Source organism: Sphaerisporangium corydalis (genome assembly GCF_025506355.1).
GTDB classification, from domain to species: domain Bacteria; phylum Actinomycetota; class Actinomycetes; order Streptosporangiales; family Streptosporangiaceae; genus Sphaerisporangium; species Sphaerisporangium corydalis.
The window spans coordinates 143,321-310,978 of record NZ_JANZYP010000001.1; the positions used below are offsets into that span (position 1 = coordinate 143,321).

The window sequence follows — 167,658 nt, forward strand, 5'->3', positions numbered from 1 at the left end:
CTACCGCGTCGCCCAAGAAGGCCTCACCAACGCCCGCAAACACGCCCCGGACGCCCCCGCCGCCGTCTCGGTCGACCGCGACGACACCACCGTCACCGTCACCGTCCACAACACCCCGCCCGCCGGCCCGCCCGCCGACCTGCCGGGATCGGGGTCGGGCCTGGTCGGCCTGGCCGAACGCGTCCGCCTGGTCGGCGGCACCCTGCACGCCGGCCCGCCCGCCGGCGAACCCGGCGGCTGGCGGCTGCGCGCCGTCCTGCCCTGGCCCGACCCGGAGGGCACACGATGATCTCGGTACTGCTGGCCGACGACGAGGCGCTCGTACGCGCCGGGCTGCGCATGATCCTGGAGACCGCCCCCGACATGACCGTGATCGGCGACGCGGGGGACGGCCGCGCCGCCGTCGAGGCCGCCCACCGCGACCGGCCCGACGTGGTCCTGATGGACATCCGCATGCCCGGCCTGGACGGGCTGGCCGCCACCGCGGCGATCCGCGCCCGCCCCGACCCGCCGTCGGTGATCGTCTTGACCACGTTCGACGCCGACGACGCCGTGTTCCGTGCCCTGGAGGCCGGCGCGACCGGGTTCCTGCTCAAGGACACCCCGCCCCAGGACCTGCTGCGCGCCGTGCGCCTGGCGGCGGCGGGGGACTCGATGCTCTCACCCGGGGTGACCCGGCAGATCATCGAACGGGTCACCGCCGAGGACCGCACCCGCCGCCGCCGCGCGGCCCTGGACCGGCTCCAGGGGCTGACCGCGCGTGAACGGGAGGTGCTGGGCGAGATCGGCCTGGGTCACTCCAACGCCGAGATCGCGGCCCGGCTGCACATGAGCGAGGCGACGGTGAAAAGCCACATCACCCGCCTGTTCGACAAGCTCTCGGCGACCAACCGCGTCCAGCTCGCCATCGCCGCGTTCCGGGCGGGTATCGCCGAGTGACGGATCCCGGCGGATCCCGGCGGGTCTTGGCCGGGGGGAGGGCGAATCATGTTTCATGCATAAGTGCGATTATGCATGAAACGCTGATGTAAGCGCTGGTGGGAAGGGGCTCCGGCCAATTCGCGCCCGCCTGCCGCATCATGCGTCCGCGGGTGTTTCCGTGTGCCGCGTCCGTCCTGGGCCGGTGGCGCCGCCGGGCGCCGTACGGCCCGGCGTGGCGGCCGATCGTGATGGGCGGGACGTTCGCCGGGTGAACCGGACATCCGTAAAACGATCATGAAACGGATGTGGATCATGACGGATCCCGATCATGGACCGGGCGCTCCAGGGCCCACGTGCGGCGCGCGCGTACACCGGCCGTGGCGAGGGCCGTCCGGAACGCGTCTGCGGGCGCGTGTCTTCGTGTGACATGTCCCCACCGGGCCCCGCTCGCCCGAATGGTCTCTAACCAGACAGAAGCTCAATTCTGTTTGGTTACGGATTTTCAGGTGGAAAGCGGGCCTACCGGGTTCAGGACCCGGGTGAGCCAGTCGGCGCGGGTGCGGCGGACGGTGGCCGAGACCTCCGCCCGCGGGTACAGGGCGTCGAAGCCGTGGAAGCCGCCCGCCCAGACGTGGAGTTCCGCCTGGCCGCCGGCCGCCCAGATCCGGGTGGCGTAGTCGACGTCCTCGTCACGGAAGACCTCGGCCGACCCCGCGTCGACGTAGGTGGCCGGCAGGCCCGACAGGTCGGTGGCCACCGCGGGTGAGACGTAGGCGGGGACGTCGTGGCCGGTGAGGCCGGAGTACCGGTCCCCCATGACCATTCCGCCGCCGTGGATCCAGTAGACGCACGGTGCGGCGGCGGGGCGGCCGGTTCCGGCGGGGCTGAAGATCGACAGCGGGATCCGGGCGCCGTCCGGTGTGGGGATGGTGGGTCGGTGGTCGTCACGGCCGGTCGGGCCGGTGGCGGACGGGGGTGACGGGCTCAGAAGGCGGCCTTGCCGCCGACGGGGATCTCGTCGGTGTACTGGGACTCGCCGGCGAGCAGCGGCTGGAGGCCGGCGACCAGTGCCTGCGCCTTCTCGGTGGCGAAGAACCTGGCGTGGGCCTCCTGGGTGGTCCAGCCTTCGGTGACGTGGACGACGTCGGGGTCGGAGGCCGAGCGGCCGACCAGGAACACGACGCAGTCGTCGTTGGACAGGGACGGGGCGTCGAGCAGGAGTCCGATCAGTTCGCCGGCCTTGCCGGGCTGTGCGGTCATGGTGGCGTGGAAGCCGTGCTTGACGCTCATGGGGGTTCCGTTCGTTTGCGGAGCCGTGGTGTGCTCCTGCGATTCCGACGACTTCATGTAATCATCGTGACCTGCTGAAACGTTAGAATGATGCTCCTGGCCTCTTGCCTGATCCTCTCGTTGTGGGGAGTATCGGGTTCGTGTTTCAATCGGGGGCATGGACCTTGAGGAGTTGCGTGCCCTGCTGGCCCGCCATGCCCGGCCCGACATGGGCACCGCGATCGACGGTGTCCTGGTGTCGAAGGTGGACCGGTCCTCTCCCCCGTCGCCGGCGATGTCGGGCACGGTGCTGGCCCTGATCGCGCAGGGCGCGAAACGGATCGCGCTGGGCGACCGGGTGTACGAGTACCGCGCCGGGCAGTATCTGATCGCCTCGGTCGACATGCCGATCACCGGTCACTTCACCGAGGCCAGCCCGGAGTCGCCTGCCCTGGGGTTCGGGCTGGTGCTGCGCCCGGCCGTGGTCGCGGAGGTGTTGCTGCGGGCCGCTCCGGGGGATCTTCCGCCGGCCGGTGGCGGTGCGGCGCCGGGCATGGCGGTGTGCGACGCGCCGGAGGGGCTGGTGGACGCGGTGGTCAGGATGGTGCGCCTGCTGGACCGGCCGCGTGACATGGCGGTGCTGGCGCCGTTGGTCGAGCGGGAGATCCTGTGGCGGCTCATCACCGGTGAGCAGGGCGGGGTGGTGCGTCAGCTCGGGCTGGCCGACAGCGGTCTGAGTCATGTGGCGCGGGCGGTGCGGTGGATCCGTGAGCACTACACGCAGTCGTTCCGCGTGGAGGAGGTGGCGCGGTTGTCGGGGATGAGCGTGTCGGCGTTCTACCGCAACTTCCAGGAGGTCACGGCGATGAGCCCGATCCAGTTCCAGAAGCAGATCCGGTTGCAGGAGGCGCGGCTGCTGCTGGCGACCCACCCCAATGACGTGACCGGGGTGGGGTACCGGGTCGGGTACGACAGCCCGTCGCAGTTCAGCCGTGAGTACCGGCGGCAGTTCGGCGCGCCGCCCAGCCAGGACGCCGCGCGGCTGCGCGGTTCGGTGCCCGGCGCCTCGCCCGCCTTGGTGTGACGGGCAGGTGCCCCTCCCCTGTCCCCCGGGTCTCCCCCGTTCCCCCGGGGTCTCTGCCTGGCTGGCGGTGGCCGGTCGCGGGCGGTGTAATGGTGGCTTCCGGGCGGGGTGCGCCGTGGTGGTGTGACAGGAGGGTTCGTGGGCGGGGACGAGGGTGTGGAGCGGGGGCGGGTGTCGGAGTGGCAGGCGGCCTGGGAGGTGCTGGGGCCGGTGATCGATCTGGTCACGCCGATGGCGGTGCGGGTGGCGGCGACGCTGGGGCTGAGTGATCTGATGGCCGGTGAGGTGGTGCCCGTGGCGGAGCTGGCGCGCCGTTCGGGGACCGATGAGGACGCGCTGGGCCGGTTGTTGCGTCACCTGGTGGGCCGGGGTGTGTACGCCGAGCCGGAGCCGGGGGGTTTCGCGGTGAACGGGCCGGCCGCGTTGCTGGCGGCCGGTCATCCTGCGGGGATGCGGGAGCGGCTGGATCTGGAGGGGTTCGGCGGGCAGATGGATCTGGCGTTCACCGGTCTGCTGCACACGGTCCGTACGGGGAGGCCGGCGTGGGAGTCGGTGTTCGGTGCCCCGTTCTGGCGGCATCTGGCGGCGAACCCTCGGTTGGGTGCGTCGTTCGACGCGATGATGGCGTCGGGGGCGGACGCGCTGGCCGACGCGGTGTCGGGGGTCGACTGGTCGGGTGTGCGTCATGTGGTGGACGTCGGGGGTGGTGTCGGCGCTTTCCTGGCCGAGGTGCTGGGCGCCGGTCCGGGTGTGCGGGGCACGCTGGTGGATCTGCCGGAGACGGTGGAGGGGGGCCGGCGGTATCTGGCCGGGCGGGGGCTGGAGGGGCGGTGCGCGTTTTCCGGGCAGAGTTTCTTCGATCCGTTGCCGGTGGGGGGTGATGTGTACGTGCTCAGGCGTGTGGTGCACGACTGGGGGGACGAGGAGGCGTCGCTGGTGTTGCGCCGGTGCGCGGAGGCGGCGGGGCGGCGGGGGCGGGTGGTGGTGATCGAGACGCATGGGGGTTTCGGTGACGATCGGGCCATGTTCGCCGAGATGGATCTGCGCATGCTGGTGCTGAGCGGTGGTCGTGAGCGTTCGGTGGAGGATTACGTCGCTTTGGCCGAGGGGGCGGGGCTCGGTCTGGCGGGGGTGCGTGACACTCCGCTGGGTCATGTTGTTTTGGACTGTGTCCCGGTGGGGTCCTGACACCGGTCCCCGGGTCGGGGTCCCCGTGGTGATCGCGCACCGATGAGGTTTCCGCGCCGCGCCCGTCTGTATGTGTGGGATCGACTCACGAGAGGCCGGCACGATGCGGAAACCGATCTTCGGGATGAACTTGAGCCTGGACGGCTACGTCGCCGCGCCCGGCGACGACCTGGGCTGGAGCGTGCCGAGCGACGAGATGTTCCAGTGGTGGTCCGACCGGGTGGCGGCGACCGGGCTGGCGTTGTACGGGCGCAAACTGTGGGAGGCGATGAGCTCCCACTGGCCGACCGCCGATCAGCGGCCCGGCGCCACACCGGCGGAGGTCGAGTACGCGCGCCGCTGGCGGGACATGCCGAAGGTGGTGTTCTCCTCGACGATCGGCACGGTCGACTGGAACACCCGCCTGGTCACCGGCGACGCGGTCGCCGAGATCACCCGGCTCAGGGCCGAGGACGGCGGCCCCATGGACATCGTCGGCGCCACACTTGCCGCGGCGGCCATGCGGGCCGGGCTGATCGACGAGTACGTGCTGGTCACCGCACCGGTCTTGCTGGGCGGCGGCACGCCGTTCTTCACGGCCCTGGACAGCTGGGTGAACCTGGACCTGGTGGAGACGCGGACGTTTCCCGGCGGTGTGGTGCTGACCCGATACGAGACGAGGCGATGAGCACGGGCCGGCGGTGGTGTTCGGCTGGTCGGGTGCTCATTCGGCGGTGACTTCGGTGACGGTGACCTGTGCGCTGGAGTCGTCGACGATGGGGCCTGATGGCAGGGTCGGGGGCAGGCCCAGCCATGGTTTGCCGGTGGCGTCGAATCCGGTGAGCTCGGCGATCTTCCCGTCGACGATGTGCAGGACCGCGAGGGTGTACAGCCGGTATTCCGGGTCGTCGGGGGTGCGGAGGTAGAGCCCGGCGGCGGGCATGCGGTTGACCGTCGTGGTGGTACAGCGCCAGTCGTCGTGGCCGCGCTGGAAGAGCCCGCCGGAGACCCAGCCGTCCACCGCGTCCTTGGCCGTGGTGACCGAGGTTCCCGCCTGGGGCAGCATCGCGAAGCGCAGGTCGTCGCGCAGCAGGGACGTCAGCCCGTCGAGGTCGTTGCGCTCGTGGGCGTCGATGTACGACTTCACCACGCCGCGCTCGTCGTTCGACAGTTCGTGGGTGGCGGGGCTCCGCCAGTCGAGGCGGCGGTCGGGCAGTTGCTCGCGCATCGTGACACGGGCCCGCTGCAGTGCGCTGGTCACCGATGCGACGGTCAGTTCGAGGGCGTCGGCGGTTGTGGACGCCGGCCAGCCGAGGACGTCGCGCAGGATGAACGCGGCCCGCTGGCGTGGTGGCAGGTGCTGGACGGCGACGATGAACGCCAGTTCGATCGTCTCCCGCGCGACCACCGATTCCTGCGGGTCCTCGGGGAGCATTCGGTCGGGGTAGGGCTGCAGGTACAGCACCTCGGAGCCGGGGCCTGGCAGTTCGTACGGGATGGGTGTGCGGTCGTTGCGTTTTTCCAGGAAGTCGAGGCAGGCGTTGGTCGCGATTCGGTACAGCCAGGTGCGCAGGGTCGCGTGGCCCTTGAAGGTCTCTCGTTTGTTCCACGCTCGCAGGAACGTCTCCTGCGTCATGTCCTGGGCGTCCTCGTAGTTCGCGAGCATCCGGTAGCAGTGCACCTGCAGCTCGCGCCGGTGGCGCTCGGTGAGGAGTGCGAACCGTGCGGTGTCGCCTGAGCGGGCCGCCGCGAGGAACGTGGCCTCGTCGGCGCCCGGCGGTCTGGTGCCGGTCATGGTCGTTGATCCTTCCACCGGTGCGGGGGCTGACAGAACTGACGGCGTGGCGGAGGATTTCTGATCGGTGCGACACCCGCTCGTCTGGGTCGCCTGGCCGTGGCGGGGGTTCGTAGGCTCGGGGGGTGGTGGGTGTGCGGGGTGGTGATCGGGTCGTGGCCGGGTGTCCGGGTGGGGCCGGTGGCTTCGACGTATCGGGTGACAGGCACCGGCGGGGTGCCGTGCGGACGGGAGTGACCGTGAAGTACATGATCTTGATGTACGGCTCGCAGCGGGAGTACGACGCGATGGCCGGCAAGGGCGGGGAGGGTCCGGCGTGGTCGGCGGAGGATTTCGGGGCGATGCATGAGTTCATGCGGGCGTGGAATCAGGAGCTGGTGGAGTCCGGGGAGTTCGTGGACGCCCAGGGGCTGACGGCTCCGGTGCACGCGCGGCGGATCCGGTTGCGGGACGGGGTGCCGGTGGTGACCGATGGTCCCTATCCCGAGACCGAGGAGGTGCTGGCCGGGTACACGATCGTGGAGTGCGACGGGTTCGACCGGGCGACGGAGATCGCGGCGCGGGTGGCGGCGTGCCCGAATCCGGGGGGCAGGTGGGCGGAGGCCTTCGTGGATGTGCGGCCGATCGTCGATTCCGGGGCCGAGCTGGGTTTCTGATCGGTTCCGGTGGACGGGTGTGAGGGGGTCGAGGGCCTGCTGCGCCGGTTGGCGCCGCAGGTCCTGGGCGCGGTGGTGCGGCGTTACGGGCATTTCGCCACCGCTGAGGACGCGACGCAGGAGGCGTTGCTGGCGGCGGCGGTGCAGTGGCCGCGGCAGGGGGTGCCGGCGGCGCCGCTGGGGTGGTTGATCACGGTGGCGTCGCGGCGGCTGACCGATCTGCTGCGGGCCGAGCGGGCGCGGCGGCGGCGTGAGGACGAGGTGGCGCGGTTGGTGCTGCCCGGGCCGGCGCCGGCGGCGGATGTGCCGGTGGCGGGGTCCGACGACACGTTGATCTTGTTGTTCATGTGCTGTCATCCGTCGCTGACGGTGGCCTCGCAGATCGCGTTGACGTTGCGGGCGGTGGGGGGGCTGAGCACCGCGGAGATCGCGCGGGCGTTCTTGGTGCCGGAGTCGGCGATGACGCGGCGGATCACGCGGGCCAAGCAGCGGGTCAAGGACAGTGGTGTGCCGTTCGGGCTTCCCGCGGGCGGGGAGTGGGAGGGGCGGCTGGGTGCGGTGCTGCACGTGCTGTATCTGATCTTCAATGAGGGGTACGCGGGGACGTCGGGGCCGGGTGTGGGGCGGGCGGAGTTGTCGGCGGAGGCGATCCGGCTGACCCGGGTGGTGCGGGGGTTGCTGCCCGGGGACGGGGAGGTGGCGGGGTTGCTGGCGTTGATGGTGCTGACCGAGGCGCGGCGGGCGGCGCGCACCGGGCCCGGTGGGGTGCTGGTGCCGATGGGTGAGCAGGACCGGGGGGTGTGGGACGCGGCGGCGATCGCGGAGGGGGTGGCGTTGCTCACCGAGGTGCTCCCCCGGGGTGCGCCGGGGCCGTATCAGGTGCAGGCGGCGATCGCGGCGGTGCATGCCGAGGCGCCGGGTGAGGGGGAGACCGACTGGGCGCAGATCGTGGCGTTGTACGAGTTGTTGTTGCGCATGTCGGACAATCCGGTGGCGCGGCTGGGGCATGTGGTGGCGGTGGGGATGGCGTCGGGGCCGCGTGCGGGGCTGGCGTTGCTGGGGGGTGTGGAGGGGGACGGGCGGATCGCCGGGGATCACCGGGTGCTGGCGGTGCGGGCGCATCTGCTGGAGATGGCGGGTGAGCGGGAGGCGGCCCGGGAGTGTTATCTGGCGGCGGCGGGGCGGGCGACGGGGCTGCCGCAGCAGCGTTACCTGAACGCCAGGGCGGGCCGGTTGTCCGGGTTTGGCCGGTTTGACGTTCGGGGGTCGCCGCCGGGGCCGGGCAGGGGCGCGCGTGTGCGCGGGGGGTCAGCGGGTCCAGAGGTTCTCCTGGATGGCGTGGACCAGGGTCATCAGCTCGGGGGTGACGCGGTCGGGTGACCAGGCCAGGCCGAAGGTGAGGCGCAGGTCGCCGGCGTCGAAGGGGACGAAGGTGACGTCGTGCCTGCGGATGGTGGTGGCCAGCAGGTGGGGTACGGGCAGCAGCCCGGTGCCGGCGGCGACCAGGTCCAGGGCGGCGGCGAAGTCGTCGATGTCGTCGGCGACCACGTGGTGCTGGTGGGGGCGCAGGGTGGCGGCCAGGCGGGCCCACATGCCACCGGGGGGCCGGTCGCCGGGCATGAGGATCTTGTGGCGGGTGAGCTGGGCGGGGTGGATCCTGGGCAGGGCGGCCAGGGGGTCGCCGGTGGGGACGGCCAGGTGGGCGACGCTGACGCCGAAGCGGGCGCCGGTGGTGAACCCGGTGGGGAACGGGGTGGCCATCAGGGCCAGGGCGACCTGGCCGCGGGCCAGGGCGGCGGTGGCGGCGCGGCGGCCGGCGGGGCGCAGGTCGACGTCGATCGCGGGGGTGCGGCGGGCGAGACGGCGGGCGGCCCGTGCCGCCAGGGGCCCGGCCAGGGGTGCATAAGCCAGGCTGATGATCGGGCGGGGTGGGGCGGCGAGGCGTGCGGCTTCGGCGGTGAACTCCTGGGCGGTGGCCAGCAGGGTGCGTGCCAGGGGCAGCAGGGCGGTGCCGGCCGGGGTCGGGGTGACCTCGCGGCTGGTGCGGTCGAACAGGCGCACGCCGAGGGTCTGCTCCAGGCGGCCGATGGCCTGGCTGACGGCGGGCTGGGACAGGCCGAGGTCGGCGGCGGCGCGGGAGAAGCTCCGGTGGTCGGCGACGGCGGCGAAGCAGCGGATGTCGCGCAGCGGCGGGCCGGTGTCCACGTTCCAGTATGGGCGCCCGCCGGGGGTGCCCGGGTCAGGGCGGGTGTGATTGATAAGTGCGGTCAATGGATCGGGCGGTGCGGGGGCGGGTTCGGGCAGGATTCCCGGCGTCCGAACCCGTTTGCCGAGGTCTCCAGGAGGACCGCATGGCCGTCGTATCCCGTTCGCCTTTCCCCGCTTCCACGATCCTGGGGTACCCGAGGATCGGGCCCCGCCGGGAGCTGAAACGGGCCCTGGAGTCGTACTGGCAGGGCCGCTCCCCCGTCGGTGAGCTGCGCGCGGCCGGTGCGGGGTTGCGGGAGGCGGCGTGGCGGCGGCTCGCGGCGCTCGGGCTGGCGGGGCTGCCGTCCAACACGTTCTCGTTGTACGACCAGGTGCTGGACGCCGCGGTGATGGTGGGCGCGGTGCCGGACCGGTACCGGGGTCCGGTGGCCGAGGACGTGTGCTTCGCCATGGCGCGGGGCACCGGGGGGCTGGCGCCGTTGCCGATGACCAAGTGGTTCGACACCAATTACCACTACATCGTCCCGGAGATCGGGCCGGGCACGGCGTTCGCGTTCGACGGGGACAAGCCGTTGGGCGAGGTGCGGCAGGCCCGGGGGCTCGGGCTGGAGACCCGGCCGGTGCTGGTGGGGCCGGTGACGTTGCTTTTGGCCGCGCAGGCGGCGCCGGGCTCCCCCGCGTCGTTCTCGCCGCTGGACCGGCTGGACGACGTGCTGGCGGTGTACGAGCGGGCGCTGGTGGCGCTGGCGGCCGAGGGGGTGGGGTGGGTGCAGCTGGACGAGCCGGCGCTGGTGGCCGACCGCACGCCCGCCGAGCTGGCCGCCGCCGGGCGTGCCTATGAGCGCCTGGGGTCGTTGCCCGGCCGGCCGGGGTTGTTCGTGGCGTCGTACTTCGGGGATCTGGGGGCGGCGTTGCCGGTGCTGGCGGGGACCCCGGTGGAGGCGATCGGCCTGGACCTGGTGCGCGGCGCCGCCGGGTACGCCGGCCCGGGGGCGCTGGAGGGGCTGGGCGGGAAGATCGTGGTGGCCGGGGTGGTGTCGGGGCGTGATGTGTGGCGTACCGACCGCGGGCGGGCCCTTTCCGCTCTGGCGGCGCTGCGGGGGCGCGCCGGGCAGGTGGTGGTGAGCACTTCGTGTTCGCTGCTGCACGTGCCCTACGACGCCGAGCGGGAGGCGGGTCTTGACCCGTGGCTGCGGCGGCGGCTGGCGTTCGCCGACCAGAAGGTGGCCGAGGTGGTGGAGCTGGCCGCGCTGAACGCGCGGGGCGCCACTCCCCCGCCGACGGCCCCCGTGATGGTGCCGGCGCGGGAGGAGGTGGCGGAGTATCCGGGGCGCAGCCCTTATGAGGTGCGGGCGGCGGCGCAGGCCGGGCACCTGGGGTTGCCGGAGCTGCCGACCACCACGATCGGGTCGTTCCCGCAGACCGGTGAGCTGCGGGCGGCGCGCGCGGCGCTGGCCGCCGGGGAGCTGGACCGGGGCGCCTACGAGGAGCGGGTGCGCGCGGAGATCGGGCGGGCGATCGCGGTGCAGGAGCGGCTGGGGCTGGACGTGCTGGTGCACGGTGAGCCCGAGCGCGACGACATGGTGCGGTACTTCGCCGAGCACCTGGAGGGGTTCGCGGTGACCCGGCACGGGTGGGTGCAGTCGTATGGGTCGCGGTGCGCCCGGCCGCCGATCCTGCACGGGCCGGTGTCGCGTCCCGGGCCGATCACGGTGCGGTGGGCGGAGTACGCGCGGTCGCTGACCGACCGGCCGGTCAAGGGGATGCTGACCGGGCCGGTGACGATCGTGGCGTGGTCGTTCGTCCGGGACGACCTGCCGTTGCGGGAGGTGGTGTTCCAGGTGGCGGACGCGGTGCGGGCGGAGGTGGCCGATCTGGAGGCGGCGGGGATCTCGATCATCCAGGTGGACGAGCCGGCGTTGCGGGAGCTGATGCCGTTGCGGCGCGAGGCGCAGGGGTCGTATCTGCGGTGGGCGGTGGCGGCGTACCGCCGGGCCACCTCGGTGGCCGGGGACCGCACCCAGATTCACACGCATTTGTGCTATTCCGACGCCGAGCGGATTCTGGCGGCGGTCGACGCGCTGGACGCCGATGTGACCACGGTGGAGTCGGCGCGCTCGGGTGAACGGATGTTGCGGGAGCCGGCGGTGGCGGGGTTCCGCCGGGGGCTCGGGCCGGGGGTGTACGACATCCATTCGCCGCGGGTGCCGGGGGTGGCGGAGGTGGAGGCGGCGCTGCGGCGGGCGGTGGCGGCGTTGCCGGCGGCGCGGGTGTGGGTCAATCCCGACTGCGGGCTGAAGACGCGGACCTATGAGCAGGTCGAGGAGGCGCTGGCCAACGTGGTGGCCGCGGCGTCCCGCGTGCGGGCCGGGGCGCGGGGGTAGCGCCGGTGGTCGCGGTCAGGTGAGGTCGCCGAGGCCGGTGCGCAGCAGGGTGTAGGCGTGTTCGGCGTCGGAGACCGCGCCGGGGTGGCGGTCGTCGGCGCTCTGCCCGCCGGCCAGGCGCTGGATGTTGTCCAGGGCCAGGGTCCACTGGACGGCGACGAGCTGGGCGGCGGCCAGGCGGGCGGTGAGCTCGGGGGTGGCCGAGGTCTGGCGGAGCGCCTCGGCCAGGGTGTGCTCGGCGGCGGACTTGAAGCGTTCCATGCGGGCGACCAGGGCGGGGGTGGACAGGATCATCGCGAACAGGGCGTGGATGTGGGGGTGGTCGCTGAGCCCGGTGATGGGGTCGCGGCGGTCGAGCCCGGTCAGGAAGTTGGCGCGGAGCGCGGCCAGGGGCGAGGTGCCGGGGGGGCGGGCCAGGACGACGCGGGCGCCTTCGCTTTGGTGGTCGGCCATGCGGTGGACCACCAGGTCCTCTTTGGCGGGGAAGTAGGCGAACAGGGTGCGGCGGGACACCTCGGCGGCCTCGGCGACCTGGGCGACGGAGACCTGGTCGAAACCGTGCTGGAGGAACAGGCTGATGGCGGCGTCGGAGATGGCGGCGTGAGTGCGCCGTTTCTTACGCTCGCGCAGTCCGGGTTCCTCACTCACGGCAACGATCGTAACAGAAACCTGCACTTGGACATTTCTTGCACCAGGTATACATTTGCACCCAGTCGAGGAAGTTGGCCGTCGAGGAGGAACGTTGTCGGAGTTCGAGACCGAGGTCGTCATCGCCGGTGCGGGCCCCACCGGGCTCACACTGGCCTACGAGCTCGCGCTGGCCGGGGTGGCGACCCTGGTGCTGGAACGGCTGCCCCAGCGCGTGGAGCAGGTCAAGGGCGGCACCCTCCAGCCCCGCACCGCCGAGCTGCTGGAGCTGCGCGGGCTGCTCGCGCCGCTGCGCGCCCGGGCGACGGTGCGCGAACCGATCGGCGGGCATTTCGCGGCCCTGCCGGTGGCGCTGGACTGCACCCCCTTCGCCACCCGCCACCCCTACCCGATCGCGGTCCCGCAGTGGGAGATCGAGGACGTGCTGGAGGGGCTGGCGACCGCCAGGGGCGCGCGGGTGCTGCGCGGCGCCCCGGTGACCGGGGTCGACCTGGCCGACGGCGGCCAGGGGGTGAGCGTGACCACCGGCGGGCCGGTGGTCCGCGCGCGGTACCTGGTGGCGTGCGACGGGGGCCGCAGCACGGTGCGCAAGCTGCTGGAGCTGCCGTTCCCCGGGCGGCCGGGCACCTACCTGGCGGTGCTGGCCGACATCCGGCTGTCGTCGGTCTCGGCGCTGGTGCCCGAGCGGGCCGGGCACATCAGCACCCTGACCCGTGAGGCAGGCGGGTACTGGACGATGCTGGTCCCGATCGGGGGCGACCGGTACCGGTTCACCTACGGTCACGAGAGCCAGACCGACCGGGCCGAGAACACCGACAGGTCCGACATCTCCCGCGACACCCCGGTCACCCCGGGCGAGATCACCGACGCGCTGACCGCCGTGTACGGCGAGCGGACGGTGCTCGGCTCGGTGGACAACTCCTCGCGGTTCACCGACGCGACCCGGCAGCTGGAGCACTACCGGCACGGCCCGGTGCTGTTCGCCGGCGACGCCGCCCACATCCACCCGCCGCTCGGCGGGCAGGGCCTGAACATCGGGATGCAGGACGCGATCAACCTGGGGTGGAAGCTGGCCGCGACGCTCCAGGGCCGGGCGCCGCACGGCCTGCTGGACACCTACCACGCCGAACGGCACCCGGTGGGCGCCTCGGTGCTGCACCACACCTCCGCCCAGCGGGTGCTGGCCGATCCCCGGCCGACCCCGGACGTGGCGGCGCTGCGTGACATCTTCGTCGATCTGGTGCGGCTGCCGGACGCCAACCGTCATCTGGCCGGCCTGATGTCGGGCCTGTCGCTGCGCTACGACCTGGGCGGGGGGCACCCGCTGGTGGGGCGGCGGGTGCCCGACGCCGAGCTGGTGACCGAGTCGGGGACCATCCGGCTGTCGGCGCTGTTCGGTGCCGGGCACGCCGTCCTTGTGGACCTGGCCGGGATCGTGCCGGCCGGTCTGCGGCTTCCCGCCGGGATCGACCTGGTCCGGGCCAAGTGCACCGAGGACCTGGGCGCCGCCGCGCTGCTGCTGCGCCCCGACGGCTACCCGTGCTGGGCCGGCGACGACCCCGCCGAGGCGCGCACCACCCTGCCGGCGGCGATCGCCGCCCACCTGGCCCCGCTGCCCTGATTCTCCTTCTCCGTCGGCTGGAGTAGCGGTCACTTTCTGGCCGCTTTCGCTGCGAGGGTGTGGTGTGCAAGCGACGACGACCGACGAAGGGCCGACCACCGTGACCGCCACCACCCTGCCATCGCCCACGCTCGACGCCGAGCGGGCCGATCTGCTCGCCACGCTCGCGGCCGTGCGATCCGCGCTGACCGGCACCGTCCGCGGGCTGGGCGCCGAGGAGCTCGGCGAGCGCCCGACGGTCAGCGCCCTGTGCCTGGGCGGGCTGATCAAGCACGTCACTTCCATGGAGGAGGGGTGCATGCGTTTCGTGACCGGGGGGCCCGAGGCGATGGGCCACGATCTGCCCGAGGGTGTCACCTGGGCCGACATCGCCGCCGGGACGGCGCGGGAGATCCCGCGGTGGATGATCGATTATCAGGACGCGTTCGCGATGGCGCCGGGTGAGACGCCGGCGTCGATCCTTGCGCGCTACGAGCGGGTCGCCGCGCGCAGCGAGGAGATCGTCGCCGCGGTCCCGGACCTGTCGGCGGCGTTTCCGCTGCCGGAGGCGCCCTGGAACGAGCCGGGGGCGGTGCGCAGCGTGCGCCGGACGCTGATGCACCTGATCGCCGAGACCGCCCAGCACGCGGGGCACGCCGAGATCCTGCGCGAGACCCTGGACGGTCACCGGTCGACCTGAGCCCCGTGTCCTGGCCGATGGCCGTCCGGGGCGCCCGGCCGGTCCCCCGGTGATATGATCAACTTAATCCCTTTAAGCCTTCTCGGGCGGAGTTCGCCCCCGAGAAGGCTTTTTGGTGCCCGGGGTCGCCGCGCCGGCCATGCGGGTGACCCCGCCGTACTCCCCCTCGGCCCCTGCTCGTCTTCACGGAAGGACCACCGATGACCTCGCACACCGGCACCGCGGCGGACGCGGGCACCTGGAGGCTCGGTGACCTGACGGTCAACCGGCTCGGGTTCGGCGCGATGCGCCTGACGGGCAGCGCCGCCTTCGACCTCGGCGCCCCGAGCGACCGCGAACGGTCGATCACCGTGCTGCGGCGCGCGGTCGAGCTGGGCGTCGACCACATCGACACCGCCGCGTTCTACTTCTCCGCGCTGCGCTCGGCCAACGAGCTGATCAACCGGGCGCTGGCCCCCTACCCCGACGACCTGGTCATCGCCACCAAGGTCTGGCCGGGCCGTGACCCCTCGGGCCGGTGGTGGTGGGCCACGCCGGAGCAGCTGCGCGGCCAGGTCGAGGAGAACCTGCGCCAGCTGGGCCGTGACCACCTGGACGTGGTGAACCTGCGGATCCCCAAAAGGCGCGCCACCGGCTCGATCGCCGGGCACTTCGGCGCGCTGGCCGCCCTGCGCCAGGCCGGGCTCATCCGGCATCTGGGGATCTCCAACGCCACGCCGGAGCACCTGGCCGAGGCCCAGGCGATCGCGCCGGTGGTCTGCGTGCAGAACCCCTACGGCGTCGGCGCGCCGGCCGGGGACCAGGAGTTCCTGCGGGACTGCGGCGAGCGGGGCGTCGCCTTCGTGCCGTTCTTCGCGATCGCCGGCGCCGGGCGCGAGGCGGGCGCGGGCGCCACCCACGACGACAGGGTGCTCGCCGTCGCCCGCGCGCACGGCGCCACGCCCGCGCAGGTCCTGCTGGCGTGGACGCTGCACCAGGGGCCGCACGTGCTGGCCATCCCCGGGACCGGCGACCCCGCCCACCTGGCCGACAACGTGGCGGCGGGCGCCCTGCGGCTGTCGGCCGAGGAGGTGGCGCGCCTTTCGGCCACCGGCTGAGCGCCCCGGTTCGGCGAGGGTGCGGGCCGGGCCGCCTGGGCGGGTGGCGGGCTCAGGGGCGGCGGCTCAGGGGGCGGGCGGGATGTTGAGGTTGCGGCGGAACACGTTGTCGGGGTCGTAGGCGGCCTTGACCTCGCGCAGGCGCCGGTAGTCCCCGACGGTGTAGGCCGAGGGGGTCCTTGTGGGGTCGGACAGGAAGTTCAGGAACGCCACCCCGGTGGCGTGGGCGCGCAGCACCGCCTCCAGCTCGGGCGCCCGCGCGCCGGGGGTGACCGACAGCGGCACCGTGCGGTGCCCCACCGGCCCGGCGCCCGGCCGGGGACGGGCCATCGCCCCGGCCCAGTGCCGCACCTCGACCGGCACCAGGGTGCCGGAGGTGATCGCCTCGATCACCGCGTCGGGAAGATGGTCGAAGAACTCCGCCTGCCGGCACCGGATGCCGCCCATGGCGGTGGCGGCGGAGGACGCGGGGCCCATCGCCTCCCACAGGGCCGGCCCGGCGGCCTGGCGCAGCGGGCGCAGCAGCCGTTCGGCCTCGGCGGCCTCCCCGGTGTACAGGGCCCGGATCGCCAGCACCCGGCGGCCGCGCAGCGGGCCGGGCACCTGGGCGGCGGCGGGCAGCGGGGTCAGCAGCACCGCGGTGCTCAGCTCGTCGGGGGCGCCGGCGATCCAGTCGCGGTACAGCGCCAGGGTGCCGGCGGCCCGCTCGGCCGGGAAGTACGCCGTGCCGGCGTACACCTGGGAGACCGGGTGCAGCCGGAACTCCAGGGAGGTCACCACGCCGAAGTTGCCGCCGCCCCCGCGCAGCGCCCAGAACAGGCTGGGGTGGCGGTCGGGGCTGGCGGTGACGTGGCGGCCGTCGGCGGTGACCACCTCGGCGCGCAGCACGTTGTCGGCGGCGAAGCCGTATTCGCGCGACAGCCAGCCGACCCCGCCGCCCAGGGTGGAGCCGGTGACGCCGACCGTGGGGTCGGAGGCCGACAGCGGCGCCAGGCCGAAGGGCGCGGCGGCGGCGATCACCTGGCCCCACCGGGCGCCGGGGCCGACGCGGGCGACGCGCCGGGCGGGGTCCACCAGGACCGTGGCCATGGCGGAGGTCCGCAGCAGGATGCCGTCGCCGGCCGGGACGTGGGTGCCGTGCCCGGTGGCCCGCACCGCCAGCGGGAGCGTGTGCTTGCGGGCGGCCACCACCGCGGCCCGCACGTCGGCGGGCCCCGAGGCCTCGGCGACGATCGCCGGGCGCGGGCCGGCCGTGCAGTGCCCCTGGCACCGTCCGGCGTCGTGGCCGGGGTCGCCGGGCAGGCGCAGCTCGCCGGCGAAGTCGCGGCGCAGCCGGCGGACGGCGGCGCGGGCGCCCTCGCCGGGGCCGGTGTCCCGCGCGGGCTGGTGCCGGTGGGCGTGCTGGGTCATCTCAAAGGCCTTCCCCTTGTGGTCGGTCGTGTCCGGCCGGGGGTGCGGCCTCGGCGATGACGGACACCCTTCCACCGACAGTTTTTATTGTCAAGGCTGCTGGAACTGTCGGACCCGCCGCCCGCCGCGCGCACGGACGGGCGCAGGGGCGCCGCGTGGCGGGTGACACCCCGGTTGACCTGGTGTGATTCCGGTACAGCGGGCCCGGGCCGGGGTACGGGCCCGGTATGGACCGTTCCGAAGAGCCCGGCCCCGCGCCCGAGGACCGGGCGGGCCCGGCGCCCGCACCGGCAGACCGGCCCCCGGATCGGACCGGCACGCTGCGCCCGCCCGCCCGTGCGGTGAGCGCGCGGCTGATCGGCGCCTGCGCCGGCGTGGTCGTCCTGGTGGCCCTGGCCGTCTACGGGGCGCTGCGCGAGATCTGGCCGCTGTTCTTCGTGTGCTGCGTGCTGACCGCCGTCACCGCGGCGTACGCGATCGTGGAGGGCGAACGCCTGCGCCGCGACGACGACCCCGCCGGCGCGGACTGACCGCCCGGCCGCCGGTCCGCCGGTCCGCCTGCCGTTACCGGCGGCCGCCGCCTGCTTCTAGCCGTGCCCGGCGGGCGGGCGGGTGCCGATGACGACGGTGGCGTTCAGCTCTTCTGACACGGTCAGGCGCGGGATCAGGCCGCAGGCGGCGGCGGCCCGCATGGCCGGCGGCGCCTGGGCGTCGCTGGTCTCCACCAGCACGTGGCCGCCCGGCGACAGCCACCGCGACGCCCCGGCGATCACCCGGCGCACCACGTCGAGCCCGTCGGCGCCGCCGTCCAGCGCCACCAGCGGCTCGTGCACGCGGGCCTCGGAGGGCAGCAGCCCGATCGCCTCGGTCGGCACGTACGGCGCGCAGGCCACCAGCACGTCGACGCGGCCCCGCAGCGCGCCCGGCAGCGGCTCGTACAGGTCCCCCTGGTACACCCGGCCACCGGCGGCGGCCAGGTTGCGGGCGGCGCACGCCGCCGCGCCGGGGTCGATGTCGGTGGCGTGCACCTCGGCCCGGCCCAGGGCCGCGGCCAGCGCGGCGCCGATCGCGCCCGAGCCGCAGCACACGTCGAGCACCACGGCCGCCCGCCCGCCACCGCCGGCGGCGGTGGCAGTGGTGGTGGCGGCGCGGGCCAGGGCGGCGGCCTGGGCGACCAGGAACTCGGTGCGGCGGCGGGGCACGAAGATCCCGGGGCCGACCGAGATCCGCAGGCCGCAGAACTCCGCCCAGCCAAGGACGTGCTCCAGGGGAAGGCCGGCGGCGCGCCGCCCGGCCATGGCGGCCACCTCCCCCGGGCCGGCCGCCGTGGAGATGATCAGCTCGGCCTCGTCCTCGGCGAACACGCACCCGGCGGCGCGCAGCAGGGCGACGACCGCGGGACGGGTCAGGGGCAGGGGGGAAGCGGGGGAAGGTGACATGTGGTGCGCCTTTCGGGATGCCGATGGGCGCCCCCGGTCACCTACGTCGGTCCGGCCGCACGTCCTGCGGAGGGAGCACCCAGCCTGGTGGAGCGGTAATGGGGCTCACCTCCTCGGTAGGTCCATCGCCGGCGCCGCCCACACTACCGGGTCGCCCGGAGGTCAGGGCGCGGGCGGCAGGGTGGCGCCGATCCCGGCGATGATCAGGTCGAGGCCGGCCTGGAAGTCGCGGTCGCGCTCGGGGCGCGGCGTCGCGGCGCGGCGGGCCTGCTCTTCCATGGTGAACCCGTTGACGTAGGCCAGGACGGTGTCGGTGGCCACGACGGCGGCCCGCTCGGCGGCGCCGGCCGCGCGCAGCACCTCGACGATGCGCATGAAGGAGGCGACCGCGTCGGGCCCGGGGTCGTAGAAGGTGGCCAGCAGGCGCGCGCCGTCGCGGTGGGCGAGCATGCCCTCGCGTCCCGAGGCGGCCATGGCGCGCAGGTGGCCGGCCCAGTCGCCCGCGGGGACGGCGGGCGCGGGGGCGCCGGCGACGATGTGGCCGACCATGGCGTCCAGCAGGGCGCGCTTGCTCGGGTAGTGGCGGTAGAGGGCGCCGGGCTGCACGCCGAGGCGCTGGGCGAGCCTGCGGACGGTCAGGTCGTCGATGCCCACCTCCTCCAGCAGGTCCAGGGCGGCGGTGAGCACCTCCTGTCGTCGCGACGCCATCATCGCGGCCTCCCTCCCACTTGTCGTGCGGCCGGTTCCCATCCTAGAGTGAACTTTGTTCACGTGAACTAAGTTCACTTCGATCATGAAGGAGAAGGGCCACGACCATGAAGGTCATCGTCATCGGGGCAGGACTCGGCGGGCTGGGCCTGGCCCACGCGCTGCTGGCACAGGGCGTTCACGCCGAGGTGTTCGAACGCGACACCGCCCTGACCGCCCGCTTCCAGGGCTACCGCGTCGGGCTGGGCGAGCAGGGGCTGGCCGCCCTGGAGCGATGCGTCCCGGTGCGGCTGCACCCGCTGCTGCGCGCCGTCAGCGGCGAGCTGACCGGGGACGGGCGCGTCGTCGGCCCCCAGCTGCAGGAGTACGGGTCCACCCCGCGCCAGGACGAGGGGCTGCTGTTCGACCGCCACGTCCTGCGGCACCTGCTGTACGCGGGCCTGGAGGAGCACGTGCGGTTCGGCGCCCGGCTGGAGTCCTATGAGTACCTGCCCGGCGGGGGCGTGCGCGCGTGTTTCGCCGGCGGCGCCACCGCCACCGCCGACCTGCTGGTCGGCGCGGACGGGATGGGCTCCACCGTGCGGCGGCGGCTGCTGCCGTCGGTGAGGATCCTGGACACCGGGATCGGCGGGGTGATCGGCCGCACGCCGATGACGGCGCGGCTGGCCGGGCTGGTGCCCGGCTGGAGCACCGTGGTGGCCGACGGCGATTTGCGGCTGTTCATTGGCAAGATGCCGTTCGCCCGCCCGCCCCGCGAGGCCGCCGCCGAGCTGGCGCCCGGCGTCGTCCTGCCCGACACCCGAAGCTACCTGCGCTGGGTGCTGCTGCTGCCCGATGACCGCCCCGGCCCCTGGCAGGACGCCGAGGAGCCCGAGGACGGCATCGACGTGGTGGCCGGGCTCGTCGCCGGCTGGCACCCGCTGCTGCGCGAGATGATCGCCCAGGGCGACCGCGACAACAGCGGCATGGGCCCGATCCGGTACGCCGACCCGATCGGGCCGTGGCCGGCCGGGCCGGTCACGCTGCTCGGCGACGCCGCCCACCCCATGCCGCCCGGGGGGCTCGGCGCCAACCTCGCCTTCGGCGACGCGGTGTCGCTGGCCGGGAGCCTGGGCGCCGTGCGCGAGGGGCGCGCGGAACTGCTGGAGGCGGTCGCCGGGTACGAGGAGCGGATGCGCCAGGCCGCCGCGGGGGTGCACGCCGACGCCATGGGCACCCTGGACATGATCACCGGCGCGCGCGGGCGCTGAGCCCCTCGCGCGCCCGCCCGGCCGGCTACCCGGCGCGGGAGGTGATCTCCCGCATGGCGCGTTCGGCGGCCTCGGCGTCGCCGGTCTGCACGGCCTGGGCCACCTCGGCGTGCAAGCGGATCGCCTCCGGCGCCGGGTCGCGGGCGCGGCCGGTGAGCACCTGGGCGACCACGGTGGCCAGCGCGCCCAGCATGTCGTTGCCCGAGGCCTCGAGCAGGGTGGTGTGGAACAGGATGTCGGCCCGCAGGTAGGCGTCGCGGTCGCCGGACCTGCCGTGCACGGCCATCGCCATGACGGCGCCGGTGAGCTCGCCGCACTGCCCGGGGGTGGCGTGGCGGGCCGCCAGCGCGGCGGCCACCGGCTCGACGCCGCCGCGCAGCTGGTCCAGCGAGCCCAGCAGCCGCGTGCGGCCGGCGCCGTCCAGGCGCCAGCCGATGAGGCGGGGGTCGAACAGGTTCCATCCGGCGCGCGGGGCGACGGTGACCCCGACGCGGCGGCGGCTGGTCACCAGGCCCATCGACTCAAGGACGCGGACGGCCTCGCGGATCACCGAGCGCGACACCCCGAAGCGCTGTTCGAGCTGTTCGATGCGCAGCACCTGGCCCGGGGGGAACGCCGCGGAGGTGATCAGGACGCCCAGTTCGTCCAGGACGCTGCCGTGCAGTCCCGCATTGATCTGTTCTTTGGCCGCCACAAGGGCCCATACTGCCACGCCGGGTCGTGTCCAGCGGCCCAGGAGATCAAAAAGTATGATTAATCAGGGGTCGCCTCTTGATAACAGATGATTATTCGTGGCACCCTTTCGGGCAGTTACCTGGAGAGGCGCCTCATGAACCCCACCGATCCTCCGCCCCCGACTCCCCCGGCCCCCCCGCCCCAAACCGCCCCGGCCCCGCTGCTGGTCGTCATGGGCGTGACCGGTTCGGGCAAGACGACCGTCGGGGAGGCACTGAGCCGGCGGCTCGGGGTGCCGTTCGCCGACGCCGACGACTTCCACAGCCCCGCCAGCATCGCCAAGATGTCGGCCGGCGTCCCGCTGCAGGACGCCGACCGGCTGCCGTGGCTGCGCTCGATCGGCGCCTGGCTGGCCGGGCACGCCGCCACCGGCGCGGTGGCCAGTTGCTCGGCGCTCAAGCGGGCCTACCGTGACGTCCTGCGCGCCTCGGCGCCCTCGGTGGCCTTCGTCCACCTGCACGGCGACCAGGAGACGGTGCGCGCGCGGGTCGCCGCCCGGCCCGGCCACTTCATGCCCGCCTCGCTGGTGGCCTCCCAGTTCCAGACCCTGGAGCCGCTGGAGCCCGGCGAGCACGGCGTCGTGCTCGACCTGCGCCGCGGCGTGGAGGAGCTGGTGGAGGACTACCTGGCCGCGGCGGGCGCCCGCCCGGCCACCGACCCCCGGGCGTGAGTTGACCCCCCACCTGATCGCCCAGGCCGCCCCCGCGGCCGTCCCCGCCGGGCGGCTGCTGCCCGCGGCGCTGATCGGCATCGCCCTGATCGTCGTGCTGATCACCCGGTTCCGCCTGCACCCCTTCTTGAGCCTGACCCTCGGCTCGCTGACCGTCGGCGCCATCGCGGGCGTGTCGATGACCGACGTGGTCAAGAGCTTCACCGACGGGTTCGGCGCCACCGCGGCCGGCGTCGGCACCCTGATCGCGCTCGGCGCGATGTTCGGCAAGCTGCTGGCCGACTCCGGCGGCGCCGACGAGGTCGTGGACACCATCGTCGGCCGCTCCAGCCCCCGCACGCTGCCGTGGGCGATGGCGGGGGTGGGCGCGCTGATCGGCCTGCCGATGTTCTTCGAGATCGGGCTCGTGCTGCTGATGCCGGTGATCTTCCTGGTGGCGCGGCGGTCGGGGCTGTCGCTGATCCGCGTGGGCATCCCGGCGCTGGCCGGGCTGTCGGCGATGCACGGCCTGGTGCCGCCGCACCCGGGGCCGCTGGTCGCCATCGACGCGCTCAAGGCCGACCTCGGCATCACCCTGGGCCTGGGTGTGCTGATCGCGGTGCCGACGGTCGCGATCGCCGGCCCGCTGTTCGCCCGGTTCGCCGCCCGCTGGGTGGACGTCCCGGCGCCCGAGCTGTTCGCGGCCCGCCAGGAGCCGGGGCCGCAGGAGCGCCGGCCCTCGTTCGCGGTGACGCTGGCCACCGTGCTGCTGCCGGTCGTGCTGATGATGGGCAAGGCCGTGGCCGACCTGGTGATCGCCGAGGGCTCGGTGGCGCGCACCGCGCTGGACTTCCTCGGCACCCCGCTGGTGGCGCTGCTCATCGCGGTCATCGTGGCGATCTTCACCCTGGGCCTGGGCGCGGGCATGGACCGCAAGGCGATCGCGGCCACCCTGGAGGGGGCGCTGCCGCCGATCGCGGGCGTCCTTTTGATCGTGGCGGCGGGCGGCGGCTTCAAGCAGACCCTGGTCGACACCGGCATCGGCAAGCTGGTGGCCGACTGGGTGCAGAACAGCGGCCTGTCGGTGCTGCTGCTGGCCTGGCTGGTCGCGGTGCTCATCCGCCTGGCCACCGGGTCGGCGACGGTGGCCACCGTCACCGCCTCGGGCATCCTGGCCCCGCTGGTCACCACCATGGACACCGGGCACACCTCGCTGCTGGTGCTGGCCATCGGGTCGGGGTCGCTGTTCTTCTCCCACGTCAACGACGCGGGGTTCTGGCTGGTCAAGGAGTACTTCGGGCTGAGCGTGGGGCAGAACCTGAAGACCTGGTCGGTGATGGAGACGGTGATCTCGGTGGTCGGCCTGGTGTTCGTGCTCCTGATCAGCCTGGTCATCTAAGATCATCGCAACCGGCCGGTCGGGGCGCCGCGTGCTACCCTCGACAGTCGTTCGCCCGATATGGGGGCTTTGTCGGCCTCGGTGCCGGGCGGGCGGCGGTCAGGTCCGTACGGCGAGGTGAGGGCGAGGATCGGTGGAGATCGAACAGACCGCGCTGCCGGGCATCGGGCTCAAGCACGAGTTCACCACCCACACCGGCCGCAAGATCGCCGTGGTGTCCCACCGCGGCGGCCGCCGCGACCTGGTCCTGTACGACAGGCACGACCCCGACCGGGCGTGCGAGGCCATCCAGCTCAACGACGAGGAGGCCGACGCCCTGGTCGAGCTGCTGGGCGCCCCCCGCATCGTCGCCCGGCTCAACGCCCTGCACCGCGAGGTCGAGGGCCTGGTCAGCGTCCAGCTCCCCATCCCGCCCGGCTCACCCTACGCCGGCCGGCCCATGGGCGAGGCACGGGTGCGCACCCGCACCGGCGCCTCCCTGGTCGCCGTCGTCCGCGCCGGGCAGGTGCACACCAGCCCCACCCCCGACTTCCCGCTGGCCGCCGGCGACGTGGTCGTGGTGGTGGGCGGCACCGAGGCCACCTCCGCCGTCGCCGACATCCTCACCGGCGGATAGGCCCGCGTGCACACCGCTGAACTGTTCGTCGAACTCGGCGCCATCGTGCTGGCGCTCGGCGTGCTCGGCGCGCTCGCCCTGCGCGCCGGCATCTCCCCCATCCCGCTGTACCTGCTGGCCGGCCTCGCCTTCGGCCAGGGCGGCATCCTGCCCCTGGCCACCAGCGAGAGCTTCATCGCGGTGGGCGCCGAACTCGGCGTGGTGCTGCTGCTGCTGACCCTGGGCCTTGAGTACAACGCCGACGAACTGGTCACCAGCCTGCGCGGCAACGCCCGCGGCGGCCTGGCCGACCTGGTGTTCAACGCCGCCCCCGGCGCCGTCGCCGCCCTGGTCCTCGGCTGGGGCCCGGTCGCCGCCTTCGCCATGGCCGGGGTCACCTACGCCACCTCCTCCGGCATCACCGCCAAGGTGCTGTCCGACCTCGGGTGGATCGGCAACCGCGAGACCCCCGTGGTGCTGTCGCTATTGGTCTTCGAGGACCTGACCATGGCGCTGTACCTGCCGATCCTCACCGCCATCCTGGCCGGGGTCAGCCTGGCCGGCGGCGCCATCACCGTGGCCATCGCCCTGGCCACCGTCAGCGTGGTCCTGCTGGTCGCCCTGCGCTACGGGCGGATCATCGAGGCCTTCGTGTCCAGCCCCAACTCCGAGGTGCTGCTGCTGAAGGTCGTCGGCCTGGCCCTGCTGGTCGCCGGCGTGGCCCAGCAGCTCCAGGTGTCGGCCGCCGTCGGCGCGTTCCTGGTCGGCATCGCGCTGTCGGGCGAGCTGGCCCACGAGGCCCGCGCCCTGCTGACCCCGCTGCGCGACCTGTTCGCCGCGGTGTTCTTCGTCTTCTTCGGCCTGCAGACCGACCCCGCGGCCATCCTGCCCATGGCCGGGGTGGCGGCGCTGCTGGCCCTGGTCAGCATGGTCACCAAGCTCGCCACCGGCGCCTACGCCGCCCACCGCGCCGGCATCGGCCGCGCCGGGCAGGCCCGCGCCGGCATCGCGCTCATCCCGCGCGGGGAGTTCAACATCGTCATCGCCGGGCTGGCGGTCGCCGCCGGCACCCACCCCGACCTCGGGCCGCTGGCCGCCGGGTACGTGCTGATCCTGGCCGCGTTCGGGCCGCTGGCCGCCCGGCTGGTCCAACCCCTCATCACCGCCATCGCCCGCCGCGCCTGATCCTCCACCCCCGGACAAACGGACACCAGGTCGCTTTCCCGGCGCCCCGGCGGGGGTACACCGACCACATGGCCGAGTTTCTGATGGACATCCAGACCCTGCGGGACCGGGCGCGCGCCGAGATCGGCAAGGGCCCGGTGACCGCGGCGTACGGGGCCGACCTGCCGAGGGTCATCGAGGTGTGCAACGAGGCGCTGGCGACCGAGATCGTCTGCGTCCTGCGCTACAAGCGGCACTACTACACCGCCACCGGGATCCTGGCCGAGCCGGTGGCCAGGGAGTTCCTGGAGCACGCCGCCGACGAGCAGCGCCACGCCGACCTGCTGGCCAACCGCATCTCCCAGCTCGGCGGCGACCCCGACTTCGACCCCGCCCGGCTGAGCACCCGCGCGCACACCCAGTACGACGCGAGCCTCGACCTCATCGAGATGATCAAGGAGGATCTGATCGCCGAGCGGGTGGCCATCGCCTCCTACACCGAGATCGCCCAGTGGCTGGGCGACGGCGACCCGACCACCCGGCGGTTGTTCGAGGAGCTGCTGGCCGACGAGGAGGACCACGCCGACGACCTGGCCAACCTGCTGGAACGCCTCCCCCGGGAGATCGCCGCGATCCGCCCCGCCTGACGGCCGCCGCCGGTCGCCCGGCACGGCCCGGCGGCATCCTCGGCCGCGTGCCTGCGGGCCCGGGGGGCACGCGGCTCAGCCGTGGGGGTCCAGGTGGATCGCCGCGGTCGGGCACACGCTCGCGGCCTCGGCCACCGCCGCGTGCAGCGCCCCGCCCGGGGAGGGGTCGAGCAGCACCACCACCCCGTCGTCCTCCCCCTGGTCGAACACCTGCGGGACCAGCAGGACGCACTGGCCCGCCCCGCAGCACCTGTCGCGGTCGACGGCCACCTTCATGATCGTTTCTTCTTTCCTCGCGGTCGGTGCCCGGTCCATGCGTCGTCCCGCGCCGGTCACGGCGGGGAGGTGACCGGGGCCAGCCACAGCCCGACGATCGCGTCGATCAGCCCGACCGCCGTCGCCTCCCAGGTGGCCCGCGCCGGTTCGGTGCCCTCGTGCAGGGCGCGTTCCCGCTCGGCCAGCATGTGCACGATCAGCAGCCGGCTCATGTCGCCTCGTTCGCGCCTGACCCCCTCGGGCAGGGCCGGGACCAGCGCGAACAGACCCTCCAGGTTCCGCCGCATCGAGGGGGTGGCGACCACCTCGGCGATGACGATCTGGCGGAGCGCGGGCTCGGTGTCCGCCTGCGCGATGAACCGGGCGTACCAGGTCGGGGCGCCCAGGGACGCCAGGTGGCCGGTGGTCGGGCGCACCAGGCAGGCGACCCATTCGCGCAGGTCGGGTGAGCCGTCGATCGCGGCGAGCAGCTCCAGGCGGCGCCGTTCGGTGGCCGCGGCGTGGTGGCGGGCGATCGCGCGCACCAGGTCGGCCTTGGTGCCGAAGTGGTAGCCCACCGCGTAGTTGTTGGACTGCCCCGCCGCCTCGCCGATCTGGCGGTTGGAGACCATCGCGATGCCGTGCTCGGCGAACAGCCGCTCGGCGGCGGCCAGGATCGAGGCGCGGGTCTCGCGTCCCCGCCCGGGCCTCACCGGGGGTGCCGTCATGGTCACCAGCTCACGGGCACCTGGCGCAGGCCGCCGACCAGCAGGCCCTCGCGGCGGGCGAGCGCGCCGGGCGGCACGGCCAGCTCCAGGGTGGGCAGGTCGCGCAGCAGCACCTCCAGCACCGCCTGCAGCTCGGTGCGGGCCAGCGCCTGGCCCAGGCAGGAGTGCGGGCCGACGCCGAACGCCAGGTGGGCGTTGGGGGTGCGGCCCAGGTCCATGGCGTCGGCGTGCTCGAACGCGCCCTCGTCGCGGTTGGCGGCGCCCATGCTGCAGACCACCGTGCTGCCGCGCGGCAGCGTCCGGCCGCCGACCTGGAGGTCCTCGGTGAGGTAGCGGGGCATCCCGAACCCGGGGTTGGCGTCGAAGCGCAGCACCTCCTCCACCGCCGGGCGGACCAGCGAGGGGTCGGCGCACAGCCGCTCCCAGCGCGACCGGTCGGCCAGCAGCATCGCCGCCATCTTCCCGATCATGTTCGCCGTGGTCTCGTGCCCGGCGACCAGCAGCCCCTGCCCGGTGCCGAGCACCACCGTCTCGGTCAGCCGCCCGTCGGCGGCGTCGACGATCGCGATCAGCTCGCTGAGCAGGTCCTCGCCGGGGTCGGCCCGCCGGGCCGCGATGTGGGCGCGGAAGTAGCCGGCGAACTCCTCCTGGGCGGCGTCGATCTGCTCCTGGCCGTACCGCGTCATGCTGAGCATGGTGTCCGACCAGTAGGCGAACCTGTCGCGGTCGGCGTCCGGCACCCCGAGCAGGTCGCAGATCACCCACACCGGCAGCGGGAAGCCCAGGCCTGCCACCAGGTCGGCGGGCGACCCGCGCTCCACCATGTCCGCCACCAGCCGCCCGGCCATCGCCTCCACGCGCGGCCGCATGGCCAGGACCCGCTTGGCGGTGAACGCCCTGCCGACCAGGCGCCGCCACTGCTGGTGCGCCTCCCCGCCGCCGCCGGCCAGGCCGCCGGAGGCGACGCCGAACACCCCGCCCGAGGCGTTGGCGGTGACCCGGGCGGCGTCCTCGGCGTCGAGCCTGCGGGTGAACCGCGGATCGGACAGCACCTGGCGCACGTCCTCGTACCGGGTCAGCAGCAGCGCCTGGTCGCCGCTGGCCAGCCGGATCGGGGCCACCGGGCACTCCTGTCGCAACCGCTCCCACTGCTCGGGCGGTTCCAGCGGGGCCTGGCTGCGGAACGGGTACTCCTGGGGGCCGGACTCACTCACCGAAGCCTCCTGCGCGTCGAGGACTCCCCTCATCTAAGCCACGTGACTTACTTAAGTCAACCGACTCATTCCAACGGGCCCGGCCCCGCAGGAGCGGGGGCCGGGCCCGGCGCGCGGGTGCTCAGTGGGGCCAGTTCCAGTCGCGGATCTCCGGGAGGTCCTCCCCGTGCTCGCGGGTGTGGGCGCGGGCGCGCGCCCGCTCGTCGGCCATGTCCTGGCGCAGGCGGGCGCAGCGGTCCCCCAGGCCGGGGACCCGGTCGATGACATCGATGACCAGGTGGAACCGGTCGATGTCGTTCATCATCACCATGTCGAACGGCGTGGTGGTGGTGCCCTCCTCCTTGTACCCGCGCACGTGCATGTTGTCGTGGCCGTTGCGGCGGTAGGTCAGGCGGTGGATCAGCGACGGGTACCCGTGGAAGTTGAAGATGACGGGCTTGTCGGGGGTGAACAGCGCGTCGTAGGCGTCGTCGGACAGGCCGTGGGGGTGCTCGGAGGCCGGTTGCAGCCGCATCAGGTCCACGACGTTGACCACGCGCACCTTCAGCTCCGGCAGGTGGCGGCGCAGCAGGTCGGCGGCGGCCAGCGTCTCCAGGGTCGGCACGTCGCCCGCGCAGGCCAGCACCACGTCGGGTTCGTGGCCCTCGTCGGTGGAGGCCCACGGCAGGATGCCCAGCCCCCGGGTGCAGTGGGCGACCGCGTCCTGCATGGGCAGCAGGTCCAGGACCGGCTGCTTGCCGGCGACCACGACGTTGACGTAGTCGCGCGAGCGCAGGCAGTGGTCGGCCACCGACAGCAGCGTGTTGGTGTCCGGCGGCAGGTACACCCGCACCACCGTCGCCTTCTTGTTGACCACCACGTCCAGGAACCCCGGGTCCTGGTGGCTGAAGCCGTTGTGGTCCTGGCGCCACACGTGCGAGCTCAGCAGGTAGTTGAGCGAGGCGACCGGGCGGCGCCAGGGGATGCGCCGCGAGGCCTCCAGCCACTTGGCGTGCTGGTTGAACATCGAGTCCACCACGTGGATGAACGCCTCGTAGGAGTTGAACAGCCCGTGCCGCCCGGTGAGCAGGTAGCCCTCCAGCCAGCCCTGGCACAGGTGCTCGCTGAGCACCTCCATCACCCGCCCGTCCGGCGCGAGGTTCTCGTCGGTCTCCAGCCCCTCGGCCTCCCACACCCGGCCGGTGACCTCGAACACCGCCGACAGCCGGTTGGAGTCGGTCTCGTCGGGGCCGAGCAGCCGGAAGTTGTCGGGGTTGGCGACGATGACGTCCCGCAGGAAGGCGCCGAGCACCCGCGTCGGCTCGGTGGCGGCGCTCGCCGGCGCCTTCACCTCGGCCGCGTAGCCGCGGAAGTCGGGCAGCACCAGCGGGCGCAGCAGCTCGCCGCCGTTGGCGTGCGGGTTGGCGCTCATCCGGCGCCGCCCCTTAGGCACCAGGGCCGCGACGTCCTCGGCCGGGGCGCCGTCGCCGTCGAACAGCTCTTCGGGACGGTAGGAGCGCATCCACTCCTCCAGCGCCGCACGGCGGCCGGCGTCCTCGCGCACGCCGGTCAGCGGCACCTGATGGGCGCGCCAGGTGCCCTCCACCGGGCGGCCGTCCACCCGCTTGGGGCCGGTCCACCCCTTGGGCGTACGAAGGACGATCATGGGTGGGCGGTCGCCGGAACCGGCCCTGACCTCGGCGATCTGGTCGAACACCGTGTCCATGGTCTCGGCCATCAGCCGGTGCACCGCCGCCGGGTCATCGCCGGCGACCACGTGCGGGCGGTAGCCGTACCCCTCCATCAGCTTGATCAGCTCGGGCTCGGGGATCCGCGCCAGCACGGTCGGGCCGGCGATCTTGTACCCGTTCAGGTGCAGGATGGGCAGGACCGCCCCGTCGGTTTCCGGGTTGAGGAACTTGCCGGAATGCCAGCTGGTGGCCAGCGCGCCGGTCTCGGCCTCGCCGTCCCCGACCACGCACGCCACCACCAGGCCGGGGTTGTCGAAGGCGGCGCCGTAGGCGTGGGCCAGGGAGTAGCCGAGCTCGCCGCCCTCGTTGATCGACCCGGGGGTCTCGGGGGCGGCGTGGCTGGGGATGCCGCCGGGGAAGGAGAACTGGCGGAACAGCCGCCGCATCCCGGCCTCGTCCTGGGAGACCTCGGGGTAGAGCCGTGAGTAGGTGCCCTCCAGCCAGGCGTGCGCGACGGTGGCCGGCCCGCCGTGCCCCGGCCCGGCGATGTAGATCATGTCCTGGTCGCGCCGCTCGATCACCCGGTTCAGGTGGGCGAAACAGAAGTTCAGGCCGGGTGTGGTGCCCCAGTGGCCGAGCAGGCGCGGCTTGACGTGCTCGGGCCGCAACGGCTCCTTCAGCAAGGGGTTGTCCAGCAGGTAGATCTGCCCGACCGACAGGTAGTTGGCGGCCCGCCAGTAGGCGTCGACCCGCTCCAGCTCATTCATGCCTATGAGCGTGCCCACGTGGCGGGGGATATGCCAGAGACCTTGGTCCCGGCGTGCGGGTCCCCCGCCGGGACCTCACTCGGGCGCCGCCCCGCTGGCCGCGGTGTCCAGCAGCGCGCCGTCCAGTGCCGTGGTCAGCCGCCCGAGGGCGTGCCGCAGGTGGGTGAGCTCGCCCTCGTCCAGGCCGGTGGCCGCGAAGATCCGCGCGGGCACCTGGCGGGCGCGGCGGCGCAGCGCCGAGCCCCCGGCGGTGAGGCGCACGTGCACCGAGCGCTGGTCGTGGACGCCGCGGTCGCGCCGCACCAGGCCGGCGGCCTCCAGGCGCTTGAGCAGGGGGGACAGGGTGCCGGAGTCGAGCCGCAGCGAGGCGCCGAGCTCCTTGACCGTGGGCGGGCGCCCGTCGGCGGCCCCCGGGCCGCCCTCCCACAGCACCAGCATCACCAGGTACTGGGGGTAGGTGAGGCCGAGGTCACGCAGCTCGCGCCGGTAGATGCCGTCCAGCGCCCGCGAGGCGGCGTGCACGGTGAAGCAGACCTGGTTGTCCAGTCGCAGCGACTCGTCCTCCATGGCAGTAGTCTACAATTTGACTGTGCACAATTTAATTGTGCGCAATTGATCGCCGCCGACGAGAGGGACCCCCATGAGCGCCCTGTACACCGCCATCGCCACCGCCTCGGGCCGTGAGGGCCGCGCGGTCTCCTCCGACGGCCGGCTGGACGTCACCCTGGCGCCGCCGGTGTCGCTGGGCGGCAGCGGCGAGGGCACCAACCCCGAGCAGCTGTTCGCCGCCGGGTACGCCGCCTGCTTCGCCAGCGCGCTCACCCTGATCGCCCATCGCCGCAAGCACGACGTGTCCCAGGCGTCGGTCACCGCCGAGGTCGGGCTGGTGGCGGGCGAGGGCGGCGGATTCACCCTGGAGGTCACGCTGCGCGTGGAACTGCCCGACGAGCTGCAGGGCGAGACCGGCCAGGCGCTGGTGGAGGCCGCCCACCAGGTGTGCCCCTACTCCAACGCCACCCGGGGCAACATCCCGGTCACCCTGGTGGTCGAGTGACCCCCTAGCGGGCGCGGCCCGCCGCCGGAAAACCTGTTGCGGGAATGTCGGTGGCGTTGGCTAGGGTTCGCTGCGTGTCCGAGCAACCCCTGATCCGTGCCCGCGGCCTGGTGAAACGCTTCGGCGACTTCACCGCGGTGGACGGCATCGACATCGACGTGGCCCCCGGCGAGGCGTTCGGCTTCCTCGGCCCCAACGGCGCCGGGAAGTCCTCCACGATGCGCATGATCGGCTGCGTGTCGCTGCCCACGGCCGGCGAGCTGCGCATCCTCGGCATGGACCCGGCGCGCGAGGGGGCCGCGATCCGCGGCAGGCTGGGCGTCTGCCCCCAGCTGGACAACCTCGACCCCGACCTCAACGTCCGCGAGAACCTCACCACCTACGCCCGCTACTTCGGGATCTCCCGCCCCGAGGCGCGCCGCAGGGCCAGGGAGCTGCTGGAGTTCGTCCAGCTCGCCGACCGGGCCGGCAGCAAGGTCGAACCCCTGTCGGGCGGCATGAAACGCCGCCTGACGATCGCCCGCGCCATGGTCAACGACCCCGACATCGTCCTGTTGGACGAGCCCACCACCGGCCTGGACCCCCAGGCCCGCCACCTGCTGTGGGAACGGCTGTTCCAGCTCAAACGGCGCGGCACCACCCTGGTGCTCACCACCCACTACATGGACGAGGCCGAGCAGCTGTGCGACCGGCTGGTGGTCATGGACGGCGGGCGCATCGTCGCCCAGGGCTCGCCCCGGTCGCTGATCGCCGCCCACTCCACGCCCGAGGTGGTCGAGCTGCGCTTCGGCGACGAGCGCCCCGCCGGCCTGGCCGGCAAGCTCGCCGGGATCGGCGAGCGCGTCGACCCCCTGCCCGACCGGGTGCTGGTCTACGCCGCCGACGGCGACGCCGCCACCGCCGAGGTGCACCGGCGCGGCCTGACCCCCTCCAGCGTGCTGGTGCGCCGCTCCACCCTCGAGGACGTGTTCCTGCACCTCACCGGCCGGACGCTGGTCGACTGATGGCCGTGCTCGCGACCCGGGTGACCTCCCGCTCGACCCTGGCGGTGCTGGAACGCGCCCTGACGCTGTACCGCCGGCTGTGGCGGACCTCGGTGCTGTCGTCCTTCGTGCTGCCGGTGATGTTCCTGGTCAGCATCGGCGTCGGCGTCGGCGGCCACGTGGGCCAGGTCGGCGGCACCGACTACCTGTCGTGGATCGTCCCGGGCGTGCTGGCCTCGACCGCGTTCCAGATGGCCGTCGGCGAGTGCACCTACCCCGTGCTCGGCGACTTCAAATGGGTGCGCGCCTACCACGCCATGCGCGCCACGCCCGTGGAGCCCGGCGACATGGTGTGCGGCTGGCTGCTGTACATCCTGATCCGCGTGGAGATCTCGGTGGCGGTCTTCCTGGTCATCACCGCCTCGTTCGGCACGCTGCACTCCCCGCTGGCCCTGCTCACCCCACTGGTGTGCGCGCTGGTGGCGCTCGCGGTGGCCGCGCCGACGATGGCCTTCGCCGCCAGCGTCGACCAGGACAGCTACTTCGCGCTGCTGTTCCGGTTCGTGCTGATCCCCTCGACCCTGTTCGGCGGCGTGTTCTTCCCGGTCGACCGGCTGCCCGCGCTCATCCGGCCGCTGGCGTGGCTGTCGCCGCTGTGGCACGGCGCCGAGCTGAACCGGGCCGCCACGCTCGGCACCGCGCCCCCCTGGCCGGTCGCCGCCCACGCGGGCTACCTGCTGGTGTTCGCCGGGGCCGGGATCGCCTGGGCGTTCCACGCCTTCCGCAAGCGACTTCAGGACTGACACATGGTGACCACGATGATCGCCGCCCGGGTCGCCTCCGACCGGCTGTCCCCCGCGCGCATCGGCGCGGTGATGGGCCGCAACGTGGGGGCGCTGCGCTCGGGGCCGGCCTACTGGCTGGTGCTGGTGTCGGGCTTCTTCGAGCCGCTGCTCTACCTGCTGTCCATCGGCGTCGGCGTCGGCGCCCTGGTCGGCGACCTGCCGGTCGGCGGGCGCACCCTCCCCTACGCCACCTTCGTCGCCCCGGCGATGCTCGCCGTCTCGGCCATGTCCGGCGCCCTGTCGGAGACCACGTACAACTTCTTCTTCAAGATGAAGTACATGAAGACGTTCGACGCGATCCTGGCCACCCCGGTGCGGCCGTTCGAGATCGCGCTCGGCGAGCTGGGCTGGGCCATGGTGCGCGGCTCGGTGTACACCGGGGCCTTCGTGATCGTCATGATCGCCCTCGGGCTGGCCACGCCGCTGTGGGCGCTCGCCGCCTTCCCCGCCACGATGCTGGTCGGGCTGGCGTTCGGCTCGCTCGGCATGGCGATCAGCACGCTGATGCGCGGCTGGCAGGACTTCGACCTGCTGGCCAGCGGCCAGTTCGCCCTGTTCCTGTTCTCCGGCACCTTCTCCCCCGTCGCCGACTATCCGCTCCCGGTCCGGGTGCTGGTCGAGGCGACACCGCTGTACCAGTCGGTCGAGCTGGTCCGGGGCCTGGCGATCGGCGACCCGGGCTGGAGCCTGCTGGCGCACGCCGCCTACCTGGTGGCGATGGTCGCCGCCGGCCTGCTGTTCGCCGCCCGCCGCCTGGAACGGGTCCTGTGCGTCTGAACCCCCCGCCGAACCGCCCCGGCGGGCACTCCACCGAATACAGCGTTGGCCGCTCCACCATCCACCGCATCATCCACAACCCGGAGACCTGAGCACCGGCGCCCTGACCTGCGGATCAGTCACAGCTGGCGGCTGGTGGTGGCGGCCTTGCCGGTAGCGAGCCCAGAACCCTCAGTGGCCAGGCGTTCTCGCAGGCTGGGATCACGAGACGTCAGGCGTCATCCCGCTGGTCCAGCCATTTGAGAATGGCCTGGTTTGTTTCTTCGGGTTCTTCCTGCTGGATCCAGTGGCCGCAGTCCAGGCGGACCACTTCCACGTCGGGCACGAACTCTGCCAGGTTTTCCGACCTCGCGACCGGGTCCCGGTCGCCGTAGATCATGAGGGTGGGCTGGTGGATGATCGAGTCCACGTCCGCCAGGAGGCGCCAGTTGCGGTCGAGGTTCCTGTACCAGTTGATGCCGCCGGTGAATCCGGATGTTTCGAAGGCGGAGACGAGGACGGCCAGTTCGCTGTCGCTCATGATGGGTTCGCCGAGGGGTGCCTGCGCTCTGGCGAGGTTGATCAGTGCCATGCCCGGCTGAGGCTCCGGCGGCGGCTGGTTCTTCCGGTACAGGTTGCGGAGGAACTGGGCGGTGTTGTCGTCGAATACGGCGTCGGCGACGCCCGGCCGCCGGTTGAAGTGAACGAAGTAGAAGTCGCCGCCGAGCATGTCCTCCATGAACTCGATCCACGGCTTTTCCCCGCGTTCCTGGTAGGGCAAGCTCAGGTTGATCACTTTGTTCACACGGGTGGGGTGCAGCAGGGTCAGGCCCCAGACGACGAACGCGCCCCAGTCGTGGCCGATGAAGGTGGCGTTCTGGTATCCGTAGTGGTCCAGGAGCGCGACGAGGTCACCCGACAGGTGTTCGATGTCGTAGTCCGTCACCTCGGCCGGGCGGGAGGAGTTGCCGTAGCCGCGCTGGTTCGGGGCGATGACGTGGTAGCCGGCCGCGGCGAGGGCGGGCATCTGGTGGCGCCAGGTGGAGGCGTGGTCCGGCCAGCCGTGGCAGAGCACGATGGGCCTTCCCGCGTTCTCTCGGCCCGCTTCGAAGACTTCGAGTTCCACACCGTTGACCGGAATGAGGGTGGGCTTGGGGAAATCGGTTGAGGTCATGGCGCCATCCTGACGCCGAAACCGGTCACCTCATGACCGGTTTGTGTGGGAGTTTTGCGGGCGTGCGAACCGACCGGCTGGTGGCCGTCCTCCTCTTGCTGCAACGGCGCGAGCAGGTGACGGCGGCAGAGGTCGCCCGGGAGCTGGAGGTCTCCGAGCGCACCGCCCGCCGCGACCTCGACGCCCTGGCCATGGCCGGGGTGCCCGTGTACTCCACGCAAGGACGGGGCGGCGGCTGGCGCCTGGTGGGCGGCGCCCGTACCGACCTGTCCGGGTTGACCGCGGGTGAGGCCCGCGCCCTGTTCCTGGTCGCCGGCCCGGCCTCGGCCGCGACCCCGGCCGTGAAAGCAGCCCTGCGCAAACTCGTCCAAGCCCTGCCGGAACCCTTCCGCGCCCAGGCCGAAGCGGCAGCATCATCCTTGGTCATGGACCCGCGACGATGGGGGTCGAGCCGGGTCGAGCACCGACCACCTCGCTTCCTCGACGACCTCCAGGACGCGGTGATCGGCGGCGTCCAGGTGCGGCTCGGCTATCTCGATGGCAAAGGCGCCGAAACCGAGAGGACCGTCCACCCGCTGGGCATCGTCGCCAAAGGCCCGGCGTGGTATCTCGTCTCCCACACCGAGACCGGCCGACGGACCTTCCGGATCGACCGCGTGACATCCGCCGACCCGACCGGCGATCCCGTGCACCGGCCCGAGGACTTCGACCTCGCCGGGAGCTGGCGCGAGATCGCCGACGAGATCGACCGCAAACGAACACCTCTGGAGGTCCAGGCCGTCTGCGCGCCCCACGCCATAGGCATTCTCCGGATCGGGTTCGGCGCCCGACTCGAAGTCGGAGGCACCACGACCGACGGACGCGTCGACGTCGTGATCCGCGGCCACGACGACCACACCCTCGCCGGCGAACTCGCCGGGCTGGTCGAATGGCTCGAAGTGACCGGCCCCCCGGGTGTACGAGACCACCTGGCCTCGATCGGCGACGCGCTCGTCGAGCGATACAGCTGACGCCGGCACGGGCGCTCAGCCCACGTGCTGAGCATGCTCGGCGAGCATGATGCGATCGCGGGAAACCGGTCACGACGTCGGCGGGTCCGTCGGCCTGGCTCGCTGAGGGTGGATCGTCTCGTGCCGGGCCAGCATCGCCACGTACTCGGCGATCTTCCGGGTGCGCGTCTCGGCCCGCTTGACGGCATTGACCCGGATGATGAGAGCGAAGCGGTTGGTCTTGGTGAGCACCTCGAACATCGCCTGCGCCGCTGGGTCGGCGGCGATCGCGGCTCCCAGGTCGGCCGGGACCTCCGCTTCCGACGGCGGTGCATAGGCGGCCGTCCACCGCCCGTCGGCCTTCGCGGCGTCCACCGCGGCACGGCCGGCGGGCAGCATCAGGCCGGCCGCCTCCAACCGGGCCACGTTGGTGACGTTGCGCTGGGACCAGACACTGCGGGACCGGCGCGGGGTGAACCGCCTCCAGGAACTCTCCTCGTCGCGCTTGCGGGCCTGCCCGTCGATCCAGCCGAAGCACAGTGCCTCATCGACCGCCTGCTGCCAGGTCAGCGTGGTGACGGAGCCGCCCTTCCTGGTCAGGGCGAGCCACACGCCAGGAGAGGCGGTGTGGTTGCCCAGCAGCCACGCGCGCAGCGCCGCGCTGTCAGCCACGATCAACTCGTCCAGTTCGGTTCCGGTCACCACCGCAGGCTAGTACCGCGCCCCGGTGTTGCGACTGGTCCGGGCTGTCCGGCAAGCTAAGCGCGGTCAGCACGTCAGGCCGGATCGCCTCCCACTGATCCCCTTCCAGCAGCTCGGCTTGGGGGTTGCGCCATTTGGTGGAGGTGTCGGCGTAGATCTCGCGGCGCTTCAGGCCGCGCCAGAACCGCTCCAGCACGCAGAAGGCGTAGGCATGCGGTTCACCGCCCCGTCCGCGCCGGGTGGCCGAACACCAGCTGCTTCCACGGCCCGTTCACCACCTCCGCCTGGGGCGCGCCATGCGGGTCGCCGCGCCCGCCGCCGGATCCGGCCTGAGCAGACACCCTGTATGCACGGTGTGTCTGAACACTGTGTATGCTGCTCGTGGATGAGCGGCTGGACCTGCATCTCCGCAGGTCGGGCAACGTTCGAGACACTCAGGGAGGCGGCCATGGCGTCGGTGACGCGGCGGCGAGACCGTGATCTCCAGGAGCGGTCCACCGAGGCGGAGACCAAGCTGGTCTCGGCCGTGGAGAGGCTCCTGAACGCCGGTGAGTCCTTCACCGAGATCAGCGTTCAGCGCATCATCGAAGAGGCCGGGGTGTCCCGGGCCACCTTCTACGCGTACTTCCAGGGAAAGCCGGACATCCTCCGGCGGCTCGCGCAGAAGATCAGGGACGCCTCCCTGGCCCTGGCCGAGCAGTGGGACCCCGGGGCGGGCGAGGACGGCGCGGACCGGTACACCGCCTTCTTCCAGGACGTGCTCGCCCTGCACCGGGCCCACCACCCGGTGCTGTCCGCGGTCCGCGAGGTCGCCACCTACGACGCGGCGGTACGCGACTTCTACACCGCCGACCTGGAGGGGTTCGACGAGGCCGTGCTCGCGACGCTCCTGGAGCAGCAGCGCGCCGGGGCCACGCCGTCCGACCTGGACGCCGTGGCCGCCAGCAGGGTCATCGTGTGGGGCGGGGCCCAGGCCATGGCCCACCACATCAACGTCGACGACGGGAGCGGTGACGCCGCGCTGGCCCGCGAGCTCGGGCACATCTGGTGGTACGGCGCCTACCGCCGCCCGGGGACGACCATCGATCAGCCGAGCAGTGAGGACATGAAATGAGCGACAGCGGTTCCACCTACGTCCTGATCCCGGGGGCCTGGCACGGCGGGTGGTCCTGGCGCCCGGTGGCCGAGCGGCTGCGCGCCGCCGGGCACCGCGCCGTCTGTCTCACCCTTCCCGGCCTCGGGGACGGCGACGATCCCTCAGGGATCGGGCTGCGGGACGCGGTGGACCATGTGGTGGCGGAGGTGGAGAGGCTGGGCGTCACCGGCGTCACCCTGGTGGCCCACAGCTGGGGCGGGTACCCGATGGCCGGCGCCGCCCACCGCCTGCGGGGCACGGTCTCCAAGGTCGTCTACTACTCCGCGCAGGTCCCCCTGCCCGGCAGGTCGATGCTGGACGACAACCCTCCGCAGGCCGCGGCGTGGCTGCGTGAGCTGATCGAGGACTCCCCGACGCGCTCGATCCCGCCCACCCTGGAGTTCGTCCAGGGCCTGTTCATGCAGGGCGTCGAGCAGCAGACCCAGCGTCTGGTGGCCGAGCTGCTGACCCCGCAGCCCGGCGGCTACTTCCTGGACGCCCTCGACGACCCGGGCGTGTCCGAGCCCGGCGTTCCCGCGCTCTACATCCTCGGGCAGGACGACCGCGCGCTCCCCCGCCCCGGCGCCGAGTTCGCCGCGCGACTGGGACTGGAGCCGGTCATGGTCCCCGGAACCCACGAGGGCATGCTCACCCACCCCGACGAGATCACCAAGGCGATCCTGAACAACTGACACCACCCCCGGCGCCGGCCCGGCGGGCCGGCCGCAGGGGCGGCCGTCCGGCTACGCGGGGGGTGGCGGTGCCGCTCTTCAGCCGTTCGGCGGCGGTCTTGTCGGCCGTCCGGCTACGCGAGGGTGGCGGGGTCCCACAGGTGGGTGCTGTGCGCGCCGACCAGGGCGCCGATGCGGGCCAGGGCCTCGGCGGCGGGCAGGGCGTCCAGGCGGCGGCCGTCGCGCAGGCGCAGGGCGACCAGGTCGCCCGCGGCCTCCTTGGGCCCGATCACCGCCTGGTACGGCACCAGGCGCGCGGCCCGGACGCGGGTCAGCCCGCCGAGCACCCCCGAAAGCTCCGAACGGTACATCCCGCCCAGCTCGGCGATCCGCAGCGGCAGCTCCCGGTAGCTGCGGGCACGGGAACGGTAGATCAGCGCATGGTGGGGGCACAGGCTCGGCCGCAGGACGACCTGCTCTCCCCCCAGGTCCATCGGGGGGAACATGTCGTCGCTGTAGTGGGACCAGTGCCCGGAGATCTCGTACAGCTCCCGCTTGCCCAGCACCGGCGAGTACACGTGCCGGTACCCCGCCCGGCGCTCGGCGTCGCGGATGTACTCCTCCAGGGCGTGCCGCACGATCGCCCCGTCGGGCAGCCAGTACGGTAGCCCGGCGCCGATCAGCGGGTCGGTGTCGAACAGGCCCAGCTCGCGGCCGAGCCTGCGGTGGTCGTGCATGGTGGTCTCCTCGCGGACGTCGGGCGAGTGACCACACGGCGAAGCCCCGGGGCACTCGCCCCGGGGCTTCGGACTGAGAACGGGTCAGCGCGCCGGGACGGTGTCCGGCGTCGTCGTCACAGCGGCACGCTTCATGCCGCAGACGGTAGCAGGGCCACCGCCGCCCGCACCGCCCATTTTTCCGCGCGCGAGAGGGACGACCGGGCCGGGCGGATGGGCGCGACCCTTTTCCGCGTTCCGCGCGCGGGGAGACGACCGGCCGGTCAGGTGGCGGGCCGTAACCCTGCTTCGGCGGGTCAGGGCCGCGGGCCGTAGCCCTCCTTCCGCAGGGCGCGGCGGTAGACGGCGTCCATGACCCGCCGGCTCAGCCAGGCGAGGGCGGCCAGTGATCCGGCGAGCAGGCGCAGCGCCGGCACCTTCACCCCGAGCTGCCGTGTCGCCGACGCCGTCAGCCCGTCCAGCGTGGCCGCGTCGGCGTGGCCGGCGTCGTCCCAGAGGTTCGCGGCGGCGACGGCACGGTCGTGCGCCAGCTCGGCCCGCTCCACGGTGACGACCAGGGCGGTCCGTGGGACGGCGGAGCCCAGCGCCATGGACGCCAGCAGGTCCGCGTCGTCGGTGACCATGGCGGTGCCGCTCACGTGCAGCACCTCGGTGCGGCCGGGGACGAGCATCGCGGCCGAGAACCGGTCGTCGGCGAGCAGGTTGCGCGAGGTGTCCGCGCGCTTGTTGCCGCGCCGGTCGGGGATGGCCAGCGTGTGCCCGTCGAGCACCTGGACGAAGCCGGGGGTGTCGCCGCGCGGGCTGGTGTCGGCGCCGCCGTCCCGGTCCCAGGAGGACACGACCAGGAACGGCGAGGCCCGAAGGAAACCGGTCACACCCGCGCCGGACAGCGGCCCTTCGGCGACGTCCGGGGCGGACGGCCCCCCGGCGAGGTCCGCGGCGGACAGCGGCGTCCCGGCGGCATCCAGGCCGGACGGCGTCCCGGCGACGCCTGCGGAGTACGGCGGCCTTTCGGCGACGTCCGGGGCGGACGGCGGGCCGCCGGTGATCGTGGAGGGGGGCGCCGTGGGGACGGCCGGGGTCCACAGCCGGGATCGGAGGATCGCCCGCGCGCAGTGGATGTAGGCCTGGCCGACCGCGACGACGATCCGGCCGGGGGATCGTCCGGCGACCGAGCCGTTCACCCGGAGCGTCTCGCCGACGCCGGGCAGCAGGAAGACCAGGGAGACCGCGCCCGAGGCGTCCGCGTCGGTGGCGAAGGCGATCCGCGCCGGCGACTCCGCCTCGGCGAAACCGGGCCGCCCGCCGACCATCGTCGTCCGGGGCCGCCCGGCGCCGTCGCGGTGGCCGAAGCCCGCCAGGGACGCGACGGCGAGCATGTCGCGGCAGGCGTCGTCCAGTTCCGTGAGTTCCTTCATCAGCACGAGCGCCGACGGGCGCCCGATGATCGCTTCGAGCCGCGCCGCGGTCGTGATCCGGTTCATGCCGGCGGCCGTTCGCCGGGCGGGTCCGGTCGTCGAAGGTGTGGTGCGCATGGTCGTGAGACCTCCAGGCGTCGGACGGGGACACGGGCGCGGAGCCGGGCCCGTGTCCCGGCTTCCTCGTCAGCGGTCGCGGAGCGGGTGCCGTCAGCGGGTACGTCCGTGCTCGCGGGCCGCCTCCGGCGAACCGGCCGGTTCGCCGAAAAGCGCCTTGAGCGCCTGGACGTGCCCGGCGTAGGCGCGCCGGCCCTCGGCGGTGAGGCTCACCCAGGTCTTCACCCGGCCCCGGCCGGTCGGCTTGGAGATCACGAGGTAACCGGCGTCCTGCAGCACCTTCAGGTGTTTGCTCAGCACCGAGTCGGCCACGCCGAGGATGTCGCGCAGCACCGCGAACTCGGCGCTGGAGGAGGCGGCGAGGAGCGCGCAGATCCGCAGCCGGTTCGGCGCGTGCACCACCTCGTCGAACCGCTCGCTCACGCGCCCGTCCTCAGGTGGGCCCGCAGCGCGAGGTCGAACCGCCGGCACAGGACGATGGTGGCGGCGTACCCCGCCACGGCCAGGCACCACACCGGCCACCGCACATCGGTCAGGGCCCCGATCCCGAGGGCGGCGGCGACGGCCAGGACCGTCACGGCGCCCAGCGCGCCGATCCACCGGCCGGCGGGGCCCGCTTCGAGGCCGGACACCCACAGGCCGGTCAGGCGGCGATAGGCGCGGGTGAGCGCGGCGCTGCCGGTGAGCAGCAGCACGACACTCCCGATCTTGACCGCGGTGCCGCCGAGCCCGGCCGCGAGCACGCAACCGGCGAGCAGCAGCCCGAAGGCCGGGTGGTACCACCACGGGGTGACCAGCCGGTCGGCGATGGCCGCGCGGGCTTCGGCGATGAGGGACAGGTCCCCGGCACCGTGGTTTTCCATGTCGGAAACTCAATCACATTCCAACTCGGAAAGTCAATCCGGCCGGTGACGGACACGATCCGACCGGGACGACGAGCCGTCGCCGGTGACGCCGCCGGGCCGGCCGGGCGGCCACTCCCGCACGCCTGTGCCGGGCCTGCGGCGAACGCGGCCGCGTGATCCGTACCGTCACCCCGCTGCGCTACCCTGTCCGAGCCGGCGTCGCGCGAGCGGATCACCGCCGCCAGCCGCCCGGCTCTGGAACCCGCGTGCCGTCCGGTACGCCGGCCGTCCGGTGCGGGGATCGCCGGAGGCGCGGGTTCGCGGCGGGGAGGCGTGCGGGACGATCCCCAGGTCACCGATGGGTCCGACCGGCACGCCGTACACGGCACAACGAACGCCTACAGATAAGGACAATCCAATGACCGAGCTGAACGCGGAACGTGCCCGGCAGGCGATCGTCGAGCACACCCGGCGTCTGGCGGAATCAGCCGCCGAGGCCGGGCCTGAGGCCGCCGTGCCGACCGCGCCGAAGTGGACCGTCGCCGACCTGGTCGAGCACCTGGGTCAGACCCAGCACTGGGTCGCGGAGATCATCGAGCGCCGCGTCACCGACCCCGCGCGGCTGCCCACCGAGATGGCCGTGCTCCCCGCCGACCCCCGCGAGTGGCAGGCGTGGCTGACGGAATCCGCGCGGCGGGTCGCGAGCGCGTGCTCCGATGACGCGCTCGACGCGCCGGTTTTCAACCCCGCCGGGGACGAGCGGCCCGGGACGCGGTTCTGGATGACCAGCATGCTCAACGAGGCGGTCGTCCACGGCTTCGACGCGGCCGCTGCGGCGGACCGGCCGGCCGACGTCGACCCCGACATCGCGGCCGCGCTCATCGGCAACCACCTCGCGATGCTCACCGCCCCCACCTGGGAGATGCAGCGGGCCGAGTCCGCCCACGCCATCCGGGGCACCGGGCAGACCCTGCAGTGGCTGGCCACCGACACGGCGGGCGCCTGGTTCATCGAGCGGCGGCCTGAGGGGGCGGCGTGGCAGCCCGGTACCCGGCCGGCCGATGTGACGGTGACCGGCCCGGCACGGTCGCTGCTGCTGGCCCTGACCCGGCGGCTCCCGCTCACCGGCTCCGACGCCACCGGCATCGGCGTCGACGGCGACACCGGCCTCGCCCAGCACTGGATCGACAACACCGCCCACGTCAGCGGCTGACCGGCACCGGCCACCGCCCCGTTCGGCATGACACCGGACCGCCCCGTCAGCGGCTGACCTGCCACCGCCGCGTTCGGCATGACACCGGTACGAGAACTCCGGCTCAGCGGGGCGCGGGCCCGCCGGAGGAGGCCGCCGCGTGGCAGGCGCCCCGGCCGTCGGCGCGTGCGGTGATGCGGCCGGCCTCGACGCGGACGGCGACCTCGGTCCCGTCGCTGACGGCGGGCACGCCGGCCGCCGCCGCCAGGACGCCCGCCTCGTCGTACACCACCTGAAGGCGCGGCCAGGCCGGCGGCGCGAAGGCCTGGCGCAGGCAGCCGCGCAGGTCGGCGATGGTCAGCCGGGCCAGCGGCGCCAGCTCGGCGGGGTCGCCGGTGACCAGGACCGCGGTGACGGTGACGCCCGGCGGCGCGGCCCGCACGGCCTCCTCGGCGGCCTCCAGCCGGTGCAGCCCGAGGATCGCGACCACGCCGTCGCCGGTGAGCCGGGCGGGTTCGCCGCGCATGGCGTCCATCGAGGGCGGCGGGGACCACGCCTGGTCGGCGGGCACCGCGCGGGGCGCGTAGGCGAGGTGCGGGGGCGACCACACGTCGTCCAGGCCGAGGCCGGCGATCTCCTCGCAGACGCGGACGATGTCGAAGGGATCCACGAACCCGGGCGCGGCGGCGGCGAGCTGGCCGGCGCCGTGCAGGGTGGTCAGGGCGGCCTCGGCCACGCGCACCATGCGGGCGGCGTGCGGGGCCAGCCGTTCGAGGGCCAGCCCGAGCAGGATCGCGTCCAGCTTCATGAGCTGCGCGTACGGCCGCCGGATGTGCTCGTCGGACAGGACCTCGGGCATCAGGTCCATGCCGAGCCTGGCCGGGTCGCGCCGCTCGTCGGTGGCCAGCGGCAGCCGCGCGACCCAGGCACGCGCGAACGCACCGAGCGCCTGCCGCGCGGCGTCCCCCGGGGACGACCGGCCGGTGTGCGATGGGCCGGGGGCACCGTCAGCCGAACCGGAGTTCGCTGAGCCCGGGTGCGATGGACCGGAGGCGCGGCCGGCCGGGTCGGAGCGCGATGAGCCCGGCCGCGGTGAGCCGGGGGCACGGTCAGCCGAGTCGGAATCCGGTGATCCGGCGGCGCGTTCGGCCAGGTCGGCGAGGACGGCGAAGTACAGGGCCCGTTTGCCGGGGAAGTTGGAGTACACCCCGCCGCGGGTCAGCTCGGCTCGCTCGGCGATGACGTCGATCTTGGCGTCGCGGAAGCCGCGCTCGGAGAACTCCTCCATCGCCGCGGCCAGCACCCTGGCCCGGTTGAGCTCCTGGCTCTCCGCCCTGCTGAGCCGGCCCATCGTCCTCCTCGGTCTGCGGCGTTGCCGCCCATGGCGAACCAAGATACCGTGACCATCCATATGATGAGAGTATCTGATCACACCATCCGAAACCTGGGGGCGGCCATGACCGACGCCGAGACGGACGTGAGCGGCGTTCCCGAGATCGACCTGACCGACGCCGAGGTGCTGCGCGACCCCGCCGCCGCCTACGGGCGCGCCCGGGAGCTGTCGCCGCTGGCACGGGTCTCGGCGCCCGGCATGCCCGCGATGTGGGTGCTGACCCGGCACGAGGGCGCCAGGGCGATGCTGAACGACCCCCGCTTCGAGCTCGGCGCCGGCAGCTACATGCGGCCCGCCGGCATCCCCGAGCACTGCCTGGCCTACATGCGCACCATGCAGGAGATGGAGGGGCCCGAGCACGCGCGCATACGCAGGCTGGTCTCGCCGGCGTTCACCCCCCGGCGCGCCGCCGAATTCCGCCCCCGGATCGAGGCGATCGTCGAGACCCTGCTCGACGAGCTGGAAGGCCACGCGCGGGACGGCACGGCCGACCTGCTGGCGCACTTCGCCCGCCCGCTGCCGATGGAGGTGATCTGCGAGCTGACCGGCGTCGCCGCCGCCGACCGCCCCCGCTGGCGGGAGTACGGAGCCGCCGTCGCGGCCGGCCGGGGGCAGGAGTTCGCCGACGCCATCCCGGCCATCATGGAGGCCGCCGTCGCCGCGGTCGCGCGAAGCCGGTCAGAACCCGGCGACGACCTGATCTCCGACCTGCTCGGCGTCCAGGCCGGTCAGGAGGACCGGCCCGCCGACGCCGAGCTGGTCACCCTGGTCTGGCACCTGGTCCTGGCCGGGCAGACGCCCACCAACCTCATCGCCAACGCCGTCGACACCCTGCTCCGCCACCCCGCCCAGCTCGCCGCGCTGCGCGCCGACCCCGGGCTGATGCCGCGCGCCGTGGACGAGCTGACCCGCTGGGACGGCCCCGTGCTGCTCACCATCCCCCGCCGCGCGCGCGAGGACGTCGAGCTGCACGGGGCGCTGATCCGCGCGGGCGACCTCGTCACCGCCGCGCTCGCCTCGGCCAACCGCGACCCGCGCGCGATCGGCGACCCCGACCGGCTCGACCTCGGCCGCGCCCCCGCCGCCGGCCACCTCGGGTACGGCCACGGGCCGCATTTCTGCCTGGGGGCGGCGCTGGCCCGCGCGCAGACCGAGGTCGCCCTGGCCGGGCTGCTGCGCCGCTTCCCCGGCCTGGCGCTCGCCGCGTCCGCCCCGGGGCACCTTCCCGACCCGGGCACCTGGCGGCTGGCGTCCCTGCCGGTGACCCTGTGACCCCCGGCCGCCCCGCGTGGCGCCACCTCGGAGGGTTCCCCCGTGGTGCGCGCCGGTGACCGCGGCTCCCCGCTGACGTGCACGTTCTGCGGGAAGACCCAGAAGGAGGTCGGCCGGCTGATCGCGGGACCCGAAGGCGTCTGCATCTGCGACGAGTGCGTCGGGCTGTGCACCGAGCTGATCGAGGAGGAGCTCCACGAGTCCTCTGGGGGCGGCCCGCCGGAGACGCCCACGCCCAAGGAGATCGACGAGTTCCTCGGGGGGTACGTCGTCGGGCAGCACGCCGCGAGGAGGACGCTCGCGGTGGCGGTGCACAACCACTACAAACGGGTCAGGTCCGGCGCCGGGCGGCGCGCCGGGACGACCGAACCGGTCGAGCTCGGCAAGTCCAACATCCTGCTGCTCGGCCCGACCGGGTCCGGCAAGACCCACCTGGTCCAGACGCTCGCCCGGATGCTGGAGGTCCCCTTCGTCATCGCCGACGCCACCGCGCTCACCGAGGCCGGGTACGTCGGGGAGGACGTCGAGCACATCCTGCTCAGGCTGATCCAGGCCGCCGGCCACGACGTCAGGAAGGCCGAGACCGGCATCGTCTACATCGACGAGATCGACAAGATCGCCCGCAGGGGCGAGAACCCGTCGATCACCCGCGACGTCTCCGGCGAGGGCGTCCAGCAGGCGCTACTGAAGATCATCGAGGGGACGGTCGCCTCCGTGCCGCCGCAGGGCGGCAGAAAACACCCGCACCAGGAGCTCATCCAGATCGACACCACCGACGTGCTGTTCATCGTGGGCGGGGCGTTCGCCGGGCTGGAGCACATCATCGAGCGGCGGGCCGGCCACCGGGGCGCCGGGTTCGGCGCCGCCATCGGCGGGCGCGAACGGGCGGACGTCCTGGCCGGGGTCATGCCCGAGGACCTGCTGAGGTTCGGGCTGATCCCCGAGCTGGTGGGCCGGCTGCCGGTGGTGTCGGTCCTGCACCCGCTGGACCGCGCGGCGCTGGTCCGCATCCTCACCGAGCCGCGCGACGCGCTGACCAGGCAGTACCAGAAGCTGTTCGCGATGGACGGCGTCGAGCTGGAGTTCACCGAGGACGCCATTGGCGCGATCGCCGACCAGGCGCTGCTGCGCCGCACCGGCGCGCGGGCGATCCGGGCCATCCTGGAGGAGGTGCTGCTCGACGTCATGTACGAGGTGCCGAGCCGGGACGACGTGGCCCGCGTGGTGGTCGGCCGCGCCACCGTGCTCGGCAAGGTCAACCCGGCCCTGGTCCCCCGCGACCGGCCCGGCGGCGAGCGGGACCGCCACGAGCGGTCCGCCTGACCCCGGTAACGTCGGGAGCGGGTCCGATCAGCGGGCGAACGGGGTGACCGACACCACGGCCGCGACCGGGAGCGGGCCGTAGATGTGCGGGAAGGCCTCGTCCGCGTCCGGCGGCACCTCGAAGACCACCGGGCAGCCCAGCAGGTCCTGGTCGACGGCCAGCACGACCAGCGGCTCGGTGACGCCGGTGTAGAAGCGCTCGGCGACGCCGCGGAGCTGGTCCAGGTCGGCGCACGCGTGGATGAACCCCTCCTCGGCCAGGGTCCGTCCGAGGGTGGACATGCGGTACTCGCCGGCGCCCGCCGCGGCGGCCCACTCGTCCGCCAGTGCGAGATGAAGGATCGTCACCGGCCACAGCGTAGCGCCCCCCACCCCGGCCTCCGGCGCCCGTGAGGGGTCACAGGGCGCGCAGGGCCCGGGTGAGCAGGGCGTGGGTCTCGGCGGCGGCCCCGGGGCGGGCCTCGACCAGGTGTTCCATCCACAGCCCGGCCAGCAGCACCCCGACCATGCGGGCCGCGTCCCGTCCCGAGGGGCGGCCCGCCCGGGCGAGCGTCCCGGCGACCAGGGCGTCGCACCCGTCGGTCCAGTCGCGGGCGATGGCCTGCAGGGCCGGGTCGCGGCCGGCCTGAAGGTAGAGCTCCCACAGCCCGAGCTGGCGCAGCCGGTCGCCCTCGCCGCCGGGCCCCATCGCCTCGGTGAGCGTCCGCGCCAGCTCCTGCGGCGCGGTCAGGCCCTCGTCCGGGACGGCCTGGAGCCGGGCGCGCATGCCGTCCAGCTCCCCGGCGACCAGCAGGGCGAACGACTCGGCCACGAGCTGGTCGCGGGAGGCGAAGTAGTAGGTGGTCGCGGCGAGCGGGAACCCGGCCCGCCGGGCGACGGCCCGGTGGGTGACGGCGGTGAAGCCGCCCTCCTCCAGCAGGCCGACCGCGGCCCGCACCAGCGCCGCGCGGCGCCGTCGCCCCCGCTCCTGGGCGGGCCGGGTGGCGGCGGCGTCAAGGGCGGTGTCGTGGGGGGTGGTCAATGGGAGCCGGCCAGGTTGAGCAGCACGACACCGCCGATGATCAGCAGGATCCCGCCGGCCTTGGCCAGGTTCATCGCCTCGCCGAGGAACAGGGCACCGATCACCGCGATCGCCGCCGTGCCGGCCCCCGCCCACACCGCGTACGCGACACCGACCTCCATATGGAGTTTCAGCGCGCGGGCCAGCAGGACGAAGGAGGCGATGTACCCGATCACCACCACGACGGTCCAGCCCTTGCCGGCGAACCCGTCACTGAGTTTCAGTGCCGTCGTCGCCAGCACCTCCGAAGCGATGGCGGCGGCGAGCAGCAACCACGGCATGGGACGTGCCTCCCTGACCTCGACCGGCGAGGTATACCGGTACATGCGTACCAGTTTATCCCCCCCGCCGGCGGCGCACCGGCGCCGGTCCCGCCGTCGTGCCGCACCCGCCGTGACCAGGCGACCGAGCGGCGGGTGCTCACCCGAGCAGGCGGGTCACCAGCGCGGGGTGGCCGGGCAGGGCGGTGGTGATCATTTTCTCGACCCAGGGTTCCTGTCCCGCCACGTCGACCCGCGACCAGTCGATCGGCCCGAGCGGCGGCTCCGGGTCGTACTCGATGAACAGCTGCACCAGCTTGGCGACCGGCTCCCCCGCCAGGCGTTCCACCAGGTGCAACGCCAGGTCGATGCCGGCCGACACCCCGGCCGCGGTGATCACCGGCCCGTCCCGCACCCACCGCCGCGTGACCGCCGTCGCGCCGAACCTGCCCAGCAGGTGCCGGCACGACCAGTGGGTCGTGGCCCGCCGTCCCTCCAGCAGCCCGGCCGCGCCGAGCACCAGCGAGCCGGTGCAGACCGAGGACACGATCTCGGCGTGCCCGGCGGCCTCGCGCAGCCAGTCCAGCATCTCCTCGTCGGCCAGCGCGGCGAACGTCGGCTCGGTGCCGCCCGGCACCACGATCGCGTACGGCTCGCGCACCTGGCCGAGGGAGTGGCTCGCGGTGACCGACAGCGGGGTGTCGGTGGGCAGGGCCCCGGTGTCCTTGGCGACGACGACCGTACGGAAGGAGGGGTCGATCTGGGCCAGCGCGGACAGGACCTGCAGAGGTCCCACCAGGTCGAGCAGCGTGATCCCCGGATACAGCAGGAACGCGATCGTCTTCACCGCGTCCGGAGCGGCGGGACCGGCCGGATCGGTGGTTTCGGTGGCCTCGGTGGTTCCGGTGGCCCCGGTGGCCGAGGAAGGGGTGTCGCCGGTGGCGTGGGAGGGCGTCGTGTCCGTCATGGCCCCACACTCCGGCCTGCGTCGCGCACGAGGCAACGACGGCGCACGGGTGTGGCAGGATTTCTGCGATCCCTGTCTCACCGCCACGACCTCCCGCCGCCGAAAGCGCTGAAAGGTACGGACATGCCCGAGCCGCCGCACGCACAGGAACGTCCCGACGGCGAGCGGGACCGCCCGCCGCGCGCGCGGAACCGGGCGGGGGCCGAGCGGGTGTTCGTCGTCGTCGGGTACGAGGACGCCGAGCTGCTGGACATCGCCTGCGTGACCTCCAGCCTGGACGCGGCCAACCGGCTCGGCGCCCGGCCGCCGTACCGGATCCGGCTGGCCACCCCCGGCGGCCGGGCGATCGGCTGCTCCTCCGGGCTGCGGCTCGACGGGCAGGAGACCCTGGAACGGCTCACGGGCCCGATCGACACGCTGCTGGTGTCCGGCGGGTACGGTCACGAGCGGGCCGCCGCCGACACCCGCCTGACCGCGCACGTGCGCCGGCTGGCCGCCGAGAGCAGGCGGGTCGCCTCGGTGTGCACCGGGACCTCGATCCTGGCCGCCGCCGGCCTGCTGGAGGGCAGGCGCGCCACCACCCACTGGGCGTACGCCGGGCTTCTCGCGGCCGGGCACCCGGGTGTGCGCGTCGACCCGGCGCCGCTGTTCGTCCGCGACGGCCCGGTGTCCACCTCGGCGGGGGTCACCAGCGCGCTGGACCTGACGCTGGCGTTCATCGAGGAGGACCACGGCGCCGACCTGGCACGCTGGACGGCGCGCGCCCTGGTCACCTACCTGCAGCGTCCCGGCAACCAGGCGCAGATGAGCATGTTCGTGGCGGCGCCGCCCCCCGACCACGCCGTGGTGCGCCGCCTGGCCGAGCACATCGCCGGCCATCTGGACACCGAGCTGACCGCCGCCACGCTGGCGGCGCGGGCCGGGGTGAGCGAACGGCACCTGCACCGGCTGTTCTCCGAACACCTCGGGCAGAGCCCCGGCAGGTTCGTGCGCGGCGCCCGCGCCGAGGCGGCGGCCCACCTGCTGTCGTCCACCACGCTGCCGGTGTCGGCGGTGGCCCGGCGGTGCGGTTTCGGGACCGCCGAGACGCTGCGCCACACCTTCCAGGACGTGTACGGCATGCCGCCGTCCCGGTACCGGCTGGCCGCGAGGCCCGCGCCTGCCGCGTGACCGGGCGACGCCCGGCCGGAGGGTCGCTTTCCCCGGCGGGCGTGGTGAGTTCGCTTGCCATCGGTATCGAATGCGTGTTCCACTGTCGGTCATGCGTTTCGACGCCCTTCCCCTTGTCGAGGACACCGCCGCGGCGCGGCCGCGCATCGAGCGCCGGGCGGTCCGCCGGGCCTCGGGTGACACGACCTTCTACGAGGTGCCGGCGCGCACGATCATCGACCGGGTCCCTGAGTCCATCGGGCTCGGCATCGGCTGGGCGGTCAGCCCCTACCGAGGCTGCGCGCACGCCTGCCTGTACTGCGCGGCCCGGCGCGCCCACCGCTACCTCGGCCTGGACGGCGAGCGCGACTTCGGCACGGCGATCGTGGTCAAGACCGACGCGGCCAGGCGCCTGCGCGCCGAGCTGGCCTCGCCCCGGTGGGCCGGCGAGCCGGTGGGCATCGGCCTGAGCGGCGACTGCTACCAGGAGGCCGAGCAGGTCTACCGCCTGATGCCCGGGATCATCGCCGCGCTGCGCGACGCCGGCAACCCGTTCCGGGTGATGACCAAGAGCGCGCTGGTCCTGCGCGACGCCGAGCTGCTGGCCGAGGCGGCCGAGGTCGCCGAGGTGGAGGCGCGGGTGTCGATCGGCTTCGTCGACGACCGCCTGCGCCGGGCGGTCGAGCCGGGGGCGCCGAGCGCGCAGAAGCGGCTGGAGCTGTGCGCCGAGCTGGGCGAGCGCGGGGTGCCGTGCGGGGTGCTGATGGGGCCGATCCTGCCGTGCCTGACCGACTCGGAGGACCAGCTCCGGGCCGTGGTGCGGCGGGTCGCCGAGGCCGGCGCCGCCGGCATCACGCCGATGGTGCTGCAACTGCCCGCCGGGGCCCGCGAGTGGTACATGCGGTGGCTGGCCGAGGAGCATCCCCGGCTGGTGCCGCGGTACGAGGAGCTGTACGGGGCCGGGCCGCTGGCCGCCGGGGACTACCGGCAGCGGGTGGTCGGCCGGGTGACCGAGCTGGCCCGGTTGTACGGCATCGGAGCCCGGCGGGAGCCCTGGCGGGCCCGCCGCTCCGCCGACCGCCAGCTCGCCCTGCTCTGACCCCGCGACCCTCTCGACCTCCGCCCGGCCGCGCGGCGCCGGTGGGCGCGGTCATGCCGGTGAGGTGGCCGCCTCCTCGAATGGGCGGCGCGGGGCTCGCCAGAAGGCGCCGACGGATCCGAGCGTGACCAGCATCCAGCAGGTGTTGGGGAACCGGCGCAGGCTCGCGACGTCGCGGCCGTTCCAGCTCCCGGCCGCCCAGACGTTGATCGGGTTGAAGTCGGTGGTGCAGATCGTTTCCGGTGAGGCCGTGAACTTGTTGAGATCGGCGTCCACCTCGTCCAGGGCGGCGCAGGCCTCCCGTGGCTTGGGGTGGGTTCCGCCGATGGGAGCGCAGTTCAGCACGGCCATCTGGTCCGGCGGCCAGACCTTCACCCCCGGATTGATCGTCAGCACGACCGAACGGACCGGCCTGCCCGGTTCCGGCCCGGTGCCGGAGGCCGAGGCCGCCGGTGGCGGCCGCTCGGGTCCGGCGTACGCGGGCGACGCCCGGGTCCCGGCAGATGCGGCTAGCAGCACTACGAAGAACAAGGACTGTGTGATCGCGCGGCGCATCTTGCCCCCTCGGAAGAACCAGCACATTCACTGATCGTTGTCGGGATGCCGGCGAAGGGGGCCCGGCTCGGACGGTCCGGGCGTGGCGTAGCCCAGAGAGTAGGGGCCGGAACCGCCGGCGGCCTTCACCTGGTAGCGGTACCGGCCGGCCGTGCCGGTGTAGGTGATTGTCTCGCCCGAGCCCGGTGATTCGGCCGAGGCGACGGTGACCCACTCCCGGCCGCCCCACTTTTGCAGGTAGAGGTCGAAGTCGGCGCCCGGGGGACCTTGCAGACACGCGGCGTGCACGCCTGACACCGCCGAGCGGTAGAAGCGGTCGCCCGGCTGGTAGGCGGAGGCGTCGGGGGCCAGGGTGCCGGTGACGACGCGCGGGTAGCCGCTGCAGGCGGCCGTGGTCGGCGGCGGGTGCGCGCCGTGCGTGGTCACCAGGGTCAGGCCGAAGGAGGTGAGGAGCTCCGCGACCGGCTGGAAGTAGCTGGTGCCGCCCGTGACGCAGTCACCGGAGCCGCCGGAGGTGACCCCCTGGGCCTGGTCGATGGAGACGAACGGGCCGCCGGAGTCGCCGCGTTCGGCGCACACGCTGGTCCTGGTCAGATGGAAGACGTTGCCCTGGGGGTAGGCGACGCTGACGTTGCGCTGCCGGATGGTGCCGCAGTGCCAGTCGTCGGTGGAACCGGCCCGGCAGACCGAGGCGCCCTCGATGGCGACCTCGGACCCCTCGACGCCCACCACGCTGCCGATGCCGTTGTTCACCGACGGCGTGGGCGTCCAGTCGCGGTTCACACCGATGTAGGAGAAGTCGCTGATGGGGAAGACCGACGCCTGGATGACGCCCTGGGCGACCCGGTTGACCCCGAAGGTGGCCTGGCCCTTCACCCCGCAGTGCCCGGCGCTGACGAAGCCGTTCTGGGTGCCGCGCATGACCGAGAAGCCGATCGAGCAGCGGGTCGTCGCGCCGATGTAGTAGGGGTCGCCGCCCACCAGGTCGTAGAGGGGCACAGGCCGCTCGGTGGAGACCACCACCTTCACCGCGGAGCTGTCCACACCGGTGGACTTGATGGCGGTCTCGGTCACGGAGGGGTCCTCGGACAGGACCGTGACGACGTTGTTGCGCACGTCGATGTAGCGCACGCTGCCCCCGGCGACCGGATGGGGGGGAAGCGCGGAGTCCAGCTTGCCCTTGATCGTGTTGAGCTGTTTCAGCGACCGGATCACCACTTCGGGCCGGGCGCCCGCGGTGAGGATCCGGGGGATGTCGGCGGCCTTGGTGGTGGCGACCACGAGGGTCTGGGCGATGGTCCCCGAGAGCCAGGCGCCGGCGAAGTCGCCCCCGAGGGTGCGATGGAACCGCTCGGCGAGCGGGGCCAGCCGGCTCTCGTTGAGCAGCCGCGCCTGGGCCTGGGCGGGGCTGAGGCCGAGGTCACGCTGGAGTGCCTCGATCATGCCGGGCGGTGGTTTGCGGGCCTCCGCGGTGGCCGCGGCCCGCACCGGCCGGGCCTGGGCGGTGCCGGGGGCCGCCGCCAGGACGAGGACGCCCACCACCACAGCGCGCCACGTGACGGCGCGACGTCTGCGCGACATGATCTCTCCTCGGCCTCGGTTCTCCTACCAAGGGGGAGATCACCGCCACCACTCGTGATCACGCGATACCGGCAACGCCACCTTAAAACAACCCATGCCACCTGGGCCCTGGACACGCCGAGGCATCATCCCGGGCACGCGGTGCGGCGGACACGCGCGGGTGAGGCCGGGCGGGGAGCGCGGCCGATCAGGGGTACGGCCGGTCAGGGGTACGGCCGGTCAGGGGTACGGCCGGTCAGGCCTTGAGGGCGCTGCCCTTCTTCCACTGCTTGAACGAGAGCTGCCAGAAGCCCCAGCCGTTGTTCCACTCCAGCGCGCGGTTGGTGCCCACGATCGTCACCACGTCGCCGCGGTGGAAGTTGTCGTAGAACCACCTGGCCTGGTCGGGGCGGGCGTTGACGCAGCCGTGGCTGACGTTGGCGCGGCCCTGCGAGCCCACCGACCAGGGGGCGCTGTGCACGTACTCGCCGCTGTTGGAGATGCGCACGGCGTGGTTGACGATCTCCTTGTAGTACCCGGGGTCGCCCTCTTTCTTCCCGGGAGAGATCATCGTGACCGGGTTGCCCCGCTCCATGGTGAGGTGGACGCCGTTGGTGGTGGTGTACTCGCGGGAGGTGGCCTTGCCCGCGCTGATCGCCATCTTCTGGATGACCTTGCCGTCCTTGCGGACGACCATCTGGTGGGTGCGCGTGTTGACGCTGCTGACCCACGCGGCGCCGATCTTCATCGTGGTGGCGTAGTTCTTGACGCCGTACATGTCCTTGCCGGCGCGCACGCCTTCCAGGCGGGCGACGAACTTGACCTTCTGGTGGGCGGGCCAGTACTTGGCGGGCCGGTAGATGGCCAGGGCGTCGTTGATCCACCGCCAGGCGCCCGCGACCGGCTTCTGGGCGGTGACCTCCAGCGACTCCTCCACGGCCTTCTTGTCGCCGACGGCGTGGTTGAACGTCACCATGATCGGCATGCCGACCCCGACGGTCTCGCCCTTGCGGTTGGGCGTGATGTCGCGGATGCGCAGTTCCTCGGAGGGCTTGAGGGTGGTGAACGAGCTGCTCGCCTCGGCCGGGCCGCCGTCGCCGCTGGCCTTGGCCGACACGGTGTAGTTGCTGGAGGGCTTGAGCGGCGCCTTGGAGGTCCACTTGGTGTGGCCGGAGTCGAACTCGCCCTTGACCGACCTGCCACCGGCCTGGACGGTGACCTCCTGCAGCTCCCCGTTGCTGGCGGTGACCACGACGCTCTTGTCCGGGCGGACCTTGCTGGCGCCCTTCACCGGGCTGATCTTGATCTCGGGCGCGGGGATCGCGGGCGCGCTGCTGCCGCCACCGCTGGCGCCAGGGGCGGCGGTGCCGGTCCCGGTGCCGGTGGAGCACGACACGGCCAGCAGGCCGGACGTGACCAGGGCCAGCCCGGCGATCGGGGTCTTCAGACGATGACGAAAGTCCCCCACTGACCTCTCCCCCACGGCGGCAAAGTGCACTGAAAAAAACCCTAATAGGGATTGCCACCCGAACGTACCGCTTTTGGACGAGTTAGATCACATTTCGGTCACCTTGGGGGAGATATGGTCAAGGAAACCACCCGGCAGGGTCAAGAAGATCTAATGACATTGTCCGGGTATGTGACCCGGTCAAAGGGCGCACGGATGCGCGCGGCCACCGCGCACCTGCCAAAGGGCACGTCTCGCCACGGCGGGACGCCGGCACGGTGACACGCGCGAGGCCGCCGCGGTGAAGGCGGGCGGGGCGGGAGGCCGCGCGGGTCAGCCCTGGAGCAGCCGGTGGGTGAGGCTGGTATGGCGCCGCCCGGCGCCGCGCGTCCGCACCGCCTGCGCCAGCGCGCGGCGCGAGCCCACCAGGACCACGAGCTTCTTGGCGCGGGTGACCGCGGTGTACAGCAGATTGCGCTGCAGCATCATCCAGGCGCTGGTCGCCAACGGGATCACCACGGCGGGATATTCGCTGCCCTGCGAGCGGTGGATGGACACCGCGTAGGCGTGGGCCAGCTCGTCCAGCTCGTCGAAGGCGTATTCGACGGTCTCGTCCTCGTCGGTCAGGACGGTGAGTTTGCTCTCCTCGGGGCGCAGGTCGGTCACCACGCCGACGGTTCCGTTGAACACCCCGGCCACGCCCTTGTCGTAGTTGTTGCGCAGCTGGGTGACCTTGTCGCCGATCCTGAACACCCGGCCGCCGTACCGGCGCTCGGGCATGCCCTCCCGCGAGGGGGTCAGCGCCTCCTGGAGCTCGTTGTTGAGGTTGCCGGCCCCGGCCGCGCCGCGGTGCATCGGCGCGAGCACCTGCACGTCGCGGCGGGGGTTGAGGCCGAACCGCTTGGGGATGCGGCGCGCGACCACGTCGACGGTCAGCGCGGCGATCTCCTCGGGCTCCTCGCAGGGGAACAGGAAGAAGTCGGTCATGCCTTCCAGGGCCGGGTGCAGCCCGGTGTTGATGCGGTGGGCGTTGACCACCACCCCCGACCGCTGGGCCTGGCGGAAGATCTGCGTGAGCCGTACGCGCGGGACGGTGTCGGCGGCGAGCAGGTCGCGCAGCACCTCCCCCGCGCCGACCGAGGGCAACTGGTCGACGTCGCCCACGAACAGCAGGTGGGAGCCGGGGGCCAGCGCCTTGACCAGCTTGTTGGCCAGCAGCAGGTCCAGCATGGAGGCCTCGTCGACCACCAGCAGGTCGGCGTCCAGCGGGTTGTCGCGGTCGAAGGTGGCCTCGCCCCCGGGGCGGAGCTGCAGCAGGCGGTGGACGGTGGTGGCCTCGTGGCCGGTGAGCTCGGCGAGCCGCTTGGCGGCCCTGCCGGTGGGGGCGGCGAGCACGACCTTGGCCTTCTTGGCGCGGGCCAGCGCGACGATGGACCGCACGGTGAAGCTCTTGCCGCACCCGGGGCCGCCGGTCAGCACGGCCACCTTGGAGGTGAGCGCCAGCCGGACCGCCTCGGACTGCTCGGGGGCCAAATCGGCGCCGGTGCGCCCGCGCAGCCAGGTGAGCGCGGCCGTCCAGTCCACGTCGCCGAAGGCGCCGAGCCGGTCGTGGCCGGAGTCGAGCAGGCGCCGCAGGCCGCCGGCCAGCGACAGCTCGGCGCGGTGGAAGGGCACCAGGTAGACCGCCGGGACCGTCGCCTCGCCGGCCGGGACGTCCTCGCGGACCACGCCCTCCTCGGCGACCAGTTCGTCCAGGCAGCTCGACACCAGCTCGGCCGGGACCTCCAGGATCTTGACCGCGTCGCCGACCAGGTTGGGGGCGGGCAGGTAGCAGTGGCCGGCGTCGGCGCCCTGGGACAGGGTGTAGCGCAGGCCGGCCTTGACCCGGTCGGGGCTGTCGTGCGGGATGCCGACGGCCTGGGCGATGGTGTCGGCGGTCTTGAAGCCGATGCCCCACACGTCGTCGGCCAGCCGGTAGGGCTGTTCCCTGACGACGGTGATGGAGGTGTCGCCGTACTGCTTGAAGATGCGCACCGCGATGGAGGTGGACACCCCGACCCCCTGCAGGAAGATCATCACCTCTTTGATGATCTTCTGTTCCTCCCAGGCGACGGCGATCATCTTGGTGCGTTTGGGGCCGAGGCCGGGGACCTCCACCAGGCGCTCGGGCGCGGTCTCGATCACCTCCAGCGTCTGGACCCCGAAGTGGTCCACGATGCGCTCGGCCATCTTCGGGCCGATGCCCTTGACCAGGCCGGACCCGAGGTAGCGCTGGATGCCCTGGACGGTGGCCGGCAGGACGGTTGTGTAGGACCACACCTCGAACTGCTTGCCGTACTTGGGATGGGAGCCCCACCGTCCGGTCAGGCGCAGGCTCTCCCCCACCTGCGCGCCCAGCAGTGGCCCCACCGCCGTGACCAGCTCGGCCCCACCCCGCCCGACGGCCACCCGGGCGATGGTGTAGCCGGTCTCCTCGTTGGCGTAGGTGATGCGCTCCAGGACCGCGTCAAGACCCGTGGCAGGAGGACCACCCGATCCAGTCGTCACGCGACCCCCCGTCTCCAGCGCTTCGCCAAGGGTAGAGCCTCACCGCCGGGGGAGCGGCAGCAGACGGACGAGCGAAGTGAGCGCGCCGGTGTCCGAAGGACGGTCGGTCCGTCATCCGCCGGGCAGGTAGATCACCGGTAATGTGGCCACCAGGTGGCACCGGACACAGGGAGGGCGGCCGATGGCGGCGGTCATGGAAGTCACGGCACGCGCGCTGCTGCGCCGGTTGGCGATCGAGCAGGCCGAGACGCGGATGCCGTCGCTGGTGGCCATGGTCTCGCGGGACGGCGAGCCGGTCTGGTTCGGCGCCCGGGGCACGGTCGAGGGCGCCGACCCCACCCCCGACACCCAGTACCGCATCGGGTCGATCACCAAGACCCTGGTCGGCGTGCAGGTGATGCGCCTGCGCGACGAGGGCCTGCTCGACCTGAACGACCCGCTGTCCAAGCACCTGGCGGGCACCCCGGTCGGCGACGCCACCATCGCCCAGCTCCTGTCGCACACCGCCGGCCTCACCGCCGAACCGCCGGGACCCTGGTGGGAGCGCACCCCCGGGGTGGGCATCGACGCCCTGGCCGGGGCGCTGGACGGCGGCACCGCCCGCCACCGGCCCGGCCGCAGGTTCCACTACTCCAACCTCGGCTTCGCCCTGCTCGGCGAGCTGGTCGCGCGCCACCGCGGCGTCCCGTGGCCGCAGGCGGTGCGCTCGGAGATCATCGAACCGCTGGGCCTGAACGACACCACCGCCCGGCCGCGCGAGCCGCACGCCCGGGGGTACGCCGTCCACCCGTGGGCCGACGTGCTGCTGCCCGAGCCCGAGCACGACGCGGTGGCCATGGCCCCGGCGGGGCAGCTGTGGTCCAGCGCGGCCGACCTGGCCCGGTGGTCGGCGTTCCTGGCCGGCGGGCGCGAGGCGGTGCTGTCGCGCGCCACGCTCGCCGAGATGCGCGAGCCGGCCACCCTCGACGACGGCGACACCTGGACCGGCGGCTACGGCCTCGGCATCCAGCTCATGCGCCACCGTGGCAGGCGCCTGGCCGGGCACGGCGGGTCGATGCCCGGGTTCCTCGCCCTGACCTGGGCCGATCCGGCCGACCACGTCGGGGTGCTGTGCATGGCCAACTCCACCTACGGCCTGCGCGCCTCCCTGGTCACCGACCTGCTGGACATCCTGGACGCCCACGAGCCGCCCATCCCCGGCGCCTGGTCCCCCTCCCCGGCCGACCCGGACCTGCTGGAGCTCACCGGGCCCTGGTACTGGGGGCCGGCCGCCTACGTGCTGCGCCTGCTGCCCGGCCGTGACCTGTCGCTGGGCCCCGTCGGCGGGCCGGGCCGGTCCTCGCGGTTCGCCGCGCGGGCCGACGGCACCTGGCTCGGCCTGGACGGCTACTACGCCGGGGAGACGCTGCGCCTGGTGCGGCGCCCCGACGGTACGGTCGACCACCTCGATCTGAACACCTTCGTGTTCACCCGGCGGCCCTACGACCCGGGCGCGCCGGTGCCCGGCGGCGTGGACGAGGCCGGCTGGCGCTGAGCCCGGGAGACCCGCCGTGAGCTCGGCCTGGTTGACTGCGGGTGAGGGAACGAGCGAGCCGCCCGGACGGCGGGCCCGGCCGCTCGGCGAGCCGCCGGGGGCGGGAACGTGAGCACCGACACCGAGGTCGAGACCCTGCTGCGCGACCTGGCGCCGCAGGTGCTCGGCGCGCTGGTCCGCAGGCTCGGCCGGTTCGACACCGCCGAGGACGCGGTGCAGGAGGCGCTGCTGGCCGCCGCCGTCCAGTGGCCCAAGGACGGCCTGCCGGACAACCCCCGGGGGTGGCTGATCACGGCCGCCTCGCGGCGGCTCACCGACCTGTGGCGCAGCGAGCACGCCCGCCGCGTGCGGGAGGCCACGGTCGCGGCCATGGACCACGCCGGCGAACCCGTCGCGCCGGGACCGGAGGACCAGGCCGGGCAGGACCGGGACGACACCCTCACGCTGCTGTTCTTGTGCTGCCACCCGGCGCTGTCGCCGTCCTCCCAGATCGCGCTCACGCTGCGCGCCGTCGGCGGCCTGACCACCGCGCAGATCGCCCGTGCCTTCCTGGTGCCCGAGGCGACCATGGCCCAGCGCATCAGCCGGGCCAAGCAGCGCGTCAAGACCACCGGCATCCCCTTCGGCATGCCCCCCGAGCCCGAGCGCGCCGACCGGCTGCGCGTCGTGCTGCACGTGCTCTACCTGATCTTCAACGAGGGCTACACGGCCACCTCAGGCCCCGACCTGCACAGCCGCGAGCTGACCGGCGAGGCGATCCGGCTGGCCCGCGCGGTCCACCGGCTGCTGCCCGGCGACGGCGAGGTGACCGGGCTGCTCGCCCTCATGCTGCTCACCGAGGCCCGCCGCCCGGCACGCACCGACGGCGACGGCGCCCTGATCCCGCTGGCCGAGCAGGACAGGGGCCGGTGGGACCGCGAGCACATCGCCCAGGGCGTCGCGCTCATCACCGAGGCGCTGTCCAGCACCCCGCTCGGCCCCTACCAGCTCCAGGCGGCCATCGCCGCGGTGCACGCCGAGGCGCCCGACGCCGCCGCCACCGACTGGCCGCAGGTCCTTGCGCTGTACGAGGTGCTGGCCGGGGTCGCGCCCAACCCGGTGGTGACGCTCAACCACGCCGTGGCGCTCGCCATGGTCAAGGGCCCGCTGGCCGGGCTGGACCTGCTGGCCACCCTGGACGGCGACGAACGGGTCTCGGGCCACCACCGCCTGGACTCCGTCCGCGCCCACCTGCTGGAGATGGCCGGTGACCACCAGGCCGCCCGCGAGGCCTACCGGGCCGCGGCCCGCGCCACGGCCAGCCTTCCCGAGCGCCGCTACCTGGAGGCCCGCGCCGACCGGTCCGCGCCACGATCACCCGGCGGCGGGGACCCGCCCGGCTGAGCCCGCTCGCGCGCTGCGGGGCCGCGTTCCGGCCGGACGAGCAGGACCCGTATCGCCTTGCCTGATATCCTTATGCTGTAAAGAGATAGCTCGGCCTTAATCCCCTAAGGAGCCATAAGGTGGTCGTGTTCGCCGGCCAGGGGGACGTTCAGCGCACCATGGCCCTGCTGTGGCGCACCGCCGGCCCTGGTGACCCCCGGACCGCCCCCGGGCCCAAACCCGCGCTGAGCGTGGACATGATCGTGGACGCGGCCATCGCGGTCGCCGACGCCGAGGGGATGTCCTCGCTGTCGATGCGCGCGGTCGGCGAACGGCTCGGGCGCACGGCCATGGCCCTGTACACCTACGTCCCGAGCAAGGGCGAGCTGGTCGACCTCATGTACGACCGGGCCCTGGCCGAGCTGCCGCGCGGCTACGACGGCGAGGCGGGCTGGCGGGCGGCGCTCACGCGGTGGGCCGGGGACGGCTGGGCGTTCTACCTGCGCCACCCGTGGGTGCTGCAGGTGTCGCAGGCGCGGCCGGTGCTCGGGCCCAACGAGTACGTCATGATGGAGACGCTGCTGGGCGTCCTGCGCGGCACCGGCCTCGGCGCCCCCGTCGTGCGGCGCCTGGTCGGGACGCTGATCTACTTCGTGCGCGGCACCGTCCAGCCGGTCGCCGAGGCGCGGCAGGCCGCCACGGCCACCGGCGTGCCGGACCAGGAGTGGTGGGACGGCCGGTCGGCCCAGATCGCGCAGGTCGCCCCCGACTTCGCCGAGCGGTTCCCGATGGTGGTCTGGCTGGGCACCGAGGGGGCGTCCCCTCTCGGGGACGAAGCCGACGAGCCCTGCCCGGACGACGACCGGCCCTACATGGAGGCCGAGGCCGAGAAGACCTTTCAGGCCGGGCTCACCGTCCTGCTGGACGGCATCGAGGCCGCCATGCGCCGCGCCGGCCTGTGATCCGCCGCCGGCCGGTTCGTCGCGCACCAGGTCCTCGCCCGGGCGCGCGGCGGACCGGGGTCAGTTCGTCTCGATCACCGACAGGATGTTGCCCGCCGGGTCCTTGAACCAGGCGATGTTGGGGCCGCCCCTGCGGAAGATCCCCTTGTCGTCCACGCCGTCGTAGGCCTCGAAGGTGATCCCGGCCGCGAGCAGGCGCTCCACGGCGGGCTCGATGGCGTCGACGGGGAAGTTCAGGATCGTGAACGTCGCCGGGGTGTGGTCGTGCTTGGGGTAGACCAGGGTGTCACGGCCACCGGCGATGTGCAGGGTGAGCATCCCGTGGTCCTCCGACACCCGCAGGCCGAGCGTCGTGCCGTAGAACTCCTTGGCCTTCGGGATGTCGTCCACCGAGAATCCGCTGAACGCCTTGACGTGCTCGAACATGTCGGTCACTTCCTTCGTGTCGGGCCCCGGTGAGCATCGTGTCACGCCCTCGGGACGACGCCATCGCCCGAGGCGCGCAGGGCTCGGGCCCGGGCGGGCCGCCTAATTGGCCCGGTCGGCCGGAGGGGAATTGGCCCTACCGGCGGACCGAATCCCCCAATAGCGTCACTTGACGTCACCCGGCGCGCGGCCGGGTGGCGACTCGGGGGAACGGGAGAGATGACGTGACGATGGGGTGCGCGGCCTTGGCGCCGTACCGGCCGGCGGGCGTGACCAGGTGAGCGGGCGCGGCTGGGCGCTGTTCGCCGTGATGGGCGTCCTGTGGGGCGTCCCCTATCTGATGATCAAGGTGGCGGTGGACGGCGTGTCCGTCCCGGTGCTGGTCCTGGCGCGGACGGCGATCGGCGCCGCCGTGCTGCTGCCGCTCGCCCTGCGCGGCGGCCGGATGGCGGCGCTGCGCGGGCACTGGGCGCCGCTGGCCGCGTTCGCCGCGATCGAGATCATCATTCCGTGGTGGCTGCTCTCCGACGCCGAGCACCACCTGACCAGCTCGATGGCCGGGCTGCTCATCGCGGCCTCGCCCATCGTCGGGGTGGTGGTGGCCCGGCTGGCGGGCGGCGCCGAGCGGCTCAGCCTGCTCCGGTGGACCGGCCTGGCGGTGGGCCTGGCCGGGGTGGCCGTCCTGGCGGCGCCGGGCCTGCGCGGCGGGCAGCCGTGGCCGATCGTCGAGGTGCTGCTGACCGCCGTCTGCTACTCCGTCGCGCCGCAGATCGCCGCCCAGCGGCTCAAGGACGTCCCCTCTCTGCCGATGACCGCGGTGTGCCTCGGCTTCGCGGCCCTGGTGTACACGCCTCCGGCGATCCTGACCTGGCCGCACGCGCTGCCCGGCGTGCGGGTGCTGGCCGCGCTCGCGGGACTCGCCGTGGTGTGCACGGCGCTGGCGTTCATCGTGTTCTTCGCGCTCATCCGCGAGGTCGGCGCCTCGCGGGCCCTGGTGTTCACCTACCTCAACCCGGCGGTCGCGGTCACCGCGGGCGTGCTGCTGCTCGGGGAGCCGCTCACCACCACGATCGTGCTCTCGTTCGCGCTGATCCTCGCCGGTTCGGTCCTGGCGACCGCCCGGCAGTCCGGCGGCGAAACCGAGCCCGCCGGGGTGCCGGCCGCCGGGGACGACCACGCCGGCCGGGCCGCCTCCAGCGTGTGACGCCCACCGCGAACCCCCGACCGGCCGATGGCGAGACGGCGCTGTCATCGGGAAACCAATGGGACTCGCGTGATCACAGGGGACTATGTGATGCAGTTCACAAGGACATCACGAAATATCCGGGGATGAAGTCCCCGTTTACCCCTACGTCTCACAAGCGGGGGAGGATTTCCCCGTAAGCGGGATGACCGACCACAAAGGGGGGCACCACCGTGGGCACCACGATCACGACCGCCGAGCGCGGCCACGTTCACCGGATGCGCGCCGACGCGTCGCGCAACCGGGAGCGGATCGTGGCCGCCGCGCGCGAGGCGTTCGTCGAGTACGGCGCCGAGGTGACCCTCGACCAGATCGCACGACGGGCAGGGGTCGGCAACGCCACCATCTACCGGCACTTCGCCGACCGCTCCGAGCTGATCCGGCAGGTGACCCTCGAGGTCATGAACCGGATCGTCGAACTGGCCGAATCGGCGCTCGCCGACACGCCGGACGCCTTCGCGGCGCTCCAGCGTTTCGTGCACGGCGCGGCCAACGAGAAGATCGGGGCCCTCTGCCCGATGCTGTCCGACGGCTGCGAGCTGATCGCCGCCGAACTCGCCGACAAGCGCGTCCGCCTAGAGCGGGCCCTGGAAGACATCATGGACCGGGCACGACGCTCAGGCCAGCTGCGCCCCGATGTGGCGGCCGGCGACATCCTGATCGCGTTGCCGCAGCTCACCCGGCCCCTGCCGGGTACCTCCTGCCTGAACCTCGAAAGGTTCGCGGACCGTCACCTGCAGCTGTTCCTGGACGGCCTGCGCGCTCCGGCGCGCTCCACGCTGCCCGGAAGCGCTCCGACGTTCGAGGACCTCCAGCGGCAGAGCTGACCACCGGCCTGCCGGCCGCCAGAGTCCGCGTACTCCCCGCGCGCCGTCACTCCTGACTTCTCTTGCCATTTTTCGATCAACGTACTGATAGTGAGTCAATTCATGCCTGAAACGGCCCAGGTCCAGCCGGACCCCCGCCGCTGGAAAGCACTCGCGTTCATCGCCATAGCCCAATTGATGGTCGTGCTCGACGCGACGATCGTGAACATCGCCCTCCCCTCCGCCCAGGCCGACCTCGGCATCTCCGACGCCAACCGCCAGTGGGTCATCACCGGTTACGCCCTGGCGTTCGGCGGGCTGCTGCTGTTCGGCGGGCGCATCGCCGACCTGTGGGGGCGCAAGCGCGCCTTCACCGCCGGCCTGATCGGCTTCGCCGCCGCCTCCGCGCTCGGCGGCGCCGCGGTCAACGAGTCGATGCTGCTCGGCGCCCGCGCCCTGCAGGGCGCGTTCGGCGCGCTGCTGGCCCCCGCCGCGCTGTCGCTGCTCGCGGTGATGTTCACCGAGTCGAAGGAACGTGCCAAGGCGTTCGGCATCTACGGCGCCATCGCGGGCGGCGGCGGCGCCGTCGGCCTGATCCTCGGCGGCTTCCTCACCGAGTACCTCGACTGGCGCTGGACGTTCTTCGTGAACATCCCCTTCGCCGTGGTCGCCGCCATCGGCGCCTTCCTGGTCGTCCGCGAGCCGGTCGGCACCCGCAACAGGAGCGGCCTGGACATCCCCGGCGTCGTCCTGGCCAGCCTCGGCCTGGCCTCTCTGGTCTACGCCTTCAACCGCGCCGAGTCCGACGGATGGACCGCGGGCGTGACCCTCGGGCTGTTCGCCGCGGCCGTCGTGCTGCTCGGCGCGTTCGTGCTGGTGGAGAGCAGGGTCCGGGCCCCGCTGCTGCCGCTGCGCGTGATCGCCAACCGTAACCGCGGCGGCGTGTACATGTCGCTCGGCCTGGCCGTCATCGCGATGTTCGGCCTGTTCCTCTTCCTCACCTACTACCTGCAGGCCATCAAGGGGTACTCGCCGGTCCAGACCGGCTTCGCCTTCCTGCCGATGATCGTCGGCATGATCATCGGGTCGACGCAGATCGGCGCCCGCCTGATGACCCGGGTGCCGCCGCGCCTGCTGATGGCCCCGGGCTTCCTGCTCGCCGCCATCGGCATGCTGATCCTCACCCAGATGCGGATCGACAGCTCCTACCTCACCCTGGTGCTGCCCGGCCAGGTCCTGCTCGGGCTCGGCATGGGCACCGCGTTCATGCCGGCGATGAGCCTGGCCACGTACGGCGTCCAGCCGCGCGACGCCGGGGTGGCCTCGGCCATGGTCAACACCTCCCAGCAGATCGGTGGCGCCATCGGCACCGCGCTGCTCAACACGGTCGCCACCAGCGCCGCCGCGACCTGGGTCACCGCGCACGCCGCCGAGGCGGGCAGGCTGGGCAAGGCCGCCTTCGTCAACCAGGCGGCGGTGGCGGGGTACGCCGCCGCGATCTGGTGGGCGGTCGGCATCCTGGTGCTCTCCGCGATCATCGCGATCACCCTGATCGACACCGGTCACCAGGGCGGCGCACCGGTCGCGGCGACCGGCGAGGACGGGCAGGACGCGCCCGCGCTCCCGGCGCTCGCGCACTGACCCACCCCGTACACCGCTGAGGGGCCCGGCCGACGCCGGGCCCCTTTTCGCGCGCCCGGGGCCGTTCCCGGGGGTCCCGCGACTTGACGCCCAATGGGGCTAACCGTTATCTATAGGGGCTAACGGTTAGAGGGGGTGCCATGCGGCAGGAAGTGGTGCTGGCGATGCTGGCCAAGGAGCCGTCGCACGGCTACCAGTTGCGCGCCCGGCTGCGCGACGCGCTCGGCCCGCTCGGCGAGGCGATGAACGCCGGGCAGATCTACGTCACGCTGACCCGGCTGGAGAAGGCCGGCCTGCTGGCGGCCGACAGGCCCGCCGACGGCGCCGACCGGTCGGATCGCAAGGTGTACGCGCTCACCCCCGAGGGCCAGCGGCGGGTCGCCGAATGGATCGCCGAGGTGAGCTGGCCGAGACCCGACCTCGCCGAGTTCCATCTCAAGCTGATCGCGGCCGCGTCGGCCGGGCTGGCCGACCCGATCACCATCGTCGACACCCAGCGCCGCGAGCTGCTGCGCCGGCTGCGTGACGCCCAGCGCGCCGCCATGGCCGAGCCCGACCGCTCGGACGCGGCGCTCTTGCTGGAGGGCATCGTGCTCCGGCTGCAGGCCGACCTGCGCTGGCTCGAGGCCTGTGAGCAGAACTGGACCCACCCAAGGAGTGGCTCGTGAGCGACACCGCCGGCACGCCCCTGCTTCGCGCCCGAGGGCTGCGCAAGGAGTACGGCAAGGGGGAAGGACGGGTGCGCGCCGTCGACGAGGTCGACCTCGACGTCGGCGCGGGCGAGACGGTGGCGATCATGGGGCCCAGCGGCTGCGGGAAGTCCACGCTGCTGCACCTGCTCGGCGGGCTGGACCGGCCCTCGCGCGGAGAGGTGTCGCTGAACGGCCGCCGCATCGACGACATCGGCGAGAAGGCCCTGGCCCGGCTGCGCAGGACCGCCGTCGGCTTCGTCTTCCAGTCCTTCCACCTGATGGAGGAGCTCACCGCCGTGGAGAACGTCGAGCTGTCGGCGCTGCTGGCAGGACGCTCGCCCCGGGCCGCCAGACGGCGCGCGGAGGAGCTGCTGGAACAGGTCGGGCTCGCCGGCCGGGCCCGGTTCCTGCCCTCCGCGCTGTCGGGTGGCCAGCGGCAGCGGGTCGCGGTCGCCCGGGCGCTGAGCAACGAACCGCTGGTCGTGCTCGCCGACGAACCGACCGGCAATCTGGACAGCGCCGCCACCCTGGACGTCCTGCGGCTCTTCGAGGGCCTGCACGAGGCCGGTCAGACGCTGGTCATCGTCACCCACGACGTGCGGATCGCGGCAACCGCCGACCGGATGATCTCGATGCGCGACGGCGTGCTCGTGGACGAGACCAGGTTGACCGGCGGCACCACCGGGCGGCTCGGCGCGCTCGCCGGGCTGGGGGACTGACGGCGATGGGCCGCATCCTGCTCGTGTGCCGCCTCGCCGTGCGCGACCTGCGGCGGCGCCGCGTCGAGGCCGCGCTACTGCTGCTGGCCATCATGGCGGCCACCACGACGCTGACCCTGGGGCTGGTCCTGCGCGACGCGGCCGGCGACCCCTACCAGAGCACCCGGGAGGCCACCAGCGGGCCCGACGTGGTCGCCGGAGCCGGCCGGGCCGCGGGGCTGTCCGGCCTTGAGGAACTGGCCGGCGCCCCCGGCGTCGCCGGGCACAGCCGGCCGTACCCGGTCGCCCCGGCGACACTCCAGACGTCCGGCCGGACCTCCGACGTGCAGGCCGTCGGACGCGACGCCGCGCCCGCGCCGATCGACCAGCCCAAGGTGGTCCAGGGCGGCTGGGTCCGCGACGGCGGCGTGGTGGTCGAGGCCGCCTTCGCCGACGCGCTCGGCGTGCGCGCCGGTGACCAGGTCACCCTGGACGGCCGGCGGTTCGAGGTTACCGGCGTGGCCGTCACCGCCGCCATGCCGCCCTACCCGGGCTCGTCCTGCGTCGTCGCCACCGGGTGCGTGAACGGCGTCGTCCCCGACGGCAGGACATTGCCCGAAGAGATGCTGCGCAATCCCGGACTGGTCTGGCTCACCCAGGCGGACGTGCGGAGCCTCGCCCCCGATCCGGGCTCCCTGTCGTATGTGATGAACCTGAAGCTGACCGACCCCGGCCAGGCCCAGGCGTTCGCCGACGCGAACCAGGGCGGCGCCCTGTTCGTCCAGTCCTGGCAGGGCATCCTCGAGGACGCCACCGAGCTGGCCAGGGACTCCCAGATCCTCCTGCTGATCGGAGCCTGGCTGCTCGGCCTGCTCGCCGTGGCCAGCCTTTCCGTGCTGGTCGGCAGCCGGATGGCCGACCAGACCAGACGCGTCGGGCTCCTCAAGGCCGTCGGCGGCACACCGGGCCTGGTCGCCGCCGTGCTGCTCGCGGAGTACGTCCTGGTGGCCCTCGTCGCCGCGGCGGCCGGGCTGGCGGTCGGGACGCTGGCCGCCCCCTCGCTCACCGAGTCCAGTGCGGGCCTCGTCGGCGGCGCGGGCACCCCGCCGATGACCGTGTCCACGGCCGGACTGGTGACCGCCGTGGCCCTCGGGGTCGCGGTGGTCGCCACCGTCGTCCCGGCCGTGCGCGCCGCCCGCTCCAGCACCGTCGACGCGCTGGCCGACGCGCCACGCCCGCCCCGCCGCGTCGGCTGGCTGATCGCGGTCTCGGCCCGGCTGCCCGTGCCGCTGCTCCTGGCCTCGCGGGTCGCCGCCCGCCGGCCGCGACGGGTCGTGCTGGGGGTGGTCAGCATCGCGGTCACGGTCAGCGGGATCTACGTCCTGCTGGTGCTCAACGCCTTCCTCGGCTCCCAGCCGCTCACCGGCGGATACGACGACGCCCAGGTGGAGGTGCTGCGCCACGTGCTCCTGGTCTGGACGGTCATCCTGCTGTCCCTGGCGGCGGTCAACGCCGTCGTCATCACCTGGGCGACGGTGCTGGACAACCGGCATTCCTCGGCGCTGGCGCGCGCCCTCGGCGCGACCCCGCGTGAGGTGAGCGCGGCACTGGCGGCCGCGCAGGTGCTGCCCGCGCTCGCCGGCGCCGCCTTGGGGGTGTTCCCTGGCGGCTTCGCCCTGTTCGCCGCGATCAACGCGATCACCGGCGGCGACAGCGACCGGGTCACGCTTCCCTCCCTGTGGCAACTGCTCGCCGTGGTGCTGGCGACCGTGCTGGTGGTGGCGGCGCTCACCTCGGTGCCCGCCCACCTCGGCGCCCGCCGCCCGGTGACCGAGACCCTTTGAGCCGGAACGCCCGGGGGCCCGGCGTGCCGGAGTCGCGTGCCGCCGCGACTCCGGCGCCCAGGGGCAGGGTTCACAACCGGCCCGGCAGCGACCATCCACCGCAGTCGGAGCCGAGCTGGAAGAGCCCGCTGTCGTCGCACCCCCGGACCGAGAAGTAGTGGACGGGACCGCTGCTTCCCACGGGGTCAGGTCCCGGCCCGGTCATCGGCCTGCTGAAGCCGCCATTGAACGGGTCACGGCGCTTCACCTTGTACTTCGTGACCTCGTCGTTGCTGAACGAGTAGCGGACCTCGAAGAAGTCCCAGTCCCGTCCGGTCGGCCCCCACTGGAAGACGGCCCGGTCGCCGGATTGGAACACCCGGATCATCATTCGCGGCCCGAGTGCCGGGGACCAGCCGATCTGGCCGTTGCGGAAATCCTGCCGGCGGGCCTTGTTGGCGGCGAAACCGTACTCGGCGCGGGTGGGGCAGCCGAAGACACTGTTCTCACCGCCCACGGCCCGCCATTTCTCGCCGATCAGCCCGAAGGGCTGGAACGCGGGATTGCAGGCGGTGGACGTCGTGGCGGCCGTCGTGGTGCCGCCGGCGTGGGCGGGAGGCCCCAGCAGCATGGTCGCGGAAAGCGCGAGGGCGGCCGTCGTCGAAAAGCAGAGTCGGCGGTTCATGGTGTACTCCTGCGGATCCTCATCGGGAATCGTCCTTTCGAATGGAGTTCTCGTTTTGTCATCGGGTCGAATTCGCTGCTCACCGGAACGGCTCGTCAGCCGGAGCTGTACGCCGCCCGGCGCAGTGTGTTGTCGAGGTCGAGGCGCGCGGAGTCGGTCAGGTTCCGGTCGTAGGTGACGGTGACCGAAATCCCGTTGTCCCACATGGCGAAGAAGGAACTGAACTGCTGGGGAGTGGTCACGGTCGAGCTCCAGCTGCCGTGATGGAACAGGTTGCGGCCCGTCGCCGTGCGCACCACGAACATTCCGAGCGAGGCCGTGGGGCTGCTGGAATTGGCCAGGGCGATGATGAAGTCGTGACCCGCCTGACTGAGCAGCCCGGACCGGGGGTCGTAGGCCCGCGCGAACATGGCGTACTCGACCGCGGAGATCTCCCAGCCGCCGAACGCCCCCAGGGCCCGCGTGCCCGGACCGATCCTGGCGTTCGGCGCGCCACGCGGAGCCAGCGCCGTACGCCGGCAGTAGGACTCGTAGGACTCCTGAGTGATCGTTTGGATGATGTAGCCGAGAATGGCGTAGTTGATGTTGTTGTAGATCTCGCTCACGGGCATGGTGAGGAGATGCTCTGCCAGCGCACGGCGGATCAGGATCACGTCGGAGGAGTCGGCGTTGGGGACTCCGACCAGTCCTGAGCCCTGGGACGTGTCGATGTAGATCCTGCTCCGGTGCCGGAGAAGCTGCTCGACGGTGATGTTGGCGACCCCCGGGGACCACGGTCCGGTGGCGTCCAGAAAGCTCGGCGGCAGCGAATAGAGCGCCGTTCTGAACCCCGCCAGCCGGCGGTCGTCGATGAGCGACAGGAAGCACACCGCGGTGATCGCCTTCGACAGCGAGGCGACGTGAGCGGGCGTTTCCGCCGACATCTGGTTGTACCCGTAGGAGCCGACGAGCCGGTTGTCGCGCATCACCGCCATGCCCGCGTTGCTGACTCCGTTGACGGCCATCCACGTGCCGAGGGCGGAGTTGATGCGATCCTGGACGGTGGTCTGGGCCCGGGCGGGACCGGGCGCCCAAACGACAACCATCACCGCCGTCATGGCGACGGTCAGGAGACGCCTAGCCTGAGCGATCATTAGCCGACCTCTCGGAAAGGGCCGCCGAGCGGCCTGGGAAGGTGAACTGCCAGGTGGGGGATGTCTGCCTGGCTCCACGTTCGCCTGACGGGAGAGTGTCCGGCGATGTGACCGGACAAAGTTAATTAATGTCGGTGAATTCGCAGGTGGCGCTCGATAGGCTGAATTATGGGGAGAGTGTCCGGCGGCGCCGGACACTCGGAAACGGGCGGAATCATGATCTGACGGGGCGGTCAGATGGGATCTGAATCGGATTTACGACCGGCGTTCGCGCGGCGGCTACGGGCGCTGAAGGACGCGGCGCAGATGTCGGTCCGCGAACTGGAGGTCGCCAGCGGCCGCACGCCGCGGCGCCGCGCGGGACAGGAGCCGCTCCGGCTGAAGCGCAGCACCATCGACGGGATGATCAGCAAAACCCGGCCGGTGTGCCCGCAGCAGGAGCATTTCGAGGTGTTCGTCGACACCTGTCTGCTCCGCGTCGAACAATCGCACCGGTCGCCGCCCCGCGGGTTCGGCGACCGCCGGGCATGGGACGCGGCCTATCGGGACCTGCTGGTGGGAATGGCCGGGGCGCGCAGCACGAGCCGGCTGGCGGCGGAGGCGGTCATCCGGCTGAGCGAGGCGAACCCGGCTCCGGCCGGCGACCACGGCGACCACGACGACCACGACGACCACGACGACGGTGACGCGGCCGGCGCGGTCACCACGTACCGGGAACCGGAGACCTTCACCGCGGTCGGCACGTACCGGGGGCCGGAGACCTTCGGCCCGGTGGCGGGGTCAGGGGCGGTGCGGCCGTCAGAGGAACAGATCCTCAGTCCCGCGAGCCCTCCGCCCAGGGTGTCCGGCCGGCGCCGGAGGAGCGACCTGGCCAAGGGGGTCGGCGTGCTCGCGCTGACCGGCGTGGCCGTCGCCGCCTGGGCCCTGTCGCCGCTGTCCAGGAACGGGGCGGGGGGCGCGCGGGCGACGATCGCCCCGGCCGTGGGCGGCGACGGGGTGCTGCGGCTGGGGGCGCTGGTGCCCCAGAGCGGCGGCCTGCAGTTCTTCAACCGCCCGATGGCCGCGGGCGTCCGGCTGGCCATCGCCGACATCAACGCGGCCGGCGGGGTGTTCGGCCGCAAGGTGGTGGGGACCGAGGCCGACGCGGGCGACTCCGACGACCGAGGCGCCCAGGCCCTGACCCGGCTGGTCGCGGGAAAGGCCGATGTCATCATCGGTCCTGTCAGCTCCTCGGCGTCGCTGGCGATGCTCGACCAGGTCAAGAACGCCGGCGTCGTGCAGATCTCGCCCACCGCGACCTCCGACCGGCTCACCGACGCCGACGACGACGGGCTGTACTTCCGCATGGCGGGACCGGACGCCATGCAGGGCGACGTCCTCGGAGGGCTCATCCGCGCCGACGGCGGACGGCGGGTGGGCATCCTCGCGCTGGACGACTCCTACGGGACGGGGCTGAGCGGGCACATCCGCAGGTCGCTGGAGCGTCATGGCGTCGGCCGCGTCCACGTCGAGACCTACGACACCTCCGACGCGAGCTACATCACCGAAGTGCGGAAGATCAGGGCCGCCGACCCCGACGCGATCGTGGTGGTCGGCTACACCGAGACCACGGCCATCGCCCGCGAGCTGGTACGGCAGGGGCTCGGCGCGCGCGGGCACAAGTGGTACTTCACCGACGGCTACCATTCCTCCGGCGAGAGCACCCGCCTGCCCCGGGGCACCCTCACGGGGGCCAAGGCGACCCAGGCGGGCGCCGAGGTGGCCGGCGCCTTCCAGCAGCGGCTGCTCGCCGTCGACTCCGCGCCCACGGACTTCACCTACGCGCCGGAGGCCTACGACGCCACCATCGTCGCCGCCCTGGCCACCGTCGCCGCCGGCCGCGACGACCCGAAGGTCATCGCCGCCACCATGGCCGGCGTGACCAGGGGCGGCGAGCGGTGCACCGACTTCAGGACCTGCGCCGGGCTGCTGGCCGCCGGCCGGGACATCGACTACGACGGCGCCAGCGGCCCGATCGACTTCACCGACAAGGGCGACCCCGCCAAGGCGTCGATCGGGGTGTTCCAGTACAAGGCCGACAACACCTACGTGACCCATTCCCACACGCTCGGCGAACTGCCGGCCTGAAAGGTCCGGCCCGGCCGTGCCCTTGACCTTGCCCCTGGGGGAAGGTTCGACGATGCTCCCCATGCACACGAACGCACTGCGCACCGTCCAGGCCCAGATCCGCGAGCAGGCCGCCGCCTACTGCGAGTCCAGCGGCGTCCCCGGGTACGTCGCCGGTGTCCACCACGCAGACGAGCAGATCATCGTCGCCCACGGCACCGCGAACGTGGCCACCGGCGCGCCGATGCTCGAAGACACCGGGTTCCTGTTCGGCTCCGTCACCAAGGTCCTGACCACCACGCTGGTCCTGCGGCAGGTCGAGCGGGGACTGCTGGACCTCGACACGCCGGTGGTGAGGTACCTTCCCGAGTTCGCCCTCTCCGTGCCGGGCGCGGCGGACAAGATCCTGGTCCGCCATCTGATCTCCCACACCAACGGCATCGACGCGGACCTGTTCTTCCCCGACGCCAGGGGACGCGACGCCCTCACGACCTACGTCGACGGCCTCGCGAGCGGCTGCGGCACCCTGTTCGAGCCCGGCGAGCAGCTCAGCTACTCCAACGGCGGCATGATCGTCGCGGGCCGCCTGCTGGAGGCGGTAACCGGCGTGCCCTTCCCCGACCTGCTCCAGCGCGACATCTACTCGACCGTCGGAATGCAGGACTCCAGCACCTCGGCCGAGCAGGCCATCCTGCGCAGCACGGCCGTCGGCCACTTCCCCGATCCCGAGACCATGGCGGCCAGGCCCACCGGCATGTTCATGCTGCCGGAGACCTGGGGCCCGGCCGGTGGCACGCCGATCGGCACCGTCGCCGACCTGCTGGCCTTCGGCCGCACCCACCTCGCGGGCGGTGTGTCCCCCTCAGGCGCACGCGTCCTGTCGCCGGCGTCGACCGCGCTGATGCAGCGGACCTCGCACGACATGGCGACCCCGAACGTCCCGCCGATGGGCCTGGGATGGGTGCGGTACCCGTTCGGCGACACGACCGTCCTGGCCATGTCGGGCGCGTCGCCCGGCGGCGTGGCCATCCTGTGCGTCGTCCCCGGACACGACCTGGTCTTCACCGCCTTCGGTAACACCTCGGGGGCGATCATGCTGCACGACCGGATCCTGCGGTGGCTCCTGAGCGAGCATCTCGGCGTCCGGATCCCTGCTTTGATCACCGGCCGGGAGCAGGACGTCGACCTCACCCCGTACGCGGGCACCTACCGCTCCGACCAGCTCCGCATCGACGTGAGCATCGCCGACGGCGGGCTTGAGGAGCGCACGACCTACGAACCGGCCGACGAATCGCAGGAGCGGATCTTCACCCGGTTCTCCGGCGGCATGACCTCCGCTCCGCCGCGGCGTTACGTGCCGATCCGGCCGGGCCTGTTCGCGCCCGCCGGATATCCGGTGGAGACGTTCGACGGATACCTGCGGCTCCTGCTCGTCTCCTACCACGACGTCCGTGACGGCCAGGCACGCTTCCGCAACGGCGGCGGCCGCCTGACCCGGCGGGCCTGAGCGCGTTCCGAACACCCTGACCACCGAGTGGGAGAATGTCGAGAGTGATCACGATTGGCCGGCTCGCGCACTACGCCGGAGTGACCAGCAAGACCATCCGCCACTATCACGAGCGCGGTCTGCTCGCCGAGCCCGACCGCGACTCCTCCGGCTACCGGCGCTACACCGCCGCGGACGCCATCGAGCTCGTCAAGATCAGGACCTTGGCCGACGCGGGCGTGCCGCTGGCCCGTGTCAAAGTCCTTCTCGACGCCGACCCGGACACGCTCGCGGCGGCCATCGCCGAGATCGACCACGACCTCCAGGACCGCATGGCGCGGCTGGCGCGAACCCGCGACCGCCTCGCCCGGCTGCGCGGCGACGACCGGCTCTTCGTTTCGCCGGAGGTCGCCGGCCACCTCGACGATCTGCGCGAGCTCGGTGTCAGCGAGCGCCAGGTGCGCATGGAACGCGACGGGTGGATCCTCATGCGAACCGCCTCACCCGAGGACGCCGCCGTGTGGATCGCCGAAAAACGCGAGTTCATGGCCGATCCCGAGTTCCGTGCCCTCTACCTGGAACATGACGACGCCTACGACTGGCCGCCCGACGATCCCCGCCTCCCCGCCCTCGCCGACCGCACCAGGGACTGGTTCGCCCGGCACCACAGCGAATCCGAGACCCGCCCCGTCCACGACCCGACCATCGCCGACCTGGCCGCGCGGTCCCAGCCCGGAGCCTCGTCCCCGGCCTGGGACCGCCTCGCCCGGCTCATGAAGGGGACCGGCCTCGATCGACCGGACCCCTCGGCCTGATCGAATTCCGTTCGGGCCAGGAGGGTGAGAAGCGCTCCCGCCGGAACGCGGCGGCCAGCGGGAGACCGAAGGCGATGCCGGCGGCGCCGAGCGTCGCGATGGCCGTCGCCGGGGTCAGGAGCTCGGCGAGCGCCCCGCCGAAGATCATCCCGGCGCCCTGCGCGGCGATCAGGATGGATCCGGCCAGACCGACCGCTCGCCCGCGCATTCCCTCGGGCACGATGCGGACGAACTCCGCGTTGATCGCGACCTGGTACGCCATGAGCGCGCCGACCAGCCCCAGCAGCACGAACGAGAGGACCAGGCCCGGTCGCAGCAGGAAGCCGAGCAGCGGGACGCTGGCGAGCACGGCGAGCGGGCCGCTGTGCCGCAGCCGGGCCTCGGGGCCGGCCAGGCGGCAGAACACCAGGATGCCGATCACGCTGCCGGCCGGGATGGCCGTCATGAGCAGGCCCGCGGCGGCCGGCCCGGCGCCGAGCCCCGCGGCGTACGGGACCGCGAGCGCCTCCGGCGCCAGGTAGAACCCGGCGAGCAGGGCGAGCCCGAGCAGGCTGCGCAGCCGAGGGTCTCCGAGGATCAGCCCGGCGGCGCCCCCCGACCAGGGCCTCGGCCCCGCGCCGTCCGGTGGCGGGGCGGGGCGCCGGCGCAGGCCGGCGCCCACGATCAGCGCCGAGGCCAGGAACGTGCCGGTGTCCACCACCAGGGCGATGTGCGGTCCCGTCAGGGCGATGGCGACCCCACCGGCCCCGAAACCGGCCAGGTTGGTGACCTGGCTGGTCATGTGACCGAACGCCACGCCGGTGACGTAGCGATCCGCCGGCAGCAGGTCCACCGTCACGGCCATGCGGGCGGCCCTCGCCGGCGCCTCCAGCAGCTGCACGACGAACAGCAGCACGCACAGCGGCGCCAGCGGCATGCCGGGAACGGCCATCGCGGCGACGAGCACGGCCCGGCCCAGATCACACCACACCATGACCTCGCGGCGCGGATGACGGTCGGCCAGGCCCGACAGCAGCGGGCCGCCCAGCAGGGCGGGCAGGTAGGTGAGCGCGTAGGTGAGGGCCGTCAGGGCCGCCGACGCGGTCCGGGCGTAGACGAGCACGGCCAGCGCCACCCGGGCGAGCTGGTCACCGGTCTCGGAGAGCGCCTGGGAGATCCACAGCATCCGGTACTCGCGGACCGCAAGTACCCCGAGAAACCCCCGCCGATAACGGGCCGGCACACGCATCGAGGTGGCCTTTCTCTCTGGGTAATAAGGTGATCGGTCCTGTTAATAAAGCGGGCGTCCCCGGAGCCTGGACGACATCAGTTAACCAGCTGTATTCTCACCTTGGAAAGGAGGGGATCAAATTGATGAAAACGACGATTCTGCACAGCAACATTCTCGGTGGCGTCACCTGGAACCGGAACACCTCGGCCACCAGGTCTTTGTGACGTAAGTACGCCGATCGGCGGTGAGCCGCCGAAACTCCCGCCGCCCCCCGCGGCGTACCGGACCGACGGCTCACACCCGGGAGCGATAATGCGGTTGATCCTAGCCTCGATGCCCTGGGCCGACCTGCACAGTCCCTCGCCCGCCATGGGAATCCTCGGCGCCAGGACACGCGCGGCCCGCCCGGGCACCGAGGTCACCGAATATCACGGCGCCATCCGCTGGGCCGAATATCTGCTCGCCGCCACCAATGGCGAACTCACGCCGGAGGATTACGCGCGCATCGCGGACGACGCGCCGAGCGGACTCGGTGAATGGATCTTCGCGGGCGCTCTGAACGGCCGGCCTGAATGGCGGCTGAAAGAACTCAGGAGCGGCGTCGTACGGCAGTCGGACGCGGAAATCGACGTGGCGGTCAGAATGCGCCGGCTGGCCGATGGATTCGTCGAACAGGCGGTCGCCGAATTACTCGCCACGGCCCCCGACGTCGTCGGTTTCACCACGACCTTCCAGCAGAACACCTCCTCCCTGGCCGTCGCCGGACGGCTGAAGCAGGTGCGGCCGTCGACCCGCGTGGTGCTGGGCGGCGCCAACTGCGAGGGACCGATGGGCGCGGCGCTGCACCGTAACCACCCCTTCGTGGACTTCGTCGTGCGCGGTGAGGGCGAGCTCGTCTTCCCGAGGCTGCTCGACCGCATCGCCGCCGACCAGGACGCCGCCGGTCTGGAGGGCGTCTGCTGGTGGCGGGACGAGCGGTCGATCGCCAACCCGGAGTCCCCGAGCCCCGTCCCGGTGGAGGTGATCCCCGTCCCCGACTACGACCAGTGGCAGCGGGTCATCGAGGCGTCGCCGGTGCTGAGCTACGGCTCGCCCTGCCTGCTGATCGAGGCCTCCCGAGGCTGCTGGTGGGGCGAGCGCCACCACTGCACCTTCTGCGGCCTCAACGACGCGATGATCAAATTCCGCAGCAAGCCCCCGGACCGGCTCTGGGCGGAGCTTTCCGGCCTGGTGCGGCGCCATCAGATCCTCGACGTCTTCTTCACCGACAACATCCTGGACCTGGCCTACTACGACGAGGTGCTCCCCCTGGTGGCCGCAAGCGGCTGGGACCTGCGGATCTTCTTCGAGGTCAAGTCGAACATGCGCCCGGGGCAGCTCGAACGGCTGGCGGCGGCCGGCGTCGTGGAGTTGCAGCCCGGCATCGAGAGCCTGTCGAGCCGGGTGCTCAAGCTCATGGACAAGGGGGTGACGGCGACGGCGAACCTCCGGCTCCTGCGCGACAGCGAGGCCCTGTCCATCACCGTGACGTGGAACTACCTGTACGGCTTCCCCGAGGAGCGCGCGGAGGACTACCTGCAGGTCATCGCCCAGCTGCCCGCGCTCGTGCACCTGCAGCCGCCCCGGGCGGTGGCCCGCGTCGCACTGGAACGGTTCAGCCCGTTCTTCGAGCGCCCCGAGCTGGGGTTCGCTACCCGCAGCCCCAAGCCGTTCTACGGCCTGGTGTACGACCTGCCGGAGGCCGAACTCGGCGATTTGGCCTACTACTTCGACTGCGAGGAGGCGGGGATCACCGGGGACCCGGAGCGCACGCTGCACGAGGCGGTCGGGCGGTGGCAGCGCGCGCACCCCGACTCCACCCTCGTCGTCAGCGAGAACCCCGGCGGGTCCCTGCTCATCGCCGACCGGCGGCAGGGCTGGCCCGTCCGTGACCACGTCCTGACGGGCTGGCACGCGGCGGCCTACCGCGCCCTGGAGCGGGGCCGCTCGGCGAAGGCGCTCACCGACCGTCTCACCGGGGACGACGGCTACGCGGTCGACCCGGGCACGGTCTCCGCGTGGCTGGAGACCGCTCACCGCGACGGCCTGACCTACGACGACGACGGCACCTTCGTCGCCCTGGCCACCCGCGGCGTCCCCCTGCGCGCCTACGCCCGCCCCGACGCCGTGGAGGTGCGATGATCGAGGTCGAGCGGCCGGTACGGCTGGACGCCGCCGACGGGCAGGCCACCAGCCGCTTCGTGGCCTGGTTGCGGGACCGGCTGTCGGAGGGCCTGGCCGTGGCCTGGCGGGCGAGCCTCGATCCACGGCTGGACGCCTCACCGTTGTACCACCTCCCCCCGCCGCTGCCCGAGGGCCCCGGCGAGCAGGACCCGGCGCTGGTCCGCTGGCGGGCGAGCTACCGCCCAGGGGTCTGCTTCTACCGCGTCGGCCCCGGCTTCATCCAGGTGAAAGACCTCCGCGGACCGGGGGGACCGTCCCGGTACACACTCACCCAGGACCCCTACCTCAGCCTGTTCACCCGGTGCCTGACCCCCACGCTCCTGACGGACCTCACCGAGGACGCCCGCCGGATCGCCGACGCGCTGCTCGCCGAACGCCTGCTGATCGCCGTCGGCGCGCCCGGGGACCGATGGGTCACCACGCTGCCCTCGCGCATGCGCCGCTGGCCGGTGCCCAGCTACCTCATCTGAACCGGACGGCGCCGGCCGTCCACGGCGCCGTCGACATCCGCCACCACCCCTGCCGCCCTGGAACGCTCGGTCGGTCCGGAGGCTCGGCCGCTCCCGTAGGTGGCCGTGTTAGGCCAGGTCAGCGGCCGGGTAGGGCCCCGTGCGCGATCACCGCGAGGGGCGGCCCGGCTCCGGTCCCGCGATCCGCCGCGAAACCCGGCTCGCTCCCGCGCGAGGGCCGGGCTCCGTCCGCTGAGTGGAATCCGGGGGTTCGTCATGGTTCCCGTGCGTCACTTGACCGCGACCGTCGAAGGGCGGCGCGTCTTCTACCGCGAGGCGGGCCCCCGCGAGGCCCCGGTCGTCGTGCTGCTGCACGGCTTCCCCACCAGCTCGCACATGTTCCGCCACGTCATCCCCGCCCTGGCCGACCGGTATCACGTCATCGCGCCCGACCACATCGGCTTCGGCCGGTCCGACGCCCCGGCCGCGCGCGAGTTCCCGTACACCTTCGACGCGCTCGCCGACGTCACCGCCGGGCTCCTGGACCGGCTCGGCGCCGGCGCGTACGCGATGTACGTCCAGGACTACGGCGCCCCCATCGGCTGGCGCCTGGCCACCCGATCCCCCGGCTCGGTGACCGCGATCATCTCCCAGAACGGCAACGCCTACACCGAGGGGTTCGTCGACGCCTTCTGGAGCGGCCTGTTCGCCTACGCCGCCGCGCCGGGCCCGGACACCGAGCCTCCCGTGCGGCAGGCACTGACCCCGGCCGTGACGCGCTGGCAGTACCTCCACGGCGTGCCCGACGAGAGCCTGGTCAGCCCGGACACCTGGACCCACGACCAGGCGCTCCTCGACCGTCCGGGCAACGACGAGATCCAGCTCGCGCTATTCCGCGACTATCCCGCCAACGTGGAGCTCTACCCCGCCGTGCAGGAGTACTTCCGCACCTCGGGGGTGCCGCTTCTGGCGGTGTGGGGGGCCAACGACGAGATCTTCGGTCCCGAGGGCGCCCGCGCCTTCCTGCGGGACCTTCCCCGCGCCGAGGTCCACCTGCTCGACACCGGCCACTTCGCCCTGGAAAGCCACCTGGACGCCATCACCGGCTACATCCGCGGCTTCCTCGGCCGGGTCCTGCGCTGACGCCGGGTCCTGCCCCGGCCGAATTCAGCGGGTCCCTGCGCCGACCGTGCTCACCGCGGGCCCTGTGCCGACCGTGCCCCCCGATGGGCTCAGCGTGCCTGATTCGCGGTCATCCGCAGCAACGCGGCGTGCGTCTCCTGGTCGGCCGCCACGATCAGCCCGCCCGTGCCGGTGTGCGGCGGCCGGCCGTCGATGCCGGTCACCACGCACCCGGCCGCCTGGCACAGGGCGATCCCGGCGGCGAAGTGCACGCTGTCGCGCAGATGGCCGTCGGTGACGTAGGCGGCCCGCCGGCCGGCGGCGACCCAGGCCACCGCCAGGGTGGTGGAGACGACGCGCGGCCGGAACAGCGCGACGAACTCCGGGTCGGCGAGCAGGCGGACCGCACGGAATCCCGGCTCGTTCGGGAACGGCGGATCGAGGTTGACGTCCACCAGCCGTGACAGGGGCGAGGGCCGCAGTTCCTCGTCCACGTCGTCCCTTCGGACGTGCGCGCGTTCGCCGTCCGTCCAGAACACCTCGCCGGAGAACGGATCGGCCGACGCCGCGGCGGTGACGCCGGTCCCGACCCGCAGGGCGACGTTCACCGCGACCAGCATGCTCCGCGCGGCGTAGTTCAGCGTGCCGCACAGGGGATCGACCAGCCACATGCGCCCGGTGCCGCCGGCGCCGGTGCGCCCGCTTTCCTCGCCCGTCACGGCGTCATCCGGCCGGGCGGTGAGCAGGACGTCCAGGATGACCTTCTCGGCTTCGAGATCGGCGGCCGTGGCGAAGTCACCGGCGGACTTGTCGTACCGCGTCAGCGACTCCCCGTACATGGCGCGCACCACGCCGGCCCCCGCCCGCGCCGCGCGTACGGCCAGTTCGGCGTCGGTTTCAGCGATCATGTCCGGCATGGGAGCAGGATAGCGACAGGGTCAGGTGAAGACGGCGCCGGTGTAGGGCTCGGTGAGCAGGGCGTCGAGGGCGCGGAGGCCGCGCCAGGCCTTGGTCATGCCGAACTGTGCGGCGAACCGCACGACGGCGCGCACGTCCCCGGGTGTGGCGCCGGCGCCGAGCGCGCGGGTGACGTGGATGCGGAAGCTCTCCTCCAGGGTCTGGTAGAGCACGTCGACGGTCATCGTGGCGAAGGCGCGCTCGCGCACGCTCAGCCGCGTCATGCCGGCGCGCATGCGGGACTGCAGGTCCATGTAGTCGGCGAACCCGGCGTCCAGGCCGCGCATGGCGCCGCGGACCGGCCCGGGGATCGGGCTTCCCGAGCCGCCGGCGTTCACCTCGTGGCCGGGTTCCGCCGGGCCCGGCAGGCCGTGCTCGCGTTCGATGGCGGTCAGGCGATCCAGTGCGGCCAGCGCGGCGGGGTACCCGCTGTCGTAGGAGACGAAGCGGAGCATCTCCCGCAGGTCGTCGGCGGTCAGGCCGTGGTCCAGGCCCATCGTCACGTGGAGCTCGAAGGGCAGCCCGAGGGTCTGCTGGCAGACGTCGGCGACCAGGCACAGCAGGATCTTCTCCCGGGTCGTCAGCTCGGGGATCCCCTCCCACAGGTGCCGGTCGCCGGCGGCGTTCATCTCGGCGAACACCGGGTCCAGCGCCTTCACCCTGGTCTCGGACGGAACGTGCATGGCGGCGCCTCCATAATTGAACGGCTGTAGCGCTACGACTGTAGCGCTATGGGTGTGCCAATACAATGCGGTCCATGGACGTGACCTCCCCGGGCCGGGGCCGCAACCCGCGCGGCCAGGGCGAACGGCTGCGCCAGGAGATCGTCTCCGCCGCGCTGCGGCTGCTCGACGAGCTGGCCGACGACCAGGCCCTGTCGCTGCGCGCGGTGGCGCGGGAGATCGGCATCGCCGCGACCTCGGTCTACATCCACTTCGCCGACCGTGACGCCCTGGTGCTCGCCGCCCTGGAACGCTGCCACCAGGACCTGCTCCAGGCCGTCGACCGGGCCGAGGCCGCCTCCGCCGATCCGGTGGCCAAGCTGCGCGCCCGCACGCTGCTGATCGGCACCTGGGCCCACCAGCACCCCGGCCTGTACAAGGTGCTCCACGAGAGCACCCTCAACCAGCGTGAGGACATGTCGTTCAAGCAGGCGCTGGCCGACCGCACCACCGCCGCCGTCCAGCGGTGCATGGACGCCGGGGCCGCGCCGCCCGGCGACGCCGCGACGGTCTCGTTCGACCTGAGGATGGCCGTGCACGGCACCGTGTCGCAGCGCGTCAACCACCCGAACCTCACCTGGCCGCCGCTGGAGGAGCAGATCGACCGCTACCTCACCAAGCTCGTCGGCGTCCCGCCCGCGTCGTTCCCCGAGCGCGCGGGTCCCGGCGGGCCGTGACAGTCGACACCGGCCCATGGTGCCCGCGTGACCGGGGATTTCTCCGCCACTGATTAGCATCCGAATCGGAGACGTCCGCCAGGTCGGCCGGCCGTCTCCGCAAGGGGATGGGTGCCCATGCCCACGACGGCCGGCGACCCGTCGGCGAGCCGACCCGCCGCGAGGCGCGGAGGTGCGTTCATGCGGCGGTGGGCCAGGCGCGAGGACGAACGGCTGCTGACCGGCCGGGGCCGGTACGTGGCCGACATCCGGGTGCCGGGCTGCCTGGACGCGGTGTTCGTCAGGAGCGGCGTCGCCCACGGCGTGCTGCGCGAGGTGGACTGCACCGCCGCCCGCGAGGTGCCCGGGGTGGCCGGGGCCTGGTCCGCGGCGGACCTGATGGACCTGCCCGCCTGCCCGCACGCCGCCGGCGACCTGCAGGACCTGCCGCCGGTCCCCCGCACGGTGGCCGTCGGCCTGTCCCCCGAGGAGGCGGTGGCCGGCCGGGAGTGGCCGGTGCTGGTGAAGGACCGGGTGCGCTACCCCGGCGAGGCGGTCGCGGTGGTGCTGGGCGAGGACCGCTACCGGGCCGAGGACGGCGCGGCCGAGGTCACCTTCCGTATCGATCCGCTGCCGGCGGTGGTGACGCCGTCCGCCGCCGCTGAGGACTCGGTCCGGCTGTTCGACGGCCTGAGCAACATCGCCTTCGAGGGGTCGGCCGGCCGGCCGATCGATGAGGCGGTGTTGCAGGGGGCGGCGGTCGTGGTGGAGGCCCGGTACCGCCAGCAGCTCCTCATGCCGACCCCCATGGAGTGCCGGACGTTCCTCGCCGTGCCCGAGGCGGACCGGCTGACGGTGTGGGCGGGGCACCAGATGCCGCACCGGCTCCGCCGCGAGCTGGCCGCGCTGCTGGAGTGGCCGCCCGACCGGGTCCGCGTGGTGGTGCCGGACACCGGCGGGGCCTTCGGTTCCAAGAGCGCGTTGTTCCCTGAGTACGTCGCGGTCGCCTTCCTGGCGGTGCGGCTCGGGCGTCCCGTCCGGTGGATCGAGGACCGCCTGGAGTCCATGCTGGTCGCGACCCGGGGCCGGGGGCAGGACCAGCGGGTCAGGCTCGCGGCCGACGCCGAGGGCCGGCTGCTCGCCTACGAGCTGACGATCGACGCCGACGTGGGCGCCTACCCGCACCTCGCCGTGGGGCTGCCGATGCAGACCGCCTGGATGGCGACGGGGCCGTACACCACCCCCCAGGTGCGCGCGACCCTGCGCTCGGTGCTGACCAACACGATGGTGACCTACCCCTACCGGGGCGCGGGCCGGCCGGAGGCGACGGTCGCGCTGGAGCGGTCGATGGACGCGCTGGCCCACCGGCTGGGGCTGGACCCGGCCGAACTGCGGCGGCGCAACCTCATCCCGCCCGCGAGCTTCCCCTACCGGACGCCCACCGGGCGGTGCTACGACAGCGGGAACTACGCCGCCGCGCTGGACCTGGCGCTCACGACCCTGGACTACGACGGGTGGCGGGCCGAGCGGGCCCGGCGCCGGGCGGACCCGGCCGCCCTCCCGCTGGGCATCGGCCTGGCCTGCTACGTGGAGCGTTCCGGCGGCGAACCGGGCGGCCTGCACGAGTTCGGCGGCGTCGAGGCGCGCGAGGACGGCACGGTCGTCGCCAGGTCGGGCACCTCCTCCAGCGGCCAGAGCCACGAAACGGTCTTCCCGGCGCTGGTCGCCAGGACCCTCGGCGTGGACGAGGCGCGGGTCCGGCTGGCCGAGGGGGACACCGGCGAGCAGCCGCAGGGCGTGGGCTCCTTCGCCAGCCGCTCGGCGCAGGTGGCCGGCGCCATGTTGGTGCACGCCTGCGCCCTGCTCGTCGGCCGGGCACGGGAGCGGGCCGCCGGGCTGTGGGAGGTGCCGGTCGGGGAGGTGGCCTGGTGCGACGGCGCCGTGCACGCGGGACCGGCCGTCATGGACCTGGCCGAGCTGGTGAAGCTGACCGGTCCGCTGCGGGTCGACGACCGGTTCGCGGCGGGCATGGCGTTCCCGTTCGGCGCCCACGCGGCGGTGGCCGAGGTCGATCCGGAGCTCGGCACCGTGCGCGTGCTGCGGCTGGTGGCGGTGGACGACTGCGGGACGGTGCTCGACCCCGTGGTGGTACGCGGGCAGGCGTTCGGGTCGGCCGTCCAGGGCATCGGCCAGGCGCTGTACGAGGGCTTCGCCTTCGGCGAGGACGGCGTCCCGCTGCTGGCCGGCGCCCTGCTGGACTACCTGCTGCCGACGGACGCCGAGGTCCCGCCGATCGAGATCAGGGACACGCGCACGCCGAGCCCCGGCACGCCGCTGGGCGCCAAGGGGGCCGGAGAGTCGGGCTGCATCGGCACCCCGGCCGCGATCGTCAACGCCGTGGCCGACGCGCTGCGGATCGCCGACCCCGGCCTGCTGGGGACGCCGCTCACCCCCGAGACGGTCTGGCGGGCGGCCCGCGCCCCGAAGCTCCCGGAGCGGCCGGTATGAAGCCCGCCGCCTTCGACTACGTCGCGCCGCGCACGGTGCGCGAGGCCGTCGAGGCGCTCGGCGCCGGGCGCGACGCCCACGTCCTGGCCGGCGGGCAGAGCCTGATCCTGGAGATGCGCCTGCGGCGCGCCCGCCCCGAGGTGGTGGTCGACATCAACCGCGTCCCCGGGCTCGGCCGGCTGAGCGTGGACGGCGGCACGCTGCGGGTCGGCGCCCTGGTTCGCCATGACGCCTTCGAGGCGGCGGGCGCCGTGCCGGGCCCGCTCGGCACGCTGTTCTCCCTGGCGGTCGTCACCATCGCCCACCCGCCCATCCGCTCCCGGGGGACCATGGTGGGCAGCCTCGCCTGGGGGCACCCCGCCTCGGAATGGTGCGCCGTCGCGGTCGCCATGGACGCCGTCCTCGAGCTGCGGGGCTCCGGCGGGGCGCGCGAGGTCGCGGCGGGCGGCTTCTTCCACGGCCCGTTCCAGACCGCGCGGCGGCCGGACGAGCTCGTCACCGCCGTCCGGTTCCCGCTGCCCGGCGCGGACACCGGGGCCGGTTTCGCCGAGCACCGGCGCACGCACTTCTGCTTCGCCCAGGTGGCCGTCGCGGCGACGCTGACCGTGCGCGGCGGGCTGGTCGCCGAGGCCAGGATCGGGCTGGTCAACGCCGCCGACCGGCCGGTCCGGGCGCGCGCCGCCGAGCGGGCGCTGCTCGGCGCCGAGGTCGTCCTCCCCCCGGCCGGCCACCGGCTCCCCGGCGGCCATCCGTTCGCCCGCGCGGGCGAGATCGCCGCGACGGCGGACGCCGCGCCCGTGGCCGAGCCGTACGCCGGGGTGGACTACAAGCGGCACGCCGTCGCGGTCCTGGTGGGCCGGGCGCTGCGCCAGGCCGCCGAGGACCAGCGGTCGCGTGCCGCCGTGCATCGGGGAGGGCACCGATGAGGATCACCGTCCGGGTGAACGACCGGGAGTACCGGCTCGACGTGGAGCCGAGACGGATCCTGGCCGACGTGCTGAGGGAGGACTGCGGGCTCACCGGCACGCATCTCGGGTGCGAGCACGGCGTCTGCGGCGCGTGCACGGTGCTGGTCGACGGCGCGGCCGTCCGGTCGTGCCTCATGCTGGCCGTACAGTGCGACGGCGGCGCGGTGCGCACCGTGGAGGGGCTGGCGGGCAGGGACGGGGAACCCCACCCGCTCCAGCGGGCCTTCTCGGCCGAGCACGCCCTGCAGTGCGGCTTCTGCACGCCGGGCTTCCTGATGGCGGCCGCCGGGGCGCTGGAGGCCGACCCCGCCGTCGGCGAGGACCCCGAGCGCGTGGCGGCCCTGGCCGGGTCCGGCATCTGCCGGTGCACCGGCTACGAACCCATCCGCCGCGCGATCACCCGCGCCGCCCGCGAGTGGCCGCGCCCCGCGACCTGAGCGTCAGCGGCTGACGGACCTTTTGTACAGGCGCGTGGCCAGGGGCACGAACACCACGAGGATCAGCACCGACCACAGCAGGGACGCCGCCACCGCGTGCTGCAGCGGCCACGCGCCGGGGACGCTCTTGCCGGGGATGGTGTTGCCGAAGAGCTCGCGCTCGGCCTGGATGATCGTGGAGACGGGGTTCCATTCGGCGAGGGCCTTCAGCGGCCCGGGCAGGCGGGCGCTGTCGACGTAGGCGTTGGACAGGAAGACCAGCGGCAGCGACACGATGGTGGCGACGTTGTTGAACACCTCGGGCGTGCGCAGCGCCAGGGCTACCGCCGCCGTCACCCAGGAGAACGCGTAGGCGAACAGCAGCAGCGCCACGAAGCCCAGGACGGCCTCGTGCGGCGCCGAGTGGATCCGCCAGCCGATCCCCAGGCCGACCAGCGTCATCACCACGACGCCGGTCACGTTCATCAGCACGTCGGAGGTGGTCTGGCCGATCAGCACCGCCGACGGTGACATGGGCAGGGTGCGGAACCTGTCGAAGATGCCCTTCCGCAGGTCCAGAGCCAGGGTGTAGCCGGTGATCTGCGCGCCCATGATGACGGACTGCACGAAGATCCCGGGGATCATGTACTCCTGGTAGGACATGCCCGGGATGTCGATCATGCTGCCGAAGACGTAGGCGAACAGCAGGACGAACACGATCGGCAGGATGATCACGGCGCCGAGCTGGTCGGGCGTTCTCTTGATCTTGAGGGCGTTGCGCCTGGTGATGGTCATGCCATCGGCGATCACCATCTGGAGGGCGTTCATCGGCTGTGCTCCTTGATCTTCTCGGTCGCCTCGCGGCCGGTCAGCGTCAGGAACACGTCGTCGAGCGTCGGCCGGCGCAGGCCGGCGTCGCGCACGGTGACGTGCTCGGCGGCCAGCCCGGTCAGCGCGGTGGTGAGCGACGCGGCGCCGTTGGTCACCGGGACGGTCACCCGCATGGCGGTGGTGTCGGTGCGCAGGTCGCCGACGGCCAGCGGTGCCAGCGCCCGCCTGGCGGTCTCGAGGTCGGCCGGGCTGGCCATGGTCAGCTCGATCCGGTCGCCGCCGACCTGGTCCTTCAGCTCGTCGGCCGTGCCGAGCGCGATCACGCGGCCGTGGTCGACCACCGCGATCCGGTGGGCGAGCCGGTCGGCCTCCTCCATGTACTGGGTGGTGAGCAGCAGCGTCGTCCCGCCGGCGACGAGCTCGGCGATGACGTCCCACAGGGCCGCGCGGGCCCGAGGGTCAAGGCCGGTCGTGGGCTCGTCGAGGAACAGCACCGGGGGGCCGGCGACCAGCGCCCCGGCGAGGTCGAGGCGCCGCCGCATGCCTCCGGAGTAGCCCTTCACCGGCCGGTCCGCGGCCGTGGTCAGGTCGAAGCGTTCGAGCAGTTCCCGCGCGCGCTCCTTGCTGCGCCTGGTGCCCAGGTGGTAGAGCCGTCCCACCATCTCCAGGTTCTCCGCGCCGGTGAGGTGGTCGTCGACGGCGGCGTACTGCCCCGAGGCCCCGATGCGGGACCGCAGGCGGTGGGCGTCGGCGACGACGTCGAACCCCGCCACCGTCGCGCGTCCGGCGTCCGGCTTCAACAGCGTGGTCAGGATCCGTACTGTCGTCGTCTTGCCTGAGCCGTTCGGCCCGAGCAGCCCGAACACCGTCCCGGCGGGGACCGAAAGGTCCATGCCGTCGAGGGCGACCACGTCGCCGTACTTCTTGACCAGGCCTTCGGCCACTATCGCGGGGGGCATGAGCCTTCTCTTTCCTGCGTTTTCGCACGCGGCCTGGTACGGCCGCCGCGGGGAGGGATCGCCGGGGGGTCGGCTCCGGCGGATGACGATCACCGGGGGATCAGCTCCGGCGGATGACGATCACCGGGAGGTCAGCTCCGGCGGATGACGATGTCGCCGTTGGAGGTCCTGGCGCGCAGCTCGACGGTGTCGCCGGTGTCGCCGGCCGGCCCGGGGCCGTCGCAGGGGTCCAGGGAGACGCGCACGGTGCCGTGGCTCGTCCGCACGTCAAGGAAGGCGGCGGTGCCCTCGCGGACGCCGGCCTCGACGTCGCCCGAGGAGGTCTCCAGCACGACCGCGCCGCGCACCAGCTCGCCGACCCTGACGTTGCCCGTCGCGGTCCTGGCGCCGACGCCCGCCAGCGCGCGGCCGACGGTGATGTCGCCGTAGGCCGTCTTCAGCCGCAGGTCGCCGGTCACCTCGCCGAGGGTGATGTCGCCGTTGGCGGTCTTGATCACCGCGGATCCGTCGATCTCGCGGATCCGGATCTCGCCGTTGGCGGTGGTGGCGTCGGTGTGCCCGGCCCGGATCACCGTGATGTCGCCGTCGCCGGTGTGCAGCCGCAGCCGACCGGTCCTGTCGAGCCAGATGTCGCCGCCGGAGGTGGAGAAGGCGCACTCGCCGAGGCGGCCCTCGCAGCGGAAGTCCCCCGCCGTCCTGGCGTCGACGCGGGAACCCGACGGCAGCTCCACCCGCACCTCGGTCGAGCCGCCCCACCACGACCACGGGCGGCCCGCGGACTTGGGCGCCCGCACCAGGAGCCGGCCGTTGGAGTACTCCACCTGGGTCTGTGCCGCGCTCCGCGCGTCGGCTTCGTCGGACTCGTCCTTCGGACGTATCTCCACGACCGTGTCGGTACGGTCGCTCGCGTGGATCCGGACGTCGGCGTCCGCGAGCTCGATCGCGGCGAAGATCGGTTCCGGGGTGTCGAAAATCGGCATGGCGGTGCCCCCACGAGGCGGTGACGGGTGTCCCGGCCACCGGGACTGGACGACGGGACGGATGACGGGTGATGGGATGGACCGCCCGCGCTAGCGCACCCAGCCGGTGTAGTGCCGTTCCCCCCGGGACGCCTCGCCCCACTCGTCCGCCGGGCCCGCGCCGGGGCCCCCGTCGCCGAGCGCCCCGGACACCGCCCGGACGAGCCAGGCGTTGACCGACAGCCCCTCCCGGCCGGCCGCCTCCTCGATGCGCGGCTTGAGGTGGTCGGGGACGCGGAGCGAGATCCGTGACGTGCCGCCCTCGTCGGCCTCGGGCACGGGCGGCCGGACGCCCATCGCGACCTCCACCGCGCCCGCCAGCGCGGACCTCAGGCTGGTCACGACCGGCGCCCCCGTGGCCGGCCGGTCCGACGGCGCCGGGGTGACCAGGAAGTCGGGGTCACGCCCGCGCAGCCGGATCTCGACCGAGCCGGGCGCCAGGTCGCGGGTGATCTCGCCCGCGGCGGCCGACAGGGCCTCCATCAGGGTGAGCCGGACGGCCGACTCGAGCGGCGAGGTGAGCCGCTCGGCGAGCGCGCGGGCGTCCGGGCCGCCCGCCTCGGCGGCGACCGTCAGCTCGCGGCGGAGGTTGTCGACATAGGGCGTGAGGTCCATGACGCCACTATGACGCCATCTTGGCGCCACCGCAACCCCCAGATGACGCCAACCGACGTCACTACCCCTGTTCGGCCAGGCCACGGCGCAGGGCGGCACCGAGTTCGGCGAGCTGCCGCTGGGACACCTCGGCGGACAGGATCGCCTGCGACCCGTGGAAGGTGCCCGGCCACTGGTGCAGCTCGACCGTGACGCCCGCCCGCAGCAGGCGCAGCGCGTAGCCGATGCCCTCGTCGCGCAGCGGGTCGAACTCGGCCGTGGCGATGTAGGCGGGCGGCAGGCCGGACAGGTCCGTGGCCCGGGCCGGGGCGGCGTACGGTGTGGCGGTCGCGGAGCCGAGATAGGCCCGCCAGATGGCCGCCAGGTTGTCCGCGTCCAGCCGGGGGGTGGCGGTGAAGTTCCGCGCCGACCACGTCTCCCGCCGGTCGTCGAGCATGGGCTGGTTGAGAAGCTGGTACAGGATCGCCGGTCCACGCTCATCGCGGGCCCGCAACGTCAGCGCGGCCGCGAGGCCGGCGCCCGCGCTCATGCCGCCGACGGCGATCCGCTTCCGGTCGGTGCCGGCCGCTGCGGCGTTCCCGGCGAGCCAGCGCAGGACGGTGTAGGCGTCGTCGAGGGCGGCCGGGAACGGATGCTCGGGCGCGAGGCGGAAACCCACCGAGACCACCACCGATCCGGACGCCTCGGCGAGCCGGGCCGCCGAGGGATGCTCGGTGTCCAGGTCGCCCACGACGCCACCGCCGCCGTGCAGCCAGACGATGGCGCCCCGCGCGGCGTGCGGCCGGTAGACGCGCACCGGCACGTCCGGGTCCCCCGGCACCGTGCGGTCGCTCACCTCCATCGCCGAGGTGTCCGGCGCCGGCAGCGAGGCCACCAGCCTGGCGGTGGTCGCCCGCTCGGTGACCAGGTCGCCGTAGTCGGGCCGTGGGATCAGCGGGACGAAGGCAGCGAGTTCGGGGTCCATGCCGGCCATCCTCCCGGTCACCGGCCCGAAGGTCATCCGCCATCCGTCGGGCATCCCGCCCCGATCGCGCGCCGACCGGCGCACCGGCCGTGCCTATCCTGCTGACATGGAGGCACTCGCCCGTACGGCTGTCGCACCTGGATTCCCACGTCGAAGGCGCGATCCGCGTCGTGATGTTCTACGACACGCTGATGCGACGGCGGGTGGACCTCCCGGCGCTCGGCCGGGCCTCGGCGGGCTTGGCCGAGTGCGTGACCGCGATCCGGCTCCACGGCACGGCCCAGGACTCCTGAAGCTACGGCGAGCCGCAAGGTAGAGCTTTGGTGCTCGTCAGCGGGCCAGCTCTATCTCGTTGGTCTCGGCCGCTGTGGCGTGTTCGTCGTGGTCGCGGAGCATGCGGTGGTCGATCTTCATCTTTCACTCCAAGTTCGTCGTGATCTCTTGCTGATTTCCAAGCTAGGGACGCGGCCCCGCTTCCGGTATCGGGCGATTGCCCGGTCCGCCTGAGTCCGGAGCGTCGGTCTTTGTCGTAGTGGTCGGGGTCGAGGTCGGCGAGGTGGAGCACAACCTGCGCGCATGCCGAGGCGTGGTCGACGCGGCGGCACTGTTGCGCGAGGACACCCCGGGCGGCGCGGCCATCGTCGCCTATCTGGTCGGCGAACAGCGACCCGACGAGCTGCTCACGAGCCAACTGGGTAGTTGGCTACCCGCGCCGATGATTCCACGCGTCTACGTCTGGCTGGACGAGATGCCTCTCAATCGCGCGGGCAAGATCGATCGTCGAGCGCTCGCCAAGATGCTCGATCCCGCACTCCCCCACCCGGACGCAACACGCAACCCTCACGTTGTGCCATTCACTGGCGCGGGCGGGACGGATACGGGAAACTGTCCCGATGCCTGCTGAGTACACCCAAAGTGACCAGTTCCGTGGTGCCCGCATCCACCTGTGCGACCTCTCCGGCCTCGAGATTCGCGACTGCGACGTCACCGGCCTGAAGATCGTGGACTGCTATGGGGGCAACGTCTCCCTCGGTGGCGGCTTCGAGCGTGTCGTTGTCAACGACGTCGACGTGACCGCCTACGTCGAGGCCGAGCTCGACCGGCTGCATCCCAACCGGGTGCTGGCCCGTGAGGCCACGTCCGCCGCCGAATACCGGGCCGCTTGGGATGCCATCGAGAAGCAATGGGAGGAGACGCTTGACCGCGCCAGGCGCCTACCCGAGGCGAAGCTGCACGAGCAGGTCGACGGCGAGTGGTCGTTCGTCGAGACGCAGCGGCATCTGCTGATGGCCAGCGATGCCTGGATCGGCAACGCCGTGCTCGAGGAGGACGCGCCGTACCACCCGTTGGGCCTTCCTGGCGGCGGGATGCCGGCCGAAGCATCGGCGAAGCTCGGGCTCACCCTCGATGCCACCCCGACGCTCGACGAGGTACTCGCGCCGCGGCTGGCCCGCATGGCCACGATGCGCCGGGTCGTCGACGAGCTCACCGAGGCCGAGCTCGATCGGGTGTGTGGTCGCAAGCCGGCGGACTCATATCCGGATCGGGAGTACGTCGTGCGCCGCTGCCTCATGGTGGTGTGCAAGGAAGAGGCCGAGCATCACCGGTATGCGGTCCGCGACCTCACCGTGCTCGAGGCCGGTGCCCGAACCGAGTGAAGGCGCGTCCCGGCAATGGACGGCGATCTCGCGATCCTGCGCTTGACCAGCCCATCTTGCTGTCGGAGCCCCTCATCGCACCCGCACGGCCCAGCCAGGGCGCGGTGCCGACCGGCGAGGTAGTCACGACCGGCTACGGAAAGACCAGCAATGCGGGCTTCCCCAACGAACGACGCGAGGTCTTCCTCGATGTCACGCCGCGGTGGACCTGCGAAGGCATCTACCAGTTCGTGAAGCCGATCACGCCCGGAATGAACTGCACCCGCAAATCCGGCCAGACGGCCGGAGCATGCGGCACTGGGTGATGTCGTCATCGGAATCGTCTCCTGAAATATCTCTGGCCAGTGCGGCAACCCGACCTATCCCACCGTGAATAGGAATGTTTCTCAGCACCGAACCTGGATAAGCGGCAACGTGGGGAGGTAGCCGGCGGTTCATCCACCTGCCTTCAGCCGGAACGCGAGGCGGCGGGGCGCCTGCACGCGATAGCTGTCCGTCACCAGCTCGGCAACCTCGACCCAGTCCGTCTCGTCGTCCAGCACCATTCCCACGACATTCACACCCCAGTCGGCCCGGAAGAACGGAGGGCCGGCATGCGCCAGCGCGGCCAACTCCCCGGGCGGCGCCCGGAAGGTCATCAGGATGGCCGGATCGTCCATATCGATGTACGCCGACCCCCTCTCGTCGGTGGTGTAGACGTGCAGGAACGTCCGCCGGCGAATCCGCCACCGCAGGCCGATCCACGCCGGCTCCTCGTACGCCTCGGGCAGCTCCCCGCAGATCACCCGGAGCCGGCCCACAATGGCGGGTGGAACGTCCGCGATGTCGCTCATCTGTACCTCCCGCGCCCATCCTGCCCGCCGGGTAGGACATCAGAGTCTCCGGGGTTGGCGGGGCGCGCCGACGTCATAGGACTCGGGCCCAGCTCGATCGATCTGCGGATCTTCGTGTCCGTCGACTTCGAGCAGACCATAGATCGCGCCCTGACCCGCAGCATGGCGATGGCCGGATCCGCCGATGCCGCCGAGATCGAACGGTCCTGGCGCCACCGCTACATCCCATCCCAACAGCTTTGATGAACACCAGCGAGGACTGGAGTAGGTGCAGTGCGAGCATGGACACCTCGGCGTGCTCGCGATCGGAACCGGTGAGGGTGCCCTCGCGACCGTAGAAGATCTTGTCGTTGGCGCCGTCCAGTTCTCCACGACCTGCAGCCCATTGTTGATCTCACGGCGGAGTTCCTCGTCGGCGAGGTAGTCGCAGGCGAAGATGGTGCGCACGACCCGGCCGAGTTCTTCCAGGGCGAGGTGGACCGGCTGCTTGGGGCCCCCACTCTTGGACTTCATAAACCGGCGCAGCACCTGCTCGGCCTCGTTAGTGCGAAGGCGGAGCGCGGTCGCGTACTTGATGATCTGATCGTAGTTGCGGGCGATCAGATCCCAGTCGATCGGCCGCTGCTTCAGCACCTTCGCCAGCTTCGGCCACGCGGCCTGGTTCGCGGTCGGCGCGTACAGCTGGATCGCGCCGATGTTCTTCAGCCGGGGCAGCAGCTTGAACTCCAGGACCTCGGTGAAGGCAAAACCCACCAGCGAAGCTCCATGGGTGTCGGTGTAGTTCGCCTCTATGTCGGCGTCGGTGCCGTGCCGCAGCAGCCCCTCGATCATCGCCGCAACCTCCGAGGAGGAACACGACTTCAGCTGTGAGTAGACGCACAGCCGACCCTTGTCGACATGCCAGTAGATCATGACGCCGTAGCCGCCGTACCGGGCGTGGAACTCGGTCATCAGGTTGGAGTCCCAGGAGGCGAACCGCTTTGAGTCCGATGCCGTCGACGTCGACTTCTCCCACCACTTCGGATCCCGGGCCTCCAGGGTCGCATTCACCACGGACACGATCGCGGCACGCAGGTTCTCCCGAGTGATGAAGGTCTGGCGGACGTGCCGTAGCTCGGCCTAGGTGTGACCGTGCTCACCGGTCGCTGACATCTGTCGGATCCCCATGTTGGTGCCGAGCGCGAACAACACGAGCAGAAGCCGCTTGCTCAAGGTCTCCTTGGACAGGACCTCGCGGGTCGCGACCGAGGTGAACAGGTCGGGGAAGTCGGTGATGAACGCGGTGTTCTTCAGGATGTCCAGCAGGTCGATGGTGCCCCAGCGGCGCTGCACCTCGGCCTTCAGAGCGGTGAGGTTCTTCGGCTCGGGCAGCTTGTCGAGCTTCGGGACCGACACCCACGGCTTGCCCTTCCGGGTGGTGATCTTCACGCCTCCCAGCGCCCTGCACGTACACCTCACGGCGCCGCAGCGCCTCCCGCAACGCGATCAGCACGCACAGCTCGTACGGGATTCGCTCGACCCGCCCGGACTCGGCGTCCACCACCGCGTCCCGCCACGCCCACTGCACCACGCCCTCGATCGGCACTCGCTCTGTCTCGGCGTAGTACCGCTCGGTCGCCGCGACCCCCGCGTACCGAGACAGCAAGTCGATCGCGTCCATCACCGGTCGGTAGGCGGTGTTGGTGCACTTGAACTCCAACGCCGCCAGGATCGGCCCGAGCATCCGCCGGTAGTGGTGGGAGTAGGAGCCGCGCAGCTGGTAGCGGATCCGCTCGGAGACAGCCCGCTCGGTAGCCATCAGCTCCCGCGCCAGCGACTTCAGCGTTCCCACCCCACCCGGCACCGCCGGATACACCGCCTCCCGCACCGTGTCGTCGGGGCGCTCGATCGCGGCTTTGATCCTGTTGACGTAGATGCCGCGCTTGCCCCGTACCTTCGTCAACTCGCCGACCAGCTCCCGCTCCACCCGCCGCTCGGCCCGCGCGTTGATCCGGTGAATCAGGTCGATCAGCAGCCCGACCAGCCCGTCGACCAGCTCGGCCTGCCGCGTCCAGCACAATGCCGCCAGCAGCGTGTACCGCACCGGCTCGGAGCTGTCCTCGAAGTCCGAGGGGTACATCCGCATCGCCCGCGTCCGCCACGCCGCCACGATCCGATCCGACACCCCGGAGAAGACCCCGTCCGACAACCCCAGTGACCGAGCCGTCGCCAGCTTCCCGATCTCCGCCAGCAACGTGTCCAACCCCAGCGGACCCGGGTCGGACTTCAACTCCGCCAGCACATGCGGACGGTCCAGCAGATCCTGCAACCTGCCGCACACCACCGACCCCAGTGTGCCCACCACGCCCTCCGAGAACGCCACCTCGAACTTGGAAAGGCCCGACCCCACCACCCGCTCCACCTGGCCGGGCGTCGGCGGCTCCACATCCTCGCTCCGGCATCTGCGGCGCAGCGCCTCAGCAAGCCGCCGGCGACTCGTCTCCGTGGGGCACATCTCCTCCGCCAGCCACCGTGCCCACCGGTCCTCATCCTCCTCCGTCGCCGGCCGCGTCCCGAACGCCCCCTGATCTGTTTGCGGTGATACTCGATCGTCCGCCCCGTCCACCGGTACTTCGCGAACTCCCCGGCGTCGACCTTCACCAGCGACGCCACATAGTCGACCGCGACCAGCGGAACCGCCTGCGGACCGTCCGGGAACCGGCCCTCAAGCTCATAGAACTTCAGCAACAACGCGAACCCCAACCGCGTCGCGCCCGACTTGTTACGGATCAGCTTCCAATCACCCTCGACCAGCGTCCACGAACCGATCAGCTCATCCGGTTCCCACTCCGCGCGCATCCCCACCACTCCCAGACCGAGACCACCACCAGGACATGGCTCACGATCAAGGAAAAGGTCGCCCATTTCACCGGGATTGACCTACTTGCAACCACTACGCGACGAACCCGAAAGATAGCTCTCCGCTACTTTGCGGCTCGCCGTAGCTTTAGGAGTTCCGGGCCGGCACCGGGCAGGTGATCCGGGCCTCGCCCGACGGCAGGCAGGCGTCCGGCCCGCCGGTCCCCGCGTCCAGCACGGCGCCGATCACGCTCGACGGGGAGGAGATCGGCGCGGTGTGGCTGGAACGCCCGGGCCCGCCGGGCCCGCTCGACGACGTGCTGCTGGACCGGCTCGCCATCGCCGCGGCGGCGGTCGTCGAGCGGTACGGCGCGGCCCGCACCACCATGGCCGACCCGGCCCTGGTGGAACTGGCGGTCGGCTCCGGCGCGGACGAGGTGGCAAGGGCCCGGGCGCTGCCCCTGCTGGGGTTCGCCGCCGACGCGCCGGTCCGCGTCGTCGCCGTACGCTCGCCGCTGCCGCTCGACCAGGTCGGCGGCCTGGTCTGCCCGGCTAGCCCGGTGAAGGCGGCGACCCTCTCCGGCGTGGGCGTCATCCTGGCCACCACCGTCGACCCGGCCCGGTTTCCCGAGGGTGTCCGCGCGGGCATCGGCGCGGCGGGAGGCCCCGGCCGGTCCTGGCCGCAGGCCCGTACCGCCCTGCGCTTCACCACCGCGCGCCGGCCGGTTGTCCGGAACGACGACCTCGGCGCGCTGGCGCTCCTGGCCGAGATCCCGCAGGCCGCCTCGCGTGACAACGCCGACGTGGCCGCGGTCGCCCGCGTGGCCGGCAGCCCGGAGGACCTCGCGACCCTGGACGCCTACTGCGCCACCGGCTCCCTGCGCAGGGCCGCCGGCCTGCTCCACCTGCATCACAGCAGCGTCGCCCGCCGCGTCGAACAGCTCGGCAGGTCCCTGGGCGTCGACCTCACCGACCCCGCAGGACTCCTACGGGCCAGGATCGCCCTGACCGCGTGGCGGCTGCTCGGCGACTGAACCGGGACGGCCTGACGTCGACCCGCGGGACCACCGTCAGGCCGCCTCCCAGGCCTGGCGCAGGACGGCGAGCATGGTGCCGGTCTCCTGCGCGCCGGTGACGCCGAACCGGTCGTCGATGACGACGAACGGCACCCCGGTCGCGCCCAGCCGCTGGGCGCGACCGGCCTCGTCGGCGACCTGGCGCTGGTAGCGGTGCTCGGTCAGGGCCTGCCGGGTGGCGGCGGCGTCCAGGCCGATCTCCTCGCCGAGCGTGACCAGGTCATCGACGGTGAAGACCGAACGGGCCGCGCCGAAGTAGGCGCGGAAGGCCAGCTCCCACGCCTCGGTGTGCAGGCCCTGGGCGGTGGCGTGCGCGAGGAACTCGTGGGTCGCGGCGGTGCTGCCCACCTGGTTGTCCCCCACGATGTAGGGATCCAGGCCCTCGCTGTGCGCCAGCTTCTCCACCGAGCCGGTCATCGCGGTGATCTGCGCCTGTCCGAGGCCCATCTTGGCCGCCAGCATCTCCCGGACCGGCCGGACCACCCCGGCGGGGGCGGAGGGGTCGAGCTGGTAGGAGCGGTGGATCACCTCGACCTCGCCGGCGTGCTCGAAACGTTCCAGCGCCGCCTTGAGCCGGTGGTCGCCCAGCCCGCACCACGGGCATATGACATCAGCCCACATCTCGACCTTCATCGCCTTGGGCCTCCGATTTCGTTGGATCTGGGGGTAGGGCAGGGTGCCGCTAGGGTCAGCAACCCCGAAAGGCGCGGCCGCCTTCCCGCGTCCCTCCCCCACTTCCGCGCGAATCGTTCCCGGACGCCAGGACCTCTGTGACGCTCTCAGCCCAAGGTTTGTACGGCAGACCAGTTGGCGCGAGTATGCGCGGTGGGTAGAGTCTGTGTCACCAACTAGTTTGGAGGGATGGAAATGGAACGCGCGCATCTCGAGTCCGCGGCGGCGACCTACTCCTATCTGAGGGGTCTGCTCTCGATCCCGGTGGGCGTCCTGTTCATCCTCGCCGGGCTGAGCAACCTGGAGTGGGGCCCGCTGCGCCAGGTCTGGGTCTTCGGGGCCGCCGTGCTGGCGGCCGGGGTGGCCTACCTGCTGATCACCCGCTATTACACCCACCACTACGGACGGGTCACCCCCTCCACGAGGGCGCAGGTGAAGGCCGTCATCGCCACGATCGTCTGCGCGCTGGTGGTCACCGGCGGCCTGCAGGCGGACTGGTCCCTCGACCTGCCGGTCAACGGCACCGCGATCGCGTTCGCGCTGGTCATGGCGGCCAACTACGCCATACCGGTGGGGCTGAGAGCGCACCACATGGTCATCTGCGGTGCCCTCCTGGTCGCCGGGCTGCTACCGCTCTGGGGTGACGTGGGACCCGACTACAAGATCAACGTGGGGCTCATGCTCATGGGGGTGGCGACCATCGCGGCGGGGATCTTCGACCATGGCGCGCTCAAGCGCACGTTCGGCGCCCCCAAGGACCTCAATCCCGGGAACAGCAATGCTGGAATCTAGTGACGAGGACCTGGTGCTCGACCGCCTGATCCACGAGCCGGGCCGGCTGGCGATCATGACGGTGCTGTCCTCGGTCGCGGCGGCCGACTTCGTGTTCCTCCAGCGCGCGACGCGGCTGACCAAGGGCAACCTGTCCAGCCACCTGGCGAAGCTGGAGGAGGCCGGCCTGGTGGAGATCGAGAAGAAGTTCGTCGGCAAGCGGCCCAACACCAACGTCGGGCTCACCCCGGCCGGCCGTGAGCGCGTCGCCCGGCACTGGGACCAGCTCGAACGCTTGCGCGCCCTCTCGCGGACCGTGGTCCTTCCGCAGGACCCCGCCTCGCCCCGCCCGCTCGGCGGTGAGGTGAGCGGGACCGCCTAGCGCACCGAGCAGAGCGCCGACTCGATCACCGACGTCACCGCGTCCGGGTGCGAGACCAGGGTCAGGTGCGAGCCGCCGCGGAACTCGGTGACCGTCGAACGCGCCCGGCGGGCCATGAACCGCTGCGCGCCCGGGGTGATGATCCGGTCCCCGGTGCTGATGAAGTACCAGGACGGGATCGTCCTCCACGCCACGCCCTTGGAAGGCGCCATGAACGCGCGGGTGGAGGCGGGCCGCTGGGAGGCCCACAGCCGGGCGGCGGTGTCCTCGGGCAGGTCCGAGGCGAACGAACGGGTGAAGACGTCCCGCTTGAGGTACAGCTCCGCCGCCCCCTGGGGCGCCCCCGGGTAGGCCACCTTGTCGTACAGGGAGCCGGGGTCCGCGCCGAGTGCCGAGCCGGTGCCGCTGAGCTGCCCGGTGGTCTCACCGGTGTCGGGCGCCGCGGCGTCGACGTACACCAGGGCCTTGACGGCCGGCACGCCCACGGCCGCGTTCGTGATCACCGATCCTCCGTACGAGTGCCCGACGAGCACGATCGGGCCGGGGATCGTCTTGAGGAAGTCGGCGACGGACGCGGCGTCGGTGGCGAGGTCACGGAGCGGGTTCGCCACGGCCCGCACGGCGTGACCCGCCCGCTGCAGGGAGGCCACCTCGCCACTCCAACTCGACGTACCCGCCCAGGCGCCGTGCACCAGCACGACCGTCACCCCGGCGCGGCCCGGCGAAGGGCAGGGCGCGGTCCGGTTCGCACGGGCGCCGGGCCGTGCACGGTCTACGAGCGCGCTGGGTGGCGCACTGGACGCGAGCGCACTGGACGGCGCGCGTGCCGTCGGGTACGCCTGCCCGGTCGTCGCGGTCGTCGCGGTCGTCGCGGTCGTCGCGGTCGTCGCGGACGCCATGGACGCCCTCGACGGGTCGGCGAGCAGGGCGAGGGCCGTCACGGGCGCGATCACCCTGAGGTGGCGCCGGATGCGCGCGGGTTTCATGCTTCTCCCCCTTGGTCGGTGGGGCGGGGCCGCGCGTGAACGCGGCGGGCGAACAGTGCCGCGTCGGCGACACCGGTGTCGGCGAGGGCGATGACACGGGCGTGCGGGTGGGCGGCCTGGGCGATCCGGGCGAGGACGTGCCCGGGGGGCGTCTGCACGAACAGGGTCGTGCCGAGCTCGCCGAGCAGGGCGGTGACGTCGCGCCAGTTCACCGTGGTCGCGATGCCCCGGGCGAGGTCGTCCAGCACGGCGTCGGCGTCGTGGAGCAGGCGGCCCGTGGCGTCGCCGGCGTAGGGGACGCCGAGGCGGCGCCGGGGAACCGAGGCGAGGTGCTCGGCCATGGCGCCGGCGACCTGGCCGAGCAGCGGGCAGTGCGAGGGGACGCTCACGTCCAGGCGGTGCACGCGGCGGGCCCCGGCCTCGGCCGCCGCCGTGGTGAGGCGGTCCAGGGCGCGGGTGCTGCCGGCCGCCACGACCTGCTGGTCGGTGTCGACGACGGCCAGGTAGACCGGGTCGCCGCCGGTGGACACCGATTCGATCACCCGCCGGGCCTGGGGCACGGTCAGCCCGAGTACGGCGGCCATGCCGTACCCGCGAGGGTAGGCGTCACGCATCAGCTCGCCCCGGTGGTGTACGGCCACGAGCGCCTCGGCGAAGGTCAGCGCCCCGGCGGCGACGGCGGCGGGAAAGGCTCCGGCGGAGTGCCCGGCCACCGCGTCGGGCACGGCGCCTTCGTCGGCCAAGGCGCGGGTCGCGGCGACTCCGGCGACGCAGAGCGCGACCTGCGTGGTCACGGTGGACCGCAACGCCTCCGCGGTGTCCCGCCGGGACGAACCGGGCAGAATCCGCTCCGCCTCGGCGAGCGTCGCGACGACGGCCGGACAATGCGGCAGATCATGGAGCATCCCGGGCCGCTGCGTGCCTTGCCCGGGATACAAAAAGGCAACACTCACGCGAAGCCCTGCGGGTGCGGGCCCCTGGGCGTCCACGGGTCGTCCACCGGGCGCGGGCCGTGGTCGGTACGGGCCATGGGCGCCCATGGGTCGTCCACCAGGTGTGGGCCGTGGTCGGTGCGGGCCAGGACGGGGCCGTCGGAGCGGGCCCATTCGGTGAGGGAGACCCCGCCGCAGGGGGTTTCGAGCTGGCAGTCGACCGTGCCGGGGAGGGCGGCGAAGGCGGCGACCAGCCGAGCGGCCCAAGCCGGCTCCAGCCTGCGCGGGGTCCGGATCAACAGGTCCACATCGCTGCCAAGGTGGGTGACCGGCTCCCCGGTGGCCAGTTCGAAGCCGAGGCTGCCCGTCGGACCCCAGACGGCGGCGTCCGGCTCGTCCGCGAGGCGGACGGCGATGGCGGCCAGGGTGGCGGCGAGCCGGGGCAGACGGGGCCGTCGTGCCGCCACCTTCTCGGGCGGCACCGAGCGGATGACCGCGCCGGCGGGCACCAGGACGGCGTGCCGATGCCGGCGCTCGGGCCCACGCACACCGGCCGGGATGAGACCGGGCGGGTGCGGTGCCCGGCGTACGACGACCCAGGGACAGGCGTCGAGCGACGTGCGAACCCACTCAGGAAGCGGGCCGCCGAGCGACGCCTGAGCCCACTCAGGAAGCGAATCGCCGAGCGACGCACGGGCCGATTCAGGGAGCGGATCGCCGAGCGATAACCGGGCCCACGCAGGGAACGGGCCGCCGAGCGACGCCTGAGCCCACTCAGGAAGCGGGCTGTTGAGGGCGGCGGCGCCGGTGAGTCGCAGCAGGTCGTGCGGGCGGGCGGTCACCTCCATTGCGCGGCGAGCGCCTCGTGGACGCGGCGGGAGGCCGCCCGGGTGTGCCGTGCGCTTGGCGAGGTGAGGCGGCCGCTCAGGTCGCGGGGTCCCTGACGGGCCCGTCCGACGGCGGCCGCGAGCGCCGCCTTCACCTTCTGGACGTCCTCGGGGGTCGGGTCGCCGGCGTCCTGGACGTCCAGGAGTTCGTCGCACAGGCCGAGTTGCGCCCAGTCGGCGACGGCGTAGGACAGCGGCAGGATGCGCCGCCCCAGCTCGTCGAGCTCCTCGATGGTCCTGCGGGTCACCTTCGCGGCGGCCTCCTTGTGCATGGCATGGATCACCACGCCGGGGTCGTCGAGCGCCAGGATCTGACCGGCCTGCGCGCCGTGCGCCAGGAACCCGCCCGACAGCGCCGTCCCGACGATCAGCGCGATCACGGGATGCCCGGCGGTGCGGGCGGTGACGTAGGCGTCCGTGGCGACGGCCAGGGCGTGGTGGATGCCGAGCAGTTCCTCCAGGCGCCCGTACGCCTGGCTGGGCACGTCGACCACGGCGATGACCGGACGGCGGCGTTCGTCGGGCAGGCGGGCGTCCTCGGTGACGACCCTGGTCACCGCCTCGGCGAGCGACAGCCCTTCGGCGAGACCGACCTCGCCCGCGCGGGCCCGGCGGTAAGGGCTGTCCGGGTCCGGTACGACGGCGACCAGGCGGGCGGTGTCGCCGCCCAGGGTGAGATCCGCCGTGATCACCGACGGGATCACCGCGGCCACGTCGCCGTCAGCGAGCGCCCCCGTCCACTTCCGCCCCCGGCTCATCGCCCCTCCCCAACGGCGGTCACGTCGCCGTCGGCGAGCGCCCGCGTCCAGTTCCGGCCCCGGCTCATTGAGCGTCCCCCTCCTGCGGTGACGCCGTCGCCCAGGCGGCCGCGAGGCCGGACGGCTCCGGCGGGTCGGCCGGGTCGACGGCGTGGAGGTGGGCCCGCAGCTCGCCGAGCCGTTGGGAGCGGTGCTCGGCGGGCACGCCTTGTGCCACGGCGTCGATCACGGCGGATCGGATGGCGGTGACGTCGTCCAGGACCAGCGTGTCGGCCAGTGCGGTGCCCGTGCGCTGCGTGCCGCCGTCGATCGACCAGATCAGCGGGTGGTCGGAGGCGTCGAACTCGGCGGCGCCCGCCTCGGACTCGATCACCTGGGGGCCGTCGAGCCCGAGACGGCCCTCCCTGGTCATGATCAGCCGGGTGCACAGGCCGGCGGCGATGCTCATGCCGCCGAAGCAGCCCAGCGCTCCGGCGATCACCCCGATGACGGGCTGAAGGGGACGCAGCTCCAGCAGCGCCGAGCACACCTCCGCGACCGTGGCCAGGCCCAGGTTGGCCTCCTCCAGGCGGACACCTCCGGTCTCCAGCAGCAGGATCGCGGCCGTCGGGGTGCCGTCGCGGTTGTCCCCGGCGGCCAGGGACAGCGCGGCGGCGATCTTCGCCCCAGAGACCTCGCCGACCCCGCCGCCCCGGAATGCCTGTTCGACGGCGATCACGACGGCCGGCCGCCCGTCCAGCCGTCCCTTGACCACGATGACGCCGTCGTCGGACTCCGGGACGACACCCTGGGGTTCCAGCCAGGGCGACTCGATCCGGTCGAAGGGACCGCACAGCTCGCGGGCGGTGCCGGTGTCGAGCAGCGCGACGGCGCGCGCCCGCGCGCCCAGCTCGATGAAACTGGCGCGGTCGAGCAGCGCCCGCCAGTCCGCGTAGACGTCGTGCGTCCTGGACGTCATGTCCGGCTCTCCTCGATGGCCTGCCGTAGGCGCAGGGTGACCACTCCTGGGGTGGCTCCGAAGTCGTTGAGCTCGAAGTTCCCGGCGACGCGGTGGCGGGCGAAGAACCGCTCCAGCACGGTTCGCCATACTGTGTCGAACCCGTCGACGCTGGTGCGTACGCGCACCCGGGCGACGGGGGCCGGCTCCGGGGTGACCAGGACCTCCAGGTCCCCAGAGCCGACCACCCCGGTGTGCGCCCGCCGGGCGGGCGGCCGGTCGGCGGGGAACTCGTAGTTCAGTGTTCGCACGGGCGTACCTCTCGTCAGGTCCGGCATCAAGCCTCCGGTCCGGGGAACGGGATCCGGCCACCTCCCGTCCGGGAATCGGTCTCCGGCCCTCCGGTCCGGGGGACGGGGTCCGGCCCTCCGGTCCAAGGGGCGCAGTACGGCCCTCCGGTCCAGGGGGCGGGGTACGGCCACGGCACCAGGCCTGCGGTCCGGGGGACGGTCTCCGGCCCTTCCGTCCGGGAATCGGTTTCGGGCCACGGCACCATGTCCAGGAAGAGTGCGGCGGCCAGCAGGTCGGCGCTTCCGCCTGGCGACAGCCGTCGTGCCGTGCACTGCCCGTCCAGTTCGGCGAGGGCCGCGCGGCCGGGGGCCGTGCCCGCTCCCCCCTCGGCCAGGACACGCTCGGCGCCGGAGCGCACGACGCGCAGGCCTTCGGGGCCGCCGCGATGCAGGACGCAGGTGTCGTCCAGGAGGCTCATCACCTCCAGCAACGCGTCCAGCCGGGCCACCTCCTCGGTGCGCCCGGCCGCCCTGGCACGGCGCAGTCGCGGCAGGGCGACCTCGATGACGTGCGGGAAGCCGGCCTCGGCCTCACCGCCGGCGCCCCGCGCCCCGTACCGGCGCCGGGCCCGCTCGCCATGCGAGACCCGGCCCCCGGGGAGGTACCGGTCGGGCAGGGCGGCCAGGCCGGCCGCGCGGCAGGCGGCCTCCCGCTCGTCGCCCGCGCCGACGGCGGCGGCGACCAGCAGCCCGAGCGCCCACAGCGCGCCCCGGTGGGTGTTCACCCCACGGGTGGTCCGCAGCATGGCCACCTCGCCGGCACGGCCGAGCCGCCCCAGCTCCTCCCGCAGCTCGCGGAGCGCGGCGTCGGTGTTCGTTCGTGCGGCTGTGGCGGCGGCGGATCGGAACGTGGGGCGCAGTGACTCGGCGGAGGCCAGGAGGAGCGGCAGGTTCATGTCGTGGTGGGCGCCCGGTCCTCGGCGGTCCGTCAGGCCGGGCTTGGGAGTCAGCCACGCCTCCTGGCGGAGCGCCCGGACGGCCAGGCCGGCGAGCACGGCGGGGGACGGTCGCGACGCCCGTGAACGCGCCACGGGCCGGTCACCGATGACGGTCATCGCCGGTCACCACGTCCGGAACCCGGCGGGCGGATCGTACAGGCCGCCGGACCAGGCCACGAGGTCCTCGATGCCGCGAGCCGCCAGCAGGGAGCGGTCGGCCCTGCGGACGTCGACCTTGAGGTCCTCGGGCAGCGCCACCAGGCCGTCACGGCGCAGTTCCTCCACCCGCCGCTCGGTCATGTCACGGCCGACCGGCGTGGCGCCCGCGATCGCGGCCAGCGCTTCGCATCGTTCGGACAGGCTGGTGGCCTTGTAGAGATAGGCGACCCCCTCCTCGGTCACCACATGGCTGACGTCGTCGCCGTAGATCATGATCGGCGGGATGGGCATGCCGGCGTCCTTGCCGACCTGGATCGCGTCCAGGGACTCCACGAACGCCGGGGTGCCGCCGGAGCGGAAGGTCTGCGTGATCTGCACGACGAGCTTGCGCCCCCGCAGCGCGGGCGCCTCGCCGGTCGGCAGGCTCAGCCAGGCGGCGGAGGCGTGCCGGCGGCCGTGCGGATCGTGTCCCATGTTGGGGGCCCCGCCGAACCCGGCCAGGCGGCCCTCGGTGACCGTCGAGGAGTTCGCGCGCGCGTCGATCTGCAGCGAGGAGCCGATGAACATGTCCACGGCGTACTGGCCCGCGAGCTGGCACAGTACCCGGTTGGACCGGAGCGATCCGTCCCTGCCGGTGAAGAACACGTCCGGGCGGGCGGCGACGTATCGCTCGGTGCCCGGTTCCCCGCCGAAGCAGTGCACCGACTCGACCCAGCCGCTCTCGATGGCGGGGATCAGCGTCGGGTGCGGGTTGAGCGTCCAGTGCTTGCAGATCTTGCCGCGCAGGCCGAGCTCCTCGCCGTAGGTGGGCAGGATGAGCTCGATCGCGGCGGTGTCGTAGCCGATCCCGTGGTTCAGCGTGGTCACGCCGTGCCGTTCGTAGACGCCGCGCAGCGCCAGCATGGCCATGAGGATCTCCACCTGGCCGATGTGGCGGGGGTCGCGGGTGAACAACGGCTCCAGCGCGAACGGCCGGGGGCTCTCCACGACCAGGTCCACCCAGTCGCCGGGGATGTCCACCCGGGTCACGTGATCCACCAGCTCGTTGACCTGGACCAGGACCACGCCGTCGTGGAACGCCACCGCCTCGGCGATGGTCGGGGTGTCCTCGGTGGCCGGGCCGGTGTACAGGTTCCCGTCGCGGTCGGCCTGCTCGGCGCACAGCAGCGCGACGTCGGGGGTGAGGTCGACGAACATCCGCGCGTACAGCTCGACGTAGGTGTGGATCGCCCCGACGTCGACCTTTCCGTCGGCGAGCAACTGCGCCATGCGCGTGCTCTGCGGGCCGGCGTAGGAGAAGTCGAGACGGCGGGCGACGCCGCGCTCGAAGACGTCGAGGTGCTCGCGCAGGCTGATCGAGGAGATCAGCAGGTGGAGGTCGTGGACCACCTCGGGATCGCAGCCGGCCAGCGCCTCGGCGAGGAAGTCCGCCTGTTTCTGGTTGTCGCCCTCCAGGGCCACCCGGTCGCCGGGACGCAGCAACGCCTGCAGGGCGTCGCGTATCCGCCCGGCGGCGAGGACCCGGCCGGAGGTGAGGGATCGCACCGCTTCCAGCCGCTCGCGCTTCGCGGTCCGCCGCTGGGTCCAGTCCCGGGTGACCGCCGTCGTGAGTATCACCAAAAGCCCCCAATTGCGCTCCTGGAGTCCGGTACCTCGCAAATGGGGAGAATTAACTCAAATACCAATAAAATCTCCCATTGTACGAAACGGCAGGGCCGGGTTCCGGCAGATGCCCGCCCCGGTGCCGGGCGGGTGCCAGCGTCCTGCCAGGAGTCCGCCAGCCACGGCCGCCAGGCTCAGGCGTCAGGTCGGGAACGGCAGGAGGAGACGCGTGATGGGCAGGAAGACGGCGGAGATCGCCTGGCGGAACGGCATGGTGGCCTCCCGGGACGGGACGGCGATCAGCTTCCTCAGCACCGGGCGCGGGCCGGGGCTGGTGGTGATCCCTGGCAACAACCGCCGCGCCCACCACTACGAGGCCCTGGCCCGCGAGCTGTCCGGGACGTTCACCGTCCACGTGATCGATCGGCGGGGCCGGGGGCTGAGCGGACCGCAGGGGCCGGGCTACCGGATCGACGACGAGGTGGACGACGCCCTCGCCGTGATGGACCACACCGGGACCGAGCTGCTCTTCGGGCACAGCTACGGCGGCCTGGCCGCCCTGCGCCTGGCGCTCAGGCGGCGCGTCGCGCGCCTGGTGGCGTACGAGCCGGGCGTCAGCGTCCACGGGTCGTTCGACGGGAGCTGGCTGCCGGAGTTCACCGCGCTGCTCGCCCAGGGCAGGAAGGGCGCCGCGATGGCCACGTTCCTCAAGCGCACCGGCCTGTCCCCGATCGGCGACGCCCCGATGCCGGTGTTCCGGGTCCTGGCCTTCCTGCTGCTCCATGGGTCCGACGGTGCCGAGACCCGCGCGATGATGCCGACGACGCCGGCCGAGATGGGCGAGATCGTCCGCCTGGACGGAGACGGCCGCGAGTACGCGCGGATCACCTCCCCGGTCCTGCTGCTGGGCGGCTCCAAGAGCCCCGCGTACCTGACGACCCCGCTGCTGGCGGACCTGGCCCGCGGCATGCCGGACGCCCGCCACCTGATCATGGAGGGCCTCGACCACAACGCGCCCGACCTGAACGCCCCCGCCGTGGTCGCCGGCCAGATCACGGCCTTCGCCCACTGGTGAGCCCCCGGGGTCTCCCGACCGCCCCGCCCGGTTCGTCCGTCTGAGGGAACCCGTTGCGTACCTGATCATCCGTCACCGATGATGGGGCCGGATCCATCCGCAGGTTCGTCGATCGTGCAGATGATCGGGAGGCCGGAGATGAGCACGCGCGTCTTGGTCGTGGCCCTGTCCGGGGTCGTCGCCGTGCTCCTGGTGGTGATCGTCATCCTGGTCGCCGGTCGCGGTGACGGCGGAGAGCGGGCCTCGGCCCCTCGGACGGCCACCCCGGCGACCGTGACCGCCACCCCGGCGTCACCCGCCCCGGTGACCCCGGCGCCTGTGCGGAGCTGGGACAAGGGACGGTGCCTGGACGTGGTGGCCGTCGAGGACACCCCGGGCCCCGCCGGCGTGGTGCCCTGCGAGTCCCCCGGGGCGCGGTCGAAGATCATCGCCCTGGCCGCGAACGCGCCGGCCGGATGCCCGCCGCCGACCGACGCCTCCCGCGAGGTCCCGGCCGCCGCCGGCGGGACCGAGGGGCGCGGCGCCTGCCTGCGCAACCTCGCCGGCCCGCATGCCGGCGATCCGGGCAAGGGCGGCGGCATCCTGCGCGTCGGCGACTGCGTCTACATCGCCGAGCCGTCCGACACCAAGGACACCCACCCCCAGGAACGCCCCTGCACCGACAAATGGGGCCCGGGCAAGATCTACGGCTTCTACAAGAAGAAGTCGCAGTGCAAGTACCCCAGCGGCTATTACGACGACCATTACACCAATCGTCGCGACCACTCCAGCAAGCCCGTCATCTGCACCACAGAGGGCTATGACGTCGTGGACCCCGGCGCGCACTACGCCAAGGGCATCTGCGTGCGCAAGCCACGGACCTTCGCCAGTGGCCTGCCGGGCGCGCGGACCGTCGTCGGGGACCTGGACAAGATCTCGTGCGGCGCCAAGAAGGCGTGGTCCAAGGTCGTCGCCACCGTGAGCCACTCGGAATGCCCGAGGGGCACGACGAGCACGCTGGTCGACACCCACTGGTACCCCAGCACCACCTGCCTGCGAAAACTGTGATCCCACGCCCAAAGTGACCGGATCGGCCCGCGGCGGGCCGGCCCGTTGACTAGGAGTGACAGGGACAGGATGAAATGCCCGCCACGACCTACCCTTGGACCATGGCGACAGGAAGTGAACTGGGCGAATACCTGCGGATACGCCGTGAGAGGCTGCGTCCCGGCGATGTCGGGCTGCCCAGCGGGGTCCGCCGCCGGGTCCCCGGCCTGCGGCGCGAGGAGGTGGCGCTGCTCGCCGGCATCAGCATGGAGTACTACCTGCGCCTGGAGCAGGGCCGCGACCAGCATCCCTCCGGCCAGGTCATCGACAGCATCGCCCGCGCCCTGCAACTCGAGCCCGACGCCGAGACCCACCTGCGGCGGCTGGCCCGGCCGGCGCCCAGGACCGCCCGGCGCAGGACCCCCCGGCCCGAGCGGTGCAGCGTGAGCGTGCAGAATTTGATCGACAACTGGACGACCACGCCCGCCCTGGTCCACGGCCGCTACATGACCACTCTGGGCGCCAACGCGATGGCCGTGGCGCTGAGCCCGTTCTTCTCCCCCGGCGTCAACCACCTGCGCGCCGCGTTCGTCGAGCCGGAGATGCGGGAGTTCTACCGCGACTGGGATGACATGACGGCCAAGGCGGTCGGCTACCTGCGGTCGGTCATCGGCGCCTCGGTCGACGACCCCCGGCTGGTCGAGCTGATCGGCGAGCTCAGCCTGGGCAGCGAGCGCTTCCGGACCCTGTGGGCCCGCCAGGACGCGCGCCAGAAGACCAGCGGGATCACCCGCGTGCTCCACCCGCAGGTCGGGGCCCTCGATCTGCACTACGAGAAGCTGGCGCTCCCGGGCGCGCCCGGCCAGATGCTGGTCACCTACCACGCCGAGCCCGGCTCCCCCTCCCACGAAGGGCTGCAGCTCCTCGCGCACCTGGCCACGCCTCGCGCCCAGGACCCGGTCCTGGCGTCGCGCACGCTGCGCTGACCGACCCCGCCTTCGGCGACGACGAGTTCGGGGTGGGTTTCGCCTACGTCGCCAACCGCATGATCGGCCACGGAGACGCCCGCGCCGGCCGCCTGGTCACGGCGGTCCGTGAGTGTCTGCACGGCGCCTGACCCCGGACGGCCCGAAGGGTGTCAGGACGGGCGGCGGCGGATCCATCGGAAGCAGAGGGCCGTGACGCCGAGGGTGAGCAGGGCGTAGACGCCGGTCTCGAGCCACTGGAAGGGCCAGAAGCGGCTGTCGGGCTGGTAGGTGACCTCCTGCCGGTAGCCGAGCCGTTTCATCTCGGCCACGCACGCCGAGAGCCATGACGGCGCGGGGCGGGGCCTCGGCGGCGCGGCGTCGGGCGGCGGGCGGTCGTCGCCGCCGCCCGGCGCGCAGACGGAGGTGGGCAGGGGGACGAGTTCGACGGTGTGCCCGGAGGCGTCGACGGTGCGGCTGGACAGGATCCAGCGGTCGGTGCCGCTCACCTGGACCCGTACCAGCACGGAGCGGTCCTCCGGTGTGCCGATGCCCTCCACGTCCAGGGCGGTGATCTCGCTGAGGGTACGGACGGGCGGCAGGAGATGGGGCCGGACCAGCAGCGGCATGGCGACCTGGACGGCGGTGAACAGGGCCAGGGTGACGGCCATGGCGGGCAGGGTGCGGCGGACCACCATCCCCGTGGCCACGCCGAGGGCGAAGGCGAAGGCCGCGTACCCGATGGGGACGACGCCGCGCGCGGCGAACAGCAGCGGAGTCATCCGAGGGACGTCCTGGGCGGCCGCCTCGTCGAGAGGGCCGGCCCACAGGGTCACCAGGAGGGCGCTCACGCCCGCGACGGCCATGGCGGCCAGGCCGGGGAGCGCGAGTTTGACGGTCAGCCAGCGGGTGCGGGTGACGCTCTGGTTCCACACCAGCCGGTGGGTGCCGCCCTCCAGCTCGCGGGCGATCAGCGGCGCGCCCCAGAAGAGCCCGATGAGCGCCGGCAGGACCAGCACGATGAGGGAGACGACGAGGAAGACGTCCTGTTTGGTGCGGAAGAACAACTGGCCGAATTCCACGCAGTCGCGGCTCCCGGCGACGCAGGCGGCGAGCCCGGCGGAGTACTCGTCGGCCAGGCCCGGCCCGGTGAGGCCGAGGACGACAGCCAGGGCCGCCAGCGCGGCGAACGCCACGGCCGCCGAGACGCGGAACTGCCGCCAGGTGAGCCAGATCATCGCTGGATCTCCAGGACGGGCCGGGGGGCGGCGGCGGGAGGAGGCGTGTCCATGTAGGCCAGGACGAGGTCTTCCAGGCTGACCTGACTGACGGTCCACGCGGGGTCGAGGATCGGCGCGGTGGTGCGGACGATGAGGGTGCTCTGCCGGTCGGTGTGGCTGGCGGAGACGACGTGCTGGTCGGCGGGCAGCCGGCCGGGGTCGCGGCGGGGGCCGGTGAGCCGGTGGTGGGTGGCCAGCAGCTCCTCGGCGTCCCCGGAGATCCGCAGGCGGGAACCGGCCAGCACGATCAGGTGGTCGCACGTCCGTTCCAGGTCGGAGACCAGGTGGGAGGAGAACACCACGCTGAGCTCCTGGTCGGCGACGGCCTCCATCAGGCCGCGCATGAACTCGCGGCGGGCCAGCGGGTCGAGCGCGGACACCGGTTCGTCAAGGATCAGCAGCTCGGGCCGTTTGGCGATGCCCAGGGTGAGGGCGAGCTGGGCGCGCTGGCCGCCGGAGAGCCGTCCCGCCCGGCGGGCGGGATCCAGGCCGAGCCGTTCGACGCGCCGCCGGGCCAGCTCGTGGTCCCAGGTGGGGTTGAGCCGGGCGCCCAGCCGCAGGTGGTCGGCGATGCTCAATCCGGGGTAGAGCGGGGTGTCCTGGGCGACGTAGCCGACCTTGGCCAGTTGCGCGGGGCCGGCGGCGGGGGTGCCGCCGAGCACGGTGATGGTGCCCGAGGTCGGCGCGATCTGGCCGCAGGCCAGGCTGAGCAGCGTGGTCTTCCCGGCTCCGTTGGGGCCCACCAGTCCCACGACGCGCCCGGCGGGGACCTCCAGGGTGAGGTCCGACAGCGCCCAGCGCCTGCCGTACTTCTTGCCCAGTCCCTGTGCGGCCACGACGGCGGTCACGCTATTTCCTCCTGGGCGGCGGTACGAAAGGTCGCCGTGAACAACGCCTCGATGCTCTCGTCGTCCATACCGGCCCGCCTGGCCTTGGCCAGCCACCGCCGCAGCTCCAGGCGCAGCGGGCCGTGCGCGGCCAGCGAGGCGTCGGTCAGCGTCGTGGTCACGAACGTCCCCACGCCCGGCCGGGCGGCCACCAGGCCCTCGTGCTCCAGTTCCCGGTAAGCCTTGAGCACCGTGTTCGGGTTGATGGCCAACTGGGTCACCACCTCCTTGACCGTCGGAAGCTGATCTCCCTCACCCAGCAGGCCCAGTCGCATCGCCTGCCGCACCTGCCGGACCAGTTGCAGATACGGCGACAGGCCCGACCGGTCGTCCAGGTGGAACTCGATCATCACGATTCCCATTCATCTAGTTATCTAGTGCCATAAGTCGCATAATCGGATGCCCGTGTCAAACCGGGGGCTCGGCCGCCACGATGTAGCGCTCGGCGAGTTCGCGCAGCAGGATCCTGAGCTCCGGCGGGTCCAGCACGTGAAAGGCGACGTCGAGGCTCGTCAGGTATCCGACGAGGTCGCGCAGGGAGTCGCCGCCGGTCTCCAGGACGCAGCTGTGCTCGTCGAGCGGGCGCACCAGGCCGCCCGCCGGGGTCACCCGCCCGGCGATCTCCTCGGCGGAGGCCTCCAGACGGACGCGCGCGCGGTGCCTGTAGGCCAGCGAGGCGGTCCCGCGCACGACGTGGCTCGCCGCGTCCTCGGGCGGCTCGCGCGGAGTGAACCTCGGCCCGGTGGGCGTGCGCGGCCGGATGCGGTCGGCCCGGAAGGTGCGCCAGTCCTGCCGGTCGCCGTCCCAGGCGAGCAGGTACCAGCGGCGCCCGGTGTACACCAGGCGGTACGGCTCCACGCGGCGCGAGCTGGACCGGCCATCGTGCCCCTGGTAGTCGAAGCGCAGCTCCCGGTTGTCGCGGCAGGCGCCGGCGATGGTGGTGAGCGTCTCGGCGTCCACGGTCGGGCCGCCGCCCGCCGCCGAGACCGTGGCGTGCCGCAGGGCGTCCAGCCGGTGCCGCAGCCGGGCCGGCAGCGTCTGTTCGAGCTTGGTCAGCGCGCGCAGCGAGGTCTCCTCGATCCCGGTGACCGTGCCGGCCGCCGCGGCGCGCAGTCCCACGCCCACCGCCACGGCCTCGTCGTCGTCGAGCAGCAGCGGGGGCATCGCCGACCCGGCGTCGAGCCGGTAGCCGCCGGTGATCCCGGTGCTGGAGCGCACCTCGTAGCCGAGGATGCGCAGCCGTTCGATGTCGTTGCGCACGGTCCTGGTGGTGACGCCGAGGCGTTCGGCCAGTTCGGCGCCGGACCAGTCGCGCCGTACCTGCAGCAGGGTCAGCAGCCGGAGCAACCGGACCGAGGTTTCCAACATTTCCTCAGTCTGGCAGGCATTGCGGAACCACAGCTTCCACAACTACCAATATCGTTCATCGTAGAGAACAGCGACAAACACTGATGAAAGGTCACATTGTGAGCCTGCGAGGATTCAGCACGATCAGCTTCTGGGCCGACGACGTGACGGCGGCCGTGGCGTGGTACGCCGAGTTCCTGGGCGTGGAGGCCTACTTCACCCGCCCCGGGCCGGACGGGCGCCTCGCCTACGCCGAGTTCCGCATCGGCGACCACCAGGACGAGCTGGGCATCATCGACCGGAACTACCAGCCGCCCGGCGCGGCGACCGAGCCCGGCGGCGCGGTCATGCACTGGCACGTCGACGACCTGGACGCCACCGTCGAGCGGCTGCTGTCGCTGGGCGCCAAGGAGTACCAGCCGATCACCGCGCACGGCGAGACGGGGTTCGTCACCGCCGCGGTGGTCGACCCGTTCGGCAACGTGCTGGGTGTCATGAACAACCCGCACTACGTCGAGGTCATCGCCTCCCTGACGTCGATCTGACATGGACGTCCTCGATTTCTCCGATTCCGGCCGGTGGGAGTCCTGGCTGGCCGCCGAGCACGAGGTCCGGACCGAGGCGTGGCTGCGGATCGCCAAACGGCACTCCGGGCTCGTCTCGGTCACCACGACCGAGGCCCTCGACGTGGCCCTGTGCTACGGCTGGATCGACGGCCAGCGCAAGGCCGGCGACGAGGTGTCGTTCCTGCAGCGGTACTGCCGCCGCCGGCCGAGGAGCTCCTGGTCGAAGGTCAACGTGGCGAAGGTCGAGGCGCTCACGGCGGCCGGGCGCATGCGGCCGTCCGGGATCGCGGAGGTCGAGGCCGCCAGGGCGGACGGCCGCTGGCAGGGCGCTTACGAGTCGCAGCGCACCGCCGAGGTCCCGCCCGACCTCGCGGCCGCGCTGGCCGGCGACGCCCGCGCCGGCGAGGCCTTCGAGCGCCTCGGCCGGTCCGATCGGTACGCGGTGATCCTTCCGCTGCTCAAGGCCCGCACCCCCGAGACCCGCGCCAAGGCCCTGACCCGCGCGCTCACCCGCCTCGCGACGTCACAACCCTGAGGGTGTCTTCACGGCGGGGGCGGCGCGTGCCACAGTGCTGCGGTGGCCGTCTCCCCCGAACCGTTCCTGCCGCGGCACGCGACCCCCGCCGACCTCGCCGCCTGGTGCGCGGTGCTCAGCGAGGGGCAGGCCGAAGCGTCCGGCGGCTCGCCCCCCGCCGCCGCGCTGGCCGAACGGCTGCTCGCCGAGGACGGGCCCCCCGTACCACGCTGGGCCGCCCGCGCCACGGCGGGCGGGCCGGTCGTCGGCGTCGCCGAACTGCGGCCGCGCCCCCACGACCCGCGCACCGGCTTCCTCCGCCTGTTCGTGGCACCGCCGTCCCGGCGCCAGGGGGTGGGGGCGGCGCTGCGGACCCGCGTCGCGGCCGACGCCCGCGCGGCCGGGATGGAACGCCTCCAGGGCCTGGCGCCGGCCGGCGGGCCCGGGGAGCCGTTCGCCCTCACCTGGCCCGGTATGCGGGTCCTGCTGCGTCTGGAACGCCAGGAACAGCGGCTCGACGAGGAGGTGCTGCGCCGCTGCCGTGAGCTCGCGGTGTGCCCGGACCCCGGCGGCTACCGCCCCGCCCACTGGGTCGGCCCGGCCCCCGCGGACGGCGGCCCGGCGGCCGACCAGCACGACACCGCGGTGCTCCCCCGGCACCGGCGGCGCGGCCTGGCCCGCTGGATCAAGGCCGAGCAGACCCTGCTGCTGCGCGAGCGCTTCCCCGGCGTGGACACCGTGACCAGCACCGTCAACGGGAGCAACCTGCCGATGACGACGGTGAACCAGGCGGTGGGCTATCGCCGGGTGGGCGAACGGCTCCTGGTGGAGGTCCCGCTCACCCACCTCGCCGCGGACTCCCCCGGCGGACCGGCTACTCCTGGTGGCCCATAGCCGCCGCGGAATCCTGCACCGCGTCCGCGCCGGAATCCGCCCCCGGATCCTCCGTGGACTCCGCCGCCGGATCCGCCGTCCGCCACTGCCCGCCGCCCAGTACGGCCAGAGCGTGCTCGGACGGGCTGCCGTCCTCGGCCTTGAAGACGATGAGCTTCTGACCAGGGGAGCTGTCGACGCTCAGCACCTCCATGGTGGTCACCACGTCACCGACCACGTGGTGATGGAAGCGCACGGGCGCGCGCGTCCTCGCCCGTACCTCGTAGCGGTCCCACAGCCGCCGGAAGTCCTTGTTCTCCCGCGACAGCTCCTCGACCAGTTCGCGAAGCAGCGGATCCTCGGCGTCCGCGCCCGCCGCGGCGCGCAGATGGGCGACCTTGGAATGGGTGTCGAGCTCCCAGTCGAGGTAGAAGTCGTGCGACGCGGGGTTGAGCAGGGCCAGCCGCAGCAGGTTGTCGTTGTGCTCCAGCCCTTCGTACAGGCCGGTGGCCACGCGGTTCTTCGCCAGCACGTCCAGCCGGCTGTTCACCACGTACGCCGCGATACGGTCCCAGTTCTCCATCAGGCTCAGCAGGCTCGGGTGTACCTTCTCGGCCCGCTCGGTGGCGCGTTTGTACGGCCGGGGGTGGGCGAGCTCGTGAAGGTGCTCGATGGCCTCGTCGTCGAGCCGGAAGGCCTGGGCCAGGGCGGCGAGCACCTGATCGGAGGGGTGGCGTTCCCGCCCCTGTTCCAGCCGGATGTAGTAGTCGATGCTGACGCCGGCCAGCATCGCCACCTCGTCACGGCGCAATCCCGGCGTGCGGCGGTGTCCGAGGGACGGCGGCAGTCCGACCTGTTCGACCGTCGTGAGGTGGCGCCGGGCACGAAGGAACTCACCAAGAGGTCTCTCCTGGTCCATGCTTCCAAGTTACGACGCCCCCGTCCCGGCCATGGTGGGTGCGCTGCACCCCCGCTGATGTGCGATCACGCCCCAGCGGTCACACGAGCACCAGCCCGGGTCACTTGGCGTGGGTGAGGAAGAAGTCCCGGACGTCCCCGGCGAACAGGTCCGGCACCTCCATCGCGGCGAAGTGGCCGCCGCGCTCGAACTCCGACCAGTGCCTGATGTCGTACAGCCGCTCGGCCAGCGGTCGCACCGACTGCGTGATGTCGTGCGCGAACACCGCCACGCCGACCGGTACCGGGCACGGCTCGATCCGCTGCGGGGTCTCACGGGACAGCCGAGCCGAGGAGGCCGCGGTGGCGGTCAGCCAGTACAGCGAGACGCCGGTGAGCATCCGCTCGTCACTGATCCGCGAGCGGGGGTCGGTCCACTGTGCGAAGCGCTCGGCGATCCAGACGAGCTGGCCGACCGGCGAGTCGGTCAGCGCGTAGCCGATCGTCTGCGGGGTGAGGGCCTGCAAGGCCTGGTACGGCGGCCGGTTCGCCATCATCTGCCGGATCTTGACCAGCCGTGCCTCGTCCGTTTCCGACAGCTCGACGCCGGCGTCCGGGTCCGGCCGGGTCGGCAGGTAGTTGACGTGCACCCCGGCGACCCGGTCGGGCGCCACCGCGCCGAGCGCCGTGGAGATGCCCGAGCCGAAGTCGCCGCCCTGCGCGCCGTAGCGTTCGTACCCGAGCCGGCGCATGAGCTCCGCCCAGGCCCGCGCGACCCGGACGACGTCCCAGCCGCGCTCGTGGGTGGGCCCGGAGAAGCCGAACCCGGGGATGGACGGGATCACCAGGTGGAAGTCGCGGGACAGCGGCTCGATCACGTCGAGGAACTCCAGGAACGAACCGGGCCAGCCGTGGGTGATGATCAGCGCGAGCGCGTCCGGCTTCGGCGAGCGGACGTGGACGAAGTGGATGTCCTGGCCGTCGATCTCGGTGGTGAAGTGCGGCAGCTCGTTGAGCCCGGCCTCGTGGACGCGCCAGTCGTAGCCGGTGCGCCAGTGTTCGGCCAGCTCCTTGAGCCGCGCCAGCGGGAAGCCGTAGTCCCATCCGGCGTCGTCGACCTCGTTGGGCCAGCGGGTGCGGGACAGCCGGTCGGCCAGGTCGTCGAGGTCGGCCTGGGGGACGTCGATGCGGAACGGCTTGATCATGGTCCTGCCTCCGGGGGTTCGTTGGATGACCAAACGTTTATATTCCGAACGTTTGTCGCTCGAACGATACCATAATCATTGGTGCGCCTAACGATCCGTTAGGCTTGCCCGCATGGAGAACCCATCCGATGAGACGCCAGCCAGGTGGAAGGGCCTGCCCAGCTGGCTGCTCACCCAGACCGCCGGCCACGCGGGCCGCCTGGTGGCCGACGGGTTCTCCTCCGCCGGCGCCCGCGGCTACCACTACCGCCTGCTGGCGACGCTCGCGGAGTTCGGCCCGGCCAGCCAGGCCGCGCTGGGCCGCCGCAGCGGCATCCACCTCAGCGACATGGTCGCGACGATCAACGAACTCGCCGAGCGCGAACTGGTCGAGCGCGCCCTGGACCCCTCCGACCGGCGGCGCAACATCATCTCGCTGACCCCGGCGGGCGAACGGCGGCTACGGCTCCTGGAGAAGCGGCTGGCCGAAAGCCAGGACGAACTGCTGGCCCCGCTGTCACCCGAGGAGCGGGAGCGGCTGACCGAGCTGCTGTCCCGGCTGCTGGACCATCACGACCGGCGAACCGGAACCTCCGAGGAGCCCTGGCGCTGACCTCATGGCGCCCGTCGGCGCGGCCGGTCACCAGGAGTCGAGGGAGGCGAACAGCATCCCGCCGGCGATCCCGGCGAAGAAGACGCCTATGGCGATGTCCATGACCAGACCGGCCCCGGTGTCCAGGCCGTACGCCAGGGCGTCCGTCGCCAGGTTCACCGGCATGACGCCCATGAACATCCAGGCGAACGTGCGGAAGGCGAGCATGAACAGCCCGTCCCACCAGCCGAACAACAGTCCCCACAGCAGCATCCCGAGACCGAAGAAGGCCAGGTACAGCCAGTGGCCGAGAGTCGTACCCGACTCCGGCAGGAACCACTGCGCCCCTCCCATCACCTCCACGCCGACGACCTCGTCATGCCAGAGCCGGAGCGTGGCCGGCTCCCCCTCCCGCGCCTTGGCGAAGAAGTCCGACGACACCTCACGTGTCTGCCGGGCGCCGCCGGTCCGCTGCCAGGTGACCTCGAAGTGGGTGGTCGTGGTCGTGCTGGTGGTGCCGTTGGCGTCGGTGTGCGTCGTCGTCGTGAGGTAGGTGCGCCGGCCGGCGATGGAAGCCGGTCCCCTGCCGAAACAGTCGCCGGCGTCCCGATCGCATGCCACGACCTGCCGGAACTCCCGGGTCTGCCGGTACGGGCCGACCGCGGCCGTGAGCGCCACCACGAGCACCCCGAGGCCGAGCCCGACCAGGATCCACCGCCTGAGGGAGCGCCTGGGCAACGAGCCGCGGCGCGGCCGGCGGTACCAGCGGAGCCTCATGACCCATCCCCACGACGATCGTTTCGGTCGCCCCCATCATGCTCCCCCGCGGGGCACGGCGCGCCGGACCTCTGGGCCGCTCCAGACGCGACGCCCGATCGCCGATTGTCATTTTTATCCGCCTGTGTAATTATTGCTCGCATGGATAACAAAGTGCTTGTGAGCCTCCAGCGGATCCGGTTCCTCTTCGTCGGCATGGCGGTCGTGTCGGTGGCGACCCTGATCATCGCCGCCGTCCTGCACAACCGGCCTGACCTGGTCAACTGGGTGGTCTGGGTGCGTGGTGGCGCCGTGGCGGTGGCCTCGCTGTGGCTGATCTGGCTCGCCGGGCAGGCGGCCAAGGGAAAGCGATCGGCGTACGTCCGGATCAGGACGCTCTCGATCCTGGGCACGATCGGCATCGTGCTGATCTGCGTGGCGCCCGACAGCGGCTACCCGCTGTGGATGAAGTTCGACCAGGGGCTGATCGGCCTGCTCCTGGCCGGAGTCGCGCTCCTGGCCACCCGGCAGGCCGTGCGTGCCGCGTTCCCCAAGCCCGCCCGGGCTGGCAAACTGGGCTGACCAAGCCCGGCGGGGACGGCCGCCGATCATGGAAAGGCAATGATGCCGACACCCGTTCCGCTAGACCGGGCCCACGCGACCCAGGCCCGCAGAGAACAGATCGTGCAGGCCACGATCGAGGTCCTGGCCGAGCGGGGCTACACGGGCACGACCTTCGACGCGATCTGCGGCCACGCGGGACTCAGCAGCAAACGGCTGATCTCCTACCATTTCGCCTCCAAGGACGAGCTGCTCGCGGACGTGGTCGCCAAGGTGCTCACCGACGCCGCGGCGTACATGCACCCGAGGATCGTGGCCGCGGGCGGCCCGCGCGAGAAACTGGCGACCTACATCCGCTCCAACGTGGAGTTCATCGCCGCCAACCCCGTCCAGATACGCGCGGTCCAGCAGATCGCCTTCAACTCGGCGCCGGCGCCGGACGGGTCCGATGACATGGCCCTGGCCCTGCTCGCCGAACTGTTCGAGCAGGGCCGCCGGGCCGGCGAGTTCCGCGACTTCGACGCCCGGCTCATGGCCATGAGCCTCCGCGCGACGATCGACACCGTCGCCGCCCGGCTCCTGGCCGGCCTCGACGCCACGGTCGCCGCCGAGGAACTGGTCACCACCTTCGACCTCGCCACCCGCAGGTAACGCCCGGATCCATCCCGGCGCGCGGGACGTACGACCACCACCCTTCCGCAATCGGGATGGCCGCGAATTTCTCCGCCTTGACGCGAAATGATGGCCCGACTCCTTACATAGGCACAGGTGTCCGTAACTCAAGGTGTGGAGGAGGCGGCCATGGGGATGCCGAGGAGACCTGACGCGGGGCCGGCCCGTGGATGGTGAGCCGGTCAGGTTCGAGTCCATGTACCGGGAGACGTACGGCCTGATCACGGCGTACGCGGCCCGCCGCTGTGACTCCCCGCAGGATGCGGTGGACGTCGTGGCGGAAACCTTCGCCATCGCCTGGCGGCGGATGGGCGAAGTGCCGGACGGACAGCAGGCCACGCTGTGGCTGTACGGGGTGGCGCGCAAGGTGCTGGCCAACCACTATCGGGTCCAGGTACGCCGCCAGTCCCTGAATGTGGAGCTCGACGCGGAAATGGCGGACCTCTACCAGGCCGCGCCCGACAGCGGGGTGGAGCTGACGGCGATCGCGCATATCTTCCGGGCCCTGCCGGACGCCGACCGGGAGCTGTTGTCCCTGGTCGCCTGGGAGGAACTGGACCGGCAGCAGATCGCCACCGTGCTCGGTATCTCGCGCAACGCCGTACGCATCAGACTCCACCGCGCCCGCAGGCGCTTCGCCCGCGCGCTCGCCGAGGCGGACGTGCACTTCACATCGGAAAGCCGGTCGGCTCCCGCGAAGGAACATCTGTGATGAAGAACAGCGACGACATCGATGTGATCACACGTGCGCTGGCCAGGGTGGAACCGGGCAGGCCGGGAGGGAACGCGTCCGATGCGGGGGCGCGCGCCTTGCTGGCCGCGCTCGCCGCCGAGCGACCCGGCCCGTCCGCCGCCCGTCCCCGCCGGCGTTCTGCCCGGCGGCTGGTCGTGGGGCTGGCGGGTGCGGGGCTGCTCGCCGCGGGCGTCGCGGTGGGGCCGGGCCTGCTGAAGGGGGGCGGCACCCCCTCCTATGCGGTCACCAAGGAGTCCGACGGCGTCGTGTACGTCCAGGTCCGGGATTTCCGCGACAGGGCGGGGCTGGCGAAGCGGTTGGAGGAGCTGAACGTTCCCGCCATCGTCGACTACGCACCGCCGGGCAAGTGGTGCGAGGAACCGCGTGGAACCCACGTCCAGGACATTCCCCGCGGCCTGTACTCCGTGCCGGAGAACATCCCCGGGGAACAGGACAGCCAGGGCTGGCAGATGCGGATCGACACCAAGCTCTTCAAGCCCGGCCAGACGTTCGTCTGGACGATCAGCGACCACAGCACCAGCACGATCCTCATGAGCGGCCCGATCGCCCCTTGTGTTCTCGTGCCCGACACCTCACACGAAGTGAGACCGATCAAGTCCGACTACCGGCTGGCGACCACGAAGGGCGGCTCGCTCGCCGGCTTCCGGGTGGACGAGAAGACCGTCGGAGAGGTCCTGCCCGAGCTCGACCGGCGCGGATTGAGGATCACTTACCTGATCATGGGGGTCACGCCGGACAACCCGGGCGGCTACGCCGAGCTTCGCACACAGACCCGACCCGTCGGCGACGACTGGATCGTCTGGGAGGCGGAGGAGTCCATCCGCGAACCGGGACTGATCCGCCTGCTCGTCACCGACAAGCGCTTCGACAGGAACCCGGTCTACGGCGGTCCACGCGACAGCGTCATCAAGGAACGGTCCTAGAGGTGGTCAGATGGCGGTGGCGCCGCCGTCGGCCGCCAGGGTCGCGCCGGTGACGAAGCTCGAACGCGGTGAGTCGAGGAACAGGATGACCTCGGCGATCTCGGCCGAACGGGCCGTGCGGCCGAGGGGAAGCGTCTTGCCGAGTTCTTCGATGCCCTCGCCCCATTCGGCCAGGATGCCCGCGGTGCGGGTCGGCCCCGGCGCCACGCCGTTGACGCGGACGCCGCTCGAGCCGAACTCCGCCGCCCAGGTACGGGTGAACGAGGCGAGGGCGGCCTTGGTGGCGCTGTAGCCGGCGGCACCGGCGACCCCCATCTCGGCGGGCTCATGTACGAGCAAGGCGTGACCGAGGCCACCCTGGAGGACGTCCGAACCGCGGCGGCGATCCGAGCGGGCCTGCAGGCCATGCACACGCGCGGTGAACTCGACGGCGACCCCGACGACCTCGCCCTGGCCACCCTCGCGGCACTGCAAGGCGGCCTGCTGCTCACCCAACTGCAGCGGAAGGTCCGTCCGCTGGAAGTGGCGCTGGACGCGATGCTCGACCACATCCAGTCACTCACGACACCGCCCGACTGAAGCACCCCAGACACACAGCGGCGGCGCGCTGTGCCGAAGATTCGCGCGCCGGAGTCGCGCGCCTGGGACGTGGGCGGTGTGGATCTCGCGTGCGGGGACCGACGACCGCGTGCCGGGTGATCGGTTCGTGCGGCCGTTGTACGACATGCCCGCGTCGCCCGAGCCGGGCGTAGGCCTCGCGAGGTGGTGGAGATGTTGCTGGGGCTGAACCCCTTGCACAATGGTCAAGAATCGTTGACCATTGCTTGCATGCCTACCGATGATCTCCTTGAGACGTTTCACGTCACCACCGACGAGCAGCTACGCGCCGTCTCCAATCTCACGCGTCACCGGATCATGGCCATGCTCCGCTTCGAGCCGGCGACGATCACGCAGATCGCCCAGCGGGTGGGCCTCGCGAAGGGGAGTTCCAGCTATCACGTGCGGCTGCTGGAGCGGGCCGGCCTGGTGAAGGTGGTGCGGACGCGGAAAGTGAGAGGGGTCACCGAGCGGTACTACGCGATGGCCGCGCGGTCGATCGAGCTGCCGGATCCAGCGCCGGGGCAGCCGGACGTGCTGCTGCGGAATGCGGTGGCGGACCTTGAGGCGTCGCCGGCGGATGATGAGCGGCACGTACGAATGGCACACCTGCGACTCACCAAGGAGCAGTTCACGGAGCTGGGGGCACGCCTGGAGGCACTGGCGGACGAGTACCGGACGCTGTCCGATCCATCGCTGCCAGACGTGTCGCTGGTCTTCGCGCTGTTCCGGCCGGCTCCGCGCCGGCAGGTCGAGGAGGACGCCAAGTGACCGCACATCCGACGAATGATGTGGCGAAGTCGCCCACCGGGTTCGGGCGACTGTGGACCGCGCAGACGGTGTCCTCGCTCGGCGACGGGGTGTCGCACGCCGCGCTGCCGCTGCTGGCATTGACGTTGACGCGGGATCCGATGGCGCTGGCCGTCATCATGGCCGCCGGGACACTGCCCTGGCTGCTGTTCGGAGTGCTCGGCGGTGCGCTGGTGGACCGCTGGGACCGCCGCCCCACGATGTGGGTCACCGACGCCGCGCGCGCGATGCTGCTCGCCGTACTCGCTGCGGCGGCGGCGTTCGACGTGCTGAGCATCCCGCTGCTGGCGGCCGTCGCGTTCCTGCTCGCCCTCGGCGGGCTGTTCTTCGATACGGCCGCCACGGCGTACCTGCCGGATCTGCTCGGCCGCGACCCCGCCCAGCTGGAACGCGCGAACGCTCGCCTGCGCGGCGCCCAGACCGCGGCGTCCGGCTTCGCCGGGCCTCCTGCGGGCAGTGCGCTGCTCGCGCTCGGACGTTCGGTTCCGCTGCTCGCCGACGCGGTGTCGTTCGCGCTGTCCGCACTGCTCGTCCGGTCGCTGCCCGCCGTGCCGCGCCCGGCCGCGAGCGCCCGCGAGTCGCTGCTCCGGCAGGCGCGGGCCGGGGCCTCCTACGTCTTCCATGACCGGCTGCTGCTCGGGCTCGCGCTGCGTCCGGCGGTGGGGAACATCGCTTTCGTTGCCGTGGAGACCGTCCTGGCCCTGTTCGTCCGCGAACGTCTCGGCGTAGGCGCGTTCGGCTTCGGTCTGCTCCTCACCGCCGAGGCCACCGGCGGCCTGCTCGGCGCGGGCATCGCCTCCTTCCTCGGCCGGCGCCTGGGCACCGGCACCGCGCTGACCTGCACCGCCACTCTCGAGGGCCTCGCCATCCTGGGGCTCGCCTCCGCCCCGAACCCGTACGTGGCCGGGCTCGCGCTCGCCGTCTGCGGGGCGGGCATGGGCGCCACGATGGTGCTCGGCCCCTCCCTCCGGCAGGTCATCGTCCCGGCCCACCTGATGGGCCGCGTCGCCTCCACCTCCCGCATGCTCGCCATGTGCGCGGCCCCGTTCGGCGCCTTCCTCGGCGGCTGGCTGGCCACCGCCTACGACCTGCGCACCCCGCTCTACGCCGCCGCCGGCCTCCTGCTCGCCATGACCGCCATCACCGCGACCATGACCAGCAATCGCCGGGTCGAGTCCGCACTACGCGGCACACACCCGCACGCCGGCCCGGCCGAAGAGCGCACTGTGCAAACCACATCCAGGTGACGCCATCGCTCGCCGACACAGCGAACACGCGCGTGCGGGCGCTTCGTGCCCGGAGGCATCGGGAGGTGGCCATGAGCGTCACGGCTTCCACTCCTCGCGCCAGCCCGGCCGGTGGTGGCGGCGTCCGTACGCGAGCAGGCGCACCGTCGGGCAGTCCTCGTCGTCGCTGACCCACCGGCGGCTGTCGGCTGGCCCGCCGCACCCGTGGGCGTGCTCGTGCAGGGACAGGATCGCGAGGTCGGACTCGCAGCGGTCGATGGTGGCCGCCGGATCGTGGCGGACGATGTGGTCGATCGTCGCGCGGAACCTCGGATCGCTGATCTCGAAGCCGTCGACGACCGTCAGCCCCTCGACGGTCTGAACCTCGAAATGCTCGGTGCTCCCTACCCACGGAGCTCCCCCGGCCGCGCGGGCCAGAGCCAGCTCGTGCTCGATGTCGGAGCGGAGCCATGCGACCAGATCGTTCACGGCTGCCTCCACGCTGGGCCGAAGTCGTCGCGGTCAGCGTACGGCCGGGCCACCAGGGTGAGAAGCCTGCCGGGTCATGCGCGTGGCAGGCCGGTGCGGCGGGCCCAGGTGTCGATGGCGGGGCCGGCATCGGTGACCTGTTCGCCGCGGACGGCCAGGCCTTCGCCGAGGGTGGCTCCGGGGCAGGACGCGGCGTAGTCGGCTTCGGTGGTGCCCAGGCCGCTCATGGCGTAGGTGGTGACGGGGTGGATGGTCTTGCCGGTGAAGTCGAACTGTTCGGTGAACGTCGTCATGATCATGGGTGCGCGGACGTTCCAGATGGGTCCGGCCAGCAGGACGACCTGGTATGGGCCCAGGTCGGGCAGGGCGCCGGCGATTGCGGGGCGGGCGTCGGTGTTCTGTTCCTGGACATTGCGGGCGACGGTCTGCTCGTAGTCGCCGGGGTAGGGGTCGGCGGGCCGGATGCGGTAGGTGTCGCAGTCCAGACGACGGCTGATCATCTGGGCCAGGACCTGGGTGTTGCCGACCTTGAGGGTGCGGCGGCCGCCGTAGTGGTAGTTCTCGCCGGAGCGGGAGAAGCAGACCAGCAGGACCGTGCGTGCCGCCGCCGCGGAGGGCGGCGGGCCCGCCGGTTGCGAGGCCGGCTCGGCGGCCGACGTGGGTGCCGGGCGGTCCCGGCCGCCGCAGGCGGTCGCGGTGATCACGGTGCCTCCTAGGAGCAGCGCGCCGCGCAGGACCTGGCGGCGGTCGAGGGCCCGTGGGGTGCGGCCCATCGCCTGTCTCCCCTGGTCAGCTGGTGCGGCGGTTGCCGAGCCAGCTGACCATGGCGGGGTCGCGGTGGTCGAAGTACAGGGAGGCGCTGGTGTCCAGGGCGGCGATGCGGTCGATCTGGCCGGCGGTGAGTTCGAAGTCGAACACCTGAAGGTTGGCCTTCATCCGCTCGGGATCGACGGACTTGGCGTTGACGGGGATGCCCCGCTGGATCAGCCAGCGCAGCACGACCTGCGGCACGCTCTTGCCGTGCGCCTGGCCGATCTCGGTGAGGACGGGGTCGGTGAACAGGTTGTTCTTGCCCGCGGCGAACGGCCCCCACGACTCGATGAGGATGCCGCGCTCGCTGTTGATCTGCTGGTCGGCGGCGCGCTGGAAGAACGGGTGGACCTCGATCTGGTTGACCGCGGGGGTGATCTCGTTGTGGTCGACGATGTCCACGACGCGGTCGGGGTGGAAGTTGGAGATCCCGATCGCCTTGATCCGACCCTCGCGGTGCAGGGCCTCCATCGCCCGCCACTGGCCGTAGACGTCGCCGAAGGGCTGGTGCACGAGGTACAGGTCGAGGTAGTCCAGGCCGAGCTTTTTGGCCGAGGTGTCGAACGCCCGACGGGTGTGTTCTTCGGCGGGATTGTCCTGGACCCACAGTTTGGTGGTGACGAACAGCTCCTCGCGCGGGATGCCGCCAGCGGCCAGGGCCCGGCCGACGGCTTCTTCGTTCTCGTACGAGGCGGCGGTGTCGAACTTGCGGTAGCCGGCGGCCAGGGCGTCGGTGACGGCCCGCTCGGTCCGCTCGGCCGGTATCTGGAAGACCCCGAATCCCAGGATCGGCATCGGGACGCCGTTGTTCAGCGTGACGGTCTGCATGGACGCTCCTTCATCGTGATCGGTACGGCCACTGATGCGGCCGGCCGGTGGCAGGGGTGCCGAGGGCCGCGGTCAGCGTTCGAGCATCGCCAGGCCGGACTCGGTGTGGGTGTCGCCCGCCGCGGGCGGCAACGCCGACAGCCGGGCGAGCCGCCCTTCGGTCAGCTGGAGGTCGGCGGCGGCGGTGTTCTCCTCCACCCGGTGCACGCGCTTGGTGCCGGGGATGGGGACGATGTCCTCGCCCTGGGCCAGCAGCCACGCCAGCGCCACCTGCGCGGCGGTCACCCCCGCCTCAGCGGCGACGGCCTGGACCTCGTCGGCGATCCGCAAGTTGGCGTCGAGGTTGGCGCCGGTGAAGCGCGGGTTGCCGTGCCGGAAGTCGCTCTCGCCGAACCGCTCGGCCGACCTGATCGTGCCGGTCAGGAAGCCGTGGCCGAGTGGCGCGAACGGCACCAGGGCGATCCCGAGTTCCCGCAGCACCGGCAGCACCCGCTCCTCCACGCCGCGCGTCCACAGCGAGTACTCGGACTGGACCGCGGCGAGCGGGTGGACCGCGTGGGCGCGGCGGATGGTGTCCGGCCCGGCCTCCGACAACCCGAACGCCCGCACCTTGCCCTGTTCGACCAGGTCGGCGACAGCGCCGGCGACGTCCTCGATCGGCACGCCGGGGTCGACGCGGTGCTGGTAGTACAGGTCGATGTGGTCGGTGCCCAGCCGCGTCAGGGACCCCTCGACCGCGGCGCGGATGTTGGCGGGACGGGAGTCCAGGGTCCACGCGCCCGCCCCACCATGCGAGATCAGCCCGAACTTCGTCGCCAGGACCACCTGGTCGCGGCGACCCTTGAGCGCCCGGCCCAGCAGCTCCTCGTTGATGTAGGGCCCGTAGATCTCGGCGGTGTCGATCAGCGTGACACCCAGCTCCAGGGCACGGTGCAGCGTGGCGATCGACTCGGCCTCGTCGGTGCCCGAATCGGTGTAGCCGTGGGACATGCCCATCGCACCCAGCCCGATCCGGGACACGTCCAGACCGCCAAGCTTCACATGCTTCATGATCATTCTCCTTGTGTCGCCGCGCCCCGGTGGCCGTGCCGCTCGAAGGGCGGCCCTCTGCCAGGCCGGCCCGGGAGATCACGGCCGCCGCGACCGGGCAGACGCTTCTTTTTCCCGCCCCCCCAGGCGGGGGCCGTGCTTCCAGCCAACCCCTCACCGGCGCGGGGAGACAGTCACCGGCCAAAGGGGTACCGGCAGGGACCCCCTCATCGTGGCTGGCGATGCCTAACCTGGGGATATGGACAACCGCAGCGAGGTCCGGGCCTTCCTCACCTCACGCCGGGCCAAGGTCAGCCCGCAGCAGGCGGGGATCCCCTCCCACGGCCGCCGCCGGGTGGAAGGTCTGCGCCGCGGCGAGGTCGCCGTGCTGGCCGGGGTCAGCGTCGAGTACTACACGCGGCTGGAGCGCGGCACCCTCGCCGGCGCCTCCGAGAGCGTGCTGGACGCCATCGCCCGCGCGCTGCGCCTGGACGACACCGAGACCGCGCACCTGCACCACCTGGCCCGCGCCGCCGCCGCCCCAGCGGCCCGCACCCGCCGCGTCAAGACACCCGAGGTACGGGCCCCGGTCCGCCGGGTGCTGGAGGCGATGACCGGAGTGCCGGCGTTCGTACGCGACCACCGCTTCGACATCCTGGCCGCCAACCCCCTCGGCACAGCCCTGTACGCGCCCATGTTCGCCGCCGGCGAGGTCCTTCCGGTGAACTCCATGCGGTTCACCTTCCTCAACCCGCACGCCCAGGGCTTCTACCCCGACTGGGCGCGGGTCGCCCGCTCGGCGGTGGCCGCGCTGCGCATCGCCGCCGCCCGCAATCCCCACGACGAGCACCTGGTCAACCTCATCGGCGAGCTGTCCATGCGCAGCGACCCCTTCCGCGCCTGGTGGGCCGCCCAGGACGTCTACGTGCACCGGCACGGCACCAAACGCTTCCACCACCCCGCCATCGGCGACCTCGACCTCGACTTCGAGGCGTTCGAGCTGCCCGGCGACCAGACCCTCACCCTCCTGACCTACTCCGCCGAACCGGGAACCCCGTCGGGTGACGGCCTGCGCCTCCTGGCCGCCTGGGCCGCGCGCACCACCGAAACCTCCGCTCGGGTCCGGCACGTCACCGAATGAGCATTCCGGCCTCGGACCTCCTACCGGGGGAGCGCTGTCCCTGCCGATCCGCGTCGCGGCCCGCCGACGTCGATCTCCATCTCGGCCGGTGCCGGCTGACGTCGGCTGGTGAGATCTGCTGTCCGGCTGCTCATCTACCCGCCCGGTTCGACGACGCCGTGTTCGTAGGCGTAGATGACCGCCTGGACGCGGTCCCGGCAGCCGATCTTGGAGAGTAGCCCGGCCACGTGGGTCTTGACGGTGGAGACGCTCACCGCCAGGGTGCGCGCGATCTCCAGGTTGGACAGGCCCCGGGCGAGGAGCGCCAGGGTGTCGCGTTCCCGGCCGGTCAGGCCGGGTGGTGGCCCGGGGCGGCGGGTTCGGCCGGTGGTGCGGGCGAACTCGGCGATGAGGCGGCGGGTGACCGCCGGGGCGACCAGGCCCTGCCCGGAGGCGACCATCCGGACGGCCTCGACGAGCTGGTCGGGCTCGATGTCCTTGAGCAGGAAGCCCTGCGCCCCGCCGCGCAGCGCGTCGAAGACGTACTCGTCCAGATCGAACGTCGTCACGACCAGCACGGTGATCGGGTTCTCGACGGCGAGCCCGGCGAGCTCGGCGGTGGCGGCGATGCCGTCCATGACCGGCATCCGCACGTCCATCAGGACCAGGTCGGGTCGCAGCCGCGTGGCGATCCGCACCGCCGCCGCACCGTCGGCGGCCTCACCGGCGATCTCGATGTCGGGCTCCGACTCCAGGATCGTGCGGAATCCGGCACGGACGACGGCCTGGTCGTCGGCGATCACGACCCTGATGGTCACCGTTCCTCCACGGGGAAGTCGGCGGCCACGGGGAAGTCGGCGGCGACCTGCCATCCGCCGTCGGGACGTGGACCGACGACGAGGCTCCCGCCCGCGTGCCGCACCCGCTCGCGCATCCCGAGCAGACCGTAGCCGCTGCCGGGGTACGGCTCGGCCGCCCGCTCACCGCTGGGGAACGGTCCGGCGGCTCTCCCACCACCGGGGAACGGTCCGGCTGCCCGCCCACCACCGGGGGACGGTCCGGCTGCCCGCCCGCCGTCAGGGGACGGTCCGGCGGCGAATCCGCCGCCGGGGGACGATCCGGCCGCCCGCCCACCACCGGCCGCCCGCCCACCACCGGCCGCCCGCCCACCACCGGCCGCCCGCCCACCACCGGCCGCCCGCCCGCCGCCGGGGGACGGCTCGGCTGGCCGACCATTGCTGGGGGGCGGGCCGGTGGCGGGAGAGGTGCCGCGTGGGTGCGGTGGGGCGGTGTTGCGCACGGTCAGGCGTACGGTCCGGTCGCCGAACACGGTCAGCACTGTGACCGTGGCGCCGGGCGCGTGCCGCCGGGCGTTGGTCAGCGCCTCCTGCAGCAGGCGGGAGGCCGCGAGGTCGGTGGTGAGCGGCAGCGGGCGCGGCTCGCCCCGGGTGCGGGTCTCGACCGTCATGCCGCTCGCGCGCGAGCGCCGCACGGTCTCCTCCATGCGGGCCAGCGTCGGGACCCGCCCGACGCCGGTGCCGGCGTCGTCCTCGCGCATGATGCCGACCAGGGCGCGCAGCGCGGTGAGCGTCTCGCGGCCCTGCTCCCGGATCGCGCGCAGCGTCGCGCGGACCGCTTCGGGGTCGCGGTCGAGCTGCCGGTCGGCGGCGCCCGCCTGGACGACGATCGCGGACAGGTCGTGGGCGGCGATGTCGTGCAGTTCCCTGGCGATCCTGGCCCGCTCCTCCGCCACGGCGGCCCTGGCCCGCTCCTCGCGCTCACGCTCGATGCGCGCCTCGGTCCTGGCCGCGGCCGCCCTTCGCGCCTGCACGAGCAGCCCGGCGAGGGCGGGAGACGAGTAGGCGGCCACTGCCGCTGCCGCCATGGCCGGGACGTCCGCGGGAGCGACGCCCCAAAACGTCAGCAGCCCGCCGACGTCGCCGCCTGCGGCCGTGACCACCAGCCCGCCCACCAGGTGGGCGGCGCAGGAGGCGACGACGACCAGGGCCGCACGGGGCGGCGGGAGCAGGCTCGCGACCGTGTACGCGCACACCACCACGCCGATCCCGAGCAGCGGCGGACGGGTCGGCAGCACGGCCCCGAGCAGCGGGACCACCGTCGCGGCCACGAGCGCGGTGACGGGCCACCTGCGGCGTACGGCGATGGTGGCCAGGTCGGTGGTGGCCAGCAGGTAGCCGCAGGCGACCGCCCACGCGGGCAGCGCCGCCAGCGCGGCGCGCGCCTCCTCGTGGGTGAAGACGAGCAGCAGCCTCGCCAGGCTGAGCACCGCGAGGACCGCGGCGGCGACGGCGTCGCGGCCCTCGGGCGTTCGGACCCCGAGCCGCGCCGTCGCCTCGATCCACCACCTCATGCGCCCGCACGCCCTCCCGCACCGTCACCGGAACCGCGGATCGGCAGCCACCGCCAGTAGGTGACGCACCGCCACGCCCATTCCAGCGGGCCGTAGCCGTACACCCGCAGCCACAGATTACTCACCACCGCCTGCGCGGTCAGGATGCCGACGCCCAGCAGCACGGCCAGGCCCCACTGCGACGAGCCGCGCAGCCCGAGTGCCGTCCCGATCGGGACGAACAGCAGAGCGGCGGTGAAGTAGTTGGTCAGCGCCATGCGTCCCATCGGGGCCAGCACCCACGAAAGCGCGGCGCCCGCCCTGGTCCGCAGCAGGAGCAGGAAGACGGCGATGTAGAACGCGGCGGTGGCGAGCGAGAGGACCATGCCGAGCCTGATCTGCGCGACGTCCGGCGCGCCCAGCGTGATGACCCCGTATGCCGCCAGCGCGGTGACGGCCGCCACGACCACGGTGAGCAGCAGTCGGCCGCGGGCGTCCGGCAGGCCCTCCGGCACCCGCAGCTCGGCCAGCGCGAACCCGAGCGCGAACAGGCCGGGCAGCAGCCCGAGGCCGCCGACGCCGGCCAGCACCCCGGCGACGAGCAGCAGCACCCCGGCCGCGAGCAGGGCCCGGACCGGCACGTAGCTGAGCGGCAGCAGGACGACCAGCCCGGTGACGGCGAACGGCAACAGCACCTCCCCCGGCTGCAGCAGGTGCAGGACGCCGCCCAGCACGGCCATCGCGGCGAACCGCCGGACCAGCAGCAGCCGGGGACGCTCGGAGCGTCTCCGCGCGGACCGCAGGAAGATCCCGAAGCCCACGCCGAACAGCAGGTAGAAGATGGGATAGAACCGGCCGAGGAAGAACAGGCGCAGCGGGGTGGGCATCTGTCCCGCGTAGGCGAACATCTCCATGGTCTGCGGGATGTTGACGAAGATGATCCCGCAGAGCGCGAAGCCGCGCAGCGCGTCGAGCGCGGAGATCCGCTGCTTCGGCGCGACCGGCGCGACCGGCGCGATCGGCGCGACCGAGGCGTCCGGGGAATGCGGCGCGGCCGAGGCGTCCGGAGAATGCGGCGCGACGGAGGCGTCCGGGGAGTGCGGTGCGGGCTGTGGCGGAGCTGGGGTATCCGGCATGGTTCCCACGATCACCCACGCCGGCCCCGCGCCGCTTCGGGCGTGCGGCCACTTCCCTTTCCTCCGCAGGGCCCGGTTCCGGACCGCTCACCTCCTCCGCAGGGCCCATCCCCGCGGGCGCCCCCTTAACTGACCTGCCAAGTCACCATCGGTACGCGGGGGTAGAGCGGCGGGCGCGGGCATTCACAGACGAGATCTGTTTCGGCGTACGGTCAGGCGCGCGTCGTTGTGGTGGCCGGGGTCGGCGGGGTGGTCGCCCTGGTGGTCGCCTACCGCAAGCAACGGGTCACCGAGGCCGGGGAGAGCCGAAAGCAGGCCAAGCTGCACGCCGAACGCTTCGACAAGGCCGGCGACAAACTCGGCAACGACTCCGCCGCCGTCCGCCTGGCCGGCGTGCACGCCCTGGCCGCGCTGGCCGACGACTGGACCGGCGGCCGGCAGTCGCCGGCAGCTCGTGATTGCCAGGACACCGGCGCGTATCGAACTGTGCTCATTGGGCGTGCGGGTCAGTTCTTTGATCCACGACTCGACACGCGCCCTAGTAGCCGGTGGCGAGCGTCGCGCGGTGGGTGAAATCGACGAGCGACTCGGCTGCCGGTAGCGGGGCATAGTCGGGGTTGGCCAGCATCTCCGACGCGATCGCGTCGATCGCCCCGTTGAGGCAGATGGCAGCGGTGTGAGTGTCGAAATCCCTGAAGCTTCCGCTCTGCTGTCCCCGGGCGAAGATGTCCGCCACGATCCTCCATCGCTCAGGCTGGGTACGCATGTTGGTGCCCGTGACGAGTTCGGTCGACGCGAGGCCTTCGACCAGGATCCGGACGCCGGCGGGATGGCCGGCCATGTACGCGATGAGTGTGTGGACGTACGCGGCGATGGCATCGGGCGGCGAGGCGGCGGCACTCAGCGCCTCGGCAAGTTGCGCGGTGAGTTCATCGAGGGTCTCAGTCAGCACCTGCCGGAGGATCTCCTCTTTGTTGTCGAAGTGGTACAGCACTGCGGCCTTGGAGATGTGCGCCCGTTCCGCGATGCGGGCGAGCGTGGCGTTGGCGTAACCGTGTTCGGCGATCAGGTCGACGGCGCACGCGAGGATCTGCCGTCGTCGTGCCTCCTCGACAAAGGTGCGCTTTCGGCCGTCCCTGGTCGGCGTCATCGGTCGGCCGGTCCTGTGGAGCCGGCCACGTTCGACGGGTTCACGCTCAAGTCTCCGATCCATCGCCATTCATCTGACCGCATGGTAGCTTAACTAACCAAGCGGTCAGGACTCAAGGACGAGTCAACGAGCCGTTCTCCCGGAGGGAGTGGCATGTCGCAGGATACTGAGATGCGAGGGGCCGACCAGGCGCCTCAAGAGTCCGGTCGACGGCTGCGGCGACTTGGCCTCGCCATGCGCCGGCACAAGTGGCGCTCGGGCATCGCCATCGTTGGTGTTCTGGCGATGCTGGTCACTGTGTGCATGTTCGCCGCCGCAGCGATCTGGCAGGCCGTCGACGACCGGAAGGCGGCGATGACCACTCACGGGCCATATAGGGGCACGGTGGAGTCGCTGAACTCCCACCAGGTCCCCGACTGGTATGCCGACGCCAAGCTCGGCATCATGGTGCACTGGGGTCTGTACTCGGTCCCGGGCTTCGCCCCGAAGGGCACCTTCGCTCAGGTGTTGAAGACCGACTATGACAACGCGATGGTCTCGCATCCGTACGCCGAGGACTACGAGAACGCCATGAAAGACCCCACCTCGCCGACCGGCCGACACCATGCAGAACACTACGGCGCCAAGCCGTATGAGGACTTCAAGGAACAGTTCGACGCGGGCGTGGCGAAGTGGAACGCCGACGAGTGGGCGAAGACATTCCACGACGCCGGAGCGCGATACGTGGTCATGGTGGCGAAGTACGCCGACGGCTATTCGCTGTGGCCTACCGACGTCACCAATCCGCACCAAGCCGACTGGCACAGCCGGCGCGACCTGGTCGGTGAACTCGCCGCCGCGGTCCGGAAACTGGGCATGAAGTTCGGCGTGTACTACTCGGGCGGTGTGGACTGGACCTTTCAGCGGCACATCGTCAGAACCCTCGGGGACTACGCGTATCTGCCCTATGGCGCGGACTACGCCGACTACGCGATGGCCCAGGTTCGCGAGCTCATCCAGCGGTACAAGCCCGACCTTCTGTGGAACGACATCCTCTGGCCAACTGGACAGAAGCGCCTGTCCGCGCTCATGGCCGACTACTACAACACGGTTCCCGACGGCGTCCTCAACGACCGTTGGACCACCACCGGCTTCTGGCACCGGGTCATGGGCCTCAGGCCGATGAGCTCGGCGTTCGACATCTTGATGAAGCAAGCGATCAAGTACAAGCCGGAACTGACCACATCCAACATCACGCAACCGTCGGTGCCGCACAGCGATTTCACCACACCGGAGTACACCCAGTACCCGACCACACAGCGGAAGAAGTGGGAGATGGTCCGTGGCATCGGCAACTCGTTCGGATACAACCGCGAGGAGACCGACGCCGACCACGCCTCCCTGGAACAGCAGCTCCTGCCCGATTTCATCAGGGCGGTGGCGAAAAACGGCAACCTGCTGCTGAACGTCGGTCCCAGCGGTGGCGAAGGCGTTCTCGTCCCGGAGCAGTTGAGCCGCCTGCGCGGCATGGGCGAATGGCTCGACACCGCGGGCGAAGCCACCTTTGACACGCGGCCCTGGCGTCAGGCGGAGGCGACCACGACGGCCGGCCTGCCGGTGACCTTCACCCAGAAGAACGGCACCCTGTACGTGACGGTCCTCGGCAGACCCACCGGAACAAGGCTCGTCGTCAAGAACCTCCACCTCCAGGGGGCGGCCACGATGCTCGCCGACGGCTCCAAGGTACGGATCGCCTCAGAAGGCAAAGACACCGCTTTCACCTTCACCAAGCCCCTCAACGGCCGATTCTCACCCATCATCCGAGTACCCGAAGCCGCATCCTAGCCAACACACCGCGTCCAGGACGCTGCGGTCGGCGTTGGTCGACTCCAATCGGATCGACTCCACCAGGATGAACATCGCTGAACGGTGCGAGCGGTAGTGCTGGTCCAGCAGCGGCAGGTAGTTGTTGCCGTGGTGGGCCGACACCGCCTCATGCGCGGCCGCCAGCGCATCCAGGCCGCCCCCCTGCTCCAGCTTTGAGCACCAGCCGCTCGGCGCGCTCGGCCATCGTCTCGACAGCTCCGCCCCGGCCTGCTACCCGCGTGAACAACCCGCGGTTCACCTCGGTGCGGATCTGCTTGGTCAGCTCGTTCAGCGTCGAGTAGCCGGGAAGCTCGCACTGCGCGCGGACGAGCTCATCTAATGCCACGTTGATCAAGTCGGCGGGGGTGTCTTTGCCTGAGCCGCCTTACGGATCGCCTCGGCCGCCACCTCTCCACCTCACCGGCCGGCGGAGTGAACACCTCCGCCAGTTCCCGCACCGACACAGCCTGCGTGAACCTCGGAACGGGGCCTTCCGGTCAAGGCAGGATCTCGACGTACCCGTCGGTTCCGTGGACGCGGATGCGCTGTCCGTCCAGGATCAGACGGGTGGCCCGCTCCACGCCCACGACGGCCGGCAGGCCGTACTCACGGGCGATCACCGCGCCGTGGGTCATCAGGCCGCCGACCTCCGTCACCAGGCCCGTGATCCCGACGAAGAGCGGTGACCAGCTGGGGTCGGTGTAGACCGTGACCAGGATGTCGCCCGCCTCCAGATCGGCCTCCGCCATGTCGAGGATGACGCGGGCCCTCCCTTCGACGGTCCCGGCGGAGACCGGCAGGCCGATCAGGGCACCGGCCGGTGCGTCGTCGCGCCGGTACGCCCCGGTGAGCGCCTCGCCGTCCGATGTGAGCACGCGGGGCGGGGTGAGCGCGTGGTACGACCGGAACGCGGCCTCGCGCCGCCGGATGAGCCGGTCGTCCACCTGGTTCGTACGCACGACGTCGTGGAGCTCCTGGAACGTGAGGTAGAAGATGTCCTCCTTCTCGCGGAGCACGCCGGCCCGTACGAGACGCTCGGCCTCCGCCAGCAGGGCCTGCTTGTAGACGAAGTAGCGGCTGACGATGCTGTACTTCGGGTACTCCCGGTACCCGATGAAGGTCCTGACCCGGTCGATCATCCGCTCGGCCTCGGCGGCCTTCCGCTCGCCGTCCGGCAGGGCCCGCAGGCGTTCCAGCAGGTCACGCCGCTTCTCCTCGGCCGCCTGCCGCCCCTGCCGGAAGCGCCGTTCGGCTGCGCCCGGCTCGAAGAGCCTGACGTTGTCCAGGATCACGGGCACGAGCGTGGCGGGGCGTTCGCTCCAGCGCGGCCTGGTGATGTCGATCTCGCCGACGCAGCGCATGCCGTACCGTCCCAGGTAGGCCTCGATGGCGTCACGCGCCTCGGCCCCGCCCGCGAGCTCGGGCAGCTCGTCCAGAAAGCCCTCGTCGAGAACGTCCTTGTCCTGGACGCCCTTGTCCAGAACGCCCTGCAGGAACGCGACCACCTGCGGGCGCGGACGGATCACGTCCGCGACGTCGAGCAGCGCCAGGCCCATCTCCGAGGTGACGTTGTCGGGGGCGGACAGGGTGAGCGTGTCGGCCGCGTTCTTCTCGCCCAGCCATTCCAGCATCCGGTCGTTGAGCCACCACGTGGCCTCCATCCCCGCCATGATCGCCTGCACGCTCACCGGCTCACTGAGGGCCCGCTTGTGCTCCTGGAAGGCCTCCAGCAGGAAGTCGAACAACGCCGGCCCGCTCTTCGTCCGGATGTCGCGCCGCAGGGCGGCGACGGACGACCGGCTGCGCTCGATCAGCTCGGTGACGATGGCCGGATCGGTCTCGATCGGAGCGGGCGCCGCGCCACCGGACGGCGGGCCACCGGCGGGCGGCCCGCCGTCCGGGAGCGAAGGGACGAAACCGTCGCGGTCGAGCACGGTCTCCAGGGCGTCCCTGACCAGCGGATCGCCTCTCCCCATGACGTCCAGGAGCGCGGCGCGGCTCGCGGGCGTGGCCAGGCGCCGGGTGACGTCGACGAACAGCCTCCCGCCGGCCTCGTGCATCGCCACCAGGGCCGTCAGCCGCCACATGGAGAGCCCCAAGGGCTTCATGGGGTCGGTCATCATCTGCCCGTGACCGACGGAGACGTAGACGTGGTTCTCCCGGTCGCCGATCTCCGGGACGGGGAACAACGTGGTGATCGGCCGGCTCTGCACGATGTGGAAGTCGTCCTCCACCAGGCACCATTCGATGTCCTGCGGGCGGCCGAAGTGCGCCTCGATCCGCCGGCCGAGCCGTACGAGCCGCAGGACCTGCGCGTCCGTCAGCGCCGGCACCTCCTGCCGCCGGGGGTCGACCGGCAGTACCCGCGTCCCGCCGTCCGGCGAGGCGTAAACGGCACGCTCCTTGGCGGCGACCGCCCTGCTGACGATCTCGCCGTCGCGCACCTTGTAGACGTCGGGGTTCACCAGGCCGGAGACCAGGGCCTCGCCGAGGCCGAGGCCGGCGTCCACGGTGGCGGCCCTGCGGTCGCCCGTGACGGGGTCGGCGGTGAACATGACGCCGGCCGCGTGCGGGAGGACCATCCGCTGCACGACCACGGCCATGCCGGCCTTCCGGTGGTCGAAGCCGTCGCGCAGGCGGTAGGTCACGGCCCGCTCGGTGAACAGCGACGCCCAGCACCGGCCGACGTGCCGGAGGATCGCCGCGGTGCCCACGACGTTCAGGTAGGTGTCCTGCTGGCCGGCGAAGGACGCCGTCGGCGAGTCCTCCGCCGTCGCGCTGGACCGCACGGCATAGGCGGCGTGCTCGCCGTGCCGCGCGAGCACGCGGGTGATCGCCGCCGCGAGATCGTCGGGGATGGCAATCCCTTCGATGATCTCGCGGATCTCCGCGCTGAGCGTGCGGATCGCCTCCCGGTCGCCGGGGTTCAGCCGCGACAGCCGGTCGAGCCGATCGTCGATCGACGGCGCGTCCGCCATGACCTGCCGGAAGGCGTCCGTCGTCACGCAGAAGCCGGGCGGCACCCGGACGCCGTCGATCCGCGAGAGCTCCCCCAGGTTCGCGCCCTTGCCGCCGACGATCGCGACCTGCGTCTCGCTGGCGTCTCGCAGATCCAGCACGTTCCGCTCGATCATCGCGGCACCTCCGGTACGGCCGTGCCCGGCCGCACCGCCCCGGCCGATCGGTTCAACGATACCGTTGGAGGAATGACCGCCTCGACCCCGTCACCACCGCCCGTCAAGGACGTCTGAGCCGCCGATCAGCCCACGTCGAGGTAGGCCAGTACGGCCAGGACGCGGCGGTGGCCGGTGTGGGTCGTCGGGAGGCCGAGTTTGCCGAAGATGTTGCCGATGTGCTTGTGCACGGCGTTGTCCGTGATGAACAGGCGTTCACCGATCTCGGTGTTGCCGAGCCCGCTCGCCATCAGTGCCAGCACCTGGCGTTCCCGGTCGCTCAGGGAGCGGACGGCGTTCCGGCCGCCCGCTCCCATGAGCTGGGCGACGACCTCGGGATCGATGACCGTGCCGCCCCCGGCGACCCGGCGCAGGTCGTCGACGAACTCGCCCACCCGGCTCACCCGGTCCTTGAGCAGGTAGCCGACGCCGCCGGTGCCGCCGGAGAGCAGTTCGCGGGCGTACACCTTCTCCACGTACTGCGACAGCACCAGCACGGGCAGGCCGGGATGTCTGCGCCGCAGCTCCAGCGCCGCCCTGATGCCCTCGTCGCGGAACGACGGGGGCAGCCGCACGTCGGCGATCACGACGGCCGGCCGATGCCGTTCCACGGCGTCCAGCAGTGCGGGCACCTCGGTGACCAGGGCGCTGACCTCGATGTCCCTGCTGCCCAGAAGAAGTTCCAGGCCCGACGCGAGCAGGACGTTGTCCTCGGCGATCACGACGCGCACGGTAGCTCCGCAGTGATGACGGTGGGCCCGCTGGGCGGGCTGGACACCAGAACGGTCCCGTCGAGGGCGGTCGCCCGGTGGCGGACGCCGGCCAGGCCGGTGCCCGAACCCTCGTCCGCCCCGCCTGTCCCGTCGTCGGTCACCTCGATCAGCAACCGGTCGTCGCGCCGGGTCAGCCTGACCAGCACCCTGCCGGCGCCGCTGTGCTTGGCGGCGTTGGTGAGGGCCTCGGCCACGATGAAGTAGGCGCACGTCTCGACGGCCGCGGGCAGCCCGCCGAGCTCGCCCAGCTCCACCTGGACGGGGATCCCTGACCGCGCGGCCAGCGCCGACACCGCGCCCGCCAGCCCCCGGTCGGCGAGGATCGGCGGATATATCGTGCGGACGACATCGCGGAGCTCGGTCATGGCCTCCTCGGCGCCCTCGTGCGCCTCCTTGAGCAACGTGGCCAGCGCGTCCGCCTCGCCGGGGAGCGACTCCCTGGCCAGGCCCAGCCGCATCGCGATGGCCACGAGCCTGGCCTGCGTGCCGTCATGCAGGTCGCGTTCGATGCGGCGCAACTCCGCGGCATGCGCGTCCAGCACCCCGGCCCTGCTCTCGGCCAGTTCGCCGATCCGCTCGGTCAGCCGTTCCTCGGGCGACGGCGCCAGCGCCGCCAGGCAGCCGCGCGCGTGCAGGCGCGCCAGCCACGGCACGGCCCACCACGACACCGCCCCGGCGACGACGGCCTGCGCCGCGCCTGTGGCCAGCGCGGTGCCCCACCCGATCGCCGGAACGCCGAGGAACCGTTGCGGCTCCGGGAACGCCCACCACAACGGTGCCCCCACCAGGGGGAACACCGCCCCGCCCACGCAGGCCAGCGCGGCGAGCCCCGCGGGGACGCCGACCCCCACCTGCCACAGCGCCCAGCGCAGGTCCCGCCCGGTCTCCGCGTCGTCGAGCGGCAGCCGCCACCGCACGCGAACCCCGCGGGGCGGGAACCGGACCGCCGGGCGCGCGGGTACGGAAAAGCCGAGCGTCGCGGCGGCGCGCAGCCGGTGCCACCCGGCCCACCATCGCAGGCCGGCCAGGAGCCGGGAGAACATCGTCGATCCGGGACCGCACACCACCGCGGAGATCGCGCCGGCGGCCAGAACCGGCAGGAGGAGCGTCGTCGCCACCGCCGCCAGCAGGACGATCAGCAGATATCGGCTGCCGCGCCGTACCTCTGCCCAGCGTTCGCGCATGTCTCCATCCTTCGATAGCCCAGTCTGCCACGCGTCGCGATGACGACCACCAGGGCGAGAGCGCCGAAGCCGATCGATCCGACCAGGTACCTGCTGTCCAGCACAGGGATCGCGGGAAAGAACGCCGGCCAGAGCACGGAGCCGAAATTGTTGATATTGGCGTGGAAGAGCATGACGACCGGAAGGCTTTCCCGCGTGCTGTTGAAGAGCCAGGTGACCACGATGTTGAGCACCATGGTGAAAAAAAGGAATTCCACCATCGTCCCGAGCACCGACGCGCCCGTCCCCCAGCCGGTGAGGAAAAGCGGAAGGTGCCACCCCGCCCAGAGTGGCCCGAGAATGAGCGCGCCGGCCATGGGGCCGTACCGTTCCTGCATGCGGGGAAGGGCGTATTCCCGCCACCCCGGCTCCTCCGCCAGTCCCGTGGTGACGAGCTGTACCAGAAGCATCGGCGGGAACGCCAGAAGGGCGGGCGCGGCGGGCGGGCGCAGCGCGCCGGCCGCCCCTGGCAGCGCGAACGTCGCCGCCATCATGATCACGGGCACCCCGGCGAGGGCGAGGAGATACCATCGCGCGCCGGCCCTGAACCTGAGGAACGCGCGCAGCCACCGCCGCACTCCCGGCCGCCCGTCCACAAGCCGGGTCAGCAGGTACGCCGAGAATATGGGGCCGAGATACGCCCCCGGCATGACGCCCAGGAACTGCGACGTGCCGAGCACCATCGGGTAGCGGAATGGGAACACCGCCAGCCCGTCCGCGGAAAGCACGTACGGCAGCCAGGCCAGCCAGCTCAGGCCGTAGGCGAGGAGAAAGAACCCGGCCATGGGATGTCGGCGGAGAAAAGTCCGCACGGTTCTGTTCGTGTCTGGGGGCATGCCCGAATATTTCCGCAGCGTGGACGTCGCGCGGTATACAGGCCGCCACCGGATTCCGGTTACAGCCTGCTGTACCGGTCGTGGCGGCCTGTGGCGTGTTTCCTCACGACAGTTCGGCGAGCACCAGGGTGAGGGCGCGTTCGACGGCCGCGCGGGACTGGTCGGTGTGGTCGAGGTGGTCGAAGCCGTGCCGGCCGTCCGGCACGTCGATGATCTCCAGCCGCGCCGCGCGGGCCGTGGCGGCCGCGACGAACGTGTCGACGGTGGCGGCGATGGCCGGGTCCTCCAGGCCCGGCCGGCTCAGCACGATGGGCAGCGCCCCCGCGCCGGCGACCGCCTCGGCCGGCAGGAAGCGCGGGTCGACGGGCCAGCCCGGGAACGGGGCCATCAGCGGATAGGTGGCCGCCACGCAGCGCAGCCACGGCGGCGGGGTGCGCAGCCAGTCGGCCATCAGCATGGCGCCACCGGAGAAGAACCACAGCGCCACGCGGTCGCCGTCCACCCGGGGGTCGGCACGGATCACCTCGATCCCGGCCGCGACGTCGGCGGCGGCCAGCGGGTAGCCCGCCGGGTCGTACAGGCGGTGGTCGATCGCGGCGCCGACGAACCCCCGGGCCGCGGCGACCAGCGGGTACCCCCGGTAGACCGGCCACTCGCGCGGCCTCGGCCGCAGCGCCTCCGGGCTGGGCCCGCCGTGCACGATCACCACCGCCGGCCGGGGCTCCGCCGCGTCAGGCGGGTACAGCTCGACCGGGCCGTGCCGCTCGATCGGGCGGTCGTCGACCGGCAGGACGAAAGGGTGCAGATAGTCTGGATCACTCATCCCGGCAGCGTACGCACTCGCTCCCCCGCCCGGACCTGTGACCACTCCCGTCCCCGCGAACCGTGAGACAGTCGTGATCGATCACCGGGTCCCACGTCACGGCGGCGCGGTCGTCTCATCTCTGTGCGGAGGGGGCGGGGGAGGCGGGTGGCCTCCCCCGCGCGGGTGGCGGTGGCCCTTATGGGGCGAACGCCTTGACCTCCAGGAGCCCGACGGACAGGCCGGTGGCGCTCTGGAGCAGCACTCTCAGCCGGGTGGTGCTCACCGTGGTGAAGGTCACGGTGTTGTACTGGTCGGCGGCGCGGGGGTAGCCGCCGGCGCCGGGGACGTCGGCGTAGGCGCTGCCGTTCCAGTACTGCAGCTTCCACGACGCGGGCAGGTCGATGCCGTCGTCGTCGTCGAAGAAGTAGACCTGTGCCCGGTTGAGCGAGACCGCCGACGACCAGGTCAGGGCGCCCCACTGCTCGCCCTGGTTGGGCCAGGTGCCCCAGCGGGGGTTGACCGTGTCGTTGGAGGAGGGCGGGTCGATGCCGTCGTTGAGCGCGGCGACCGACTCCCAGTCGGAGGTGAAGGACGCCGAGGGGGTCGCCGAGGGCGCCAGGTTGCCGCCGCCCGCGGGCGGGGTGGTGCCACCCCGGTTGTAGATCTTGATCTCGGTGAGGCCGGTCTTCGCGCCCGAGGCGTTGGTCATCAGCACCCTGACCCGTTGCGCGGTGACCGGGGTGAACCGGACCACGTTGTAGTTGCCCGCCGGCGTGCCGGGCGTCTTGGCCTGGGAGGCGGCGTCGGTCCAGGTGCTGCCGTTGAGGTACTGGATCTGGTAGGACGCCGGCGGCCGGTAGGTGCCGCTGGCCGGGCGGCTGTCCTTGAAGTACAGCCGGACCTCGTCCAGGGTCTTGGCGCCGCCGAGGTTCACCTCGTACCAGTCCTGGGCGTTCGGCGAACCGCCCGCGCCCCAGTACGGCTCGTTGGTCGGGAACCCGTCGACCGCCGAGCCGGTGCTGGTGCCTGCGCCGGTGTAGGAGGCCGACACGGTGGCGCCCTGGGCGAGGTTGGTCAGGGTGGCGGTGAGGTCGACCCCGGCCTTGGCCAGGGCGTCGACCACGCGCGCGTCGGACTGGACGACCTGTTGCGGCGCCTGCAGGCCCGGGGAGGATGTGCTGAAGGCGACCGTGCCGGCGGTGCCGGGGAAGGTGACCGCGCCGCTGCTCGGGTCCCAGACGAACGGCACGAGCTGGTTGACGGTCGCGACCCTGGTCCCGTTGACGAAGATGGAGTAGCCCTGGGGCACGCCGGGGTACTTGACCACGCCGTCGGCCGGGTTGTCCCAGACGATCGACAGGTCGGCGTTGCGGTAGCGGATGTTGTTGACCGCGAAATTGGCCCAGCCGATGTCGATCGGCGACAGCTCCACCTTGTTGTCGTTGCGGGGACGCAGCCCGGCGACGTCCTCGATCAGCGTCCAGTTGCTGCTGCCGAGGATGTTGTGGTGGATCCACGACCGGTAGGTGATGGACGAGCCGTTCCAGTTGGCCCAGAACTCGTTGGCGTCGGGCCACTGGGTGTTGCCGCCGACGTACTGCGCCCAGGCGTTCCAGTACAGCAGCTTCTTGTAGTCCTCGGTGGTGATGTACGAACTCGGGTAGTTGCGCAGGGCCGAGGAGAACAGCCGGAACTGGACGGTGGAGTTGATGGTGGAGAAGTTGTTGCTGCCGGGGTTGCCGGCCGCCGCGGCCGCGGCCTTGTCCTTCTGGTTGGCGGTGTAGAAGGGGAAGACCGGGTACTCGGCCGGGTCGGTGAACAGCCGCAGCGCCTCGCGGTAGGTGGCGGTGTTGGGCATCAGGCCCACCGAGTACGGGTAGAAGTTGTTGATCTCCTTCCACGGGTCGAGCGCGTTGGTGGCCACGTGCCGGTGCTGCAGCACCTTGGCGGTGGGGTTCCACAGCACGTTGACGACCGCGTTCTGCACGCGGGTGGCCAGCGTGCGCATCTCGGCCGCCTTGGCGGAGTTGCCGATCGCGTCGTAGGCCTGCGCGGCGGCCAGGGCCCCGCTGTAGACGTAGGCGGACTCGGTGCGGTCGAGGTTGCCGCTGCGCCAGTGGAAGGAGACCGCGTCGGCGTCGTTGCCGGTCAGCGCGCCCCAGTCGTACTCCATCAGGCCGTTGTTGTCGTGGTCGTAGAAGCTGAGCTGGCCCTTGGCGTCGCCTTCGGCGTACTTGGCGAGGTTCGCCGCGATGGCGGGCTGGCCGCCGTGGATCTGGTAGCTGCGCCAGGCCGCCTCGCCGATGTACTGGGTGTAGCTGTTGGACCAGTTGGCCGGGTCGCCGGGGTTGTCGAGGAACCGGCCGCCCTTGGAGACCTGCCCGACCGACAGCCAGTCGCCGTAGGCGTACAGGGGGGTGCGCAGGTACTTCAGGTCGTCGATGTGCATCGGCTGGGTGAGCGCGATGGCGTTGTTGTACCCGAGCGCGCCCTCGACCGAGGTGGGGAATTGGTAGGTCTGCCCGGGGATGTTGGCGTCGAGGTTGTTGAACCTCATCAGCCACCAGCGGTAGTAGTAGTTCTTCTTGATGGCCGGCTCGGGCGAGTCGAAGTACGGGATGTTCTGCGCCCACCACAGGTTGTAGGCCCGCACGTGCGTGGCGAACGCGGTCGCGTTGCTGTAGCCCTTGTAGGCGTTGTAGTCGCTCAGCGAATCGGGGATCTCGCCGGCGACGAAGCCCATCACGACCTTGGCGGTGACGGTGGCCCCTGCGGCGACCGAGACCGAGCGGTTGAGCCCGCCGCTGGTGGCGGTGAAGCCGTCGCCCGACAGGCGCGTGGACAGGGTCGTGAGGTTGTTGAAGGCGTTGACCGACCCGGTGAGCTCGCTGCCGCTGCCGGAGGTGGCGTACGGCGAGGTGGCCCGCAGCTGCAGGGTGGTGGCGGCGGACCCGCTGTTGGTGATCGCCAGGTTGGCCACCATGACGTTGTTCTGGGTGATGAACTTGGTCTGCTCGACCCGCACCGAGCCGCTGGTGTGCACGCTCCTGAAGTGGCTGGGCGCCTGCCAGCGCTGGCTGACCTGCTCGCTGAAGGTTCCCGGCGTGACCGCCACGGTGAACGCGCTCTGGTTGCCGACGCTCTCGATGTAGGCGACGTTGCCGGCGAAGCCGAGCGTGCCGGGGGTGTGGGTCTTCATGAACAGCGCCCGGCCGCGCGTCATCAGGATGCCGCCGTCGGCGTCGGAGGGGTCGCTGCCGGGGCGGCCGAGGAGCCGGTCGATCCAGAAGTCGGTGCCGGAGCTTTCGGCGTTGTAGATCGCCTGCATCATGTTGCCGGTGCTGTAGGCGACCGGCGGCGCGGGGACGGCGGGGCCGGAGAAGGTGGGGTAGCCGATCGTCTGCGCCGCTGAGGCGTCGTGCCGGACGCTCATGAAGGTGCCGGCGACGAGGCAGAGCACCACCGTCACCGTCAGCGATCTCGGTCTAAGTCGGGCGAACGTTGGCATCACTTCACGTCCTCGGGGGGTGGGGACAGGGACGGAACGGGTGAAACTTTCAGCCGGCGGGCCCGGACGCGGTCCGCCCTCGTCCTGCCCACCGGCGCCTCCGGATCGTCGGGTCTGACGCGGTCAACGCCGCGTCTGAGTTCACCATCAACGCCGAAAAGCTTTTCGGCAACGTTAAGTTTCGGTAACAGGGGTCTGGTGGGCGGGCCGGTGATCGTAGAAGATCTCCTACGTAAGCTCACGATCCCGAGGTGCTCCGCACCCGCGGACACCGCGAAACGAACGCGAAAGGGTTTCGGTGGGTCGACGTCGCTCCGGATCGGTGACCCTCACCGACGTGGCCAGGCGGGCCGGGGTGTCGGTTGCGACGGCCTCCAAGGCGCTGAACAACCGGTCGGAGGTCGCCGAGGAGACGCGGTCGCGCGTCCGGCTCGCCGCGGCGGAGCTGTCCTTCCCGCCCGGGCGGGAGACGATCTTCGGCACCTCCCGCGTCATCGGCCTGCTCACCGACGAGCCGGGCGGGCGCCTGTCCATCCCGGTGCTGCTCGGGGTGGAGGAGTCGCTGGGCGACACGGAGACCTCGGTGGTGCTGTGCGACGCGCGCGGCGACCCCGGCCGCCGCCGGCACCACATCCGCACCCTGCTGGACAGGCGCGTCGAGGGGTTCATCGTCCTGGGCGAGGACAACGACGTGCGCCCCTCGCTGACCCGCGACATCCCGGTCCCGGTGGTGTACGTCTACGGCGAGTCCGACGACCTCGCCGACCTGTCGGTCCTCGCCGACGACGCGGAGGGCGCGCGCCTGGCCGCCGAGCATCTGCTTTCGCTGCCGCGCCGCCGCGTCGGGCACATCACCGGCCCGAAATCCTCCCGCGCCGCCCGCGACCGGGCGGCCGCCCTTCGCCGGGTGCTGGACGGGCGGGGGCTCGTGCCGGCCGGCGGTGAGCCGCTGTACGGCGAGTGGTCACGCCGGTGGGGACGGCACGCGGCACGCGACCTGCTCGCCGCCGACCCCGGCGTGGACGCGATCTTCTGCGGCAACGACCAGATCGCCGACGGCGTCTGCGAGGCCCTGGCCGGCCTCGGGCGCGCGGTCCCCGGCGACGTCGCCGTGGTGGGGTACGACAACTGGCGGACGCTCGCGGCCGACTGCCGCCCCCCGCTGACCACCGTCGACGAGGAACTCGGGCGCATGGGCGCCATCGCGATGGAGTGCCTGTCCGCAGCGCTGGACGGGCGCCCCGCCTCCGGCGTGATCCGGCATCCGGGACGTCTCGTGGTCCGCGAGTCGACCGGTCCCGCCGCGACGTGACCCCCGGGCGGCCGGCCCGGACATGAAAGGTTTTCGGGGTACCGACCACACCATACGGCCACGTCAGTCGCCCTGGAAAAGCTTGCAGCGTTCCACGTTGACGACTATCTTCGGCAGAAAAGAGGTTCGCATACAGAAAAGGTTTTCCCTTTGATGGCTCCCCCACGACCTGCCACGATCACCGATGTGGCCGCCCGCGCCGGGGTGTCCATCGCCACCGCCTCCAAGGCGCTCAACGGGCGCGGGCAGGTGCGCGCGGAGACCCGCCAGCGCGTCTTCCAGGCCGCCGAGGAGCTCTCCTTCCAGCCCAACGGCCTGGCCCGCAGCCTGCTGTCCGGCCAGACCCGCACCGTCGGCCTGCTCACCAGCGACAGCGTGGGCCGATTCGGCATCCCGGTGCTCCTCGGCGCGGAGGACGCGTTCGGCGCCGGCAAGATGGCCGTGCTGCTGTGCGACGCGCGCGGCGACGTCATCCGCGAGCAGCACCACATCCGCACCCTGCTGACCCGCCGCGTGGACGGCCTGATCGTGGTGGGCGAGAGCACCGACGCCCGCCCGTCGATCAGCCGGGACGTGACGGTGCCGGTGGTCTACGCCTACGCGCCGTCCGACGACCCCGGCGACGTGTCGTTCGTGCCCGACGACGTGGACGGCGCCGCGCAGGCCGTCCGCCACCTGCTGACCCTCGGCCGCCGCAGGATCGCCCACGTCACCGGCCCGACGCACTACCAGGCGGCGCGCGACCGTGCCGCCGGGGTGGCCGCCGCGCTGGAGGAGGCCGGGCTTCCCCTGTCCGGAGGCCAGGTCCTGTACGGCGCCTGGTCGCAGCGCTGGGGACGGCAGGCGGCCGACGTGCTCCTGCGCGCCGACCCCGAGACCGACGCGGTCGTGTGCGGCAGCGACCAGATAGCGGCGGGCCTGGTGGAGGCCGCCCGGGAGCGCGGGCGCCGGGTGCCCGAGGACCTCGCGGTCATCGGGTACGACAACTGGGAGGTCCTGTCCACGGAGACCAGGCCCCCGCTCACCACGATGGACATGAACCTGGAGGCGCTCGGCCGCACCGCCGCCCAGCACCTGTTCGCCGCCATCGACGGCCGGGCCACCCCCGGCGTCCACCGGATGCCCTGCCGCCTGATCATCCGCGACTCCACGGTCTGAGGCCGCGACTCCACGGTCCGACGCGCGGCGTCCCCCGTCAGCCGTCCTGCCCGGGGGCCACGGCGTCCAGCTCGATGAGCAGGACGGACGCCGGCTTCAGCCCGGGACCCGGCAGCCCGAGCTCCCCCAGCACCGCGCCGGTCAGGCGCACCGGCGCGGTGGTCCACTCCGGCAGCGCCGCCCCCGGGGGGAGCGGGCCGGCCGTGCGGACCTCGTAGCGGGCGGCGGGGTCCAGGCCCGGCAGCCGCAGCGGCGCGGGGCCCGAGCCGGGCCCGGAGGCGAGCCGGACGCAGGCGAACACCGCGCGCCCCGGCGCGACCACGCCGTGGACCAGCGTCGAGGGGTCGGGGTGGTCGGCGTGCACGACCCGGCCGGCGTGCAGAAGCGGGCGCAGCCGCTTGTGCAGGGCGATCCACACCGCCAGCTCGTCCAGCTCGGCCCGGCCGGCCGAGGTCAGGTCCCACTCCACGCCCATGTGGCCGAACAGCGCGGTGGCGGCGCGGAAGGCTAGCGGCAGCGACCGCCCCGTGACGTGGTCGCGCGGCGCGCCGACGTGCGCGCCCATCAGCTCCGGGGGCACCAGCAGCCCGGTCCAGCGCTGGATGGCCTGCCGGTCGAGCGCGTCGTTGCTGTCGGAGGTCCAGACGCGGTCGGTGCGGGCCAGGATGCCGTAGTCGATCCGCGCGCCGCCCGAGGAGCACGACTCGATCTCCAGCGCGGGGTGGCGGCGGCGCAGCTCGTCGATCAGCCGGTACACCGCGAGGGTCTGCGCGTGCACGCCCGGCACGCCGTCGTGGACCGGTTCGGCGATGTCGCGGTTGTGGTCCCACTTGACGTAGTCGAGGCGGTACTCGCCCACCAGCGCGTCGAGCCGCCCGAGCAGGTGGGCGAAGACCTCGGGCCTGGCCAGGTCGAGCACCTGCTGGCGGCGCTGGAGGGGCGGCGGCCGGTCGGCGCGCGCCAGGATCCACTCGGGGTGCTCGCGGGCCAGGACGGAGTCGGGGTTGACCATCTCGGGCTCGAACCAGAGGCCGAACCGCATGCCGAGCTCCCGCACGCGGGTCGCCAGCGGGTGGAGCCCGCCGGGCCAGACGTCCTCGTCCACGTACCAGTCGCCGAGCCCGGCGTGGTCGCCGCGGCGCCCGCGGAACCAGCCGTCGTCCAGCACGAACCGCTCCACGCCCACCTCGGCCGCCCGCCCGGCCAGGGCCAGCAGCCGGTCGAGGTCGTGGTCGAAGTAGGTGGCCTCCCAGTTGTTCAGGGTCACCGGCCGGACGGGGCGGTCGCGCAGGGACCGCAGGTGGTCGTGCAGCCGCCCGGCGGCCGTGTCGAGCCCGTCCCCCGACCAGGTGAAGTACACCCACGGGGTCCGGTACGACTCCCCCTCCCCAAGGGTGATCTCCCCCGGTTCCAGGAGCTCGCCCGCGGCGAGCAGTGTGGCGCCCTCGGGGACGCGTTCGGCGTAGTGGACGTGGCCGCCGGACCAGCCGGCGTGCGCCGCCCACACCTCCCCGTGCCGGAACCCGAACCCGGGGGTGCCCGCGACCAGCAGCCCCGTGCCGTCGTGCCCGGTGCGCCCGCGCCGGTTCTCCCGCGCCCAGACGCCGTCACCGAGCGCCCTGCGCTGCGGGGACTTCTCCAGCGCCCAGCGCCCGGTGAAGTCCAGGATCTCCCCCGCCCGCGCGGGCAGCGGCACCGCGCACGTCAGGCCGTCCAGCCGGTACGGCGAGGCCGACGCGCCGGTCAGCTCGTGGCGCATCATGACCACGCCGTGGGGGTCCATGACCAGCTCGCTCACCAGCCGCAGCCCGGCCCGCTCGTCGGCGGCGGCCGTCCGCACCCGGCCGCCCCGGCCCGCCTCGGCCTCGACCTCGGGCGGGCCGTCGCGGGTCCACCGCACCGGCCAGTGCTCGCCGGGGCGCCCGCCGGCCAGGCCGGGCCTGCCGTACCAGCCGTCCCCCTGCGCGGGCAGCAGTGCGGGCGCGGGGAGGAGCGGGGCCAGGACGGGGCCGGTGACCGGGCCGAGGTCGGCCCCGAAGTGGCGCACGACCGGCAGGCCGGGTCCGGTGGCGTCCAGGACGAGGCAGGTGCCCGCGGCGGACAGCACGACAGGGGACAAACGGGTCTCCTCACACTCGCGGGCGGCGGGCCACACTCGGGGGGCGGGAGGCTATCCGGCCCACCCTCCGTTCGTTTCGCGCATGAGCTCGGTCAGGTGGGGGAAGACACGGTCGCCGGCCACGCCGTCGTGCTCGAACTCGTTGGTCACCCAGGCCTGGGTGTTGCCGACCCGGGCGGCCGTCGCGAGCTGCAGGCCGGCGTCGACGTACATGTCGTCGTAGTAGACCGCGGCCACCACCGGGACCTCGTTGGCCGCCAGCCGGTCCGGGTCGTACAGCGGCGGCCAGTCACGCCCGGCGAGCCGTTCCATCGCCGGGCGGAACGGCCGCAGCTCGCGGATCTCCTCGAACATCCACGGGTAGATCATCTCCCCGGTGAACAGCAGCGGCCTGGCGTCCGGGGCGAACCCCGGGTGCCGGGCCCGCTCCCGTTCCGCCGCCTCCCACGAGCCGCGCCCGTAGACGGACTCCTGCAACGCGGCGAACAGCGGGTCGTCGGCGCGGCAGGAGCGGGCGAGCACCTGGTACAGGAACGAGGAGGTCGGCTCCCCGCCGTCCAGGGCCTCGTCCAGCAGCCAGTGCATGCGCTCGTACCCGGGCTTCATCCCGAAGTCGAGGCCGAGGGACTGGAAGCGGCGCACGGTGAGCACGTCCCCGTCGGGCAGCAGGACCTCGCCACCGGCCAGCCGGTCGGCGACGCGCGCGGCCGTCTCGGTGTGCTGGGGGTAGCGGCGGTAGAACGCGGCGTTCTTGGCGGCGACGCGCGGATAGGTGCGCCGGTACACCTCGGCCGCGTCGGGTTCTAGGGCGGGCAGCCCGCCGGTGACGTAGCACTCGGTGAGCCCTTCCGGGGCGCGGGACAGGTACGTCATGGTGATGAACCCGCCGTAGCTCTGCCCGAGCGTCGCCCAGCGCCGCCCCTGGAAGACCGACTTCCGCAGGTGCTCGGCGTCGGCCACGATCGAGTCGGCGCGGAAGAGCGCCAGGTGGCCGGCGGCGCTGTCCGGGTCGTCGAACGCGGCCATCCGCCGGCCGTCGAGGCGGGTGCTGCGCCCGGTGCCGCGCTGGTCGAGCAGGACGACCCGGTGGGTGCGCAGGGCGTGGCCGATCCATCCCTCCGGCCCCAGCGGGCGCGGGCCCTTGCCGCCGGGGCCGCCCTGCAGGAACAGCAGGCACGGCAGGTCCTCGTCCTGGCGCGCGGGATCGACCAGCTCACGGGCGAAGATGGAGATCGTCTCGCCGGGGTGCGCCCAGTCGAGCGGAACGTCGAGTGTGTGCTCGCGCACGTGGATGCCGGGAATGGTGTATTTCAGCGGTCTGCCGTCCTGTTCGCGATCGGCGGCGCCGGACGTCTCCGATGCCGGTGAGGGTGGTTCCCGTCGAGGCAGTATCGCCGCAAGGGGCGGGCCGGCGCGATGTGGCGCGGCCATCGGCCACGGCCGTCACCGAAAGCTGCGAAAACCTTTTATCTAGATATCACGCCGTCTCACCTGCGGTGATGAAATATGCGGTGATTGCCGGTGAAAACTGGGCCTTGACGGGTTAGTCGTTTTCGCCAAAACTCGGGCCCAGCCGAAGGTGAACGCCATGTCACGCCGAGCGCACCGGCCCCCGTCGGCCCTGTTGGTGTTAGCGCTAACATCCCCCACCGTCACAGCGGGCACCCCACCTCAAGGAGTGGTTCCATGAAACGACGATGGTCGGCGATCCTCGCCGGAACCCTCGGACTCGTCCTGTTCGCCGGCGGTTCCGCGAACGCCGCGGCGCCGATCACCACCGCCATCTACACGGCCGACCCCGCCGCGCTCGTCGTCGGCGACACCCTGTACCTCTACACCGGCCACGACGAGGCGCCCGCCGGTGGCACCAACTTCGTCATGCGTGACTGGCACGTGTTCACCTCCTCCGACGCGACGTCCTTCGCCGACCAGGGGGCCAAGTTGTCGCTGGCGAACTTCTCGTGGGCGGGCGGGGACGCCTGGGCCGGCGAGGTCGAGCGCGGGGCCAACGGCAAGTACTACTGGTACGTCCCGGTCAACGGCAACGGCGCCGGGTGGATGGACATCGGGGTGGCGGTCGGCGACACCCCGCTCGGCCCGTTCACCGACGCCAAGGGCGGCCCGCTGGTCAGCGACAGCACTTCGAACTCCTCACCGCTCAACATCGACCCGACCGTCTTCACCGACGACGACGGCCAGGTCTACATGTACTGGGGCTCCTACTACGGGCTGCGCGCCGCCCGGCTCAACGCCAACATGACCTCGCTCAGCGGGTCGGTCGTCACCCCGAGCGGCGTCTCGAACTTCTGGGAGGCGCCCTGGATGTTCAAGCGCAACGGCGTCTACTACCTGGCCTACGCGGCCAACGACTCCGGCTGCTCGGCCCCGGGCTACGCCTGTATCCGCTACGCGACCGCGAGCAACCCCATGGGCCCCTGGACCCAGCGCGGGGTGGTGCTCGACCAGGTGTCCTCCACCACCAACCACCCGGCGATCATCGAGTACAAGGGCCAGTGGTACATGGTCTACCACAACGCCGCGGCACCGGGCGGCGGTGACTTCCGCAGGTCGGTCACCCTGGACAAGCTCTACTGGAACGCCGACGGCACCATGCGGAAGGTCGTGCAGACCAGCACCGGCGGCGGCACCGGCGGCCCGCCTTCCGGCACCAACCACGCGCTGACCGCCACCGCCTCGACCTCGTACGTGTCCCCCTGGGAGACCCTCGGCGCGATCAAGGACGGGTACGTCCCGGCGAGCTCGGCCGACCACGCCCACGGCGCGTACGGCAACTGGGACCACCCGGGCACCGAATGGATCGAGTACCAGTGGCCGTCGGCCCGCAGCGTCGGCCGGGTCGCGACCTACTGGTTCGACGACGACCAGGGCATCGACCTGCCCGCCTCCTGCCAGGTGCAGTACTGGAACGGCGGCGCGTACGTGAACGTGCCGGGGCAGTCGGCCTGCGGCGTCGCGGCCGGAACCTACAACGTCACCACGTTCACCCAGGTCAGCACGACCCGGCTGCGGCTGAACATCACCTCGAGGACCGGGTACTCGACCGGGGTGCTGGAGTGGATGGCCCTGCAGTGACGGCTCACGCACGTTCCCGTCGGAAGCTCCCCGGAACCCGAGGTCACATGCCATGAAACGCTTGGTCATCTCGCTCCTGCTCATCGCCGCCACGCTTGCACCCGCGCGGGCCGCACAGGCCGCCCCCACCGTCACGGTCGTCGACATGTTCGGCAGGACCGTCAACGACTACGGGGTCAAACTGGTCGACTGGGAGGGCTACCTGGCCAATCCCTACATCGAGCTCACCGTCCGCCCCCCGCAGGGGGTGGCCTACCCCGTCACCGTCGACCTCAGGGCCGAGGGCACCTCGCGCCTGATGATGGACCTGCCCAGCCGGCTCACCGCCACCGGCGCCACCAAGCGGCTGACCTTCTCCAGCGCCGCGGACCAGAAGAACTTCCGGCTGGCCATCCACTCCAGGCGCGGGCCCGGCGCTGACGAGCAGTACACGCTCCGCCTCACCACCACCGACGCGGGCAACCAGAGCTCCCAGCAGACCATGCCGATCAGGGTGCAGCAGGACGAGAAGACCGCGCTGCAGCCCTCCATCCCCATCACCTTCGACTACCGCTACGACACCATCACCGGGTACTTCTCCCAGCCGGCCTTCCGCACCGCGGCCGAGGAGGCGGTGAAGGACTGGTTCCGGTTCTTCGACATGGCCCCGTTCGACACGGTGGCGGCGGGCGCGGAGAACAACCACCTGCCGGGCAACGACTGGCAGAACACCGTCAACGTGACCAACAACCAGGCCTACACCGGCATGTACGTGTTCTTCCGCGGCATCCAGACCCCGTACTCCACCGGCTACCCGGCCGCCAACGGCAAGTACCAGACCCGGAGCGGCCAGCGGGTCGCCGGGCCGCTGCACCGCTCGACCGCGATGATCTTCGAGTACGACGAGGCGGGCAAGCAGCTGTTCACCTCGCTGGCCGACGAGGACTGGTACAAGACCGACATCCAGGGATCGGTGCTGGACGTCCACGGCCTGGTCATGCACGAGTACGGCCACGCCGTCGCCTTCCACAGCGACTGGGCGGGCATGCGCGCCTACGCCACCTCCGGCGGCGCCGGCGACCAGGACGTCATCGGCTACCAGGGCCACGCCGTCCCGCTGGACTCCAGCTACCACATCCCCGGCGACCAGCCCAACTGGGACCGCATCAGCGGGCAGAGCGGCGGCTGGACGCACCTGTTCCCCACCCGCCGCTGGATGCTCACCAAGCTGTCCCTGCTGGTGGCCGAGAACGCCGGGTGGCGGCTCAACCGCAACCTCACGCCGTTCCTGAAGCCCTCGATCGTCACCACCGCGCTGCCCCGGCCCATCCCCGGCCAGGCCTACCAGCAGACCCTGACCGCCAAGGGCGGCGTCCCCTTCTACGACTGGGAGGTCACCGGCGGCACCCTGCCCGCAGGGCTCACCCTGAACCGCTTCACCGGCGCCATCACCGGGACCACGACCGCCACCGGCCCCTCGACCTTCACCGTCCGGCTCCGCGACTACGACCGGCTGAGCACCCCGGTCACCAGGACCTTCACCCTCGGGGCCACGAGCGCGAACCTGGCCGTCACCGCCACACCGCCGGCCTAGGCTCAGGAGGTCTTCGGCGTGGCACGCATGCCGACGTACACGCACCTGGTGCCGTCGCTCAGGGTGGAGAACACCACCGGTATGTGGTCCTCGCTGAAGGCGGGGCCGGCGCCGGAGGCGGCGAACACCGTCTCCGTCACCGGCACCAGGTCCAGCTCCAGCGGCGGGGAGAAGTCCTTCATGCCGTCGACGAACTCGTACCGGATGCGAGCGCCACCGTCCCCGTCCTGGGTGACGGTGGTGACGACGCCCTCGCGCGTGTAGGTGCCCACCAGCGGCGCCATGTCCACCACCGGCGGGACGGCCGGGGGCGCGAAGGCGTCGGGCATGCGGACCCCGGCCAGTTCGGCCAGCAGTTCCCTGAACAGGTCGGCGTACAGGTGCCCGGCGCCGCCGCCGTTGGTCAGCAGGACGACCGCCACGCCCGCGTGCGGGACGACGCGCAGGTAGGAGTACTGGCCGATGGCGGCGCCGTCGTGCCCGAAACCGGGGACGCCGTCCCAGTCGTACAGGGTCCAGCCCAGGCCCCAGCCGTCGGCGGAGACCGTCCACTTGTCCGGGCTGTCCGCCTCGCGCCGCCGCATCGCCTCCGCCGCGCCGGCGGACAGGACGCGGGTGCCGTCGGCGGCGACGCCGCCGTCCAGGTGCGCCCGGGCGAACCGGGCGACGTCGCCGGCCGAGATGATGACCCTGCCGTACGGGCCGGCCGAGCGCGGCATCAGGTCCCAGGCCGGGGCCGGGTCGGGGTCGGTGCCGGGATCTCCGAGGTGGCTCATGGCCACCCGGAACCGCAGCGCCTCCTCGGGCAGCGTCATCGAGTGCTCCAGCCCGAGCGGGGTGAAGAGCATGTCCTTCAGCGCCTGGTCCCAGGTCAGGCCGGTCAGCACCTCGACGACCCGGCCCAGCACGACGTACCCGAGGCTGCTGTAGGAAAGGGCCGTACCGGGCGGGCAGTCCAGCGCCACCTCGCTCGCGGCCGCCACGTACTTGGCCACGCAGTCGTCGCCCCGGCCGGAGTCGTAGGTGAAGTCGCAGGTCAGCCCCCCGGTGTGGCTGAGCAGCCGCCGGATGGTGATCGTCTTGGTGGCCTCGGCGTCCGGGGTGGCGAACTCGGGCAGCACGCTCACGACGGTCGCGTCCAGGTCCAGCGCGCCGGAGTCGACCAGCCGCATCACCAGGGTGGCGGTGTAGACCTTGGCCAGCGAGCCGGACAGGAACACCGAGTCGGTCGTCACCTCCACGCCCGTCCCCCGGTGCAGCACACCACTGGCCAGTTCGTGGACGGTCCCATCGGCCAGCACGGCCAGCGAGGCCCCCGGCACGTGGTGGGCGGCGCGCAGTTCGTCGAACCGGGCCTGCCAGCGAGCGGAGTCGAACGTCATCAAGGGTTCTCCTTTTAGTGTTCTGCGCGGCGCGGCGGCGCCTGGGCATGGTGACGGAACCCGGCGCGGTCAGGGCACCGGGGAGAAAAAGGCGGCGGGAAGAAGAGGGCGGCGTCGCGCCGGGCTAGGAACCCGGCTCCGGGTCGCCGGGCAGCTCGCCCGAGGCGCGCAGGGCGTCGCGGTGGGCGCGCCACTCGGCCGCGAGCGCGGGCATCCGCTCGGCCAAGAAGCCGGCGAAGGCGGCCGTCTCCAGCAGCCGCGCCCGGCGGGCCGGGGGCGCGTCGCCCAGCACGGCGAGCCCGCGCCGGGCCAGCGCGCCGAGCGAGGTGTACTCGGCGGGCTTGTCCACCATCCGCAGCCAGATCGCGGGATGGACGCTGACGCGGTCCACGCGTTCACCGGCGGCACGCGACCGCTGGATCCAGGACCACTCCTCCAGCACGGACACGGCGCCGCTCACGGCACTGCGGCTCGCCCGCAGCGCCTCGCTCAGCTCGGCGATGGTCTGCTGCGGCGGGTCGCAGATGAGCAGCCATCCGGCCACCCGCCCGGTCATCGGCGGCAGGGAGTTCTGCCGCGCGAAGTGACCGCCGACCTCGTCGGCGAACGCGACCTCATCATCGAAAGCCATGCGCATGACATTACCGTCATAACTGAAATAACACAAATCTCCGTCATTTCAGTTATTCGGAGTGTTCCGGTGCCTCGGCCGCGCACGCAAGGGGTTCGCCTAGGGACTCTCTGATGGCCTCTCGCCGGGTGGGACGTCCGGCTGCGCCTGGCGCCAGCGCTCGGCGGCCTGGATCATGTCGTGGCCGACGTACCCGAAGAAGCGGCCCATGGCCAGCAGGCGGGCGCCCGCGGGGGTGGCGGTGCCGAGGGTCCCGGCCCCCTCGCGGGCGACCTCGGCCAGGGTGGCGTTCTGCCGGGCGCTGGCCAGCCACGCACGGAACCAGACGTCCGCGTCGATGATGTACCGGTCGCGCCGCCGGCGGGGGTCGCGTTCCCGCCGGACCAGCTCCTGCTGTTCGAGCTCGCCGATGGCCTTGGAGACCGACGCCGGGCTGACCTGAAGGCGCTGGACGAGCTCGGCGGCGGTGAGGCTGCCGCTATCGGTGGTGTACAGGCAGGTCAGCACGCGGGCGGTCATGCGCGGGAGCCCGGTCGCGATCATCAGGGCGGTGAACCGCTCCTCCAGGTCGCGGACGGCGCCGGGGTCGCGGCCGTGGGCGTGGGCGGCGGCCGGCGGCCGCGCGGCCGGGGACGGGGCGCGGCGGCGGGCACGGCCTTCGGTCGCCTGGTGTGCCCGGTCGGCCTGGTATCCGTCGGTCCCGCCGTTGCGGGCCACCTCCCGGCTGACGGTGGAGATCGGCCGCTCCAGGAGCCTGGCGATCTCGGTGTAGGTGAGCCCTTCGGCCAGTCCCCCGGCGATGCGCCGGCGGTCCTGGTGGGTCAGCCTGCCTCCCGGCATCGGTCGCCTCCGCATGGTCCCCGCCCGGCGGGACCGGCGGGCGGATGGACAGTATCGCCTCCGCCCGCCCCTCATTGCAAAAACCGGGCCGGACCGCCTGACGACCAAGGCGAATGGGCCACCGGCCACGTTGACGGTTTGATGAAGGCAAAACGCCCGGGGGCACTCGCCGCGACCGGGAAGCGGCGGTTCTGGACAGGGACGGCGCCGCCGGTCCTCCCCGCCGGTGCGCACCTCCCTGGGCGTCAGGTCGGTGACCTGGGGTGATTCCTTGTGCCCGCGTCGATGTTGCTTGCGTTCGCGGTGGACGATCCCTGCACCGGCGGCCAGGAACGCCGTCGTCCGCTCCGCCGGGACGGTCACGAGAACGATATGTTCAATCACCGAACGTAGCCACGCACAAGGAGTCAGATGTCTGGTAAGCAGCTGTTGATCAAGATCGCCGTCCTGGGCGTCGTGGTCACCTCCCCGCTGTCGTCCACCCCGGCGCACGCCCGCGCCGGATCCCCCGCCACCGTCTCCTCGCCCGCCGGCGCGGCGGACGTGACCCGGCAGAGCGTCCTGGACCGGGCGAAGACCTGGAATCCCGGCACCCCCCAACGAGTGCCGTACAGCCAGAGCAAGTACCACAACGGGTACCGCACCGACTGCTCCGGATACGTCTCGATGGCGCTCGGGCTGAAGGCCCCGGGCCCGAACACCGTGGCGCTCACCTCACCCGGGGTGAGCAGCCCGATCGCGATGTCCGACCTGCTCCCGGCCGACATCGTCATCGACGCCATCGGGAACAGCGACACCCGGCATGTCGTGATCTTCGAGAAGTGGGCGGACGCGGGGCACACGTCCTACTGGGCCTACGAGCAGCGCGGCGGCTACGGCACCGACCACCGCGTCCTCACCTACGGCGTCAAGCCGGGCGGCGAGTTCCACGCCCGCCGCCCGAACGTGCTCGGCGGCGGCTCCCCCGGCACCGGCGGGAAGTACCTGGTCGACACCTTCACCAACGCGACCGGCTACCGGGAGCCGAACCCCGGCGACCCGCAGGGCACCCTCAACAAGGGCACCAACTACGTGTACTGCCGGGCGTGGGGCGCCGAGGTCCGGCAGGGTGGCGAGTTCAACCACTGGTGGCTGCGCACCGACCTGGACCGCACGAACCCCGGGAAGAACGGCCGCGGCGCCTACGTGTCCGCGTACTACCTCGCCAAATGGGGCAACGACGAGGCCAAGGACAACACCGGCCGCGACATCCCGAACTGCTGAGTCGCCACCGCGTGCGGAGCGGGGCGGAGGTTCATCCGCCCGCCCGGCGCGGTCGCGGCCAGGTGACGGCACGACTCGGTGCGTGGGTTCAGGGCCGGGTGGCGGAGACGATCCAGACGGCGCCCTGGATGAGGACTCCGCGGGGGGTCTCGAAGGGCCGCAGGTCGCGGCGCAGCTGCTCGCGGGCCTTCTCGACGACGGCCGGGTCGACGCCGGCCAGGTTGTGGCGCACCGGGCCCATGGCGAGCATGAAGTCCGCCGCGTCGCGGGCGTCGCGCCCGTAGGTCATCGCCGCCTCGACCGGGCTGACGCCGATGCCGGTGAACCCGGCCGCGCCGAGCACCTCGTGGATCCGCTCGGGGTCGATCATCGACCCCATTCCCCGCGCGGCGGGCGAGGGCCCGCGCATCAGCGGGGCGAGCGCCGCGGTGGCACGGGCGTACTCGCCGCCGGGCCTGCCGGGCCCCGGGCCCATGAACGCGAGCCGGCCGCCGGGCCGCAGCGCCCGGCCGATGTTGGTGAACGCGGCGACCGGTTCGCCGAAGAACATCACTCCGCCCCGGCTGATGGCGACGTCGAACCCGCCGCCGGGGAAGGGGAACACCTGGCCGTCCCCCTGCTCGAACCGGACGTTGGTGACGCCCTGGGCCGCCGCGTCGGCGCGGGCCCGCGCCAGCATGGGGGCCGAGAGGTCGACCCCCACCACGTACCCCTCGGACGCCTGTCGCGCGGCGGCCAGGGTGGGGATCCCCGTGCCGCATCCGACGTCGAGCACGCGATCGTGCTCGCCGATGGCGGCGGCCTGGAACAGGGCGTCGTCGAACGCGCTCACCAGGGCGTTGTAGCGGGCGGGGTTCTCGGCCCAGTGGACGCCCTCCCACCCGTTCCAGGCCTTCTCGTGCTCGGTGTTGACGATGGTCGGCATCGGTCTCCTCCTGGTTTCCCGGCGGAACATCACTAAAGTTGAACTCTAGTGTTCGTATCTAGAGTTAAGCTATAGCCATGCCTCGAGTCAACACCGGCGTCCCCAGGGCGCGTAAGGCGAAGGAGACGCGCCTGCGCATGCTGGAGGCGGCGCGCGAGCTGTTCGTCCAGCACGGTTACGGCGCCACGTCTCTCCAGGACGTCGCCGGACGCGCGGGCGTCGCCGTCCAGACGATCTACTTCACGTTCGGCAACAAGCGGGCGCTGCTGAAGGAGCTCGTGGACGTGACGATCGCGGGGGACGGCGAACCCGTCGCAACGATGGACCGGCCGTGGTTCCGCGAGGCCCTCGACGCCGGCACCGCGCGTGACCAGCTGCGGCTGCACGTGCGCGGCACGGCGGAGATGCTCGGACGCGTGGCCCCGATCATCGAGATGCTGCGGGCCGCCGCGGCGGCCGACGCCGAGATCGCCCCGCTGTGGGACCAGGACGCCGACCCGCGCCTCACCGTCCATTCCACGGCCGCGCGCGCCCTGGTCACCAAGCCGGGCGCCCACGCGGGCCTGGCGGCCGGGCACGCCGCCGACCTGCTGTACGGCCTGCTCAGCCCGGAGCTCTACCTGGTCCTGGTCCGTGACCGGGGCTGGACGCCCGAGGCGTGGGAACGCTGGGCGCACGACACCCTGGCCGCCCAGCTGTGCGCCGGCGACCCCGGCTGAGACCTCGCGCCCGCGTCTCAGGACTCCGCGTCGCGGAACCCCGACGGCGTCGTGCCGGTCGCGGCGCGGAATGCGGTCGCGAAGTGCTGCGGCGAGGAGTACCCGAGGTCCGCCGCGATCATGGTGATGGTCAGGTCGGTCTCGGTGAGCAGCAGCCGGGCGCGTTCGACGCGCAGGCGGGTGCGGTACCGGCCCGGGGTCTCCCCGGTCTCGGCGCGGAACAGCTCGGCGAAGTGCGCGGGCGACAGGTGGGTGGCGGCGGCCAGCTCGGCGACCGTGGGGCCCTCGGCCAGGAGCGTCTCGATGAGCCGCCGGGCGTGGGCGACGGCCGGGTGGACGGCCGGCGAGCGGCCCGGCCGCCGGCCCTCGGCCAGGCGGGAGGCCTCGATCAGCACCATGGCGGCGGTGTGGGCCAGCCCGGCCGCGCGCAGCGGCTGCCGCCGGGTCACCTCGCGGAGGAACGACTCGAACGGCGCGATCATCGAGCTCGCGTCCGTGATCACGAAGGGCCGGCGCTGCCGCCAGACCGGGCGCAGTTCGTCCGGCGGCAGCACCACGGCCGGGTCGAGCGCGGCGAAGTGGAAGTGGTACGGCGCCGTGCTGGAGGTGGCCATCGCGTGCGGGACCCGCGGCGGCACCGCCAGCAGGGCCCGCGAGGGCACCTCCCAGGTGCGGCCCGCCACGACCCACCGGGTCGCCGGCCCGGCGAGCTGGAGGTACAGCTCCCAGACGTCGTGGACATGCGTCCCGATCACCCAGCTGGAGGGGGCGTGCTGGTCGCCGGCGTGACTCAGCCCCGGGACGCCGGCCCTGCGCAGATGCGCGTGGAAGCCGGCGCTGAGCCCCGCCGGGCGGTCGATGGACACCAGAGGATTATGTACGTACACCCGGGTCAGGTGCACGCGCGAGCTGGGCCGCTCCTCCTAGCATCCCGGGTATGGCGAACGTAACGGTCCACCCGCCGGCCGGCCTGCTGCCGGGCGATGACGATGTGGCCTTCTACCGTGAGAACGGTTACTGGATCTCCCCGCCGATCCTCGGCGGCGAGGTGCTCGACGCCGCCGAGCGCGGCATGCGCCGCCACCACGCGGGCGAGGTGGACTACCTGCTGCCCGGCGACATGGACGGCACGTGGGGCTGGCGGCCCGCCGACGGCGACGTGCTGCGCAAGAACGACCACGCCTCGCTGCGGGTCCGCGAGCTGGCGGCCCTGGTCGGCCAGGCCGTCATCACCGGGTGCGCCGCGCGGCTCTCCGGCGGGCCGGAGATCCGGCTGTGGCACGACCAGTTGCTGTACAAGCCGCCGAGCTCGTCCGGTCCTGCCAACGTCGGCTGGCACACCGACCGGCAGTACTGGCGAAGCTGCTCCAGCGAGGAGATGCTCACCGCCTGGGTGCCGTTCCACGACATCACCACGAGCGACGGGCCGGTGATGTTCGTACCGGGCAGCCATCGGTGGAGCGAGGGCGCCGACCTCAGCTTCTTCGACCAGGACCTGTCCGCGATCGACCGCCACGCCGCCGACCGCGAGCTGCGCGTCGTCCGGGCGACCCTGACGCGCGGGCAGGTCTGCTTCCACCACTGCAGGACCCTGCACGCCAGCGGCCCCAACCACGGCACGGAACCGCGCCGCTCGATCGCGATCCACCTGCAGCCGGGCGACAACCACCACGTCGTCGCCCACGACCCCGGCGGGAGGACCGTGACCCACGGGATCGACCGGCTGGTCGCCGCCGGGCGGGACGGCTTCCCCGACTACGCCGATCCAGCCGTGTGCCCTCGGCTGTGGCCGCCGTCGGCCTCGTGATCCGGCGGCCCATAGGTCACGGCCGCTGACGGGCCGCCGGGCTCGCCGCCCGCGACCGGAAGCAGGTCCGGGCGTTTGGCCGAGCGGCCGTCGCCGGAGGAGCGGCCACGCAGACGCCTGCCGAGCCAGGGCCCGAGGAAGGCACCGGCCCAGCGCAGTTCGCCGGCCGCCGCGCGCCACGCGGAGGGGGCGGCCACCTGCGGGGACAGCGGATAGGTCCAGGAGTCGCCGCAGCCGGGCAGCCGCAGCGCGTGGGCGACGGCCGCGGCGATGCGCTCGTGCCCGATGACGCTGGCGTGCAGCCGGTCCCGGCTCCACAGGCGCGGGTCGGTGACCACCGCGTGGCCGGCGGTCTCGGCGACGACGACCCCATGGCGCAGGGCCGCGGCGCGGATGCGGTCGTTGAGCGCGGCGGCGCGAGGCCCGATCGGGCGGGCGAGCGCGGTGATCCTGGAGATGTCGGGGAAGGTGATCGTCGCCACCAGGGCACCCTGCGCGGTGAGCGCGGCGAACATCGCCTCGACGTGGCCGGCCACCTGGTCGGCGTCGAACCGGGGACGCAGCAGGTCGTTGACACCGGCCACGACGGTGGCCAGGTCGGGGCGCAGGGCGAGGGCGGGGCCGAGCTGCTCGGTGTGGACCTGGGCGGCGAGGCGTCCGCGCACGGCCAGGTTGGCGTACCGGAGGCCGGGGCTGGTCACCGCGAGCCGCTCGGCGAGCCGGTCGGCCCACCCGCGCAGGCCGGTGACGTCGTCGCCGTCGCCGAGGCCCTCGGTCTGGCTGTCGCCCAGGGCGACGTAACGCAGGTACTCATCGCGGGGCATGAGCGGCCCGCCTCTCCCGCAGGATCGCCGCGCTCCGGCGGCACCAGTCCAGGTTGCCCTGCTCGAAGGCGAGACCGCGCAGGCACGTCAGGTAGGGGCCGATCCGCTCGCCGTGGCGCAGGAACTCCTCCTCGCTCCGATCGCCGCGCATCTGCCGCAACAGCCCGCCCCACAGTTCGATCTTGGCCTCGGCGATGGCGGCCCGCTCCGTGAGCTGGGCGATCAGCTCGTCGACGTCGACGTGGTCGGCGGCCTGGACCTTCACGAAAAGGTCGTCGCGGATGAAGGAGGGCTTGTTGGCGGTCGCCGCGAACCGGTCCAGCTCGGCCAGACCGGCCTCGGTGACCGTGAACAGGCGCTTGTTCGGCCGGGTGTCCTGGACGACCTCGCGGCCGGCGACCAGGCCTTCCTTCTCCAGCTTGGCCAGCTCGGCGTAGAGCTGCTGGGGCAGGGCGTGCCAGAAGTTCGCCACGCCCAGGTCGAACGCCTTGGCGAGCTGGTACCCGCTGAGCTCCTCGTCCAGCAGTGCCGCCAGCACGGCGTGCCGTAACGCCATCGGACACCCCCTCTTTCCCACGGAATCATGTCATGATACTCAATAAAATGACTAATCAGATTCATGAGTAGGAAGGAGTGTTTCATGACCACCGCAGACCTCTCCAGGGCCACCGGAGATCTCTTCAGGGCCGCCGTGGACCGCCGCGATCTCGCCGCCCTGGAAGCCCTGCTCACCGAGGACGTCCGCCTGTACAGCCCGGTGACGTTCTCCCCGTTCGACGGCAGGGCCGCCGTCATGGGCCTGTTCGGCGTCCTGGTGCGCACCTTCGAGGACTTCCGCTACGTCGGGCGCCTCGACGGCACCGCCGAGACCGGCGCCGACGGCACCGAGGCACCGTCGGCCATCCTGCTGTTCCGGGCGGAGGTGAACGGCAAGCAGATCCACGGCATGGACCTCCTCCAGTTCGACCAGGCGGGCCTGATCAGGGAGGTCACGGTGATGGTCCGCCCTCGGTCCGCCGTCCACGCCCTCGGCGAGGCGGTGCACGCCGGCCTCGTCGCCGACGGCCTGTTCCCTGCCGCCCGCTGAGGACCGGCGGGAAGACCGGCCCGGCGACGGCTCGGGCGGGCCGCGATCCCGGGCGACGGCGGCGGCCGTCCCCGGAGTCACGGTGACCGGTCACCGGTGACCGGTCACCGGTCACCGGTCACCGGTCACCGGTCACCGGCGGAAGGTCGTCAGCCGGCGGTCACCAACCTGATGACCGGCAGCTCACGGTCCGTCTTGACCTGGTACTGGGCGAACCGGGGCGAGGCGGCGATGATCTTCTCCCAGGCCCGCGCGCGCTCCTCCCCGTGAAGCTGCTCGGCGGCCACCGGCACCGTACGGCCCTCGATCTCGACCCGGATCTTGTCGGGATGAGCGGCGAGGTTGTAGTACCACGCCGGGTTGCCCGCCGCTCCGGCCGCCGACGCCACGATCAGCCAGCTGCCGTCCTCACCGGGGAAGTAGCCGACCGGGGTCGTCCGCTCCTGCCCGCTCTTGCGGCCGATCGTCGTCAGGACCAGGGCGCTGAAGCCCATCGACGTGGCGCCGCCCTTGCGGCGGATCCGCCTGGCCATCATCTTGTTGACCAATCGGGGCACGAATCCGGCGGGCTGACGGCCGCCGCGGGTCCCCTTGGGGGTGTCGAAGCTCATGTGACCTCTCCTTGGTGATGGCCGGCGCGACGCAGCGCAATAATCAACGAGGCGTACAGTACGCGTCTCCGCCGAACTCGACCGCCTCACCTCACCCCTCACCGCCGAAGGCCGCGAACACTTCCTCAGCGCGATGGCCGAGATCTTCGCCGCGTGCGGAACGGCCCCGCACCAGGGCGAGTGCTGAGACCGCCCCCGGGTGAGTACCGACGTCGGAACTCATCCCAGCGGACCTGGTCCAGGAGCTCGCTCCGGCGTGAGTGCTGACGCTGGACTCAGTCCACCGGGTCCGGGCCGGGTGGGGGGTGCTCGGCGCACAGGCATCCGACGCCCTTCTCGATCCACTCCCGGCCGGTCCACTCCGGGTGCCGCTCGATCATCAGCGCCGAGACCTCCTCGACGATCGTCCGCTCGCCGGCCGCCGAATCGCGGCGGGCCCACGTCTCGTCCCGCAGGAGCCGAAGGTAGTCGCGTACGTCCGCCAGCAGCTCCGGCCCGCCCACCTCCCCATGGCCGGGCACCACGACGCGCGGCGCCCGCTCCGCCAGCCGTCGCATGACCGCGAGCCAGCGGGTACCCGAGACGTCGGTGTCGTGCGGCGGGAACCACGGGAAGATGGCGAACTGCGCGGCCTCCACGAGGTCCCCGGTGAACAGGACGTCCGCGTCCGGCACCTCGACCACCTGGTCGCCCCTGCTGTGCGCCCGGCCGGTGGCCCGAAGCCGCACCACCCGGCCGCCGAGGTCCAGGTCGTACTCACGGTCGTAGACGACATCGGGGAGCGCGATCTCGACGCCCTCCAGCCCGCGCGCGACCACCTCGCCGAGCCCCCGGAACATCTCGAGGTAACCCGGGCCCTTCACCTTCAGGTCCTCGGCCTGATCCCGGTTGACCAGGAACGTCGCCTCCCCCGCGAAGACCTGCGCCCCGAACGCGTGCTCCGGATGGAAATGCGTCGTCGTCAGGTACAGCCTGCGCCCCTTGGCGTGGCCGGCCGCGAACTCCAGCACCTTCGCGGCGTTCCGCGGGCCCAATCCGGTCTCGACGACCAGCACCGAATGCCGCCCGCCGATGACACCGATGTTCGGCACCAGCGGCAACCGCCGGTCGGGAACGACCAGCACGTCACGGGCGAGCTCCCTGGCACCCCCGACATCCACGACGGGTTCCGGCATCACATCTTCTGACACGACATCTCCTCAGCACTGCACTGCTCCCGCCCCACCGCCGCCCACCCCACGGCATCCCGCGACGGCGAACCAACCTGGACCCCCCAGTCCACCGCCCACCTCCGCACCCCGTCCAACACCGATCCCGCACCCCCGATACCGCACCGGCATCACCACCCGCCGCAGCCCGGGCGTTCAATGGGTGCGGTAGATGTCGGCGAGGGTGGTGAAGGCGGTTTTGGGTTCCCAGGGCATGTCGGGGTAGGTGTCGCCGAGGCCGTGTTCCAGGCCCTTGACCACGCCCCAGCTGGCCATGTCGAGGTCCTCCCGGGGGTCGGGGCGGTAGGGCAGGCCGTAGCAGACGAAGGTGCACGCGAAGGCGGCGTCGACGCCCTCGGTGGTGAACACCTCCAGGAGTTCGCGCAGGTAGGTGGCCTGCTCCTGTTCGTCGCGGACGTAGTCGCCGTCGAGCCGTACGGGGATGCCGCCCTCGTACTCGACGATCTCACCGCTGCGGGCGCCGTGGTCGGCCGCGCCGCGGTGGGTGGTGCAGCCGAACTCGGTGATCGCGGCCGGCTTGCCCTGTGCGACCAGTGCGCGGATGCCCTGCTGGTAGAGGCCGGCGACCTCTTTGGAGCGGTGGGCGTCGACCGACACGATGTCGAACGGGGTCCAGTCGACGCCTTCGAGCGGGATCGAGGCGTAGGTGACCTTGCCGCCGAACCGCTCGCGGACCACCGTGACGGCCTTGGCCAGGAAGTCGTTGACGCGGGCGGGCAGCCCGGCCAGCAGCTCGCGCTGTCTCGGCCCCGCCGTGAGGAGGGTGTCGACCCGGTCCCCCAGGCTGTCGCCGGGCAGGAAGCCGCGGTTGAACAGGCTCAGTTCGGCCCCGGTGACGAACACGACCTCGGCGCCCCGGCTGCGGATCCGCTCGGCGCGCCCGGCGGCGTCGGCGAGCAGGTCGAGCGTCGGGTCGGGGTCGAGCTGGTGGGTGAACGGGGAGAACCAGACCTCAAGGCCCAGGTCGGCCGCGTGACCGGCGGCGAACTCGAGTCGGTCCAGGTCATTGCCGAACGTGCGCACCGCCGTGCAGTGCAGGTCGTCACGGATGATCTGCAGCTCGCGCCGGACCACCTCGTGGTCGAACGGCCTGCGGTGGACGCCGTCGAAACTGAATCCGGTGTCGTAGCCGATGCCCTTGGCTCGCATGTGGGGGTGCCCTTCGCTTCGGATGGGGTGCTGCGGTTCGGATGGGGTGCTGCGGTTCGCGGGCCGGACCAGCATGGTGCCGGGAATGTGGCGTTACTCCCGCCCGGCGGTCAGGTGTGCGTGCAGGTCACCGGGCTGCCGGGTCGTCGGGTGGGGTGGCGGGGAGGACGCAGGACAGGGCGTGGCGCAGGATGGTGGCGAAGGTGTCGGTGGTGCCGGGTGTGAGCCAGTGCCGGCCCGCCACGCGGATGGCGGCGGCGACGGCGGCGGCCGTGACGGCCGGGGACAGGTCGCGTTCGGGGTCGGCGCCGGTGCGCGCCGCGATGGCCTCGGCGAGCGGGCCTTCGGCCATGCTGAACGCCTTGAGCGCCTCGCCCTCCAGGGCGGGCGTCAGCATGATCATGCGCAGGCCGGCCTTGTCGGGCTCGGGGTCGGTGTACAGCTCGATCACGGCCGCGATGACGGCCTGGTCGAGCGGCTCGTCGGCGGGCCGGGAACGCAGCGCCTGGCCCGCGCGCCGGGACTGGTCGGCCTGGAAGCCGCAGATCGCCTCCTCCCTGCTGGAGAAGTAGTTGTTGTAGGTGCGGGAGGAGACCCCGGCGGCCTCGGCGATGTCATGGACGCGCACCAGGGCCAGGCCGTGGGGGCCCTGCTCGATGGCCAGGCGCAGCGCGGCGTGGCTGATCGCCTCCCGGGTGGCCTGCTTGTTGCGTGCCCGGAGGTCCATGGCGTCGTCGGTCATGGGCCGACCCTACCCGAACATTGCGTGCCACGCACTAGGTGCGTATCACGCAAGTTGTGGGTAGAGTGCGGCGAGACGCCTGGCACTCACGCATGGAGAGTGCCAACCGCAGGGTGTGTGCCGGGGCGGCGAGATCCGCCGGAGGACGTCCGTCCACCGGCGGGTCGTCCGTCGCGGGCGCCGTCCCGGCAGACCCCCATCAGGAGCAGGAGCAGCAATGGCATCGAAGATGATCGCGTTCGACGAGGCCGCCAGGCGCGGCCTGGAACGCGGTATGAACCAGCTCGCCGACGCCGTCAAGGTGACCCTGGGACCCAAGGGCCGCAACGTCGTGCTGGAGAAGAAGTGGGGCGCTCCCACGATCACCAACGATGGCGTCTCGATCGCCAAGGAGA

General features: G+C 72.4%; 171 protein-coding genes and 1 pseudogene (1 of these 172 running past the window's edge). 82 read left to right on the forward strand and 90 right to left on the reverse strand.

Going from position 1 to position 167,658, the window contains the following annotated elements:
• Positions 1 to 289 carry the 3' end of a sensor histidine kinase gene (locus NYZ98_RS00640; RefSeq protein ID WP_262840406.1) on the forward strand. The gene continues 851 nt to the left of window position 1, outside the view, so only the last 289 of its 1,140 coding nucleotides appear in the window; the start codon falls outside the window, past its left edge; it ends in the stop codon at positions 287 to 289.
• Positions 286 to 939: a response regulator gene (locus tag NYZ98_RS00645; protein ID WP_262840408.1), complete on the forward strand. Its 654-nt coding sequence runs from the start codon at positions 286 to 288 to the stop codon at positions 937 to 939. The genes NYZ98_RS00640 and NYZ98_RS00645 overlap by 4 nt, the downstream gene beginning before the upstream one ends.
• Before the next feature lie 484 nt (positions 940 to 1,423).
• On the opposite strand, the gene NYZ98_RS00650 is transcribed toward NYZ98_RS00645, so the two are convergent.
• A complete protein-coding gene (locus NYZ98_RS00650) occupies positions 1,424 to 1,738 on the reverse strand; it encodes an alpha/beta hydrolase (protein WP_262840410.1) in 315 nt (104 codons plus the stop codon).
• Between the two features lie 167 nt (positions 1,739 to 1,905).
• The gene (locus NYZ98_RS00655; RefSeq protein WP_262840412.1) at positions 1,906 to 2,211 is read right to left on the reverse strand and encodes a putative quinol monooxygenase; all 306 of its coding nucleotides are present in this window, start codon (positions 2,209 to 2,211) and stop codon (positions 1,906 to 1,908) included.
• A 157-nt stretch (positions 2,212 to 2,368) separates the two neighbouring features.
• Between NYZ98_RS00655 and NYZ98_RS00660 the strand changes: the two genes are divergently transcribed.
• From NYZ98_RS00660 to NYZ98_RS00670, 3 genes are all read left to right on the forward strand, one after another.
• Positions 2,369 to 3,274 carry an AraC family transcriptional regulator gene (locus tag NYZ98_RS00660; protein ID WP_262840414.1) on the forward strand — a complete coding sequence of 302 codons (906 nt, stop codon included), beginning with the start codon at positions 2,369 to 2,371 and terminating at the stop codon, positions 3,272 to 3,274.
• A 138-nt stretch (positions 3,275 to 3,412) separates the two neighbouring features.
• Entirely contained in the window at positions 3,413 to 4,462 is a 1,050-nt protein-coding gene (locus tag NYZ98_RS00665; RefSeq protein ID WP_262840416.1) for a methyltransferase, read from the forward strand.
• Between the two features lie 103 nt (positions 4,463 to 4,565).
• Entirely contained in the window at positions 4,566 to 5,129 is a 564-nt protein-coding gene (locus NYZ98_RS00670) for a dihydrofolate reductase family protein (protein ID WP_316249510.1), read from the forward strand.
• Between the two features lie 36 nt (positions 5,130 to 5,165).
• On the opposite strand, the gene NYZ98_RS00675 is transcribed toward NYZ98_RS00670, so the two are convergent.
• Entirely contained in the window at positions 5,166 to 6,236 is a 1,071-nt protein-coding gene (locus NYZ98_RS00675; protein WP_262840420.1) for an RNA polymerase subunit sigma-70, read from the reverse strand.
• 248 nt (positions 6,237 to 6,484) lie between these two features.
• Between NYZ98_RS00675 and NYZ98_RS00680 the strand changes: the two genes are divergently transcribed.
• Both NYZ98_RS00680 and NYZ98_RS00685 read left to right on the forward strand, forming a co-directional pair.
• Positions 6,485 to 6,892 (forward strand): YciI family protein, encoded by a 408-nt coding sequence (locus tag NYZ98_RS00680; RefSeq protein WP_262840598.1) that lies wholly within the window; start codon positions 6,485 to 6,487, stop codon positions 6,890 to 6,892.
• 9 nt (positions 6,893 to 6,901) lie between these two features.
• Positions 6,902 to 8,272 (forward strand): RNA polymerase sigma factor, encoded by a 1,371-nt coding sequence (locus NYZ98_RS00685; protein WP_262840422.1) that lies wholly within the window; start codon positions 6,902 to 6,904, stop codon positions 8,270 to 8,272.
• Here NYZ98_RS00685 and NYZ98_RS00690 read toward each other — a convergent pair.
• Entirely contained in the window at positions 8,201 to 9,097 is an 897-nt protein-coding gene (locus tag NYZ98_RS00690) for a LysR family transcriptional regulator (RefSeq protein ID WP_262840424.1), read from the reverse strand. The two genes, NYZ98_RS00685 and NYZ98_RS00690, sit on opposite strands and share 72 nt — an antisense overlap.
• Positions 9,098 to 9,243: 146 nt before the next feature.
• On the opposite strand from NYZ98_RS00690, the gene metE reads away from it, so the two are divergent.
• A complete protein-coding gene (gene metE, locus NYZ98_RS00695; RefSeq protein WP_262840426.1) occupies positions 9,244 to 11,484 on the forward strand; it encodes a 5-methyltetrahydropteroyltriglutamate--homocysteine S-methyltransferase in 2,241 nt (746 codons plus the stop codon).
• A gap of 15 nt (positions 11,485 to 11,499) precedes the next feature.
• On the opposite strand, the gene NYZ98_RS00700 is transcribed toward metE, so the two are convergent.
• Positions 11,500 to 12,132 (reverse strand): TetR/AcrR family transcriptional regulator, encoded by a 633-nt coding sequence (locus tag NYZ98_RS00700; RefSeq protein WP_262840428.1) that lies wholly within the window; start codon positions 12,130 to 12,132, stop codon positions 11,500 to 11,502.
• A 94-nt stretch (positions 12,133 to 12,226) separates the two neighbouring features.
• On the opposite strand from NYZ98_RS00700, the gene NYZ98_RS00705 reads away from it, so the two are divergent.
• The 3 genes from NYZ98_RS00705 to NYZ98_RS00715 all read left to right on the forward strand — a co-directional run bounded on the left by NYZ98_RS00705 (position 12,227) and on the right by NYZ98_RS00715 (position 15,529).
• Positions 12,227 to 13,753 carry an FAD-dependent monooxygenase gene (locus tag NYZ98_RS00705; RefSeq protein ID WP_262840430.1) on the forward strand — a complete coding sequence of 509 codons (1,527 nt, stop codon included), beginning with the start codon at positions 12,227 to 12,229 and terminating at the stop codon, positions 13,751 to 13,753.
• Between the two features lie 64 nt (positions 13,754 to 13,817).
• Positions 13,818 to 14,432, forward strand: a complete 615-nt coding sequence (locus tag NYZ98_RS00710) for a DinB family protein (protein WP_262840431.1) — start codon at positions 13,818 to 13,820, stop codon at positions 14,430 to 14,432.
• 200 nt (positions 14,433 to 14,632) lie between these two features.
• Positions 14,633 to 15,529 carry an aldo/keto reductase gene (locus NYZ98_RS00715; RefSeq protein WP_262840433.1) on the forward strand — a complete coding sequence of 299 codons (897 nt, stop codon included), beginning with the start codon at positions 14,633 to 14,635 and terminating at the stop codon, positions 15,527 to 15,529.
• Positions 15,530 to 15,595: 66 nt separating this feature from the next.
• Here NYZ98_RS00715 and NYZ98_RS00720 read toward each other — a convergent pair whose 3' ends face one another.
• Positions 15,596 to 16,939, reverse strand: a complete 1,344-nt coding sequence (locus NYZ98_RS00720) for an FAD-binding oxidoreductase (RefSeq protein WP_262840435.1) — start codon at positions 16,937 to 16,939, stop codon at positions 15,596 to 15,598.
• Between the two features lie 227 nt (positions 16,940 to 17,166).
• On the opposite strand from NYZ98_RS00720, the gene NYZ98_RS00725 reads away from it, so the two are divergent.
• The gene (locus NYZ98_RS00725; RefSeq protein ID WP_262840437.1) at positions 17,167 to 17,469 is read left to right on the forward strand and encodes a hypothetical protein; all 303 of its coding nucleotides are present in this window, start codon (positions 17,167 to 17,169) and stop codon (positions 17,467 to 17,469) included.
• A 57-nt stretch (positions 17,470 to 17,526) separates the two neighbouring features.
• Here NYZ98_RS00725 and NYZ98_RS00730 read toward each other — a convergent pair whose 3' ends face one another.
• The gene (locus NYZ98_RS00730; protein WP_262840439.1) at positions 17,527 to 18,378 is read right to left on the reverse strand and encodes a putative protein N(5)-glutamine methyltransferase; all 852 of its coding nucleotides are present in this window, start codon (positions 18,376 to 18,378) and stop codon (positions 17,527 to 17,529) included.
• Positions 18,379 to 18,540: 162 nt separating this feature from the next.
• Positions 18,541 to 19,086, reverse strand: coding sequence for a TetR/AcrR family transcriptional regulator C-terminal domain-containing protein (locus tag NYZ98_RS00735; RefSeq protein WP_316249511.1), 546 nt, complete (start codon positions 19,084 to 19,086; stop codon positions 18,541 to 18,543).
• A gap of 107 nt (positions 19,087 to 19,193) precedes the next feature.
• Between NYZ98_RS00735 and NYZ98_RS00745 the strand changes: the two genes are divergently transcribed.
• The gene (locus tag NYZ98_RS00745) at positions 19,194 to 20,336 is read left to right on the forward strand and encodes an FAD-dependent oxidoreductase (protein ID WP_262840441.1); all 1,143 of its coding nucleotides are present in this window, start codon (positions 19,194 to 19,196) and stop codon (positions 20,334 to 20,336) included.
• Between the two features lie 25 nt (positions 20,337 to 20,361).
• Here NYZ98_RS00745 and NYZ98_RS00750 read toward each other — a convergent pair whose 3' ends face one another.
• Positions 20,362 to 21,030 carry a FadR/GntR family transcriptional regulator gene (locus NYZ98_RS00750; RefSeq protein ID WP_262840443.1) on the reverse strand — a complete coding sequence of 223 codons (669 nt, stop codon included), beginning with the start codon at positions 21,028 to 21,030 and terminating at the stop codon, positions 20,362 to 20,364.
• 213 nt (positions 21,031 to 21,243) lie between these two features.
• Here NYZ98_RS00750 and NYZ98_RS00755 point away from each other — a divergent pair, with 213 nt between their 5' ends.
• The 5 genes from NYZ98_RS00755 to NYZ98_RS00775 all read left to right on the forward strand — a co-directional run bounded on the left by NYZ98_RS00755 (position 21,244) and on the right by NYZ98_RS00775 (position 25,525).
• On the forward strand, positions 21,244 to 21,741 hold the full coding sequence (locus NYZ98_RS00755) for a gluconokinase (RefSeq protein ID WP_407696417.1): 498 nt from the start codon (positions 21,244 to 21,246) through the stop codon (positions 21,739 to 21,741).
• Position 21,742: 1 nt separating this feature from the next.
• Positions 21,743 to 23,119, forward strand: a complete 1,377-nt coding sequence (locus tag NYZ98_RS00760; protein WP_262840445.1) for a GntP family permease — start codon at positions 21,743 to 21,745, stop codon at positions 23,117 to 23,119.
• A gap of 133 nt (positions 23,120 to 23,252) precedes the next feature.
• Complete coding sequence (locus NYZ98_RS00765) at positions 23,253 to 23,735, forward strand: cation:proton antiporter regulatory subunit (protein WP_262840446.1); 483 nt, start codon at positions 23,253 to 23,255, stop codon at positions 23,733 to 23,735.
• A gap of 6 nt (positions 23,736 to 23,741) precedes the next feature.
• The gene (locus NYZ98_RS00770; RefSeq protein WP_262840448.1) at positions 23,742 to 24,899 is read left to right on the forward strand and encodes a cation:proton antiporter; all 1,158 of its coding nucleotides are present in this window, start codon (positions 23,742 to 23,744) and stop codon (positions 24,897 to 24,899) included.
• A gap of 68 nt (positions 24,900 to 24,967) precedes the next feature.
• Positions 24,968 to 25,525, forward strand: coding sequence for a ferritin-like domain-containing protein (locus NYZ98_RS00775; protein ID WP_262840450.1), 558 nt, complete (start codon positions 24,968 to 24,970; stop codon positions 25,523 to 25,525).
• Between the two features lie 75 nt (positions 25,526 to 25,600).
• Here the strand turns inward: NYZ98_RS00775 and NYZ98_RS00780 are convergent, their stop codons facing one another.
• The 5 genes from NYZ98_RS00780 to NYZ98_RS00800 form a co-directional block, all read right to left on the reverse strand.
• Entirely contained in the window at positions 25,601 to 25,801 is a 201-nt protein-coding gene (locus NYZ98_RS00780; RefSeq protein ID WP_262840452.1) for a ferredoxin, read from the reverse strand.
• Positions 25,802 to 25,857: 56 nt separating this feature from the next.
• Positions 25,858 to 26,508 (reverse strand): TetR/AcrR family transcriptional regulator, encoded by a 651-nt coding sequence (locus tag NYZ98_RS00785; protein ID WP_262840453.1) that lies wholly within the window; start codon positions 26,506 to 26,508, stop codon positions 25,858 to 25,860.
• A 2-nt stretch (positions 26,509 to 26,510) separates the two neighbouring features.
• A complete protein-coding gene (locus NYZ98_RS00790; RefSeq protein WP_456115243.1) occupies positions 26,511 to 27,755 on the reverse strand; it encodes a cytochrome P450 in 1,245 nt (414 codons plus the stop codon).
• 88 nt (positions 27,756 to 27,843) lie between these two features.
• Complete coding sequence (locus NYZ98_RS00795; RefSeq protein WP_262840455.1) at positions 27,844 to 30,159, reverse strand: phosphoketolase family protein; 2,316 nt, start codon at positions 30,157 to 30,159, stop codon at positions 27,844 to 27,846.
• A gap of 75 nt (positions 30,160 to 30,234) precedes the next feature.
• Positions 30,235 to 30,726 (reverse strand): MarR family winged helix-turn-helix transcriptional regulator, encoded by a 492-nt coding sequence (locus NYZ98_RS00800; RefSeq protein WP_262840456.1) that lies wholly within the window; start codon positions 30,724 to 30,726, stop codon positions 30,235 to 30,237.
• 73 nt (positions 30,727 to 30,799) lie between these two features.
• Here NYZ98_RS00800 and NYZ98_RS00805 point away from each other — a divergent pair, with 73 nt between their 5' ends.
• From NYZ98_RS00805 to NYZ98_RS00820, 4 genes are all read left to right on the forward strand, one after another.
• Positions 30,800 to 31,213 (forward strand): organic hydroperoxide resistance protein, encoded by a 414-nt coding sequence (locus NYZ98_RS00805; RefSeq protein WP_262840457.1) that lies wholly within the window; start codon positions 30,800 to 30,802, stop codon positions 31,211 to 31,213.
• Between the two features lie 74 nt (positions 31,214 to 31,287).
• Positions 31,288 to 32,217, forward strand: a complete 930-nt coding sequence (locus NYZ98_RS00810; RefSeq protein ID WP_262840458.1) for an ABC transporter ATP-binding protein — start codon at positions 31,288 to 31,290, stop codon at positions 32,215 to 32,217.
• Complete coding sequence (locus NYZ98_RS00815) at positions 32,217 to 32,999, forward strand: ABC transporter permease (protein ID WP_262840459.1); 783 nt, start codon at positions 32,217 to 32,219, stop codon at positions 32,997 to 32,999. Before NYZ98_RS00810 ends, NYZ98_RS00815 begins: the two co-directional genes overlap by 1 nt.
• 3 nt (positions 33,000 to 33,002) lie before the next feature.
• Positions 33,003 to 33,818 (forward strand): ABC transporter permease, encoded by an 816-nt coding sequence (locus NYZ98_RS00820; protein WP_262840460.1) that lies wholly within the window; start codon positions 33,003 to 33,005, stop codon positions 33,816 to 33,818.
• 211 nt (positions 33,819 to 34,029) lie between these two features.
• On the opposite strand, the gene NYZ98_RS00825 is transcribed toward NYZ98_RS00820, so the two are convergent.
• Positions 34,030 to 34,971 carry an alpha/beta fold hydrolase gene (locus NYZ98_RS00825; RefSeq protein WP_262840461.1) on the reverse strand — a complete coding sequence of 314 codons (942 nt, stop codon included), beginning with the start codon at positions 34,969 to 34,971 and terminating at the stop codon, positions 34,030 to 34,032.
• A gap of 62 nt (positions 34,972 to 35,033) precedes the next feature.
• On the opposite strand from NYZ98_RS00825, the gene NYZ98_RS00830 reads away from it, so the two are divergent.
• Complete coding sequence (locus tag NYZ98_RS00830) at positions 35,034 to 35,981, forward strand: helix-turn-helix transcriptional regulator (RefSeq protein ID WP_262840462.1); 948 nt, start codon at positions 35,034 to 35,036, stop codon at positions 35,979 to 35,981.
• Between the two features lie 69 nt (positions 35,982 to 36,050).
• Here NYZ98_RS00830 and NYZ98_RS00835 read toward each other — a convergent pair whose 3' ends face one another.
• Together NYZ98_RS00835 and NYZ98_RS00840 are read right to left on the reverse strand one after the other, a co-directional pair.
• The gene (locus NYZ98_RS00835; RefSeq protein ID WP_262840463.1) at positions 36,051 to 36,662 is read right to left on the reverse strand and encodes a YdeI/OmpD-associated family protein; all 612 of its coding nucleotides are present in this window, start codon (positions 36,660 to 36,662) and stop codon (positions 36,051 to 36,053) included.
• Positions 36,625 to 36,858 carry a hypothetical protein gene (locus tag NYZ98_RS00840; protein WP_262840464.1) on the reverse strand — a complete coding sequence of 78 codons (234 nt, stop codon included), beginning with the start codon at positions 36,856 to 36,858 and terminating at the stop codon, positions 36,625 to 36,627. The genes NYZ98_RS00835 and NYZ98_RS00840 overlap by 38 nt, the downstream gene beginning before the upstream one ends.
• A gap of 252 nt (positions 36,859 to 37,110) precedes the next feature.
• Between NYZ98_RS00840 and NYZ98_RS00845 the strand changes: the two genes are divergently transcribed.
• Together NYZ98_RS00845 and NYZ98_RS00850 are read left to right on the forward strand one after the other, a co-directional pair.
• Positions 37,111 to 37,776, forward strand: coding sequence for a TetR/AcrR family transcriptional regulator (locus NYZ98_RS00845; RefSeq protein ID WP_262840465.1), 666 nt, complete (start codon positions 37,111 to 37,113; stop codon positions 37,774 to 37,776).
• Positions 37,773 to 38,489, forward strand: coding sequence for an alpha/beta fold hydrolase (locus NYZ98_RS00850; RefSeq protein WP_262840466.1), 717 nt, complete (start codon positions 37,773 to 37,775; stop codon positions 38,487 to 38,489). The genes NYZ98_RS00845 and NYZ98_RS00850 overlap by 4 nt, the downstream gene beginning before the upstream one ends.
• Positions 38,490 to 38,602: 113 nt before the next feature.
• Here the strand turns inward: NYZ98_RS00850 and NYZ98_RS00855 are convergent, their stop codons facing one another.
• From NYZ98_RS00855 to NYZ98_RS00870, 4 genes are all read right to left on the reverse strand, one after another.
• Entirely contained in the window at positions 38,603 to 39,205 is a 603-nt protein-coding gene (locus NYZ98_RS00855) for an aminoacyl--tRNA ligase-related protein (protein ID WP_262840467.1), read from the reverse strand.
• A 296-nt stretch (positions 39,206 to 39,501) separates the two neighbouring features.
• Entirely contained in the window at positions 39,502 to 40,689 is a 1,188-nt protein-coding gene (locus tag NYZ98_RS00860; protein WP_262840468.1) for a pyridoxamine 5'-phosphate oxidase family protein, read from the reverse strand.
• 144 nt (positions 40,690 to 40,833) lie between these two features.
• Complete coding sequence (locus NYZ98_RS00865; RefSeq protein ID WP_262840469.1) at positions 40,834 to 41,163, reverse strand: transcriptional regulator; 330 nt, start codon at positions 41,161 to 41,163, stop codon at positions 40,834 to 40,836.
• Positions 41,160 to 41,603, reverse strand: a complete 444-nt coding sequence (locus tag NYZ98_RS00870; protein WP_262840470.1) for a hypothetical protein — start codon at positions 41,601 to 41,603, stop codon at positions 41,160 to 41,162. Before NYZ98_RS00870 ends, NYZ98_RS00865 begins: the two co-directional genes overlap by 4 nt.
• Positions 41,604 to 42,003: 400 nt before the next feature.
• Here NYZ98_RS00870 and NYZ98_RS00875 point away from each other — a divergent pair, with 400 nt between their 5' ends.
• Complete coding sequence (locus NYZ98_RS00875) at positions 42,004 to 42,798, forward strand: maleylpyruvate isomerase family mycothiol-dependent enzyme (protein ID WP_262840471.1); 795 nt, start codon at positions 42,004 to 42,006, stop codon at positions 42,796 to 42,798.
• A gap of 103 nt (positions 42,799 to 42,901) precedes the next feature.
• Here NYZ98_RS00875 and NYZ98_RS00880 read toward each other — a convergent pair whose 3' ends face one another.
• On the reverse strand, positions 42,902 to 44,128 hold the full coding sequence (locus NYZ98_RS00880) for a TetR/AcrR family transcriptional regulator (RefSeq protein ID WP_262840472.1): 1,227 nt from the start codon (positions 44,126 to 44,128) through the stop codon (positions 42,902 to 42,904).
• Positions 44,129 to 44,233: 105 nt separating this feature from the next.
• Here NYZ98_RS00880 and NYZ98_RS00885 point away from each other — a divergent pair, with 105 nt between their 5' ends.
• Entirely contained in the window at positions 44,234 to 45,442 is a 1,209-nt protein-coding gene (locus NYZ98_RS00885) for a cytochrome P450 family protein (protein ID WP_262840473.1), read from the forward strand.
• Positions 45,443 to 45,484: 42 nt separating this feature from the next.
• Positions 45,485 to 46,765 (forward strand): ATP-dependent Clp protease ATP-binding subunit ClpX, encoded by a 1,281-nt coding sequence (gene clpX, locus NYZ98_RS00890; protein ID WP_262840474.1) that lies wholly within the window; start codon positions 45,485 to 45,487, stop codon positions 46,763 to 46,765.
• A gap of 27 nt (positions 46,766 to 46,792) precedes the next feature.
• On the opposite strand, the gene NYZ98_RS00895 is transcribed toward clpX, so the two are convergent.
• The 4 genes from NYZ98_RS00895 to NYZ98_RS00910 form a co-directional block, all read right to left on the reverse strand.
• Complete coding sequence (locus NYZ98_RS00895) at positions 46,793 to 47,113, reverse strand: DUF952 domain-containing protein (RefSeq protein WP_262840475.1); 321 nt, start codon at positions 47,111 to 47,113, stop codon at positions 46,793 to 46,795.
• Positions 47,114 to 47,162: 49 nt separating this feature from the next.
• A complete protein-coding gene (locus tag NYZ98_RS00900; RefSeq protein WP_262840476.1) occupies positions 47,163 to 47,786 on the reverse strand; it encodes a TetR/AcrR family transcriptional regulator in 624 nt (207 codons plus the stop codon).
• Positions 47,783 to 48,106 (reverse strand): DMT family transporter, encoded by a 324-nt coding sequence (locus NYZ98_RS00905; RefSeq protein WP_262840600.1) that lies wholly within the window; start codon positions 48,104 to 48,106, stop codon positions 47,783 to 47,785. Before NYZ98_RS00905 ends, NYZ98_RS00900 begins: the two co-directional genes overlap by 4 nt.
• 139 nt (positions 48,107 to 48,245) lie before the next feature.
• Complete coding sequence (locus tag NYZ98_RS00910) at positions 48,246 to 49,052, reverse strand: DJ-1/PfpI family protein (RefSeq protein WP_262840477.1); 807 nt, start codon at positions 49,050 to 49,052, stop codon at positions 48,246 to 48,248.
• A gap of 123 nt (positions 49,053 to 49,175) precedes the next feature.
• On the opposite strand from NYZ98_RS00910, the gene NYZ98_RS00915 reads away from it, so the two are divergent.
• Together NYZ98_RS00915 and NYZ98_RS00920 are read left to right on the forward strand one after the other, a co-directional pair.
• Positions 49,176 to 50,222 carry a GlxA family transcriptional regulator gene (locus tag NYZ98_RS00915; protein WP_262840478.1) on the forward strand — a complete coding sequence of 349 codons (1,047 nt, stop codon included), beginning with the start codon at positions 49,176 to 49,178 and terminating at the stop codon, positions 50,220 to 50,222.
• Between the two features lie 91 nt (positions 50,223 to 50,313).
• Entirely contained in the window at positions 50,314 to 51,300 is a 987-nt protein-coding gene (locus tag NYZ98_RS00920; RefSeq protein WP_262840479.1) for a radical SAM protein, read from the forward strand.
• 51 nt (positions 51,301 to 51,351) lie between these two features.
• Here the strand turns inward: NYZ98_RS00920 and NYZ98_RS00925 are convergent, their stop codons facing one another.
• The 4 genes from NYZ98_RS00925 to recD2 form a co-directional block, all read right to left on the reverse strand.
• Complete coding sequence (locus NYZ98_RS00925) at positions 51,352 to 51,882, reverse strand: subtilase-type protease inhibitor (protein WP_262840480.1); 531 nt, start codon at positions 51,880 to 51,882, stop codon at positions 51,352 to 51,354.
• On the reverse strand, positions 51,883 to 53,436 hold the full coding sequence (locus NYZ98_RS00930) for a S1 family peptidase (RefSeq protein WP_262840481.1): 1,554 nt from the start codon (positions 53,434 to 53,436) through the stop codon (positions 51,883 to 51,885).
• A gap of 235 nt (positions 53,437 to 53,671) precedes the next feature.
• Positions 53,672 to 54,883, reverse strand: coding sequence for a L,D-transpeptidase (locus NYZ98_RS00935; RefSeq protein WP_262840482.1), 1,212 nt, complete (start codon positions 54,881 to 54,883; stop codon positions 53,672 to 53,674).
• Between the two features lie 312 nt (positions 54,884 to 55,195).
• Entirely contained in the window at positions 55,196 to 57,409 is a 2,214-nt protein-coding gene (gene recD2, locus NYZ98_RS00940) for an SF1B family DNA helicase RecD2 (protein ID WP_262840483.1), read from the reverse strand.
• Positions 57,410 to 57,602: 193 nt separating this feature from the next.
• Here recD2 and NYZ98_RS00945 point away from each other — a divergent pair, with 193 nt between their 5' ends.
• The 3 genes from NYZ98_RS00945 to NYZ98_RS00955 all read left to right on the forward strand — a co-directional run bounded on the left by NYZ98_RS00945 (position 57,603) and on the right by NYZ98_RS00955 (position 61,267).
• Positions 57,603 to 58,943, forward strand: a complete 1,341-nt coding sequence (locus NYZ98_RS00945) for a serine hydrolase domain-containing protein (RefSeq protein WP_262840484.1) — start codon at positions 57,603 to 57,605, stop codon at positions 58,941 to 58,943.
• Between the two features lie 108 nt (positions 58,944 to 59,051).
• On the forward strand, positions 59,052 to 60,326 hold the full coding sequence (locus tag NYZ98_RS00950; protein WP_262840485.1) for an RNA polymerase sigma factor: 1,275 nt from the start codon (positions 59,052 to 59,054) through the stop codon (positions 60,324 to 60,326).
• A gap of 119 nt (positions 60,327 to 60,445) precedes the next feature.
• Entirely contained in the window at positions 60,446 to 61,267 is an 822-nt protein-coding gene (locus NYZ98_RS00955; protein ID WP_262840486.1) for a TetR/AcrR family transcriptional regulator, read from the forward strand.
• 60 nt (positions 61,268 to 61,327) lie between these two features.
• Here the strand turns inward: NYZ98_RS00955 and NYZ98_RS00960 are convergent, their stop codons facing one another.
• On the reverse strand, positions 61,328 to 61,693 hold the full coding sequence (locus tag NYZ98_RS00960; RefSeq protein WP_262840601.1) for a VOC family protein: 366 nt from the start codon (positions 61,691 to 61,693) through the stop codon (positions 61,328 to 61,330).
• Between the two features lie 235 nt (positions 61,694 to 61,928).
• Between NYZ98_RS00960 and NYZ98_RS00965 the strand changes: the two genes are divergently transcribed.
• From NYZ98_RS00965 to NYZ98_RS00990, 6 genes are all read left to right on the forward strand, one after another.
• Positions 61,929 to 62,897 (forward strand): DMT family transporter, encoded by a 969-nt coding sequence (locus tag NYZ98_RS00965; RefSeq protein ID WP_262840487.1) that lies wholly within the window; start codon positions 61,929 to 61,931, stop codon positions 62,895 to 62,897.
• A 212-nt stretch (positions 62,898 to 63,109) separates the two neighbouring features.
• Entirely contained in the window at positions 63,110 to 63,763 is a 654-nt protein-coding gene (locus NYZ98_RS00970; RefSeq protein ID WP_262840488.1) for a TetR/AcrR family transcriptional regulator, read from the forward strand.
• A 102-nt stretch (positions 63,764 to 63,865) separates the two neighbouring features.
• Positions 63,866 to 65,383, forward strand: a complete 1,518-nt coding sequence (locus NYZ98_RS00975) for an MFS transporter (RefSeq protein ID WP_262840489.1) — start codon at positions 63,866 to 63,868, stop codon at positions 65,381 to 65,383.
• A gap of 140 nt (positions 65,384 to 65,523) precedes the next feature.
• Positions 65,524 to 66,051 carry a PadR family transcriptional regulator gene (locus tag NYZ98_RS00980; RefSeq protein WP_262840490.1) on the forward strand — a complete coding sequence of 176 codons (528 nt, stop codon included), beginning with the start codon at positions 65,524 to 65,526 and terminating at the stop codon, positions 66,049 to 66,051.
• On the forward strand, positions 66,048 to 66,794 hold the full coding sequence (locus NYZ98_RS00985; RefSeq protein ID WP_262840491.1) for an ABC transporter ATP-binding protein: 747 nt from the start codon (positions 66,048 to 66,050) through the stop codon (positions 66,792 to 66,794). Before NYZ98_RS00980 ends, NYZ98_RS00985 begins: the two co-directional genes overlap by 4 nt.
• Positions 66,795 to 66,799: 5 nt before the next feature.
• Entirely contained in the window at positions 66,800 to 68,617 is a 1,818-nt protein-coding gene (locus tag NYZ98_RS00990) for an FtsX-like permease family protein (RefSeq protein ID WP_262840492.1), read from the forward strand.
• A 70-nt stretch (positions 68,618 to 68,687) separates the two neighbouring features.
• Here NYZ98_RS00990 and NYZ98_RS00995 read toward each other — a convergent pair whose 3' ends face one another.
• Positions 68,688 to 69,281 carry an LGFP repeat-containing protein gene (locus NYZ98_RS00995; RefSeq protein ID WP_262840493.1) on the reverse strand — a complete coding sequence of 198 codons (594 nt, stop codon included), beginning with the start codon at positions 69,279 to 69,281 and terminating at the stop codon, positions 68,688 to 68,690.
• Positions 69,282 to 69,376: 95 nt separating this feature from the next.
• The gene (locus tag NYZ98_RS01000; protein WP_262840494.1) at positions 69,377 to 70,366 is read right to left on the reverse strand and encodes a serine hydrolase domain-containing protein; all 990 of its coding nucleotides are present in this window, start codon (positions 70,364 to 70,366) and stop codon (positions 69,377 to 69,379) included.
• A gap of 285 nt (positions 70,367 to 70,651) precedes the next feature.
• Between NYZ98_RS01000 and NYZ98_RS01005 the strand changes: the two genes are divergently transcribed.
• The 3 genes from NYZ98_RS01005 (at position 70,652) to NYZ98_RS01015 (ending at position 74,821) form a co-directional block, all read left to right on the forward strand.
• A complete protein-coding gene (locus tag NYZ98_RS01005; protein ID WP_262840495.1) occupies positions 70,652 to 72,541 on the forward strand; it encodes an ABC transporter substrate-binding protein in 1,890 nt (629 codons plus the stop codon).
• Positions 72,542 to 72,602: 61 nt separating this feature from the next.
• Entirely contained in the window at positions 72,603 to 74,027 is a 1,425-nt protein-coding gene (locus tag NYZ98_RS01010; protein WP_262840496.1) for a serine hydrolase domain-containing protein, read from the forward strand.
• Between the two features lie 44 nt (positions 74,028 to 74,071).
• Positions 74,072 to 74,821: a MerR family transcriptional regulator gene (locus NYZ98_RS01015; RefSeq protein ID WP_380706834.1), complete on the forward strand. Its 750-nt coding sequence runs from the start codon at positions 74,072 to 74,074 to the stop codon at positions 74,819 to 74,821.
• Here NYZ98_RS01015 and NYZ98_RS01020 read toward each other — a convergent pair.
• Positions 74,778 to 76,049 carry an MFS transporter gene (locus NYZ98_RS01020; protein ID WP_262840498.1) on the reverse strand — a complete coding sequence of 424 codons (1,272 nt, stop codon included), beginning with the start codon at positions 76,047 to 76,049 and terminating at the stop codon, positions 74,778 to 74,780. The genes NYZ98_RS01015 and NYZ98_RS01020 overlap by 44 nt on opposite strands.
• 315 nt (positions 76,050 to 76,364) lie before the next feature.
• Here NYZ98_RS01020 and NYZ98_RS01025 point away from each other — a divergent pair, with 315 nt between their 5' ends.
• From NYZ98_RS01025 to NYZ98_RS01035, 3 genes are all read left to right on the forward strand, one after another.
• Positions 76,365 to 78,212 (forward strand): RiPP maturation radical SAM C-methyltransferase, encoded by a 1,848-nt coding sequence (locus NYZ98_RS01025; protein ID WP_262840499.1) that lies wholly within the window; start codon positions 76,365 to 76,367, stop codon positions 78,210 to 78,212.
• The gene (locus NYZ98_RS01030) at positions 78,209 to 78,724 is read left to right on the forward strand and encodes a DUF5825 family protein (RefSeq protein ID WP_262840500.1); all 516 of its coding nucleotides are present in this window, start codon (positions 78,209 to 78,211) and stop codon (positions 78,722 to 78,724) included. The genes NYZ98_RS01025 and NYZ98_RS01030 overlap by 4 nt, the downstream gene beginning before the upstream one ends.
• A 255-nt stretch (positions 78,725 to 78,979) precedes the next feature.
• Positions 78,980 to 79,846, forward strand: coding sequence for an alpha/beta fold hydrolase (locus NYZ98_RS01035; RefSeq protein WP_262840501.1), 867 nt, complete (start codon positions 78,980 to 78,982; stop codon positions 79,844 to 79,846).
• A gap of 89 nt (positions 79,847 to 79,935) precedes the next feature.
• Here the strand turns inward: NYZ98_RS01035 and NYZ98_RS01040 are convergent, their stop codons facing one another.
• A complete protein-coding gene (locus NYZ98_RS01040; protein ID WP_262840502.1) occupies positions 79,936 to 80,733 on the reverse strand; it encodes an inositol monophosphatase family protein in 798 nt (265 codons plus the stop codon).
• A 30-nt stretch (positions 80,734 to 80,763) separates the two neighbouring features.
• On the reverse strand, positions 80,764 to 81,465 hold the full coding sequence (locus NYZ98_RS01045) for a carboxymuconolactone decarboxylase family protein (protein WP_262840503.1): 702 nt from the start codon (positions 81,463 to 81,465) through the stop codon (positions 80,764 to 80,766).
• A gap of 74 nt (positions 81,466 to 81,539) precedes the next feature.
• Between NYZ98_RS01045 and NYZ98_RS01050 the strand changes: the two genes are divergently transcribed.
• The 4 genes from NYZ98_RS01050 (at position 81,540) to NYZ98_RS01065 (ending at position 86,073) form a co-directional block, all read left to right on the forward strand.
• Positions 81,540 to 82,181, forward strand: a complete 642-nt coding sequence (locus tag NYZ98_RS01050) for a TetR/AcrR family transcriptional regulator (protein ID WP_262840504.1) — start codon at positions 81,540 to 81,542, stop codon at positions 82,179 to 82,181.
• Between the two features lie 180 nt (positions 82,182 to 82,361).
• Positions 82,362 to 84,668 (forward strand): xanthine dehydrogenase family protein molybdopterin-binding subunit, encoded by a 2,307-nt coding sequence (locus NYZ98_RS01055; RefSeq protein ID WP_262840505.1) that lies wholly within the window; start codon positions 82,362 to 82,364, stop codon positions 84,666 to 84,668.
• On the forward strand, positions 84,665 to 85,594 hold the full coding sequence (locus NYZ98_RS01060; RefSeq protein ID WP_262840506.1) for an FAD binding domain-containing protein: 930 nt from the start codon (positions 84,665 to 84,667) through the stop codon (positions 85,592 to 85,594). Before NYZ98_RS01055 ends, NYZ98_RS01060 begins: the two co-directional genes overlap by 4 nt.
• The gene (locus tag NYZ98_RS01065; protein ID WP_262840507.1) at positions 85,591 to 86,073 is read left to right on the forward strand and encodes a (2Fe-2S)-binding protein; all 483 of its coding nucleotides are present in this window, start codon (positions 85,591 to 85,593) and stop codon (positions 86,071 to 86,073) included. Before NYZ98_RS01060 ends, NYZ98_RS01065 begins: the two co-directional genes overlap by 4 nt.
• A gap of 3 nt (positions 86,074 to 86,076) precedes the next feature.
• On the opposite strand, the gene NYZ98_RS01070 is transcribed toward NYZ98_RS01065, so the two are convergent.
• The 5 genes from NYZ98_RS01070 to NYZ98_RS01090 form a co-directional block, all read right to left on the reverse strand.
• On the reverse strand, positions 86,077 to 86,880 hold the full coding sequence (locus NYZ98_RS01070) for an ABC transporter permease (RefSeq protein WP_262840508.1): 804 nt from the start codon (positions 86,878 to 86,880) through the stop codon (positions 86,077 to 86,079).
• Positions 86,877 to 87,842 carry an ATP-binding cassette domain-containing protein gene (locus NYZ98_RS01075; RefSeq protein WP_262840509.1) on the reverse strand — a complete coding sequence of 322 codons (966 nt, stop codon included), beginning with the start codon at positions 87,840 to 87,842 and terminating at the stop codon, positions 86,877 to 86,879. Before NYZ98_RS01075 ends, NYZ98_RS01070 begins: the two co-directional genes overlap by 4 nt.
• A gap of 131 nt (positions 87,843 to 87,973) precedes the next feature.
• Positions 87,974 to 88,822 carry a DUF4097 family beta strand repeat-containing protein gene (locus NYZ98_RS01080; RefSeq protein ID WP_262840510.1) on the reverse strand — a complete coding sequence of 283 codons (849 nt, stop codon included), beginning with the start codon at positions 88,820 to 88,822 and terminating at the stop codon, positions 87,974 to 87,976.
• Positions 88,823 to 88,912: 90 nt separating this feature from the next.
• Complete coding sequence (locus NYZ98_RS01085; RefSeq protein ID WP_262840511.1) at positions 88,913 to 89,476, reverse strand: hypothetical protein; 564 nt, start codon at positions 89,474 to 89,476, stop codon at positions 88,913 to 88,915.
• 61 nt (positions 89,477 to 89,537) lie between these two features.
• Positions 89,538 to 90,440, reverse strand: coding sequence for an alpha/beta hydrolase (locus tag NYZ98_RS01090; RefSeq protein WP_262840512.1), 903 nt, complete (start codon positions 90,438 to 90,440; stop codon positions 89,538 to 89,540).
• Positions 90,441 to 90,529: 89 nt separating this feature from the next.
• On the opposite strand from NYZ98_RS01090, the gene NYZ98_RS01095 reads away from it, so the two are divergent.
• From NYZ98_RS01095 to NYZ98_RS01110, 4 genes are all read left to right on the forward strand, one after another.
• Positions 90,530 to 90,733 carry a hypothetical protein gene (locus NYZ98_RS01095; RefSeq protein ID WP_262840513.1) on the forward strand — a complete coding sequence of 68 codons (204 nt, stop codon included), beginning with the start codon at positions 90,530 to 90,532 and terminating at the stop codon, positions 90,731 to 90,733.
• 263 nt (positions 90,734 to 90,996) lie between these two features.
• The gene (locus NYZ98_RS01100; RefSeq protein WP_262840514.1) at positions 90,997 to 91,344 is read left to right on the forward strand and encodes an AMP-binding enzyme; all 348 of its coding nucleotides are present in this window, start codon (positions 90,997 to 90,999) and stop codon (positions 91,342 to 91,344) included.
• Positions 91,334 to 92,098, forward strand: coding sequence for a DinB family protein (locus tag NYZ98_RS01105; protein WP_262840515.1), 765 nt, complete (start codon positions 91,334 to 91,336; stop codon positions 92,096 to 92,098). Before NYZ98_RS01100 ends, NYZ98_RS01105 begins: the two co-directional genes overlap by 11 nt.
• Before the next feature lie 56 nt (positions 92,099 to 92,154).
• A complete protein-coding gene (locus NYZ98_RS01110; protein WP_262840516.1) occupies positions 92,155 to 92,403 on the forward strand; it encodes a serine protease family protein in 249 nt (82 codons plus the stop codon).
• Between the two features lie 129 nt (positions 92,404 to 92,532).
• Here the strand turns inward: NYZ98_RS01110 and NYZ98_RS01115 are convergent, their stop codons facing one another.
• The 3 genes and pseudogenes from NYZ98_RS01115 to NYZ98_RS01125 form a co-directional block, all read right to left on the reverse strand.
• The gene (locus tag NYZ98_RS01115; protein WP_262840517.1) at positions 92,533 to 92,931 is read right to left on the reverse strand and encodes an MmcQ/YjbR family DNA-binding protein; all 399 of its coding nucleotides are present in this window, start codon (positions 92,929 to 92,931) and stop codon (positions 92,533 to 92,535) included.
• Between the two features lie 39 nt (positions 92,932 to 92,970).
• Positions 92,971 to 94,389: pseudogene (locus tag NYZ98_RS01120) on the reverse strand (Tn3 family transposase).
• Between the two features lie 807 nt (positions 94,390 to 95,196).
• Positions 95,197 to 95,835, reverse strand: a complete 639-nt coding sequence (locus NYZ98_RS01125) for a DUF4158 domain-containing protein (RefSeq protein ID WP_316249513.1) — start codon at positions 95,833 to 95,835, stop codon at positions 95,197 to 95,199.
• Positions 95,836 to 95,945: 110 nt separating this feature from the next.
• On the opposite strand from NYZ98_RS01125, the gene NYZ98_RS01130 reads away from it, so the two are divergent.
• Positions 95,946 to 96,803, forward strand: coding sequence for a helix-turn-helix domain-containing protein (locus NYZ98_RS01130; RefSeq protein WP_262840519.1), 858 nt, complete (start codon positions 95,946 to 95,948; stop codon positions 96,801 to 96,803).
• Positions 96,804 to 96,839: 36 nt separating this feature from the next.
• Here NYZ98_RS01130 and NYZ98_RS01135 read toward each other — a convergent pair whose 3' ends face one another.
• Positions 96,840 to 97,478, reverse strand: coding sequence for a DsbA family oxidoreductase (locus NYZ98_RS01135; protein ID WP_262840520.1), 639 nt, complete (start codon positions 97,476 to 97,478; stop codon positions 96,840 to 96,842).
• A gap of 234 nt (positions 97,479 to 97,712) precedes the next feature.
• Between NYZ98_RS01135 and NYZ98_RS01140 the strand changes: the two genes are divergently transcribed.
• Positions 97,713 to 98,309, forward strand: a complete 597-nt coding sequence (locus tag NYZ98_RS01140; RefSeq protein WP_262840521.1) for a hypothetical protein — start codon at positions 97,713 to 97,715, stop codon at positions 98,307 to 98,309.
• Positions 98,296 to 98,670: a winged helix-turn-helix domain-containing protein gene (locus NYZ98_RS01145; protein ID WP_262840522.1), complete on the forward strand. Its 375-nt coding sequence runs from the start codon at positions 98,296 to 98,298 to the stop codon at positions 98,668 to 98,670. Before NYZ98_RS01140 ends, NYZ98_RS01145 begins: the two co-directional genes overlap by 14 nt.
• Here NYZ98_RS01145 and NYZ98_RS01150 read toward each other — a convergent pair.
• The 8 genes from NYZ98_RS01150 to mdcA all read right to left on the reverse strand — a co-directional run bounded on the left by NYZ98_RS01150 (position 98,667) and on the right by mdcA (position 106,234).
• Complete coding sequence (locus tag NYZ98_RS01150; protein ID WP_262840523.1) at positions 98,667 to 99,656, reverse strand: alpha/beta hydrolase; 990 nt, start codon at positions 99,654 to 99,656, stop codon at positions 98,667 to 98,669. The two genes, NYZ98_RS01145 and NYZ98_RS01150, sit on opposite strands and share 4 nt — an antisense overlap.
• Positions 99,653 to 100,696: an ACP S-malonyltransferase gene (locus NYZ98_RS01155; RefSeq protein WP_262840524.1), complete on the reverse strand. Its 1,044-nt coding sequence runs from the start codon at positions 100,694 to 100,696 to the stop codon at positions 99,653 to 99,655. The genes NYZ98_RS01150 and NYZ98_RS01155 overlap by 4 nt, the downstream gene beginning before the upstream one ends.
• Entirely contained in the window at positions 100,606 to 101,436 is an 831-nt protein-coding gene (locus NYZ98_RS01160; RefSeq protein ID WP_262840525.1) for a malonate decarboxylase holo-ACP synthase, read from the reverse strand. The genes NYZ98_RS01155 and NYZ98_RS01160 overlap by 91 nt, the downstream gene beginning before the upstream one ends.
• The gene (gene mdcE, locus NYZ98_RS01165; protein WP_262840526.1) at positions 101,427 to 102,233 is read right to left on the reverse strand and encodes a biotin-independent malonate decarboxylase subunit gamma; all 807 of its coding nucleotides are present in this window, start codon (positions 102,231 to 102,233) and stop codon (positions 101,427 to 101,429) included. Before mdcE ends, NYZ98_RS01160 begins: the two co-directional genes overlap by 10 nt.
• 64 nt (positions 102,234 to 102,297) lie before the next feature.
• Positions 102,298 to 103,191, reverse strand: a complete 894-nt coding sequence (locus NYZ98_RS01170) for a biotin-independent malonate decarboxylase subunit beta (protein WP_262840527.1) — start codon at positions 103,189 to 103,191, stop codon at positions 102,298 to 102,300.
• Entirely contained in the window at positions 103,188 to 103,481 is a 294-nt protein-coding gene (locus NYZ98_RS01175) for a malonate decarboxylase subunit delta (protein ID WP_262840528.1), read from the reverse strand. Before NYZ98_RS01175 ends, NYZ98_RS01170 begins: the two co-directional genes overlap by 4 nt.
• Before the next feature lie 26 nt (positions 103,482 to 103,507).
• Positions 103,508 to 104,575, reverse strand: a complete 1,068-nt coding sequence (locus NYZ98_RS01180; protein WP_262840529.1) for a triphosphoribosyl-dephospho-CoA synthase — start codon at positions 104,573 to 104,575, stop codon at positions 103,508 to 103,510.
• 6 nt (positions 104,576 to 104,581) lie between these two features.
• Positions 104,582 to 106,234, reverse strand: a complete 1,653-nt coding sequence (gene mdcA / locus NYZ98_RS01185; protein WP_262840530.1) for a malonate decarboxylase subunit alpha — start codon at positions 106,232 to 106,234, stop codon at positions 104,582 to 104,584.
• A 217-nt stretch (positions 106,235 to 106,451) separates the two neighbouring features.
• Here mdcA and NYZ98_RS01190 point away from each other — a divergent pair, with 217 nt between their 5' ends.
• The 3 genes from NYZ98_RS01190 (at position 106,452) to NYZ98_RS01200 (ending at position 109,306) form a co-directional block, all read left to right on the forward strand.
• Complete coding sequence (locus tag NYZ98_RS01190) at positions 106,452 to 107,294, forward strand: alpha/beta fold hydrolase (protein WP_262840531.1); 843 nt, start codon at positions 106,452 to 106,454, stop codon at positions 107,292 to 107,294.
• A 138-nt stretch (positions 107,295 to 107,432) separates the two neighbouring features.
• A complete protein-coding gene (locus NYZ98_RS01195; protein ID WP_262840532.1) occupies positions 107,433 to 108,341 on the forward strand; it encodes a hypothetical protein in 909 nt (302 codons plus the stop codon).
• Positions 108,342 to 108,442: 101 nt separating this feature from the next.
• The gene (locus NYZ98_RS01200; protein ID WP_262840533.1) at positions 108,443 to 109,306 is read left to right on the forward strand and encodes a helix-turn-helix transcriptional regulator; all 864 of its coding nucleotides are present in this window, start codon (positions 108,443 to 108,445) and stop codon (positions 109,304 to 109,306) included.
• 152 nt (positions 109,307 to 109,458) lie between these two features.
• On the opposite strand, the gene NYZ98_RS01205 is transcribed toward NYZ98_RS01200, so the two are convergent.
• Genes NYZ98_RS01205 through NYZ98_RS01220 form a run of 4 tightly spaced genes read right to left on the reverse strand, consistent with a single transcriptional unit; the run spans position 109,459 to position 112,820 of the window.
• Positions 109,459 to 110,523: an ABC transporter permease gene (locus NYZ98_RS01205; protein ID WP_262840534.1), complete on the reverse strand. Its 1,065-nt coding sequence runs from the start codon at positions 110,521 to 110,523 to the stop codon at positions 109,459 to 109,461.
• Entirely contained in the window at positions 110,520 to 111,413 is an 894-nt protein-coding gene (locus NYZ98_RS01210) for an ABC transporter ATP-binding protein (protein ID WP_262840535.1), read from the reverse strand. The genes NYZ98_RS01205 and NYZ98_RS01210 overlap by 4 nt, the downstream gene beginning before the upstream one ends.
• Entirely contained in the window at positions 111,410 to 111,814 is a 405-nt protein-coding gene (locus tag NYZ98_RS01215; RefSeq protein WP_262840536.1) for a GntR family transcriptional regulator, read from the reverse strand. The genes NYZ98_RS01210 and NYZ98_RS01215 overlap by 4 nt, the downstream gene beginning before the upstream one ends.
• A gap of 46 nt (positions 111,815 to 111,860) precedes the next feature.
• Entirely contained in the window at positions 111,861 to 112,820 is a 960-nt protein-coding gene (locus NYZ98_RS01220) for a helix-turn-helix transcriptional regulator (RefSeq protein WP_262840537.1), read from the reverse strand.
• A 98-nt stretch (positions 112,821 to 112,918) separates the two neighbouring features.
• Here NYZ98_RS01220 and NYZ98_RS01225 point away from each other — a divergent pair, with 98 nt between their 5' ends.
• The 3 genes from NYZ98_RS01225 to NYZ98_RS01235 are packed head-to-tail and all read left to right on the forward strand — an operon-like array spanning position 112,919 to position 114,773.
• On the forward strand, positions 112,919 to 113,344 hold the full coding sequence (locus tag NYZ98_RS01225; protein WP_262840538.1) for a VOC family protein: 426 nt from the start codon (positions 112,919 to 112,921) through the stop codon (positions 113,342 to 113,344).
• Position 113,345: 1 nt separating this feature from the next.
• On the forward strand, positions 113,346 to 113,900 hold the full coding sequence (locus NYZ98_RS01230) for a YdeI/OmpD-associated family protein (RefSeq protein ID WP_262840539.1): 555 nt from the start codon (positions 113,346 to 113,348) through the stop codon (positions 113,898 to 113,900).
• Between the two features lie 42 nt (positions 113,901 to 113,942).
• Positions 113,943 to 114,773 (forward strand): GNAT family N-acetyltransferase, encoded by an 831-nt coding sequence (locus NYZ98_RS01235; RefSeq protein ID WP_262840540.1) that lies wholly within the window; start codon positions 113,943 to 113,945, stop codon positions 114,771 to 114,773.
• Here the strand turns inward: NYZ98_RS01235 and NYZ98_RS01240 are convergent.
• Together NYZ98_RS01240 and NYZ98_RS01245 are read right to left on the reverse strand one after the other, a co-directional pair.
• Positions 114,754 to 115,671, reverse strand: a complete 918-nt coding sequence (locus NYZ98_RS01240; protein ID WP_262840541.1) for a helix-turn-helix transcriptional regulator — start codon at positions 115,669 to 115,671, stop codon at positions 114,754 to 114,756. The two genes, NYZ98_RS01235 and NYZ98_RS01240, sit on opposite strands and share 20 nt — an antisense overlap.
• Positions 115,672 to 115,771: 100 nt before the next feature.
• Complete coding sequence (locus tag NYZ98_RS01245) at positions 115,772 to 116,854, reverse strand: epoxide hydrolase family protein (RefSeq protein ID WP_262840542.1); 1,083 nt, start codon at positions 116,852 to 116,854, stop codon at positions 115,772 to 115,774.
• Between the two features lie 112 nt (positions 116,855 to 116,966).
• Here NYZ98_RS01245 and NYZ98_RS01250 point away from each other — a divergent pair, with 112 nt between their 5' ends.
• Positions 116,967 to 117,446: a MarR family winged helix-turn-helix transcriptional regulator gene (locus NYZ98_RS01250; RefSeq protein ID WP_262840543.1), complete on the forward strand. Its 480-nt coding sequence runs from the start codon at positions 116,967 to 116,969 to the stop codon at positions 117,444 to 117,446.
• 27 nt (positions 117,447 to 117,473) lie between these two features.
• Here the strand turns inward: NYZ98_RS01250 and NYZ98_RS01255 are convergent, their stop codons facing one another.
• Positions 117,474 to 118,202 carry a hypothetical protein gene (locus NYZ98_RS01255; RefSeq protein WP_262840544.1) on the reverse strand — a complete coding sequence of 243 codons (729 nt, stop codon included), beginning with the start codon at positions 118,200 to 118,202 and terminating at the stop codon, positions 117,474 to 117,476.
• Positions 118,203 to 118,343: 141 nt separating this feature from the next.
• Between NYZ98_RS01255 and NYZ98_RS01260 the strand changes: the two genes are divergently transcribed.
• The 4 genes from NYZ98_RS01260 (at position 118,344) to NYZ98_RS01275 (ending at position 121,091) form a co-directional block, all read left to right on the forward strand.
• A complete protein-coding gene (locus NYZ98_RS01260) occupies positions 118,344 to 118,763 on the forward strand; it encodes a hypothetical protein (protein ID WP_262840545.1) in 420 nt (139 codons plus the stop codon).
• Between the two features lie 42 nt (positions 118,764 to 118,805).
• On the forward strand, positions 118,806 to 119,393 hold the full coding sequence (locus NYZ98_RS01265) for a TetR/AcrR family transcriptional regulator (protein WP_262840546.1): 588 nt from the start codon (positions 118,806 to 118,808) through the stop codon (positions 119,391 to 119,393).
• A 217-nt stretch (positions 119,394 to 119,610) separates the two neighbouring features.
• Positions 119,611 to 120,126 (forward strand): RNA polymerase sigma factor, encoded by a 516-nt coding sequence (locus NYZ98_RS01270; RefSeq protein WP_262840547.1) that lies wholly within the window; start codon positions 119,611 to 119,613, stop codon positions 120,124 to 120,126.
• Positions 120,126 to 121,091, forward strand: coding sequence for a hypothetical protein (locus tag NYZ98_RS01275; RefSeq protein WP_262840548.1), 966 nt, complete (start codon positions 120,126 to 120,128; stop codon positions 121,089 to 121,091). The genes NYZ98_RS01270 and NYZ98_RS01275 overlap by 1 nt, the downstream gene beginning before the upstream one ends.
• A 6-nt stretch (positions 121,092 to 121,097) precedes the next feature.
• Here NYZ98_RS01275 and NYZ98_RS01280 read toward each other — a convergent pair whose 3' ends face one another.
• A complete protein-coding gene (locus NYZ98_RS01280) occupies positions 121,098 to 121,430 on the reverse strand; it encodes an SDR family NAD(P)-dependent oxidoreductase (RefSeq protein ID WP_262840549.1) in 333 nt (110 codons plus the stop codon).
• On the opposite strand from NYZ98_RS01280, the gene NYZ98_RS01285 reads away from it, so the two are divergent.
• From NYZ98_RS01285 to NYZ98_RS01295, 3 genes are all read left to right on the forward strand, one after another.
• Positions 121,419 to 121,670 carry a hypothetical protein gene (locus tag NYZ98_RS01285; RefSeq protein ID WP_262840550.1) on the forward strand — a complete coding sequence of 84 codons (252 nt, stop codon included), beginning with the start codon at positions 121,419 to 121,421 and terminating at the stop codon, positions 121,668 to 121,670. The genes NYZ98_RS01280 and NYZ98_RS01285 overlap by 12 nt on opposite strands.
• 192 nt (positions 121,671 to 121,862) lie before the next feature.
• Entirely contained in the window at positions 121,863 to 122,459 is a 597-nt protein-coding gene (locus tag NYZ98_RS01290; protein WP_262840551.1) for a transcriptional regulator, read from the forward strand.
• The gene (locus NYZ98_RS01295) at positions 122,456 to 123,745 is read left to right on the forward strand and encodes an MFS transporter (RefSeq protein ID WP_262840552.1); all 1,290 of its coding nucleotides are present in this window, start codon (positions 122,456 to 122,458) and stop codon (positions 123,743 to 123,745) included. The genes NYZ98_RS01290 and NYZ98_RS01295 overlap by 4 nt, the downstream gene beginning before the upstream one ends.
• Positions 123,746 to 123,823: 78 nt before the next feature.
• Here the strand turns inward: NYZ98_RS01295 and NYZ98_RS01300 are convergent, their stop codons facing one another.
• The 4 genes from NYZ98_RS01300 to NYZ98_RS01315 form a co-directional block, all read right to left on the reverse strand.
• Positions 123,824 to 124,213: a DUF6221 family protein gene (locus NYZ98_RS01300; RefSeq protein WP_262840553.1), complete on the reverse strand. Its 390-nt coding sequence runs from the start codon at positions 124,211 to 124,213 to the stop codon at positions 123,824 to 123,826.
• Between the two features lie 74 nt (positions 124,214 to 124,287).
• Positions 124,288 to 124,986 (reverse strand): flavodoxin, encoded by a 699-nt coding sequence (locus tag NYZ98_RS01305; RefSeq protein WP_262840554.1) that lies wholly within the window; start codon positions 124,984 to 124,986, stop codon positions 124,288 to 124,290.
• A gap of 16 nt (positions 124,987 to 125,002) precedes the next feature.
• On the reverse strand, positions 125,003 to 125,851 hold the full coding sequence (locus tag NYZ98_RS01310; RefSeq protein ID WP_262840555.1) for an aldo/keto reductase: 849 nt from the start codon (positions 125,849 to 125,851) through the stop codon (positions 125,003 to 125,005).
• A gap of 72 nt (positions 125,852 to 125,923) precedes the next feature.
• A complete protein-coding gene (locus NYZ98_RS01315) occupies positions 125,924 to 126,901 on the reverse strand; it encodes an aldo/keto reductase (protein ID WP_262840556.1) in 978 nt (325 codons plus the stop codon).
• A gap of 238 nt (positions 126,902 to 127,139) precedes the next feature.
• Here NYZ98_RS01315 and NYZ98_RS01320 point away from each other — a divergent pair, with 238 nt between their 5' ends.
• Positions 127,140 to 128,021: a helix-turn-helix transcriptional regulator gene (locus tag NYZ98_RS01320; RefSeq protein WP_262840557.1), complete on the forward strand. Its 882-nt coding sequence runs from the start codon at positions 127,140 to 127,142 to the stop codon at positions 128,019 to 128,021.
• Positions 128,022 to 128,155: 134 nt separating this feature from the next.
• Here NYZ98_RS01320 and NYZ98_RS01325 read toward each other — a convergent pair whose 3' ends face one another.
• Genes NYZ98_RS01325 through NYZ98_RS01335 form a run of 3 tightly spaced genes read right to left on the reverse strand, consistent with a single transcriptional unit; the run spans position 128,156 to position 131,486 of the window.
• Complete coding sequence (locus NYZ98_RS01325; RefSeq protein WP_456115244.1) at positions 128,156 to 128,872, reverse strand: response regulator; 717 nt, start codon at positions 128,870 to 128,872, stop codon at positions 128,156 to 128,158.
• The gene (locus tag NYZ98_RS01330) at positions 128,815 to 130,371 is read right to left on the reverse strand and encodes a sensor histidine kinase (RefSeq protein WP_262840559.1); all 1,557 of its coding nucleotides are present in this window, start codon (positions 130,369 to 130,371) and stop codon (positions 128,815 to 128,817) included. The genes NYZ98_RS01325 and NYZ98_RS01330 overlap by 58 nt, the downstream gene beginning before the upstream one ends.
• Positions 130,368 to 131,486, reverse strand: coding sequence for a DUF418 domain-containing protein (locus NYZ98_RS01335; protein ID WP_262840560.1), 1,119 nt, complete (start codon positions 131,484 to 131,486; stop codon positions 130,368 to 130,370). The genes NYZ98_RS01330 and NYZ98_RS01335 overlap by 4 nt, the downstream gene beginning before the upstream one ends.
• A gap of 249 nt (positions 131,487 to 131,735) precedes the next feature.
• On the opposite strand from NYZ98_RS01335, the gene NYZ98_RS01340 reads away from it, so the two are divergent.
• On the forward strand, positions 131,736 to 132,059 hold the full coding sequence (locus NYZ98_RS01340; RefSeq protein ID WP_262840561.1) for a hypothetical protein: 324 nt from the start codon (positions 131,736 to 131,738) through the stop codon (positions 132,057 to 132,059).
• On the opposite strand, the gene NYZ98_RS01345 is transcribed toward NYZ98_RS01340, so the two are convergent.
• Positions 132,025 to 132,636 carry a TetR/AcrR family transcriptional regulator gene (locus NYZ98_RS01345; protein ID WP_262840562.1) on the reverse strand — a complete coding sequence of 204 codons (612 nt, stop codon included), beginning with the start codon at positions 132,634 to 132,636 and terminating at the stop codon, positions 132,025 to 132,027. The genes NYZ98_RS01340 and NYZ98_RS01345 overlap by 35 nt on opposite strands.
• A 153-nt stretch (positions 132,637 to 132,789) precedes the next feature.
• On the opposite strand from NYZ98_RS01345, the gene NYZ98_RS01350 reads away from it, so the two are divergent.
• Positions 132,790 to 134,460 (forward strand): alpha-L-fucosidase, encoded by a 1,671-nt coding sequence (locus NYZ98_RS01350; RefSeq protein WP_262840563.1) that lies wholly within the window; start codon positions 132,790 to 132,792, stop codon positions 134,458 to 134,460.
• Here the strand turns inward: NYZ98_RS01350 and NYZ98_RS01355 are convergent.
• The 8 genes from NYZ98_RS01355 to NYZ98_RS01390 form a co-directional block, all read right to left on the reverse strand.
• A complete protein-coding gene (locus NYZ98_RS01355) occupies positions 134,425 to 134,604 on the reverse strand; it encodes a hypothetical protein (protein ID WP_262840564.1) in 180 nt (59 codons plus the stop codon). The two genes, NYZ98_RS01350 and NYZ98_RS01355, sit on opposite strands and share 36 nt — an antisense overlap.
• 4 nt (positions 134,605 to 134,608) lie before the next feature.
• Complete coding sequence (locus NYZ98_RS01360; protein ID WP_262840565.1) at positions 134,609 to 134,827, reverse strand: hypothetical protein; 219 nt, start codon at positions 134,825 to 134,827, stop codon at positions 134,609 to 134,611.
• 151 nt (positions 134,828 to 134,978) lie between these two features.
• A complete protein-coding gene (gene rph, locus NYZ98_RS01365; RefSeq protein ID WP_262840566.1) occupies positions 134,979 to 137,615 on the reverse strand; it encodes a rifamycin-inactivating phosphotransferase in 2,637 nt (878 codons plus the stop codon).
• 125 nt (positions 137,616 to 137,740) lie between these two features.
• On the reverse strand, positions 137,741 to 138,385 hold the full coding sequence (locus NYZ98_RS01370; RefSeq protein ID WP_262840567.1) for a LuxR C-terminal-related transcriptional regulator: 645 nt from the start codon (positions 138,383 to 138,385) through the stop codon (positions 137,741 to 137,743).
• Positions 138,373 to 139,611: a sensor histidine kinase gene (locus tag NYZ98_RS01375; RefSeq protein ID WP_262840568.1), complete on the reverse strand. Its 1,239-nt coding sequence runs from the start codon at positions 139,609 to 139,611 to the stop codon at positions 138,373 to 138,375. The genes NYZ98_RS01370 and NYZ98_RS01375 overlap by 13 nt, the downstream gene beginning before the upstream one ends.
• A complete protein-coding gene (locus NYZ98_RS01380; protein WP_262840569.1) occupies positions 139,563 to 140,462 on the reverse strand; it encodes a CPBP family intramembrane glutamic endopeptidase in 900 nt (299 codons plus the stop codon). The genes NYZ98_RS01375 and NYZ98_RS01380 overlap by 49 nt, the downstream gene beginning before the upstream one ends.
• A gap of 127 nt (positions 140,463 to 140,589) precedes the next feature.
• A complete protein-coding gene (locus tag NYZ98_RS01385; RefSeq protein ID WP_262840570.1) occupies positions 140,590 to 141,309 on the reverse strand; it encodes an alpha/beta hydrolase in 720 nt (239 codons plus the stop codon).
• A gap of 178 nt (positions 141,310 to 141,487) precedes the next feature.
• Positions 141,488 to 144,799: a discoidin domain-containing protein gene (locus NYZ98_RS01390; RefSeq protein WP_262840571.1), complete on the reverse strand. Its 3,312-nt coding sequence runs from the start codon at positions 144,797 to 144,799 to the stop codon at positions 141,488 to 141,490.
• Positions 144,800 to 145,097: 298 nt separating this feature from the next.
• Here NYZ98_RS01390 and NYZ98_RS01395 point away from each other — a divergent pair, with 298 nt between their 5' ends.
• Complete coding sequence (locus tag NYZ98_RS01395; RefSeq protein ID WP_262840572.1) at positions 145,098 to 146,111, forward strand: LacI family DNA-binding transcriptional regulator; 1,014 nt, start codon at positions 145,098 to 145,100, stop codon at positions 146,109 to 146,111.
• Positions 146,112 to 146,264: 153 nt separating this feature from the next.
• Positions 146,265 to 147,269, forward strand: coding sequence for a LacI family DNA-binding transcriptional regulator (locus NYZ98_RS01400; protein WP_262840573.1), 1,005 nt, complete (start codon positions 146,265 to 146,267; stop codon positions 147,267 to 147,269).
• 37 nt (positions 147,270 to 147,306) lie between these two features.
• Here the strand turns inward: NYZ98_RS01400 and NYZ98_RS01405 are convergent, their stop codons facing one another.
• Positions 147,307 to 149,388, reverse strand: coding sequence for an alpha-galactosidase (locus tag NYZ98_RS01405; RefSeq protein ID WP_262840574.1), 2,082 nt, complete (start codon positions 149,386 to 149,388; stop codon positions 147,307 to 147,309).
• A gap of 51 nt (positions 149,389 to 149,439) precedes the next feature.
• The gene (locus tag NYZ98_RS01410) at positions 149,440 to 150,675 is read right to left on the reverse strand and encodes an alpha/beta hydrolase (protein WP_262840575.1); all 1,236 of its coding nucleotides are present in this window, start codon (positions 150,673 to 150,675) and stop codon (positions 149,440 to 149,442) included.
• 399 nt (positions 150,676 to 151,074) lie between these two features.
• Here NYZ98_RS01410 and NYZ98_RS01415 point away from each other — a divergent pair, with 399 nt between their 5' ends.
• Together NYZ98_RS01415 and NYZ98_RS01420 are read left to right on the forward strand one after the other, a co-directional pair.
• A complete protein-coding gene (locus tag NYZ98_RS01415) occupies positions 151,075 to 152,481 on the forward strand; it encodes a glycoside hydrolase family 43 protein (protein WP_262840576.1) in 1,407 nt (468 codons plus the stop codon).
• A gap of 52 nt (positions 152,482 to 152,533) precedes the next feature.
• Positions 152,534 to 154,054, forward strand: a complete 1,521-nt coding sequence (locus NYZ98_RS01420; RefSeq protein WP_262840577.1) for a putative Ig domain-containing protein — start codon at positions 152,534 to 152,536, stop codon at positions 154,052 to 154,054.
• Between the two features lie 2 nt (positions 154,055 to 154,056).
• Here the strand turns inward: NYZ98_RS01420 and NYZ98_RS01425 are convergent, their stop codons facing one another.
• From NYZ98_RS01425 to NYZ98_RS01435, 3 genes are all read right to left on the reverse strand, one after another.
• A complete protein-coding gene (locus NYZ98_RS01425) occupies positions 154,057 to 155,436 on the reverse strand; it encodes a serine hydrolase domain-containing protein (RefSeq protein WP_262840578.1) in 1,380 nt (459 codons plus the stop codon).
• Between the two features lie 124 nt (positions 155,437 to 155,560).
• A complete protein-coding gene (locus tag NYZ98_RS01430; RefSeq protein WP_262840579.1) occupies positions 155,561 to 156,067 on the reverse strand; it encodes a GbsR/MarR family transcriptional regulator in 507 nt (168 codons plus the stop codon).
• 99 nt (positions 156,068 to 156,166) lie between these two features.
• Positions 156,167 to 156,907 (reverse strand): GbsR/MarR family transcriptional regulator, encoded by a 741-nt coding sequence (locus NYZ98_RS01435; RefSeq protein WP_262840580.1) that lies wholly within the window; start codon positions 156,905 to 156,907, stop codon positions 156,167 to 156,169.
• Between the two features lie 411 nt (positions 156,908 to 157,318).
• On the opposite strand from NYZ98_RS01435, the gene NYZ98_RS01440 reads away from it, so the two are divergent.
• The gene (locus NYZ98_RS01440; RefSeq protein ID WP_262840581.1) at positions 157,319 to 158,170 is read left to right on the forward strand and encodes a hypothetical protein; all 852 of its coding nucleotides are present in this window, start codon (positions 157,319 to 157,321) and stop codon (positions 158,168 to 158,170) included.
• 88 nt (positions 158,171 to 158,258) lie between these two features.
• Here NYZ98_RS01440 and NYZ98_RS01445 read toward each other — a convergent pair whose 3' ends face one another.
• On the reverse strand, positions 158,259 to 159,095 hold the full coding sequence (locus tag NYZ98_RS01445; RefSeq protein ID WP_262840582.1) for a class I SAM-dependent methyltransferase: 837 nt from the start codon (positions 159,093 to 159,095) through the stop codon (positions 158,259 to 158,261).
• Between the two features lie 77 nt (positions 159,096 to 159,172).
• Here NYZ98_RS01445 and NYZ98_RS01450 point away from each other — a divergent pair, with 77 nt between their 5' ends.
• On the forward strand, positions 159,173 to 159,814 hold the full coding sequence (locus NYZ98_RS01450; protein WP_262840583.1) for a TetR/AcrR family transcriptional regulator: 642 nt from the start codon (positions 159,173 to 159,175) through the stop codon (positions 159,812 to 159,814).
• A gap of 17 nt (positions 159,815 to 159,831) precedes the next feature.
• On the opposite strand, the gene NYZ98_RS01455 is transcribed toward NYZ98_RS01450, so the two are convergent.
• The gene (locus NYZ98_RS01455; protein WP_262840584.1) at positions 159,832 to 160,680 is read right to left on the reverse strand and encodes a helix-turn-helix domain-containing protein; all 849 of its coding nucleotides are present in this window, start codon (positions 160,678 to 160,680) and stop codon (positions 159,832 to 159,834) included.
• A gap of 71 nt (positions 160,681 to 160,751) precedes the next feature.
• Between NYZ98_RS01455 and NYZ98_RS01460 the strand changes: the two genes are divergently transcribed.
• Positions 160,752 to 161,621, forward strand: coding sequence for a phytanoyl-CoA dioxygenase family protein (locus NYZ98_RS01460; RefSeq protein ID WP_262840585.1), 870 nt, complete (start codon positions 160,752 to 160,754; stop codon positions 161,619 to 161,621).
• Here the strand turns inward: NYZ98_RS01460 and NYZ98_RS01465 are convergent.
• Positions 161,570 to 162,445, reverse strand: coding sequence for an SGNH/GDSL hydrolase family protein (locus tag NYZ98_RS01465; RefSeq protein ID WP_262840586.1), 876 nt, complete (start codon positions 162,443 to 162,445; stop codon positions 161,570 to 161,572). The genes NYZ98_RS01460 and NYZ98_RS01465 overlap by 52 nt on opposite strands.
• Positions 162,432 to 163,001 (reverse strand): PadR family transcriptional regulator, encoded by a 570-nt coding sequence (locus tag NYZ98_RS01470; RefSeq protein WP_262840587.1) that lies wholly within the window; start codon positions 162,999 to 163,001, stop codon positions 162,432 to 162,434. Before NYZ98_RS01470 ends, NYZ98_RS01465 begins: the two co-directional genes overlap by 14 nt.
• A gap of 84 nt (positions 163,002 to 163,085) precedes the next feature.
• On the opposite strand from NYZ98_RS01470, the gene NYZ98_RS01475 reads away from it, so the two are divergent.
• Positions 163,086 to 163,532 carry a nuclear transport factor 2 family protein gene (locus NYZ98_RS01475; RefSeq protein ID WP_262840588.1) on the forward strand — a complete coding sequence of 149 codons (447 nt, stop codon included), beginning with the start codon at positions 163,086 to 163,088 and terminating at the stop codon, positions 163,530 to 163,532.
• Positions 163,533 to 163,681: 149 nt separating this feature from the next.
• Here NYZ98_RS01475 and NYZ98_RS01480 read toward each other — a convergent pair whose 3' ends face one another.
• The 4 genes from NYZ98_RS01480 to NYZ98_RS01495 all read right to left on the reverse strand — a co-directional run bounded on the left by NYZ98_RS01480 (position 163,682) and on the right by NYZ98_RS01495 (position 167,263).
• Positions 163,682 to 164,143 (reverse strand): nitroreductase family deazaflavin-dependent oxidoreductase, encoded by a 462-nt coding sequence (locus NYZ98_RS01480; RefSeq protein ID WP_262840589.1) that lies wholly within the window; start codon positions 164,141 to 164,143, stop codon positions 163,682 to 163,684.
• A 275-nt stretch (positions 164,144 to 164,418) separates the two neighbouring features.
• The gene (locus NYZ98_RS01485) at positions 164,419 to 165,333 is read right to left on the reverse strand and encodes an MBL fold metallo-hydrolase (protein WP_262840590.1); all 915 of its coding nucleotides are present in this window, start codon (positions 165,331 to 165,333) and stop codon (positions 164,419 to 164,421) included.
• 174 nt (positions 165,334 to 165,507) lie between these two features.
• Positions 165,508 to 166,521, reverse strand: a complete 1,014-nt coding sequence (locus NYZ98_RS01490) for a hypothetical protein (RefSeq protein ID WP_262840591.1) — start codon at positions 166,519 to 166,521, stop codon at positions 165,508 to 165,510.
• 127 nt (positions 166,522 to 166,648) lie between these two features.
• Positions 166,649 to 167,263, reverse strand: a complete 615-nt coding sequence (locus NYZ98_RS01495) for a TetR/AcrR family transcriptional regulator (protein ID WP_262840592.1) — start codon at positions 167,261 to 167,263, stop codon at positions 166,649 to 166,651.
• Between the two features lie 217 nt (positions 167,264 to 167,480).
• On the opposite strand from NYZ98_RS01495, the gene NYZ98_RS01500 reads away from it, so the two are divergent.
• Positions 167,481 to 167,658: TCP-1/cpn60 chaperonin family protein (locus NYZ98_RS01500; RefSeq protein WP_316249515.1), on the forward strand; the 178-nt coding region annotated here is incomplete at its 3' end.

What these genes read in the sequence shown, in the direction of transcription:
- NYZ98_RS01310 (WP_262840555.1), bottom strand. Translation starts at nt 125,851, where the DNA reads ATGCAGACCGTCACGCTGAACAACGGCGTCCCGATGCCGATCCTGGGA.
- NYZ98_RS00730 (WP_262840439.1), bottom strand. Translation starts at nt 18,378, where the DNA reads ATGTCACCTTCCCCCGCTTCCCCCCTGCCCCTGACCCGTCCCGCGGTC.
- NYZ98_RS01055 (WP_262840505.1), top strand. Translation starts at nt 82,362, where the DNA reads ATGCGGCGGTGGGCCAGGCGCGAGGACGAACGGCTGCTGACCGGCCGG.
- NYZ98_RS00870 (WP_262840470.1), bottom strand. Translation starts at nt 41,603, where the DNA reads ATGGAAAACCACGGTGCCGGGGACCTGTCCCTCATCGCCGAAGCCCGC.
- NYZ98_RS01060 (WP_262840506.1), top strand. Translation starts at nt 84,665, where the DNA reads ATGAAGCCCGCCGCCTTCGACTACGTCGCGCCGCGCACGGTGCGCGAG.
- NYZ98_RS01025 (WP_262840499.1), top strand. Translation starts at nt 76,365, where the DNA reads ATGCCCTGGGCCGACCTGCACAGTCCCTCGCCCGCCATGGGAATCCTC.
- NYZ98_RS01430 (WP_262840579.1), bottom strand. Translation starts at nt 156,067, where the DNA reads ATGGCTTTCGATGATGAGGTCGCGTTCGCCGACGAGGTCGGCGGTCAC.
- NYZ98_RS01270 (WP_262840547.1), top strand. Translation starts at nt 119,611, where the DNA reads ATGTACCGGGAGACGTACGGCCTGATCACGGCGTACGCGGCCCGCCGC.
- NYZ98_RS01140 (WP_262840521.1), top strand. Translation starts at nt 97,713, where the DNA reads ATGGAACGCGCGCATCTCGAGTCCGCGGCGGCGACCTACTCCTATCTG.
- NYZ98_RS01445 (WP_262840582.1), bottom strand. Translation starts at nt 159,095, where the DNA reads ATGCCGACCATCGTCAACACCGAGCACGAGAAGGCCTGGAACGGGTGG.
- NYZ98_RS00800 (WP_262840456.1), bottom strand. Translation starts at nt 30,726, where the DNA reads ATGGAGGACGAGTCGCTGCGACTGGACAACCAGGTCTGCTTCACCGTG.
- NYZ98_RS01125 (WP_316249513.1), bottom strand. Translation starts at nt 95,835, where the DNA reads ATGGGCGACCTTTTCCTTGATCGTGAGCCATGTCCTGGTGGTGGTCTC.
- NYZ98_RS01245 (WP_262840542.1), bottom strand. Translation starts at nt 116,854, where the DNA reads ATGATCAAGCCGTTCCGCATCGACGTCCCCCAGGCCGACCTCGACGAC.
- NYZ98_RS01390 (WP_262840571.1), bottom strand. Translation starts at nt 144,799, where the DNA reads ATGCCAACGTTCGCCCGACTTAGACCGAGATCGCTGACGGTGACGGTG.
- NYZ98_RS00825 (WP_262840461.1), bottom strand. Translation starts at nt 34,971, where the DNA reads ATGACCTCAACCGATTTCCCCAAGCCCACCCTCATTCCGGTCAACGGT.
- NYZ98_RS01495 (WP_262840592.1), bottom strand. Translation starts at nt 167,263, where the DNA reads ATGACCGACGACGCCATGGACCTCCGGGCACGCAACAAGCAGGCCACC.
- NYZ98_RS01075 (WP_262840509.1), bottom strand. Translation starts at nt 87,842, where the DNA reads ATGCCCCCCGCGATAGTGGCCGAAGGCCTGGTCAAGAAGTACGGCGAC.
- NYZ98_RS01205 (WP_262840534.1), bottom strand. Translation starts at nt 110,523, where the DNA reads ATGATCTGGCTCACCTGGCGGCAGTTCCGCGTCTCGGCGGCCGTGGCG.
- NYZ98_RS01180 (WP_262840529.1), bottom strand. Translation starts at nt 104,575, where the DNA reads ATGACCGTCATCGGTGACCGGCCCGTGGCGCGTTCACGGGCGTCGCGA.
- NYZ98_RS00670 (WP_316249510.1), top strand. Translation starts at nt 4,566, where the DNA reads ATGCGGAAACCGATCTTCGGGATGAACTTGAGCCTGGACGGCTACGTC.
- NYZ98_RS00910 (WP_262840477.1), bottom strand. Translation starts at nt 49,052, where the DNA reads ATGACGGACACGACGCCCTCCCACGCCACCGGCGACACCCCTTCCTCG.
- NYZ98_RS01255 (WP_262840544.1), bottom strand. Translation starts at nt 118,202, where the DNA reads ATGAGGCTCCGCTGGTACCGCCGGCCGCGCCGCGGCTCGTTGCCCAGG.
- NYZ98_RS00655 (WP_262840412.1), bottom strand. Translation starts at nt 2,211, where the DNA reads ATGAGCGTCAAGCACGGCTTCCACGCCACCATGACCGCACAGCCCGGC.
- NYZ98_RS01375 (WP_262840568.1), bottom strand. Translation starts at nt 139,611, where the DNA reads ATGCGCGAACGCTGGGCAGAGGTACGGCGCGGCAGCCGATATCTGCTG.
- NYZ98_RS01070 (WP_262840508.1), bottom strand. Translation starts at nt 86,880, where the DNA reads ATGAACGCCCTCCAGATGGTGATCGCCGATGGCATGACCATCACCAGG.
- NYZ98_RS01160 (WP_262840525.1), bottom strand. Translation starts at nt 101,436, where the DNA reads ATGGAGGTGACCGCCCGCCCGCACGACCTGCTGCGACTCACCGGCGCC.
- NYZ98_RS01315 (WP_262840556.1), bottom strand. Translation starts at nt 126,901, where the DNA reads ATGAAGCATGTGAAGCTTGGCGGTCTGGACGTGTCCCGGATCGGGCTG.
- NYZ98_RS01305 (WP_262840554.1), bottom strand. Translation starts at nt 124,986, where the DNA reads ATGGGCCGCACCCCACGGGCCCTCGACCGCCGCCAGGTCCTGCGCGGC.
- NYZ98_RS01200 (WP_262840533.1), top strand. Translation starts at nt 108,443, where the DNA reads ATGGCGACAGGAAGTGAACTGGGCGAATACCTGCGGATACGCCGTGAG.
- NYZ98_RS00885 (WP_262840473.1), top strand. Translation starts at nt 44,234, where the DNA reads ATGACCGACGCCGAGACGGACGTGAGCGGCGTTCCCGAGATCGACCTG.
- NYZ98_RS01350 (WP_262840563.1), top strand. Translation starts at nt 132,790, where the DNA reads ATGTCGCAGGATACTGAGATGCGAGGGGCCGACCAGGCGCCTCAAGAG.
- NYZ98_RS00915 (WP_262840478.1), top strand. Translation starts at nt 49,176, where the DNA reads ATGCCCGAGCCGCCGCACGCACAGGAACGTCCCGACGGCGAGCGGGAC.
- NYZ98_RS00845 (WP_262840465.1), top strand. Translation starts at nt 37,111, where the DNA reads ATGGCGTCGGTGACGCGGCGGCGAGACCGTGATCTCCAGGAGCGGTCC.
- NYZ98_RS01195 (WP_262840532.1), top strand. Translation starts at nt 107,433, where the DNA reads ATGAGCACGCGCGTCTTGGTCGTGGCCCTGTCCGGGGTCGTCGCCGTG.
- NYZ98_RS01345 (WP_262840562.1), bottom strand. Translation starts at nt 132,636, where the DNA reads ATGACGCCGACCAGGGACGGCCGAAAGCGCACCTTTGTCGAGGAGGCA.
- NYZ98_RS00855 (WP_262840467.1), bottom strand. Translation starts at nt 39,205, where the DNA reads ATGCACGACCACCGCAGGCTCGGCCGCGAGCTGGGCCTGTTCGACACC.
- NYZ98_RS01135 (WP_262840520.1), bottom strand. Translation starts at nt 97,478, where the DNA reads ATGAAGGTCGAGATGTGGGCTGATGTCATATGCCCGTGGTGCGGGCTG.
- NYZ98_RS01385 (WP_262840570.1), bottom strand. Translation starts at nt 141,309, where the DNA reads ATGAGTGATCCAGACTATCTGCACCCTTTCGTCCTGCCGGTCGACGAC.
- NYZ98_RS00980 (WP_262840490.1), top strand. Translation starts at nt 65,524, where the DNA reads ATGCGGCAGGAAGTGGTGCTGGCGATGCTGGCCAAGGAGCCGTCGCAC.
- NYZ98_RS00995 (WP_262840493.1), bottom strand. Translation starts at nt 69,281, where the DNA reads ATGAACCGCCGACTCTGCTTTTCGACGACGGCCGCCCTCGCGCTTTCC.
- NYZ98_RS00905 (WP_262840600.1), bottom strand. Translation starts at nt 48,106, where the DNA reads ATGCCGTGGTTGCTGCTCGCCGCCGCCATCGCTTCGGAGGTGCTGGCG.
- NYZ98_RS01260 (WP_262840545.1), top strand. Translation starts at nt 118,344, where the DNA reads ATGGATAACAAAGTGCTTGTGAGCCTCCAGCGGATCCGGTTCCTCTTC.
- NYZ98_RS00960 (WP_262840601.1), bottom strand. Translation starts at nt 61,693, where the DNA reads ATGTTCGAGCACGTCAAGGCGTTCAGCGGATTCTCGGTGGACGACATC.
- NYZ98_RS01065 (WP_262840507.1), top strand. Translation starts at nt 85,591, where the DNA reads ATGAGGATCACCGTCCGGGTGAACGACCGGGAGTACCGGCTCGACGTG.
- NYZ98_RS01420 (WP_262840577.1), top strand. Translation starts at nt 152,534, where the DNA reads ATGAAACGCTTGGTCATCTCGCTCCTGCTCATCGCCGCCACGCTTGCA.
- NYZ98_RS00820 (WP_262840460.1), top strand. Translation starts at nt 33,003, where the DNA reads ATGGTGACCACGATGATCGCCGCCCGGGTCGCCTCCGACCGGCTGTCC.
- NYZ98_RS00720 (WP_262840435.1), bottom strand. Translation starts at nt 16,939, where the DNA reads ATGACCCAGCACGCCCACCGGCACCAGCCCGCGCGGGACACCGGCCCC.
- NYZ98_RS00850 (WP_262840466.1), top strand. Translation starts at nt 37,773, where the DNA reads ATGAGCGACAGCGGTTCCACCTACGTCCTGATCCCGGGGGCCTGGCAC.
- NYZ98_RS01150 (WP_262840523.1), bottom strand. Translation starts at nt 99,656, where the DNA reads ATGAAACCCGCGCGCATCCGGCGCCACCTCAGGGTGATCGCGCCCGTG.
- NYZ98_RS01400 (WP_262840573.1), top strand. Translation starts at nt 146,265, where the DNA reads ATGGCTCCCCCACGACCTGCCACGATCACCGATGTGGCCGCCCGCGCC.
- NYZ98_RS01240 (WP_262840541.1), bottom strand. Translation starts at nt 115,671, where the DNA reads ATGGACCAGGAGAGACCTCTTGGTGAGTTCCTTCGTGCCCGGCGCCAC.
- NYZ98_RS01045 (WP_262840503.1), bottom strand. Translation starts at nt 81,465, where the DNA reads ATGCACGTTCCGTCCGAGACCAGGGTGAAGGCGCTGGACCCGGTGTTC.
- NYZ98_RS00920 (WP_262840479.1), top strand. Translation starts at nt 50,314, where the DNA reads ATGCGTTTCGACGCCCTTCCCCTTGTCGAGGACACCGCCGCGGCGCGG.
- NYZ98_RS01050 (WP_262840504.1), top strand. Translation starts at nt 81,540, where the DNA reads ATGGACGTGACCTCCCCGGGCCGGGGCCGCAACCCGCGCGGCCAGGGC.
- NYZ98_RS01215 (WP_262840536.1), bottom strand. Translation starts at nt 111,814, where the DNA reads ATGGGAATCGTGATGATCGAGTTCCACCTGGACGACCGGTCGGGCCTG.
- metE (WP_262840426.1), top strand. Translation starts at nt 9,244, where the DNA reads ATGGCCGTCGTATCCCGTTCGCCTTTCCCCGCTTCCACGATCCTGGGG.
- NYZ98_RS01155 (WP_262840524.1), bottom strand. Translation starts at nt 100,696, where the DNA reads ATGGGCGCCCATGGCCCGTACCGACCACGGCCCGCGCCCGGTGGACGA.
- NYZ98_RS00930 (WP_262840481.1), bottom strand. Translation starts at nt 53,436, where the DNA reads ATGTCGCGCAGACGTCGCGCCGTCACGTGGCGCGCTGTGGTGGTGGGC.
- NYZ98_RS01105 (WP_262840515.1), top strand. Translation starts at nt 91,334, where the DNA reads ATGCCTGCTGAGTACACCCAAAGTGACCAGTTCCGTGGTGCCCGCATC.
- NYZ98_RS01080 (WP_262840510.1), bottom strand. Translation starts at nt 88,822, where the DNA reads ATGCCGATTTTCGACACCCCGGAACCGATCTTCGCCGCGATCGAGCTC.
- NYZ98_RS00780 (WP_262840452.1), bottom strand. Translation starts at nt 25,801, where the DNA reads ATGAAGGTGGCCGTCGACCGCGACAGGTGCTGCGGGGCGGGCCAGTGC.
- NYZ98_RS01435 (WP_262840580.1), bottom strand. Translation starts at nt 156,907, where the DNA reads ATGCCGGGAGGCAGGCTGACCCACCAGGACCGCCGGCGCATCGCCGGG.
- NYZ98_RS01290 (WP_262840551.1), top strand. Translation starts at nt 121,863, where the DNA reads ATGTTGCTGGGGCTGAACCCCTTGCACAATGGTCAAGAATCGTTGACC.
- NYZ98_RS01090 (WP_262840512.1), bottom strand. Translation starts at nt 90,440, where the DNA reads ATGGACCCCGAACTCGCTGCCTTCGTCCCGCTGATCCCACGGCCCGAC.
- NYZ98_RS00645 (WP_262840408.1), top strand. Translation starts at nt 286, where the DNA reads ATGATCTCGGTACTGCTGGCCGACGACGAGGCGCTCGTACGCGCCGGG.
- NYZ98_RS01425 (WP_262840578.1), bottom strand. Translation starts at nt 155,436, where the DNA reads ATGACGTTCGACTCCGCTCGCTGGCAGGCCCGGTTCGACGAACTGCGC.
- NYZ98_RS01440 (WP_262840581.1), top strand. Translation starts at nt 157,319, where the DNA reads ATGTCTGGTAAGCAGCTGTTGATCAAGATCGCCGTCCTGGGCGTCGTG.
- NYZ98_RS00790 (WP_456115243.1), bottom strand. Translation starts at nt 27,755, where the DNA reads ATGAGGGGAGTCCTCGACGCGCAGGAGGCTTCGGTGAGTGAGTCCGGC.
- NYZ98_RS01010 (WP_262840496.1), top strand. Translation starts at nt 72,603, where the DNA reads ATGCACACGAACGCACTGCGCACCGTCCAGGCCCAGATCCGCGAGCAG.
- NYZ98_RS01275 (WP_262840548.1), top strand. Translation starts at nt 120,126, where the DNA reads ATGAAGAACAGCGACGACATCGATGTGATCACACGTGCGCTGGCCAGG.
- NYZ98_RS00660 (WP_262840414.1), top strand. Translation starts at nt 2,369, where the DNA reads ATGGACCTTGAGGAGTTGCGTGCCCTGCTGGCCCGCCATGCCCGGCCC.
- NYZ98_RS00975 (WP_262840489.1), top strand. Translation starts at nt 63,866, where the DNA reads ATGCCTGAAACGGCCCAGGTCCAGCCGGACCCCCGCCGCTGGAAAGCA.
- NYZ98_RS00745 (WP_262840441.1), top strand. Translation starts at nt 19,194, where the DNA reads ATGAAGGTCATCGTCATCGGGGCAGGACTCGGCGGGCTGGGCCTGGCC.
- rph (WP_262840566.1), bottom strand. Translation starts at nt 137,615, where the DNA reads ATGATCGAGCGGAACGTGCTGGATCTGCGAGACGCCAGCGAGACGCAG.
- NYZ98_RS01460 (WP_262840585.1), top strand. Translation starts at nt 160,752, where the DNA reads ATGGCGAACGTAACGGTCCACCCGCCGGCCGGCCTGCTGCCGGGCGAT.
- NYZ98_RS00785 (WP_262840453.1), bottom strand. Translation starts at nt 26,508, where the DNA reads ATGACGGCACCCCCGGTGAGGCCCGGGCGGGGACGCGAGACCCGCGCC.
- NYZ98_RS00775 (WP_262840450.1), top strand. Translation starts at nt 24,968, where the DNA reads ATGGCCGAGTTTCTGATGGACATCCAGACCCTGCGGGACCGGGCGCGC.
- NYZ98_RS01490 (WP_262840591.1), bottom strand. Translation starts at nt 166,521, where the DNA reads ATGCGAGCCAAGGGCATCGGCTACGACACCGGATTCAGTTTCGACGGC.
- NYZ98_RS01450 (WP_262840583.1), top strand. Translation starts at nt 159,173, where the DNA reads ATGCCTCGAGTCAACACCGGCGTCCCCAGGGCGCGTAAGGCGAAGGAG.
- NYZ98_RS01040 (WP_262840502.1), bottom strand. Translation starts at nt 80,733, where the DNA reads ATGATCGCTGAAACCGACGCCGAACTGGCCGTACGCGCGGCGCGGGCG.
- NYZ98_RS01320 (WP_262840557.1), top strand. Translation starts at nt 127,140, where the DNA reads ATGGACAACCGCAGCGAGGTCCGGGCCTTCCTCACCTCACGCCGGGCC.
- NYZ98_RS01325 (WP_456115244.1), bottom strand. Translation starts at nt 128,872, where the DNA reads ATGGCAGGTCGCCGCCGACTTCCCCGTGGCCGCCGACTTCCCCGTGGA.
- NYZ98_RS01480 (WP_262840589.1), bottom strand. Translation starts at nt 164,143, where the DNA reads ATGAGCTTCGACACCCCCAAGGGGACCCGCGGCGGCCGTCAGCCCGCC.
- NYZ98_RS01005 (WP_262840495.1), top strand. Translation starts at nt 70,652, where the DNA reads ATGGGATCTGAATCGGATTTACGACCGGCGTTCGCGCGGCGGCTACGG.
- NYZ98_RS01250 (WP_262840543.1), top strand. Translation starts at nt 116,967, where the DNA reads ATGGAGAACCCATCCGATGAGACGCCAGCCAGGTGGAAGGGCCTGCCC.
- NYZ98_RS00815 (WP_262840459.1), top strand. Translation starts at nt 32,217, where the DNA reads ATGGCCGTGCTCGCGACCCGGGTGACCTCCCGCTCGACCCTGGCGGTG.
- NYZ98_RS01220 (WP_262840537.1), bottom strand. Translation starts at nt 112,820, where the DNA reads ATGTTGGAAACCTCGGTCCGGTTGCTCCGGCTGCTGACCCTGCTGCAG.
- NYZ98_RS01265 (WP_262840546.1), top strand. Translation starts at nt 118,806, where the DNA reads ATGCCGACACCCGTTCCGCTAGACCGGGCCCACGCGACCCAGGCCCGC.
- NYZ98_RS01285 (WP_262840550.1), top strand. Translation starts at nt 121,419, where the DNA reads ATGTACGAGCAAGGCGTGACCGAGGCCACCCTGGAGGACGTCCGAACC.
- NYZ98_RS01030 (WP_262840500.1), top strand. Translation starts at nt 78,209, where the DNA reads ATGATCGAGGTCGAGCGGCCGGTACGGCTGGACGCCGCCGACGGGCAG.
- NYZ98_RS00805 (WP_262840457.1), top strand. Translation starts at nt 30,800, where the DNA reads ATGAGCGCCCTGTACACCGCCATCGCCACCGCCTCGGGCCGTGAGGGC.
- NYZ98_RS00715 (WP_262840433.1), top strand. Translation starts at nt 14,633, where the DNA reads ATGACCTCGCACACCGGCACCGCGGCGGACGCGGGCACCTGGAGGCTC.
- NYZ98_RS01470 (WP_262840587.1), bottom strand. Translation starts at nt 163,001, where the DNA reads ATGGCGTTACGGCACGCCGTGCTGGCGGCACTGCTGGACGAGGAGCTC.
- mdcE (WP_262840526.1), bottom strand. Translation starts at nt 102,233, where the DNA reads ATGAGCCGGGGGCGGAAGTGGACGGGGGCGCTCGCTGACGGCGACGTG.
- NYZ98_RS01415 (WP_262840576.1), top strand. Translation starts at nt 151,075, where the DNA reads ATGAAACGACGATGGTCGGCGATCCTCGCCGGAACCCTCGGACTCGTC.
- NYZ98_RS01190 (WP_262840531.1), top strand. Translation starts at nt 106,452, where the DNA reads ATGGGCAGGAAGACGGCGGAGATCGCCTGGCGGAACGGCATGGTGGCC.
- NYZ98_RS01230 (WP_262840539.1), top strand. Translation starts at nt 113,346, where the DNA reads ATGGACGTCCTCGATTTCTCCGATTCCGGCCGGTGGGAGTCCTGGCTG.
- NYZ98_RS00725 (WP_262840437.1), top strand. Translation starts at nt 17,167, where the DNA reads ATGGACCGTTCCGAAGAGCCCGGCCCCGCGCCCGAGGACCGGGCGGGC.
- NYZ98_RS01465 (WP_262840586.1), bottom strand. Translation starts at nt 162,445, where the DNA reads ATGCCCCGCGATGAGTACCTGCGTTACGTCGCCCTGGGCGACAGCCAG.
- NYZ98_RS01335 (WP_262840560.1), bottom strand. Translation starts at nt 131,486, where the DNA reads ATGCCGGATACCCCAGCTCCGCCACAGCCCGCACCGCACTCCCCGGAC.
- NYZ98_RS00755 (WP_407696417.1), top strand. Translation starts at nt 21,244, where the DNA reads ATGGGCGTGACCGGTTCGGGCAAGACGACCGTCGGGGAGGCACTGAGC.
- NYZ98_RS00675 (WP_262840420.1), bottom strand. Translation starts at nt 6,236, where the DNA reads ATGACCGGCACCAGACCGCCGGGCGCCGACGAGGCCACGTTCCTCGCG.
- NYZ98_RS00650 (WP_262840410.1), bottom strand. Translation starts at nt 1,738, where the DNA reads ATGGGGGACCGGTACTCCGGCCTCACCGGCCACGACGTCCCCGCCTAC.
- NYZ98_RS01085 (WP_262840511.1), bottom strand. Translation starts at nt 89,476, where the DNA reads ATGGACCTCACGCCCTATGTCGACAACCTCCGCCGCGAGCTGACGGTC.
- NYZ98_RS00875 (WP_262840471.1), top strand. Translation starts at nt 42,004, where the DNA reads ATGACCGAGCTGAACGCGGAACGTGCCCGGCAGGCGATCGTCGAGCAC.
- NYZ98_RS00735 (WP_316249511.1), bottom strand. Translation starts at nt 19,086, where the DNA reads ATGGCGTCGCGACGACAGGAGGTGCTCACCGCCGCCCTGGACCTGCTG.
- NYZ98_RS01145 (WP_262840522.1), top strand. Translation starts at nt 98,296, where the DNA reads ATGCTGGAATCTAGTGACGAGGACCTGGTGCTCGACCGCCTGATCCAC.
- NYZ98_RS01000 (WP_262840494.1), bottom strand. Translation starts at nt 70,366, where the DNA reads ATGGTTGTCGTTTGGGCGCCCGGTCCCGCCCGGGCCCAGACCACCGTC.
- NYZ98_RS01475 (WP_262840588.1), top strand. Translation starts at nt 163,086, where the DNA reads ATGACCACCGCAGACCTCTCCAGGGCCACCGGAGATCTCTTCAGGGCC.
- NYZ98_RS00860 (WP_262840468.1), bottom strand. Translation starts at nt 40,689, where the DNA reads ATGAACCGGATCACGACCGCGGCGCGGCTCGAAGCGATCATCGGGCGC.
- NYZ98_RS00795 (WP_262840455.1), bottom strand. Translation starts at nt 30,159, where the DNA reads ATGAATGAGCTGGAGCGGGTCGACGCCTACTGGCGGGCCGCCAACTAC.
- NYZ98_RS01035 (WP_262840501.1), top strand. Translation starts at nt 78,980, where the DNA reads ATGGTTCCCGTGCGTCACTTGACCGCGACCGTCGAAGGGCGGCGCGTC.
- NYZ98_RS00880 (WP_262840472.1), bottom strand. Translation starts at nt 44,128, where the DNA reads ATGGGCCGGCTCAGCAGGGCGGAGAGCCAGGAGCTCAACCGGGCCAGG.
- NYZ98_RS01115 (WP_262840517.1), bottom strand. Translation starts at nt 92,931, where the DNA reads ATGAGCGACATCGCGGACGTTCCACCCGCCATTGTGGGCCGGCTCCGG.
- NYZ98_RS00945 (WP_262840484.1), top strand. Translation starts at nt 57,603, where the DNA reads ATGGAAGTCACGGCACGCGCGCTGCTGCGCCGGTTGGCGATCGAGCAG.
- NYZ98_RS00990 (WP_262840492.1), top strand. Translation starts at nt 66,800, where the DNA reads ATGGGCCGCATCCTGCTCGTGTGCCGCCTCGCCGTGCGCGACCTGCGG.
- NYZ98_RS01020 (WP_262840498.1), bottom strand. Translation starts at nt 76,049, where the DNA reads ATGCGTGTGCCGGCCCGTTATCGGCGGGGGTTTCTCGGGGTACTTGCG.
- NYZ98_RS01330 (WP_262840559.1), bottom strand. Translation starts at nt 130,371, where the DNA reads ATGAGGTGGTGGATCGAGGCGACGGCGCGGCTCGGGGTCCGAACGCCC.
- NYZ98_RS01170 (WP_262840527.1), bottom strand. Translation starts at nt 103,191, where the DNA reads ATGACGTCCAGGACGCACGACGTCTACGCGGACTGGCGGGCGCTGCTC.
- NYZ98_RS00680 (WP_262840598.1), top strand. Translation starts at nt 6,485, where the DNA reads ATGATCTTGATGTACGGCTCGCAGCGGGAGTACGACGCGATGGCCGGC.
- NYZ98_RS00925 (WP_262840480.1), bottom strand. Translation starts at nt 51,882, where the DNA reads ATGTGCTGGTTCTTCCGAGGGGGCAAGATGCGCCGCGCGATCACACAG.